The organism is Paraburkholderia sp. BL17N1 (genome assembly GCF_003634175.1).
Lineage (GTDB): Bacteria > Pseudomonadota > Gammaproteobacteria > Burkholderiales > Burkholderiaceae > Paraburkholderia.
Genome location: NZ_RBIW01000001.1, coordinates 3839252 through 4067663, shown reverse-complemented (window position 1 = coordinate 4067663; position 228412 = coordinate 3839252). Strand labels below are relative to the sequence as shown.

Genomic DNA, 228412 nt, shown 5'->3' with positions numbered 1-228412 from the left:
CTCATCGAAATCGAGACCGACAAGGTCGTGCTCGAAGTGCCGGCACCCTCGGCCGGCGTGCTCGCGCAAGTTATCGCGAACGACGGCGACACCGTCACGGCGGATCAGGTCATCGCCAAGATCGACACCGAAGGCAAGGCAGGCGCCGCCGCTGTCGAAGCCGAAGTGAAGCCCGCTCCGGAAGCCGCACCGGCACCCGCCGCTGCACCGGCTCCGGCGGCGCAAGCTGCATCTGCAACGGGTGCGAACACCGCTGCTTCGCCGGCTGCCGGCAAGCTGATGGCCGAAAAGGGCCTGGGCGCGGGCGATGTGTCCGGCACGGGCCGCGACGGCCGCATCACCAAGGGTGACGTGCTGACCGCGGGCGCTCCTGCTGCCAAGGCCGCACCGGCACCGGCTCCGGCCGCCGCACCGAAGGCTGCGAAGCCGTCGCTGCCGGACGTCAAGGCGCCGGCTTCGGCTGACCAATGGCTGAAGGACCGTCCGGAACAACGCGTGCCGATGTCGCGTCTGCGCGCGCGTATCGCCGAGCGTCTGCTCGAGTCGCAGCAAACCAACGCCATCCTGACCACGTTCAACGAAGTGAACATGGCGCCGGTGATGGACCTGCGCAACAAGTACAAAGACCGCTTCGAAAAGGAACACGGCGTGAAGCTCGGCTTCATGTCGTTCTTCGTGAAAGCCGCGGTTCATGCGCTGAAGAAATTCCCGCTGGTGAACGCGTCGATCGACGGTAACGACATCGTCTATCACGGCTACTTCGACATCGGTATCGCAGTCGGTTCGCCGCGCGGTCTGGTGGTGCCGATCCTGCGCAACGCGGACCAGCTGAGCCTCGCCGAAATCGAGAAGAAGATTGCTGAATTCGGCCAGAAGGCCAAAGACGGCAAGCTGTCGATCGAAGAAATGACCGGCGGTACGTTCTCCATCTCGAATGGCGGTGTGTTCGGTTCGATGCTGTCGACCCCGATCATCAACCCGCCGCAATCCGCGATTCTGGGCGTGCACGCCACCAAGGAACGCGCTGTGGTCGAGAACGGCCAGATCGTGATCCGCCCGATGAACTACCTGGCGCTGTCGTACGACCACCGCATCATCGACGGTCGCGAAGCGGTGCTGTCGCTGGTCGCCATGAAGGATGCGCTGGAAGACCCGGCGCGCCTGCTGCTCGACCTGTAAGCGCGGCTCGGCTGGCGTCGGCTTGCCTTAGCGCAAACCGACGCCCTATAAGCATCACGTCTTTCGCATTCCGCAGTACAGGAACGCCGCGCGCCACGAAGCGTGGCCGCGCGCCGTTCCGCCATCAAAAGGATTGTCATGTCCAAAGAATTTGACGTCGTCGTGATTGGCGCAGGCCCTGGCGGTTACATCGCCGCCATCCGCGCAGCGCAGCTCGGCAAGACCGTCGCATGTATCGAAAAATGGAAGAACCCGGCCGGCACGCTGAAGCTCGGCGGCACGTGCCTGAACGTGGGTTGCATTCCGTCGAAGGCGCTGCTCGCGTCGTCGGAAGAATTTGAAAACGCGTCGCATCACCTCTCTGACCACGGCATTTCCGTGGAGAACGTGCAGGTCGATATCTCGAAGATGATGGCCCGTAAAGAAGGCATCGTCGAGAAAATGACGAAGGGTATCGAATTCCTGTTCCGCAAGAACAAGATCACGTGGCTCAAGGGTCACGGCAAGTTCACCGGCAAGACGGACGCCGGCGTGCAGATCGAAGTGAGCGGCGAAGGCGAAACCGAAGTGGTCACGGCTAAGAACGTGATCATCGCCACGGGTTCGAAGGCACGCCATCTGCCGAATATTCCGGTCGACAACAAGATCGTCGCCGACAACGAAGGCGCGCTGAGCTTCGACTCCACGCCGAAGAAACTCGCCGTGATCGGCGCGGGCGTGATTGGTCTGGAACTGGGCTCGGTGTGGCGCCGTCTGGGCGCGGACGTGACCGTGCTCGAAGCGCTGCCGGAATTCCTCGGCGCGGCTGACCAGGCGCTCGCGAAAGAAGCGGCCAAGCAGTTCAAGAAGCAGGGTCTGGACATCCACGTCGGTGTGAAGGTCGGCGAAGTGACCACGACCGATAACAGCGTGACGATCAACTACACGGACAAGGACGGCAACGCGCAAAAGCTCGAAGCCGACCGCCTGATCGTGTCGATCGGCCGCGTGCCGAACACGGACAACCTCGGTCTCGAAGCGATCGGCCTGAAGGCCAACGAGCGCGGCTTCATCGACGTCGACGACCACTGCGCGACCTCGGTGCCCAATGTGTACGCGATCGGCGACGTGGTGCGTGGGCCGATGCTCGCGCACAAGGCGGAAGACGAAGGCGTGCTGGTCGCTGAAATCATCGACGGTCAGAAGCCGCATATCGACTACAACTGCGTTCCGTGGGTGATCTACACCGAACCGGAAATCGCGTGGGTCGGCAAGACGGAACAGCAGCTCAAGGCCGAAGGCCGCGAGATCAAGACGGGCCAGTTCCCGATGATGGCGAACGGCCGCGCGCTCGGCATCAACAAGGCGGAAGGCTTCGTCAAGATGATCGCCGACGCGAAGACCGACGAAATTCTCGGCGTGCACATCATCGCCGCGGACGCATCGGACCTGATCGCGGAAGCCGTGGTGGCGATGGAATTCAAGGCGGCGTCGGAAGACATCGGCCGTATTTGCCATCCGCACCCGTCGCTGTCGGAAGTCATGCGCGAAGCGGCACTCGCCGTGGACAAGCGCGCGCTGAACATGTAATTCCGCGCACGCCTGACTGACAGTACTCCGGCATTACCACGAAGGCGGGCGGGTTCACTCCCTCCCGCCTTTCTATTTGCAGCAACACGATGAACGTCACCGAATACTACGAAAAAGAACTGCAGACGCGCGGCTACCAATCGGATCCGGCGCAGCGCGCGGCGGTCGACCGTCTGCAGCGGTGCTATGAAGAGTGGGTCGAATACAAGTCGCGCCGCTCGAACGCGTTCAAGAAGCTGATCATCCACCCGGACCTGCCGCGCGGCGTGTACATGTGGGGCGGCGTAGGGCGCGGCAAGAGCTTTCTGATGGACAGCTTCTACATGATCGTGCCGGTGCAGCGCAAAACGCGTCTGCATTTCCACGAATTCATGCGCGAAGTGCATCGCGAACTGGAAGATCTGAAAGGCCAGGCCGATCCGCTCGACGAACTCGCGCGCCGCATTGCCAAACGCTACCGGCTGATCTGTTTCGACGAATTCCACGTGTCGGATATTGCCGACGCGATGATCCTGTACCGCCTGCTCGACAAGCTGTTCGAAAACGGCGTGCAGTTCGTGATGACCTCGAACTACGATCCGGACACGCTGTATCCGGACGGACTGCATCGCGACCGCATGTTGCCGGCGATCGAACTCATCAAGCAGAAGCTCGACGTGATCAACGTCGATGCGGGCATCGACTACCGGCAACGCACGTTGGCGCAGGTCGAGGTGTATCACACGCCGCTCGGCGCCGCCGCCGACAAAGCCTTGCGCGACGCGTTCGCGCGTCTCGCCGCGGTGCCCGACGAAAGCCCGATCCTGCACATCGAAAAGCGCGAGTTGAAGGCGCTGCGCCGCGCTGACGGCGTGGTGTGGTTCGACTTCGCGACCTTGTGCGGCGGACCTCGCTCGCAGAACGACTATCTGGAACTGGCGAGCCGCTTTCACGCTGTGGTCCTCTCCGGCGTGCCGCAGATGTCCGCGCGCATGGCCTCGGAAGCACGCCGCTTCACGTGGCTGATCGACGTGTTCTACGATCACAAGGTGAAGCTGCTGATGTCCGCCGCGGTGCCGCCCGATCAACTGTATACGGATGGTCCGATGGCTAACGAGTTCACGCGCACGGTGTCGCGCATCGTCGAAATGCAATCGAAGGAATATCTCGACACGCCACGGCGGATCGTCGATACGTCGCTGACCTGAGGCGCCGCATGCCGTGGCCGGCGGCGCTTTTGCGATAGATCACGCGCCGTTCACCGACAGCGCGGCGTCGTCCGGCGTAATTTCAAGATTCGGATTGGTCTTATATTCCGTGCGCGGACGACTGGATATCTTTTGTCAAGGTTTTGACAAAGGAGAAACCATGAATCCTTACCGTGATATCAACGACGAAGAATGGCAACGTGTCGCACCGTTGCTTCCCGAATTGCGTCCGCGCTCCGAACTGCGTGGCCGGCCGCTCGCCAATACGCGCTCGGTGCTCAACGGCGTGCTGTGGGTCATGTACAGCGGCGCCACCTGGTCCGCCATGCCGCGCAAGTACCCGTCCTACCAGACCTGCCATCGCCGCTTCAAGGCGTGGTACGAATCCGGTGTGCTCAACCGCGTCATGGAGCAACTGTTCGGCGCGGCGAGCGAAGAGCTTTGCGGCCTGATGGAAGCGCGCATGCGTACGCACGTGAACGAGAAACCGAAGAGCGGCGAAGCTGAAAAGGCTCCGGTTGTCGCACCAGCGGTGTACAGCCCGCCCACCAGCCAGCCACTGCCGTCCTCGCCGTTCCCGTTCCATTCGCCCTTCAAACACGCTGCATGACCCACACAACGCAGCGTCTTCCAATAAAAGAAATGGCCGAACGATTGCGATCGTCGGCCGTTTTTTTTCGTTCCATGCGGGCTCTGTAACGAGCCCCGAGCTACCCGCGCATCATTGCTGACGAATCCACGTCTGCGAGCGGCCCAGCAGCGACACGCCGATATACCCTCGCACGACCAGTTTGTTCCCACCGTCTTCCAGGTGCATCTTGCACTTGTAGAGCTTGCCATTTTCCGGGTCGAGAATCTGCCCGTGATCCCAGGCGTCGCCATCCTTCTTCAAATCGCTGAGGATCGTCATGCCGAGAATCGGCTGATCCTTGCGCGCGTCGGTACAGGCCGTGCAGCGGCGATCCGGCTGGTCGTTCGCGCCGAGACCCTTGATGACCTTGCCGCTGAGCGCGCCGCTGCCGTCCTGCGAGATCTGCACGAGCGCTTTGGGCTGGCCCGTATGATCGTCGATGGTTTGCCAGGTGCCGACCGGACTGTCGGCTTGCGCCATGGCCGTCACGGCGCTGGCGAGCAGGACTCCGGCGAGCGCCGCATGTCGGGCTGTGCGAAGCGCGACTGCGCGCGCGCGGTGGGTGAATTGCATCATTGTCTTCCTCCTTGATTAAAGACGGCGCGATCATGGTCGCGCGGCGTTATTGGCATCTCGGGCGGTCTTCAGATCACGGCCGCCGTGATGCCTTGCATGGCCCCTCAGGTTCGACTTCTGCTGCCCTCGTGTGCCGCCCGCGGCCTGTGGATTGCTGTTTGCCCGCCGCCGGTGACACGTCGTCAGCGCAGAATACGTGAAAGTGCGCGCGTCGTTTGATAGTGGATACTCTAATCAGGACGCGGCACTTCCACCGATCAATTCAGCTGATACGAGAACGTCGCGTTGATGCGCGGACTACGCGATGCGCTTTCCACCGGCGCGTCGCCGATTGCTTTGGCCACCGAGAGATCCAGGCTGTAGTACTTCGCATCCGAGATGCGGAAGCCGAACGCGATCGACGAAAGCTTCGAAGGCGAGGGCGTGCCCGCATGCAGATAGACGCGCGCCATATCGAACGAAACGTAAGGTGTGAGCGTGCGCAGATAGGTGAGGCCCGGCGTGAACGCACGGTTGACTTCCAGTATCGCGCCCCAGCCCGAATCGCCTGATGCCTCGCCCGGCTGATAGCCCTGCGCGAAACGCTGCGCGCCAAACGAAATCTGCTCGGAGGTCGGCAGCGATACGCCGCTGTATTGGCCTGTCAGCGAGACGGCCGTGCCGATCTTCAACGGCCACTCGTTGGTTTGCGAGAAGCTCGCGCCGGTGCGCACGAAGTTGATCGACGCCGGATTGGTGACGGGCGAGCCCGGCACATTCGAGTCGCCGGACTTGGACGCGCCCAGAATGTCGAACGCTTTCGCCACGTTGACGCTCGCGCGGCGCACCTGGCTCGTCTGCACGCTGGTGTAATCGGCCTGCAACTGCATGACTCGCACTTGCGAGCGGAAGCCGATCTGGGCGCCGGTGTCGTGGTTGTGGTAGCGATCCTCGTCGTGCGACGCATAGACCGACGCCGTGCCGATCACGCTTTGCGTGTTGCTCAACAGGATCGGATACGCCAGCGAACCGCCGATCTTGTCATTGATGACCGTGCGTTCGATGGAAGAGGGCAGGCCGGGATTGTCGGTCGGATTGCCGCGATAGTGCGAGGCGTCGATCTTCGCGATCAGCCCGTTACTGCCGATCGGCACCGCGCCATGCGCGGCGAGATAGGTGACGTTATCGCGCCCCTTCGGCAGCAAGGCCGACACGCTCAACTGTTCGCCGAACGAGGTCAACCCGTTTTCAGTGGCGCTCAGAAGCCCCTGCACGCCGGGGTGATTGAAGTCGATCCCGGTGCTGACGTCGAACGGTTTGCGCTCCACGTTCAGTTCAAGCGTGGTGGCGCCGTCGGTGTTCTGCGGCGGCGGCACGTTGGCCGCGACCTTTACGCCTGGTAGCAGGCCGAGCACGTTGATGTAGCGCTCGAACGTAGCGCGCCGCAACGGCCGGTCGGCGGTGATGTGATCGGCGACCGTGCGGATCTTGTCTTCCACGGCGCCGGCCTTGCCCGTCACCTTGACCGCGGACACGTAGCCTTCCACCACCGTCACGCGCACCACACCGTCTGCGAATGTCTGCGCCGGAATGAAGGCGAACGAGAGTGCGAAACCGCGGTCCTGATAGAGCTTCGTGACGCCGTTGGCGACCTGGATCAGATCGCCGATCGTCGTGTTCTTGCCGACGAGCGGCGTGAAGCGCTGCGCGACATCGTCGAAGGGAATGGACTTCACGCCCTCCACCTGCACGCGCGAAGGCGTGATATGACGCGCAAGCAATTCTTCGAGTTGAGGGGCTTGCGGCGCGACCTGCACGGTCACGTTCGGGCCTTTGTCGGGCGCCTTGATCTGCGGCAGCGAGTCCAGCGGATTGCCGCCGACCGCCGAGCCGCCAGGGCGGGACTGCGCATGCGCTTGCATTGGCAGAGTGCCCGCCGCAAATGCTGCGAGTACCACGGTCCCTAGGCTGCTATACCCGAGTTTCATCGGATGTTCCTCGTATATCGTTCTTGTGTGTAGCGGACGCACCGCCTGGCCGGGCGGGTCGCGAGCCCTTATGTGCGGCTCGACGTATAGTGCGGCTTACGTGTATTACGTCACGTACCAAGTGGGGCTTGAGCGCTCTGGGCAACCGCGCGAAGCACGTGACGAGTCGGACTGTTAGTGCGCATTGCGTCACTCGCTGCGGCTTGCATCATTCAATGAACAGCCGCACGGGAGTTCTCACCGGATGGCTGATGCACGCCGCAGCGAATGAATAGTTAGGCTAACTACTTATGGTTCGCTGGCGTCAGACCGCCTAGCAGGGTCGTCAGGCCGCTCGTCGCCGTGCCCGAGCCGCTCGTCGAACCTGCGGCCGAGCTGAGCGTGCCGGTCAACTGGCCGACCAGCGCGGTCACTGGCGCGAGCGCCTGGCCGCTGCCGCCCGAACCCGAGCCGCCGTTCGTGACGCCGGAGAGCGCGCCCGTCAACGTCGACAACGGATTCGATGCGTTACCCGAGCCAGCGAATGCCGAACTCAACGAACTCAACGGCGAACCGCTCAAGCCCGAGGAAGTCAGCGAACCCAGCGGCGTGCCGCCGAGCGCCGAGGTCAGTCCGGCCAGCGGCGTGCCGCCGAGCAGCGTCGACAGCGAGCCGAGCGGATCGCTGCCGAGCCCAAGACTCGCCAGCGAACTTTGCAGCGGGCCGAACGGATTGCTGCTGGCGGGCGGCCCATTGGCGACGCTCACGCTCGTGGCGCCGACGAGGCTCGTCAGCAGTCCGGGAATCGGTAGCGCGCCATTCGGGCCATTCGGATTGACCAGGCCGCCTGCGTTGGTGACGGTGTTGCCGAACGAGCCGGCCAGCGTGCCGAGATCGCCGCCGACCGGATTCTTCGTGGCGCCGCCCACTTGCGAGCCCGCGGAACTCAATGCGCCGCCCACTTTCGCGAGCACGCCGCCGAGCGGCGCACCGAGGCCGGTCTGCGTACCGACTGCTTGCGTGACGAGTCCTGCCGTCGTCACGATCGGCGTGATGGCGGTGCTGATCGGCTGAGTGATCTGCTGCACGGGCACCGAGCCGAGCGCGCTGCCGAGCGTCGCGCCACCGGCGTTGAGTGCGCCGGCAGCGGTGGAGAGCGTGCTGGCCAACGGTGTCGTGAGCGGCGCCAGCGGCGCGAGCTTGCCGCTGCCGAGGCCGCCGACGACCGTGCTCAGCCCTTGCACGACGCCGCTCGTCGAACCGACCACCGAGCCGAGTCCGGCGACCGTGGTGCCGACCGGATTGGCCGTCGTGCCGGTCTGGCCGACGCCGTTGCTGACAGCATCCGCCAGCGAGTTCAGCGTGCCGCTCGTGCTCGACACTGCGTTGCCGAGCCCTTGCGTGACTTGCGGGCTGAGGCCAGGAATGGTCTGCGAGGCGATCGCCGTGCCCAGGTCGCTGGTGGTCTGGGCGGCTGCGGTGGCGACGCCGGTCGTGCCGGTCTTCGCGGTGGTGCCGCTGCCGGTATCGGTCGAACCCGAGCCGCTGCCGGTGCTTGAGGTGGCGGGCGGCGCGCTGACGGTGCTGCCACCGCACGCCGCGAGCAAGCCGGCGGCCGCCACGGCAATCAATGGCGCGCGCAACGACGACACCGTCGCGCACGTCGCAGGGAGAGAGAAAAACCGTTGAGTGGACATGTGTGCTCCTCTGTGTCTTCTGGATGTCGTGTGCGTTGGTGTCAGTGCGCCGTTGCAACGGATGTCTGAGCGGCGCGGCCCAGTTCAGCCAGCTTTCGGGAAGCGCCGGGACGCAGCTGGCGGGCCGCGCTCCGGCCGGGTCTCGCTCACGGTTTTTCGCTGTTCCTGAGAGGCCTGCTTACTTCTTGCCCAACCCGCCGAGCAGGCCGCCGACGAGCGACGTCACTGGAGCGAGCGGATTGTTCGACGTGCCTTTGCCCGTGCTGGTCGACAGCGACAGGCCCGCGCCTGAGTTGGTGGACGCGGCGGCGGTCGTGGTGGTCGGCGCGGCGCTCGCCGTGCTGGTGACGCCGCCGAGTGTGCCGGTGACACCCGACAGCAAGCCGGTGACCGGTGCGAGCGGGCCGCTGCTGCCGCCGGCCGCGCCGGAGAGGCTGCCTGTCACGGTAGAGAGCAAGCCGGTGACGGGAGCGAGCGGGCTGCCGCCGCTTGATGCGCCGCCGACGGCGCCGGTCAATCCACCGAGCGCGCTGGTGAGCGGCGCGAGCGGGCCGCTGCCGGTGCCGCCGGTCAATCCACCGAGTGCGCTGGTGAGCGGTGCAAGCGGGCCGCTGCCGGTGCCGCCGGTCAATCCACCGAGCGCGCTGGCGAGCGGCGCGAGCGGATTGCCGCCGCTGCCGCCCGTGAGCAAGCCGCCCACCGAAGCGACCGTCGTGCCGGTGTCGGTGACCGTATGGCCGAGTGCGGCCGTGACCGGGTTGCCGCCGGTCGCCGTCAACAGGGCGCCGGCCTTGCCGAGTCCGCTGCCGACCGTCGAGAGCAGGCCGTTGAGCGGCGCGCCAAGACCCGTGGTATTGCCGACCGTTTGCGTGGTCGCGGCGACCATCGACGTGATCGGCGTGATAGCCGTGCTGAGGGTTTGCGTGACTTGCTGGACCGGACCCGTCGAGAGGGCGGTGGTGAGCGTGCTGCCGCCGTTGGCGACCGCGCCGCCGAGCGTGTTGACGACGCCGCCGAGCGGCGTGGTGATCGCCGACAGCGGAGCGAGCGGACCGCTGCCGAGACTCGTCACGAGGTTGCCCGTGTCGGTCACTGCGCCGCCGACATGATTCAGCACACCGCCCACGCTCGAGACTGTCGTGCCGACCGCGTTGCCGCCGGTGCCGAGTTGACCGAGCCCTTGCGACACGCCGTTGCCGAGCGTCGAAACGGCCGAGCCGACTTGTTGCACGATGCCGCCGGCGGACTGGGTGGTTTGCGAGCTGACGCCGGGCAACGTCTGCGAACCGATCACGGTACCGATGCCGGTGACCGCCGAGCCGGCGTCGCTCACTACACCGCCGGTGTTGCCGACTACCGTGCCGAGCGCGTTGGCGACGGGGGTCGTGCCCGTACCGGTTCCTGTGCCTGTACCCGTTCCCGTGCCCGTTCCCGAACCGTTGCTGCCCGTGGTCGTGTTCGCACCTGCGCCCGCACCCGAGCCCGAGCCGCCCGCACCAGTCGAGCCGCTGCCGGTCGTGGAAAGTGTGCCGCCGGCGGAGCCGCTGCCGCTGCTGCCGGTGCCGGAACTCAGGCTGCCGGAGCCTCCGCAAGCACCAAGAGAAAGCATCGCAGCCACGCCGGCTGCAATCAGGGTTGCCCGTACTGTCGTGTTGGTCGTTTGAATGTTCATGTCGCCCTCGCATCGCATGTGTTATTGGATGTTGCTGCGTGCCTGTCTCTGCACGAGCCGTGCCATTTCGGCTGAACAATGCGAGGACTTTTTCGGCGCGAGCCGCGACGCTATATGCGATAAGGCTTTGCGAGGAACTGACGGAGCGTGCGCTAAACGAGATTGCGCTCACATAAGGCACTGCGCGGCGCGTTCGCACGGCCGGCGTAACGTAACGAGCCCCGCGCGCCGTTACGATGTACGGCGTAACGCGGGCGGCCGAAACTGGTGGGTGCGCTTGAAACGTTCTGTTCAAACGAATAATTAGTGGAGCGAATCTAACTCATGGTTATTCCTATGTGCTGCAACGCACGAACTGCCGTTAACTAGAGTGAGTGGTAAAAATGCCTACGGGATGAGATTCGGCGCAGCGGACAATTGCTTAAAAATGATTGTTCGGCTATAAAACCCGAAAGCATTGAAGATTGATGACGGAGGTGGGTTATCGAACAGACAACTCATGCGTCAGTGTTTTAATGAAGGGCGGCTGCAGGGCATGGCACTGCGATGCAATAAACGAGACTGGGAATGAGAGCTCAACGGTCCGCGCATCCAAGGCACATGGTCGAGAATTGCAGAACGTATACGAACGAAATAAATGAAGTTCGAGGGTTCAAATGAAAAAATTCGCACAACGCTTTCTGGCCGATAACAAAGGCGTAACGGCTATCGAATATGGCCTTATCGCAGGCCTCGTCGTGCTCGTGATCGCTACCGCGGTGACGAATGTCGGCACGAACGTCTCCAATGTTTTGCAGCAAGTCGCGGATAAAATCTCGCCGTCCACCACGAAGACCGGACCGTAAAGGCAAACCGTAAGCGCTGCGCGAAGCAGCCGGCGTTTCGACGTCCGCCCGCTTCGTGGGCGTAATAACGCATCGCTGAATCGTTAATGTGGATTGCATTGCAATCCACATGGCGCAGCTTCGCCTGTCGAGTTCGAGATGAATGTTTCCGTGGGCATTTTGTTATTTATCGCGTGGGCAGTGGCTGTCGCAATTAGCGATTGCCGTTGGCGGCGTATATCCAATTCAGTAGTTGTCGCCGGCCTGGCGGCGGCATTTTGCTGCGCGTTTTTTCAATGCGGGCCTTTCGGCATTTCGTTGACTCAGGCAGGCATTGGCGCAGTAATCGGTCTTGCTGTATTGCTGCCGTTTTTCGCGCTCGGCGTGATGGGTGCCGCGGATGTCAAAGTCTTCGCCGTTCTCGGCGCATGGTGCGGCATGCACGCGCTGCCCGGTCTATGGATGGCCGCGAGTCTCGCGGCCGGTCTGCACGCAGCGTGGCTTCTGATTACCACCCGCACGCGGCTCGCCGGCCTGGCCCGTCGATCCGGCGCCACGTTCGAACTCGCCGGCAAAGCGGCCACGCCTTACGCTGCGTGTCTCACCGTGGCCGCGAGCGGCTGGCTCGTTCTGCACGGCATGGCCGGAAGCGTTCGATGAAAACCGTCATGACACCACGCGCGTGCTCGCCGCATCGGCGCATCGACGTGCGCCGTGCGCGCGCGCAACGCGGCGCCACGGCCGTCGAATTCGCGCTGGTGTTCCCGCTGTTCTTCACGATCCTGTACGCGATCGTCACGTTCAGTCTGATTCTCGTCGCACAGCAGAATCTGACAATGGCCGCGGAAGAGGGCGCACGCGCCGCGCTGAACTGGCAGAGCAACACCTCGATGCAAAGCGCGTTGACCAATCGCGGCAACGCGGCCTGCGCGGCGGCGAAGCTGGTAGCCGCGACACTCGTCCAGTCGATGCAATGCACGCCGTCTTCCAACGCATGCGGGCCGAACAACGCGATGCAATGCGTGAATGTCCTGGTGAGCTACGACTACCAAACCAATCCGCTGGTACCGAGCTTGCCATTGCTGGGATTCGCGCTGCCGAACACGCTCACGAGCAGCGCCACGGTCCAGCTCAATCCGGAGAACATACAGTGACGCACGCGCCGGCACCCAGCCCCTTCGACCTCCTGGTCCGTCCACGTGTGATCGAACGCGCGCACGGCATGGCCTTGTTTAACCGAAGCAGTCAATCTTCATGCCGAATCTGACCAAAATTCTTGCGGGCGTCCTGATCGCGGTCGCGCTCGTGCTCGGCCTGTTCGCGTGGTCGCTGTCGCGCCGCCCGGCGCCGGCGGCGGTCACGCCCGCCGCGCAAGCAAGCTTCCCTGTGGTGGTGGCGACTCACACGTTGCCGGCAGGCAAAGCCATCACCGTCGACGATCTGCGCGTGCAGTCGCTGCCGATCAATCCGAACGGCGCCTTCACGGACCCGACGCAACTGGCCGGCCGCGTGCCGAACGCGGAGATCGGCGCGGAATCGCCGGTGCTGGAAAGCCAGTTGTCCTCGGGACTCGCCGAGCGCGTCGAACCGGGCGAGCGCGCGCTTGCTGTCCGGGTAGACGAAGGCAACGCGGTCGGCAACCGGTTGCGGCCGGGCAATTTCGTCGACGTGTTTTTCACGCTCAAGCGCGATGGCAGCCTGGGTAACGGCGGTGAAATCGATCGGACCCAGGCGCGTTTGCTGATGTCGAAGGTGCGCGTGCTCGCGTTCGGCAATGCGACCGCGAGCGGCGACAGCGCGGGTGATCCGAACGGCATGGTCCGCACTGCGGTGCTGGCGGTGCCGGTCGCCGATATCGACCGTTTGACGCTCGCCGAGAGCGCCGGCCGTCTGATCTTCGCATTGCGCAATCCCAAGGATCCCGAAGTAATCGATCAAACCATGCTGCCGGCCTATCCGGGCGTGCTGAAGACGGCGGCGCATGCGGGCGCGTCCGAGCCGCTGCGGGATTCGACGCGCGCCGCAGCCGGCGTAGCGCTCGACACGTTGTCGGGCACCGCCAATGCGAGCGGCTCGGGCGCCGCCGCGAAACCGGCACTGCCGCATGTACCGCTGCCGCCGACGCGCGTGGCTGGCACTACAAACAGTACAAAAAGCGGTATCGAAGTGATACGGGGTGGGCGCGCCGAAACGGTCGCCTGGTAAGCAGTGGTTTCAGGAGCGGACGGCCAGTCGCGTCCAATAACTACATGACAGAACGGATTTTTGTTTTCAGGAAGGCGGCGTGCCTCGGCCTGGCTTTGCTGGCCGTATCGGCGGCGACCGATGCAGCCGGTCCGGCGCAGCGGGGCCAAGCGGCGCCAGCGGGGCAGCCGGCTCAGGCTGCGTTCGCCGCGCCGGCGCAAAGCATCGACCTGACGGTGGGCGCGCAGCGGCAACTCGCAGTCGGCCACACGTTGCAGCGGATTGCGATCGGCGATCCGTCGGTGGCCGACGTGCTGATCATCAAGGGCGACAAGCGCGGCGGCGTGCTGCTGGTCGGCAAGGCCGCGGGCACCACCAACCTGATGCTGTGGGCGCGCGATCGTGACGCGCCGCTGCAATACACCGTCAACGTGACCACGCCGGCGGCTGCGTCGCTGCTCGGCGCCGATACGCCGGCCGTCAAGGTGCTCGGCGGCACGGCGATCGTGTCCGGCACGTCGGCGACGATGGAGGCGCACCAGCGCGCCGTGGTCGCGGCGGAGGGCTCGCTCGGCAAGGACGGTGCGGTATTCGATACGTCGACGGTCGCAAGCCGCGCGGTCGTGCAGGTGGATGTGCGGGTCGTCGAGTTCAGCCGTTCGGTGCTCAAGGAAGTGGGCTTCAACTTCTTCAAGCAGAACAACGGCTTCACGTTCGGCTCGTTCGCGCCGTCGGCATTGAGCTCGGTCTCGGCGACGGCGGGACAGGCGCCGAGTATGACGGCTGTGACGCCGATCTCGTCGGCGTTCAACCTGATCTTCAACTCCGCCACGCACGGCCTGTTCGCCAATCTGAGCCTGCTGGAAAGCAACAACCTCGCGCGGGTGCTGGCCGAGCCGACGCTCGTGGCCTTGTCCGGCCAGAGCGCGAGCTTCCTCGCCGGCGGCGAGGTGCCGATTCCGGTGCCGCAGGCGCTCGGATCGACGTCGATCGAATTCAAACCTTATGGGGTAGGGCTTACGCTCACGCCGACCGTGCTGAGCCCGCAGCGCATCGCGCTCAAAGTCGCGCCGGAGGCGAGCCAGTTGGACTTCGCCAACGCCGTGACGATCAGCGGCGTGTCGGTGCCCGCGTTCACCACGCGGCGTGCCGATACCACCGTCGAACTCGGCGATGGCGAGAGCTTCGTGATCGGCGGGCTGATCGATCGCGAGACGGCGTCGAATGTCTCGAAGGTGCCGTTGCTCGGCGATTTGCCGGTGATCGGCACGTTCTTCAAGCAGCTGAACTATCAGCAGAACGAGAAGGAACTGGTGATCATCGTGACGCCGCATCTGGTCTCGCCGCTCGCCAGGGGCGCGACCTTGCCGTCGACGCCGGGCGAGCAGTCCGAGCAGCGCAACGGGCCGGTGTGGCGTTCGCTGATCGGCGGCGTGGTGGCGCGCGATTCGTCGCCGGGATTTTCCAGGTGAAGCCGGCAGGCGCCGTCGCGGCGCGTTGGCTGACTACAGGTGTGAGCCGGCGCGCGCGCGAACTGCGTGCACCCACCGGCAAGCAGTACGGCGTGGGGGCTTTGCCGCCTATGCGGCATAAGGACGTGCAACATGAACGCGAGAACGCATTCATTGACTGAAAGGGCGGTCACCGATTATTTCGTGTTTGCGTCGCTGGCCGACGAACACGTGCATTGGCTCGCCGATACGCTGGCAGGCGCCGGCGTGGTCGAAGCGGCCACGCTCGATCCGTCGATGCTGATGCAGCGCATCGCGACGCTCAATCCGTCGCTGGTATTCGTCGATTTTTCCAGCGGCCGCGCCGCGGCGGCGAGTGCTGCCGCGAGCGCGGTGCGCACCGCTTATCCGGGCATGCAGATCGTCGCACTGGGCTCGCTCGCCGAACCCGAAAGCGCGTTGGCGGCGTTGCGCGCCGGCGTGCGCGATTTCATCGATCTGTCGGCGCCGGCCGGAGACGCGTTGCGCATCACGCGCCAGGTGCTCGACAATCTCGTCGAGCCGGTCAGCCGCCATGGCCATGTCACCGCGCTGCTGGGCGCACGCATCGGCATGGGCGTGAGCACGCTGGCCGCGAATCTCGCGGTGCTGCTGCAGCGGCGCGACATCGCGCAGGGCCGGCAAGCCGCCTTGCTCGATCTCGGCCTGCCGGCCGCCGACGGCTCGCTGCTGCTGAACACGCGCAGCGAATTCAACTTTGTCGAAGCCGTGCGCAATCTGCGCCGCTTCGATCAGACCTTCGTCCATACAGCGCTGTCGCATCACACGAGCGGCCTCGCGCTCACCACGTTGCCGCCGAATCTCGCCGATATGCGCGAGGTCTCGTATTCGTCGTCGATCGGTTTGCTGAACCGTCTGCGCGCGTTCTTCGACCAGCAGATCGTCGACCTCGGCGGCTTCACCAATAGCGAGTTCATCGCCCATGTCGTGCAGGCCGCCGATGAAACCTGGCTGCTGTGCGACCAGGGCGTGGCCTCGATCGTGTCGGCCGTCGGCGTGCTCGACGCGTTGCGCGAAGAGGGCGTGGATACCGCGAGCGTGCGTCTGATCGTCAACAAGTTCGACGCCGATCTCGGCCTTGCCGCCGCGCAGATCGCGCAGCGTCTGGATATTGCGCTGCTTACCACCTTGCCGGAGCGGCGCATCGCGCTCGGGCAGGCGGTCAATCAGGGACATCTGCTGGTCGATGCCGCCGCGCGCGATCCGTATGTGCGCGCGCTCGAGCCGTTGATCGAGCGGCTCGGCGGCGGCGAGCGCGCGGCGGCGCAGGCACGTGGCAAATCGGCACTCGGCGCGCTCAGGCGCTTCATTCCAACTACTCAAAAGCGGTCATAGACGATGGCAAAAGAGATCGAATTTGCCGACGACGCGGCTTCGTTCGCGCATAGCCAGCAGTTCCAGGACATCAAGAACGCGGCGCACGAACATCTGCTCACGCGTATCGAAGAACTCGGTTCCGAGTTCGGCCGCTGGTCGCGTAACGCGATCAACCAGTTCGTCGATCTGGAGATGGACAGTTTCGTCAGGCTGCGCCGGATACCGATCAACGAAAGCGAGGTGCGCCTGATTGCCGAGGCGTTGACCAAGGAGCTCGCGGGCTTCGGTCCGATCGAGGATCTGCTCGCCGATCCGGCCGTCGAAGACATTCTGATCAACGGCTACAACGACGTGTACGTGTCGCGCCACGGCATTCTCACGCGCATCCAGGTGCGCTTCGCGGACAACGCGCATCTGCTGCGGATCGTGCGGCGCATTCTCGCGCCGATCGGCCGGCGTCTGGACGAATCGAATCCCATGGTCGATGCGCGTTTGCCGAACGGCGGCCGCGTGAACGTGGTGATCGAACCGCTCTCGATCGACGGGCCGATCGTCTCGATCCGCAAGTTCCGCAAGGACCCGATGCGGCCCGACGATCTGCTCGGCAACGGCACCTATAGCCCGGAAATCGGCGCGCTGCTCGAAGCGGCGGTGGCGGCGCGCTGCAACGTGCTGGTGTCGGGCGGCACGAGTTCGGGCAAGACCTCGCTGCTCAACGCGCTGGCCTTTCACATTCCCGAGCCGGAACGCGTCGTGACGATTGAGGACACCGCCGAACTGTCGCTCAACCATCCGCATGTGGTGCGGCTCGAAAGCCGGCCGGGCGGTTTCGACGGCTCGGGCATCGTGACGATTCGCGACCTGCTGCGCAATACGTTGCGGATGCGGCCGGACCGCATCATCGTCGGTGAAGTGCGCGGCGGCGAAGTGCTCGAAATGCTGCAGGCGATGAACACCGGCCACGACGGCTCGATGGGTACCGTGCACGCCAGCTCGCCGCGCGAATGTCTGTACCGGCTTGAAATGCTGGCCGGTTTCGCGGGCTTCCAGGGTACCGAGTCGAGTCTGCGCCGCCAGATCGCCAACGCGATCGACTTCATCGTGCAGATCGGGCGGCTTTCCAACGGACGTCGGCGGATTCTTTCGATCACGGAAGTGACGGGGCTGTCCGACAACATCATCGCGACTCAGGAGCTGTATCGCTATGAGCCGATCCTGACGGCCGAAGGCGACGAACTCGACAACTGGGTGTCGCTCGGCATTCACCCGCACTCGCCGAAGCTGGCGCGTTTCCGTCAGGCGCTGGGCGGCGGCGAGGCAAGTCACGCGTTCGGCAATGCGGGCTTCGGCGGATCGGGCGGCGGCGGTTTCGGTGGCGGCGGCAGTGGCGGCTTTGGTGGCGGCGGTGGGTTCGGCGGAGGCTTCAATGTCTAGCGCGGTTCTGGTCTTCGCGGCGCTCGCGCTACTGTGCGCGGCGCTTGCCTTGCTGCTCTGGCAGCGCGGCGCGCAACGCAAAGGCCAGGCGAGCGCGGAACGTTATATCGACAGCCGCATGGCGATGCCGGCCGGCGCGGCCGTGGGCGGCATGGGCGGCATGGGCGGCGGCGCGGCAAGCACTACGCGCAGCGCCCCCGCGCGCGTCGTGGCGCAGCACGCCGTGATCGCGCCGCAGGCACCGCCGGCCGATGCGGGCTGGCTCGCGCGCTGGCGCTACTGCCAGGCACGCGTGCGCTTTATGGTGCAGCACGCGATGGCGCGCGCCGGTATTGTCAATGCGAAAGGGCCCGCCGCGATCGCCGGCACGATCGTGGTGCTGCTGTGCGGCTGGGCCGCCATGATGGGCGGCGCGCTCGCGGCCTGCGTCGCGTTGCTCGCCTGCGTGATGTTCTTCTATTTTCTGCTGACGATGCGAGTGAACAAACGCCGCCAGCAGATCGTGCGGCAGTTGCCCCTCTTTCTCGACGGCATCGTGCGGCTGATTACGCTCGGCAACAGTGTGCCGGCCGCCTTCCAGGCCGCGCTGCAAACCACCGAGGCGCCGCTGCGCGAATGCCTCGACTACGTGTCGCGGATGCTGCGCACCGGCGTCGAAATCGATCGCGCGCTCTCGCAGGTGGCCATGATCTACGGCGTGCGCGAGCTCGAACTGGTCGGCGCCGTGCTGCGTCTGTCGGTCAAATACGGCGGCCGCGCCGACGTGATGCTCGAGCGGATGGCCTCGTTCATGCGCGATCTCGAGCACGCCGAGCGCGAGCTGGTTGCGATGTCGTCGGAAACGCGGCTGTCGTCGTGGGTGCTGGCCATGTTGCCGATCGGCATCGGCGGTTTTCTGATTCTCTCCAATCCTAAGTATTTCGCTTCGATGTGGTTCGACCCGATGGGGCGACAGCTCGTCTATCTGGCGTTCGTGCTGCAGGTGGTCGGGGCGTATCTGCTGTACCGCCTCGCGAATCTGAGGAATTGACGATGCAGACCCAACAACTCGCCGCGCTTGCACTGGCTCTGGCCGCGCTCGCTTTGCTGCTGATCGCCGGCCTGGTGCTGGCGCGAGTGGCGGCAGCACGGCGCAGCGAATGCACGTTGCGCAACGCACTCGACGAGCGCGCGTTGCAAAGCGCGGCGCTCGCGGCCGCCGCGGCGCGTGGGGCAGAGGGCGTGCAGGGTGGCGCGAAGGGTGGCGCAAACGCTGCCGTGCGCAGCGCGCCGCCGGCGGGTTCCAAGGGCCTGCTCGAACGCTTCGTGCATACCGGGATTCGCTGGCTCGACACGCCTTTCGGCCGCCAGGTCGTCGCTGAAGAAGACCGCCGGCTGCTGGAGCAATGCGGCTTCGTGGATACGCGCACGCGCGGCCTGTTTCTGCTAGCGCGGCTGCTCGGCGCTCTGGTGCTGCCGGTGCTCGCCGGCACGCTGGCGAGCGCCCATCTGGACGGGTCCCGTTATGTGGCGCTGGTGATCATCGCCGTGATGGCGGGCTTCATGTTGCCGAAGTTCGTGTTGCAGCGGCGTGCCGGCAAGCGCCGTCGCGCGGTGGTCGACGAATTGCCTTTGCTGGTCGACTTGCTGCGTCTTCTGCAAGGCGTGGGTCTGTCGCTAGATCAGAGCTTGCAGGTGGTGGTCAACGATTTTCGCGGCATGCTGCCGGTGCTCGCCGGCGAACTCGAAATCGCGCAGCGTCAGTTCGCTGCCGGCCGCACGCGTGAGCAGTCGCTGAACCGGCTCGCGTCGAGTTACGACAACGAAGATCTGCGCGCCGTGGTGCGTTTGCTGGTGCAGGTCGACCGGCACGGCGGCGCCGTGCAGGAACCGCTCAAGCAGTTCGGCGACCGCCTGCGCGAGGCGCGCCGCGCGATGCTGCGCGAACGCATCGGCCGGCTCGCCGTGAAGATGACGGGCGTGATGATCGTCACGCTGCTGCCCGCGCTGATGATCGTCACGGCTGGTCCCGGCGTGCTGGCTGTCCAGCATTCGCTGGGCAAGGTGAAGCACTAAGGATTTGCCATGACTCACAGTCTCTCATTCGATTCCGTCAAACCGGGCACGCGCTGCGTGGCGGCGCTGGCCGCGTTGTCACTGCTCGGCGCGTGCGCGTCCAAAGACGTCATGGGCTATGGCGTCGGGCCGCAGGCCGAACGCGCCGTGATGGCGCAGCAGGCCAGCAAGGATCCCGCGCCGGACACGCCGGGCATGTACCTCGGCCTGATCGATCAGATGCAATCGCAAGGGCTGTACTTCGCGTCGCTCGCGCATATCGACGCGTACGACAAGCAGTACGGCGCAAGCCCCGACTCGATTCTGCTGCGCGCCGACGCGCTGCGCATGACCGATCAGCCGGCCGCCGCCGCGAATGCATACGGACAACTTCTGAAGACGCCGCTCGCCACGCGCGGCTACCGCGGCCTCGGCCTGATCGCGGGCGCGGCCGGCGACTTCGGGCGCGCCGCGCAGGAATTGCAGCAGGCCGCCCAGCTCGCGCCGACCGATGCCACGACGCTCTCGGACCTCGGCTATGCCCGATTGCGCGACGGCGATGTGGACGGCGCGCGCGTCCCGCTTATGAAGGCGGCGGAACTCGACCAGACCAATCCGAAGATCGTCAGCAACGTCGCGCTTTATCTGCTTGCCAATGGCAACCAGGCGCAGGCGCTGGCGGTCATGAACCAGCAGAAGCTCGCACCAGACGTGCGCGCCGCGATCCGCAGCGATGCGGCGAAGGTGGCCGCGGCGGCGCGCGCACAAACACGCGGCGCGCTGCCGCAACAAGACGCGGGCGCGCTCGGCGCGGGCGCGCTCGGCGCGGGCGCGCGCACGGTCGCGAGCGCGCAGGGCATCGAGCCCGCGCCGCGTCTGTTGCAGCGCTTCGCGCAATGAGCGCGCGGCGACCTCGTGGTGATGCATCAGGGAATCAGGGAATCAGGGAGCAGCAATGAGAAACACAACAACGAAGCGGGGCTGGAGCGCGTCGATGCCGTGCCGGTGGTTGGCAACAGCTGCGGCGGCCGGTGCGCTGCTGGGCGCGTCCGTCTCGGCCATGGCGCAGACGAGCGAAATGACCCCGGCCGATCAGAGCGCGCCGCCGGCAGTGCAAGCAAGCGAAGTGGGTCACGCGACCCGCGCATGGCGCGATCTGCAAAGCAGCAACAAGGAAGCCGCGCCGGCGCTCCCGATGCTCGGCGCCGAAGCCGGGCTGGCCTACCGCCGCTACATGGAATCGTTCAAGAGCAAGATTCCCGATCTGTACGGCTCCGCGCTGAACGCGGGCAGCGGCGGCAATGGTGCGATGGCTGTCAACAGCGGTCTCGGCGGAAGCAGCGGCGGATCGAACTGACATGCGCCAATTGCCTTGCGCCATGACCCGTGCCGCGCGCCACGCGCATCCTCTGTGGATGCGGCGCGCGGGCGCGCGCCGTCAGCATGGCTCGGTCGCGGTGGTCGCGGTGATCTGGCTGAGCGTGGCGATCGCGGCGCTCGGCGCGCTCGACGTCGGCAACGTGTTTTTCGCGCGCCGGCAGTTGCAGCGCACGGCCGATCTGGCGGCGCTGGCGGCGGTCCAGATGATCGGCTCCACGGGCGGCTGCGCGACGGCCACCACGGCCGCGCAGCAGAACGCGGCGGCCAACGGTTTCACGGCCGGCACCACCACGACGATCAACACGACCTGCGGCCGCTGGGATACCAGCAAGAGCACCTATTTCGGCACTAGCGGCGATCCGCTGAATGCCGTGCAGGTGACGACGACCCAGGTCGTGCCGTATTTCTTCCTCGGACCAAGCCGTAATGTCTCGGCGACGGCCACCGCGTTCGCTTCCAACATCGACGCGTTCTCGCTGGGCACCGGCATTGCGTCGATCAATACGCAGCAGTCGGCGCTGTTGGATGCGATTCTCGGCGGCTTGCTGAATGCGAACGTGTCGCTGAGCGTGGGCGATGTGCAGAGCCTCGCGAGCGCGCACATCAAACTCGACGATCTGCGTGTGGCGCTGGGTGCGGCGACGATGAAGCAGTTGCTCGGCACCTCGGTGAGCGTTCATGACCTGATGGTCGCGATGGCCACCGCCTTGACTGCGGGCGGCAACACAGTCAGCGCCGGCATTTTGAATACGCTGGCGCTCGCCGTTCCCGGCGGCCAGAACATCGCGTTGGGCAACGGCGTTTCGTCCGCGCCGGGGCTGCTTGCTCTTGGACTGGCCAATCCGGAGTCCGCGGCGAGCGCTAGCATCAATGCCCTTGATGCATTGCTGGTGGCCGCGCAGATCGCGCAGAGCCCGCATGTCAATCCGGACGGCACCACCACGCAGCCTCCGGCGATCAACGTCGCGGCAGCGTTACCCGGTGTGGCGGCCCTGTCGCTACAGGTCGTCAATCCGCCGGTGCTCGCAGTGGGAGAGGGCGGCACGGACGCCAGTGGCCAGCCGCGCACCGGCGCACGAGCAGCGTCGATCCTGCTCAATGTGACACTGCCGCCATTGCTGCCGCAGCCGCTGAACCTCGGCATTGCGACGATCTCGGCGCTCAGTACGCCCATCGTATTGACTCTCGCGATCGCACCGGCCACTGCGACGTTGAGCGCGGTCGACTGTGAAAGCTCCAAAGCAGCGACCCGCGCCACGATGCAGGTTACGCCGGGTATCGCTTTGCTTTGTCTCGGAGCGGACTCGAACTGCAGCCTGGCCGCGAATCCGGCTCCCATGAAGGTGGCATCTATTTCCCTGGCGCTTCTGGGACAGGTCGCGGAAGTGCAATTAGCCGGCATCAAGGGGCAAGCTATGCCCGGACAGGCGTCACTGGTTTTTGACGGTTCGTCGGGTAGCTTCGACGTCACCCAAAGCACGAACTCGAATGCCGTCGGCAGCGACCTGTCCACGTTGACGACTGGACTGCTGGCGAACCTGGGCGCGCCCGGAGCGCTGTCCATCAAGCTACTGGGTTCCACCGACCTGGGCGCGCTTCTGCAGCCGATTCTTAGCGCAGTCGGCACCGCTCTGTCGGGGTTGCTGCAGCCGGTGTTCGACCTGCTGAATGTCCTGATCATCCCCACACTGTCACTGCTCGGCGTTCAGGTCGGCACCGCCACGGTCCACAACATGTCGCTGACGTGCGGCGTTTCGCAACTGGTCAACTAGCCAATCCAAGATGAGAACCACCACCAAAATCGAGGAACTCGATATCTACGTCTGGGAGGGCAAGGCCGACATCGTCGACCGGGTCGCGCGCTGCATGGCGAGCTTCGATGTCGAAGTGATCCGTGCGGACGACGTCGCGATCTCGCCCGAGCGGACCGCGCTGCGGCCGTCGCTTGCGATCATCAGCGTGTCGGTGATCGACAGCGGCGCGCTGATCCTGCGCGACTGGCAGGCCGCGCACGGCATTCCGGTGGTCTGGGTCGGCGCCGCGCCGCGCGAGCACGATCCGGCCGCCTATCCGTCCGAGTACTCGCATATTCTACCGCTCGACTTCACCTGCGCCGAACTGCGCGGCATGGTCATGAAGCTCGTGCTGCAAATGCGCGCGCACAGCGCCAAGACGCACGAGTCCGATGCGATGATCGCGAACTCGGAGTGCATGCAGGCGTTGTTGCACGAAGTCGACACCTTCGCCGATTGCGACACAAGTGTGCTGGTGCACGGCGAAACCGGCGTCGGCAAGGAGCGCATCGCGCAACTGCTGCACGAAAAACATAGCCGCTACGGACAAGGTCCGTTCGTCGCGGTGAACTGCGGCGCGATTCCCGACGGCCTGTTCGAATCGCTGTTCTTCGGTCACTCGAAAGGCTCGTTCACCGGCGCGGTGGTTGCGCACAAAGGCTACTTCGAGCAGGCGGACGGCGGTACGCTGTTCCTCGACGAAATCGGCGATCTGCCGCTCTATCAGCAGGTCAAGCTGTTGCGCGTGCTGGAAGACAGCGCGGTCACGCGCATCGGTTCGGCGACGCCGGTCAAGCTCGATTTCCGGCTGGTGGCGGCGACCAACAAACTGCTGCCGCAACTGGTGAAGGACGGCACGTTTCGCGCCGACCTTTACTACCGGCTCGCCGTGATCGAATTGAAGATTCCGTCGCTGGAGGAGCGGGGCGCCGTCGACAAGATTGCGATCTTCAAGGCGTTCATCGCGCAGATCGTCGGCGCGGAGCGTCTCGCCGCGTTGCCCGATCTGCCGTACTGGCTCGCCGACGCTGTCGCCGACACGTATTTCCCGGGCAATGTGCGTGAGCTGCGCAATCTGGCCGAACGCATCGGCGTGACCGTGCGGCAAATCGGCGCGTGGGATGCGGCGCGCCTGCAACGGCTTCTCGCGCTCGCGCGCACCACTCAGCCGGTGCCGGCGGAGAGCGTCGCCGAGGTGCTGGTGGACCGCAGCAAATGGGACATGGCCGAGCGGAATCGCGTGCTCGCCGCGCTCGACGCAAACGGTTGGCGCCGCCAGGATACGGCGCTCTATCTCGGCATTAGCCGCAAGGTGTTATGGGAGAAAATGCGCAAGTATCAAATTTTCGACGAGGAGCCCGAAACGCGGGAAAGTGAGTAATAATGGGATGGTTGTACTAAAACAAAAAACTGTTCGAGCATAAATTACATGGACCGAAAGTCGAAACTGCGACAGATTGCGCTTGCCGCATTGATCGCGATGGGCACGGCGCAAGGCGTCAATGCGCAAGCTCTGCAGAACAGCGGCGCGGGCACCGGCGCCATCGGCGGTGTCGTTTCCCAGCCAGGCACGACAGCCGCGTTGCCGGCTACCTCGCCGGCGGGACAGGCGCAGACTTCCGCACTCACGTCGGACGAAGCGAAGCAGTCCGCAGCAGGCAACGTGGCGGAATTGCAGCAGATGATCCACGGGTCGGATCTAAGCGAATTGCGCACCACGTATAACGGCAGTTACGGCGCGAGCTTGCTGTTTTACGGCAAGGAAATGACGTACTACGTGGCGCTGTTCCAGCAGAAAAATTTCTGGCGTGTCATCAAGACGCAGGACGCGACACGTGCGGACATGATCTACAAGGATTTCGTGCGTCAAACGGTGCAACTGTCGGACGTCGAGATTCGCCGCACGCAACTCGAAGCGCAAAAAGCGTTCACGGAACGGATGATCGCGTTGCAGCAGGACAATGCGAACCGCTTGCAGGCGGACCTCGATGTCGCGCGTCAGCAGCAGAGCATCGTGGCGACCCAGCAGCAGCAAACTCGCGCCGAAGCGACGTCGCTGGCTCAGCAGAAGGCTTCCGCGCAGGATCAGCTGCGCGCCGCGCAGCGCCAGGTGCGCGATCTGCAACGCCAGTTGGAAAGCGGGTTGCCCTCACGCTGAGCGTGACGGTCTAAAGGGCATCCGGTGGGCAGGGCGGCGCGGTGTCGACCGTTTCGCTCGGCTTCACCGCAACGATGGCTCGTTGTTCAACGACCTTCGTGCAATGCGCGTAGTTCGCGAGGCCCACGCGAACGCCGTTGCCGGTTCACGCACTCGCCGGATTTTCCAATTCCTGCAGTAGTAATAGCCACCCACGTTTACTTCACGCGCGGCGCGCGAGTGGCTCGCCGGGCTTCTTCCCAATTATTTTGCACGCGCACTAGCGGCAGCGCTTAATGCACCGCCTGCGCGATGGCGATAGCGGCGGCCACGCTTTGGCTGCTGCTTCGTTTTCCCTGTGCTCCGCCAGCCGATAACGGGGCCAGCTCTAATGCCGCTTCTTTCCCTCCGAAGCCCCCTCCTTATCCGACGCGTGATGCGGGTCTCCCACGTCGACGGCGATCGGATCGCTGGCGGGGAAGCTTTCCTCGAGCGCCTCGTCAAGACGGTTGTCGTCGGATTCGGCGGGCGCTTGCGTTGCCACGGGAGGGGATTCGTGTTGCTTCTTGCTGGTCATGACGTGCTCCGTGAGAAGAGAGTCAGCAAGTCAGCATAGCGCAAAGCAGGCCTCGGCGAACATCGGCCGAACGGTCCAGGACCGTGCGCCGTAAGTGCCCGGTGCAAACCCGCGAGCCGAACGATGCGCGAACCGGTGCGGGTTTATCAGCCGAAACTTAAAAACCATTGCGCATCAGCTCGTTTTCCGTGTGTCGACACAGTGCGGCGCGCAAAAGAAAAGCAGGCACCGGCTGCGTGGGCCGGTAGACCGCGACGCATGCCGCGAACCGGCGATATCGCGCTCGGGAGGGGCGCAGCCAGAACCCGTGAACAACAAGGCAGCGAATAACATGAACCGGAAAAAAACCGCGTGCGCGTCGCAGCGCCTCAACGCGTCGCACGTCGTGGAAGCTGAGCTGGAACACCTGGATTGGGCAACGAAGCAACCGGCGCAGCGCTGGCTGGACGCCGTGTATTGGCGCCGCCGCGTGCTGGCGGTCAAATGCGGATTTGAACTGACAGACCTGCAGGTGATGCGTCTGGAGAAGATATTGCAGCGGCTCGGCCATTCGCCGGAGTAGCCGAGCGCCGCCGCGGCGGCTTACTCGCTGCCGCCATTACCGCCATGATTGCCGCCACCGTGGTTACCGCCACCGTGGTTGCCACCGTCGCCGCCCGTGCCGAACAGACGCCGGCGGCGCGTAACGACCACGGGGCCGTCCGACGTGCCGCTGCTTCGATCCGACGCAGGCCGGTCCGAAGACGGCGCACCATACGACTCGCGCGGTTCACGCGGTTCGCGCGGCTCACGATGATCGCGCGGTTCACGCGAGCCGTGCGGGCCACGCGTGGTGTGCTCGCCGTGCGCGGGACGCCCCGCCCGCGGAGCCGGACGCGTGCCGGTGTCGAGCTGGATCGTCGAGATCGCGCGCTTGTAGATGCCTTGCAGGCCGACAGGCGTGCGCAGCATCACCAGATACTGATCGAACGACTCGATGCACCCGGTCAGGCGGATGCCGTTGACAAGGTAAATCTCGACGCGCTTTCGTTCTTTGCGCGCAGCGTTCATGAAGTCGTTTTGCGGATGCGATTCTGCGGAAGCCATGGACAATTCAGGTTAGAAAGACGGTTGTTCGCCGCGATTCTACCCTGTGTGGGGGCGGAACGCGTCGGCGGGCGAACTGCGTCCACTATAACGGCTTGTGGGCGCATAAGCATCTGATAACTATTGACTGTAACGTTGAGTTACGAATCTGCGGACGAATGCCGCGTTCTTCCGCCACACGCGGCCCTGCGCGGCGCGGATGGCGGAAAAAGATGGCGAAAAAAGATGGCGCGCGCGGTGTATCGAATGGAATAAAGCGCCGCCCGACCGCGTTATATCAGGCATGGCGACGCTGCATCGTGCGCGTCGCCGATCGGCTTGTGCCGGCCGCACCGGATGTTCGGGCGCTCATCCGCAAGCTTCTCGCATGAGAGCCGAGTCAGGCGCGAAAGCGCCAGCTCTGGCCGACAGGAGACTCACCATGAAAGTATCGCGCATCCTTTCCGCTGTTTTCGTTCTGCTGGCACTGGCGGGGGGAACCCTCGCGACGAGCGCGTGCACGTCCGCGACCGATAGCGGCGCCTCGAGTTCGAGCGGCGGCGGCAGCGGCGGCTACTGAGCGCCGCTCGCCGGGTGAATTTCGAAGCCGAAGTGATTTCGTGGCTCCCGCAGCTGCGCCGCTACGCGCGCGCACTGACGGGCGACCGCGCATGGGCCGACGACCTCGTACAGGATACGGCGGAGCGCGCGCTCGCCCGTTGGGCGGCGTTCCGGCCGGACAGCAATTTGCGCGCATGGCTCCTGACGATCCTGCGGCATCTCTACATCGATCAATTGCGCGGCCGCCGCGAGATTGCCGTCGACGAAGAGAGCGCGCCCTGGCGCAATCTCGAAGCGCCGCAAGGCGAGGTCGACGGCCTTGTGCTGCGCGATCTGCAGCGCGCGTTGTACTGTCTGCCCGTCGAACAGCGCGAAGTGCTGTTGCTGGTCTGCGTGGAGGAGCTGTCTTACCAGGAAGCGTCGCGCGCGCTCGGCGTGCCGATCGGCACGGTAATGTCGCGGCTCTCCCGCGCGCGCGAACACATGCGCGCGTTGCTGACGGAGGGACCGGCGCAGGGGCCGGCGCGTAAAAGTCCACCGTTGAAAGTAGTGAGAAACCCGTGATGAACAGCGACGACTACGATTCCAGCTTGCCCGAAGGGCTCGATCTGCGAGCGCTGTCGGCGTATGTCGACGGTGAATTGCCAGGCGCGGAGCGTGCCGCGATCGAGGCCCAGCTGGCGCAGCATCCGCAGGCCGCCGCGCGCGTGGCTGCGTGGCGCGCGCAGAAAGCCGCGCTGCGTGTGCTGTGCGGCGCGCCGCAGCGCAGCGAGCGCGATGAGCGCAACGAGCGTCATGAACGCGAGGCGGCCGATGAACCGGCCTTCATCGTGTTGCGGCGCAGGACCGCCTGGTGGCAACGCGCGGGCGTCGCGGCCTGCTGGCTCGCGGCCGGCGCCGGGCTCGCGCTCGCCCTCGGGCCGCTCGCGCCGCGTCTGACCGGCGGCGCGTGGGGCGGTCTCGGCGGCAGCCCGCCGAGCTTCGCCGAGCGCGCGGACATCGCTTATGCGGTGTACACGCCGGAGCGGCGGCATCCGGTGGAAGTCGCCGCGAACGAAGAAGAGCATCTGATCAACTGGCTCTCCAAACGGCTGAACCGGCCGCTCTCGGTGCCGTCCTTGCAGGAATACGGCTACTCGCTGGTGGGCGGCCGGCTGTTGCCGGGCGAAGCGGGTCCGGCGGCGCAGTTCATGTACGAGAACACCAGCGGCGCGCGGCTCACGCTCTACGTCACCGGCATCTCTCGCGACGAAACCGCGTTCCGCCTGTTTCGCGACGGCAACCGCCGCACCTTCTACTGGGTCAGCGACGGCATGGGCTACGCGCTCTCCGGGCCGATCGCGGAAGGCAAGCTGCGCACGATCGCCATCGACGTGTGCAGCGCGCTCGGCGGCAAACCGGAGTCGTGGCAGTAGGGCGTGTGCGAGTCCGCTCCGCGCGACTGTCGTGTCGGTCGGCAGGGGCCGTGCAATACCCGGTAACAGAAACGGCGTGCGCTTGCGCCGCGCGCACGGAATAGCGTCGCGCGGCGCCGCGTTTACTTGTTGCTGGATCGTGCCGTTCCCGCGTGCGTACACAGGTACATGGCAAGGTCTTCAGCGAGGCAACGACGGCGTCTTCACAGTGCCGACACGTTTCTTGCGGTCGCAACGCCGGTGCGCGTCGGACAGCATAAAGGCAGCAAAATCATGCTCACATTTCATCAATTCGGCAGCGGGCTGTATTGCGGCGTAGCCTGTGTATGCCTGTGCGCCGCGTGCGCGGCGCCGGTCGAGGCGCAAGCGGATGCGTCCGTGTGCCGGTTCGTGGCGGGGCAGGCGGAAATCGACGGCGTCATGCAGCAGATCACCGGCCGCGCATGCCTGCAACCGGACGGCACATGGCAGATCGTCGAGGACGATGCCGCCGCGCAGGCCTTGGCGGATGGCCCGGTCTACTACTACGATCCATGGTATTGGGGGCCGTCGGTGGTGTTCGGGGTCGGCGTGTCGTTCGTGTTCGTCGACCGCTTTCATCATTTCCATCATATGGATCATGTGCGCTATGTGCATGGCGTGCACGGATCGTTCGGCGCGGGCGGACGCGGCGGTTGGCACGGTGCGGCGCCCATGCACCCATGGGGCGGCATGTCGCACGGCGGCGGAGGAATGCGCCGCTGACTCGTGCCAATGACTCGTGCCGCTGACTCACCGCCGCGGATTCGCGTGGCGGCCAGGGAGACGCTTTGATTCGCAACTTGCCGCCAAAGGTGTCCGCCGCGCAGTTCGACCGCGCGCTCGCCGGTTGGCGTTCGATTGTCGGCGAGCCGCAGGTGGTGACCTCGACGGACGGCCTCGCCGCGTATCTCGATCCGTTCGCGCCCGGCGAGCGCGAAGCGTTTTCGGCAAGTGCCGCCGTCTTGCCCGGCTCCGTCGATGAAATCCGCGTGGTGCTGCGCATTGCCAATCAGTTTCGGATTCCGCTGTGGACCGTTTCGACCGGACGCAACTTCGCGTATGGCGGCGCCGCGCCGCGTCTCGCCGGTTCGGTCGTGCTCGATCTGCACAGGATGAACCGCATCATCGAAGTGAACGAGGCCATGGCGTACGCGCTCGTCGAGCCGGGCGTCAGCTATTTCGATCTGTACGCGCATCTGCGCGACAAGGGCTACAAGCTGTGGGTCGATCCGCCCGCGGCCGGTTGGGGCAGCGTGGTCGGCAATACGCTCGAACGCGGCTTTGGCTATACCGCGTACGGCGATCACGCGGCGTCGCAGTGCGGCATGGAAGTGGTGCTCGCCAACGGCGATGTATTGCGCACGGGCATGGGCGGCATCGAAATCGGCACCGCGTGGCAGTTGTACCAGCCGGGCTACGGGCCGTCGTTCGACGCGATGTTCATGCAGTCGAATTACGGCATCGTCACCAAGCTGGGCGTCTGGCTGATGCCCGCGCCGCCCGCTTATCTGCTCGGCGAAATCCAGTTTCAGCATGAAGCGGATCTCGAAGCGATCGTGGAGATCTTGCGGCCGCTGCGGCTCGATGAAACGATCCGCAATCACGCGGTGATCGAAGGCGGTTTGCGCCGCGCGGCGGGCGTGTCGGCACGCGCGCAGTGGTACGACGGACCGGGCGCGATGCCCGGGAGCGCGGTGGACGCGATGCTCGATAAGCTGAATGTGGGCCGCTGGAATCTGCATTACGCGCTTTACGGTACGCCTGAATCGATCGACGCGCGCCATGCGATCGTGCAGCGCGCGTTTGCGCGCATACCGCAGGCGCGCTTTCTGGCGGCGCGCTACGCGGGCGATGCGCAGCCCACGGCCGGCGGCGATCGCAACCTCGCCGGCATTCCGGCGATGAGCGCGTTTCGCATGCTCGACTGGCGCGGTGGCGCGGGCGCGCATGTGGACTTCGCGCCGGTGTGTCCCGCGACCGGGCGCGACGCGTTGCGTCAATACACGATGGTCAAGGCGCGCGCCGCGGAATACGGCTTCGATTACTACGGCGGTTTTACGGCGGGCGTGCGCCATCTGCATCACATTTTCGCGGCGATCTTCGACCGCGACGACGCGAACCAGGTCGAGCAGGCCGGCGCGCTCTTGCGCTCGCTGATGAGCGACGCGCGCGCGGCGGGCTACGGCGAATACCGCGCGCATCTCGCGTATATGGATTTTGCCGCGGCCCAGTACAGCTTCAACGACGGCGCGTTGCTGCGGTTCTCGGAAACGATCAAGGACGCGCTCGATCCGAACGGCATTCTCGCGCCCGGCAAGCAGGGCATCTGGCCGGCGGCGTGGCGCGATCGGCGCGGCTATACCTGAGGGCGCGGCCGCAAACGGGGCATGACGACAGGAGCAATGCATGGACCGGCGCACTTTCATGATGACCGGCGCTTGCCTCTCGACCGCGGCAGGCAGCGCGTGGCCGTGGCTCGCGCATGCGGCGGCGCGTAGCAATACGGTGGCGGTGGTCGACTCCACGCTGGCGTACGGCGCCGCGTTCGCCGGCTATGCAACACGCCGGCAGTTGCCGGTTTTCGAAACCGGCGACGATATCGGCGCGCTCTGGTACACGACACTCGCACCGCTGCTTTGCGCAACGCCGACACGTACACCCACACCTACGCCCACGTTCCTGTCGGCTTCGCTAATTGGCCTCACGCGCGCTTCCGATTACTTCGTGCTGAACCAACTCGCTAAAAGCGCGGGACAGGTGATCGAACACGAACACAGTCACGAGCAAAACGCCGGCTCGGACAGGCAGCATGGTCACGTCGCATTTGCCTTCGCCTTCGCGCCGCGCGTATTGCACGAGAGCTAGAAGCTGTACGCCTTGTTCTTCGGATCGAAGGTCGAGTCGTCGAATGTTTTCGGCGTGATGGTTTCGAACAAGATCTTCTCGAACATCTTGCCGTCGTTGTCATAAGACTCGACGGTGCGGAAATATGGATGCCGCAGGTCGAGGCCGAGCGTTTCTTTCTTCGCGTAGAACTGCGGCTGGCCAGTCGGCGTTTCGAAGGTGAAGGCCACCACGCGCACGCCGTCGACCGTTTTGACTTCCACCTGGGTCGAACGCGGCAAACCGGCCTCGATGTATTTCTTGCCTTCGCTGAGGTACTGGTTCGCGATGTATTCCGTGCCGAGATCGCGCACCTGATGGTTCGATTGCGCGCGGGCGAGGGCGCCGGTCAGCGAGGTCCACACCGGCATCACGTTCATGATGCCGCCCAGATGCCCGTACATTTCATCGGTCCGTTTGGATTCGTCGTAGATGATTTCCTGGCCGGCGTGCGCGCCGTCGGGCAGCCACTTCGCGTAGATGCGCAACGGGTCGTGCGCGACGCGCACCAGCATGTGATCGGGCTTGTCGGGCCATTGGCCGTGAATGCGTTCCGAACGCGCCATGGTGAACTCGTACGACGGGTAGCCGTTCGGCCCTTCCTTGATATAGCGCGGCAACGCGAGTGGGTCGAGCGACTGGAACAGCGCGACCAGTTGCGCGTCACTGAGCTTTTCCATCGCGCCGCTTTGTTGCGCGGCGCGCAGCCACTTGACCTGTTGATCCAGCGTGAGCTTGCCGACCTGCGAGGAGGGGGTGGACGGCGCCTTGACGGCACTGGCGCTGTCGAGCGCGGGCGGTGTGTCGTCGTTTTGCGCGAACGCCACCGGCGTGGCAAGTGCGGCCACTCCCGTTACGAGCGCCGCGATCAGGAGCTTGCGCGACCGCACGCTTTGCAACGACGCACGCAACCGTGCGAATAAGTCCGCACGCAAACCAGCTGTCCGCGGCGACGAAAGCGACGAAAGCGACGAAAGCGACGAAAGCGACGAAAGCGACGAAAGCGACGAAAGCGACGACAGCGACGACAGCGACGACAGCGACAAACCGGCGAGGCGCATGAAGACGGGCGTGCGGCGTGATCGTGCGGACAGGCGGTGCTTCATGAATCTCTCCGAAAGGTGACGCGAGGCGCCGTCCCTGTCAGGCAGGCTTTTGCTTCGCGAGTTCCTCGTCGCGCAGGGCGCGGCGCAGAATCTTGCCGACATTGGTTTGCGGCAGCTCGTCGCGGAACTCGACAAGCTTCGGCACCTTGTAGCCGGTCAGGTTCTTGCGGCAGTGGGCGATCACCTGTTCCGCCGTCAGGGAGGGATTGCGCTTGACGATGAATACCTTCACCCGTTCGCCCTGCGCGGCGTCGGGCACGCCGATTGCGGCGACTTCGCGCACGTCCGGAAGCGCCGCGATCACGTCTTCCACCTCATTCGGATAGACGTTGAAGCCCGACACCAGAATCATGTCCTTCTTGCGGTCGATCAGCCGGATAAAGCCGCGCGAATCCATGACGCCGATGTCGCCGGTGGCGAGCCAGCCGTCGTCGTCGATCACCTTGGCGGTTTCTTCCGGACGATTCCAGTAGCCTTTCATCACCTGCGGTCCCTTCACGCACAGTTCGCCCGCCTCGCCGATGTTCGCCCAATGGCCGTCGTCCTTCCTGAAACGGACCTGCGTGGATGGCGCGGGCAAACCGATCGAGCCTTCGAAGTCACGCATATTGGAGAGGTCGACCGGATTCATCGACACGATCGGCGAGCATTCCGTGAGCCCATAGCCTTCGATGATCGGCTTGCCGGTCACCGCCTTGAAGCGCTCGGCCACCGACTTCTGCGTGGCCATGCCGCCCGCCATCGCCAGCTTGAGATCGGAGAAGTCACGCTTGCAGAATTCCTCGTTGTCGAGGAACGCGTTATAGAGCGTGTTCACGGCGGTCATGCCGGTGAATTTCTCGTGACGGATGATCATCATCACGCGCTTCATGTCGCGCGGATTGGCGATCAGAATGTTGCGCCCGCCCAATCCCATGAAGATCAGCGCGTTCACCGTCAACGAATAGATGTGGTACAGCGGCAGCGGCGTGAGCACTGTTTCGACCTCGCCGGTCAGTTGGCCTTCGGACCATGCCTTGGCCTGCAGCAGATTCGCAATGATGTTCCTGTGCGTGAGCATCGCGCCCTTGGCGACGCCGGTCGTGCCGCCTGTGTACTGCAGGAACGCGATGTCTTCGTGGGTGGGGCGCACGGGCGTCAATGGCCGCGAGTAGCCGGTAGAAAGCGCGTCGAGCAGCGGCACCGCTTTGGGCAGGTTGTACGCGGGCACCATCTTCTTCACGTGCCGCAGCATGAAATTGAGCAGACGTCCCTTCAGATTCAAACCGTCGGCGAGCAGATCGCCGAGTCCCGTCACGATCACGTTCTGCACTTTGGTGCCGGGCAGCGCGTCTTCGACCGTCTTCGCGAAGTTCTCGAACACGATGATGGTTTGCGCGCCGCTGTCCTTCAACTGATGCGCGAGTTCGCGCACCGTATAGAGCGGATTCACGTTGACCACCACGCCGCCGGCCTTCAGCACGCCGAACAGCGAGACCGGATACTGGAACGTATTCGGCAACATGATCGCGACGCGTTCGCCCGGCTTCACACCGATACTCTGCAGATACGCGGCGAACGCGGTGGCCTTGCGGCCGAGTTCACCGTAGGTCATGCTCGCGCCCACGCTCACATACGCGACACGCTCGCGGAACTGCGCGATGCATTCGTCGAAGAACTGTACGACCGACTCGTATTTCGACACGTCGATTTCACGCGGCACATCCGCCGGATAGGACGCGTACCAGATGCCGTCGGTATTGGGCGCGTGGTGCGGCGCGTGGGCCTGCGCCTGCGCGAAAGCAGGCGCAGGCTCCGCTGCGTTCGGCGCCGCCGATTCGCCGCCGGGCGCAAGCGTGGTTTGAGTGGGCTGGGTCATGGTCGTCTCCTGAAGCTGTGGCTTCATCTCTTTGTGTGCCGGCCCGGTGGCCGGTCATTAAAGCAATCAACGCGAGTGTGGCAGCGTGTGAAGCAAAAACATGCGGCGAAGCAAACACTGAAACGCATCTCGTGCTCAGCGTTCCAGAATCGCGACCACCCCCTGGCCGCCCGCCGCGCAGATCGAAATCAGCCCACGCGCGGTGCCGGCCGGTTTGTCGAGTTGCGCGAGCATTTTCGCGAGGCCGGCGACGATGCGTCCACCCGTCGCCGCGAACGGATGGCCGGTGGCCAGTGAGCTGCCGTTCACATTCAATTTTGCCCGATCGATCGCGCCGAGCGGGCCCGGCAAGCCGAGCTGCGTGCGGCAATACTCGTCATCCTGCCATGCCGCGAGCGTGCACAACACCTGGGCGGCAAAGGCTTCGTGGATTTCGTACAGATCGAAGTCCTGCAACGTGAGCCCGGCGCGCGCCAGCATGCGCGGCACGGCGTAGGCGGGCGCCATCAGCAGGCCTTCTTTCTTGTCGAAGAAGTCGACGGCGGCGGTTTCGGACCAACTCAGGTACGCGAGCACCGGCAGTCCATGACGCGCGGCCCATTCTTCACTCGCGAGCAGCACGGCGGAAGCGCCGTCGGTGAGCGGCGTCGAATTGCCCGCGGTCAGCGTGCCGGCGTCGCGATCGAATACCGGTTTCAGGCTCGCGAGTTTTTCGAGCGTGAGGTCGGAGCGCAGATTGTTGTCGCGCGCGAGACCGCGGTACGGCGTCATCAGATCGTTGACGAAGCCGCGCGCGTACGCCTCCGTGAGCTTGCGGTGGCTGTCGTAGGCGAGCACGTCCTGGGCCTCGCGCGAGATGTTCCAGCGCTTGGCCATCAGTTCGCAATGCTCGCCCATCGAAAGGCCCGTGCGCGGTTCGCCGTTGCGCGGCAGAAGCGGCTTGAAAAACATGCCGGGCCGCAGCTTGCTCAGCGCGCTGACGCGTTGCCCGGTGCTCCTGCCGCGATTGGCTTCGAGCAGGATCTTGCGCATCCGCTCGTTGACGCCGATCGGCGCATCGGAGGTCGTATCGACACCGCCCGCGATGCCCGCTTCGATCTGCCCCAAGGCGATCTTGTTAGCGACGAGAATGGCCGCCTCGAGTCCGGTGCCGCAGGCCTGTTGCACATCGTAAGCGGGCGTTTCTTTGGCAAGCGTGGTGGACAGCACGGATTCGCGCGTCAGATTGAAGTCGCGCGAATGCTTGATGACCGCGCCCGCGGCGACTTCGCCCAGACGTTCGCCGTGCAGGTTATAGCGGTCGATCAGCCCTTGCAGCGTGAAGGTCAGCATGTCCTGATTCGACGCGGTCGCGTAGGCGGTGTTCGAGCGGGCAAACGGAATCCGGTTGCCCCCGACGATGGCGACTCGGCGTACGGCTGGCAGCGGGTTGGACATGCTCGGCTCCTTCGGGTCGTTCCCTGAGTATTGAATAATGCGAATGGTCTGACGGCCGGTCGCGACGGTCCTGATTCAACAACGATTCAGCCGCCCGCAATTCCACGATTCCACGACTACACGATTCCACGACTCGACGCACGACGCGCGCACCTCATTGCAACCTCCATTGCATGCGGCCGCGCAAATGCGGTTTCTGCCCCGCGATATCGCGCACCTCGATGTCGCGTTCGATCAGCGAAGGCGACGCGCTCCACAGCGACGCCTCGCCGGGCAGCAGCATCGGCAGTTTGAATTCGGCGCTGAGGGTGGCTTCCGCAAGCGGCTTCGGCGGTTGCAACGCGGAGGCGGCGCGCGCCAGCGTCCACATGCCATGGGCGATCGCGCGCGGAAAGCCGAAGGCCTTCGCGGACAGCGCGCTCAGATGGATCGGGTTGTAGTCGCCGGACACGCTCGCGTAGTCGCGGCCCAGCTGCGACGCGAGTTGCCAGCGTGCGATGCGTTGCAACGCAACGGCGCCGGGTTCGAGCGGATCGAGCACGCTGCCGCTCGCCGGCACGCCGCGTTTCAGATAGACGCTATCGCCGTCCCAGACCGCTTCGCCGCGCCGGTACATGCGCGTATGCAGCACGAACGCCTGGCCTTTGTCGTGGCGCAGCAGCGCGCCGAACTCCACCTCGACGCGCAGCATCTCCTTGTAGGCGAGCGGCCGGCGCAGACGCACATGGTTGGCCAGATGCACGAGCCCGAGCGCCGGCCATGGAAACGCCGGGTCGGTCAGCATCAGCAGATGCAAGGGAAAGGCGAGCAGATGCGGATACGTGAGCGGCACGCCGTGCTCGGGAATAAAGCCGCACACGCGCGCATAACGCCAGATCGGCCCGGGGTCGAGGGCGACGGCGGGGCGCACCAGCCGCAGCGGCGGCAGATGCGTCTCGCGCCCGCGTTTGACGAGGCCGGACAACGCGCGCGCATAGAGCTTGGCGGGCGCGGGCAAGGTCTCGATCACGACGGTCTTGGGCCGCACCGCATCCGGCCGCGCCGGGTTCGATAGAGGACTGCCTTCGAACGGATCGCCGGGCTCAGCCATGGTCACGCTCCGATCAGGCTTTGTCCGCACACGCGCACGATCTGGCCGCTCACGGCGGCCGATCCCGGATGCGCGAGCCACGCGATGGTCTGCGCGACGTCGACCGGCTGGCCGCCCTGGCTCATCGAATTCATGCGGCGTCCGGCTTCGCGGATGGTCAGCGGAATCTTCGCGGTCATCTGCGTTTCGATGAAGCCGGGCGCGACCGCGTTGATCGTGATGCCGCGCGCACGCAGATGCGGCGCCATGCTCTGCACGCGGCCGATCACGCCGGCCTTCGAGGCGGCGTAGTTGGTCTGGCCGAGATTGCCGGCAATGCCGCTGATCGACGACACGGCGATGATCCGGCCGCCGTCGCGCAGAATGCCGGCGGCGAGCAGGGCGTCGTCGATCCGTTCCTGCGCGGACAGGTTGATGTCGATCACGCTTTGCCACGCGGCTGCGGTCATCTTCGCGATTGTTTTGTCCTTTGTGATGCCGGCGTTATGCACGACGATATCCACGCCCTGTTCGTCGAGCGCGGCCGCGATCTGCGCGGGCGCTTCGGGTGCGGCGATATCGAAGGCGAGGGCGGTGCCGTTCAACTGGCGCATGGTCGCGTCGAGCGCGTCGCGTGCCGTCGGGATGTCGATGCCGATCACGTGCGCGCCTTCGGCGGCCAGCACGCTCGCAATCGAGGCGCCGATGCCGCGTGCCGCGCCGGTCACGACGGCGCGCCGGCCCGCGAGCGGTTGCTGCCAATCGAAGGCGGGTGCCGTCTCGCCGCCCGCGCCGGCGGCGACGCGTACGACCTGGCCCGACACATAGGCCGAGCGCGGCGACAGAAAGAACCGCAACGTCGCTTCCACCCGATTTTCCGCGCCTCGCTCCACGTACACGAGATTCGCGGTGATGCCGCGCCGCGCTTCCTTGCCGAGCGAACGCGTGAAGCCTTCGAGCGCCCGTTGCGCGGTCCATTGACGCGGCGTCGCGCAGCTCTCCGGCGGCCGTCCCAGCACGATGATGCGGCCGCACTTGCCGAGCGAGCGCAGCGTGTCGTGAAAGAAGCCGTGCAAGGGTTCGAGCTGGGTGCTGTCTTCGATGCCGCTCGCGTCGAACAGCAGGGCCGCGAGTTTGCCTTGCGAACCGGCGTCGGCCGCTTCGAAGCGGCCCGTCATGAGGCCGTGGCGGTTGGCGAGCGGCACCCACAAGCCGGCGCTTTCATGCGCGACGCTCGTTACGCCGATGCTCGCCACGAGGCTCGCGAGCGCGTCGAGCAGATGCGGTTCGCGGCCCGCGCCGAGCGCGACCAGTCCGCCGAACTCGGGCTGATCCGCGCGATAGCGGCGCAGCACCTCGGGCTTCGGCAGGCCGACCGAGCGCGCGAGGCGCGCGCCGAACGGCGAGTTGACGAAGTTCAGATAAGAGTCGTTCATATTATTAGTCGCTCCGCTGGCCACGCCCGAAGGAAGTGCCCTTGAGAGACGCCCCGCAGGAAGTCTCTCTGAGGGACGTCGAACGTGTGTCAGTGTGCACCGAGTTCGACGCTCGCGGCGCGCCTTCCCCGCATGTTTTTTTAAGCCGGCGCCGAACTCAGGCCGCGAGCTCCAGCGCCTTTTCCAGCGCCTCCTTGCGCTTTTGCAGGTTGGCAAGCATGTCGAAGTCGGCGGGGAAATCGTCCACCTTCACGACTTGTGCGCCGTAACGTGCGTAGTCGTCGAGCACGCGCCGGTCGTCGGCGTCGAGCAGGCCTTTTTTCTGTGCGGTGTCGGTCCAGTCGGCTAGTTGCGGCAGGCTTTGCGGCATCGGGTCAAGCAGGCCTTGCTTGACTGCGTCGCGCAGCTTCTGCTCGATCTGCGTGAAGCGCGGATTCAGCTCGAACACCAGCTCGCCGTAGCCGAGCGCGTCGACATCCGGATGCGGCACGTACGAATCGGATACCAGACGTTCGCGCGCGGCGCCTGGCGTTTGCATCAATGCGGCGATCTCGCTGCCGAGCTGATCGGACGGCTCGCGGTGCGGCAGTCCGAACGGAAACGCGAGCACGCGCACGAGGCCGGCGGCGAGCCGGTTCGGATAGTTGGCGAGCACGCCGTCGAGCGCGTGTTGCGCCTTGTACAGCGAGTCCTCGACACCCCAGCGCACCAGCGGCAGGTCTTCTTCCTGACGGCCTTCGTCTTCGAAACGCTTGAGCGTGGCGGAGATCAGGTAGAGCTGCGACAGCACGTCGCCCAGACGCGCGGAGATGCGCTCGCGGCGTTTCAGATCGCCGCCGAGCACGAACATGGAGACATCGGCGAGCAGCGCGAACGCGGTGGACAGCCGCGTGGCCGCGCGATAGTACGCATGCAATGGCGCATGCGCCGTGCGCGGTTTGGCGATGAACGCGCCACCCGTCACGCCATAGACGAGACTGCGCACCACGTTGGATAGGGTGAAGCTGACGTGGCCGAAGAACGCCTCGTCGAAATCGCGCAGCGCCTTGGCGCGATCCGTTTCGCGTGTGGCGGCCATTTCCTTCAGCACATACGGATGACACCGAATCGCCCCTTGCCCGAAGATGATCAGGCAACGCGTGAGAATGTTCGCGCCTTCCACGGTGATCGCGATCGGCACCTGCTGATAGGCGCGCGCGAGAAAGTTCGACGGCCCCATGCAGATGCCCTTGCCGGCGGCGATATCCATGCCGTCGTTGATGACCATGCGAGCGCGCTCGGTGATGTGATATTTGGCGATCGCCGAGATTACCGAAGGCTTTTCGCCGAGGTCCACCGCGTGCGCCGACAGGCGGCGCGCGGCGTCCATCACGTACAGGTTGCCGCCCATGCGGCCGAGCGCTTCCTGCACGCCTTCGAACTTGCCGACGGCGGTGCGGAACTGGCGGCGAACCGCGGCGTAGGCGCCGGTGCCGCGTACGGCGATCTTCGCCATCCCCACGTTCGACGAGGGCAGCGAAATCGCCCGGCCCGCCGCGAGGCATTCCATCAGCATGCGCCAGCCGTTGCCGACCTGGGCGCGGCCGCCGATCACCCAGTCGAGCGGAATGAACACGTCCTTGCCCGAGTTCGGACCGTTCTGAAATACCGCGTTCAACGGCCAGTGACGGCGGCCGATGGTCACGCCCGCATGGTCGGTCGGAATCAGTGCGCAGGTGATGCCGGGTTCGTCGTCATTGCCGAGCAGATGCTCGGGATCCAGTGCGCGAAACGCGAGGCCGAGCACGGTAGCAATCGGGCCGAGCGTGATGTAGCGCTTGTCCCAGGTGACGCGAAAGCCCAGCGTCTCGCGGCCTTCGAACCGACCCTTGCACACGATGCCGACGTCAGGAATCGCCGCTGCATCGGAACCCGCATACGGGCTGGTCAATGCGAAGCACGGTATTTCCTCGCCGCGTGCGAGGCGCGGCAGGTAGTGGTTTTTCTGCTCTTCGGTGCCGTAGTGCATCAGCAGTTCGGCGGGGCCGAGCGAGTTCGGCACCATCACCGAAACGGCGGCGGCCGAGCAGCGCGTGGCGAGCTTCATGATGACCTGCGAATGCGCGTAGGCGGAGAACTGTTTGCCGCCGTACTGCTTCGGAATGATCATGCCGAGAAAGCCGTGCTCCTTGATGTACTGCCAGGTTTGCGGCGAGAGGTCCTGCCAGACCATGGTGGTTTCCCAGTCGTTCGCGAGGTCGCACAGCTTTTCGCATTCGACGTCGAGGAACGACTGTTCTTCCGCCGTCAGCGTGGCCGGGCCGTAGCCGAGCAGCTTGTCCCAGTGCGGACGTCCCGAGAACAGTTCGGCGTCCCACCAGACCGTGCCGGCTTCGATCGCATCGCGCTCGGTCGGCGACATCTCCGGCAGGATGTTGCGGAAAATGTCGAGCACGGGCTTGGCGAACCATGTGCGCCGCAGCGGTTTGAGCGCGAGCACGAGGGCGGGGAGGACGAAGACGATGGCGAGCAGCGTGGTGGCCACCGGACCCGCCACGCCGCTGACATGCGCGGCCGCCACCCAGACGATCATGAAGGCAAGCCACCATGCCGCGCGCGCTTGAACGTAAACGAGCGCGAAGGCGGCAATCACTAACACCAGGATGAACCACGGCATGACGTTTCCTCCTCTTTCGATGGTGCGTGCGGACGCATCCACGCAGCGCGGATGGTTCGCGTTCTATTGATTTTCTGCTTCACGCTCGCGTTGCCTCGTCGCGCGTACTGCATTTGCGCGGCGTGTGTGCAGTTCGACAGCGCGGCGTTGCTTAGGTGCGGAACTTAGACGTGCTGCTCAGGTATGCGGCGTTCATCGTGTTCGGCTGCCTTTCTGCTGAGTGTTGACTGAGTACTTGTTGCCTGTTTCGCGCTGACCGGCGGCGTAGGGATTGCCGGCTGGATACGGGTTCGATACTGCGGCATGCTAACCATCTTGTGGCATGTCCGGATGGCGCGGTACTGATTCGCTCGCCTGCTCGCGCAGGCGCCGCATGCGGGCAACGGCTGACGACGGCGCGTTGCCCGCAGCGTCAGATCGTCAAGCCGCGCCGTGCAATGCGTGCTGGCGCGAACCTGCTTCCATGTCGCCGCCGCGATGCTCGCCGTCCGATACGGCCGGCGATGTCGGCTCCGATCCACCCTCTGTGCGTGCCGTGCTCGCAGCTTCGGCTCCGCCGATGCCGGCGCACTCCGAGCCGCCTTCGCTCGCGTCGCCGAGGACTGCGGCAAACGCGGCCAGTTGCGTGCCGTCAGGCAACGGTGCCTTGAGCGCGGCCACCATCAGCGAAGCGAGGCGGGCGATGAGTTGCAGGTCGTTCATCGACTTGCCTTGCGAGAACTCGGAAAGCAGGCTGTCCGTGTCGGTGCCGGCCAGCACGCCCGACAGCGCGCCGATCGCGAAGTGCAGACGCCAGCCCAGTTCCTCGCGCGGCAGATGCGGCAGCGCGCGCTGAAAGGCATCGAAAAAACGCACCGCCACAGAAGCGTAGTGTCCGTTGAGAAAATCTCGAATGAACGACGACGGATCGGTATAAGCGCGGCCGAGCAAACGCAGAAACGCCTTGCCGCCTACTCGCGGATCGCGCGACAGGCGCAGCGCCGGAATGAACATCGCGCCGAGCACATGCTCGCAGGTCAGGCGCTCGCCGAGCCGGGTGTCAAAGCGGTCGAGCAGCTTGAGCCGCTCCTGGTTGAGATGGTCGAGGCGGCGCGACAGCATCGAGTGAATCAGCGATTCCTTGCTGCCGAAGTGATAGTTCACTGCCGCGAGATTCACTTCGGCACGCGAAGTAATCTGGCGCAACGACATGGCCTCATAACCGCAGTCGATGAAGAGTGTTTCGGCGGCGTCGAGGATGCGGGACTTCGTATCGCCGGCATGCCGGCCTGTTGTGCGAACTGCCATGTTGCGTCTCCCAGTTGCCGGGCGTCCGGCCCGCAAACAAGCGATTCAAATATTGATTTGAAACGGCCGTTTTTTTCAGGATAAGAAGAAACGATGCGTGCGATCAAGGGGTCACAGTCGACTAACTCCTCTAGAAGACCTGACGAAGGTCCTTCTTTCCATTGCGCGCGGCACGTCAAACCGCGCGGAAATAAAAAAGGCCGTTCCGATGGAAATCGGAACGGCCTCGTATTGCTTGCTACCCTGTTTGGCCCTGCGTTGGCTGGCTGACGCGTACTCTGCGTCGCGGCGGTTCGAGCCGCCTTTGCTGTCTATTGTGCCCGATAACGCGCCGGCAAAATAGCTGTTTGGTTCGAACGCTTAAAGCTGCGCCGCGACCTGCTTCGCCGACTGCGTCATATCGATGCCGCGGCGCTCGCGGCTGAACGGAATCAGAACGGCGATCACCACTGCCACGATGCCGATCACGACGGCCATGATGAGCGCGTAGTTGTTGCCGTGCGCTTCGGCGGCGCTCGCCTGCAACGGACCGTTCACCGACGCGATCAGATTGCCGAGCTGGTACACGAGGCCGGGGAAGGTCGCGCGAATTTCATCGGGCGAGATTTCGTTCAGGTGTACTGGAATCACACCCCACGCGCCCTGCACGGAGATCTGCATCAGGAAGGCGCCCACCGCAAGCAGCACCGGCGTGGTCGAGAAAGCCCACAGCGGCAGCACCGGCAACGCGATCAACGCCGCAATGAAGATCGCGCGCTTGCGGCCGATCTTCTCCGACAAGGCGCCGAAGAACAGCCCGCCGCAAATCGCGCCGATGTTCAGCGTGATCGTGATCCACGAGACGGTGTGCGCGTCGAACTGATGCTGTACGCGCAGGAAGGTCGGATACAGATCCTGCGAGCCGTGCGAGAAGAAGTTGAACGCGGTCATCAGAATGATCGCGTATAGCGACAGCTTGACGTTCTGCCTGAGCGTGGCGACGAGACCCGGACGCGTTTTCTTTTCGAGTGTCTTGAAGGCGGGCGACTCCGGCACGTGCGCGCGCACGTACAGCACGAGCAAGGCAGGCAACACGCCGACGAAGAACATGCCGCGCCAGCCGATGTACTGATAGAACACACCGAACACGACCGAAGCGAGCAGATAGCCGCTCGGATAGCCGGCTTGCAGCAGACCCGAGACGATGCCGCGCGATTTCGGCGGCACGGTTTCCATGGTCAGTGCGCCGCCGACGCCCCATTCGCCGCCCATCGCGATACCGAACAGCGCGCGCAGCACGAGCAGCGTGGCGAGATTCGGCGAAAAGCCGGACAGCAATTCCAGCAATGAGAAGCACGCGATGTTGACCATCAGCGTGGGACGGCGGCCGTACTTGTCGGCGAGCCAGCCGAAAATCAGTGCGCCGAGCGGACGCATCACAAGGGTCAACATAATGCCGAAGGCGACTTCGGGGATTTTTGTATTGAACTCCGCCGCAATATCTTTCAATACGAACACCATTAGAAAGAAATCGAATGCGTCGAGTGTCCAACCCAGATAGGCAGCGATCGTGACGTTTCTCTGTTCCCGTGTCCAACTCATTGATTGTTCTCCTGGTTCTCCATTCACCCGTATTCAACGACCGGTGGCTCCGCAGCCCCGCACGCCCCCGGGCGTAGGCTCCGAGCGAGTGTACGCCGACTGTTAAACGCTTGCATGGATGAAGGCGCGTTTATCCGTATTAATCCCTGGGGCGGAGTTCACGCAGAATAGCGGCGTGTGCGTCGTGTCGGGTAAATGTAATTATCGTATTAGCGGGCGTGCAATTTCGTTTGTTATTTGTAATCCATTTAGAGTTTGATTTCGCGCTAATCCGGTCACTTTACGCGGACGGATCTGTGCCTATCGGATCGAACGAGGCCACGCAGGTTGAAATGCAAGCTTTGCCAGTGCCCGGAAAGGCTGTCTGTTCGATATATGCGACACACGCATCAGTCAAGCCGAAAAATCAATTTGATTCATGTTGCGCCGCGGAATAAGATCGTCGCCATCCTACTCATTCCGCTTTTGTCGACGCATCATGTCAGTCAAACCAATCACTTCCGAGCCTGTACGCCGCGAGCGGAGTCCATTTGCCGTGGTCGCCGCTGTCACGCTGCTTACGGGCCTCGGTGCCGGCCTCGGCGGCATGCTGCTCGCGCTGCTGCTGCACGGCATCCAGCATCTTGCCTACGGCTACAGTGTGACGCACGTGATCAGCGCCGAGAGTTTTCTGCAGGGCGTCAGCGCTGCCGCGCCCGAGCGCCGCCTGCTCGTGCTGACCATCTGCGGCCTGGTTGCGGGAATCGGCTGGTGGGCCCTGTATCGGTTCGGCCGGCCGCTCGTGAGCATTCGCCAGGCCGTCAAGTCCGACGATCCGCAAATGCCCGTCATGAGCACGACGATTCACGCGGTGCTGCAGATCGTCACCGTGGCGCTCGGCTCGCCGCTCGGCCGCGAAGTCGCGCCGCGCGAAATCGGCTCGGCATTGGCCGGCTGGCTGTCGCGCCGGGCGGGTCTGTCCGTCGCGCAGAGCCGGATCATGGTGGCATGCGGCGCGGGCGCCGGTTTGGCCGCTGTCTACAACGTGCCGCTCGGCGGCGCGGTGTTCGTGCTCGAAGTGCTGCTGGGCACGTTCGGCTGGCCCGCCTTGGTGCCGGCCGTCGTGACCTCGTCGGTGGCCGCGCTGGTTGCGCAACTGGGATTGGGCAACGAGCATCAATACCTCGTCCCGTCGATGACGTTGAGCCCCACGCTTGTGGTCTGGTCCGTGGTGTGCGGTCCGATTTTCGGCGTGGCGGCGTGGAGCTTCGCGGAACTGATGAAGCGCTCGCGCGCGGCGGCGCCGAAGAACTGGCGCTTGCCGGTGTTGTCGCTGCTGAACTTCGCGATGATCGGGGTCCTCGCGATGCATTTCCCGCAGTTGCTCGGCAACGGCAAGGGACCTGCGGGGCTGGCATTCGACGGAGGCCTGACCATCCGTCTCGCCGCGATGCTGCTGGTGTTGAAAGTGGTGATTTCAGCGAGCAGTTTGCGCGCGGGCGCCGAAGGCGGGCTGCTCACGCCGGGGCTCGCTAATGGCGCGTTGCTGGCGATCGTGCTTGGCGGCTTGTGGAGCCTCGTGTGGCCGGGGGCGTCGCTGGGCGCATTCGCGGTGGTCGGCGCAACGGCGTTTCTCGCTGCCTCGATGCAGATGCCGATCACGGCCGTGGTGCTCATGTTCGAATTCACCCGCGTGAGCCAGGACTTTCTGATTCCCGTGTTGTTTGCCGTGGGCGGCGCGCTGTTGGGTTTTCGTACGTGCGCGAAGTGGGCGCCCGCGTTGCAGTCGAGCTTCGGGTTTGGCTGGAGTGATGCAAGCAGCGCGCGATAAGGCATGGTCGGTTGATCGTGACGCGGACGGCGAAAAACGAAAGGAGAGCGAAAGGAAAGCCGCCGTGCACCTCGATTTGAAATAGGCCAACGAGAACGACGGCAGGAGCGGGACGTTCTCGAAGCTCGCGACTTGGCGTGCTTCGTCCCGAGCGACAAGCCCGCGCGTCGGCTAATCGCGAACGCACAGTTACAGCAGATTAATGCGCACCTTCTGATATGCTTTTTCCCGTGCTCCGGCGCGTGAATTCGGCGTCGGTACCGACGGCAGGCGGTATCCACTCAAGAGGGTTGCGATCATCATGACCAGTCAGTCGAATTCCCGGGGCGTCATCGGCGTCATCACCTTGCTCTTTACCGTGCTCACCGCGCTTTATTTGTTGATAGGTGGCGCGTGGCTTCTTGCGGTCGGCGGCTCCGCTTACTATCTCATCACGGGCATTGTGCTGCTGGGCGTGGCCTGGCTGCTGTGGCGGCGCAGTCCCGCCGCGCTCGTGCTGTATGCGCTGGTGCTGATCGGCACGGCGATCTGGGCATTGATGGAGTCCGGTCCCGACTTCTGGGCACTCGCGCCGCGCTCCGGCGTGCTCGTCATCGTCGGCGTGTGGTTGCTGCTGTTCGTGAGTTGGCGGCTCGTCGGCGAGCGCAAGCTGGGTGTGGTGTCACTCGTCGTCGCGCTCGTGGCATGGGCGGGCGTGCTGGTGTACGCGAACTTCAACGATCCGCAACAGGTCAACGGCACCTTGAGTGCTTCCGCGCCCGCGAGCGGCGCGGGCGCCGGCAGCGCGATCGACGCCGCCGACTGGCCCGCCTATGGGCGCACCCAGGAAGGCACGCGCTACTCGCCTTTGCAGCAGATTACCCCTGAGAATGTGAAGGATCTCCAGGTGGCCTGGACCTTCCGCACGGGTGACATGAAGGGGCCCAACGATCCTGTCGAGATCACCGACGAAGTCACGCCGATCAAGATCGGCGATCTGCTTTACCTATGTTCGCCCCATCAGATTCTGTTCGCGCTCGACGCGAAGACGGGCACGCTCAAATGGAAGTTCGATCCGAGGCTGAAGTCCGATCCGTCGTTCCAGCATGTGACTTGCCGCGGCGTGTCGTATGTCGATTTGTCGGCCAGTGGAGCGGCGGCCGCGCCCGCAGCGACGCCCGCGAGCGATGCCAGCGCAGCAGCAGCGGCACCGGCGAGCGATGCCACCGCAACCACTGCCGCGCCTGCAAGCGATGCCGCCACAACCGCCGCCGCGCCGGCGAGCGATACCACCGCAGCCTGTACACGCCGCATCTACCTGCCGGTCAACGACGGCCACCTCTACGCGCTCGACGCGCTCACAGGCCAACGTTGCGACGGCTTCGCGAACCACGGCGACCTCGACCTCCAACACGCCCAGCCGGTCACGACGGCGGGCATGTACGAGCCCACCTCGCCGTCGATCATCACCAGCAAGGTGATCATCGTGGCAGGCTCGGTCGAGGACAACTTCTCGAACCGCGAGCCGTCGGGTGTCATTCGCGGCTTCGACGTGCGCACGGGCGAACTGCTCTGGGCATTCGATCCGGGCGCGAAGGACCCGAATCATATTCCGGGCGCGGGCGAGCATTACACGTGGAACTCGCCCAACTCGTGGGCGCCCGCCGCTTACGACGCGAAACTCGACATCGTCTATCTGCCGATGGGCGTCACGACGCCGGACATCTGGGGCGGCACCCGCACGCCGGAGCAGGAGCGTTACGCCAGCGGCCTGCTCGCACTGAACGCCTCGACCGGCAAGCTCGCCTGGTTCTACCAGACCGCGCACCACGATCTGTGGGACATGGATCAGCCGTCGCAGCCCACGCTCGCCGACATCAGCGGCAAGGATGGCCAGCCCGTGCCGGTCGTCTACGCGCCGGCCAAGACCGGCAACCTGTTCGTGCTCGACCGCCGCACCGGTGTGCCCGTCGTGCCGGCGCCCGAAACGCCCGTGCCGCAAGGCGCCGCCCCCGGCGACCACGTATCGCCGACGCAGCCGTTCTCGCAGCTCACCTATCGCCCGTCGAAGAAGCTGACCGACGCCGACATGTGGGGCGCGACGATGTACGACCAGCTCGTGTGCCGTGTGATGTTCCACAAGCTGCGGTATGAAGGCACGTTCACGCCGCCGTCGCTGCAGGGCACGCTCGTGTTCCCGGGCAACCTCGGCATGTTCGAGTGGGGCGGCATTGCCGTCGACACCGACCGCCAGATCGCCGTCGCGAACCCGATCGCGTTGCCGTTCGTCTCGCGTCTGATTCCGCGCGGACCCGGCAATCCGTTGGAGCCGGTGCCCGGCGCCAAGGGCAGCGGCACGGAGTCAGGCATTCAGCCGCAATACGGCGTGCCGTACGGCGTGGTGATCAACCCGTTCCTCTCGCCGTTCGGTTTGCCGTGCAAGCAGCCGGCGTGGGGCTACATCTCCGCGATCGATCTGAAGACCAATGAGATCGTGTGGAAGAAGCGTATCGGCACGGTGCGCGACAGTTCGCCGATTCCGCTGCCGTTCAAAATGGGCATGCCGATGCTGGGCGGTCCGATAGTTACCGCGGGCGGCGTCGCGTTTATCGGCGCGACGGCGGACAACTACATCCGCGGGTTCGACGTCAACAACGGCAAGCAGGTCTGGGAGGCCCGCCTGCCCGCGGGCGGCCAGGCCACGCCGATGAGTTATTCGATCAACGGCCGCCAGTACGTCGTGATCGCGGCGGGCGGGCATGGCTCGTTCGGCACGAAGCTCGGCGACTATGTGATTGCCTACGCGCTGCCACAGCAGTAAGGGGTACGCGCCGCCGCAGTTGATGCAGTGCGGCGCGCCCGAAGGCATCTGCCTCATGCAACGGCATGCCGCGCGCGCGGGAAGCGCGCCGCGCATGCCGTTTTTCTTGCGATCCGGGTTTTTGCTTCGCGCCGGCTGCTGTTCAATAACTGGGACGGCGGCGCACGCAATAGCCGGGAAGGCGCGAAGCGCGGACAATAATTTCTAAATGGAATTCGCAGCCTTACAGCAACCTCCTTGCGTGGGATCGGAGTGAACGCCATGCGCCAAGCTCCGGTCGACCGCGTTCTGCGTGGGACCGGCGCCAGTGCCGAAGCACTCGCGCCGCTCGACAGTGGAGTCCGCCGTGGATCTCACCGGATACGAGTTGGAGCCGCTGCACGACGACGGCGACTTCTCTCTCTATCGCGCCAGGAGACCCCGCCATGCCGTCTCGGTGCTTGCGCTGGTCGTCACGCGCCCGGCCTCGCAGAGCATCACCCGGCTCGAGCACGAATACGGATTAGCGCCGCTGCTCGATGCCAGCTGGGCGGCCCGGCCGCTCGCGCTGTACCGCCGCAGAGAGCCGCCCATGCTGGTTCTCGACGACGACGGCGGCGAGCCTCTGTATCGCTTGCTGGGCCGTCCGCTGGAGCTCACGCGCTGGTTGCGCATCGCCGTCAATCTGGCGCGGGTCATCGGCCACGTTCACCGATGCGGGCTCGTTCACAAAGACATCAAGCCGGCGAATGTGCTCGTCGACGGGAACGGCAACGTACGGCTCACCGGCTTCGGCATCGCCTCGCAACTGCCGCACGAACATCAGCCGCCCGCGCCGCCGGAGATTGTGGCCGGGACCTTCGCGTACATGGCGCCGGAACAGACCGGCCGCATGAACCGCTCGATCGACACGCGCAGCGATCTCTACTCGCTCGGCGTCACCTTGTACGAGATGCTCACCGGCGCGCTGCCGTTCACCGCATCGGACGCGATGGAGTGGATTCATTGCCACATCGCGCGCAGGCCGACACCGCCAGGCGAGCGCGTCGACGCTCTGCCGAAGCCGGTCGAAGGGATCGTGCTGAAGCTCCTCGCCAAAGCCGCCGAGGATCGTTACCAGACCGCGGCGGGTGTCGAAGCCGACCTGCGGTCGTGCCTCGTGGCATGGGAGGCGCACCATCGCATCGAAGCGTTCCCGCTCGGTGCGCACGACGCGTCCGACCGCTTGCTGGTGCCCGAAAAACTGTACGGACGCGAGGCACAGATCGAAGCGCTCGTGACCGCGTTCGATCGTGTCGTGGGCAGCGGGGCGGTCGAACTGGTGCTGATCTCGGGCTATCCGGGCATCGGCAAGTCGTCGGTCGTCAATGAGTTGCACAGGGTGCTGGTGCCGCCGCGCGGCCTGTTCGCGTCCGGCAAGTTCGACCAGTACAAACGCGACATCCCTTATGTGCCATTTGCTCAAGCCTTCCAGACGCTCGTACGCAACCTGCTGAGCCAGAGCGACGCGGAGGTCGAGCCGTGGCGGCACGCGCTGATGGAGGCGCTCGGGGCCAACGCTCAGTTGATGGTGAATCTGATTCCGGAGCTTGCGCTGATTATCGGCGAGCAGCCGCCGGCGCCCGTGCTGCCGCCGCAGGATGCGCAAAACCGCTTCCAGATCGTATTTCGGCGTTTTCTCGGCGTCTTCGCGCGGCCTGAGCATCCGCTCGCGCTGTTTATCGACGATCTGCAATGGGTCGATACGGCGACGCTCGATCTGCTCGCGCATCTGGTCACGCATCCGGACGTGAAGCACGTTCTGCTGGTCGGCGCGTACCGCGACAACGAGGTGGACGCATCGCACCCGTTTGCGCGCACGCTCGAGTCGATCAGCCACGCCGAAGGGAAGGTGCGGCAGATAGAACTCGCGCCGCTTACAGCGGAGAACGTCACGCAACTCGTCGCTGATTCGCTTCATTGCGACAGCGCGACCGCCGGCCCGCTTGCGCAACTGGTGCACGAGAAGACGGGCGGCAATCCATTCTTCGCCATCCAGTTTCTGACCGCACTCGCCGATGAAGACCTGCTCACCTTCGATCAGCGCGCCGCGGCGTGGCGCTGGGATCTGCCGCGCATCCGCGCGAAGGGCTTTACCGAGAACGTCGCCGATCTGATGGCGACGAAGCTGAGCCGCTTGCCTGCGCCCACGCGCGACGCATTGGGGCAACTGGCGTGCCTCGGCAACATTGCCGAAGTGATCGCACTGACGTGGGTTCAGGGCGGTTCCGAAGAGACGATGCACGCGAACCTGTGGGAAGCCGTGCGAATGGGGCTCGTTTTTCGCGTGGGCAACGCCTATGCATTCGCACACGACCGCGTGCAGGAGGCCGCTTATGCGCTAATCCCCGCCGACGAGCGTGCCGCCGCCCATCTGCGGATCGGCCGGGCGCTGGTGTCGCGCACCCCGGCAGAAGCGCTGGAAGATGCCATCTTCGACATCGTCAACCATCTCAATCGCGGCGCTGCGCTGATCGTGACGGAGCCGGAGCGCGAACAGGCCGTTGCGTTGAATCTCATCGCGGGGCGGCGCGCGATGAATTCGACCGCCTACGCGGCGGCGCGCAGCTATCTGGCGCAGGGCGTGGCGCTGCTGTCGCCCGATGCATGGACGCAGCGCTACGACAGCACGTTCGATCTCTATCTCGCGTTTTCGGAGTGCGAATATCTGGTCGGCGATTTTGCGAAAGCCGACGCGCTGGCCGACATGATGCTCGCGAGAGCGCGCTCGAATCTCGATCGTGCGAAGGTCTTCAGCCTGCGGATCGAGTTGTATCAGCTCGCCGGGAGATATGACGAGAGCTTCATGGTCGCGCTGGTTGCGCTGCGCGATTTCGGCATTCTGTTTCCTGAGACCGATCAGGACATCCAGGCAGCACTCGACCATGCATTGCGGGACGTTCACGTCAATCAGGCCGGGCGCGCCATCGGCGAACTGGTTGAGGTGCCGGTGGCGACGGATCCTTCAATCCGTGCGATCGTCAACCTTCTCCTTCAGGCGATGAACTGCGCTTTCGCCGCGCGTCCCGCGTTCTATCCGCTCATTACCCTCAAGGCGGTCAACCTTTCCTTGCAGCACGGCAATACCGAGAACTCCAGTTTTGCTTACGGCAATTACGCGTTGATGCTGGTGTCCCTGATCGGCGATATCCCCACCGCGGTGCAATTTTCAGAGATGTCGCTCAAGCTCAACGAGAAGTTTGGCAATCGGCGCCTGAAAGGCAAGCTGCTGCATCTGTACGGCGCCCATGTCAATTTCTGGCGCTGCCACATTGCAGCTAATCTGCCGGTTCTCGAACGGGCCACCGCTGCGTGCCTGGAAGCGGGCGATCTGGTTTTTGCAGGCAACGTCGCCTTCAACGCGGTTTGGCAGACGATCGAAAAAGGAGCTGCTCTCGAAGATGTGCAGACGCTCGCGGAAAAGTACGCGGCGCTCGCGCGCGAGAGTCACAACGACGCGGTGTATGAGTTGATCCGGGTCGAGCGGCAATTCGTCACCAGTCTTCGCGGCAAGACGACCGAACCGTTGAACCTGAACGACGAGACGTTCGACGAAGCAGCCTGCTTCGAGGCTATCATCAAATCGAATTTCGGCTGCGCGATCGGCGTGTATCGCATCATCAAGGTCATGCTCGCTTTTCTCGATGGCCGGTACGCCGAGGCATTGGAGGCGGCCGGCCGGGCGGAGGCGGTCCTCAGTTCCGTCATGGCATTGGCGATCGAGCCGACCTTTCACTTCTTCCATGCGCTCATTCTGACGGCGCTATTTCCGCAGGCATCCCCGGAGCAGCAGCAAGTCTACAAGCACGTTCTTGCAGCAAAACTGAGGAAGCTCGAAAGATGGGCTGAGCACTGCCCGGAGAACTATCAGAACCGCTACGCGCTCGTTTGCGCGGAGCTCGCGCGTGTGGAGGGCCGCGATCTCGACGCCATGCGCCTTTATGAACAAGCTGTCCACTCGGCTCACGAGAACGGCTTTCCGCACCACGAAGGCATCGCCAACGAACTCGCCGGTCGCTTTTATCTAGGCAGCGGTCTCAGGACGAATGCCGCTGCGTATTTGCGCAACGCGCGTCATTGCTTTGCCTTTTGGGGCGCGGAGGGCAAAGCCGCGCAACTCGACGCGGAGTTTCCCCGCCTTGCCAATCAGGACGGGAGCACGGCGACGTCGACGCTCAGCTTCGACTGGCGGCAGTTCGACGCCGCGACGCTGCTCAAGGCGTCGCAAGCCCTTTCCAGCGAGATCGAACTGGATGGCCTGATCGAGCGCCTGATGACGATCGCGCTGCAGACCTCAGGCGCCGACCGGGGCCTGCTAGTCGTGCCGCAGCAGCCGGACGGCTACCTGATCGAGGCGGAGGCGCGCATCGATGGGCATGGGATCGCATTGAAGCGGCCGCCGCTTGCCCATTGCGCCGTTCCCGCCGCCATTCTGCGTTACGTGATGCACACGCAAAAGAGCGTCATCATCGACGATGCCTTGACACCCAATATGTTCTCGCAGGACAGCTACCTGGCAAGTGGCGCGACGCGCTCCCTGTTCTGCCTGCCGCTGGTCAGACAGGGCACACTCAGCGGCCTGCTGTATCTGGAGAACACGGCCACGTCGCACGTTTTTACGGCACGCCGCTCCTCGCTGCTCGATTTGCTGGCGTCACAGGCGGCCATTTCGCTCGAGAACACGCGTCTTTATGCCGATCTTCAGGAGCGCGAGGCAAAGGTTCGGCGGCTGGTGGATTCCAACATCATCGGGATCCACATCTGGGATTTCGAAGGCAATGTTGTCGAAGCCAACGACGCTTTTCTGCGCATCGTGGATTACAGCCGGGACGATCTTGTCTCAGCGCGTATCCGCTGGCCCGATCTGACTCCGCCTGAGTGGCGTGAGCTCGATGAACGGGTGAGGGCGGAATTGACGACCACGGGAAGCGCCAAGCCGTTCGAGAAAGAATACATCCGCAAGGATGGCAGCCGCGTGCCCGTGCTGGTCGGCGCGGCAGCGTTCGGCGACCGCGAGGGGCAGGGCGTCGCTTTCATACTCGACCTGACCGACCAGAAGCGGGCGCAACAGGACGTGCGCGACAGCGAACGACGATATGTCGGACTCCAGATGGAGCTGGCGCATTCCAATCGCGTGGCGACGATGGGCCAGTTATCGGCGTCGATTGCCCACGAGGTGAAGCAACCCATTACCGCCACCGTCGCCTACGCCAGCGCGGCCTTGCGCTGGCTGGCGGCGCGCCCGCCGAATCTGGACGAAGTGCGTGAGGCGCTCAACCGGATCGTCGCGGATGGCGGCCGCGCCAATAACATCGTCGACCGCACGCGCGCTTTTTTTAAAAAGGAGCCGCGGCGAAAAGACGGCCTCAACATCAACGAAACCATTCTCGAGTTGATCGCGTTCATGCGCAGCGAAGCTGCCAAGCATGGTGTCGAGCTGACCGCGCAACTGGCGGATGGGTTGCCGCAAATTCAGGGCGACCGGGTGCAGTTGCAGCAAGTCATGCTGAACCTGATGATCAACGCCCTTGAAGCGATGAGCGCCACGGATATCCGCGAGCGAGTGCTTCTGATCCGATCCGGCAGGTCCGGTGTTGACGAACTCTGCATTAGCGTGGAGGACTCCGGACCGGGTCTCGACGCCGAGCATCTGGAAGGCGTTTTCGAAGCATTCTTTACGACCAAACCCAACGGGCTGGGGATGGGACTGCCGATCTGCCGCTCGATCGTGGAAAGTCACGGTGGACGGCTATGGGTAACATCGAACGCAGCGGGAGGTGCCACGTTTCAGTTCACGTTGCCCGCGCAAGGCAACGTAGCGCATCCGGGCAATGCCTAGCGCGGGACGCGACCGCCGCCGCGACGCGCACGCTGAAGAACCGACTGATTTTCAGCCGACTCACTTCTGCAATATCTCGCCGATCAGCGCGAGTAGCCGCGCATCATCCACTGGCTTCGAGAAGAAGCCGGAGGCTCCGCTAGCTTCAGCTCGTTCGAGAAGCGCTTGCGTCGCGTAGGCGGTAATGAAAATAACAGGAACAGGCCGCTTCCATAGCTTGATCGATTCAAGCAGCGCAAAGCCGTCCATGCCAGGCATGTGAATATCCGCGACAACAAGTTTCAGTGCCGCGCGGCGCGTATCACCTAGAAGATGGCTGGCGGACTCATAAACCATCACCTTCCAGTTTGCCGAACGGAGCAGACTGGACGTCGCCATCCGGACGAATTCGTCGTCGTCCACTACCCCAATAACTGCAGGAGAGCGCTTTGTTCTCATCTCGAGTCCGCAGGGCGTCGAAAGGATTCAGAAAGGCTGAATTCTCTAGGCAAATTACAGGCCCACGGAACCGGCGACAATAAGACCTTGGAATGATTTTAGTGACAGTTCGTATTAGATGCGGCTCGACCTGGCGCGGAAAGCGCGCGGTGAATCTGCATCTTGCCGACGCCTCAGTGCAACGGCAGAACCTGTTGCAACTTCCTGACGACATCTGGCACTGAGCGCGCCTGCAGCTTATGCATCGCTTGCGCGCGATGGATCTTGACCGTCACTTCGCTCAGGCACAGGAGGTCGGCAATCTGCTTGTTCAACAGTCCGTCGGCGACCAACCTGATGACTTCCCGCTCGCGCGCTGTCAGCGAGTCATAGGTTTGACGGATGCCCGCCACGATCCTCTCCTGGCGTTTCAATTCGCCATCCCTTTTGAGCGCCGCGGCAATCGTGTCGATCAGATCCTGATCCCTGAATGGCTTGGTCATGAAATCGAAAGCGCCTGCTTTCATTGCCTTGACGGACATCTCGATGTCGCCATGCCCGGTCAGAAATATGACAGGAAAGCGAATACTTTCCTTGAAGGGATCCTGCTGCAACGTCAGGCCGCTCGTGCCGCGCAGACGCACATCGAGAATGAGACAACTCGGCACGTCCGGCATGTCCGCGGCGAGAAAATCGTCGGCCGATTCGAATGCTCTCACGTGAATGCCAACCGACATGAGCAGGGAGGTTAGGGCGCCGCGAATGGACTCGTCGTCGTCGACCACATAAACAAGCGAGTCCGGCAATGATTCTCTTCCCGCCCCAACGTTGTCATGTTTCATCGCTCGATCTTCGAAAAGTTCGTTACGCTACGCTGACGCCGATACTTTTCGTATAGTAAGCAATGCACACGCTTATCGCTACCTGTTGCGCATGGTCTTCTCTGGATTCATTCCGTCTCTGTTATTTCGTTGCCGGGAAGCGCGAGCGGTTATCCGCAACGACGCTGTTTCTTCTGACGAATCGAGTGATGCTCGTGAAAGAAACACCCCGGATTGGCGGATTGAATCACTGCAGGCAGACGCGGCTCAGATCCACTGTCCGCCGGTACACGTTCTTGTTGAGCCACGGCACGAAGGTGTACTCGTCGTAGGCGTGAGTGCCGACAAAAATCCAGTTGTGCAATACGCGGGACATATTCACCTCCTCAATCAAGTGCGTCGACGCCGCAACCGCATTCCTGTCGTGGACGCTATCGCTCGCGTGAAAGTCTGTCTCGCGACGATGCGACGGCGAATGCCAATACGCACGCGGCCTTGCTGAAGCATTCGATCGAAGAAAAGATTGCTATCGCGAAGGAATGGTGGAATTCCATCGGTAGTGCGGGTGCGATGGCCAACACGCTCGCACCGCAGAGAAACACAAACGTTCCGCGAGCGAAGCGTGCTTTGGCAACGGCAGCGAGACCAGTGCCGACCACGAGGAGCTTCGACAGGAGCAGGGCAAGCAGCCCGGTGTGAGCGTCGGCACCGTTTAACTCCAGCGGCGCTTCAATGAGGGACCATCCACATACAACAAGCACGAGTATTTTGAATACCCGCTCGGAGAGCGCATTCACTGTGGCGCTGTCGCTATGTATTTGCAGCGCTGTCGACTGGAGTGCATCGCCGTGCAAGCCGATCCCTGAATCTGCTGTTTCTCTTGCATTCACGACTCGCCCTCCAGGTGACGGCGCGCGAGACAGCCGTCTTGCCATGAAATTAAGGTACACGGCCTTGCAGGTGAAAACCATTGTGCGAAAGGGTGGAGTTGCCTCTGAAAAAGCGTGGGGAACTCATACGGCCGTATATCCGATGGGAGCGAAATCCGGTCTCGCGGATATCGACACGGGCAGACCGCGCGCCATCCCTGCGCAACAACGAAGGCAGGGAAAGAATCGGGCCAATGCCGGAAACATTGCCGAGGAAAAAGAAAAAGCCCTTTTCCTGAACGCGCGTTCTGTCCAGGCTTCAATAGCCGTATCATGGCTTCAGAGCAAACACGCAGACGCATGGATTGAAAGATGGACAAGCGGTAGCCGTCCTTGGGCGTTTGAGTCACCGACCGTCTGTGCGGGCGCTTACCGTGTTGCTGCCGGCGGTGGCGTCCTATTCAACGAAAGTGAAACATTACGTTTCGATTCATAAGGAGCGCGGCCATGCTGGTTAGTCGAATCGACCCGTGGAGTCAAACGATACGACTGTTGTCGTCCGGATTTCGACGCGCCAATGTGGACGCTGGTACGCAGTCCGTGCCGGAACGCGCGACATCCTGTGGTTTAGAGACGACGCCAGATACGAGTCACTTACCTCATCTGAAGGTAAGTCTGATCGAGCGAACTACCTCGCTCACCGTGACCATTGCGTGGCGCGATTCCACGAGTTGCTTTTACGGCGCACAGGTTTGGCGGGTCGCGAACGCCAAGGTGTCAGGGACATGTGTGTTGAGCGGGCAACGGATCAGGCGCGGGGACCGCATATTCCATCCGCAGCGCTCGAAACCTTCGCCGGTCAACGCCCGCGCGATGATCCTCGAATCGGCCCTCAATGCGCTAGAGCCGTTGCAGATAAGCCCGATCTAGATTCTTTCATTTGCCAGTCGATTTCGCCCCTGTATTTTCGCCCTCCCGAAGCATCACGACATCTCGTCATCACATGAAGCGTTGCGATCGCCGCGTCCTGAGACCGCGCATAAGTTGCCGGACGAGCATTCAGGCCGGATAGGTGCGCGCATCCGAACGTATTAGGCGGGCACGCGAGTGCACGATGCGTTACACCATATCGAACGATGGTGTCCCGCAGCGTTCGCGCTTACGCTTCATTCGTTCTCCGGCTGTTTGAATTGTCTCCCCGGTGACGATTCGCGGCATCTGGATTCTCTGCTCTACATCTCTACATTGACTAGTGAGGTGCGAGATGGACCAGCTTTACATGTTGCGTGCATTCGTCGCGGCCGCGCGGTATCAAAGCTTCAGCAAGGCTGCGGAGTCGCTGAACGTTACCACGGGGTCGGTCTCGAAAGCGATCGCCAAGCTCGAGGGGTGCATTCAGACGAGGGTCTTGCTCAGGACGACAAGGTCCGTTTCCTTGACTGAAGCGGCGCAACCCTACTATCAGAGTTGCTGCCGCTTGCTCGAAGAACTCGACGAAGCGAACCGTCGCATTACACGCTCGCGTGAAGTCGATAGCGGAAAGCTGCGACTGATCGTGCATCCGATGCTGATGAGCGAAACGTTTTCGCGCCTGGTGCGGGGCTATCACGCCATTGCCCCCAATGTGAATCTGATCGTCTCCGTTCAGGAGGGGGCCGCCAACCTGTACGACGGTCGGTTCGATATGGCGATCCTTCCGCCGCATCTTGTCGAGCAGTCTGCCGTGATTCGCCGTACGTTATCGAAGTCGCTGCGCATCTTCGTCGCAGCGCCTGCCTATCTCGAGCAATATGGAACTCCCAAAGTGGCCGCCGAGTTGAGCCGCCATTTTCTCCTGCTGGACATGGATTCACGGAAGAAGGGCGTGGACGTAGTGGAACTGCTCGAGAACGACACACGGGTGAGCGTGTCTCCCATGTCGTCGATGGACGGGAACGAAATCTTGCTCAGGGCAGCGGCCCTCATGGGGACAGGCATTGCCGCATTGCCTGAAACGATGGTGCGTGAGGATATCGAAGCCGAGCGGCTTACGCATATCTTGCCGCTGTGCACGACATTCGACAGCAAGGTTGAAATCTGTCTGTTCTACTCGCACAGGGAACTGCTTCCGGCGCGGCTCAGGACATTCGTCGATTATTGCACCCAGTTCTTCAGGTCATCGGCTCGATACGACGTCAAGGATGCAGCGACTGTTTTGCCGTTGAATGACTACCGGGAAGATTACAGCCGGCGGCCGGCTGAGGCTCGGCATGCGCGGCCATCACCGTTCGAATCGGTAGGCCGGTGAGCCGGGCAGCGTTGGAATGAAGGTTCTTCTGCGCTGACTGGATCGACGTAAGCACGCAGCCGCCGAAATAGAACCAGGCGGCTGATGGCACCACCAGCGACGAGGCGCGTGGAATTATCTGTCCGGTTGATTGACCTGGCCGGTGTACCGGTCGAGATGAATCTCCACGTCAGGATTCTTCTGCAGTCCGAGTTCCATCAGCTTGCTGATATCCCGCTGTGCAGCAGGACGTTGTACGGAGGTAATGAACGCGTCCCACTGTGGCCCAACCTCGCTATCGGGAGGGAGAGTGGCAATGTTCACGAAGTGCTTGATCTCCCCGATGGTTTGCTTGTCGAAGGATGCGATGCGGCGAGCCAGCGTATCGACGAACTCATCCAGTTCGGCATCCGGAAGGGAGCGGTTGACATAGCCGTAGCGTTCCGCAAGTTCGCCGTTGATGTCGTTACCGCTCAGCAGTATTTCCAGTGCGCGGCCTCGCCCCATCAGACGGGGAAGGCGGGACATCGGTCCGCCGCCGGGAACGAATCCGGCGCCCACTTCGAATTGCGAGAGCACGGCTTTCTCACGGCTCGCGAAGCGCATGTCGGACGCAAGGGACAATTCACTGCCAACGCCCGTAGCCCTGCCCCGGATAGACACGATCGACACCACGGAAGAGTGGCTCAGACGTGTGAGCATATCGGGTAGCGGGGGCATGCCTGTGGGACCGGGCGGCATGCGCGTCGTGACTTCGAGAGGCGGTACGAAGTCGTAGTGAGTCAGGAAGAAACCAGGTACTGCGCTATCGAACACCACGACCTTCAGTTCGGGATCGTTCTCTATCTGTGTGATCACGCTATTCAACTGCGGTATGGATTCCGGACCAAAGATATTGAAAGGAGGGTGGTCGATGGTGACGCGCCAGTATGCCGGCGTCACGCGCTTGATCCTGAACTCGTGCTCCGTGCCGGCTTCCGGTTGCGCATTTCGATTCGCAGCGGTGCTTGCCTGGTCGCTCTGCGCTATTGTCGATTGGGTCTGTTTCATGTTGCTTCCTTTTAAGGCTGAGGAAAGTCGCGGAAGAGAGAATGCACGAGGCATCCGGTCCACACGAATTAGTGTAGGCAGCCGTTCTGCAGATACCAATGAGCATGACTGCACAGTCAATCAAGAATCAGGGCGAGATATTGAGCGATGCGAAGGAATACTGGATTTGTTCGCGGCCGACACAACTGTTGTTCTAACCTGATCGTTTACCCGGCGGGCGTGCTTCCACACAATCGGAACAACTACCGCGAACTACGGTTTGCGGTTGGTCGAAGCGATAACGATGCGAGGCTTGCCAACCGGCTGCCTCTACAGGCGGCTCAATTGGACAATCGTGAAGGTGCTTGCCCAAAATATTGCGTTGCTGCCGTACTCATCGCTTCGCCTCATTGGACTCTTTGCCAACAGGAGCTTGTATGGCAGACACTATTCTTCCCCAGACCCCGTCGCGCCGCCGGTTTATCGGCGTGGCCGCGGCGGCCGCTGTTGCGGGCTCGTTAAGTCGACTCGCGTTCGCGCAGACGAGTCAACCAATCACGGAAGTCACGAAGTCGAGTGGGGGTGACAAGGCCGCCATTCGTCCACTTCGTGTGCACGCGCCGGAATCGCAACTCATCGAATTGAAGCGGCGCATCAAGGCAACCAGGTGGCCCGACCGCGAGACGGTGAGTGATGCGTCACAAGGCGTGCAGCTCGCGACCATGCAGAAGCTCGCGCGGTATTGGGCAACCGACTATGACTGGCGCAAAGTCGAAGCGAGGCTGAACGCGCTGCCGCAGTTCGTCACCGAAATCGATGGGGTCGACATTCATTTCATCCACGTTCGTTCGAAGGATGCCAATGCGTTGCCGATTATCGTCACGCACGGGTGGCCCGGTTCGATCATCGAGCAGTTGAAGATCATCGGTCCGCTGACCAATCCGGCCGCCCATGGCGGAGCGGCGTCGGACGCATTCGATGTGGTGATTCCGTCGCTCCCCGGTTACGGGTTCTCGGGCAAACCGACGGCGACCGGCTGGGATCCTGTTCGGATCGCACGCGCCTGGGTCGTACTGATGAAACGGCTCGGCTACACGCGATATGTGGCGCAAGGTGGCGATTGGGGCAATGCTGTCACGGAGCAGATGGCTCTGCTGGCACCGCCGGAACTGCTCGGCATTCACACCAATATGCCGGCAACGGTGCCGGACAACGTCGCACAGGCACTCAAGCTCGGAGAGCCGGCGCCAGCAGGTCTCTCGCCCGATGAAAAGCACGCGTTCGATCAGCTCGACTATTTCTACAAACACGGCTTGGGGTACGCATTGGAGATGGCGAACCGCCCGCAGACGCTGTACGGCATCGAGGATTCGCCGGTCGGTCTCGCCGCGTGGATGCTCGACCACGATTCGGCCAGCCAGGCTTTGATCGCGCGCGTGTTCGACGGCCAGCCCGAAGGGCTCACGCGAGACGACGTGCTCGACAACGTGACGCTCTATTGGCTCACGAACACGGCAATCTCGTCAGGCCGGTTGTATTGGGAAAACAAGCTCAACTTCTTCGCTCCCAAACACGTTGCCATCCCGGTTGCCGTCAGCGTCTTTCCGGATGAAATCTACGCTGCCCCGCAGAGCTGGACAGCGAACGCGTATCCGAAGCTGATTCACTATAATCGCCTTCCCAAAGGCGGACATTTTGCGGCCTGGGAGCAGCCGCAAGTTTTCTCGGAAGAGGTTCGCGTGAGTTTCCGGTCGCTGCGCTGAAAACAGGAATATAGGTGATGCTGCAACGGTTGGCGGGGTCGTAAAGATGCATGTTCGCCGGCCTCCTGTTTGCGGAGGCCGGCGACGGGAACATGGGCTTCATAGACACATCTTGTTGTACGCGGCAGGGCACGGTTTCAACGAGCACTGTCCTGCCCGGCATACGTCGATTCCCATCCGCCACCCAGCACCTTGCACAGCGTGATGAGGTTCGCGTCGGCTTCAGCCCTGCTTTGCTCCAGATTGCTCTGCGCTTCAAGCAGTTGTCTCTGCACGTTCAGCACCTCGAGGAAATCGACCGCACCCGCCTTGTACCGTTGCTGCGCAATCGACAGCGCACGCTGGTTCAGACCGACAACCGTTTTCAACCGGTCGCGCCGCCGCTGTTCGGCGTCATAGACGACCAGCGCGTCGTCCACCTCACGCCATGCCTGAAGCACGATATGCTGGTAGACGATCGCTGCCTCCTGCTGCTGTGCCTCGCGCAGATGAAGCGTGCCCTTGAGACGTCCGCCTTCGAAGATCGGCAGCGTGATCGAGGGTCCCACGACAAACTGGCCCGACGCCCAGTCGGCGAGATTCGACAGTTGCAGGCTCTGGAATCCGGCGCTGCCGTTCAGCGAGATGCGCGGATAGAAGTCGGCCTTCGCCATGCCGATCGTCGCGGTGGCCGCATGCAGCTGGGCCTCGGCTTTGCGGATGTCGGGCCGGCGCTGCACCAGTTCCGACGGAACGCCGATCGGCACCTGATCGGGCAGTGCCGGCACATCGCGCGGCTCGGCGAGCACCGCTTGCAACGCGCCCGGTTCCTTCGCCAGCAGCACGCCTATCGCGTTGATGGTGGTCGTGCTGCGCGCTTCGAGTGTCGGGATCAGGCTTTCGATCGACTCCGCCTGGGCCATCGCGTTGGCCACGTCCAGGTCCGTCGTGACGCCTTCATGCACGCGGTTCTGCGTGAGCTTCGTGGCGTCGTGGGCGATGTCGAGGTTCTGTTTGGCGATCTGCAGCAGCGCCTGCGTGTCGCGCAACTGGATGTAGTCGCGCGCGAGTTCGGCGCGGGCGGACAGCAGGATCGCGTTACGGTCCTCGTACGAGGCATCGGAGAGCGCCGAGGCGGCCTCGACACCGCGTCGCACGCGGCCCCAGAAGTCGAGCTCCCATGACGCGTCGAAGCCGAACTGGTACAGATCGTAAGCGGGCGAGCCCTTGGCGCCCGGCAGCGGCGCGACACCGAGCGGCGCGCTGCCCGAGGCCGACTGCGTCTGACTTGCCGTCGGCGTGACGCCAAGCAGCGACAGGATGCCGTTCGGACTGCCGCGCTCGCGGTTGTAGGAGGCGGCGCCGGTCAGCGTCGGATATTGGTCGGCACCGGCAATGCGCTGCTGCGCCCGGCTTTGCCGCAGACGCGCCGAGGCCGCCGCGACATCCAGGTTTGCGTCGGTCAGCTGCTGTTCGAGCGAGTCCAGTACCGGATCGTTGAACAGCGTCCACCATTGCGGCGTGAATCCGGATTCGACAGCCCTGCTCGCGGCCTGCGCGCTCCGGGTGCGGCTGAACACATCGGGCGTGGCCGTCTGCGGAGCTTCGAAGTTCGGACCGACCAGGCAGCCCGTGAGCAGGGAGCACAGCAGCAACGCGAGCGCCGGCGTGCGCAGGGAGAAGTCGCTCGCGTTCATTTCGCGTCCGCTCCCGCGACCCGCGCGATCCGTGCATCGGCATGCTTGCCGACGGCGACCTCCGTTTCGACCGACAACCCGACGCTCAATGCGGACGCGGCCTGCTGTCCGTGATCGATGGTGATCCTGACCGGCACGCGCTGCACGATCTTGGTGAAGTTGCCCGTTGCGTTGTCGGGTGCGATAGGCGCGAAGCTCACACCCGTAGCAGGCGCAAGACTATCGACGTGTCCGCGGATCGTCACATCGGGCATGCTGTCGACCTTGATACGCACGCTGTCACCGGGTCGCATCCGGGCGAGCTGGTTCTCCTGGTAGTTGGCGACGATATAGGCGTCCGACAGCGGGACGATCGCAAGCAGCGGCGCACCGGTCGTCACGAATGCGCCGACGCGTGCCGAACGCCGTCCGACCTTGCCGTCGATGGGCGCATGAATCTCCGTGTACGACAGGTTGAGTTTCGCCTGTTCGAGCATGGCTTCGGCATGCGCCAACGCGCCCGCCGCCTTGTCGCGCTGTGTCTTCAGAACGTCGAGGTTCTGGCCGGTCGCCACAAGTGCGGCGCGGTTGCGCGCCTGCTGCGCGAGTTCCTCGGCCAGCGCGCTCGCGGCATGCTGCTGCTCCTGTGTCGTTCCCGCACCGGTCTCCGAAAGATTGCGATAACGCGCGGCGTTGGCGCGCGCGAATTCGAGCGTAGCATCGTCTGCGCGCAGCGTGGCACGCGCCTGATCGACGAGCGCCGGCTGCCGCGCGATTTCGGCCTCGTAGTTCGCCACCGCTGCTTTGGCCGCCACCACGTCTGCCTCGGCGCTCATCAATGCGGCGCGAAAGTCGCGATCGTCGATGCGAACCAGCAATTGCCCGGCCTTGACCTGCTGGTTGTCTTCGACGAGCACCTCCGAAACCTGACCCGCGACACGCGGTGCAACCAGCGTGAAATCGGCCGTCACGTAGGCATCGTTCGTGGTCTCGCTGGATGAACTGGAAAACAGCGCTATACAGGCCAGCACGGCAGCGCCGAGTATGACCGCGAACGCGGCAAGACGAATCGTTCCGGGAGAAAGTCGGGTAGCGGATGACATGGATAGCGTCGCTTAACGGGAGGAGGGCTGCGTCGTGCTCCAGGGCGGATAGACCCGCACGGGCAACACCGGGATAACGAAAAGAAAGGCGACGGCGATGCCCGCCATCACGCGATAGAGATCCGCCGATGTGAGCACGACGGCCTGCTCGTGGATCCGGTGTGCGAGTTCGCCGAGACCGTGAGTGGCATCGAGGCTCTGGCTCGTGACCAGCGCGTTATTGCCCAGGTGGTCGACCAGCATGCCCGAATGAAAATGCTCGCGCGCCGTGCCGAGACCTTCAATGAGGCCGGTTGCCGCGGCGCCGGTAAACGTCTTGAGCGTGTTGAACATGGCCGAGGCAAACGGGCCCTCCGTTGGCGGCAAGCCGGTCGTGACGCCCATCAGGATTCCCATGATGACCATCGGTTGCGCGAGGATCTGTAACGACTGAAGCCAGTAGAAATTATTGCGAATCCAGTCGGAGGTGACGAAGCTCCCCAGAAAGCACGAGACGGCCATCAGGCAAAGTCCGGCGGCCATGACCCAGCGGTGGTCGACCTGCTGGAGATTGAGCAGCGCGGCGGTCGCGGGCAGCGCAATCAGAAGGGGAATGGCCACCAGCAAAAACAGCGGCGTGGTTTGCAGCGGCCTGTAACCGTGAATCTGCGCGAGATACTGACTGGGTATGGCGGCAACGCTCACCAGCAGGATCACCGCACCCACCAGGGTCAGCAGCCCATGCGCGAAGTTCCTGCGCGCAAGCAACTGGAGCTTGAAAAACGGCACAGGATGAAACCACTCGTTGACGAGAAACGCCGCGAGCAACAGCGTCCCGCCGCAAAACATGGTGGAGATAAAGGTGGAGTTCAGCCAGTCGAGGCGATCACCCTGCAGCAGGCCGATCACGAGCATGGCGATGGCGGGATACCCGAGCAGGAAGCCGGTCCAGTTGAACGAACGCAGCCGTTCGAGTCTGGCGGGATCCGCCGGCAGTCCCTGATGGATTGCCACGCAGCTGACGAGTCCCAGCGGCACGATCTGCCAGAAGGCCATTTGCCAGCCGACATATTCTGTCCACAACGCGGCGAGCGGCGTGCCGAGCGCCGGTCCGAAGGTCGCGGTCAGCGCATAGCCCGCGAGCCCGTATAACTTGACCTTCGGCGGCAGATAACGCAGCGCGACGATGATCAGCATCGGCGGCAGACAGCCACCGGCGACGCCCTGCAGCGCGCGCAATACATAGAGCGTCAGCAGGTTCGGTGCAAACGGGCAGAGCAATCCAAGGATCATCACGGCGAGCACGGCGCCGATCGTGAAGCGCTTGAGCGTGAACGTCACGCCGAACCATGGCGCGAATACCATGGTGGCGACGTTGGTCGCTTCGAACAGGGTGGTCAGCCAGGTTCCGTCGTCCCGTCCGATCGAGAACGCGCCGCGAATATCCGCGAGCGCAACTGCGGTGACCTGTTCGTTCAGTATCGCCAGCAGAGAGGCCAGCAACATGCCGAGCAGGCCGATCGCGAGGCGTGGGGGCAGTGTCGCCTGGGTCGGCGCTTGCTGTACTGGAGTTGCCGAGGCCGACGTCGACGATGGCGTGAGCTTCGTTTCTCCTGTTCCAGTTATCGGTGGGTTGGCGATGTTCATAAGGGACCGGCTACCAGTGTTCAATGCGGCATGTCGTGAGGAAATCTCCGTGTCGCCCCCGGCGCTCGCAAGCATTGCTGCCGCGCATTGGGTTTATGAATTCTAGGAGGAGGCCCGGTTTTCTAACAGCCGATACAGGTCGCGTATCAGGCCATTTGATGTGCAAATCTGGCCAATGTCAGCGTCGCTGAAATGACAAGGGCAACACACTCACCCCGAGTTGACGAATCTGCTCTTTAGACAGAACAGATTTCATCAACCTGGGGCAGCGCGAGCCGTTGCCTCGTGATGGGATGCCGGTATTGCATTACGTCCGGCTCATGCCTTGGGCTGCACCTCTGCGAAGTATTGAGGCGCCTCGCGGCGATCGAACATTCCGTACTCCCGGACAACGCGAATGTGCCGCAAGCGCACGGACTTCGGCAGCGTCGTATTGCGCTCGAAGGCTTCAGCGGCCGCAAGGTCGTCCCACGTCGCTACCGCAATGACGTCGCCCGGCGTTATCAGCGCGTCGAATGCATCCCAGGCGACAAGGCCGGGCGCCTTCGTATCGAGTCCGAGCGCCTGGGCAACCGCCTCCGCACCCGCCTGCTTGACCCAGTCCGGCGCGTGTTGCGCATCGAGTAGCGTGACCGCCTTGCCAAGTCCCGTTTCGGTTGCATCGAGGCGTTGCTCGACCAATGTCTGCCCGGCCGGCACGCACGTATCCGCGACGGTCTGGCCAATGCGCAGCCGATAGTCGGCAAACACGCGGTCGCGCGCCGCCTGCTGCACCTTGTGATGGTTCGTCGTCACTCGCCAGCGAACCAGCGACTTCTCATCGCGCCAGCTCGATAGCGAGAGCAGCCATCCCTGGCGTGTCAGGCTCGCGTAGCGGGTGTTGTCGACGAAACCATCGATCGCATCGAGTTCCGGGCGCAGCATCCTGGCCATGCCGAGATAGGCGTCGAATTGTTCGGATAACGGATTGACTTCGAGCATTGCAGAAAACATGGATTCCTTGGTCTGATTGAGGACGCCTGGCCGTGTGGCAGGACATGGAATCGCAGCGATGCAGTCGATTCATCACCATGTGACTGTCGCGCGATGGGTGAGCTGATTGTCGGAGAAGCAGAGGGTTTCTTGAAGCGCCAGCAGGCCGCATATTGGGCCATTCCATGTGCGAATTCTGCCAGGCTGTCATGGATAACCACGCGCCGCGCCGATCCGGAAACAGTCACTTTCCGTTTGCTCAACAAAGCTAATGCCAGCGGGAAGGAATATCGCAAAGGCCGTTTTCGTTTGCTGGTTTAAAGAGTTCGAAATTGGGCCATTTGTGGTCTTCTTCGTGCCAACCACACAAAGAGCGCGTCTCCATGCAAGGCGTGGCGCTTAATATCGCGGCATCTCCCTGGCGTCCGATGACGCGACGTCCCCATAACAAGGGCGCAGGTCTAGCGGCAAGCTGCAAATACATTGAAGTTGGAATCAGGATGGACAGATTGCGTGAGATGGAGGTATTCGTAGCCATCGTCGACGGAGGCAGTTTTACCAGCGCGGCGGACAAACTTGGCATGTCCGCCCCCGCGGTGTCGCGGGCGCTTACGTCGCTCGAAGCCCGCTTGGGTGCGCAACTGCTTGCGCGAACAACCCGTTCAGTCAGGCCGACCGAGGCGGGTATGTCGTACCTCGATGCCTGCCGCAAGGTGTTGGATGCGGTCACGGACGCCGAAGCCGATGTCGCGGCCTGTCAGGACAACCCGGTGGGCACACTGACTATTTCGGCGCCGGTGCTGTTCGGTCAGCGCTTTATCGCTCCGTTAATCGATGCGTACGCCCAGCGTTATCCGGACGTGAGCATCAACGCGGTGTATGTCGATCGCACCACGCGGCTTCTCGAGGAGGGCGTGGATGTCGCCATCCGCATCGGCCACCTGGGCGATTCGTCGATCTATGCCATTCCGCTGGGTTTTGTACGACGTCGAACCTATGCCGCTCCGGCTTATCTCGCAGCGCATGGCGAACCGGTTCATCCGAGGGAGCTTGCGGATCACCACTGCGTGTCCCTGACGGGCGTGACGAATCCGCTGGAATGGACGTTTTACGAAAACGGCTCGCGGCTGTCGGTCCGGGTTCAGCCGCGAATGACCGTCAATCTGGCGCCCGCGGCCGTGATGGCCGCCGTCGATCGGGTGGGAATAACGCAACTGTTTTCCTATCAGGCGGCCCCCGAGGTACTCAATGGAACGTTGCTGCCGGTCTTGACGGCATTCGAACCCGAGTCGACACCTGTCAACTTGCTGCATGTGGAGCGGCGCGGCGCGAGCGGTAAGATTCGGGCCTTCGTGGAGTTCGTGACCGAGACCCTGCGCAGAAACGTGCATCTTCAACAACACATGGAGACCGCGACGGCTCTGAATGAGACTGCCGGAATTTTGCGTTCGGTGTAACAGGGTGAGCCGGGGGCGCGAATATTTTTATGCGGGCTCGCCGATACTGCGAGTCGTTCAAGCCGACCTGACCGAGCCCGCCGGCGCGACGGCAAGACGAAGTTCGCGGTAGGCAGTCACCAGCGCATCAAGGCTGAATGTCCGGTTCAGGCCGCTGGGATTGGGCAGCACCCACGCGCGGGCGCCGCCGAATGGAATTTGCTGCCGTCCCCACTCGATGTCGCGGCTGCCCGACATTGCGCTGAGCGCCATCTTGCCGAGGAAGGCCACGCATTGCGGCGCGTAGCCTTCAATCTTCCGCTCGAACTCCGTCGCGGCCGCCTTGAATTCCCATGAGGACAGCTGGTCCGCTCGCGCGGTCGGACGCGAGACTACCGTGGTGAGACCACAACCGTACTGGAGAAGCGTGTAGTCGTCGTCGGGCCCGATCTGCTCGGGAGTGAAACCCGCAAGATGAATGGTCCGCCAGAACCGGTTGCCTCGGCCGGCAAAATGGCGGCCGGTCGACGCCGCTTGCACGCCGGGATTGATACCGCAAAATACAACGGATAAACCCGGCGCAAGGAGATCAGGAAGAGATTGAGGTGAATCGGCGCGAGTCACGGAGGGTGCAAGTCGATTCATTGCATAAAGTACATTCGAGGCATTGGGCGGCAACAAACCTGCGTAGATGCGCGATCTAGTCGACCATTTCCAGTTCCGCTGTTTCGATCTGCTCTTTCACGTCGCTCGCTACCCGCGGCTGCCTGGCCACCGTACCACGGAATCGTTGACGATACTGTCTGGGCGTGACGTTGAGGCGTCGGAAGAAAGTGGCTCGCATATGCGTGGCGCTGTGAAAACCACAATTAAACGCCACGGTCTTCAGAGGAGCATCGGTCTCTTCGAGCAGTTTCCTCGCGGTGTCGACGCGAACCTGTTCGACAAACGCCGACGGCGTCACCTTCGCATACTTCGCGAACAGGCGCGAAAAGGTACGGCGGCTGACCGACACAGCACTGGCAAGCTGTTCGATCGACAATGCGTCGGTTATGTGCTCGGTCACGTAGCGCAGCACCTTGCCGACTATCGGATCCTGGTCCTTGCGCACTCCCACGTAAGGACTGTACTGGGACTGTCCACCTTCCCGCTGGATGTAGACCACCAGACGTTTCGCAACCCGCACCGCCAATTCGTGCCCCCAGTCTTCGGCCACGAGCGCAAGACACAGGTCGATGCCCGCCGTCACGCCGGCTGAGGTGAACAGGCGTCCATCGCGGATGAAGATCCGGTCGGGCTGCACGGACGCCTGCGGAAACTCGTCGGCGAGCCGGCTTGCATCGGCCCAGTGCGTGGTCACTTCCTTGCCGTCGAGCAGCCCGGCGCGCGCGAGCACGAATGCTCCGTTGCAAACGGAACCGAACCGGCTTGCGCCGCCTGCCTGATCTTTCAGCCACTTCAGGAATTCGGGCCGTGGCTCTACATCGGGCAAGCGCGGTCCGCCCGCCACCAGCAGCAAGTCGAATGGCGTGTCGAAGTCCGCATAGGCGTGGGGAACCGTGAGTTGCATCCCGTTCGAGCAGGCCACAGTGCCGGCCTCGTTTGCCATGAGAACGACCTCGTATTGCTGGTGCTCGGGCAAAAACGTGTTTGCTTCCGCGAATACGTCCAGCGGGCCAGCGACATCCAGTGCCTGCACATCATCGAATATAACAATGGCGACTTTCATGGCGTGACCCTCGTTCCTCGTTGCTGGCGTTCATGCGCGCGTCCGGTGAGCGGCTTGCCCGCCGGTTCGCGACACAGGTGTCTCTTCGCTGCGCCTACTATAAGAGCGAAGCGCCACGGGATAAATGCGCTGGCCCGAAATTCACTTGTTACACCAGGTGAGGGTATATAGACCGCGCAATATTGCCAGGCAGCGCGCAGACACGTTCGTTCGCCGTCGCGCATGGCGCCACCGGCTACGTGGCCCAAACCTCATCTTTATTGGCCAGCGACGGCGCTAACCATGCACACAGTCGCTGCGCCGACTACCTATGCTTGTTCTCATCAATGCGGCTGGGAACGTGAAGCCCTGGCGCACCAGAGAATCTGTCGCCGGCGAAATGCACGTCCGTCCCTAGCCCCTGGTTGCGCGCCGGACTGGCCACGATGGGGCGACAGCCGCCTCACACATGTCACGGTCGAAGTTCGGACCTGACGCGAATGGAGGACAGATTCATCATGCTGACGGAAAAAATTCAAAGCTCTTTTCTGTTCGGGGGCAATGCGCCCTACGTCGAGGAGCAATATGAACTCTACCTGGCCGACCCGGCATCGGTCGCGCACGAGTGGCGCGCGTATTTCGATGCGTTGCGCGAAACACCCGCCATCGACGGCAGCGACCGCGACGACGAGCCGCACGCGCCCGTGGTTTCGAACTTCGTCGATCTGGGCAAGCGCTCGCGCGCCACGGAGATCAGGCTCGACGACGGCCTGGCGAACGCCAGAAAACAGGTGGCCGTGCAGTCGCTGATTGCCGCGTTCCGCTTGGTCGGCACCCGCAAGGCGAAACTGGACCCGCTGCTGTGGACGCCGCCACGGGCTTCAGTCGAACTGACGCCGGCGTTCTACGGTTTGTCGGCAGCCGATATGTCCACGCGATTCAGCACCGCCGACACGTTTCTATTCGACGAAGACGCCACGTTGCAAGACATCGTCACGGCACTCGAACAGACCTATACGGGCACACTCGGCGCCGAGTTCATGCATTTGACGGATGCGGGCGAACGCCGTTGGTGGCAGATGCAACTCGAGTCGACCCGCGCAAAACCTTCGTTTTCGGTAGCGGAGAAAAACCGCTTTCTCGAACGTCTGACGGCTGCTGAAGGACTGGAGAAGTACTTGCACACGCGCTATGTCGGGCAAAAGCGCTTCTCGCTGGAAGGCGGTGAATCGTTGATCGTGTTGCTGGATGAACTTGTCCGCTATGGCGCATCGAAGAAGGTCAACACGGTGGTGATGGGCATGGCGCACCGTGGGCGTTTGAACGTGCTGGTGAACATTGTCGGCAAGCCTTTGCGCGCGCTCTTCGACGAGTTCGAGGGCAGGAGCGGCGACCCTTTGCCGGCCGGCGACGTCAAGTATCACAAAGGCTACAGTAGTGTCACGCAGACGGACGACGGACCCGTCGACGTCGTGCTTGCGTTCAATCCCTCGCATCTGGAAATCGTCAACCCGGTCGTGCAAGGCATGGCTCGCGCGAAGGTAGACGCTTCGGATGAAGGCGACAGCAGCGGTGTGCTGCCCGTCGAAATTCACGGCGACGCGGCGATGTCCGGGCAGGGCGTCGTGATGGAGACGTTGAGCCTGACTTACACACGCGGACACGGCACGGGCGGAACCGTCCACGTGGTCGTCAACAACCAGATCGGCTTTACGACCTCGGATCCGCGCGATACGCGCTCGTCGTTCTACACCACCGACATCGCGAAGATGATCGAGGCGCCGGTTCTGCATGTCAACGCGGACGACCCGGAAGCGGTGGCCATGGCGGTGCGCCTCGCGCTCGACTATCGCACGGCCTTCAGGCGCAGCGTGGTGATCGATCTCGTCTGCTTTCGCAAGTACGGACATCAGGAACAGGACACGCCCGCCATCACGCAGCCTCTCATGTACCGTGCAATTGCCAGCCATCCGGGCGTGAGGACCGTGTATGCCCAACGGTTGATCAAGGAAGGCGTGGTGACGCCGGACCAGGTCAAGGACTACTTCGACGCGCAGCGCGAAAGTCTCGAACAGGCGAGAGAGAGCAACGCGGTCGAGGTGGCCGTTCAGGCGGACGACATACCCGCATGGCCGACGTTTCTCGAAGACTATGCCGGCCCGGTGCAGTATGGCCCGCCGTTGGCTGACCAGGTGCGTGCGCTGGCGCAGCAGGTCTCGACCGTTCCGGACGGCTATGAATTGCATCCGCTGGTCGGCAAGATGATCGCCGCACGCCGCGAGATGGCCGCCGGCAAAAAGCCGCTGGATTGGGGCATGGGCGAGCACCTGGCATTCGCCTCATTGCTGGACGCCGGGATCGATGTCCGCCTGAGCGGGCAGGATAGCGCGCGAGGCACCTTCAATCACCGACACGCCGTTCTGCACAATCAGACGCGCACGTGCCGCTCGGAGGGCGTCTACATTCCGCTGGAGCATATCGGCGAGGAGCAAGGCCGGTTTACCGTGACGAACTCCATTTTGTCGGAGGCGGCCGTGCTGGCTTTCGAGTATGGCTATTCGACGGTGAACCGCAATGCGCTCGTCGTATGGGAAGCGCAGTTCGGGGACTTCGCGAATGGTGCGCAGGTCGTGATCGATCAGTTCATCGCGGCGGGCGCCGCAAAGTGGGGGCAACTCAGCGGGTTGACGCTGTTCCTGCCACACGGACAGGACGGGCAGGGACCGGAACACGCGTCGGCGAGGCTCGAGCGATATCTGCAACTTTGCGCGCAGGACAACATGCGGGTCGTCCAGCCGACCACGCCCGCGCAACTGTTCCACTTGCTGAGAATGCAGGCGGCTGTCTTCGATCGCCGGCCGCTCGTCGTGATGACGCCCAAGTCGCTCTTGCGTCATCCGGAAGCCGTCAGCACACTCGACGATCTGGCCACGGGTGCGTTCCGCGAGATCCTGGCGGATACGCAAGCCGAGGCGTCGCGGGCGTCGAGTGTGGAGCGCGTGATCGTGTCTTCAGGCAAGGTCTATTTCGATCTGCTGGAACATCGCCGCTCGTCTGGTGCTGGCGATACGCCGCTCATCCGCGTCGAACAACTCTATCCGTTTCCGTCCCGGCAACTCGCCGCGGAGTTCGCGCGTTATCCGAATCTGAAGACGGTGGTCTGGTGTCAGGAGGAGTCGCGCAACCAGGGCGCGTGGAGCTTCGTCGAACCGCAGTTGCGTGAGATCCTGCCTTCGGCCGCGCAACTGCTGTATGCGGGGCCGGCGGCTTCCGCGTCGACTGCGCCCGGTTATCACGCGGTCCACGCGGCGAGGCAGGCAGCGCTGATTTCGAGTGCATTCGCGGGCTGACGGCGCATACGTATTGCGGTGATGCCGGTGCATCGCCGCAATGGCCCAAATCCGGCCTATCCTGGCCCGGAACCAAGCTCGTTTATGCGTGTGCGCAGCCTCGATCGTTGTCAGAATGGATAATGCCGTTTCTCACGATACTTCCAGACGCACCTCATAAAAGTGCTAGATGGGTTGCGCTTTGTACGGAGAACCCGTCGAAACAATCGCCCATAAGCTGGTAAGGAACATACGCTGTTCTCGAGTTGGAAGGGAAATCGTCCTTAATTTGGCCGCTGATATTTTCAGCGCCCGTTTCCATGCGAGTCAGCCATGACCCAAAACCCGAACGTTGCTTTAGACGCTCTTCTGAAACCGCCGGCTGCCGGCGAATCGATGTCGGGTGCCGACATCATCCTGCGCGTACTCAGCGAGCAGGGCGTCGATACCGTATTCGGCTATAGCGGCGGCGCAATTTTGCCGACGTACGACGCCGTGTTTCGCTTCAACGAAATGCACGCGCAAACGCCCGAGCGTCAGATCAAACTCGTCGTGCCCGCCAATGAACAGGCCGCCGGCTTCATGGCCGCCGGCTACGCGCGCGCGAGTGGAAAGGTCGGCGTATTCATGGTGACGTCAGGCCCCGGCGCGACGAACGCGGTGACGCCGATCGCCGACTGCAACGGCGATTCGATCCCCATCGTCCTCTTATGCGGACAGGTGCCTCGGGCCATGATCGGCACGGATGCATTTCAGGAAGCGCCTGTCTTCAACATCATGTCGGCGTGCGCGAAACAGGTGTTTCTGGTGACCGACCCGGAGAAGCTCGAACAGACGCTGCGGACTGCGTTCGAAGTCGCGCGCACTGGCCGTCCAGGTCCGGTCGTCGTGGATGTGCCGAAGGACATCCAGAACTGGACGGGCGCTTACCGCGGGCAAGGTACGCTGGAATTCAGAGGCTATTCCGACCGTCTTCGAATGGTGGCGAATGGCGCTCGCCTCGACGAGGACAAGCGCACCCGCTTCTTCGATCTGCTGGCGCAAAGCAGGCGGCCGCTGCTGTATGCCGGCGGCGGCATTATCACGGCCGGCGCGACGGCTGAACTGCGTCAGTTTGCCGAGCGTTTCGGCATCCCCGTGGTGACCACGTTGATGGGTCTTGGCGCCATATCCGTAAAACACGAACTGGGGCTCGGCATGCTGGGCATGCACGGCGCCGCGTGTGCGAACTACGCGGTGGAAGACTGTGACTTCCTGATCGCGGTGGGCGCCCGCTTCGACGACCGGGTGGCCGGTGGCCGGCCTGATGCCTTTGCGCCCAGAGCGCGGTATGTCGCGCACATCGACATCGACGAGGCGGAAATCAACAAGGTGAAACGCGCGCAGTGGACGCACGTCGGCGACGCTAAGGATACCTTGCTGTCATTGATGAAGCATGGCCCGGCGGCGCCGCGGACGATGGAATGGCTCGATCGTATCGAGGAATTGAAGCGAGTCTACGGGATGAACTACGACCGCAATAGTCCGGCAATTCAGCCGCAATTCGTCGTCGAAAAGCTGAGTGACCTGACCGGCGGCCGAGCGATCGTTACCACGGGCGTCGGCCAGCATCAAATGTGGGCGGCGCAATTTTTCGACTTTGTGGAACCGCGCAGTTTCCTGACTTCAGGCAGCATGGGGACCATGGGTTTCGGACTGCCTGCGGCTATCGGCGCTCAATTGGCGCGGCCGGATGCGCTTGTCATCGATATCGACGGTGACGGCAGCATCCGCATGAATATTGGCGACCTGGAAACGGCCACCACTTATGGCGTGCCGGTCAAAGTCCTGTTGCTCAACAATCTCGGTGACGGGATGATCCGGCAATGGCAGCGTCTCTTTTACGACGGACGCCTGTGCGTGAGCGACAAGTCGCTGCATCGCAAGGATTTTGTCATGGCGGCACGGGCCGACGGATTTGAGTTTGCGCGTCGCGTTGCAACCATGAGCGAACTCGAGGAGCAGCTCAAGGCCTTTGTGGAATTCGACGGACCAGCCTTCCTCGAAGTGATGGTCGACGAGAACGCCGATGTGTTTCCGATGGTGGGGCCGGGGCAAAGCTACGCGAACATGGTCACCGGGCCGTTCATTCCGTCCCGGGCGGAGCCTGAAGCCAAAGGGAAGGGCACGGAGCGTCAGGCGGCCGCGGATATGTTCTAGCCATGCGAGACGCACACCGTCGTTGTCACGCAAGCCAGGCAGAGGAGGGCCGCGAGGAATTCATGGCTTCTCTCCTGGTTTGCCGCGCACCAGCGACTCCGGATGGCGCTCCAGATAGTCGGCCAGCGCGTTCAGCGATTGCAGCGTGCGGGTCAACTCCTGCAGCGCCTGATGCACATCCGACTGCATGGGCGAGTCCTGCTGCAAAGTCGCCTCGGCGGAGCCGAAGGTTTGCCGCGCGGCGGCGAGTGTGTCGCGCGCCTGCGGCAGGACCTCGTTGTTCAGCCGGTTGAACAGCGCGTCGGCGTTTTTCAGCGACGTGTTCAGATTCGAGCCGATCTGATCGAACGGAATCCGATTGAGCTTCTTCGCAATGTCGGCCACCTGCGTCTGCAACGCGTCGAGCGTGTTCGGAATGGTCGGCAACTGGATCGGCTCGCTATTGGTGTCGAACTTGACGGGCGCGGCGTTGGGGAAAATGTCGAGCGCGATATACAACTGGCCCGTCAGCAGGTTGCCGGTGCGCAATTGCCCACGCAAGCCGCGCTCGACGAGCCGGCGCAATAGTTCGTGGCTGGCCGCGCTACCCGCCTCGGGCATCGTCGCGCCACGGGAGCGCCGGCGCAGCCGGTCGGGGTACAGATCCAGCGTTACCGGCATGACAAAGCTGCGCGCGTCCGGATCGTATTCGACGCCGATGTCCGTCACCTGGCCGAGCACGATGCCCCGGAAGTCGACCGTCGCGCCAACCGACAGCCCACGCAGCGACTGATTGAAGATCATCACGGCACGTACCGGCGCGCCGTCCGGCGCGCGCATGGCATCCACTTCGTCGGCGGCAAGCCGGAAGCCGGTTTTCTCCGCGGCGAGTGTACCCATCGGCTGGCCTGGCGGCGTCTGGAATGCGAGGCCGCCGACCAGAATCGCCGCGAGCGACTGCGCGTTGACGACGAAGCCGTCCGAATCGAGCCGCACATTGACGCCGCTCGCATGCCACCAGCGCGAATTGGTGCCGACGTACTGATCGTACGGCGCGGCGACGAACACCTGCATCGTCACGCCCGTGCCGTCCTTGTCGAGCGAAATACCGTAGACCTGGCCCACCTGCACGCGCCGGTAGAAAATCGGTGAGCCGATGTCGATCGAGCCGAGCGAATCGCCATGCAGCGTGAAGCGATGGCCTTTCTGGTTTGCGGTGATGGGCGGCGGCGCCTCCAGTCCGACGAACTCGGTTTGCGTCTGCGTGGAGCGGCCGACGTCCACGCCGATATACGCGCCCGAGAGCAGCGTGCCGATGCCCGATACGCCGGCGGCGCCCACGCGGGGGCGAACCACCCAGAAGCGGGTGTCCTTGACCGCGAAGCGCTCCGCCTGCTTGGTGAGTTGCACGGCGATCTGCACGTGGGTCCGATCTGGCGACAGCGTGATCGACTTCACCGAACCGATTTCGACGTCCTTGTACTTGACCTGGGTCTTGCCGGGTTCGATGCCTTCGGCGTTGTCGAAGACGATCGTGATCGCCGGACCGCGCTCCGTGACCGCCTTGATGACGAGCGCGAGACCGATCAGCGCCGCGATCAGCGGCACGACCCAGACGAGCGAGGGCAGCCAGCTGCGCCGTGGCGTGATGTCGGGATCGGGCAGCTCGGGCGGCAGGGCGGGTCCTTGTTGGCTACTCATGGCGAGGTTCCGAAGCATGGCTGCGGCTTGCCGCGCGGGTCGGCGAGCGGACGCGGGGCGGCCATGGACCGAACCGCCTCGTCATGCCTGGCCTGGTCCCCGGCGCCGCGCACCTGGTGCCGCCTGCGGGTGGCACCGATGCCGCGCTCAGGGCTGCACGGCCTCCCACGACGAGTCCGGATCAAACGATTTGAGCGCGGCAGCGGCGCGCGCCGACTGCGGGCCGAGGTTCTTCTGGTAGATCTGCCCATCCTGATTGACGATAAAGCTCATCACGCCCGTCTTGCCATAGTCGGCGGGCCACGCGACGAGGCCATAGCCTTTCGTCAGCGTGCCGTTCTCGACGTAGTCCTGACTACCGCCTTTGGCATGCGGTCCTTGCGCGGTCAGGATGCGGAAGTGATAGCCATGATAACCGTCTTTCGAGACAGACTCGGTGTGCGGCATCGTCGCGGCGAGCGGGCCAAGCGGGCTCTCCGCTTCACCCGGCGCGCTCGGCCAGTACAAGCCGTCGCGCTTTCCCGGCGTGCTGAGAATGCGCTGCGCGTAATGCTGCGTCAAGCCTTGATAGGCGCGTTGCGCGTCGAGATAGGCGAGCGACGTCTGCATCGCCGCGCGCTCGTTGCGGCCGATGCGGCGCGTCGCGATCTCGTCGCGGCCGGCTACGGGATCGAAGCGCCAGCCTTTGGAAGTCTGCACGAGCGGAATCGGCAGCGACCAGCCACTGGTGCCGACCGTCAGATGCTTGCTCGCGTGACCGCCGGCCGGCGCGGGATCGTCGACGATCTGGTGTCCTGCCGACCACGCGCCGAGAAAGTCGTAGATGTCCTCTTCGCCGACGTCTTTGGTTGGGATAAAGCGGGTGAAGTCGTTGCCGAGCACGTGCTGCATCGCGCCGTGATCGTTGCTGGCGAGCGCGTCGACAAACGCGTTGGCCGCGGCTTCGGGCGTGGGGTAGACAGCTTGCGCATGCGCCGCGGACGCGCCGAACACAAGCATGGCAAGCGCGAGCGCGGCAGCGACGAGGCGCCGGGTTAGCGCGGGGGCGCCGGCATGAGGTGCGCCGGCGGTATGGAACATGCGGATGCGGATCATGAGCGGCTCCTGTGAGATCGGTTTCAACGTTGCCGGCCGAAGTGACGCTGACCGCCGCCTGCGCCCAGCCCACCGCCGGTGCGTTGGCCGCCGCCGCCCGCGCCGAAACCGCCGCCGCGCTCGCCCGCGCCGCCCGCGCCCAGATTGCCACCACGTTGCTGAGCGCCGCCATTCGCGCCGAGGCCGCCGCCGCGGTTGTTCGCCTGCGCTTGCCGGCTGGCTTGGCCGCGCTGCATGTCCCGCTGCGCGTCGCCGCCATTGCCCGCGCCGCGCAAGGCGTTGTCGCGGTTCACGTGCTGCGCGCTGTCGCGCAGGCTGGCGGTCGAGTTGCCGCCCTGGTGGATGCCCTCCACGCGCTGGCTGGCGGTGCCGCCCAGATTCTGGCCAGTGCGGTTCTGCAAGGTCTGCTGTGCCTGCGCGCGCGACGTTGCCGTTGCCGACGTATCGCGCCCGCGATATGCATCGCGTTGCGCGCTGCCCACGTTGGCCGAGGTATTGCGGTTGAAGGTCGAATTCCGGTTCCAGTTGGTCGTGCTGCTATTCACGTCGAGCCGCCGGTTCACATTGATGTTGTTGTATTGATTCACGTTGATGTTGACGCTGTGATTGTTCCAGTTGACGTTGCTCCACAGCGAACTGGTGATCGCGACGCCGACGCCGAACGCGAGGCCCGCGGCAAGACCGCTGGCCACGGCATAGCCGGGTGGGGGCGGCACGTATACGGGCGGGTAGGCCGGATAGGGCCACGCGCCGTAGACGACCGTGGGGTTGTACGTCGGCACATAGACGACCTGCGGGTTGACCGGCACGATCTGGATCGTGCTCTGCTCGACCACCACTTTCTGCTGCGGGTTGGTCTGCAGGTTGCCGGCCTTCTGCGCCTGCTTGCGCAGCCGTTGCACGGAGTCCATCACGTCGTCCGGCTGCGCGAGGAAGGCGTTGCCGAGTTGCGTGACCCAGTCGGGTTTGGACGCCATGGTGGCGAGCACCTGCGGAAACGCCACCAGCGATTGCACGCTCGGGTCCCACGGCTCCGACGCGACCGCCTTCACGGCGTCGTCGCCCTGGAGTTTCGGATTGGCTTTCGACCACGCCGCCGCCGACGGCACCTCCTGCGGAAAGGTGGAAGCCATCAGCACTTGCGCGAGGAGGGCGTCGGGGTAGAGCGCGATCGGCGCGGTCAGCGAGTCCAGTTGTTGATTCGAGATCTTCGCCGGCGTCTGCGCGGCAGTTTGTGCATGAGCGACCGGCGCCGCCACCTCGGGCAAAAGCGGCGAGCCGGCCAGTGCGGTCAATGCGGCCAGAAGAATTTTTCGCGATCTTCTCTGGTATGCCCTGGAGCGTTTCACGATCAGGTCTCCCTTGTTGGAAGTTGTTTGCGGCGCAATGCTGCGCTGTATGAGACGTCGACGCCGTGACCGTGCCGCGAAGCGGCCGGTCGCTTGAGACGGGGCCGATCACCCGTGCGGCAACCGGTGATGCAAGGACCCGCGAAAATCGGACTTCAAATGGACTCCGAATTGTGTGCCTGGCAGCGTGTGTCTGATCGTCCGCGCCATGCATTCGTGGCACGTTCGCGACGACACTAAACTGCGCCCCGCGCAGAGAGCGTGATGCGTGCGTGCGAGATACCGTGCATCTTACGCAATGGCGACTACTAATAAACCTTTTCCGCGAACATGTGCAAACTTTTGCTCAAATAAATTCTAGTTGAATTTCTTTCGTTCATGGATTAACGGCGCGATGCTTGCTGGGTTTTTTCGACGGTTGGCGCTTCTCAGAAGCTCCTTGCCTTGCGCGCAAGATCCATCGGGATCGCTGCAGTCGCGGTGCATGGATTGAATCTTTCGCATAAGTTGCGTAAGTTAGTTATGCGTTGGGTCATAACGTCCTCAAAAAACGCGCGTGCGTGTGACCGGACATTAAAACGGACTAGCGTCATTCGATCCAGCCGAACATGCGTTTTTGTTGACGCGTGATGCCGGCGTCTCGCTCAGCCCGGTTGATCGGCGACGCGGCCGGTTTCTCCGGACGCGTCGCCGATCACCGTCCGCGACGCGGCCCCGGTGCTACAGGTCGTCGCCGACGAATCGGCGGAGTAGGGGTTGTCCGGCTGCGCCTGCAACGCATCGCGAATCTCGCTAGACCACGCCTCACGCTCGCCGCGATATGCGTCGAGACCTGCAGCATAGAAACTTTGCAGCGCGCCGCGCAGCGCTAGCAGATGCGTGAACGTATCCGCGAAACTGTTTCGCCGCACCCACGCCGCATATTCGATGCGCGGCGCGATCCGCGGCCCATCCAGTTCGATCGACTGCATCGAACCATGCGTCCGACCGGGTGCAGGTCGACAAGGAGAAGGGCTGTTGCACAACCGAGGTGATTGAAGCGGCGCCACAACCGGGCGAGGATGCATGGCTGCGTAACTGGAACACGTCGGCCGCCGTGTTTCTGCAACAACGCTTTCAACAGGAATGCTTAGGGAAGTCGGGTCGCGCGCCGTGAAGCGATTTCTATCCGGCGTTGCAATGCTGGTTGCTTTATTCGCGGCTGCATCCGCGCCGGCCGATCCCGCGCCGCGCATCATGGCGCGCGCATCTCGAACGTTCAGCGTGTCGAGCGTGCGCTAACTCGCGCGTGGCAGCGCTGGTTGGCAAGCGACGCGCTCGCTTGGCGAAACTTCGCGGCGGCCGCGCGCAAAGGAGAGTGGCGGCAGACCATTCCGGCCTTGAATGCGTGGATAGACAGAGCAGGCGACTTCGGTCGTCCCGCGCGGTACCCGCTGGACTGCGGCTCGGACGCGGACCAAGCGCAAGAACGACAGCTTGCCGGGACCGCTGAACCGGTACCAGGCGGCCGTCGATTCCCACGCGCACAGTCGCGCGCTGCATCGTTTCTGGAACGATATGAACCGTCCCTTAAAGGCTCAGGATTACCCACTTCTTGCAAGCGAAAGGTTTCCTCTGCCCATTCGTCGCGTTTGAAGTCGAGCCAGCGTTGGGCCATGCGATGAAGGGCGCATTCGGCCGCGCGAAAATCGTCGATGTCAGCGGAGCTCAAGGAATCTGCAGAAACAAAAAACCCCGTAAGACGTTGATCTTACGGGGTTTCTCGAACTGCTTCGGCTTGCGCCGCAACTGCTAATGGTGCCCAGGAGAGGACTCGAACCTCCACGGTGTTGCCACCGCTAGGACCTGAACCTAGTGCGTCTACCAATTCCGCCACCTGGGCACGTCTTCAAGCTAGACCGCTATTTTAGCGTGGTGATTTAGCGTGTCAATCCCCACCTGCAAACTAACTCCGCTTCAATCAACCGCCCGGATATCGCTTGCAGTAAAGCGATTCTTCACCACTCGACAACCGTCCTGCCAACCACTCAATCCACCCAACAATCCGCGCTGTTAAACAGCGGCGTATCACCAGGCTTCACACAAAAAGTAAAGCCGCTCGTAAGCGGCTTTACTTTTGAATCTGGTGCCCAAGAGAGGACTCGAACCTCCACAGTGTTGCCACCGCTAGGACCTGAACCTAGTGCGTCTACCAATTTCGCCACCTGGGCAGATGATGAACAGCAAAGAACGCCATTATAGCGACAGATTAGAGACTGTCAAGCGTTTCTCAAAACTCGCTTAAACATCGTCGTGGCGAGCGTGCGCACGTCCGCGGACAACCGCCCGGCATCTATTGACAGGGCCGCTTGGCGCGCAAGACGGGTGTTAGAATGCCTCGCAGTAGTTCGTTGGCACGGTGCACACGCCCGTCGGACTCAGCCTTGAACGAGCCGGACCCGAGCAGTTTTTTTCTGTGCATTTGCAGGTGCAATTCAAGCGCAGCTGAAGCGCAACCGGAGCGCACTGTAATCGCTTCCCAAGCCGAGCCACATCGCGATCGACGTCCATGCAACGAGAAAAAATCATCGACAAGCCCTTGAGCAAATTTCCGTACCCGATTCCAAGCCGCGAGGAAATCCTCGGCGTCCTGCGCACGAGTGAAGCGCCGCTTGCCGCGAACGACATCGCCGAAGCCCTGTCGATCAAGCGCCAGGAGCGCGAAGGATTTTTCAAGCGCCTCGGCGCGATGGAGCGCGACGGCCAGATCCGGCTCGATCAGCGCAATCTCTATCAGCTGACTCATCCGTCGAACTTCGTCGCGGGCCGTGTGCAAGGCCATCGCGACGGCTACGGCTTTCTGATTCGCGACGACGGCCAGGACGACCTGTTCCTGCCCACCGCCGAAATGCAGAAGGTCATGCACAACGACCGCGTGCTCGCGCGCATTGTCGGCTATGACCGGCGCGGCCGTCCGGAAGGGCATATCGTCGAGGTCACGGATCGCGCCAACAAGCGCGTGATCGGCCGCCTGCTCAACGAGAACGGCGCGCTGATCGTCGCGCCCGAAGACAAGCGCATCGGCCATGACATTCTGATCCAGCAGAACACCAAGAAGGCCAAGGTCGGCCAGGTGGTGGTGGTCGAACTGACCGATTTCCCGAGCCGGCATTCGCAGCCGCTTGGCCGCGTGGTGGAAGTGCTCGGCGATATCGACGACCCCGGCATGGAAATCGAAATCGCGGTGCGCAAGTACGGCGTGCCGCACGAGTTCAGCCAGGCCGCGCTCGACGAAGCCGCGCGCCTGCCCGACGAAGTGCGTCCGGTCGACGCGCGTCATCGCATCGATCTGCGCGACGTGCCGCTCGTCACGATCGACGGCGAAGACGCCCGCGACTTCGACGACGCCGTGTACTGCGAGCCGGTTCAGGTCGGCCGTGGCGAAGGCTTCCGCCTGATCGTCGCGATCGCGGACGTCTCGCACTACGTGCACCCGAAGAGCGGGCTCGACGCCGACGCGATCGAACGCAGCACCTCGGTGTATTTCCCGCGCCGCGTGATTCCCATGCTGCCGGAGAAACTGTCGAACGGCTTGTGCTCGCTGAACCCGCACGTCGACCGTTGCGTGCTGGTGTGCGACATGATCATCACCGCGCGCGGCGAAGTGAAGGCCTATCAGTTCTATCCCGGCGTGATGCACTCGGCCGCGCGTCTGACCTACACGGAAGTCGCCGCGGTCCTGAAGAACACCAAGGGTCCGGAGGCCACGCGCCGCGCCGCCTTGCTGCCGCAACTGCAGAATCTGTACGGCGTCTATAAATCGCTGTTCGCAGCGCGCCAGAAACGCGGTGCGATCGACTTCGATACGACCGAGACGTATATCGTCTGCAATGCGCAGGGCAAGATCGAACAGATCATTCCGCGCACCCGCAACGACGCGCACAAGCTGATCGAGGAATGCATGCTGGCCGCGAACGTCTGCGCGGCCGACTTCCTCAAGCGCAACAAGCATCCGGGGCTGTTCCGCGTGCACGCCGGACCGACTGCGGAAAAGCTCGAAAATCTGCGCACGTTCCTGCGCGGCATGGGCCTCACGCTCGCCGGCGGCGACAAACCGCACGCGAGCGACTACGCCGCATTGATGGCGCAGATCCGCGAACGGCCCGACGCGCAGATGCTGCAAACCATGCTGCTGCGCTCCATGCAGCAGGCGGTTTATAGCCCGGACAACATCGGCCACTTCGGTCTCGCGTACGAGGCGTACGCGCACTTCACGAGCCCGATTCGCCGTTATCCCGATCTGCTCACGCACCGCGCGATCTACGCGATCCTGCAGGGCCGCAAGTATCAGCCCGAGCCGCCGCAAGGCGTCGAGTTGAACACGGCGCTCTCGCCGCGCGCTCGCGCCATGCAGCAAGCCGACGACGAAAAACGCGGCCGCGTGCGCGGCAACAACGTGGCCATCTGGGAAGAGCTCGGCCTGCATTGCTCGGCCAATGAACGCCGCGCCGACGAAGCCTCGCGCGACGTCGAAGCCTGGCTGAAGTGCTACTTCATGCGCGACAAGCTCGGCGAAGAGTACGGCGGCATGGTGAACGGCGTGACATCGTTCGGCATCTTCGTGCAGCTCGATTCGCTCTTTATCGAAGGCCTCGTGCACGTCACCGAACTCGGCTCGGACTACTTCCAGTACGACGAGATCAAGAACGAGTTGCGCGGCGAGCGCACCGGGATTCGTTATCGCCTGTCGGACCGCGTGCGGGTGCAGGTGAGCCGCGTCGATCTGGATGCACGCAAGATCGACTTCCGGCTCGTGCGCGACACGCCGATCAAGCCGCCTCTGGTGCGTGGGCCGTCGGCCGACAAATCGTCCGGTGAAAACGGTGGCGCGCGTGTGCGCGCGTTGCCGCCGGTGGAAGGTGGCGCGGCATCGCCGGGCGCGCGCCGCAAGAAGGCCGCGCCCGCGCAAACCGCGGCGGTCAAGGAAGCACGCGCGGCGCGCGGCGCGGCGAAGAAGCACGGCGCCGCGACCAAATCGGCACAGAAGCCGCAGGCGCGCAAGAAGCGCTGAAGCGGCCTGCTTGCTCAAACCGCGCGCATCGGGCACATAGCAACGTGCCGGTTGCGCGCGGTCTGCGTTTCATCGCCGTCAGGCATTCGAACACAGCAGCCGCGGCACCTGAATAGAAGCACGCAGGCTCGTATTCATCACAGTAGCGCGCGTCGAACGCGCGCTCAATCAAAGGTTGCATCAGTCATGGCACGTCTCAAGGTTTTATACGGTTTCCACGCAGTGACCGCACGTATGCGGCATGACGCGTCGACGGTCGAAGAGGTCTATTACGATGCGACGCGCAAAGACCGTCGCATGACCGAATTTCTGCACGCGGCGAAAGAAGCCGGCGTACGTCTGATCGCCGCCGACGAAACGCGTCTCTGGGGCCTCGCGCATACCGAGCGTCACCAGGGCGTGGTGGCGCGCGCGGGCGACATGCCGCTCGCGCAGAACCTGGCCGAACTGCTCGACGGCATCAACGGTTCGCCGCTGATTCTGGTGCTCGACGGCGTGACCGATCCGCACAATCTCGGCGCCTGCTTGCGCGTCGCCGACGCCGCCGGTGCGCACGCGGTGATCGCGCCACGCGACCGCGCGGTGGGCTTGAACGCGACGGCCGCGAAGGTGGCGAGCGGCGCGGCCGACACCGTGCCGTACATCACCGTGACGAATCTGGCGCGCGCGCTGCGCGAGTTGAAGGACGCCGGGGTGTGGGTCGTCGGCACGGCCGGCGAGGCCACCAAGAGCCTCTACGACACGGAGCTGGACGGTCCGGTCGCACTGGTGATGGGCGCCGAAGGCGAGGGCATGCGCCGCCTCACGCGCGACACCTGCGATGTGGTCATGCAGATTCCGATGGCGGGCACGGTGGAAAGCCTGAACGTGTCCGTGGCGAGCGGCGTGTGTCTGTTCGAAGCGGTGCGTCAACGGGCGGTGAAGAAGTAATCCCGACACCACCCGCGCTAGTCTGCCGCTCCGGTAAACTAGCGCTTTTTACTGCTCGCCTGCCTTTCCATGACTCAAGACGAACTCAAGCAACTGGTCGGCCAGGCCGCCGCCGACTACGTGACCGCCACCGTGCCCGAAGGCGCGGTGATCGGCGTCGGCACTGGCTCCACCGCGAACTGTTTCATCGACGCGCTGGCCGCCAACAAGGCGCGCTATCGCGGCGCGGTGTCGAGTTCGCTCGCCACCACCGCGCGCCTGCAAGCGCACGGCATCAAGGTGTTCGACCTCAACGAAATCGATTCGCTGCCGGTGTACGTGGACGGCGCCGACGAGATCGACCACAGCGGCGCGATGATTAAGGGCGGCGGCGGCGCGCTGACGCGCGAGAAAATCGTCGCGTCGGTGTCGGACGTGTTCGTGTGCATCGCCGACGCCAGCAAGCTGGTGGAGACGCTCGGCAATTTCCCGCTGCCGATCGAAGTGGTGCCGATGGCCCGTACGGCGATCGGCCGCCGCGTCACGGCGCTCGGCGGCGTGCCCGTGGTGCGCGTCACGAAGGAAGGCGTGCCGTTCATCACCGACAACGGCAACGAAATCATCGACGTCAAGGGTTTGCGTATCAGCGATCCGCGCACGCTGGAAATGCATGTCAACGCATGGCCGGGCGTGGTCACCGTGGGTCTGTTCGCCGGACGTGGCGCCAATCTGTGCCTGCTCGGCACGGACACCGGCGTCGAGACGATCGAGTACAGCAAGGGCTGAACAACGCTGACCGAACATCGCGCGCGGGCCTGGATCGACCGGCTCGCGCCTGAATGCATGACTCGCATCTACATCACTAGCGTATGCGGCTGCTGACTGCCCGCCGCATCCGCTGTCTATATCACCTCACTGAAAATTCCATTCGCGCATCGCCCAGCGCTTGCCCCACAAGACGTTGTGCCGACGTCATGACATCCCCCAGTTTGTAGGGAATGAACGAGTGCCGAAGCATCGATCGCCGGGCGCATTGGAAGGCGAAGTCATGGGATCCGCAGATTCGCAATAGGCGAACGGCGATGCCTATTATTCGCGAGCTGTCGCGCGTCGAATGTGGGCACGCGCACGCACAGCAAACGTCGCGCCACATACACTCGTTGCTAGGCACAAAAGGCGTCAATTAAAAAACGAGGGGATCATGAAAGTGGCGATCGTGCACGACTGGCTGGTCGCGCCGGGCGGCGCGGAGAGGGCGCTCGAGCAGATCATCGAATGCTTTCCCGACGCCGATCTATTCAGTCTCGTCGACTTCCTCGCAGACCGTAAGCCGCTACGCGGCAAGCCGGTGACGACTTCATTCATTCAACGACTGCCGTTCGCGCGACGCCACTATCGAGCTTATTTGCCCTTAATGACGCACGCCGTCGAACGCCTCGATCTGTCCGTCTACGATCTGATTATTACGAGTTCTCCTGCGCTCGCCAGGAGCGTGGCGGTCAGACCGGATCAGAGGCTTGTCAGTTTTGTGCATTCGTCGATGCGCTTCGCGTGGGATCTGCAACATCAGTCCCTACGCGAAGCGCATCTAATGCATGGGCCGAAGTCGTGGGCGGCGCGCATCTTACTTCACTATCTGCGCGGCCGGGAATCGCAACGGGCGAACGGCATCGACCGTTTGATCGCGGACTCGCATTTCGTTGCACGTCGTCTGATGAAAACCTGCCGTCTTGATGCGGCCGTGATTGCGCCGCCCGTCGACGTGCACCAATTCGAGCTGTGCGCGCGCAAGGAAGATTTCTATCTGACTGCTTCGCGGATGGTGCCGTACAAGCGCATCGATCTGATCGTCGAAACTTTCAATGCCACACCCCACCGTCGGCTGGTCGTGATCGGCGACGGTCCTGAGATGGCGTCGATTCGTGCCAAGGCCGGCCCCAATGTGACGATCCTCGGCGATCAGCCCTTCGAGGTGCTGAAGGACCATCTGCAACGCGCGCGAGCTTTCGTGTGCGCCGCCGAGGAAGACTTCGGCATCGTCGCGCTCGAAGCGCAGGCATGCGGCACGCCGGTCATCGCATTCGGCAAGGGCGGCGCGCTCGAAACCGTGGTGCCGATCGGCGAGGCGCATCCAACCGGCGTGTATTTCGAGCGCCAGACGGTGGTGTCGATGCTCGACGCGATCGATCGTTTCGAGCGGCAGCGCGACCAGATCACGCCGGCGGCATGTCGCGCGAACGCTGAACGCTTTTCGCCGGCGGCATTCCGGCGCGCGTTCATGGCCGAGGTCACGCGGACGATCGCAGCGGCGAGCCGGCGCAGAACAGCAGTGGGGGCCGCTGACATGGTCGAAGGTGACCACGTCAGGGGTCTTTGCATGTTGACGGGACGACGCTAGGCAGCAAGCGGGTGTCTCATTATTCACATATTGCGAAGTTAGCAAAATGCGAATAAAATGCTTTCGTCGTACTGCGGTAAGCAGCAAAATAGCCGTTCGGACTATGCCATCCGGCCGGCTATCGGTGTCGATCCGTCCCGTTTAGCCTTGCACGTAGAGCGCGCACATTCAGCGCGCGAACACGTGCGAGGAAATCCGATGCGGGTCATTTCAAAGAAAGCGTTGCTGGACTTCATAAAGAGACATCCGGGGGCGCGCAGTGCGCTATTGACGTGGTACTCACTGGCGCAGGCGTGCCTCGCGTATGGCTATAACGACCTGAAGCAGACGTTCGCCGGAGTGGACTACGTACCGCCTCAATACACGGTTTTCGACGTGGGCGGCAACCGGTTCCGGATCGTTGCGGCGATTCACTACAACAGGCAGTCGTTATTCGTTCGTCATGTACTGACGCACGCGGAATACGACCTTTGGACGAGGAAGAATCTAAACTCATGAATGCCGATCGCCTTCCGGGAGCTTTTCCCGACATCGCTCAAACGTGGGCCGCGCTGCAAACGCAGTTGCCGATCACGCCCATTCGCAACGAGCAGGATTACCAGACCATGGTGCGGCTCGCCAACTCGCTCGCTGATCATCTGAACGGCAACGAAGAGGATCCGCTCTCGGATCTGTTCGCGATCGTGACCGACCTGATCGAAAGCTGGGAAGCGCATAACGTGACGATTCCAAAAGCGGAGCCACGCGAGGTATTGCGGCATCTGCTGGAAACGCACGGACTGAAGCAGAAGGACCTGATAGGTATCGCGTCACCCACGGTGGTGAGCGATATTCTCGCGGGCCGCCGCGCCATCAGCAAGAAGGTGGCCAAGGCGCTGGCCGTGCGTTTTCATACCGACGTCAGCGCGTTTCTGTAAAAGGCGCGCAGCGCCGGCCCGGCGCCGTGCGGTACGCGGTGCTGGCCGGCAAGCTTCCCGTTGCTTACCTCGTCCATCCGACACCGAGCTGGCGGCATGTTTCAGGCCGTCGTCTTCGGTGCTTGCCGTATTGATGTCGCTGCTTTTTGCCGCGAGAAATCAGCTTCAGGCCGCGTGTTGCAGGTCGAGACGGATTGGGGCAATCAGAAAGCGTTACGGCCGACAAAGCCCTTGAAGATCGTGATGAACACGATCTTCATGTCGAACCAGAACGACCAGTTGTGAATGTAGAAGAGATCGAACTTGACGCGCGCTTCCATCTTTTCCACCTTGGTGGTGGCGCCGCGATAGCCGTTGACCTGCGCCCAGCCGGTGATACCTGGCTTGATCCGGTAGCGGTGCATGTAGCCGTACACCTGATCCTTGTAGAGGTCGTCGTGTTCCACTGCATGCGGACGCGGGCCGACCACGGACATCTGCCCGAGCAGCACATTGAGAAACTGCGGCAGTTCGTCCAGACTGGTGCGGCGCATGAAGCCGCCGAGCTTCGTGACGCGCGCGTCGTTGCGCGATGCCTGGGTGAGCTGGCCCTGCGCTTCATGATGCACGGTCATCGAGCGGAACTTGTAGATCGCGAACGGCTGGCCGTCCACGCCCTTGCGCGTCTGACGAAAGAACACCGGTCCCGGCGAGCCGAGCTTGATGCCGATCGCAAGTATCACGAAGAGCGGTGCGAGCGCGAGCAGCGCGGCCGCCGCGAACACGCGGTCAAAGATCAGCTTGGGCCACATCTGCGGCGATGAGAACGGCGTCGCGCTGAGATTAAGCGTCGGTAAACCGACGACGTCGACCAGCGCGTGATTGAAAAGCGAGAGGCTGCGTACATCAGGAATGAAGCGCAGATTCACGAAGTCATGCCGGAACATGCGCGTGAACCGGTAAATCGTATGTTCTTCTGACAGCGGCAACGCAAGCCACACTTCGTTCACGTGATCTTCACGCACCTTGGCGGCGAAGGCGTTCAGATCGGTCAGGACCGGCAGGCGGTTCAGACGCGCGCCGTACGTCTGAACCGTTTCCAAACCGGTGTGGCAGCTCGTATCGAGCATGCAGACCGGTTTGAAGCCGGCTTGCGGCGCATGTTCGAGATGGGCGAGCAGTGTGCGCGCGAAACCCGGTGCGCCGACGATCGCGACGGTGCGGGAATTCATCCCGCGACGCCGCACCATGCGCAGCACCGCATGCACGAGGCACTTTGTAGCGATAATCAGTGCGCCGGAAATCAGCGTCGAGTAACCGAACCACAAGCGCGACACCGCATCCATGCGATGCAGCGTGAACGCCAGCACGAGGGCGGTGAAGACCACCACCATCCACGCGGCCGCCACTCTCGCCAGCATCGAGGGCAGCGGTTTGCCGCGCCAGGTTTCATACACCCCGAAGCCGGGGAACAGCAACAGCAGGAGGACGCAGTTAAAGGCAATCAGAAGCCGTTCGGTGTCCGACAGCGGGATCGGCGTCGAGAACCGCATCCTGTGAGCGAGCAGCCCTCCCGCAATCACGAAGAGTACGTCGAGGAATCGCGCAGTATTCCTGAACATATTTGACTCTATACATTAGTCAGACGAACCAGAACTTTACTCGACGGTCTCAGCCTGACGCAGACGCGGCAGAAGGCGGTCGAATTCGCGCTTGACGAGGCCGTAGCATTCGCACGCGCGTGCTTCGAGTCCTTTACGGTCGAGCACCTTGATGTGGCCGCGGCTGTGATGGATCAGGCCTTCGTCGTGCAACTTGCCGGCCGCTTCGGTAATGCCTTCGCGGCGCACGCCCAGCATGTCGGCGATCAGCTGCTGGGTCACGGTCAGATCATTCGATGCCACGCGGTCCACTTCGATCAGCAGCCACCGGCACAGTTGCTTGTTGAGCGCGTGATGGCGGTTGCAGGCAGCCGTCTGCGCGACTTGCGTGAGCAGGGCGTGCATGTACAGCAGCATCAGGCGGCGCAGGAAGTCAGAGCGGGCGAATTGCTGCTTGAGTGCCTGTGCGCTCATGCGGTAAGCGAAGCCGGCGCATTGCACCTGCACGCGGTTCGGCATGGTCTCGCCGCCCGTGAGCACCGGCACGCCGGTCATGCCTTCGCGGCCGACCGCGGCGATTTCGACCGAGCTGCCGTCTTCCATCGTCGAGAGCATCGAGATGATGGCCGTGGTCGGGAAGTACACGTGATGAATCCGCTGACCGGAGTCGCACAGCAATTGCTCGGTGCGCAGATGAACCAGTTCGAGATGGGGAGCCAGCGCCTGCCATTCATGGGACGGCAATGCGCCGAGCAAATGGTTACCGTGCAAATCGGATTGAAGTGTCAACATGATCGGTCCTCGCGTGAAAGTCGCGCTCCGCGTGACTTTCTGTTTTTGATCCGATGCCCGCATCCCTTATGAACAGCGTGCTGCCTGGCTAGCAGCGCGGGATGAACAGGATCGGCCCCGTATTGGCCTTTGTCGTGCCGCCGCCGTTGTTGTGAATCTCTCTGCGGTGACGCGGTGTTGCGCTCTTCTATTAGCGAGGAGCGTGCCAGCGGGAGGCAAACCGAGGACTGGTGCGGGGTAACGCACTAAGGCTTAGCGCCGCGCGAAGGCAAACGGAGCTTTTTGTTTCATATCTGCACAACGTCCTCGCCGCCAGCGAGCGCTCCGCAGGCGCTGCCTGTTTTCCGCAAGTCCTTGATGGAATTGGGTTGGCGGGTTTTGTGAGGGGCTGGACGGCTCCTGTCTCAGCGCTGAATCGGCCCGTCGGTGTACGTTCTCACGCGGCGTCCGGGATGTGCCGGAATTGATTCAGATGTGTTCAACAGGCTTGGTACGGTGCCGCACGGATGATGATTTTGGCGAGTCAAAAGTCTGAGAAAAACCAACAGTGATTCTGCAGATCAGACAGGTGCGGGCGCGCTACGCGAGGTTTTATGCGCCTCGCGAAGGAGTAATTAGATCAGGGAGACGTTCAGCCGTAGAAGATGGCGGATATCGCATTGACCGCGCGGACTTCTCCTGCGGGCGACGCGTATGTTGCATCAGCTTTAACCGCGCCATTCGATGCCGATGCAACGAATCTCTCCTGCGGAGTGAACGGGATGAGCGGCACGATGCATGGCCGGTTCGGCGGCAGATGAAACCAGTCGCGCGCGGCCCTGTAGTGTGTGTCAACGATATGAACGAAGCGCACAAAACGCTTCGCTTCGATCACGAGTTGCCAGCTGTCGCCGTTGCGCTCGAGGGTCACCGTCATGCCCAGATCGTGGCGCTCGCTCACGCGCCGCTCGGGCAGATGAAACGCTTCCGCAACGATCCGGCCGCTCGTCTGTTCGCGCAGCGTGGCGATCGTCACGTCGTGCGCACGCGGCCCGAAGCGGTACGCATGGGTGAAATCGAAAAACTGGCCGAGGCATGCCGCCGCATTGAGACGTTGCACGCTGTGCGGCGCCAGTTCGACTTCACGGCTGGCGGAGGCGACCTTGACGCTGCCGTCACGCAGGCAAACGAGTTCCAGTTGCGCGCGCAGCGGCTGCGCACGTTCGTTCAGCAAATGGATATCGAGGCCGTTGAGGCCTTCGTCGGTGATGCTGGCCTGAATGGGTTGCAGCGCTTGCGCGAGCCCGTGCAGGGCGCTTTTAGGCCGTCCAGTGGCGTCGATCAAGCCCCAGCCCGCTCCGGGACGCAAGTCCTGAAGCTGCCAGACCAGCGCGCCGCCGCAGGTTGAACCGGCGCGGCGCCATTCGGCGAACACGTCGCCCATCAATTCAGCGACCACCGCGCGCGACAAGTCCAGATAACGCTCAGGGTCTTCGTAGCGCAAGCGTGCCGGTTCGACACCGTATAACGTCTGCAGATAATGGTCGCGCACGTCGTCGAAATCCCAGCCGGCGCCTGGGTCGCGCGGCACCGCGGCTTTCCAGCGCGGATCGTGCAGATGAATCGTGCCGAGCGCGCCATGCAGCGTGGCGTCGTCGGGCACGTTGGCGAAGGCGAGGCATTCGGCGGCGAAGCGCACCTGCGAGCGGCGCACGTCGTCGAGCGGACGCTGATAGGCGCCCACGCCGTAGTAGTGAGTGACGCCCTCATTAGTTGAAAACGGCCACACGCCCCCCGAAGGCGAGTTGGCGACATACGGCACGTCGGACCGTTCGCGCGCGGCGATGGCCGGCAGTTGTTCAGTAAAGAGTGGTTGCGCGCGCATCGAAGGCGGCAGGCCGAACATGGCCGCCTGCTGATCGACCTCGCTGCCGCCGCACAGCACCGCGAGCGAAGCGAAGCGCCGTGTGCGCGTTAAGAATTGCGTGGCTTCGCGCTCGATCGACGCGCTGAATGCGGCATCGTTCGGATAGTCGAAATTCGCCAGTGCGAAGTCTTGCCAGATGAGTATGCCGTATTCGTCGGCGAGCGCGTAAAACGCGTCGGACTCGTAGACCATCGTACCGCCCACGCGCAGCATGTTCATGCCCGCATCGCGGGCCAGCGTGAACGCGTGGCGCAGTTGCGCCTCGCTGCCAGCGAGCGTGACGAGGTCCGCGCTGGTCCAGCATGCGCCTCGGCAGAACACCGGCAAGCCATTAACGCGCAAGGTGAAGCCCATGCCGTCCGCGCCGTGGTCCACTTCAATCGTGCGGAAACCGACCGAACCCAATCCGTGAGATGTCGCGTGCCCGTCATCGAGCTGCAACGTCAATGGATATAAAGTGGGCTCGCCGTGCGTATGCGGCCACCAGCGCTCAGCGCCCGGCACGCGTACGCTGCCGGTCAGTGTATATGCATCACTCCATTGCAAAGACGAAACAGCGTCGCCGCATTTAAGCGAAGCGCGGCAGGCCGTGTCATCGTGCGGATGAACGAAACGTAGCGTGAGCGTAACAACGCCAGAAGCAAGGCCAGAAGCAACGCCAGAAGCAAGGGCGTCCTCGGTATCAAGCCGGCTCGACACGTCGACGGTATCGAAAGCGTGGGGCGCGTCGCTCAGCAGTTCGACAGGACGCCATGGGCCGACCGGCTGCACCGAAGGACACCAGCCGGGCATGTGACCGAGCAGCGTGGTGCGCACGTTGCGCAAGGTGGGCGGCGACACGAGCCGTGGCCGCCAGCGCGCGCGCGAACGTTTGGCCGTCAACGCCGGCGTGAGCGAGCGGAAGCACAGCGCGAGCGTCGCGCTGCCGTTTAGTTCGATGTCCAGATCGTGCGCGACGAACATCGAATCGGAATCGAGACGCTTCGCACCGTCGAGCCAGACTTCGGCGATGCTGGCGAGGCCATGCAGACGCAAACGACGGCGGCCGGTGCCTTCGAGCCTCACGCGATACCAGTGGTCGTCGAAGGCGAGCGGTGGTGGATGCGCGATGTCCAGCAGACCTGCGGCACGACGCGCGCTCGCGACGGTGCCGGGCACTTGCGCGGCGAGCCAGCCGTGCGCGGGCAAATCGGCGGGCGACGCGCACGCGCCTGCGGGCGTGCTGACGCACTGCCAGCCGGTGTCGAGGCGCAACGGCCAGAGCGTGTGCGATACGGCTGGCAATGCGCCATCGGCACCGGTTTGCGCGGCCTCGTCGGGCGCGGGCGCGAGCAGATCGCTTGCGCCGCCTTCATCAGGCACCAGGTCCATCGTCAGTACATCCACGGCAAGTCCCCGAGAAGTCCGCGAGGCCGCGCAAGGCCTGTTAGAGCACGAGCGCGGCGAGCGGCGGCAGCGTCTTTTCGTAAGCGCTTTCGATCACGTCAAAGCAGTCTTCGCACAGATCGCGGCGCCCGCGGGTAATCGCCCGCACGAGCCGGAACTGCATCACCATCGACTCCGACGCGATGCTCTGCGCCGCTGCGGGAATCGACGCCGGCACCTCGAAGCCTTGCGCGGAGAGCCACCTCAGATACTTCGAGAGAAACTCGAAGTTCGCGCCGAGCTGCCGCATCAGGTTGAACGAGTACGGGTGGAAGAACTTTTCGCCACGTTCGAGCAACGTCTCGAGATGCTCGGGAAAGGCGACACGCCACTGCGCAATCGGATTGCTGAGCGGCCGGCGGTGCAAGTGCGCGCGCAGCAATTCTGCCGACGCTTCGGCGAGCGCTGTGCCTTCCAGTGCAGGCCGCGACTGCTTGGCGAACTCCACATACGGAAACAGCAGATCGGCCTGCTGCTGGAATTGCGGCAGCTTGCGGAACACGCCGTCGTAGTCTTCGCCGTCGAGCAGGTGATAGCCCGTGTTATGGAAGTAGCCGAGACGGCGCGCGTCCGGATCGATGAAGTCGATGCCCACCGTGGTCTTCGGATGCTCGCGCCGGTACGACGTGGCGCGAGTATTCGGCAGGTAGTAGCCGTCCACTTCCACCAGCACGGTATGGCCGCGCAAGGTCTGCGCGAGCACGCGTGCTTCGAGCGAATCGTAGATGGCCAGTTCCTGAACCTGGGTACCGTAGAGCCGTTCGAGGTCTTCGAGCGGAAACTTGAAGAACGTGAACTGGTCGCCTTCGAAATCCTGCGTGACGGTAAAGCCGAACGCCGCGCGCGGCTCGAGTCCGAAGCCGTGCAGCAGTTCGATCCACAGATCGACGTAGCAGTTGGTCTCCTGCCATACGCGCTCGCCCTGATGCAGCGCATGCGGCGCATGCTCGCGCAAACGCGTCGCGGGAGCGGAAACCGCGCCCCCCGTGACGGGCTGATCGACGTGGCGGTTCAGCGGAAACGCGCCATTCGCGCCGTTTGGCACCGGTGTCAGAGACGGATTCATACGCGCTCTCCGGAACCTTGCTTCCTTTCGGCGGACACCGTTTGCATGGTCTCCATGCCATGCGCCACGCGCGCTTCGGTATCGCCCCACAGCAGCGCGCGCACGTCGTCCGGCCACGCGTTCACGTCGAGCCCATGATGACGGAATAGCGCGAGCGTGATCCGTTCCATGCCGAAACCGACGCAGCCCGTATGCGCGATCGTGCTGTCTTCGCACTGGATCTTCCAGATCGCGCCGAAGTGTTCCATGTGATAGTTGAAGGACAGGCAGGCGGTCTTGCCGAGCGGATCGGCGACCGGGATCAGCAGTTCGAACTTGAGCGCCTGGGCGCGCTGGCTATCGGCGACGATCTTGCCGCCGCGGCCGAAGAACGGGTCGTTGGCGAGATCGACTTCGACCGGCAATTGCAACAGATTGATGAGCAGCGAGCCGCGATCGATCCACATCTGCCGGAACGCCATAACCTGTTCCGCGTTGCCAAGGCGCACGTATTCGCGCTGGCGGAACATCTGCATGCGGCCCGGATCGAGCGACGGTTCGTGACGGAAGCAATACGACAGCACATCGATGGTTCGGCCGTTGGCGGGCAACGGACCGCGCCGCGCCATCACCGGATAGATCGGGTAGCAGGCGGCCGGCGTGAGCACCACACGGGTCGGTTTCTGCTGCGCCATCCAGTCGTCGGCGCGGTCGTCATCGCGTTCGGTCATGGCGTCGTCGAGCGCGCGCAACAGGCGCTGGTGGCCCATGTCGTTGCCGCAGAACGAGTGGATGGTGCCGGCCAGATTTGGGAAGCTCTTCAGATACTCGCTGTCTTCGAAGTCGGTGCGGCGCATGGCGGGCGGAAAGCGCAGTAGTTCGGGCTGCTGGTCCGCGCCCAGATGCGTGATCGCCACGTTCAGCCGGTCCACCACGTCTTCGAAAATCTGGCTGCGGCCATACAGGCCGTTTTCGCCGGTGTCGATCAACAGGCCCGCGGCCAGCAGTTCATCGCGAAAGCTCGGCGCTTCGGCTGCCTGAGTAGCCGCGGCAAGGGCGGCGGTATCGGTCATCGTGTTCATATCAGGCTCTCCCCGGGGCGGCAGGTCGTTGCGCGAGCAACAGGCTCGCGGTGTTCTGCGCGATGCGGTCGTTATTGATCATCAGCGGCGCCGAATGCAGGTCGCGCAAATGGCGCCCGACGCTGTACGGCGTGCCGTTCTTGTAGCCCGCCATGCCGCAGATCATCAGCACTTCGTGCACGACCTGCAGCGCGGTGGTGGAGATGCTCGTCTTCAGCGTGTTCATGTCGGAGGCGAAACCGAGCATGGCCGCGAGCGGCGCATCGGCTTGCGAGCCGCCGTTACGTGCGTGATGAGCGGTGCGCGCGGCCTCCAGCGCGACCGCGAGGCGCGCCTGCATCATCTGCAGCAGACCGACCGCTTCAGCGAGGCGCAAACCGGCCGGCGGAACCACGCCTGGCTTCGCACGCGCCTGGGCACGGAAGAACGCTTTCGCGCGATTCACCGCGTCGGCGGCCACGCCGGTCCAGACCGAGGCCCACAGCGTGTGCGAGACCGGCAGCATGGTTTGATCGGCGATCTCGGCGAATGGCGTTGGCAGGATCTGTTCGGCCAGACCCGTGGCGACGAGCCGGAAGCCCTCGCTGCAGGTGCCGCGCATTCCCATCGAATCCCAGCCGCCGCGCTTTTCCAGTTGCGTATCGGCGCGCAACGCGACGATCAGCAACTGGTCGGCGGCCGCCGATTCAGCGGTGCGGCGGGCGGTGACGAGAATGCCGTCGGCGTGCGCGCCATACGAAATCGTCGGTGCGAGCTTTTCGATGCGAAAGCGCGCACCGTCGAGTTCGACCGAGCACGCGCTGGTGCGCATATTGCCGCCGATGGTTTCCTCGGAAGTCGCCGATGCCAGCAGCCACTGCTGCTTGACCAGTTGCACGAGCAACTGTCGATGCCATACCGCATCGCTGCCATGCGCCTCGATACACGCCACCTGGATCTGGTGCATTGCATACACCATCGCGGTGGAGGCGCAGCCTTGCGCGAGCGTTTCGCAAATCGCGCCGACGTCGGCGAGCGACAGGCCGGCGCCGCCGAACTCGGCCGGCACCAACACTGAGAGCAGGCACTCGCGCTTGAGCGCCTCGAATGCTTCGCTCGGAAAGCGCGCCTCGCGGTCCACGGAGTCCGCGAACTGCGCGGCCACCGCCGCACAGCGTTGCGCGGCCGCGCGCCAGCCGGGCTCGGTTTCGACAGCGGTCAAGCCGAGCGACGTGTCGGCGCCTTCGGCCGCATTGTGCGCGTGCCTAGAGGCGGGCTCTGCCGCCGCATCCAGCAGCGGGGCGTTCATGCTGCCGCCTTCGCCTGTTGCAGCTCGGTGATTGCCGCGGCCATCGAATCGATGCTGGAGAACAGGCGCCGCGTCAACAGACGGTCCGGAATCTCAATGCCGAATTCGTCCTCGATTGCCAGCATCAGATGCACGGTCGCGAGTGAGGAGAGGCCTGCGGCGTAGAGGTCGGCGTCGTCGGCCAGCGTTTGCGCCGGGACGTCCAGGCGAGCGGATTCTGAAAGGATGCGGCGCAAGGCGTTCTTCATGATGTGGTCCCCTAGTTGTTCAACGTTCTCGGATGGTGCGGACATCGATCGCACGTGATCGTTTTTGTGTCCATTGTCACAACGCATGCCAGCGTGGTCCTTGTGCCGGGCGCGGCGCGTTCAGATTGACCGCGTGCGGTTACTGGCGGCGTGCCGTGATGCCGTGCCCCGACGTCCGTATTTAAGAATTGTCAAAGCCCAGCGTCAGTGCGATGGCGCACGGAAACGCGCGATTCACGGACGTACCGTGTAGCCATCACAACGGGCCAGCCCATGCAGCGAGGCCGTCAAAGCCGGCGCGCGGTGCTCGGCGTCGTTGAACTTATTGACTGCTGGGGAAGGCGATGAACTGGAAAACGCTGGAATTCGATCAGCTTTCGGCGCGCGAGTTGTATCTGGTCTTGCGTGCGCGCAGCGCGGTGTTCGTGGTCGAACAGTCGCACGTTTGTCTCGACGCCGATGGCCGGGACGAAAACGCGGTGCATGTGTTCGCGGTGGAGGACATGTCGCGGCCCATGCCGATTCTGGCCTACGCGCGCCTGCAACCCGGCGACGCGGAAGATCCGGAGATCACCATCGACAAGGTACTGACGAGCCCGCTGCGGCGCGGCGACGGCACCGCCGAACTATTGCTCGAACGCGTGCTGCAGGCGATTGTCGACCGTTGGCCGGGGCATGCCGTGCGTGTCAGCGCGCCGCTCGGTCTGCGAGGTTTCTACGAGCAATTCGGTTTTCGCAAGACAGAAGGGCCATATCTCGAACATGGCGTGCCCTTCATCGGCCTTACACGTCAGGTGCGCGGCAGTCAGCCGCTTTTCGGCGGACGGCGCCGTGAGCGCGACAGCGCGGTGCTTGTCAATACGTTCGAAATGCTGTGACCGGGTGGATGCTCCTCACGCCCGGCAGCGCCGACCTGTACGGCGTGCATTCGCTGTTGCGTCGGAGTCCGAGACAATGTGGCGGGACGTACATATCGATCATGCAGCGTTTGTTGTAATGGCTTGAAAGCGTTCGCGCAGGTTTCGTTTATTCGGGGAAGCGTAATGCATGCGCAAGGATTGTCCCAGCGCACATACGCCTAAGGGGAGCGTTTGTGAACAGTCAATCCAAATTGGATCGTGTCAACCGAGTCGCATGGAATTCGTCTGATGCCGAACGCGTGATGACTTTCGGTAAAACCTACTCCGACCCCGGCGAGCAGGCCGCATTCAATTGGCTCGCACCGCGTTGCGCGGGCCAGCCCTTACTCGATATCGGGATCGGCGCCGGCCGCACGATTCCGCTGATGACGGCCATCTCCGCCGACTATATCGGCGTCGACTACACCCAGAAACTGCTCGATCTCGCGAAGGCGCGCTATCCCGAACGCGACCTTCGGCATATGGACGCGCGCGACATGTCCGAGCTGCCTTCGGATCATTACGCGCTCGCCGAGTTCAGCTGGAATGGTATCGACTGCGTCGACTACGACGATCGCGTGAAGATTCTCGAAGAGATGTATCGCGTGGTGCGGCCCGGCGGGTATGTGCTGTTTTCGTCGCACAACCGCGGCGGCCCCGGCTATCGCGAGAATATCTGGCAACTGCTGCCGCAATTTTCGTTCAATCCGCTGAGACTCGGCTGGCGCACGCTGCGCTCCATGCGGCGCTTCCAGCTCGGCACGCTGAACTATCTGCGCAACGTGAAGCTGAATCATGACTACGGCGGCTACGCGGTGAAGACCGCCGCAGCTCACAACTTCGGCATTGTGATCGTCTATACGACGCTGCGGGAGCAGCGCCGGCAACTGGCGCAGGTCGGCTTGCAGATCGACGCCGTGTTCGGTAGTAGCGCGGGCGATCGCATTCCCGACGAAGTGGAAGAGAGCGATGCGTGGTGGTTTCACTTCATCGCGCACAAGCCGCTCGCCGCTTGCCGCTTCGACTGACGACGAGCACGGGACGAAAGCACGGCGGTAGTCGGAGTACGCAGTACGCACGACAACATAGAACAATGAACCGGGCCAGTTGGACCGGATAGGGGACCCGCACATGAATCGCATCGTAGAACCAGGCAATCCGCTTGCGTCGGTCGGGGGCGTCGACGAAACGGCCACGCGTTTATCCGTGCAGCCGGTGATTCTCGCACAGGGCTCGGGCACACGATCGTCGCCGTTATCGCGCGAACGCGATCCTAAACGCTCGGTCGACCTCACGGGCGACGCGTCGCGGCTCGAAACCACGCTGAGCCGTCTCGACGCGTCGTTCGCCGTCGCGCAACACACTACACCGTCATCCATCGCGCGATCCTTTGCGGCGCCGCTGGTGATCTGCTGCGAGGACCTGCATCAGCAAACGCGCGAATCCGGGGAGCGGCTCGCACGCTCGGGCCGGCCGGTGCGCATGGCGCTCGAACCGATGTCGCGCGATACCGCGCCCGCGCTCACCGTTGCAGCGCTCGCCGCGTGCGCGGCGGCGGTGGAGGGCGACGATCCGCTCATCGTCGCGCTGCCTGCTGATTACCTGATTGCCGATCAGGTTGCGTTCGGGGCGGCGCTCGCCGAGGCGTTCGAGCACGCGACGCGTGGCGCGATCGTCACGCTCGGCGTGCCGCCCAAGCGCGCGGAAACCGGCTACAGCTATATCCGTACGGGAATGGCGCTCGGCAAGCGGGGTGCGCGCGCCATCGAACGGCTGGCCGAAAAGCCCGATCCCGAACTGGCCGAGCGCTATGCCGCCTCCGGCAATTACTGGTGGAACAGCGGCATGGTCGTGGCGCGCGCGTCGGTGTGGCTCGCGGCCATCGCGCTCTGTCAGCCGGCGATCGCCGAGGCCTGCGCGGCCGCGTTCGAGCATGCCACGGTGGACGGCGACGGCACGCTGCATCTGTCTCGCGATGCGTGGGCCCTGTGTCCGTCCGCTTCGATCGACTGTGCGGTAATGGAGCGAATCGGCACCGACGCGCGGCTCGCAGGCGTCGCCGTGCCGTTCGTCGCGGGACACGCCGAAAAGAGCGCGCGGGATTCCGTGATGCGGGTCACGCGCGGCGAGGAATGCTTCATGCTCGCGCAGAAAAACCCGTCGGCATATGTTCCTCCCGGCATCGCGCATCGGCTCGAAAAGCTGGCCATGACGCCGCGAGAAATGATCGAGGTCCAATCAGGCGGCTACCCGGGTGAAGGCGACATCGTGCGTGTCGAAGACCCGTTCGGTCGCAATCTGGAGAGCGCTCATGCACGCAAAGCTGCATCACGCTGAGACGCCGCACCTCGTGCAGGCGTGTTTCGACGAGCGGCGTTTTCGTCACGCGTTGGGACGCTTCGCGACCGGCGTCGTGGTGATTTCGACCGGCAGCGGCGACGATCTGCATGCGATGACCGCCAACGCCTTCATGTCGGGTTCGCTCAAGCCGCCGCTGATCGTCGTCTCGGTCGGGCACCGGGCCCGCATGCACGAGCGTCTGATGGACAGCGCGCTGTTCGGCGTGAGCGTGTTGTCCGAGGCGCAGGAGCCGCATAGCCGCCACTTTGCCGGCGAGCCGCAGAGCCGGCTCGCGCCGCGCTTCGCGGCGGTCGAGGGGCTCCCGGACGTGGTGCTGCTCGAACACGCGGCGGCGCGTTTCGCCGCGCGCGTGGTGGACCGGCACCCTTGCGGCGACCATACGCTGTTCGTCGGCGAGGTGCTGGTGTTCTCGCTGGATGAACACGCGCCGCTGATCTTTTTCGGCGGGCGTTACGGATCGGTGGCGGCGCCGGAGTCGATGCGGCGATCGACGGCGGTGTCCACGCAGGACTCGCCGCCGCTCGCCGCGAGCGCCTCCTGATGCGCGCGTCGGCCGTCATTTCCCGCCAGTTCCTTTCCGCCGACGCGTGGTGGATCAGACAAATCGTCTCGCAACGTGCGTCTTCGCACTATGCAAACAGTGCAATGCAGGCACGCTTGAGACGCAAGCTTATGGCCCATGGAAATATGCGGCGTTACAAGAAAGAAACAATTCTTCAGAGGGATAACCCTGTTAGGACGTTTCCCGACTGGCGCAAGCGTTTCGAAGCTAGCAACGTATCGTAGAAGAACTAAGTGACGTCAAAAAACGAGACATAAGGGCCGCACGATCAACAGGCTACGCGGGGGCAAACACCGCTTCGGGGAGAGTTTCATGGAACAGGCAAACAAAGATCGATCGCTCGTGAGCAAAGTCATGGACGGACTGGTCACGGGCATCGTCGAAGAGAAATACGGCGCCATACTGCCACCGCAGGATGTGCTGTCGAAGGAGTTCGACGTCAGCCGCACCGTCATGCGCGAGGCGCTGTCGATGCTGCTCGCGCGCGACATGCTGGACGTGCGGCCGAAAATCGGCACGCGCATCCGCTCGATGAGCGATTGGCGCATGATCGACGAAGACGTCGTGAACTGGCGTTTTCGTGCGAAACCCGATCCGCTGTTTTTGCGCGACGTGATCGAGTTTCGTATCCTGATCGAACCGCGCGCCTCGGCGCAGGCGGCCGCGCGCGGCAGCGCGGCGGATATTGCCGCGATCCGCGAGGCGTTCGAAGCATTCCGCGCGATCCGGCCGGGCGAGCCGGGCTATCAGGAAGCGGACGAACTGTTCCACACCCGCATCGTGGTGGCGAGCGGCAATCAGTTCTTCAAGCAAATGGCGGCGATCATTCGCGGCGCGCTATCTACTGTCAATCCCATCGTGACCGAAAGGGACGGGGACGGCCTATGGGAAAAAGCGGTGAAAACCCATCAGCGTGTAGTCGAAGCGATCGAACGGCGCGATCCAAAGGAAGCGGAACTCGCCTCGCTTGCAATGATCGACTACACCACCGAAGAAATCAGCGGCCAGTTTCCCCCGGAACCGCCGGCACGCAGTTGAGCGTCGCCGCTGCAGCGGCACGCTGGGTCTTTAATTTTCCTTGTGAGACTGTGCGATACGAGAGGCGCGCGTTCACGCCCACGCGATAGCGTGCGGCATGCGCGACAATAGCGCCTGTTCTGATCTGCATGGACTCGAAGGAACGATGACAATCGCAACGCAGGAAATCCCCTCGGACGGCACGATCCGCTGGGGAATCGTCGGGACGGGCCGGATTGCCCGTCGCTTCGCACAAGGCCTCGCTCATGTGCCGCACGCGCAACTGACCGCGCTGTGGTCACGCCGCGCGGAACCGGCCATGGCCTTCGCCGGGGAATTCGGCGGCGAGGTGTGCGCGAGTTTCGACGCGCTGCTCGCGAGCGGTATCCACGCGCTCTATATCGCCACCGTTCAGGACAGTCACGCCGACTACGCGATCGCCGCGCTGCAGGCCGGCCTGCACGTGCTGTGCGAAAAACCCGCCACCATCAATCAGCCGCAGCTCGAACGCGTGCTCGATGCCGCGCGCGCCGCGCAACGGCTATTCATGGAAGCCATGAAGCCGCCCTTTTACCCGCTCTACCGAAAGTTGCGCGCGCATCTAGATGCCGAACCGATCGGCGCGGTCGGTCTGGTGCGGGCCGGCTGCTCGGTGCCAGGCGTGCCGGACGATCACCCGTCGCTGTCGTTCGAGCACGCGGGCGGCGCGCTGCTCGACATCGGCATCTACGAGATGTTTCTCGCCGTCGACTGGCTGGGCGCGCCGCTCGAGGTGCAGACGCTGGGGCGGCTCGGCGCAACGGGCGTCGATACGTTCGCGAGCCTGAACAGTCAGCACGAGGGCGGCATCGCCCAGTTGTTTTGCGGGCTCGATCTGCACGGCAAGGGCGACGCGCTGCTGATGGCCAAAGGGGGCCACGTTACGATTCACGAACCGTGGTGGAATCCGTCGCGCGCGACGATCCGTTATACCGACGGACGCGTGGTCGAACTCGACGAGCCGTTCGAAGGCGGCGGCCTGAACTACGAGACCGCGCACTTCTGCGAACTGATCCGGGCGGGGCAGATGGAAAGTCCGGTGATGCCGCATGACAAGTCGCTGCAGATGATCGCGATGGCCGACGCGGCACGCGCGGCGCTCGGCCTGAAGTTCGCCGGAGAGTAGCGTCGCCGGCGTTGCCGCATTGCGCGCGGCAGCGGTGGTAGGATTCGCGCGGGCATGCGGAGAAAAAAACGCTCCACGTGTCCGCCGCTTTCGAATTCCTTCCAATGGAGCCGCCTGCCATGCGCATGCTCGGAAAACTGTGGCGCGACAACAAGAGCGTTGTCGCGTTTCTCTTCCTGATGGTCTTGTTTCGCAGCGCCGTTGCCGACTGGAACGTCGTGCCGAGTGGCTCGATGCTGCCGACGATCCGCGAGGGCGACCGGATCTTCGTCGACAAGATGGCCTACGATTTGCGCGTGCCGCTCACGCATATCGCGATCGCGCATCTGCACGATCCGCAGCGTGGCGATATCGTGACGATCGATTCATCGGCGGCGCGTGAGCTGATCGTCAAGCGTCTGATCGGCTTGCCCGGCGACAGCGTGGCGATGCGCGAGAACGTGCTGTACGTGAACGGCGTGCGCGCCGATTACCAGCCGCTCAAGCTCAAGCCGCTGCCTGGCGACGCGGCGTCGCCCGGCGATTATCTAACCGAACGCTTCGACGGCGTCACGCATTCCGTGCGGCTCGCGCCGCAGGCGCCGAGCCCGCGCGATTCGTTCGGGCCCGTGATCGTGCCACCCGGCGAGTATCTGATGCTCGGCGACAATCGCGACGACAGCGCCGATTCGCGTTACTTCGGCTTCTTTCCGCGCAAGGAATTGATGGGCCGTACGCGCCGCGTCGCGTTTTCGCTCGACCCGGACCACTACTACACGCCGCGCTTCGAACGCTTCGGCGCGCCGCTGGATCCGACGTCTTCTGTCGCTAGCCGCTAAATCAAAAGCGCCGGGTGCTCAGTGGCGCGACGGCAGCGCAAGGCGCCGTTCGTACCAGCGTTGCACGCTCTCGAGCACCTGACACAACACCCAATAAACGGCGGCCGCGGCAAGATACAACGGCAGCGGCTGATAGGTCGACGCGATGATCTCCTGCGCGCTGCGCAGCAGTTCCTTGACGGTAATCACCGACACCAGCGAGGTGTCCTTGATCAGGCTGATGAGACTGTTCGACAGACTCGGCACGGCAATGCGCAACGCTTGCGGCGCGATCACGTAGCGCAGTGTCTGGCGTCGCGAGAGTCCGAGACTGTAGGCGGCGAGCCATTGACCGTTCTGAATCCCCAGGATCGCGCCGCGCATGCTCTCCGACAGATACGCCGCCACGTTGGCCGACAACGCGATCACGCCGGCCGGCGTCGGATCGAGCGATATACCGAAACTCGGCAAGCCGTAATAGATCACGAAGATCTGCACCAGCAGCGGCGTGCCGCGCATCACGCTCACGTAAATGCGCGCGATCCAGTTCAGCATGCGGTTGTGGCTGACACCCATCAACGCCAGCACGGCGCCGGCGATCAGGCCGAAGATCATCGACAGAACCGCGAACTTGACCGTCAGGACGGCGCCCTGCGCGAGCATAGGCAGCGATTCAACGAGCAGGGAAGTGGTGGACATGAGCTGAGCGGTGGGCGGATTAGGCGCGCAAAAAGCGCACATCATAAACGTTGCTGTAGAAGCGCGAAGGGCGACATCGTCGACGATGCCGCCCTTCCTTTCAGTCAGCGCGCTTTACTTGATCGGCTTGCTGACGTCGATGCCGAACCACTTGTCCGAGATCTTCGCAAACGTGCCGTCAGCTTCGAGCTGGGTCATTGCGTCGTCGATCGCCTTGGCGAACTTCGGGTTGCCCTTTTTGAAAGGAATGCCGGAAGGATTGCCCGCGCCGACATTCGCGCCCGTGCGCAGCGGCAGTTGCGAGTTCTTCATCAGGTAAGCGAGCATCAGGCGGTCGTTGAGCGCTGCGTCCAGACGCCCGGCGGCCAGATCGCGCAGGTACTCGGGCGCGCCCGGGTACGTCTTCACGTCGATGCCCGGCACCGACTTCGCCATGTCCATGTAGTTCGTGCCCAGACCGACACCGAGCTTCTTGCCCTTCAGGTCGTCGAGCGACTTGAACTGGCGCGTGTCGTCCTTGCGCTGGATCAGTTGCGCGGCCGAATACGTGTAGGCCGGCGAGAAGTCGAGCGCCTGCTTGCGTGCGTCGGTGATGCCGACCTGGTTGACGATCACGTCGAACTTGTTCGCCTGCAGACCGGCGATGATGCCACTCCATTCCGTCGTCACAAATTCCGGCTTCACGCCGAGCTTGGCGGCGACAGCCTTCGCGATGTCGACGTCGTAGCCGACCAGTTCGCCCGACGGCGCTTTCGAATTGAACGGCGGGAAGGTGCCTTCCAGACCGATGCGCAGTGTGCCGCGCTGCTTGACCTGATCGAGCAGGTCGTCGGCATGGGCGGCGACCGCGGTGAACGACGCGCCGATCAGACCGGCGACGAGAATCTTTTTAAACAAGCCAAATTTCATCGAGTTCCTTTTTTGTTCGTCCGGCGTTTTAGCAGACGAAAGCATAGCAAAGCAGACTATCGAAATCTAAATATCGTTTGTTTATGTCTATATTCCGGGCGAGGGGCGAGGGGCGAGGGGCGAGGGGCGAGGGGCGAGGGGCGCGGGCACGCACGTAGGACGGAGCACACGTAGGTGCCGCGCCGCGCGGCGCCGTACGGCGGGCACCGGCGCGGCGTTCAGCGGAACTGGATTCAACGCAGCGCTTGCGCGCATTCCGCCACAAGCGCCGGTCCGCGGTAGATAAACCCGGTATAGAGCTGCACCAGCGACGCGCCGGCCGCGAGCTTGGCGCGCGCGTCGTCGCCGGAAAAAATCCCGCCGACGCCGATGATCGGCACCGCTTCGCCGACTTCCGCGCGCAGCTTGCGGATCACTTCGTTCGACGCGTCGAACACCGGCTTGCCCGACAGGCCGCCGGATTCGTCGCCGTATTGCATGCCGGCGACGGCCGTGCGCGAGAGCGTGGTGTTGGTGGCGATCACGCCTTCGAACTGGTGGCGCAACAGCGTGTCGGCGATCGACTTGATCTGTTCGTCGTCGAGGTCCGGCGCGATTTTCAGCGCGAGCGGCACGAGCTTGCCGTGCATGTCGGCGAGGCGCTGCTGCTTCTCCTTGAGTGCCGCGAGCAGCGCGTCGAGTTCGCCCGCGCCTTGCAGCTGGCGAAGATTCTTCGTGTTCGGCGATGAGATGTTCACCGTCACGTAGCTGGCGAACGGATACACGCGTTCAAGACAGTACAGGTAGTCTTCGGCGGCGCGTTCGATGGGCGTGTCGGCGTTCTTGCCGATGTTCAGGCCGAGAATGCCGCGATAGCGCGCCGCCTGCACGTTCTTCACGAACTGGTCGACGCCCGCGTTGTTGAAGCCCATCCGGTTGATCACGGCATTCGCCTGCGGCAGACGGAACATGCGCGGGCGCGGATTACCCGGTTGCGCGCGCGGCGTCACCGTGCCCACTTCGATGAAGCCGAAGCCGAGCGCGGCGAGGCCGTCGATGCAGGCGCCGTCCTTGTCGAGGCCCGCGGCAAGTCCCACCGGATTGCGGAACGTCAACCCCATCACGGTGCGCGGCGCATCCGGCACGCGCGGCGCGAGGGCGCCGGCGAGACCGGTGCGGCCGGCCGCGCCGAGCATGCGCAAGGTGAGATGGTGAGCGTCTTCCGCGTCCATGCGAAAGAGTTGGGCGCGTACAAGCGGGTAGAGGGAACTGAACACGGGACGAAGCCGGGCGGCCGGAAAATGGGAACCCGCCATTTTACCGGCTTTGCGCTTTTTATGAGACTGACTGGCGGGATTAAGCGGCGGCCTGAGCGGATCGGCCGCTTGCCGTGTCCAGGCTACGGCTTGAGCGGCGGGCGCTTGCCGTGTATCGCGAGATCGACCGGCGGCAGATCCACGCCGGTGGGATCGAGCACGCGCCAGGCGCCGTCGATCAAACCTTCGAGCGGACGGAAATTCGCCTTGTACGCCATCTTCGGACTCTCGCGAATCCAGTAGCCGAGATACACGTAGGGCAGCTTGAGACTGCGCGCCTGCTCGATCTGCCAATAGATGTTGTAGGTGCCGAAACTCGTGTTCGGCAGCCCCGGTTCAAAAAACGTGTAGACCGAAGAGAGTCCGTCCCCGAGGATATCGATCATGCTGATCATGCGCAGAATGCCCGGCGCATCCGGCCGGTCCGGCAGCGGCTCGCGGAATTCGACCAGCCGCGAGTTGATCCGGCTCTGCAGCAGGAACTGTTCGTATTGGTCGCGGCTGTCGCGATCCATGCCGCCGCCCGCATGCCGCGCCGACTGATAGCGCATGTAGAGCGCGTAGTGCTCTTCGTCGTAATGGAGCGGCGCGACGGTGGCGACCAGTCCGCCGTGCTTCTTCCAGACGCGGCGCTGCGTGCGGTTCGGCTCGAACTGGTCCACCGGCACGCGCACCGGCACGCAAGCGCGGCAGCCGTCGCAATACGGCCGGTACGTGAACACGCCGGAGCGCCGGAAGCCCGCCTTGACGAGGTCGGTGTAGACGTCGGAGTTGATCAGGTGACTGGGAGTGGCGACTTGCGAGCGCGCGATGCGGCCGTCCAGGTAACTGCAGGGATAGGGCGCTGTTGCATAAAATTGCAGCGCCGAAAGCGGGGAAAGAGGCAGCTCGTTGGGATGAGTCACGTTGGCAGCTCTCGAAGCGTCTCTGGTAATGCAAACCCGGTGCCCTGCGGTCGACGACCTGCGGCTCACGACCCGCGGTTCGGTGGGCGAGGGATCCGGATTCGGCCTGATTCTTCCTACGACGCCGGCGCGACGACCTCGAGCAGCGCGGTCTTGTCGAAGCGCCAGGGAATCGGCGGCGCCGCGACCGACGCGCGAACATGCGCGATGAACGCCTTGCGCGCTATCTCGCGACCGCCTAGCGACGCCAGATGCGACGTGTTCTGCTGGCAGTCTATCAACGCCAGCGATTAAAAATCGTTATAAATCAACTGCCTAGTTTGGCTGTTTTGGCAAAAAAGCCGCCCAAACGGTAACAAAAGCGGTAACACGAAAATCCGCCCGGGAAACAATTGTGTCGAAGCTAAACAACCGCCTCATTGAACGAGCCAAACCAAGCCCACGTGACAAGTATATTGCGGACGGCGACGGTTTGTTTCTTCGCGTGATGCCAAACGGGACAAAAACGTTCTGCTTTCGCTATACATGGGGCACGAAGCGCCGGCTTCTCGCGCTCGGTCCCTTTCCGATTCTATCGGTTGCGGAAGCACGCGAGCAAGCGAACGAAGTCCGACGGCAGATTTTCCTCGGGGTTGACCCTATCGAGCAGGCTCAGATCACCAAACCAGCCGAGCCCGACAGCCCGACTGTCAGGACGCTTATCGCTAACTGGACCGAGCGGTATGCCAAGCCGAACTACAAGCGCCTCGACACGCAACTCCGGATGGTCGAGAAAGACATCCTGCCAGTAATCGGCTCAATGCTGGTCAAGGACATCACGAAGAAGCATGTCTCCCAAGTCATCAACAGGGTCGTGGACCGCGGTGCAAGGGTAAAGGCGAACAGAGTCCTTTCCCTGATGAAGACCATCTTTGACTATGCTGCCCAGCAAGGCGAGATCGATGAATCCCCCGTCACGATGACGAGGAAAGGCGCCGGCGGGAGAGAAAAGCCGAAGAATCGAGTGCTCGGCACGGATGAGATCAAGGTCTTCTGGACGGCGATCAACATCCATTCTGGGTTTATGAGCTGGCGCACAAAACGCATCCTGCACCTGATCCTCCTGACCGCACAGCGTCCGGGCGAGGTCGCGGGGATGATGTGGGGCCATGTAGACCTCGAAAAGCGGATCTGGCAGCTACCCGCAGAGTTGGTCAAATCCGAGCGTAACCATGTCGTTCACCTATCCGAGCAAGCTGTCGAAATTCTTGAGTTCGCGCAAGGGCGGTCGACCGGAAGCCGCTACGTTTTTCCGAGTGCAAGGAGGAAGGGAAAACCAACAGGGACGCAGACGCTGTCCATGGCGCTGCTCCGGATGTTCGAAGATGGGGAGTTTGGTGCCATGAAGCCCTTCACGCCGCACGACTTGCGACGGACGGCTGCTACCAGAATGGCTGACATATCGGTGCATGCCCACATTGTGGAGAAAATCCTCAACCACAAAATGAAAGGTGTCATGGCGGTCTACAACTATGCCGAGTATCTGGAGGAGCGGAAGCAGGCCCTGATCGCTTGGGGTAACTGCGTTGGTCGCTACTCCGATGTGCGGGCGCCGGAGGCCGCCAGCGCAGTCTGTGCACGCTAGCGGATGTGACAGATGCTTGCAAGACAAACATTGCAGCAGTGGGCCCGGATCTCTTCGTGGGTGACTAACTTCCCGAGCTCTTCTGGGACCATGCTTTACTTGACGCTCGATCCCGCTTGCGGGACCTGCTTTCCCAGCCGGGCCGGTAATGAGCGCGTCGAAGCCGCACTTTGCGTTCTTCGTTACAATTCAAAAAACCAAAATGGGTCCGGATTGAGAACGGCCGGTCGACGCGGGAGCGAGTGTTGCATGTTCATTTCCAATCAAAAAGAGCAGTTCAACGTGGCTTACGTCCACGCCATGGCGAGCCAGGCTGGTTTGAACACCGGGAATATGAAGGTCGACGACCAAAGCATCGACCTCGATGTTGACGGCAAATTCCCGACGGCAACCAAGAACCGGTTTCCTAAGATCAGCTTGCAGTTGAAAGCCACTTCGCAAAAAATGGTGAAGGACGGCGTTATCAAGTTTCCGCTTCCCCGGAAGAACTACGACGACCTGAAAAACGATCGACTCATCGTTCCTCGCTACTTGGTCGTGCTTCTCGTGCCCGACGACACCGGCGATTGGATCCGGCATCACCCTCAACATATGAGTCTCCACAACACCTGCTATTGGGCGTCGATCAAGAATGACCCGGCGATCAAAAACAAATCGAAGGTGACCATCGATATTCCGCTGACGCAGCGTTTGGACACCGACGCGTTGTTGCACCTCATCACGTTGGCCAGCCAGGGGGAACACGCATGACCCGCGATGACGTGATCAAACAGATCGGCAATCTGAGATGGACCGAGTTGCAGTCTTATCTTATTGAGTCCGGCTGGACTGACGACGGCGCGCTTGGGCCGTTCGCGTCGATATGGCACCGCGCGGATCGGAGCGATGCGCAGGTGTTGCTTCCCACATCAGAACAAGCCGAAGATTTTCGGCCCCGGCTAGCGGATGCCGTGATGGCGATAGCCGAGTTCGAAGATCGATCGACAGAGGATGTCGTAATTGCCGCAAGCGACCGCTTCGGCGATGTGATTAGCATTCGCGTGGTCCACGCAGATGTCGAAGGTGGCACTATCCCGGCTATCGATGGCGTAGCGCTAAACGAGAAGGCTCTCGAGTTGCTGACCGCGGCGGCCATGTCCTATCTGACAAAGAGGCAATACCATCAGCGGCCAACGGCCGTGACCAACGCGTTTCTCGAAACTCTTAGGTTGGGCCAAACCACCAGGGGCAGTTACGTCGTAAATCTATTTGCCCTGATGCCCGAGCCGCCGGTCGATCAACCGACGTTGCAGGACGTGCCGATGACGAACAACGTCATCTCAAACCTGTCGTCAGGATTAAAGGCGCTCAGCCATGCGGTCAGTCTGAAAAGCAAAAAGAAGGACGAACACAAAGCGCTTGATGAAGCCGTAGCGGCGGGCGCCAGCGCGAACATGTGCGACGCGTTGGTGGGCATAAGTGGCCGTGACAAGAGCAGGGCGGTCGAGATTTCGATCACCCCGTTGCGCCCCGGAAAGGACAGACCACAGCCAGTCAAATTTTCGTTCGCAAAGGAAAAAGTGGAGCGCTTGGAGAAGGCTTCCGTGTATTACAGGCGCACCTACATCGCGAAAAACAAGACGATTCAAGGCTACATCAAGCGCCTCGACCGGGCGCATGGCGAGAAGCATGGGACGATTCTCGTCGCCGCTGTCGTGGAGAACAGCGAGAAGATGGTGGAAATCGACTTGGGCCCGAGAGATTATAAGCGCGCAATCTCTGCCCACGGATCGGATACGGAAGTTCGGTGCTCGGGTGATGTGCTCATCAAGCCGCGTAGCGCAACCTTGCTGAACCCATCGGGTTTTCGCGTGCTCAACAGGGGTGATGGTTTGTTCACACAAGAGGAAGAACCCAAAGCAAAAAGGTCGAAGCGGCAGCGGAGTTGATGTCCTTTGCCAGGCAATGATGCTCATGTCAGGGGCCCAGAAAGAAGGGTTGAAGCCTTGGAGCTCGTTGATCCTTATCCAGACCCCTTGCATGATTTCGGTTCCTCTAATGGACGCGCGGCTTGGGTTTTCGTATGTCCGTGCGGGCTAGTGCGAGCCCACCAACAACGCGATCGCTTCGTGAAGCAGGGCCACCGACGCCCCGACATCACGCGACTGCGCGTCCGAGCGCCCGCAAAGAGCGAGGTAAGCGAAATGAACGGCCGTGGAGTGCTTCGCCAAGGCAACCAGGTGCGCGCCGCTGGGACCTCGAACAGCAGAAAGCCAGTTTTGGACCGTGCGCTCGCTCGCCCCTGTCCAGCGCGTCAGCGTTTTGATCGCTTGACGAGTGTCGCCCACGTCCTCTTTGAGCGCGAAGGCGATGGCGAGAGGGTATTCGCTCCCGACGGGCAGCGTTTGATTCCCCGGCAATTTGTTGCCTGTTTTCGGTAACATTTTTCGCGGCTCCAAAAGTATATTTCGTGAAGGCGAGCGCCGAGGCGAGGCGTGGAGCGCCGCATTCCTGCGGCGTTGGTCGATCGCCTTACCATGGGAGGCATGGTGAGCCGATCAACGCACAAAGATTCGTCCGCCGGGACAGATGGATCGCGGGGCCGCGCCGCAGCCTACGTGCGAATGTCGACGGAGCATCAACAATATTCGACCGAAAATCAGAAGGACGTGATTCAGGCGTTTGCCGAGTCGCGAAACCTTGAAATCGTTCGGACCTATGCGGACGAAGGAAAGAGCGGGCTCCGGCTCGAAGGGCGTAATTCCTTGCAAGCGCTCATTCGAGACGTTGAGGCCGGTGTCGATTTTTCAGTGATTCTGGTCTACGACGTCAGCCGCTGGGGGCGTTTCCAAGACCCCGACGAAAGCGCGAGCTACGAAATTCGCTGCAAACAGGCCGGCGTTCGCGTCCTCTACTGCGCCGAGCAGTTCGAAAATGACGGCAGCCCGGTTTCAAGCATCATCAAGAGCGTAAAAAGGACCATGGCTGGCGAATACAGCCGGGAGCTCAGCCTCAAAGTCCACGCCGGCCAGCTTCGATTGATCAAGAGCGGATATCGCCAGGGCGGTCCCGCGGGTTACGGGCTGCGCCGAGTGCTGATCGACCAAGCTGGCGGCGTTAAAGCTGAGCTTGATCGCGGCGAGCACAAATCCATTCAAACGGACCGAGTGATTCTGGCTCCGGGGCCGGTCGAGGCAATCGCGGTGGTGAGGGACATTTACCGCGCATTTGTCGAGGAAGGGCGAACCGAGGCTGAGATCGCCGCTTCGCTCAACGCCGCGGGGCAGAGGACGGATTTGGGCTCGCGATGGTCGCGCGGAACCGTCCACCAGATTCTGATCAACGAAAAATACATTGGCCACAACGTCTGGAACCGGACGTCGTTCAAGCTGAAACAGAAGCGCGTGAACAATCCTCCAGCGTCTTGGGCTCGCGCGGATGACGCGTTCGAGCCGCTGGTCGACAAGATGATGTTCGAGGCGGCGCGTCAGATCATCCTCGGCCGCTCGTATCGCTTGAGCGACGGCGACATGCTCGATCTGCTGCGCAAGGTGTTGCTCCGCAATGGGTATCTCTCAGGAATTTTGATCGATGAGGTGGCCTGCTGTCCGTCCAGCAGCGCTTACCGCAGCCGGTTCGGCAGCCTGCTGCGAAGCTATGGCCTGATCGGATACACCCCTGATCGGGACTACCGCTACATAGAAATCAACCGGCGCTTGCGGGCGCTGCACCCGGAAATTGTCGCGCAGGCGAAAGGCGCGATGGTGGCGGCTGGGGCAACGGTCGAAACCGACCCGGGAACGGAGTTGATTTCCGTGAACAGCGAATTCCGGGTGTCTCTCGCGCTGTGCCGGTGCCGAGCGACTGAGGCGGGCAGCAACCGCTGGCTCGTTCGTTTTGACAACGCCATGAAACCCGACATCACCGTGGCCGTCCGGATGGAGCCGGACGCGCAGTCCATTCGCGACTACTACCTGCTTCCGGCGGTTGACGTCTATGCAGATCAGTTGCGTCTAGGCGACTACAACGGACACGGATTCGACGCGTATCGCTTTGACGATTTGTCCATGCTGGTCCACCTTAGCCGCAGGGTTCCTCTTCGAGGGGTGTCTTATGGATGACAAGTTCAAAGGATTCTTGGCGACATTGCCCCGAGCGGAAATGATCACGCTGATTCCCGCTTCGCAGCTCCGAGTCCTGAACCCGCGGACCCGCAACAGCCTGTTTTTCGCGCAACTGGTCGAGAACATCGCCACGATCGGGCTTAAACGGCCCATCACGGTCGCGTATGGCGGGCACGCCGAGTCGGGCGAGGAGTGGCATGAGGTGCTTTGTGGCCAAGGGCGCCTGGAAGCGTTAAAGGCGCTGGGCGAAACGGTCATTCCATGCTGTGTCGTAGAGGCGGATCAAGTAGAGCGCTACCTGATCACTCTGACTGAAAATATCGCTCGGCGACGGCACACCACCGAAGAGTTGCTCAGCGGTATCCAGATACTGAAGGCGCGTGGATACACGACCGAGCAGATCTCGACGAAGACAAACCTAGATCCGGGCTACATCAACGGCATATTGAATCTGCTGGAAAACGGAGAGCAGCGTCTTGTAAGGGCCGTTGAGAAGCGCATGGTGCCGATGCGGCTTGCATTGGACATCGCTCGATCCTCGACGGGGGAGATGCAGGAGGCAATGGTTGCGGCATACGAGGACGGCACGCTCAAGGGCGAGGAGTTGATGAGATTGCGCAAGCTCCTTAGCAAGCGCGAGGCAGCCGGGAAAACGTTTCATTCAAAGAAGCCAGCGCCGAGAGAGAAGCCGACCCCGCAAAAGCTGCTTCGCACCTACCGGACCGAGGTGCGCAGGCAAAAATTTGTCATTCAGAACGCCACGCTTCAAGAGCAACGTCTTCTTCTGATCACGTCCGCGTTTCGGCGGTTCTTGTCTGATGAGCATTTTCGGACGCTGCTTCGTGCAGAGGGAATCAAAGACATTCCCGAGGCGGTGGCCAGCCGCATCCCACCGGAGCTTTTGCCATGAGCGTCAAGCACGCGTTCGATTTGCGGATCATCGAGGTTCCATTGGAACGGATACGCCCTAGCGCGCCGCTGCTGCCGCAAGTCTTGGCGACCCCGAAGTTTCGCACCATCGTCAGCTCGATCCGAGAGCTTGGCGTCATAGAGCCGTTGGCCGTTTACCCAGCGGACGGGCGGCTGGGAGAATATGACCTGTTGGACGGACGCTTGCGGCTCGAGGCGCTCAAAGAGTTGGGGCGAGAAACGGCCCCGTGCATGATTTCGCTAGACGACGAAGGGTTCTCCTTCAACCGTCACATCAACCGAATCACCGTAGTCCAAGAGCATCGAATGATTCGAGCTAGCTTGGCGCAGGGGGCGTCCGAAGAGCGCATCGCGACGGTCTTGAAAATGGATGTGCGAAGGATTCGCGAAAGAATTCATCTCTTGGACGGAGTCGCGCCCGAAGCGGTATCCCTTCTCAAGGACAAGCAGGCAATTCCGAAGGTGTTTGCGGCCCTGAAGAAGATGAAGCCAATGCGGCAAATTGAGGCCGCGGAGATGATGGTTGCGGCCAATAGATTCACCGCGGCCTACGCGGAAATGCTCTTGATCACGACCCGGCCCGAAGCGCTGACTGTTAAGGCGCAGCCCAAGAAGAAAACCGATATTTCGCCAGAAGACATCGCCCGCATGGAGGCCGAAATGGAGCGCCTGCACCAAGATTGTCAGGCGGTCGAGGATGGAATCGGCGACACGATGCTTTCGCTCGTCGTCGCCAAGGGATTCATGAATCGGCTGCTGAGGAACGAGAACATCCGCGGGCATCTCCGGCGCCATCACGAGGACTTGTTGGCGAGCCTTGTGACAACTTTGGATGCCATCGCGGCGGACAACCGAACACCGGAGCGTGAATGAGGCTGAACGCGACCATCGCGCGATGGCCAAAGACCGCAGTTTCAACCCGACCCTCCAGTTTCACTGTGGGCCCCGGCGCAAGGTTCGCTTCAAATTCGTTCATGGGCATAGGCACGAGCGCTTTCGATCAAGAAAGCGCTAGGGTTGAACAACGCATGGGCGGCGCCGAGGCGAGCGGTGGTTCGACCTCGAGGTTGGCCGCACTACGCTTCAGACAGGCAGCGCAAATAGGCGCGAAAAATCGATACGTCTTGGGCGTCGGCCAGGATCGACTCGAAGGGCATCAGGTTGGCTGCGGCCAGCAGACGGCAACCCAAGTCGACCGCAGCGGCGGCTCGTTCGAGTTGCAGATCAACGGCGCCCGTCCACTTGGTCCATCGGCTCAATTCGACATGCGTCAAGGCATCAATGTGCAGGGCAGAAAACTCCTTGATTCGCGTTTCCAGGTCGACAATCAAAATTTCGCGCAGATCGTTCTGCGGGTGCAACGCTTCGAGTCCCAACACGCGGCCGACGATCTCTTCCACATAGTGTGGGCGAGGCAGCCGGCGGCCCGCCAAGGCGTCGGCGCGCTCGGCTTCCTCTTTTGTCGCTTCCCGTTGCGTTGCCAGTGCGTCCGATCCGGTTCTGAGCATCTCCGACACTCGACGCACGATAAGCTCCGGGACGCCCCGATTCAATTGAACTAGTGCGCGCGAGCGCTTGTGAACCCAGTCAGCCCCCCCTCGCGCCGTTCTCTCCCCCACGGATCTGCTGGATTTCCGCCAGCACGTTGTCAATGCGAAACGAGAAGCTCCAAAGCCGCTCGCGGTTTTCCTTCGCGGTAATGTCGCGGTCGAACTGACGAGACATCGTCTCGAAGTCGACGCCGAAATAAATGCGCCCGCAGTCTTTGCCGATGTTCGTGAGCCGGCCGTCCTTGGTCGCGACAAGGTAGCCCCGCCCATGCGGCGTATGGCAGTTGGAGAGACCGCAGCGGATCTTGTCGGCAAAGACATAGTTGCCGATGATTGCCTGAAGCTCGTCAGCTGACGGGTCGAGATTGCGGTCATAATCTGGGCGGCTTTCAATGTCAGCCCAGTCGTCGACGCGGACAAGTTCTTTTTCACCGTTGATCGTGATCATTTTTAGGGTCCTCCTTCGGGCTCGATAAATCGCGCCTAGATTCGTGAGTTGCTCGCGCCGGCTGCGAGACGTTTTCGAACAAGCCCGGCAGACTGCGGTCCCCGTGTCAAGGTTGTTGCAGCGGTCATCCCCGTTCCAAAGTGGCGCCGCGACAGGGCGGGGCGGGGGAGAGCCTCAGTGCTTTTCTGTGGCCTTCCTCTGCTTACCAAGCAACCCTTTCTCTTCTTGATAAGCCTTCGTCTCGAAGAGAAAGTCGGCAAGTGTCATTGCGCAATTGACCGCGAGCTTCGCGTGGTGCCGAGCGGGCTTGTATGTGGTTCCGTGGCTGTCAGACATTTTGTTGCGCATCGCGCTCAATCCCTGCACGATCGACGTAAGCCCCGTGAGAACCTGGCGCAGTGTGTCGGATATGTCTTTGCGGCTGGTGTCCAGATTCAGCAGGACGCGAACGCGGTTGAAGAGTCGCCCCAAATCGCCATCGAACACCGGTGGCGGATCGACGGAAAGCTCCGTCTCAATTGCGAGCAACAAATGTTCGATTAGCGCCCGTGCGTTCGTGATGGCTCCGTCGTAATCGCCGACCTCGATTTTTGTGCGGCACTTTTTAATCTGCGTTTCGATCGACGCGGCCGACGCTTCGGGCAGCGTCTCGGGGATCGCCTCCGGCGCGATCAAAGCTCCCGTCAGATCGCGCAGCTTGTAGCGAGAGCCTTCTTTGACGACCTCGTAGTTGTCAAAGGCAAGCAGTTCGTTGAGCTTCGCGGCGCAGTCCTCGTTGCTGACGACGATAGCTTGCTGCAAGTCATACCAGAGCCTTGGGTCGATTAGATCGCAGATCAATTGCGCCATCGCGGGCTTGGGCGCGAGTTCCGTGAGACGCTCCTTCGCAAACACGGCGCGGCTGGGAAAACCTGACTCGTAGACGTCTCGGAACCCGTAACCATTGAAAAACTCAACCAGATCGGTGCCGCGCCGATATGGCCATCCGTTGCCTCCGCCACAAACGAGATCGGCCAATTTGTTGATCGTGTATTGCGCGAGCTTCATCGGCGTCTCGATTTTTTCATTGCGTTGGTGTTGGATCTTCCTGGCCGTCGTTGCGGCGCTGGCCGCGCCGAAATCTTTTGCCGCCGTTTGGCGCGCCCATGTGGGGGCAAGCCCCTCAGTCGCGCGGCCGGTTCGCCAGAACTGCCGAAGCTCTCGGGAAGTCGATCACGCGAAACTGGTCGAGAGCCGCTTTTGCGGCCGCGCGACTGGCTCGCGAAGCGAGTTCGTCGATGATCGAGCGCCATGCGTTGCGGCCCGCCGCATCATCTGCGCGTTTTGACATCGCCGCGGCCAGTGCAAGCTCAAGCGACTTGTCGATGCCCACTGTCGTCAGTGGCGCCAGCAACTGGACGATCTGCACCTTTACGCGATCGTCGGCAACGCCCAAGGCATAGTCCAATGCGGTGGCGCCGTCTTCGCTCTCGGCATTGACGTTGCTGACGCCAACCAGCGCCACGGCGGCACTGGGCCAATTTCTTAATGCCACGTGCATCAAGGCGGTTCGCCGGCGATCGTCAACCGCTTTCGGGTCGCTGACGGGCAACAGGATGTTCACGGCCTGCGCGGACCCGGCCAACATCAGCGCGGTCATCCCAGAGGAAGACCGCGCCTGCGGATCAGACAGAGGCAACAACAATTTCAGGCACTGAACGGACGAGGATGCCTCGTGGGCGTCATCCTCGCGCGCAAACCGGGTCGCCATGGCCGCTGCCATCAGCGGTGTCCAGCCGTCGCAGTCGGCAAGGCGAGGATCGAAATGGCGAACCAGCTCGGCCAGCAACCGCGGGTCGCCCAGCGACGCGGCCGCGAAAATGGTTGGCTGAGGCGCGTCGTCAAGATTCGCTCGCTGCTGCTCGCGAATCGTCGTGAGTTTCTCCCGCACCGTCTCCCTTGTCCCTTCCGGCAACGACTCGATGAGCGTCGGATCGGCGGCTTCGGCAGTCCGCAATTCGGCGCCGACTTTTGTTTTCAGTTGCGTGTAGCGCATGGCAATGGATATAGAAAAATTTTGACTGACGGGTTGGCGCCGCATCGGACGTCGGCTACGGCTTGCGAAGGTTAGTGTATCAGCGCGATCGGGGACCGAGCCAAGGCTCGAGCGCGTCGATTTTGGGCGTTGTCCCGCCTGGCTTTTTGGCCGCGTTTGTATAATCGTGGGGTCTCGCAACCCCGCCCAAATGGCTCGCGCAGGTCTAGCGATACAGGACCCAGCGCCTGACGTTTTCAATTTGCACCGCTTCATCGATGAGTCTCCCATGGGCTATCGGCTTTTCATTGACGACTTGCGCGATTCCGTCGACCCCACATGGACGATTGCTCGCAGCTCGGCGGAAGCCATTGCTCTCTTGCTTCAAGACGGCTGCCCCGAAGAGATTTCGTTCGACCATGATCTGGGCGGGGAGGACACGGCGATGGCCGTGGCCAAGCGGTTGATCGATTTGGACTTGGACGCGAAGGGGGCCTTTATCCCGCCGACATTCCGTTTCTGGGTGCACAGCGCAAACCCGGTGGGGGCCGCGAACTTGCAAGCGCTGCTCGATCGCTACTTGGGCTTGCGCGGCGCAAGCGCCGACAGGGCGTGACGGGTTCGTCCGGTTTCGCGGCGGCCGCGCTGTCTGTTGCATCGGATCACGGCTGGCTCGCGGGCGAGGACGCTCAGGTCGGTCGCGCCAGTTGCCGATCCGATGGCGCGGGCGCCGAAGTTCGGGCAATCAGCTGAGCCACCGCGCGGACTTGCGCGATCAAATCGTCCAGCACATCCAACCGCTCGGCGTGCAATTTCGGATACAGCGGCACCATTCGATATTCCGCGTCGTCAATGAGTCGCGGCGGCCGCTCTCGTTCCAGCGCTTGTAGCCGATCGATTTGATCTGCGGCCAGCAGTGGCAGTTCGCCGGTCTTGGGAAACGCGAGCCAAAGCGGTGTTTCGCGATGTTCTGCCCAGCCCTCCAGCCAGAACCGCAGATACGCGCGCTCGCCATTCAACAAAAGCGGCAACCATTCGGCCGAGCGGTTCGATCCGACGTATTTCGTCGCGACGCCCGTGTTCAGCAGGCGTTCACGCAAGTCCGCGAAAAGATTTTGAAATTGGAACGCTCGGCGCCCAATGGCGCTCGTCAATTCCGAGGCTTTGAGCGGCAAGAACGCCGTAGTGTCCATGCGTTGGCACAGCGCAGCCAACTGACGGACATCGGAGACAAAATCGCGATCTTCGGATTTGATGCCTTCGTCTTCGAGCGTGTTGAGCACCGCCCCCCAAGACGTCAACGCCAAAACAGGGCGCGCGGCAAGAGCAGAGCGCCCGTCCGCGCCCTCGCTTGCGTGCCCGGCCCCGGTTCGTCGGAGCCGGGCGCTCCGCATCTGCGGCAGCTGGCTCGGCGCGCCTTCCAACGCATACCCGCTCGCTTCGACGCGGCGCAGGAGCTCCGGCCACAGGGTCTCGAACCTCGCAAACGGCGCCACAAAGACCAACAAGCCGCCCTGGCCGCCATGGAGGTCTTCCTCGCTGGGCAAGGCGCGGAACGCGTTCAGGTAGCCGCCCGGTTGATGGTCCGTCAAGGATGCCCAAAACTTGCCTTCGACCAACACGCGCAGACGCCCCGTCGAATCGACACCCGCAATGTCGCATCGCCCCTGGTCGGCCTGAACCTCGGCCTTGAAAGTCAGCGACTCCGTGGCGGCCTCTGGCGAGTGCGTGTCGCGCGCCCAAGCGGACAGCAGGGCCGCGCGAAACGCCCCGTTGCGGCCCAGCAAGTAGGTGAGGGAGCGCGTGGCGTGGACCTCTTCGTTTTCAGAGCCGGCGAGCAGGAAGGAAAGCAGCGACATGCGATGGGTCCCAAGGGCAAGTGTTGTCGAATGTTAAAGCACGAGGCGCACGCCAGCGAGCAAGGGCATGCGGCTCGGGGCGCGAGGTCGGCGGGCGCGTTCATTCCCTCCTCGCGCGCAGTGGGCGGACCGAGTCGCTCGGCATTCCTGGAATCGGATAAGCCAGCAGAAGCGAGGCTTCCCGCTGCGAGACGCGTTGGGTGTGGACCCCTGCAAGAAATTGGCAGTTGTGGCCGGCCAACGCCAGCAGAGGGCGCGTGAAATCGCGTCGTTGCGTCAAGGGCAGCACGCCCGGGCTCGCGATGCCCAGCAACAATCCATCCGGCTCGACCCGGCTGCGGCCGTGAAAGTGGGCCACCGCGTTGATCGCCGCGGCGGCGAACGCCTCGGCGTTGCCGGCGGGCAGCGCGGACACGGTCAAGATGCAATCGGAGCGCAGAAGGCTCTCGATCTTGCTCCAATCGTAGCTGACGACCTGGTCCGCGAGCGCGACCCAAAAGATCGATTGGGCCAGGGCGAGCACGACCTCCTCAATCTCGGCCTCTGGGCAAGCGACGATCGGGCCGCAGTCGCGCAATCCGATCGGAATGCGCGCGCCGACGAGGACGGAGACGTTCGGGCGCGCCGTCCGCGGGCCGCCCAAGCCGGCCACGTCCCGAGTCAGCGTGATCCATAAATCGGGCTCGGCGCAGGGCGCGGCGTCCGCGCCGTCTGCGCCGTTGGCAATTTGCCATGCGACGCGCCCATCGAAACTCGGCAGCTGGCTTTTCACGCGTGGCGACAAGCCCAGTCCGTCCCGAAGCCGGACGACGAAGGAGCGCTCGCTCGCGTCGGCCAACGCCAATCGGCTCGCGTCCGCGGGAGCCGCGCTCGCGGCCACGGCGTTCGCCCGCATGGGTGGGGCGAGCGGCTCATCGCTTCTCCCCTTCGTATCGCTCGGCCGCCCTCTTGAGCCGCTGCGCCATCTCGTCGCGCAGCTCGGGCGGCCCAAGGACTTCAACGTCGGGGCCGAAATTGGAAAGCCACCACCTCAGACGGCGCGTCAGGGGCACCGAGGCTTCGATCGACACCTCTCCGGGGCCAAGGCTTGTTGCGATCTGATCCTCGGACAGAGGGCTTTCGAGCAGATGGTTCCCCGCGTGATCGCGAAACAGCAGGCGAATCTGGATGCGATGCCCGAGCTCGCCGAAGCCAAACAGCCCGTCGGCGATCACGCCGTCCAGGTCGAAGCCTTCAGGCTTCACTGCCGGCTCTGGCAAAAGCTCGGCTTTTCGGATCCGGTGCAGGGCGAGCGTCCGGACGTCTTCAAAGCCGTCGAACACAACAACCAAATAAAGGATGCCGCGGACTCCGACAAGGCCCAGAGGGCTGACAGCCTTCGCCGCGGAGGGCTGCCGGTCGATCGCCTGGTAGACGACTTCCAAGTGGCGGCTGAGCAGCAACGCGTCGCTCACCGCGGCGCGCACGGTTTCGTCGATGGGCGGGGGCAACAGCGGTTGGTTCGGCTCTACGATGCGCACGGCGCGTGTCCACGCGGCGGCGCCTTTTTCGCCCGCCTCGGATTCGAGGCGTTGCCGGGCGGCCTTGAAATACGGCTCGAGCTCTTGCCGATATCCCGACGGCAGCAGATGGCGAGAATGCTCGTCGAGCAGACGGAATGCGAGCGCTTCGGGCGTGGTCAATCCGCGGAAGTCCAGCGGCGGCATGTCGCCTTTCCACCTCCAGCCGTAGGGCGTGTTGCGCTCATCGGACTCAATGGCGAACGCCACGGACAGCGCGGACAGATCGCGCTCCACGGTTCGCTTGGAGACGTCGAATCCTGCGGCGCGCAGCTTGGCGTGGATCTCGGTCGCCGTGATCTTGTTGCCGCGCGGAATCATCCTGAGGATGTTCCATTGCCTCAACAGCGCGTCAGACATGGAGCCCTCCGCCCAAGGAGGCCAAGCGCGCGGGGTGCCCAATGACTCGGGCCTCTCGATTCCGCTTGTTTCTTTGCCACGAGCAGGGATGCGCGCACGCGATAACGACGGGTGGCAGCGCGGCATTGCGGTCGGAGAGGTCGCGAAGCGCGTCGTAGACCAGCCGCTTCAAGGAGGTCTTGGACGCCTCCGCGCCGGTGCAGCAATTCATCACGATGTCCTTCGCGTCCGCGCGCCAGAGCGCGGCGATCCGCCCTTGGAAATCGGCGCGGCCGATGCTCGGGCAGCCCCATGCGCGGCGAAAAACCGAATCGCGAAAGCGGCGGGGCGGATGGCCCAGCGATGTTTGGCGCTGAATGGCGTTGATTAAAACAAGATCGAGCTCCTCGCCGTTCGGCGACAGGCCGAGCTCTTGCAATCCGCGCACATTGACGTCGTAGAGCAGCGCGCGAATGTTCCTTCCGGTTGCTCCAGCAGCGGGGCCGATCGGCTGATGGTCGCCGCCAAACTCATCAATGTGCGGACTCTCGAGAATCATCAAAAGCCGGCGCGGGCCTTCGGGGCTCAGCTCGTCGGTTGCGCGGCGCCAGGCAAACCCATCCGGCGACGCGGCGCCCATCGGCCCGCAATGGAACCGCCCGGCCTCGAACCGGACGGCGCCAACCCACTGGTCGGGGCACCGCGCAACGCAACAAGCGGGAGTCCCGTCGGACTCCCCATCGGCCGGCGTCCTGGACGCCATGACCTCCGCCGCAATTTTTGCGAAGGCGCTTTGCCCCTCGCCAACATCGTCGCCCTCGATGGCGAGCGAGCCCTCGGTCTTGCATTTGGTCATCTGCTTTTTCTTCTCTAATCTGCGCACGGGCGCCTGATGCGTTTTGGATAGAGCGCGCCATCGCTGGCGCGACCCAACCTTGGAGCAGAGTTTGCCACGGGCGCGCGACATGGGGTGTCGCACGCGCTGCACGGCCCAATGGCGCGGGCGGGGCGCCGACGGTATGCGTCCCTGGCGTCGTCACTCTGACGGCGCGCAGACCACGCGCAACGCCGAGCGGGCAGGGGCCCGGTTGGCTCGAGCGGGCCGCGGATTCTCAATCGTGAGTCAGCACGGCGCCGATGCGTCGTTGGACGACCCATAAGCAAGGAAGAAGATCAATGACCATGCAAGCCATGCCGATTCCGAAGAACGGCCAGTGCCCGTCGGGCTACCACTCCGACGGCAACATGTGCGTCCCCAACGCCAACGCGAAGCCGGCCATTCCGAAGAACGGGTCTTGCCCATCCGGGTGGCACAGCGACGGCAACTACTGCCTCGCCAACAGCGCAAACCCGAAAATCGTGATCCCCAAGCATGGTCCTTGGCCTTCCGGCTATCACAGCGACGACGACTACTGCGTCCAAAACTGAGCGCCTCCACCGTCGTCGGACGCTTTGGCGGCCCCGGCGGCGAACGGCCGAATGGAATCTCCGCAACCCCCATCCGGGGCGCGATCTGACGCCCGGCGAGGCGCGGAGAAAAAGATCGGGCGCTGACGGCGCCCGTGCGGCTGAAGACCCCAATCTTCGGCGTGTGTTTGTGGCCGGCGGGCAACTTGCCGGCCGTTTTTTCTGCGCTCATCGCTCAACGGCAAGGACCGCGGGCAGGGCGCTCCACGACCGCGAGGGCCCGAGCGACGCGGTTGAGCCCTCAGAGCCTTTCCCTAGGCGCGGAAGGCGGCAGCCCGCGCCGCGCGAAGGGGCGTGGCGCATTTCGTCCCTGTCGAGGGGTCAAGAAGCGCCGTTGCCGAGCCGGCAGGGGCAAAAAGTGCGCGATAATTGCGACCTTTGAGTCGCGCGCGCAGCGCCGTCGGTGCAGCGCGCGTGGCGAACCCCTGGACCAGCGCAGAAAATGGATGAAAACGCGTGATCAAAACGGGAGCGAGCGGGCAGTTGGAGAGCCGGCGGACGGGCCGGAGCGCCCCGCGGCCTCTGGGGACAATGCCGAGGAGGCCATCGGTGGGCCTGTATAACGCCGAAATCTCCGCCGGGTCGCTGATGATCCCCGAAAGCCGACGGATCGCGGCGCTTTTGCTTTTGCAGCCGAGCGCCGAGCAATGGGAAGCGGCGCTGAACGATGAGAATTTATTGCAGAAAAAGCCCGCCACGGCGAAGCGGCAGGCGCGCTTGATTCGCAATCGCCTCGACACCCTTGACGAAGAGGGCCTGCGCCTGGTGGCGCACGGGGACGCCGAGCTCTGCCGGCAAGTTCTGCTGGCCGCCGCCGCTCGGCACAGCCGTCTACTGAGCGACTTCATGCGCGATGTCTACGCCGCAGACCTGCGCCGGCTGGAAAAGACCCTGAGCGATCGCCAATGGAACGGTTTTCTGGCGGAGTGCGCGCACCGCGACGAAAGCGTCGCGCACTGGGCGGCCTCGACCCGCGAGAAACTCTTTCAGGTGATTGTTCGCATTCTCTATGAGGCCAAATACCTTGATTCGACCCGCCACAAGGCGCTCACGCCGCCCTTGGTGCACCCCCAGGCCGAGGCCTTTCTCAGGCGGCTGGGCGATCCTGAAACGCTGGCGCGATTGGAGGCCCGGGCATGAAGGGCTCTTTTGACGATCGATTGAATCAGGTCCTGCCGCGGCTGCTCTCTTCGGACGTGCTCGACAACAAAGGGGCCGGCGGCGAAATCGGTTTCTGGATTTTCGACTACCCGCCCGAGCAGGAAATGAAGGTGCGCGGTTGGCTCGCGGACGTGATCGAACCGGGCGTGCGCAAACAGAAACCCGAGCTTCGCTTTGCGACGGTGGATCTCTTCGAGTGCGTGATCGGCTTGCTCGAAGACCGCGGCCTCTTGGCCAAGGCGTTGGAGATGCAGCGGACCAAAGGCGACGAGGCGCTGCTGGTCTCCTTGCGCTCGGTCCTCAAAGAGGATCGGTTGGCCGCGCGCATCGTCGAGAAGACGCGCGTCGACGAGCTCGACCTGCTGATCGTGAAGGGCGTGGGCGCCGTTTATCCGCTGCTGCGCACCCACACGCTCCTCTCGGCCTTGCACCCGCACATGCAGGACACGCCCTTGCTGATGCTCTACCCGGGGCGATACGACGGGCAGTCGCTGCGGCTGTTCAACGCGCTGGTCGACGACAACTATTACCGGGCGTTCAGCCTGGTGCCTTAATGCCACGAGAGTCCAATGAGAATCAGAGAGCTTTTTGTTAAGCCCATCGACCGTCCGATCAACGGGGTCGTCAAAGCCGACCAGCGCGATGAAGAGAGCGTGTGGCAAGAGCTGGACGAATACGTCGCGACCAAGGAAGTGACCGAATATTTGCGGCGCTTTTTCGATGCCTACCTCGCCACCGTCGACCACCCGAACGATCCGACCATCGCCGCGCGCATGGGCGTCTGGGTGTCCGGCTTTTTCGGCTCGGGCAAGTCGCACTTCATCAAGATCTTGTCCTACCTCTTGTCGAATCTCGAAGCATCCCATCCAGGCGACGGGGCCAAGCGGCAGGCGGTGGAGTTCTTCAACTCGAAGGTCAAGGACCCGTTGCTCCTCGGCGACATTCGCCGCGCTGTCACGGGCAACACCGACGTAATTTTGTTCAACATCGACGCGAAGGCGGATTCGAAGGGCGAGCGCGACGCGATCCTGCAGGTGTTCTTGCGCGTCTTCAACGAGATGCAGGGGTTGTCGGGGGACGCACCGCATGTGGCGGACATGGAGCGTTATCTCATTTCAAAGGGTGCCTACGACACGTTCAGGCGAGCTTTCCAGGCGGCAAACGGCAACGAGTGGGAGCGCGAGCGCGACGCGGTCGATTTCCTGCGCGACGACGTCATCGCGGGACTGAGTGAGGCCTTGGACATGTCGCTGGACTCGGCGGCCAAATGGTTCGACAACGCGCGCGAGGCCTACAAGATCAACATCGAGGGCTTCGCAGCGCTCGTGCGCAAATACCTCGATGCCAAAGGGCCGCGACATCGACTCGTGTTTTTGGTTGACGAGGTGGGGCAGTTCATTGGGAAAAACATCCAATTGATGCTCAACTTGCAGACGATCACCGAAGCGCTAGGGACCCAGTGCAAGGGCCGTGCGTGGGTGATCGTTACCAGCCAAGAGGACATCGACGCGACGCTCGGCGAGGTCAATCAGGCGCGGACCAACGACTTTTCGAAGATCACGGGGCGCTTTCACACGCGACTGTCGCTCTCGAGTTCGAACACCGATGAAGTGATTTCGCATCGCCTGCTCGAAAAGACGCCCGCCGCATGCGACGAACTCGAAGCTCTTTGGGTGTCCAAAGGCGACATCATCAACAATCAGTTGTCGTTCGTGGACCACGCGGTGGCGTTCCGGCGCTATCGAGACGCAGCGGACTTTGTCGCCCACTATCCCTTCGCGCCATACCAGTTTCAGTTGCTCCAGAAAGTGTTTGAGTCGATTCGCAAGGTCGGGGCAACGGGGCGGCATCTCGCGCGCGGCGAGCGCTCCATGCTCGACGCCTTCCAGACGGCTGCGGTCCACAATGGCGAGAGAGGCCTTGATGCGCTAGTGCCGCTCTACGATTTTTACCCGGCGATCGAAAGTTTCCTCGATTCGACGGTGAAGCGTGCCATCGATCAAGCGGCCGCGAACCCCGCGCTCGAACCATGGGACCTGCAACTGCTTCGAGCTCTGTTCCTCATTCGCTACGCGGATGCCGTCAAGGCCACCGTCGACAACCTTGCGACGTTGTGCCTTTATAAGGTCGATGCGGACAAGGTTGCCTTGAGGCGTGAGATCGAAGCGGCTCTTCTTCGTTTGGAACGGCAGAACCTGGTGAGCCGAAACGGCGACTTGTGGTTCTTCCTGACCAATGAGGAGCGGGACGTCTCGCAGGAGGTCAAGTCCGTCAACATTTCAGAAGCGGAGATTTCGCGCCTTGTGGCTGAATTGATTTTCGACGAGATTCTTTCGGGGCAGACAAAGGTGAGGCACCGTGACACCAAGAGCGACTACGAATTCAACCGTATGCTCGATGGTGTGCCGTTCAGGCAGGCGAATCAAGCGTTGACCTTCGAAGTGATCTCGCCGGTTGGCGCCGAATACGAAATGATGCACGACGCCAGGTGTATCGGTCGAAGCGGCGAGGGGTCCGGCCGGGCGCTGTTGAAAATGGCCAACGATGCACGCGTCTATGTTGAGCTCAAAACGTATCTGCAAATCGAAAAATATATCGCTCCCAAGGTGGACACCGCGACGCCTTCGCTCAAACGGATTCTCTACGATCGGAAGGATGAAAATCGAGATCGACGTGCCCGGATCTTGACCCAGCTGTCGGAAATGATGAGCGCGGGCGACTTCTATGCCATAGGTCAGCGACTCACGTGCAAGCCCCAGTCGCCAGTCGGCTTGCTCGACGACATGCTCAACTATCTTGTCTCCAATACGTATTCCAAGCTCGGCTACCTGAAAGTCCGTCAGGCCGATCCGATCACCGAGATTCGAGCCGTGCTGTCCGCGAACACGATCGGGCAACAATCCATCGCACTCGACGGAGAGGATGGCAACGCGCTAGCATTGGGGGAAATGCGTCAATTCCTCGACGTGGCGGCCCAGAATAACCGAGTGCTGCTTTCGGACGTGACTGAACGCTTCGCTGGGGTGCCGTGGGGGTGGAGGCCGGAGTGGGAATCCGTGCTTTTGGTCGCTCGTCTCTTCATGTCGGGGGAAATCAAGCTCGTCATGGATGGAGCAGATCTGGAGCCTCAGCTCGCGATTGAACCACTGACCAAAGCGGCTCGCTTCAAGAGTGTGTCGATTTTGAAGCGGAAGACGTCCGATGCGCAAACGCGCACGAAGGTGCGCGAACTCTACCGGGATATGTTCTCGAGCATGCCGCCGGACGACGAGGACGGGCTCATGGCAGAATTCCGCGGCAATCTGGGGCGCTTGAAAACCGATCTCGAACGGGCTCGCGGGAAGGCGGAGCACAAGGACTATCCTGGAGCCTCGGAGATCGCCGAGGCGTTGGGAGCCATCGATCGACAACTGGCGCGGCGGGACACCTTCGAGTTCCTGGACGCGTTGGCGACCAATCGGCGTGAGTGGCGCGATCAGGCTGATGATATTCACGATGTGTTGAGTTTCTACCAAAATCAGGCCCCGGTATGGGCTCGATTGCTTGACGCGCTGAACAGTTTTGCCGACAACCGCGAATCGTTGCTCAACGACCCGGGCGCGGAAGCCGCAATGACGGAATTGGAAGGCATCAAGACAAACCCCGCACCCTACGGTCAGGTCAACCGCATCGAACAGTTGGTTGCAATCGTTGAACGGGTCAACGATTCGCTGGCGGCGGAACGGCGACAAGGAGCGCTCCGATCGCTCGACGCGAAGATCGACGAGGCGGCTCGCGCGCTTGATGATGCCCATGCAGACGCCGACCTTCGCAACCGAGCGCTGAAGCCGCTCCAAGACTTGAAGGCGCAATTGGCATCGTTGGTAAGCATTCCGCGTATTCTTTTCCTTCAGGGGCGCGCAGGTGACCTGCTCGATGTTGCAATGGATCAGATAGCCCGAACCGGGCGCGCTCGCTCTGCGGTAGCGCAAGCCGCCTATGCGGCGTCGAGCAAAACAGCGACTGACGCGCCGGCTAGCGGCTCTTCGGAGTCGGCTGCGCGCCCCGTCAAGGTCATTCGAGCCAGCGACCTGAGTGCGAAGACATATCTGGATACTCCGCAAGACGTCGAAAACTATCTCGCGAAACTTCGAAGCGAGCTGCTCTCGGCCATCGAATCGGGCCATCGAGCTCGTTTGCAATAACTTTTGTCGTTGTGGCTCAAGTCATGAACAAATCCAATTTCAAAGCCTACGCGCCGCAAGCGCGACGCGACTTTATCTCTGCCGTAGTGGCCCGCGCGAATTCATTGGGAATTTCGGCCAAGAGCATCGCGTCGGCGGATGTTCGAGGTGACGTCGTATTGATCGAGGGCCGTGAGTGGCCCGTTAGCGTCAACGCACAGCGTGCCAAACTCATCCAACGCATCCAGCGACAAGGATTCGATCAAGCTGTCGAGGAGGTGACTTACACTTGGTTTAACCGTTTCGCAGCGTTGCGATTCATGGAGCTGCACGATTATCTCGGTCACGGGTGGCGTGTGCTGTCGAGCTGCGAGGGTGGGTTACCTGAGATCTTGCTACACGCTGCCGAAGTCGATTTGCCGGGGCTTGACCGAACTCGTATTCGTGAAATGCAACTCGCCGGAAATCAGGATAACGAACTCTATAAGCTTTTGATTGTTGCGCAATGCAATGACCTATCCCGCTCGATGCCGTTTCTATTTGAACACATCGACGACGAGACGGAACTGCTGCTGCCCGACAATCTGCTTCGAACCGATTCAATAATGGCCAAGCTCGTCGCCGAAGTCCCGGAGGCTGATTGGGAGCAAATCGAGGCCATCGGTTGGCTATATCAGTTCTATATCAGCGAAAGGAAAGGCCAAGTAATGGGCAAAGTGGTCAGCAGCGAGGACATTCCTGCCGCCACTCAGCTTTTCACCCCGAGCTGGATTGTGAAGTATCTGGTCCAGAACAGCGTGGGGCGGTTGTGGTTAGACGCAAACCCGACCTCAGTGCTCAAGCGCGACTTGGCATACTACGTAGAATCAGCCGAACAACCCGTTGAAGCCGCAACGCAACTAGATGAACTCGCCCAAGTCCGTATCGCCGTAGACGGGGGCACTCTGAATCCAGAGACGATTACCGTGTTTGATCCCGCATGCGGATCAGGGCACATACTCGTCGAAGCCTACGACCTCCTTAAAGCAATGTATCTGGAGCGAGGCTATCGCTTGCGGGACATCCCACGGCTAATTCTGGAAAAAAACCTATACGGTCTGGACATCGACGATCGGGCCGCTCAACTCGCTGGATTCGCATTGGTGATGAAGGCTCGTGCAGATGATCGTCGTCTGTTTGACGACACAGTGAAGTTGAACGTCCTGGCACTCCAAGATAGCCAAGGCCTTGACGAGGTGGCGTTGGCAAAGACTGTTTACCAGTCTGCCACTGCGATTGAGACTGGTGGTGCCAACACGAATGGCCAGCTCTTCGGCGATGACTTACGTGCGACAGAACACTCGAGCGGTCTGTCTGAAATGGACCTGCAAGAGCTGATTCGGGCTTTTGCGAACGCCAAAACGTTTGGCTCGTTGCTGAATGTGCCGAGCTCGATTCATGCGAAGCTTGGACCGTTGCGCGACTTGCTTCGAGATGTGCAGGAGCAAGGGAACGCTTTGGCCAAATCCTATGCGGCGGAAATATTTGATTCGTTTTTGTTGCCTGCGCAATTCGTCTCGACGACCTACGATGCAGTGGTTACGAATCCGCCGTATATGGGTGCAAAGAAGGGCATGAATCCGGCGTTAAAGCGTTTTGCGGAGAAAAACTATCCCGACAGCAAGGCCGACCTATGCGCTATGTTCATGGAGCGTGGTTTTGGGTGGTGTAAGGCATCCGGGTTTAACGGCATGGTGACGATGCAGAGCTGGATGTTCCTGCCATCGTATCGAGCTATGCGAGAAACGTTGTTCGTTGAGCGGTCGATAGCCAGCTTGATTCATATTGGATACAACAGTTTCCCCGAGATCAACTCAAAGATCGCTAGGGCCTGCGCGTTCATCGCTAGGGCGAAACGTATTCCCGGCTTTGTAGGGCGTTACATCGATCTCAACTCTGCAGCGCAGTCCGCCAATAAGGAGACGGTGTTCAGGGAACGCAACACAGAGCTCGTTCACGATGTCCAACAGGACGAATTTCAGCGACTTCCAGGTGGTCCTGTAGCGTATTGGGTCTCTGAGCAGTTTATGCAATGTTTCAATGGTCAAGCCAGGGTTGAAGACGTTGCGCCGGTCCGTCAGGGGTTTCAAACCGGGGACAACGCGAAGTATCTGCGGTATTGGCACGAAGTGCGGTTTGCAGACGTTGCGCTCGGCGCGACATGCAAGGAAGATGTTTTTTCAGCTGGAAAAAAATACGTTCCCTACAATAAGGGCGGTCCTTATCGTAAATGGTTTGGCAACAACGATTACGTCGTTCGGTTCGACGAGAGCGCTTATGAAGAACTGTCGAAGCAGGGAAATTGCCTGCCTTCGAGACATCTCTATTTTCGAGAGGCGATCACGTGGTCGGCACTGTCCTCTTCACTTTTTGGCGCGCGTTTAAGTCCTGCGGGACACACATTTAGCGCAAAAGGAGCGTGCGCGTTCCCGAGCCAACAAGACCGGCCTTTCGTGTTGGCCTTGCTGAATTCGGCTGTCGCGCGGGCGATATTGGACGTTTTTGCTGCCACTCTCGACTTCAATGTCGGAGCGATTCGCGCGATACCTGTATCCGCCGATGCTAGGTCAAACCGGACGGTTGCTGACAACGCCACACGGATTGTTGAAATCAGTAGGCGGGATTGGGACTCCTTTGAAACGTCTTGGAATTTCGATTCATTGCCTTGGGCGCGACGCTGTGCCGACGGTGATACCTTGGCCGCATCATGGTCTAAGTGGGCAGTCCAGGTTGATGAGAACCGCAAGACCGTTAAGAAGTTAGAAACCGAAAATGACCAAGCGTTAATCGCAGCGTATGGCCTTGGAGCAGAGCTGTTCGCCAACGTGCCTGACGAGCAGATCACGCTCGCGCGTGCCGATCGGACGACGGATTGCCAGCGATTGATTTCATATGCGATGGGCTGCACACTGGGCCGCTATAGTTTGGACGAACCCGGCCTAGTTTATGCGCATGCCGGCAACTTGGAATTTAATCCTAGTCGCTATCAGACTTTTCCGGCAGACAAGGACGGAATCGTTCCTTTGGTCGACGATTCGTGGTTCGAAGACGATGGAGTGAATCGGGTCAGTGAATTTCTTTCTGCTGTGTGGGGCCCAGAGGCACTGGAAGAAAACATGGCATGGCTTGCCGAGGGGCTTGGTCGCATCGGAGATGAAACGCCGGATGAAGCGATTCGGAGGTATCTGGTCGAACAATTTTTCGGCGATCATTTGCAAACATACAAGAATCGCCCAATTTATTGGCTCTTTTCGAGCGGTCCACATCGGGCTTTCCAAGCCTTGGTGTATCTCCATCGCTATAACGAGGGAACATTGGCGCGTCTCCGTTCGAAATATGTGCTTCCATTGACGGGCAAACTCACCTCGCGGCTTGAAATGCTGGAAAAGGACTTCGCGCGTGCGGCGTCGGCCTCTGGTCGCGCAAAGATCCAGAAGCAGATTGACCGACTGCACGCTAAGCAAGCTGAGCTGTTTTCGTATGGCGAGCGACTTCGCCACTATGCGGACAGGCGTATATCCGTAGGCCTTGACGAAGGGGTGGCGGCGAACTACGTAAAGCTTGCAGACTTGGTGGCTGAAGTTAAGTCAGTGGCGGGCAGTAGCGATGACTAGCGGGCGGCACACTTTTTTTCCGGCGCTCTCGCGCCTGCTGGCCGAAGGGCACTCGCTGGTCTTCTGGAACGACGCCGACGGCGAATTCGCCTCGCAGCTCGACGGCGCGGAGCTGGACGGCGTTCGGGTTGTGCGGCTCGACCAAGTCCCGGCCTTGCAGGTGAAAATCTGGATCGAGCGAGAGAAGGACATTCGGTGGTTGCTTTACGCGCCCTTTGCGGAGCCCGAGCCCACCGCCGACTGGCTTCTCGACGCTCGGTTGCGCGGCAAGGCGTTCAGCGCGGACAGCGCCTCGATTCAGCTTGACGAGTTGGGGCTGGCCACGCAGTCGCTGCGCGCGCATCTCAAACATCGCGCCAAATTCTTGCGCGCTCGGGAACGGCTCGAGCGTTTGAAGCGCTGGACAGATCCGCAGGACACGGCCGAAGATCTCGACCGCAAAATGCTGGCCGTCGTCGTGCGCGCCGAGACACCCGACGCCTCTGCGATCTTGCTCAAGGTCTTTGCGGGGCTTGCGGCGGAAGCGGACGATTTGGGCACCTCGCCCAAGGCGTTGGCGGACATCGCCACCAACGACCTCGACGACGCCTTCTGGACGTTGGTCGAAGGCGAAATGGGCTATCGCGAGGCGGAGCCCGAGGCGCGCTGCCTTCGGGGGCTGCTTTATGCGATTTTCGCCACCGACTTTTGCAACGGCGTGCGTGCGGCGCCTGCGCCAATGGCGCACCTTCTGATTCGCGAGCGCGCCCGAGCCGCACATGCGTCCGTGTTCGCGAGCCGGTGGCGATCCGACATGGCCAATTACGGCACCTACGACACGCTGTCCGCGCTCGTCGCGGACGACTTGCGCGTGGCCGATCTCATTCGCCCGATGAGCGCCGAAGACCTCATCGACGCCATGACCTTCGAGGGGATCGAGAAGAGGGTGATCGCCGATCTCAAAGGCCGCATCATCGCCGGCGGCGGCGCCAACATGGATTCGGTGCGCGCGCTCATCGCGCGCCGGCGCGACGGCCACTGGGCCAACCCGCTCTTGGCGGGCGCAAACGATTCGACGCGCGCGCTCGCGGCGAGCTACGACGCGTTGGAGGCGGCCGCCAGCTTCTTCGAGCTGCAAGCGGCGCACGCGAGCGGATTCAGCTTTGCGGATGCGCCGACAGCCTTTGCCGCCTATCGCTCAGACCTTTTCCGATTCGACCAACTGTATCGGTGGTTCATGCATGCCGCGGAGTCGGTGGAGCCGATGGGTTGGGCGCTGCTGCACGAGCTGCGCGATCGGATGGAGGACGCTTATTCGGGATGGTTCATTGGGCAACTGGCGTCCGCGTGGAGCGCCGTGCTCGAAGGCGACACGGGACTCCTGAGCGCGTGGGCGCTGCCGGGCGTGGCCAACCAGCAGGCGTTTTACCCGCGCGTGGTCCAGGCCGAGTTTGAAAACGGCGCCAAACGCGTTTTCGTGATCATTTCCGACGCGTTCCGCTACGAGGCGGCCGAGGAGCTCGCCCGCGAGCTCAACTCGCGCAATCGCGTCAAGGCGCGCTTGGAGGCGATGCTGGGGGTGTTGCCCAGCTACACCACGCTCGGGATGGCGAGTCTCTTGCCCCACGATCGCTTGGCCTACAAAGTCAACGCCACCCTGGATGTGATGGTCGACGGAAAACCCTCGGCCACGCTCGATCAGCGCTCGGCGATCCTTGCTCTGCACGACGGCGTGGCGATCCGGCGCGACGACTTGATGGAGAAGGGCAAGGAGCGCGGGCGCGAATTCGTCAAGCCGCACCGCCTAGTCTACATCTACCACGACCGCATTGACGCCATCGCCGACAAGCGGGTCACGGAAACGAAGGCCTTCGAGGCGACGGCGCAGACCATCAAGGAATTGGCCGAGACGGTCAACTTCGTCGTCAACAGCCTCAACGGCTCGACGGTGCTCGTGACCGCCGACCATGGCTTCTTGTATCAGGAGTCCGCGCTCGAAGAGGCCGACCGCTCGGTCCTCGGCGAGGAGCCCGAGGGCGCCATCAAATCCAAAAAGCGCTACATCCTCGGCCGCGGCATGGGGACAACTTCCAAGGCTTGGTGCGGCTCCACGGAGCGGACGGCCGGCACCGATGCTGGCGAGGGCAGCATCGACTTTTGGGCGCCGAAAGCGGCGGGGCGCTTCCACTTTTCCGGCGGGGCGCGCTTTGTCCATGGCAGCGCGATGCCGCAGGAGATCGCCGTGCCCGTCATTGTGGTCAAGGAAAGCGAGTCGGAGAAGGTCCGCACCAAGCCCGTGGAGGTGAGCCCCTTGGGGTCGAGCAACCGTGTGGTGACGAACAAACAACGCTTCGAATTCATTCAAAATGAAGCGATCTCGGAGCGCGTGCTGCCGGTCACGCTAATATTCTCCATTCGGGACGGCGACACCCCCGTGAGCGACGAGCAGACGATCACGTTTGACAGCGCGTCGGGATTGCTCGACGAGCGCAAGCGCTCGGTGATGCTCACGATTCAAGCCGGCTCCCACGATCGGACGAAAGACTACTTTCTCGTCGCGCGCGACGCGAAAACGAAGGCCGAGGCGTGGCGCTCCCCGCTGCGCATTGATCTCGCCTTTAGCAACGATTTTTAGATTTAGAGGCCGCCATGGCAGAACCGATTTCCGCGCCCTTTTCCGACCCGGCGGCCCCGACGCCGAGCGCGGCTGCGCCCGCGGCGGCGGACGCGAGCGCCGAGCGGACGCTCGACAGCCTGCTCAACGAGCGGTTTGCCGGACGCGTGGTGCGCAAGGACCTAACCAAACTCATCAAAGAAGGGGCCAACGTTCCGGTCTACGTGCTCGAATACCTCTTGGGCATGTATTGTGCCTCGGACGACCCGGAGACCATTCGCGCGGGCTTGGACAGCGTCAAGCGCATCCTCGCGGAAAACTACGTGCGCCCGGACGAAGCCGAGAAGGTCAAGAGCAAGATCCGCGAACTCGGCTCCTTCAAGGTGATCGACAAGGTCACGGTCAAGCTCAACGAGAGCCGCGACGCCTATGAAGCGCTGCTCTCCAATCTCGGCATCAAGAACGCCGAGGTGCCGGACCATTACGTGCGCGAGTTTGAGAAGCTGTTGGTCGGCGGCATTTGGTGCATTGTCACGCTGCGCTACTTCTTCGAAGAGAACCAAAAGAGCTCGCCCTTCGCGGTCGCCGATTTGAAGCCCATCCAGATGCCCAGCCTGGACATGGAAGAACTGTTTTCGGCGCGCAAAGGCTTCACCGAATCGCAGTGGATTGATGCGTTGCTGCGCTCGACCGGTATGGAGCCGACGTGCTTCAAAGAGCGAGCCAAGTGGCATTTGCTCGCTCGCATGATCCCGCTTATCGAAAACAACTACAACCTGTGCGAGTTGGGGCCCCGCGGCACGGGGAAGAGCCACATCTACAAGGAAATCAGCCCAAATTCGATCTTGGTTTCCGGGGGGCAGTCGACCGTCGCCAACCTCTTTTACAACATGAGCGCGCGCAAAGTCGGCTTGGTTGGCTTGTGGGACGTCGTGGCGTTCGACGAAGTGGCCGGCATCAGCTTCAAGGACCAAGACGGCGTGCAGATCATGAAAGATTACATGGCCTCCGGCTCGTTCAGCCGGGGCCGTGAGTCCATCAATGCCAGCGCCTCGATGGTCTTTGTCGGCAACATCAACCAAAGCGTCGAGTCGCTCGTGAAAACGAGCCATCTGCTGGCTCCCTTCCCGGACGCGATGATTGACTCCGCGTTTTTCGATCGCTTCCACGCTTACGTGCCGGGTTGGGAGATTCCCAAGATGCGTCCGGAGTTTTTCACGAACCAGTATGGCCTGATCGTCGACTACCTCGCCGAATGGGTGCGCGAGATGCGCAAGCGGAGCTTCGCGGACGCGATCGACAAGTGGTTCAAGCTGGGCAACAACTTGAACCAACGGGATACTATCGCCGTGCGCCGCACGGTCTCTGGCCTTCTCAAACTTATTTTCCCGGACGGCGAATATACGAAGGACACCGTCCGCCGGTGTCTTGAATACGCGTTGGAGGTCCGCCGGCGGGTCAAGGAGCAGCTCAAGAAGATTGGCGGCATGGAGTTCTATGACGTCCATTTCTCCTACATCGACCTCGAAGACCTGCAAGAGCGCTTCGTGTCGGTCCCGGAGCAGACGGGCGGCGGGCTGATCCCGGAGGGGCGCCTGCAACCGGGCGTGCTGCACACGATCGCAATGGCAACAGCCGAAATGCCCGGGGTCTACCGCATGGAAGTCCAAGCCATGGCGGGTGGCGGCAGGTTGTCCGTTTCCGGGTCGCTGTCTCGCGAGCACGTTCGGGTGGCCTTCGACTACTTTCGGGCTAATGCCTCGCGGGTGAGCGCCTCCATCCACCCCACTGAACGCGATTTCCATCTGCATCTGGTTGAGCTGCAAAACGCCGGGGCGCCGGATGCCGTAACCCTCGCAAGCTTCATCGCTTTCTGTTCGGCGGCGCTGAGCAAGCCGGTGCAAACCCAGCTCGCGGTGATGGGCGACATGACGCTCGGCGGCACAATCGCCCAGGCGCGCAACCTCGCCGAGAGCCTGCAAGTGGCGTTTGACGCGGGCGCCAAACGAATCCTGCTGCCCATGTCGAGCGTGACGGACATTCCGACGGTTCCGGGGGAGCTGTTCGCCAAGTTTCAGACCAGTTTTTACTCAGACCCCGTCGACGCCGTCTTCAAGGCGCTGGGCGTAGAGTGAGCCCTGTTCAATAGGGCGGCCGGTGCTCGATGGCGCGGCCACCCTGCAAATCACAACATCTCAGCCAGCGGCTGGCGTTCGGTTCAAGCGGGGGTAGAGACGATGGGAGAGCGTAAGCGACGGTTGCCGTCGTTTCTTGGAGGAGTGGTCTCGGAAGAGGTCTATTTGCGCTGGCTCTTGCGCAAAGCGCAGGCCCATGTCGTGCGCGATCGCGCACGAGGCATGACCGCGACCGGCGCGCAATATCGCGACGCGATTCACGAGGCTGTCGTGGCGAGCGAAGGTCTCGATCACTACACCGGCGAGCACCTCGACTGGCATCTGATCTCGACTTACGCCAATGCGGAGTCGCAGGAGGGGCGCCACCATTACAAAGCCGGCTTCGCGCTCCTGCCGACCGTCGACCACGTCGAGGCGTCGGCCGCCGCGGCCTCGTTCAAGATCTGCGCGTGGCGCACCAACGACGCCAAGAACGACCTGACGGTGGATGGCTTTCTCGCCTTGTGCGAGCGGGTTCTGCGACACTCCGGCTATCGCGTCGATCCCCCGAGCGATGCGCGGCCCCGACTGCGGCGCGTGCAGACCAAGCGCCTGCGGCGCGTCGCGGTCCCCCGACAGTTCCCTAGACTCTCGGTGGCCTACGAGAGATCGACTTCGAAAACGTAGGCCGGGATCCGCTTGTCCGGATAGCCGAAATTGATCGCCGGGTAGTCGGGGCGAATAAGATCGTTCGAGTGAAGTTGAAGCCGCAGCCCCGAAGCGAACAAGACCTCGTTTTCGTGCCCGAGGCTGGTGCCATTTCTGCGAAACACGAACGCTTTGGCCGACGGGTTCACGACGCGCAGCACCAACAGATGGATTTGGCCGGCGTTTTAGGCCTTGCCTCGATGCTCCGCCTCCCTCAACGCAATTGCGGACACAGCGTCGTCGACAGCGGCCAGGTGGTCGTGAAGCTGCCGCTCGCGCCACCCATCCACAGGCCGCCATGGTAGAGAATCTGGCCCACCGGCAGGTGCACGCCGCAGGCGGCGATTTCGGCGTCGACGGCGGCCGGGTCGTAAGCAGGGAACTCCTTTTGGTATTTCGCGATGGCCGCCGGCGTGCGAGAGGGCATGGTGTCTCGCCAGGCCTTGTGCGCGTGGTTGTCCGACAGGGCGTCATTGATGAATTTGCCCAGTCCATTGTCGGCGCCCACCTTCGCCATGTAGCGCGCCGCTTTAAGCGGTGTGCGCACCTCTTCGAGCAGTTGGTCTCTCCCAAACGTGCTCATTCGGCCGGTCTTTTGGTAATCGGCCATGATCTCTTCCTGGGTTTCTGTCGGATGGACCAAATCTGATAGGGCTCGGTAGCAAAGGGATCGACGAGGGGCAGGCTCATGTTTTTGTGGGTCTCCATCGAAGGCGGTGAGCTCATGTTGCGGCGCGAGCGCGTCTTTCAACGGCGTCCACACTATCGCGTCGAGCCGCCCAAAGAAGAGCGGGCCGCCTCGGCGGCGCCGATCGCGTTGAGGTCGAACCTGAACCGATATTCGAAGAGCGAGACGTTCGGCACGACGGCGATCGCTTCGCGCAGCGTCTCGCTGATCGAGCGCGAAGACCCCGCCGGCTCACTGTATTCCGACGACCGCCCGATTTGTCCGGTGCAGGCGCGACGACTTGATCGATGGGAGTGGCCGCCGGAGGAGTCGTAGCGCACGGCGAACGGTCCGACCGTGGGCGCAGTTGACGAAAGGGCCGGCGGGGGCGGAGGTCGCTTGAATTTGCGCGATAATCACGCATTCGCGAGAGGTGGAATGGTTCAGTCGCTGAAACCAGACACAAGAGCAACATGCAAATTCGGGGTGCGTGATGGCAAGGCCAAAACTGAAAGTGGACGACTCGATGGGGTCGCTCTTCGAAGAAAACTATCTTGTCCGCACACTGGGTCGCATCGCCCATGACCCGGAGACTGCTCTCACCGAGCTGGTGGCTAACGCTTGGGATGCGGGAGCATCGCTAGTCGATCTCATTATTCCGCCCACGCATAACCTCGTCTTGACGGTGCAAGACGATGGCCACGGCATGACGGCTGCGCAGTTCAAGGCCCGGTGGATGAAACTCGGTTATGACCGGACCAAGCACCAAAGCTCAAACGTGGAGTTCCCTCCGGAGCGGAAGGGATGGCGTCGACGGGCCTATGGGCGCAATGGGATTGGTCGCCATGGCTTGCTGTGCTTCGCGGGCCAATATTCGATAGAGACTTGGCGCGAAGACAAGGGCGCGAGCTTTGAGATCGGCACGCAGAGTCAGGAGACGCCCTTTAAGATCGAGAAGGAGGGCGCCTTCCTGCGATCGGGCCACGGCACAAAGCTCTCGGTGATGGTCGAACAGCATCTGCCCGACCCGGACCGGATCCGTGAAATCCTGTCAGCTCGCTTCCTACATGATCCACAGTTCGTTGTGCGGGTCAACGGACAGTCCGTTGAACTGGCAGACCAAACGGGGCTCATCGAGCGAATGGACCTTTCAATCGAAGGGTGTCCGCCGGCGGAAGCCTTCGTCGTTGACTCGACTCGGACTGCTCAATCGACCATCTATCAAGGGATTGCCTTCTGGGTCAATGGTCGGCTGGTCGGCACACCCGGATGGGTCGTCGGGTCCGAGGCCGTTATTGACGGTCGTGCCCGATTCGCAAAGCGCTATTCAATTGTTGTCAAAACCAGTGACGGCTGGATGTTGGAGGTCGAGCCTGACTGGTCTCGGTTCAAGAATGGACCCAAGGTGGACGCGCTCTTCGAGGCGGTTCGGCAATACGCGCAGAAATGTTTTGCCTCGTTGTCCGCCACTCTTGTTGAGGAGAGTTCCGAGGAGGCCCTGATCCGAAATCGCGAGGAGTTTAAAGAGCTATCGCAGCTCGGTCGCGCCGAGGTCGCAAGCTTCGCGCGGGATCTGGTGAAGGCGACGCCCACGGTCTCCCCGGATGTGCTCTCTGCTGCGGTTCAGGCTCTGATTAACTTGGAAAAGGCACGCGGTGGCGCAGCTCTTCTTGAAAAACTCACCAAGCTTGACGAGTCCGACATCGATGGACTCGACCGGCTGCTAAGTCAGTGGACCGTCCGCGACGCCTTGTCGGTGCTCGATGAGATCGATCATCGTCTGGCGGTTCTCGCAGCCGTTGAGAAGCTCTGCGGAGACGAGGCGACCGATGAACTTCACACTCTGCATCCCCTGGTCACCCAGGCTCGCTGGCTTTTCGGGCCGGAGTTTGACAGCAGCGAATATTCATCCAACGTCAGCTTGCGAACAGCCGCCGAGAAGATCTTCAAAAAGCGGTTGTCCACCGAGGCCTTCATCAACCACAAACAGCGACCAGACATCGTGGTTCTGGCTAATGCGACGTGTTCGATCGTCGGCACCGAAGGATTCGACCCGGCTGATCCGACGCTCACGCGTATCCAGAACGTGCTGATCATCGAACTCAAGAAGGGCAAATCCGCGATCGGCCGCGAGGAGATGAATCAGGCCGACGGCTATGTGCAGGATTTCCTTGGCAGCGGCGCGCTCGATGGAACACCAATGTTCAGGGCCTTCGTGGTGGGGCACGAGATCGCGGCGAAGACGACGCGCGAGAAAGAGCTCAAAGAGGAGGGCGTTTTACGCGGTCGTGTGCAGGCCGTCACCTACGGCCAGCTCACCCGCTCGGCACACCAGCGGCTGTTTCGGCTCAAAGAGCGCATCCCCGCCCGTTACGAAGATGTTTCGGGGGCTGACTTGTCGGCGCGGGTGATGCAGACCGCCTCTCAAGCCGTGCTGGTGTTGCCGGCGCCGGTCCCAGGCTAAGGAAAAATAGCTCCTACCCTGCGAACACATACTCTGGCGACTTTCGGGAGCCAAGCGCCCCTCGAATGTCACGGGCTGGACGACACATTGGGGCTGCGCGATGAATGCGTTTGTAACCCTTGCGGTTGTGCTGATTTGCGCCGCTGGCGCGGGGTGGCTCGTCTATAAGGGGCTGTCGAGCGTTCGTTCACACGCGGCTCGCTGGGCCTGGCCGATAGTGCCCGCTTTCTTCGTGCTGGTTGCCGCATGGCTCGCCTTCACCGTGAGGGCGATTTTTATTCCTGCGTCCGATGACTCGATGTTTTCGGGGCGACTGACGTTCGAGCTTGCGTTCACGGGCGGACAACCCGGCGCGCCAACGCCGCAAGCGATCAAGATCGATTATCCGGACGCCATAAAGGTCGACGAGGACGCGTTCGCGAGCGCGTGCCGGTCACCCTGAGTCGAGCCAACGAAACTTACCGCTCGGGCGACGTTGAAGTCGATCTTGGATCCGGCCAAATCACGTTTCCCTTGCGATTTGAAACGACGATAGGCGTCTCGGCCGGCGTCTACGATCTGTTGAGCAAATTCGGCGCGATCGCTTCCGCAGTGTTGGGCGGTGGCTGGCTCTGGCAACTGTTGTCGTGGCGCAAAGAGCGTGAGAAGCCTGCTGCGACGCCCGCGCCTGTCGATCCACCACAGGCGCCCAAACCGAAAGCGCGCGATCGTCGGAGGTAACAGGTCGACAGGATGCCCATGGTTGCGGTCAAATGACGGGTCCATCGGCGTTAGTCCCCACAACCGCAGGCGTTGCGCGCGACGCGGCATTAACTTGATGCTTGAAAACACACAAGGCACCACATGAGAAACGATCGCGAAGCATCGTTCGAGTCAATTGAAGAGACGCCCGCAAACGCAAGATCTCTTTCCGCGCAGAAGATCCGCAGGAAGCCGGCGAGCAAACGGGCTGCGGTCAACGAGTTTCAGGCGAGGATGCTTGTGCTTTTAATCGACACGCTCGAAACAGCGGCGCTGGAACATTTTGGCGTGCAGGGCCACGAACGTTTGCCCGTGGAAAGACACGAGGAGTTCACAGCCTTGCTCGAATACCGACTGTTCGTTGAGGGTTCCTACGCGTGCGGGTTTGTGTGCACAGACTTCGCGCCCGGCGGCCCAACCGTCGAGCGCGGCGTGCGTGTTGAAGATGCGGTGGGTTCGTGGCTATTTTTTGAGCTGCGTCACTACGTGCACACGCTGTTGCGTTCGGAGCGGTGGGCGGACGGTTATTCAAGCCCGATATTTGAAGCCTTGGTTCAAGGTGTGTTGCAAGCGATAAGCCGAAGGCTTGCGAACGACGACACGCTCTACGAACCGCTTTAAAGATTCCGATGAGCATGCCGACGCCGCTCGCGCACTCGTGCGCCGCGGTGCTTACCAAGGAATACGCGCCGCGTGGGTGGTCACCGCTTTGCGCAGTTCATCCCGAAGACTTTTGTCGATGCCCACGCGGGTGGCGACCTCCGAGGCATCGAACAGGTTGATCAGCTGCTCTGGCGCGTTCGTCGTGCTGTCAATCGCGTCTTGGAGGCGAGGCAGGGAGATCCGCGGCGCGATCAGGAGCGCAGGCGTGGATAGATGCTGGCGCCACATGGCGTCGAAGTGTCGAGCGATCGGCGCGAGCATCCCGTCGAACGTCAACCGTCCCGCGGATTTGAGCAGCCATAGCAACGCGACGCTCTGGCAGCGAGCTGTCAAAGCGGGCTCCCGACTCGACCTCACCAGCAAGCGGCATACGGCGCCAAGCCTTGCTAGGAATTCCGCGTAGCCGTCAAAGAAAACCTCTCTTGCGCTTTGCCCGTCGATCGAGAAAGCGCGGAGGGCACGCTCCGCCTCCGCTTGCAAATGCCGGCCGTCCGGGCTTCGGGAGAACTCCTCGGTCCAGCGCTCGGCCAGCGATTGAGGCGAGCCTCGATCAAGGTCACGCAGCCACAGCGCAGCCACAAAAACGGCCTCGGCGCTCAGCGTAGCGGTCCGGTCAAGCTCCTCAATGGACCCGGTGTAGGGCGCGAGAGGACTGGCGCCGTTTTGCCTTTGGGCGAGCGATGCCCAATGCGCGCGATTCAAACCCATCAGCGTTTCGGCGAGCTCTTCGAGCTTGCCACTCTCGATCGCTTCGTTGCACCTGAATGACCAGTATTGAAAACTCGCGGCGGGGATCTTGGTCTGTTTGAGGTGGGTGCGCAAGGCGATCGTTTCGGCGCTGGAAACGCCGAGCAAGGAGGCGATTTCGGCCAACATTGCGCCGGACAGGTCGAACGAGTTGCTGGGCATCTCCGCGATGCCCTTGTCTCGATCCGGATTGCTGCACTGCCCGAGCACGGGCTGCACCGGATCCTCGACAAAGCTCGTTCGCAGCTGCGCAAGCGTCCAGAACAAAATGTGGCCGCCCAATTTCTTGGCGGCAAACAGCGCGAATTCGTCGCTTGGGTCGAAATCGTTCCGAAGGGCGTCGAGCCCGGCATACGCGAGCGCGACGGTCCTGGGCCAGGCGCCATTTTTGAACGCGCAGTAGGCCGCGTCGAACCAGGCGCCGCCGGCTGTGGCTCGCATTTTCATTTCGCCGGCCAGGTCGCCGGCCTCCTCAAACCAAGCGGAAGCGCTCTCATAATCGCCGATGAGGCCGGCCGCTATGCCAGCCTTGCGCAGCGAATAGGGATCGCGAACGCCATTCTCGATGGGGGCGCCTGGTCGCCACAGCGACTTTTTCCAGAGTTTCAGCGCGTCTTTATAGCGCTTGCGCTGAAAGAGCACGTTCCCCTCCTGTGCGATCAGCAGGGGCGACTCGCCGAATCGAGCGGCGGCGTCGCGAAGGCAGGCGATGGCTTCGTCGTGTTTGGCCAGGTGCTCATCGTAAATGAGCGCGAGGACGCGGGCTGCGGGGGCTCCAAGCCCAGCGCAGTTCGATGCGGTGGCGAGCTCGATCATTCTCCGCAACGTCGCCACGGCGAAATCCCAACGCGGTGTTTCGCGTTTCGACTCGGCGAGCCACGGCCGATCCACGAAAAGATGGTTCTGCCGGACGAATGGAATATCGAACGCCTTCAACATGCGACTTCGCGCGGTTGGATCGGCGCCTTCCAACGCGCTCAGAAGCTCATTCTGGCAGTCCACGCTGTCGCAACGCGCCTGCATAAACATGAAGAGGGCGGTGATCATGTCGCCGGCGCCGTCCACGGAAAGATCGGCGGGGAGCCCTTGGTTTCGGGCCGACTTGGGGATTAGGTGTTCGAGGCGAACCAGCTCTTCGAGTGCCTGAATCAGCATCGACGCCGGGAAAAAGCCCTCGGTCGCGGAGGCGACCGAGAACGCCCTTAACAGACGACTGCCATTGCGCATTTGATCGTCGGGCAAGCGGGCGATTTCGTCGTTCCACTCGCGGGCGATCTCGGCCACCTGGCTGAGATCCTGCTGTTGCGCGACGCGGAATTGCAGCAATTTCAAAAGGACAAGGCTTCGCCCGCTGAAACGCGAAAACGCGACAGTGGCGTTGCCCCGCGCAAGGAACATGATGGGCGCGATTCGTTCGTAGACGATGTCGCGCGCTTTGCCGTCTTCGCCGGCCAGCCCGGTCAGGCAGTGGGCGAAGCGGCGGTCGTCGGCGCTCTGGAATGCGTGCATGAGCATCGGGAAAGCCTGGTCCACGCTGATCGTGCGTCTGCGGATAATCGTGTCGAACAGGCAGGCATGAGCTTGTTCGATCTTTGCTTGGGGCCAAGCGGAAGCCGCTTGCCCCGTCAAAAGCGCCGTTACCCGATAGCCGTCTGAGCCTTGCAGTTCGATCCAGCGGCCAACGAGTCGATCCAAGGCGTCGCCGGGCGCCGATAGATTCGCGAGCTCATAGCCGATGGCGAGCACCGCCTCGCGATCAAGAGGGGCGAGGGCGAGGCTCAGAGCGTAGAGCAATTCCCGGTCTGCGTCGGGCAACGTCCTCGAAGCCTCTTGCCGAGCGTATCGTTTCGCCTCTTCGATGCTTCGTGGTGGCATGGTCAACGTCGCCGCAGTGGGTGGCGGCCACCCTTCGTCGCGAAGTTCAAGCCCGCGCAGGTGAACGAGTTTTGGGTGGCCACCCCCGGTTTGAGCCAAAATCGTCGCGGCCCAACCGCTGCGCAACGGTTCAGGGCATCCGAGGGATGCAACAAATTCTTCGATTTCCTCTCGCGACAAATCGGGCACGTCATACAAAGCGATCTCTGCCGTTCGCACCCGTGGATCAACGGCCTCGGGATGGACACCCTGGGCCGTGAGCAGCAGCGCATGGCCGCGGGCCGAACATTCGCCGATGATGGCGCTCAGGCGCGTCCAGAAGCCTTGTTCCATGGCGTTCGCAACCGGGACATCGTCGAGAACGATGATTTGGCGCGTGGCCTGGCCCCGAATCTGAACCAGCAGCCGTTCCAACGTCGCCGACAAAGAGGCGCGATCGAGCGATGACAAATCCAACCAGAAATCGGCGCTGCCCAGCACCCGGGAGGCGAGGTTGGCGAGGGTGGTTTTGCCGCGACCTTCGGACCCTGCGATCAACACAGCACGCGGCGACTGCGCAATGGCTTTGACGAGCGGGGCCCTGGGCAGGATTGACGCCGGCAGCGGCGGCGGCCCGATTCCTAGATTCGCGGGCTCAAACGTCATGGCGCCGCCTGCGATCGTCCCATCGCTTGGCGAATACAGCGCATTGCCCAACTGCGCCAACGCCACGTGGGTCATCGGGACGCTAAGGCTGGTCTTTGCCTCGAAGGCCATGAGCTTGTCTTCGATCGTGAGGCTGCGCAGGTGCGGACTCGACTGCGCAGCCGTTTCGCGGCAGCGAGCCAGTAGGCCATCAACCGCCGCCAACGACGCCATGGCGGTGATGTTTCGGGTGGCCCCTAACTGAACCGCGAGCCGCTCGACGCTCAACCGAACAGCGTCGGTGTCGGGCTCGTAGGTGACCCATTCGATGTGGGCCAACAGTTGGTCGCGAAGGTCGGCGGCGTTCGCCGTCGCGAGAAATTTGTTGAGCGCGTGCGTCTTGAAGGGTGCTTTGAAAAAGCGGCCCACGGCCAGCGCCGCGGCGTCGTCGCCAGCGGCGGCTCGCCTCCAAACCTCTATGCCTTTTTCTTTGCCGAATGGCTTCGACTTTTCGAAGCGGATTCCGCCTCGCGTCAAGAACCTCATCGAGAGCGCCGATCGATCCGGATTGCGTTCGCGCAAAAGCCAGAAATTCTCGATGGCCTCTCGGACATCCGAAGAGCCTAACGAGATGTCCTTCGCCGAGTTTTTGACCTGCGTAGTCTCAGCGCCGCGGTCGTCGACAAGGTCGAAGTCTTCGGCGCATTCCAGATACAAAGTTTGTCCCTCGGCAAGCCGCATCCAGGCTTCAACTGAGCGCCAGATCTGGTAATCGTAGCCACGCAGGGAGGCGATCGCTTGCCGAGCCGGGTCACCCACGAGAGGAGAATGCGGACGCGGTGGCCTCTGAGCGGTCACGACCGCAAATCCTGCGACATCCGGTTCCCTGCCACCTCATCGGCGCGGCGACGACCGGCCCCCGGCGCCACAAGCCCGGCTGCATCCAAACAGGCCAAGGCGTCGGGCCCGACCGTTTTCGTTGGGTCGGTCGCGTAGGATGTTGCGCGGGCGGTTCCGGGTGTTCGCATGAGCCGAGGGGCATTGGTCTGGGGAATCTGCGTCGATTCTACGCGGAGGGTGGCGATGCTGGCTATGGTGACGCCCTAAATTGCACGCCGTCGCTCGGTCAGGCCACCGAGGGGCGCCCGGATGAGGGGCGGTCGTCCGACGAGCTGCGCCGAAGCGGCACAGCGGGGGCGCTGATACGGGTAGTTGAGTCCCGACTAGTGACGCATCTCGAACTCGCACCCTTTCGAATCACCAGTTAAGCCCCAGCGCGCGACGTCTGCGCTTGCTCACTGGTTCGGTGGGCAGTTCTGCGATCGCCTACGCCAGGGACGGCGCGGTGATTTCGCAGTATCTTCTTTCAGCCCCGCTGATTCGCTCCTTGATGGCCGACACCAAAGCAGAATTTGCCGCGTCCATTGGATCAAGCATTTGCGTCATGTCGTGTTCCATCATCGGATAGCCATCAGGTTGGCTCCATTGGGACAAGCACAGCGCGTCGCTTTGATCGAACGGGAACGGCACATCAAACGCCGCGCAACAACGAGCGAACACCGTCGCGAGTTCCGCGAGTCGTTTTCGGCGGTTCAGCTCATCGACTTTCATGTGAAAATCGCGGCCCCGGTTATTCAAAAAGAATTCGAAAAAATCGCGCTGAAACGACGGAAACTGAGCCGTCACGCGGTCGATCTCAGAAAGCTGCTTTTCGGCGTTAAGATCGCGCAGAAAATTATCGGGCTGATGCGCGGAAAGCGGACACGCGCGCGACACTCGGTAAGAGAAAGGACCCTGCGCGGAAAACGCCTCAAAGTTTCGCCGGATGAACGTTTTCACCGGCAGAAAGAAGGCTTGTCCCAGGCGGTTGTCGGCCACGACGAGAAAAACCGGCAGTTGCTGGCGAAACCAATAATTCGACGTCGATATCTTTACACCCGAGACAGCCACGTCGCCGCTGGTCGTCCAAACCGGGTCGGTTTTCCCCTTCAATTGAAGCAGCGCGCTTTCGCTGCTCAGACGATGCTGGGCGTCCGTGAATTCCAGCAAAAATCAATGCCGTAGTCCCACTCCGAGAGGGCGCGAAGCGGCCAATGGCGTGGCAAGCACTGCGTCAAAATGAGGCGGGCCTCAGCGTCGGACGTGTGGCTTACCACGCGAGTCGGTCCAGCGCGTTCTGGGTCGGAAAAAGCGTCGTAGGGGTTCATGCGACAAAAGCCTTTCTGGCTGGCGCGAAAGGTTGAGGAACGTCAATGATAGCTAGCAAGATGGTTGCCGTGGCAACCGACTACGTCGAGCGCGCGAAGGTCTGTTAGCTGCCCATATTCGACGGAGTGACCTGCGACCGTTCCCTGATGGAGAGCGAAGGCGTGAAGGGCGCTCGCACGACTGCGATGCGGAGCAGCGTTGCCTGCTCTAGGACGTCTTGGCGATTGAGCGGGAAGATGCCGTCTGGGTCTACATGCCTGTCTTTCTCGGTCGCACGCTGGTTCAGACTGAGAACTTGTTAGCTTCTTTGAGCCTACACAGCCTGTATTCGAGCACGGCAAGCGTGTAGTGACCCGAGCAGCGAATGGCATAACCACCGTCACCGCGCATGAAGTCGTGGTTGTCTTCGAGGTAGGTTTCGGGGAAACGGGCTTGGAGCTGGGCTGCAGTCGTCTTCATGGTGTGTGGTGTGCTGCATCGTGGTTGGGAGACTTCATTCTCACGACACAGGCTTGGCACCGGTGCGGATCTGTTGAGGTCTACTTTCCATCGCGACGCCGCGGCCCGTCTGATATAAGGTTCGAAAAGGCTACTTTGCACAGAGGGACCGCCGTGGCGTGCCATGGACCTGCCGATACTTATACAAAGCCATGGCTTGTCTACCCGGCGTGAAGCCATGGCAATTTCGCCAAGGATTTGAACGGATTCTGGGCCTTGGCCTTGCTGGCTTGGCGGCACGTCTAAGAAAATTTCCTGGAGCATCGATTGAAAGACAGCGATGCGGCCCGAAAGCATGGTTTTCTTAGACGTGCTTTACTCCGGGTGAGCCTGTCAGATTTTCTGTGTGCCGAGGTCATGAGACGATAACGGAAATAACGTCCTATGACCGAAGCAACCGTGACAAAGAAGAACAGGAACCCGAAGGCACCGAAGCTGTTTCCCGACGAGTTGATCGACCAATTGCTTGCCCAGGTGCAGGGCAAGGATGCTGAGTCGGTCCTGGGCGAATCAGGTCTGGCCGGCCAGCTCAAGAAACGGCTGGCCGAGCGCATGCTCGCGGCCGAGTTGAGCCACCATCTGGAAGCCGAGACCGGGCAAGGCAAGTCCGGCAACCACCGCAACGGCACCAGCCCCAAGACGGTCATCACGCCCAATGGCGAACTGAATCTGGACATTCCGCGTGACCGGCAGGCGACATTCGAGCCGCAGTTGGTGGGCAAGTATCAGCGCCGGCTGCCGGGCTTTGACGATCACGTCATCAGCATGTACGCGCGCGGCATGAGCGTGCGCGAGATTCAGGGCCATTTGCTGGAGCTATATGGCCTACAGGTGTCGCCCGATCTGATTTCGACCGTCACCGACGAGGTGCTGGCCGAAGTCGAACAGTGGCAGCAACGCCCGCTCGAGGCGATGTATCCGATCGTGTATTTCGACGCACTTCGACTGAAGATCCGCGACGAAGGCACGGTCAGGAACAAGGCGGTGTACCTCGCGCTGGGCATTCGGGCCGACGGGCGCAAGGAAGTGCTGGGTTTGTGGATCGAGCAAACCGAAGGCGCCAAGTTCTGGCTGAAGGTTTTCAACGAGTTGAAGAATCGCGGTTTGCACGACATCCTGATTGCGGTGGTCGACGGCCTGCGTGGGTTCCCGGAGGCCATCGAGGCGGTGTTTCCGGCCGCGCAGATCCAGACCTGCATCGTGCATCTGATCCGTAATTCGCTGAATCTGGCGAGCTGGAAGGACCGTAAGCCGTTGGCTGCGGCGCTCAAGCCGATCTATCAGGCCGCCACCGCCGAAGCCGCTGAGGCGGCGCTGCAAGCCTTCTCGCAAAGCGAATGGGGCAAGAAATTCCCAACGGTCGCCGCGATGTGGCAGCGCCAATGGGAACAGGTCATTCCGTTCTTCGCCTATCCGCCGGAAGTACGCAGAATCATATACACGACAAATGCGATCGAAAGCATGCACATGCAGCTTCGCAAGATCGTCAAGAACCGCGGTCACTTCCCAAGCGACGAAGCCGCCAGCAAATTGCTATACCTGGCCTTGCGCAACATCGAAAAGGACTGGAAGATGCCACCTATCACCTGGCGGCAAGCAGTCAATCAGTTCGCCATTCTGTTCGGCGAGCGGTTCACCAGCGCCATCAACTGAGATTTCTAACCGGCCTCAGCACACAAGATTTCTGACACGTCCCTCCGGGTGCCCCTCTCTGCGCATATCACCTGTGAAGCACGATCTGGCGGATTCTCGGCTGCGACACTCCGAACTCTCGTGCGAGTGACATTCCTGCTTCCCCTGCCGCTCTCCTTTTGCGAATCTCCTCCATCTGCTCTTTCGTGAGTCGCCCCGTTCTGGCCATCGTCGGCACAGCTGCAACGAATATCGTCTTCTTTACTGGTTGCGTCAGTGTTCCGTGCACATACTTATCTGCCGTATTGCCCTTCGGCGTGTCATACCTGAGATTCCCCAGCCGGTTGTTTGTCGGATCGGGATCATGCGTATGGCAGACCTGCATTGCTTCTGGACACGGGCCGACGAATGCCTCCATCACGAGTTGGTGAACATAGCGCCGCTTACCCTGTCCGTCCCGGGATAGCTCCACGACTAGATAGCCATCATTCGCAGGCACGAGCTTCAATACCTTTCCGCGAACCTGCCCGCGATCCAGGCGTATGCGATCTAGCGATCTGATCCTGCCCAGATCGCTCGCTTGGTAGAGTCCTTTGTAATCGGGTATGTCTCGCCAGTATTCGGTCATGCGTGCCACGCTCTGTCAGTTGATCGTGATGCATCATCCCGCACGCCGCTTGGCCTGGGAAGGAGGCTATTGCGATCTCGCCCGCTGGTTCTGCACACCGCGTCTCCGACGACCACCTCGCGCTGGTCAGATCGGTCGGCATTCGTCTTGTTCGAGCTTTGGGTTTTGCCTGCCGGGCGAAATGTGGTGGGCTTGGCTAGGCTTCTAGCGTGCTTGACTCACTCGTTCCATCCTATGAAATAACTCCGAATACAACGCGAAACTTGGCATTCTTGAAATGCAACATTCTCTTTTTCTAATCAGTAACTTACAGGTGCCTCATCTGAATGGCCGCTAGACGCTGAAATAACACCATTCTTTTCAGGTAAATTAGTGCCGCTATCGCACTCGATACCACGGCACGGAGAGGGGGCGAAATTGATTCGAAACTGAGTGATTGGTGCCCCATGGCTGGATGCGTCTGTCGCGGTAGCGAAAACAAAGGGATACGCTCTTCTTTACACCCGAAAATTTGGATGGGCGCGACCGCATATCCGAACCGGTCGCGACTTTGTAACGCCAGACACTTGAGCACGAAGCTTTGTGCCGCTGGTCTAAAAAGAGAACCTCAAACTCGATTTTGATGAGAACCGGCCCGAACATCGCCTTCGTCGTGGCCTTCATCGAGTGCAGCAACCAGACGGTGCGCGACCACGAGAACGAGCGCATGCAGATCATTCAGGCGACGCTGGGCTTTGCCGAGCGCATCGTCGCCGACTTCGACTACTCCGTTTTCAGGAAGGCCGCGTAACGGTTGGCGATGGGTTTTCAGGAAGGGCGCCTCATACGCCCGCAGCACCTCGTCAGTGCTCCCATTTAGAAGGGTCGTGAAATTCGCCTATTAGCCTTTCTCGTTCTTTTGAAAACTTGGCTGACGATGCCACAATCACGAATGGCTCAACAACCTTCTCCGATATGGGAGCGCAGACAGCTGATACCGCGAACGAATTATCGTAACCATCGATGAATTGCTCGTCTGCATCCACTATGACCACGCCCATCGAGGTAAGGACTTTCACGGCCACAGTTGCGCATGACTTGAGGTCTTTAAACCAAGTGGGCACCGCGCCCATTGACAACATCGGAGGTTCGTTCAATTTGGATTGCAAGTCTGCAATCTGCTGCTTGGCATCTGCAAGCACGCGCTTTTGCTGACTGTTTGCATTTTTCAAATCAGCGATCTGCTGGTTGGCATCTGCAAGCGCGTTATTTTGCTGGTCGGTTTCGTTGACCAGACAGTCGAATTTTTTGTGCAATTCTGATTCTTTATCGGTGCCCAAGAGCGCGGTCGCGCATTCAGCGATCGCCACGTTGCCCATAGTGGCGATCGTCATCGCAAAAAGCGATCTTCTAGTTACCACGGCAATAGATCGGCGGGTCGGGATCTTTACACGGGTCAGCCACAGCCGGGTTGTTTGCATCTTTTGCCTCCGTGTTGCCTGCAATCTTTTGATATAACGCAAGGCCAGCGGAAACTGCCAGTGCGAGAACGACCAGGACTTTAGTGACGCCTCTTATCTGGTCGACAAGCCACTGCCAAAATTTCGGAATTGGCTTGTCGTCATCTTCTGGCATGACGCCTTCCTTCATCGGTGGCCGTTAAAGGATCGCTTACCGGGAACGTCGACATCGACGACCCTATAATTAACAATATGACATAACTTTTTGGGCGCGTAACAAATAAGCGACCAACATGCTGCGCGCACGTCGCGAGCGACTTCGACTACTCCGTTTTCAGGAAGGCCGCTTGACTCGACGGCGCCCGTTTTCCCGTTTAATCGATTCAATCTCCGCACGCAGTTTCTGGTTTTCCAGCTGGATTTTTTCCAGTTCGTGCGCCTGCCGGGCTGTCTCTCGTCGGTTCTTCTGTTGGGCGAAGTAGGTTGTCGTCACGTATCCGAGGAGCGCGACAAACCCGCCGAACCATGCCGCGAGGGTCTTCCAGTCTGTAGGTTGCCCGGCAGGCGCAGCGGGCGCCGTCGAACCACCCGGCGGTGCGTTAAGCATCTGTAGAAGCGTGTGGATCAACGCAAAGAATGCGATGGCCGCCCCGAAAACGGCAGAAATTCGTTCAGGATTGGCCCCGATCCGTTTCAAGAATGGGATGATCTTCTGCGGCTGCGGTTCCATAGCGCCCTCCGGGAGCAACCAACAGCGATCGACATCGCCACGCGACCCTATGATCAACAATATGACATAACTTTTTGGGCGCATAACAAAATGACTGAACGCACACGAACCGGCATCGCACTCGGCGGGCCGGCCCGCGCACGCATCGCAGAACTCTCAGAGCTGAGTCGCCTTTCGCAGAACGCCATCATCGAGTCGCTGATCCTAGGCGTGACCGATGAAGAAGCCCAGGAGATCATTGCGCGCGGCAATGCGCTCGTGAAAAGTGAGAAGCGCATCCGACTGGAGACGAACCGAGCATTGCGTGAGCAGCTCGCCACCCTCACCCCGGAACAGCAGCAGGCGCTGCTGAAACTCGCCCAGAAGACCGGTGCGCAGTGAGTCCCTTCTATGCAGGGATGGAGTATGCGCGCGAGCACCTGCCCAAATCCACCGGCGCCTTGCTGTATAAGGATCGGATTTCAGGTGGCAAAAAATTAGGCGCGAGGCCCCACACACTATGCGCGCCGTCCTAAGACCACCGACGTCTGGTGTTTAGCGGCATCATCGCTAAGAGCGACTGTATGTGGCTCATATAATCTCGACATCGCCCGCGGAATTGTTCGGATGTATCCATGAAGATATTTGTTGGTCCAAAGAGCCCGCGAAATCGATCGCCATTGAGCTGAAGCACTTTCTGCAAATGACGCTTCGCCAGGTCGACGTGTGGGAATCTGAAAGTGACATCGAGAAGGGAAAGCGGTGGGGAGTGCAGATCGCGAAGCAACTTGAAAGCACAATGTCGGCGTCATATGTGTCACGCCAAACAACATGCAGGAGGCGTGGCCTCTTTTTGAAGCAGGGGCGCTGTCGAAGTCATTGACTGACGACGCTCGAACTTGAAGAACCAACCACTGAATCTTCGCCGGGTCGAGGGGCGGCTCAGGGTCGTCCGCGGCCAATCGCATCAGGCAAAATGCTACAACTTTGGCGCGAAAATAGGCCAGTCGCACGAACTTTGACGCAGCCGCCCGGGCGCCCGTGGCGCGACTGTCACGTAGGTCCTTGATTTTCAGCGTGCAACATCGCGCTTACCCTGGCGAACGAGTCCGTAGAGAGGTCGAGCGGGGGCCTAGGTCTGAGGTGCTCTTGGAGGAGGTATCGAGAGATGGTAGGAAGGTAGTTATTAGCGAACGCTGTCCTCTGTGAGCAGAAACAAGGACCATGCAGGTCTGTGCGCCCGAAATCTTGTTTTTTTGTCATAGGCATCCCGTTGTGGCGGCGCCAGAACCGCTCTAAGGCGCTCGGAGGCGATACTCGAGTCGGCGGGTAGGTGGTGGGTGGCCCCGCGTTCTGCTGGGCCGCGCAGCGCGCCATCTGGTTGGCCTGGGGAGTATTGGCAGAGCGGCGATCCTGCTCGTAGCCAAGATGTTGTTCAGGTTGTATCGTGACATCGCCACTGCGCATACAAAAACTCGATGAATGCGCGCTATTCGCGGTGAACGCCGAGAACCCGGCGCCAATAAGACGCATTTTGACCCCGTCAGCGAATTGCCTCAGATCCGGTTTCATCATTGCAATGAATCGGATAACTAAGGTAATTAACTGGTGACTTGCTTGCCAGTGGAGGTGAATCTGACGAGAATTGAGCACTAAGAACGCTCGCGTGAAGCAATGATCACTTGCTGCGGAAGCTTGCCCGCGACGACCTTCGATTTTCTTCTGTAACACGTCAGGTGACGGTGGGTGAGAAATAAGAACACGACGCCCCATCGGACCGGGAAATCTATGCCGGGGCGAAGGGGAGGCAGTTGTGAACCGGAGGATAAAGTGAACGAGCCCGAGGAGCGCGATCTGATCTTAGCCAAGCTGGCGGAGTTAGAGCGGCGTGTCGACGAGTTGCACGACGGGCTTCATGAAGAAGCCTGCGGCATGCTTGCGACGATTGACCGAATGGAGGTGTTGCTACAACGGACGAACGAACTGATACGAGAGCGCTTGGCTCAGGGAAAAAATCCGTAAGAGAACGGTTACCAGTGAGGTGTTCGGACAGTTGCAGTTATTCACCGGTCAGCAGCCTGCTTTGGAAACCTTCGCTATGTCGAATCCGCTAACGAACCGAGCACATCCGATGTTTCCCGCGTTCAATTTCATGACGGAAGATGAATACGACGAGTGGGCGAGGGAGCACGTCCAGCGGGCACTCGATGATCCCGGCCCGAGTATTCCACACGAGGTTGTAGTGGCCGACGTGCGTGCGCGCATGGCGAAAAGGCGCAAGCACCGCAAACCTCGGCGGTCGGTCATCAGGCGTGACGCCTTCGCAGACGGCTGGTTTCACCGGACGGCCGGCGCACCGATCGAAAAGAACCCACACGATAAAAGCCGTTCGAGCGCGCGGTGGCGTTGGTGGCGTCAAGGATGGTTGTCTGCCACCACGCATCCGAGCAGAGTCGGGTGGACCGACTGCGACTAGAGGGAGGCTGACGACGAGTATTTCATCAGCGGCGGTTTACACCGAGCAAGATTCCATAGACCAGGCCGTGGCTAAGATGCGTGGTTCCGTCACGAAATCGCGCTGGGCATGCCGAAGCTGATGCCGCGAAGCTGAGTCCGCACCATGAAGTCGTCGCAGAAATGCGTGCGCACATCGAAGAAAGGCGAAAGGCCCACAGAGGATCGACTGAGGAAAACGAGCGCCAAGGATGTCACAGATGAACGTCGAGAGCCACCTGCGGTTTAGTTGGCAGCAGCCCCTTCGTCCATGCGCAGAAGCGCAACTCGAAGATCCAGAGCTTCTCTTAGAGTGGCGATCTTTTCTTGGGTTGATCGGTTTGGCGTTGCTCCAGCTGAGCTTTCATGTAGGCGACGAAGCGCACGGAACATAACCATTCGAGGAGCCATATGGGATTCTCCGCCTACCTCCAATCGCTGTGTAGCTCGAGGCAGATGGATTTGTTCTCGGAGGAGGTGGGATGGAACTCTTTGCTAGCCGCACACGATCGGTTCCGAGAAACTGACGCTACGATAAGTATGGCATTCGGGAACGAACGAAGTTTTCAGCAGCTAGGACGTGGTGATTCGATTCTGACGCTGAACGAAGCCTCGTATGTTCTCGGATCGAGCAAGGTTGTTGGTGTTTTTGACAGAGGTGTATCGGAGAGTATCAATGTCAAAACCGCTTACCGTTCTGTATGTTGCTCGTCAGAACGTCAGGTCTTGGCGAATGGTGTGTGGACAGATACGAAAGGAATAAAGCGAGGCGACTTGGTCGCAGTTCCTAAGAGGCTGACCTTCGGGAGACGTCTACTCCCTGAATATGAGGTTGACCTTCTTGCCTTGTGGCTTGCAGAAGGGCACAACTACCGAATTTCGAACCAGACTCCCGAAATCGTTCAGGTTATGGTTGATGCCGCAGCCCACTATGGACTGGTTCCTACTGCGAATGACGGGCTCAACTGGCAATTGACGAATGGCGATCGGACGGGCGGGCCACAGGCGGGCTCAAAGAACGGCATGCGTCGGATGCTGGAGAGACATGGTGTGTGGGGGTTGCGCAGCAAAACCAAGTTCATTCCTGACGAACTGTTCGATCTGCAGGAGCAGCAGCTTGCACGCTTTCTAAACCTGTTCGTTGCATGCGATGGTTGCATCTGTCGTCGCTCCAAGGACACTTGGGCTCTTGAGATTGGTCTCGCGAACGAACGGATGTTGAGCCAAATCGGAATGCTTCTTCACAAGTTCGGCATTCGAGGACAGATTCGGCATAAGGTGCATAACGCGGTGGGTCGTCGGAGTGGCCTACCGTTTGAAAGCTGGCGCTTCATCGCCTCGGACCCAGATGCACTCGAGGCATTCGCAAGCAGGATTGGCGCGATCTCCAAGGAGCGAGTAGTGCAGGCGGCTCGAGAGGCTGCGTTAGCTTCTCGCGGCAATTGCAACAGCTATCTGCCTATCTCGCACGACGACTTTATAAAGCATCTCGTCTACACACCGGTTTTGAAGAACAAGCGCAGTTGCCATAACTTCAAGGTCGCTCGAGACTTACCTGAAGAGCTTCGTCAAGGCTTGACGAGTTGGCGTAAGCAGACCCCGTCTCGGGTTTCGCAGCGTCGCTATGCGCAGCTGAAGGGCTTCAGTGACGGCTTCTTTTCGGCTATCGCGGAGGGCGAAGTGGCCTGGGAAGAGGTGACCGCTGTGGAGCAAAACGCTCCCGCACGAGGGTGGGACCTTACCTTAGCTGGAAACCGGAACTTCATATACGGTGGTATTGTGACCAGAGGCGCTTGAAGTAATGCAGCCCGTGCCCCCGATGCTTGACGATACTTCATTCCATGCCGGTTCCTCCATGGCTCCTACCTTGGCGCAGGATGGGGGCGTGGCATAGCAAGGTTCAGCGCGAAATTGCGATTCAGGGAACGGCTAGCCGTTCAAAACTTTGACGAGGGTGCCAAATGACAGGCCCGCTCACGCTGTTCAAGCGCTTGACCATCGCAGGCATGCTACCGGCGCGAGCCGAGGTTCTCGTCGAAGAACTCTTTGAAGTTCAGAAAGCAACATTTCGATCCGAGTCGGCATCGGCGCTGCTTTCCTCTATTGGATTGAGTCGTAGAAGTCTTTCGAGGCCGTCGCCAGCGATTTGCTCAATAGGCTCGGGAGAGTTCATGCAGAGGGCTCAGAGCATACGCCGCGGCCGTGCATACGACCTCAACGGCCCGACCGTAACGACGTTGAGTTCGATCGACCATTTGTGAGCTAGAGAGCGAGCATCCCCGCTAGCCGTTCATAACCGCAGGGTTCCCCGACCGAGGGAAGTGAAGATGGATGAAACAATCGAGACGGTCCTTGAGGAGTTGAAAGAGATCCAGCAGCTCGTCAGGGAAATGCACGAGACATTTCGTAGCGATTTCGTCGAGATCAATGCACAGATTGATCGCATTGATACCTCTGCCAAAAAGACCAGTGAGCTCATTCGGCAGCCCCGTCAGTTCCGATGATCGACGTTCGAAGTCTGAGAAGTGCCATCGGCATCGAGCGGGCAGGAAGACGGGAGGGGATTGCTGCTCGCGCGCGACGATCACGCTTTAGTAGATAAGCTTCTACTATTCTTTTGTTTGCTTTTGAGACACACCGGAACAAGTCAAAGCTCTCCCAAACCCGGCTGGTGTCAGCAAGGTTCGGGCGAGTTGATCGTCCAGTATCCTTAAGCCTCATAGAGGCCACCGTCTACATGGGTGCCGGAGAAAAAGCCTTTCCCGTCTTTGTTCAACCATCCGCAGACTTAAACACGAAGGCATCGTGTCCACTCTTGGGTTCTGCAAGGATACGCCCCCACCCTAGTCGCCATCGAGTTCCCACTTGCGACATCGCGGCAGGTTGCTCAATCGCTTGGGGCTCGCCCCGCCTGCACTCTCTGTTTCCTAACGGGCCGCGGTGGTTATCCTCCCACCTCCCGCTAGTGCGTGAAACAGCGCTGATGGGATTTTAAGTAGGCGGTGACTTATTTGCAAGGGTTCAGGACTATAAATGTGCGAATCGGGCGGTGGTAGAGATGTGCGCTTCATAAGACGCATAGGCATTACCGGTTAATCGAACGTGTTACGCGGTATAACATTGAAGTTGGAAAAGTGCTGCTTTTAATAACGCTCAGTGCAAAAAATATCAAACAATCACAGCGGAGAATCTAATTCTAGGAAGCTTGGAAAGTCTCCTGCGAGGCCGAGCAACATTTGCTTTGCCTCACTTGCTCAAATGCACAGGACGTCCAGATAAGGTCATTTGTCGTAGTCACCGCGGCGGCGAGCGACGAGAATACTATCGGCCGCCGCAGAACTGCAGAGGGAGGGACCTAGACCGGTTGCTTGAACGTGATCTCTGGACCACCGGGTCGGATAATTTCGGATCAGGAATTGGCAACCATGGTTTGGCTACCGAGGTATTTCTTGGACTTTTCGCTGTGGCGTCGAAACTTCTTTCGTGAACGAAGCGTGTGTCTGCTGTCGCCGGCTATCTGAGGCGTCGCCCCGGCGGCGCTGACCTTCGAAGCAGTAGTTGCTAGTGACCGAGAAAGGGACCGCAGACGGGTCGCTTGAGATCGCAGGGTTTAATTACCGCGATGTCGCGACCACGCTTGATCCGTTCGATGCTTGACGCGCGGCGACTCCCAAAAGCTCCAAGAGGCACTTGAGCGGTCCGCGAGGGCGGGGCGGCACAAGTGTCTTGATGGCCGGGTGAACGGAAGGCTCATAGGGCTGTTAAAACGCTTCGCTGACATGGCGTCGACACCGAGCGTCACGCCTCGGTGATCAGTTGCTTGTGTCGGATCCGTAGCCCTTTTGCACCGACCAATCTAAATCCATCGGTTCGTTCGACACCCATGCCGGTAACGGCGTATTCGGTCCGACTTATAGGACCATTGATGATGCTAGGCTTTCAAAAACTTACTTGTCACTTTATGGCTTTCCATTAGTTCTTGGAATGTAGTTTTTAAAGGGTTTTGAAAAGAAGGTGTAGATAAAGAGGAAACCCCAAAAAGTGACAAGTGGTAAAGATTACAAAATCTGCACATTTTTTAGTCAACAAGCTGTGCTTCGAAGAAGACCTCCGGCTCGGGAAAAGATCCCGGAGAGAAACAGGCTTCGGCTCGGCTAAATGTTAGCTTTTCTGAAGCGTTTCTTCGTCCGGAGGAGGGCCCGCCTCCGGACGAATTTCTTCCGTTTGGGAGGCTATGCTGTGTGAAGCCACTGCGGCGCCCCCCGGTTCTATGCCGATGGGTGTTGCCGAACACCGCGGGAGAAGAGTCGACGAGGGAATGTGATGCGCTAGGAGCCTCACACGTGTCTGAGGCGCTAAGCCGATAAGCGAGTTGATCTACCTATCATGCCAATTGTCTTTTGACTCTCTATCTTGGGGATTGGGAAAGCAATTGATCTCGTTGCCTCGCGCCCCCCGTTGTTCAAATGCTATTGACGACGTGGTCTGAGCGAACAGAAAAAATAACTCTGCGCTTACTAGTTAGAGCTGCTCAGGCAGCGTCGCCATTGCTAATGGCGAGAGCTGTGGTTACTCCAGATTGCATAGAGGATGGGGATTGATGCGCTGATAAACCAGACTGTGTTGATGTATCGACGCGTGAACCGTTCGCGCGGCGTCTCCTTTGCGAGCCTTTCCGCTCTAGCCTTTTGCCATTCCTTGATGCACATCGCGCGTCTTCCTCGTCGTATTTGTTCTGAATAGAAATTGTCGCATGTGATGCGTGGACATTTCAAGGAAGTCACGGGTTACTAATTTTTGTAAAGACCGGATTTTCTTTTTGTTAGGCCCGGATTTGTTTTGCGCGGATGTTGTAACTCTGGCTTTAATCGCGCCGAACTCGCGGACAGCGAACCTCGCCAATGCTTTCTCTGCGACACCGACACCGGTAACCAATATCGTGCCGCGTGGCGCACAAGTTTGAGCAGTCGTTTGGATTGCCGGGAAACAATTCAGCGATCCTTGAGGCGCTTTAATTGATGACTTTTCGCAGGAGTCTGCGCGCGATGCTTTGCGCGATCGCCTAGGGACGAACGACGGGATCCATGCTGGTTCTCTTGTTTGCGATAGCACCGGTGCCTCCTGCGTCTCGATGTAACTGTCAAGATTGAGGACCGGTGCGATTGGGCTGATGCGAACGCCGCTGAGTTCATGGGCAACATCGTCGCGGTGCGGACCAACACGGTGAGGTAGCTGTCCGAGTCCACAATTTTTCACTTGTTGTTCCTGCCGCGCATGGTCGGGCGGGGGATCTCGGGACAGGCTCGAAGCCGATAGCCTTGAAAACGTCTTCGAGCAATTCCGCAATGCAATGTGCGGAGGCGTGCCGGCAGTCGCCGAGGCTGCCTGACATGGAACAGATGACGCTACAGAACATCCGGACAGCGCCGCCGCTCGTGTGGCGCTCGCAAATCACCTTCAACGGCATGGGCGGCTGCCAGATGATCGATGCGAACAACGCCGAACTGCGCGCGAAGCACAAACCAGCGCGTGACCGTCGCGCGGTAGCAAACGAAAGCCCGGCTGCTGAGCGGGGCTTTTGCGTTGCGTAGAATGTCTTCGTCGATGGCTTCCATGGAGAAGCGCCGTGACCCAAGATGCCGAATTTCACGCAGACGCCCGACTTTTTGAGCAGTTTGGTTTTGGCCTTGCAGCGGTTAACTTCGCTGGCATCTTGGCCCTGCTGTCGGTCGGTAGCGAGCAATTCGACTTAAACCTTGCGGCATGTGTCGATCATTTTGCGTGGTCGCTCGCGTTTTTTGCCGGGACTGGCTTTCTTGGCGTCCTGATGCAAAGAGAAGACTCGGGTTTATTCCACCCAATAACATTTTGGGTCGGCTTCGTAGAGTTGATGGGCGGGGGCCTAGCGTTGTTATTTGCGCTGTCCGATCTTTTGGAGCACTTCAAGGTCGAACGATGGCAGCGCAACCTAATGACAATTGCGCTAGTGGTTCCCGCAGTTCTGTCGTTATTGCTATGGGTGATCCGGAAGGTCAGGCGATAGACATGGGTTTACTGGGGCCGTATCATATGCGGATCACGGAGAAGGCACATGGCCTACAAGACATTCACGCTCGGAGACCTGCGCGCGCTGCTCGCGCCGCTCCCGACCACCCGCAAGCAAGCGGTGCTTTACACCCTCGACACGCACGGCACGCTCGACCACACGATGATCCTCGGGTGGAAAGAAGCGCTGCGCATGCCCGCGGGCGACTTCGCAAAGGACATCATCCGTGCCCAGCCGCGCTACCTGCGTCTGGACTACGTGTTCTGGGAGTATCACGAAAATGGGCAAGCTGCTCCATTGTTCGGGCTCGAAGATAGCGTAAGCGAAGTCACTTTGGGTCGCAGCTTCGCCGACCTGCAGGCGCTTTACGATCGCATGATCTGGATCGACACGCAGGTGGAAGTGGTGAGCTTCGTGCGCGACCTCAACTTGGCTCTGGAGCGCTGATGGACATCGAGTGGATCGGGTGGGGAGTAACCAACGTTCTGGTGGCGGTTTTCTTCATTCCGCTCGCCTTGCTGGTGGTGCGATTCTTCGCGTGGCTCTTCGCCGTGCCCGCACCGAAGATCGGACTGTTCAGCGCGTATCGCGACGGCCAGCTGGGCTATGTGATCGTGGGCTGGATGGCCGCCGCATTTTTCGAACTACTCACCGCGGCCCGCAAACCACATGGTTGGCAGGACTGGATGGGTTGGGACTTTGGCGCGATCGTCCTGTTCGGATTGCTCGGCAGCGTCGTGGGCGTAGGCGGGGGCATGTTCCCGGCCAAAGCCTTCACCCCTGTGGCCGGGCAGCCTGTGAAGAACTTCTTCAGGAAGGTGCTAAACTTCAGAGTGTTTTCTGTTTCCGTGATTCTTGCGGCACTTTGTCTGTGGCTCGTGGTCAGTATTCATAAGCGCACCACGACGCATTGTTAAAGGGGGTCCACATGCTGAAAGAAGTTCTCGAGGTCCGTCACGATGGCACGCGCCTCGTCGCGTTGATCGCGGCAGTCGGCGCCCTGATCGGCGTCGTGCTGATGGTGATATCGTCGCTGACGGTCTGAGCCCGGTTGCCATGGTCCGACCACTGCTCAAATAAAGAAGCCCGCCGCGTGCGGGCTTCTTGCTGCGCAGCCAATTCGACAAATCAAATGATCAGCATTTGAACGACCGTGCTTTTCTTCGGTTGCTTCTCCAATAGAACCATCCACTGACTACCGGACGGGTTGAAGAACCGCTGCCCGTTACGTTTTTCACCCGCCAACCCTCGGTCAGCAACTGTGGAAGCTGCTTGAGATGGTCGGGATCGGAGTCAGGGAGCTTTGATATATAGCCACTGGCTCCGTCTACCACGATGATGAGTTTTGAGCTGTAATGGCCGCTGCTGGAATGACACTCATGTTCCCCTCTCCGAGGTCATCCATTGAAAATATCGAGTAAATCACATGAAAGAATGATCGAGGCCAGTCGATCAAACAAATGCACCACGAGCCTTATGCGTGGTAGCGCACATAAGGCTGTCGAGGACAAACTGAGTCGCTTTGCGCTGCTCCGCTCTTATGCTTTCTCCAGCATCGGAGCCAGGCACTCGGCGCACACATAACGGGCATAGCCGCGCGGGTCTGTGCCGGCGTCGCCTAGTCCGTTCACGCGCACGCTTTCATAGTGCGCAGAGTATGGCGAGTCATTCTCGGAGGTCGTTTCAACCCCGGTGTGCCCATTCGCGCAGGCGAAATGCCGTGTGGTGCGCAAGGTCATACGTGCCTCTCTGGTTTATCGGTATCCATCACTGCCGAGCACCTGCTGCATGTTCGAGCCTTCCCATGATACCGGTCGGCTGTTCGTCATGCCAGCATCCTCGGCCAGCATCGCGGGCAGTTGGGGGACGGTCAGGTGGCCGTGGGTCGTGTTGTTCGGGTCAGCCCGGTTGCAGTTGTCTACCACGACGAGCAGGTGGTGAAGAGGGGGCCTGAGACAGATCCAGCTCGATCTTCGCGGTCTCGGTCATTCAAATTCCCTAATCAGCCGTTCGAGCGATGGATTTCGGGCCGGCGCGCCAACTTTTGCGAATGTTCTGCACTTAGCGCGGCCAGACGCGCTCGGGCGAACCGTCACGCTAGGAATTGCCGCGATTCGGGCGCGAGTCTTTTTTCGCTTCGCCCAGCATGCAATAGGCCGTAACAGCCACGAGCACTGAAAGGAGCGGCCGCTGCCAACTTGCCTTTGATCAGCCCTGCAAGATTAAGCTCTGCCGTTTTCTCGCTCATTTCTATCTGCGGTTGTCGGTGTCCGTAATTCTCGTCGATCCAGCGCTTCACACACGCCGTAACCGGACCTCAGTCCGCTTCGATTTGAGCCGAGCAGCACATGGGTGGGCTTCCATCACGAGTCATCGGAGCCTCATCATAATTCTGTAGGAATACCCCACGCAGCGGCATTTCGCTTCCTGCACGCATGTCCGACCAAAGACGAAACAATACTCACACTTCTCGAAAGTTTTCTCGGGTGCGCCGGCAGTGCGGTTCGATACGGCGACTTTCAAAGCGAAGCGCGGATATTCGTTTTCGTAGGTGGCAGATATTTGTGCGTCCAGCCTGGATTATGAGGGAGGGCGTTCTCGCCCCGAATGCAGAAGACCGACGAAGCGCAAAAACTAGCGAGTCGACCCGACGTGAGGAGCAGTCATGACGCGGAGAGATCTGACAGTGGGGCTTGTGGCGGGTGTTTTGACTCTGTTCGTGGCAATCGCAATGCTCGCCTCAATCCATTCGAGTCGCAATGGGGGAGTGCCGCAATCAGCTCCGGCAGCGGCAGCGTCAGATGCAGAGGCTGCTGCTTCAGATGCAGCAGCAGCGTCAGACGCGGCGGCGTCAGCAACAGCGTCAGCATCAGATGCAGGAGCGGCGGCATCAGATGCAGGAGCTTTGGCGGCAGCGCCAGCACCAGCGTCAAATGCGGGAGCACCAGTGGCACCAGCAGCGGTGCCGCCGGCACCTCCGGCGACAGATGTGCAAGGGGGAAGTGGAGCTCCACCGTCTATATTTCCGGCGGTTGACGAAGCGCTTTCGAAGATGCGGCTAGGCAACATCGCATTCAATTCACCCAGTCCAATAAACATCGACGATAGCGCCAAAATCGAGTTGCGCCTCGATCTACACCAATCTCCTGCCGAGCTCGCCAAGTCAATTACCGCCCCGGGCAAAGTGGAAAGCGACCGAATCAAGGTTTCGGATCATATGACCGCGCACCTGTCCAGTCCCGATTTCGATATCACCGCCAATACACCCGAGACACAGGCTGTCAGCGGCGCAGAGCCAACCTCGTGGATTTGGACCGTCAAGCCAAAGACCTCAGGTGAACACAATCTCTATCTGGACTTGGACGCAAACATTATCCTGGACGGTGTGCTCACCCCACGGACCATCAGGACGTTTAGCAAGACCATTAACGTAACAGTTACGCCTAGTCAGCGATTCGTGGACTTTGCCAAAGAGAACTGGCAATGGCTGTGGGCCACTATTTTTGTGCCAATCGCAGGTTGGTGGTGGAGGCGTCGGCATAAGAGCGCAAACGTGGACGTGACCTGACCGGAATCGGCGCACCTATAACGACGGAGCATTTGTTCCGGTCCCCGGCTGCAGGGATAGCTTGGGCTCACGGTGTGAAGCCGGGTAACCACCGCCAAAACCCCGCTGGTAACAGCTTGGAGCGGTGTTCAGGTAACAGAAACGGTGACAGCCGGGAAAAGCGCAGTGATTTTGGCGCTGGCCGCGCTTATCGGACACTTGCGCCGTCACGGAGTAGGAATGATAGACTTCGCAAGGAGGTCCGACAGGACCTCCTTGTCGAAGCGCCAGGGAATCGGCGGCGCCGCGACCGACGCGCGAACATGCGCGATGAACGCCTTGCGCGCTATCTCGCGACCGCCTAGCGACGCCAGATGCGACGTGTTCTGCTGGCAGTCTATCATTTCTATTTCGTGACGGCGCAAGTGTCCGACAAGTGCGGCCAGCGCCATTTTCGACGCATCCGTGACCTCCGCGAACATGGATTCGCCGAAGAACATTTTGCCGAACGACACGCCGTACAAACCTCCCACGCGCTTGCCTTCGAACCAGGTTTCGATGCTGTGCGCATCGCCCACACGATGCAGCGACGAGTACGCTTCGACCACATCCGCGGTGATCCAGGTTCCGCGCTGTCCGCGTCGCGGCGCCTGCGCGCAGGCGCGCATCACGGCGGCGAAATCATGGTCGACGCGGATTTCCCACGCGTCTTCGCGCAGCACGCGCCGGAGCGTTTTGCGCAGCGACGGCGCGACCTTGAATTCGGCGGGGCGCAGGATCATGCGCGGGTCGGGACTCCACCACAACACCGGCTGGCCGTCCGAATACCAGGGGAAGATGCCGCGCCGATAGGCGTCGATCAGCCGTGACGGCAGCAGGTCGCCGCTGGCGGCGAGCAGGCCCGGCGCGCCGCTGGTCGCGCCGAGCGCGCGTTCGACGGGCGGAAACGGGTCGTCAGGGCCGAGCCAGGGAACCATGCGCGCCGCTCAACCTTCGCGCAGCGAGCGGAAGATGTCGCCCGTGTGCAGGCCGAAGCTGCCGGCGGCGCGGTCGGCGAAAAAGAAACGCAGGGTCTGGCCGACGGTGGGAAAGGCAATCTCGTCCCAGGGGATTTCATGTTCTTCGAAGAGTTTCACTTCGAGGCTTTCTTCGCCGGCGGCAATGTCGAGATCGAGCAGGCGCGCCATGTAGAACAGATGAACCTGATGCACATGGGGCACGTTCAGCAGCGAGAAGAGGTTTTGCACTTCGACGCGCGCGCCGGCTTCTTCCAGCGTTTCGCGCGATGCCGCTTCGGCGGTCGTTTCACCCATTTCCATGAAGCCCGCGGGCAGCGTCCAGTAGCCGTAGCGCGGCTCGATCGCGCGGCGGCACAGCAGCACCTTGTCGTCCCACACCGGAACGGTGCCGACCACGTTGCGCGGATTCTGATAATGCACCGTGCCGCAACTGCCGCATACGAAGCGCTCGCGGTTGTCGCCGGGCGGAATGCTCAGGCTGACACCCTGGCCGCAGACAGAACAGAATTTCATAGGAAGGGGACGAGAAAGGGTGACAGGAGTTTATCACCGGGGCGAAGTTTTTCTCAGGTCGCAAAATCACGGCGAGCGGGATTGGGTGGGCGACGAGGCCGGTGCGGAGGAACGAGCGCGCAAATCGCGCACGACCCAACCGTTTGGTTCGGAATCCCGAGCATTTCGCGCGTGAGGGTCGATCCGTGGGCTCGCATGGTGTCGCGAGCGGGTGATCCGTGTCGCAAGCCGATGCTGGGATGGATGCTGAAAGAAAAGCAGTACGACGCGCGGTGGTGCGCTAGGCGATGTAAGACTTGTCAAACCGTTCGGGGAAAACAAAAAAGGCCTGCCGATTTGGCAAGCCTTGAATGTTGTTTCGACGTCTCCAACCAACTTGATGAACTTGGTTGCGGGGGTAGGATTTGAACCTACGACCTTCGGGTTATGAGCCCGACGAGCTGCCAGACTGCTCCACCCCGCGTCCGTCGAAGAAAAGATTATAGAACAAAGCCAGTAGGGTTGCAATACCTATTTAAGAACCGGCTTCAATCCGCGAGACATGCGTCTGCGCATGAGTGCCGAAGTCGCTGCGCGCATGGCTTGCGTCGCATGCCGGAAGGCGCGCGTGAGGCGCTGCGCTAGAATTCAGATTCCTCTCGCGACGCCGCCCTGCCCGCACGGCGGCGCGCGCTCCACCTCTTACCACGCTCTGAACTCCATGGATATCGCTCACGATCTGCAGGTGATTGTCGCTCAGGAACACACGCTGGTGTTCCCACAATTCGACGCCGACCGCGCGTGGCAAGTCGGCGCCTATCTGCACGAGGTCGCCAAGGCGCGGGGTATCCCCGTCGCGATCGACGTGCGCACGTTCGGTCAGCCGCTGTTCTTCAGCTTGCTCGACGGCGCGACGCCGGACAATATCGATTGGGTGCGCCGCAAGAGCAACACGGTCGCGCATTTTCGCCGCAGTTCGTACGCGATCGGCCTGAAGTTGCAGCAGGCCGGCGGCACGCTCGCGGACAAGCACGCTTTGGCTGCCGCGGAATATGCGTCGCATGGCGGCGCGTTTCCGTTGACGGTGGCGCACGCGGGCGTGATCGGTTCGATCACGGTGTCGGGTTTGCCGCAGCGCGCCGATCACGAACTGGTGGTGGAAGCGCTGTGCGCGCATCTCGGCCACGACTACAGCAAGCTCGCGCTAGCAAAGGCCTGAGCCGATGCGGCTGCCTCCTTATGCCTTGCTCGGCATTGCCATCGTGGCCGAAGTGATCGCGACCTCCGCGATGCGGGCGTCGGAGGGCTTCTCGCGGTTCCTGCCTTCAGCAGTGGTCGTACTCGGCTATGGCGTGGCGTTCTATTGTCTGTCGCTCACGCTGAAGAGCATTCCGGTCGGCATCGTCTATGCGGTGTGGTCCGGCGCGGGCATCGTGCTGATCACGCTGGTCGCGGTGCTGCTGTACCGGCAGGTGCCCGACGTGCCAGCCGTCATCGGCCTCGGGCTGATCATTGCCGGTGTTGCGGTGCTGAACATGTTTTCGAAGATGCAGGCGCACTGAGCCGTTGCATCGGCACCGGCGCCGCAGGCGCTTATTTGCAGCGCACGATCATCGAGCGATTTTTCACGTTGGCCGACACGACGTTCGTGACGCTGCCGCCCGCCGTGCCGCCTTCGTCATTGTCTTTGGAGACGATGTCGTAACCCGTCGCGCCGCAGGCCTTGCCGGCCTGCACATAGCACGAAGCCCAGCTGGAAGAGGCGTCGGCGCCGCTGCAATTCACGGCGAAGCCGGTCTGGCCATTCGGCAGGTTGATCAGCGACGTGGTGTTCGACGATGCGCAGCCGGCAAGGCTCGCCGCGCCGAGCAGCACGGCGGCGGGAAGGGCGGCCGCGAGCGTGCTGCGGCGAACGAAAGCCGGCGCTGCGCCGCTTCGAAGGCGGTTGAAGCGGCCGGCGCGGCGCAGTTGCGTCATGAAATGCATCGTGATGTTTCCTTTCAGATTGATATTCGGGTCGCCACGTGGATCGGGAGCACTTGCCGACGCTCGGCAGAAGCTCAGGGTGCTTCGATCGTAATGCCCGCCGCGCTGACCATCTGGCGGCTTTGCTCGCCTTCTTTGGTGGCCGCGTCTTCCCAGATACTGATGGCTTTTGGAATGTCGATGCCGTGGCTTTCGGCGTACGCAAACCAAGTGTTCGCCGCATCCGTTTCGGGCAATTCGTGGCTTTGCAGAAAATATTTTCCCATATTGCGCTCACTGAACTCGAAAAGGCGTCGTCGTGGCAGCACGGACCGTGCCGATGATCCTGTTCGACCGGAGCGGGCCAAACAAGTGCGATCGGCTGCATCGCCGGGTCGCGCTGCAGAACTAATCGGCTCGCGACGCGCCTTACTTACTGGTTGGCCGTGCGCCGGCGCGCGTGCTGCTCTCGCACGCACGGGCGCAGCCGGCGATATGCAGGTCGACGCACGGGCAGGCGTATCGAACGCGGTTCGACGCGGCGCCCACCCATGAATTGCAACGAGGAGAACGAATATGGCTGAACGGGTCAGCGGCCCTTACCGCGGTTACTACATCAGCGCCACCGCGCGCCTCGTGCCGGCGGCCGACGCACCGGCTGCGACCGCAGGCAACGCGAGCGGGACTTACGTCGGCTCGGTGAGTCTGGCTGAACACGGTCCGGACGATCCTCACCGCATGGAAACCTTGCTCGAACTCGGCGACGGCCAGCGCTTCGCCAGCGAAGAGGAGGCGCTCGTCTTCGTCGAGCAGGCGGCGCGCGATTACATCGACCGCCTGTTGGGAAGCGCTTGATGGCGGTGCGCAAGGTGAAGAAAAGCGTCGCCGGCCCTGTCGGCAAAACCGCCGATGAAAGCGCTGCGGCAGGGTGGACCTCGGTCCGGCCGCGCGAGTACCATAACGACGTTCTCCGGGGCCGGCCGGTTTTCGCCTGCGCCGGTTTCCCGTCGGATCTTTCTGATGAGGCAGCCATGGAAATTCGGTTTCCCGCGGACGCGCCTGCCTACCGCGACTCGAATCTGACCGTTGTCTTTCCCGCGCTGGTGGACGGCGAACCGGTGCCGTGCGCGATCTCGGTCGAAGCGCTCGAAGATCATTTCGGCGCCTACTCCGAGGACCTGGAAGGCTGGATGCGCGCTTTCGACGCCGGACGTCCGCGCATCGAAGCGGTCGCGCGCGAGCACTTGCAGATCAGCAACGGCACGCCTGTGTTGCTGAAGAGTGGCCACTTTCCGCCAGGCAACGTGGCGGGGTAGTCGTGCTGCCCGAGTGAGCATGCGGCCATGCGGACTCCGTCGCAACGGCAGCGGATTGGCGGGTCAGACGCGCTACGGCGGTGAGCAATCCGCCACAGAGCGGGCCGTGCGAGCCATGGCGAGTTCGCATGCGCCGACCCGATGCGCCGGAGGCTGCACAACATCGCGCAACTCGCCGCACAACTCGCAAACGCCACGCGCGCAATCCCGACGACCTTCGCGCTTTCGTTCAAGCCGCGCTCGCGGCGCTTCCGTTTGCTCCCGCATTTGCCGATGCCGCCTCGCGCGCGGCATCGAATGCATGGCGAATGCCTTCTTCGTAAGACGTTCTGACGATCGGGCCGATCAGTTCGGTCAACGCCGAGTCGTCGAGCACGAGCGGTTCGGTCATCAGGTAATTCATTTCCACCAGTTCCCGCATCAACGGGCTGAACAGACCGAACACGCGCAGCAGGGTCTTGCCGGCGACCATCAGCTTCGGTTGGCGGCCGGCTAGCGCATAAGCCTGGCGCGCCACTTCGCGCTGCGTGATGGTGCCCGCGCCGGCGAGGTGCCACCAGCGCCCATACGCCTCGGGCGTGCGCGTGAGCTTTTCGACCACCGGCCCGATATCCGGCAGATAGATGAATTCATGCGGCACATCCACCGGGCCGATCACCTGCGCGCGCTTGCCGGTCGCCGCGGCTTCGAACACGCCGTTCAGCAGACTGCGCTCGATCTTCGGGCCGTAGAAGTCGGGCAGGCGCAGCACGAGCGTCGGCAGACCATCGCGTCCATGGGCCGCCAGTACCAGATTTTCCTGCGCGAGCCGCATTTGGCCCTTGAACGTGTGCGGCTCGCGCGGATGATTTTCGCGGATCGGATTGCCGCGCGCGCGGCCGTACGGATACACCGTGCCGATCAGAATGAAGCGCTCGACGCCCGCCGCCGTCACGCCCGCCAGCGTTCTCTCCATGAGCGGCGGATGCGCGGCGAACTGATCGTAGGGCACGCCGACCAGATAGATCACCGTCTGCAGATCCTGCGACGCCGCGCGGATCGAAGCGGGGTCGTCCGGATTCCACGTGACGATCTCCGCGTGCGGATCGTGGCCGAAAGCGGCCTCGAGCGGCGCGCGCGAGCGGCCGACCACCCGGTAATCGCGGCCCGCCGCGCTGAGCGCCGCCGCGATGATCTGACCGGCCGCGCCCGCGGCGCCAAATAAACCCACCTTGCCCGTGACTTGCATGACGACTCCTTGAAGCGGCGCCGCATCGCGTCCGCATGGATTGTGATTGATGATATATAATTTAATGAACACTGTTCAGTGAACAGCGTTCAGTTTAATTTGACTTTTCAGTTTGTCAACCCGAAAATGTTCGTCATGGGAATCGCTGAACGAAAGAACCGCCAGAAACAGGCACTGCGCGAACGCATCCTCGATGCCGCGCGGCGCATCGTGATGCGCGAAGGTTTTGCCGCGCTGTCCATGCGCAAAATCGCCGACGCCATCGAATATTCACCCGCCACGCTGTACCTGCATTTCGCAAGCCGCGACGAGATCGCGCAAGCGTTGTGCGCGGAAGGCTACGCACAACTGCTGCAGACATTCGTGCCGCTCGCGGGCATCGCGGATCCGGCCGAGCGGCTCAAGGCGCTCGGCCGGGCCTACGTCGCGTTCGGTGTCGCGCATCCGGAAACGTACCGGCTGATCTTCATGGAAGATCCGAGCTACACCGGCGCGGCGCTGGGCGGCGTGGCGAAGGGTAAGGCGGCGGCGGATCCGGTCAATGCCGGCGCGGCGTCGGGTGGTGCCGTGCTGAGCTCGGATCCGGAAGCCACGGCGGCTGACGAAGCGATCGGCGAAACGGCCGCTACCGGGGACGATCCCGGCGAGGCCGCGTTGCACATCATGATTTCCGCGCTCGACGAACTCAAAGCGGCGGGGTGTCTGTCGGCGTCGATGGACGTGGCGGTGTGGGCCGAGGCGTTCTGGGCGAATTTGCACGGCATCGTCGCACTGAATCTGACGTGTCCCGTGTTCCCGACCGCGCCGCTCGACACGGTGGTGGGCATCGCGCTCGACGCCTGGTTGGGCGCGTCGCACGCAATGCAGGCGCCGGGCGCCGCGGCCGACGCCGGTACGCGCAAGAAAAAATCCCCTGAAACGCGTACCGGGTCGCCGGCGCAACCGGACAACGATCCCGCCGCGCAGCCTTCAGCTAGAAAACCGGCCAAAGCCGCAGCGAGCGGTGCCACCGCACCGGCCGCGAGGCGCAAAAGCACAAGTGCGTGATAACGTTCAATTCCACCTTAATTTGCGCGGTTGCGCTTAGCTCGCCATGTCCATTTCCGCCTCGCCCGCCGTCAGCGACGAAGTCGCGACTTTCGTAGCCAACCGTATCGGTTTCATCGAACTGGACAGGCCGAAGGCGCTCAATGCGCTGTCGACCGGCATGATTCGCGCGATGCACGCGGCGCTCGATCAGTGGCGCGAAGATCCGGACGTGCTCGCCGTCGTGGTGCGCAGCCGGCACCCGCGCGCGTTCTGCGCGGGCGGCGACATCCGCTTTCTGTATGAGTCGGCGCAGCGCGGCGAACAGGATGTGCGCGACACGTTTTTCATCGAGGAATACCGGCTCAATCACGCCATCTTCATCTTTCCGAAACCGTATATCGCGTTGATGAACGGCGTCGTGATGGGCGGCGGCATGGGCATTTCGCAGGGCGCGCATCGCACCGGCGGTCTGCGAGTCGTCACGAATTCGACGAAGATGGCGATGCCGGAAACTCGCATCGGCCTGTTTCCGGACGTCGGCGCGGGTTGGTTTCTGGCCCGCACGCCTGGCGCGATTGGCCGCTATCTGGCAGTGACCGGCGAAACGATCGGCGCGGCCGACGCGCTTTACGCGGGTCTCGCCGACACCTATATCGACGACGCGGCCTTGCCCGCGCTGGTCGACACCTTGCACAGCGAGCGCTTCGAGCGCGGCGCGGACGTGGTGGCGTGCATCGAACGCGCCGCGCTCGCGCATCAGGTCGTGCCGCGGCCGGAGGCGTCGTCGCTGGCGAATGGGCGGGCGTTGATCGATCGTCACTTCGCCTTGCCCGACGTCGCGCAAATTCTTGCTTCGCTCCAAAGCGAGCGCGAAGCCGCCGATTGGGCCGAACAGATGATTGCGGTCTTGCGCGAACGCTCGCCGCTGTCGATGGCGGTGTCGCTGGAAGTGGTGACGCGCGCCGAGGGTTCAATGGCTGACGTGCTGCGTGGCGACCTCGATCTGACGCGCTCGAGCTTTCTGCACGGCGACACGATCGAAGGCATTCGCGCGCGCATCATCGACAAAGACAACGCCCCGCGCTGGCGCTTCGCGCGCATCGAGGACGTGATTGCCGCCGACGTCGAGAAGATGTTCGAGAGCCCGTGGCCGGCGAACGAACATCCGCTGCGGGATTTGCGCGGTTAAAGCCGAAGAATTGGAGCCACGCGGGAAGCTATGACGCGCGTAACGCGCGTCATAGCGCCGTTTGCCAACGGCCAGTGGCCATACCGCCCAAGCCGTTTATTCCTCGTCTTCGCTCGCCATGAAGGCGCGCATGAACACCAGCGCGCCCCAGCCCCACATCGCATTCGCAGCGAATCCCACCGAGAGGCGCGGCAGCATGTTGCCGCTCGGCCAGATGCCGCGCAGCGGGTCGATCACGAACACGCTCGCCGCCGTCAACGCAATGCCGCCGAACACGAAAGCCGGCACCCACGGCGCACGCCGATGCGGCGCGACGCGCAACAGCCACGCCATCAGCACGGCCCAGAACGCGCTCCAGACCGCGTTGGCGATGAACTCAGGCAAGCCGAGCGGTAAAAACGGCGCAGTCGAAAAGCCGGTCGGCTCGATCATCCCGGCTGCGTGCAGCAGCGCCAGCGTCGATTCGTGGAAGAACAGGGAAGCCAGAAAACCGGCGACGAACGGCAGGATGAGTTTTTGCATGCATTGCACCGCCAGGATACAGGCGGCGTGGTTCGCATGGCCTGTACCGGATTATTCGGAAAACGTGCGCCATTATATCTAGACGTACCCCTTTACCAGCGTACACACCGCGCAACATCCGTATGCTTTAGCGTCGGGCTAATCACGAAAGTGGAAAACCTAAGCTAAAAAAAATCGTTCAAAAGCCGCAGCCCGATCCATAGACTGTTTCTCCATGCAGACGGCGCTTGCCGCTGTCGCCGTTTAATCGAGCGCATGACGCGCACGTTTGGTCGAGGGAAGCCGTCGCGATGTCCTGCCTGATGCCGATCTTCATCCGCCGCCTGGCGCACGCGCGCCGGCCGGTCCGTTGTCGCCGCTAGCGCGCAACGACACCGCATTTTTCTGTCTCTTCGCGCTACACCGTCCGGCTGTGTGCCGGAGGGATGCGCGCGGCCGGCGCGTGCGCGAACTCGACGCATCGTCTTCATTAATCCAGTTTCGTCCATGCAGGAGCAGCAAATGAATGTGTTCTGGTTCATTCCGACTCACGGCGACAGCCGCTATCTCGGTACGTCCCAAGGCGCACGCGCAGCCGATTACGACTATTTCCAGCAGATCGCCGTCGCCGCCGATACGCTCGGCTACGAGGGCGTGCTGCTGCCGACGGGCCGCTCGTGCGAGGACGCATGGGTCGTCGCGTCGAGCCTGATCGCCGCGACCAAACGCCTGAAGTTTCTGGTGGCGATCCGCCCGGGCATCTCGTCGCCGGGTCTGGCCGCGCGCATGGCGGCGACCTTCGACCGGCTGTCGAACGGGCGTCTGCTGATCAATGTCGTGACCGGCGGCGATGCGGCGGAGCTGGAAGGCGACGGCGTGTTCGTCGACCACGACACGCGCTATGAAATCACCGACGAATTCCTGCACATCTGGCGCAAGCTGCTGAGCGCCGCGCATACCAACGACGCGATCGATTTCGAGGGCAAGCATCTGAGCTCGAAGGGCGGCAAGGCGTTGTATCCGCCCGTGCAGAACCCGCATCCGCCGCTGTGGTTCGGCGGTTCGTCGCCGGCCGCGCACGAGATGGCGGGCGCGCATATCGATACCTACCTGACGTGGGGCGAGCCGCCCGAAGCCGTGGCGAAGAAGATCGCCGACATTCGCGCGCGCGCCGCGGCGCATGGCCGCCAGATCAAGTTCGGGATTCGTCTGCACGTGATCGTGCGCGAGACCGAAGAAGAAGCGTGGGCCGCCGCCGACAAGCTGATCAGCAAGCTCGACGATGAAACCATCTCGCGTGCCCAGGCCTCGTTCTCGAAGATGGACTCCGAAGGCCAGCGCCGCATGGCCGCGCTGCACGGCGGCAAGCGTGGCGGCCGCGCCGAGCTCGAGGTCTATCCGAATCTGTGGGCGGGCGTGGGCCTCGTGCGCGGCGGCGCGGGCACGGCGCTTGTCGGCAATCCGGAGCAGGTGGCGGCGCGCATGAAGGAGTACGCCGAACTCGGCATCGACACCTTCATTCTGTCGGGCTATCCGCATCTGGAAGAGTCGTACCGCTTTGCCGAACTCGTGTTTCCGTTGCTGCCGAATCGTCGCAACAAGGTGTCGAATGGACCGCTGTCGGGTCCGTTCGGCGAGATCGTCGGCAACAACTATCTGCCGAAGGCGGCCAGTTCGAGCTGAATCTCGAATCTGGTGCACGTGCCGCACCGGGCACGCTCGGTCATCGATAAGCAATGAGGAACGGGAAACATGGCTGAATCCACTGTGAGCGCCGGGCGGCACAAAGGCGCCGAGGCCGGCGCGGCTTTGCACACGTTGCGCCGGATCGGCGCGCATCTTGCGCCGTGGCTCGCGCCGCTCGCGATTCTGCTTGCGTGGGAATTCGCCGCGAGAAGCGGCGTGCTGTCGACGCGCGTGCTCCCCGAACCGCTCGCGGTCGTCAATGCCGCGTGGTCGCTGATCCAGTCCGGCGAAATGTGGGCGGATGTGAAGGTCAGCACGTGGCGCGCGGTGTCGGGTTTTGCGATCGGCGGCGGCATCGGCCTCGTGCTCGGACTCGCGACCGGCTTGTTCAAGCCCGCCGAGATCGCGCTCGACTCGACCGTGCAGATGATCCGCAACATCCCGGCGCTGGCGATGATTCCGCTCGTGATTCTGTGGTTCGGCATCGAGGAGGAAGCGAAGGTGTTTCTCGTCGCGCTAGGCGTGTTTTTCCCGATCTACGTGAACACCTTTCACGGCATCCGCTCGGTGGACGCCAATCTGATCGAGATGGCGCGCAGTTATGGCGTGAAGGGTTTCGCGCTGTACCGGCACGTGGTGCTGCCGGGCGCGTTGCCGTCGATTCTCGTCGGCGTGCGTTTCGCGTTCGGGCTGATGTGGGTCACGCTGATCGTCGCCGAGACCATTTCCGCGCAATCGGGTATCGGCTACATGACCATGAACGCCCGCGAATTCCTGCAAACCGATGTGGTGGTGGTCGGCATTCTGCTCTACGCGGCGCTCGGCAAACTCGCCGACGTGCTGGCGAAAAGCCTCGAACGCTTCTCGCTGCGCTGGCATCCGGCTTATCAACGAGGAGCGAAATCATGAGCGCCACGATCTTGTCCGCGTCGTTCGGCGGGATTGCCGGCAGCGATCTCGAAGCCGAGTTGGCGCACGCTCGTAACGTCGATCATGACGCGCACGAAGCGGCTGCTCTCGAATATGCCGATGCGGTGCATCATCATCGGCCGCGTGTCGATGCGGGACTATCGGCCGGCGCGCTGTCACGCAACGGCGCACGCCGTGCCGCGGATTATTCGGTGGAGTTGCGCGGCGTGGGCAAAAGCTACGGCGAGCGCCAGGTACTGTCCGACTTCAATCTGTCGATCGAGCGCGGCAGTTTCGTGGCGATCGTCGGCCGCAGCGGCTGCGGGAAATCAACCTTGCTGCGCCTCGTCGCCGGACTGGAAAAGACCAGCTCCGGTGTGCTCGAAAAGCGCACCGAAGACGGCGGGCCAATCGACACTCGCATCATGTTCCAGGGCGCGCGCTTGCTGCCCTGGAAGAGCGTGCTGCAAAACGTGATGCTCGGCCTCGGCCGCGGCGCGCGTGAGGACGCGCGTGCCGTGCTCGCCGAAGTCGGCTTGCTGGAGCGCGCCAACGATTGGCCCGCGCAGCTTTCCGGTGGTCAGCGTCAGCGGGTGGCGCTGGCGCGGGCGCTCGTGCATCGGCCGCAATTGTTGTTGCTCGATGAACCGCTCGGCGCGCTCGATGCGTTGACGCGCATCGAAATGCACGCACTGATCGAGCGCCTGTGGCGCGAGCATCAATTCACCGCGCTGCTGGTCACGCACGACGTGCACGAAGCCGTGGCGCTCGGCGACCGGATTTTGCTGATCGAAGAAGGGCGCGTCGCGCTCGATCAGCCGGTGCCGCTCACGCGTCCGCGGGCGCGCGCGTCGGCCGGTTTCGCCGCGCTCGAAGAACATGTGTTGCAACGCGTACTGAAGACGGCGCCGAATGACGACGCGCTGTCCCATCACGCGTACGACGCACCTGACGAAGGCCGTCTCAGGCGGCCGACAGAGGTCCGTTGGGCCGTCTGACATTGCTTGACTGACTGTTTCTAAATCGCTTTTCTGGAGTCAATCGATATGGGCATTTCCGCAATCAACGTACGCAATCAGTTCAAAGGCAAGGTCAAGGAAATCATCCGTGGACCGGTCGTGTCCGAAGTCGATGTGGATACGCCATTCGGTATCGTCACCTCGGTGATCACCACGCGCTCCATCGACGAACTCGAACTTGCGGTTGGCTCGGAGGTAATCGCGCTGGTGAAGTCGACGGAGGTGTCGATCGCGCGCCTCTGAGGTTTGCGCAATTCAGGCTCGCGCTATTTCGCGTTCGCGCCGCTGGCGGGCGGCTCGTGCGTCATTTTGTCGTTGGTCGGCTTGCTCGGGCGCTTGATCGGCATGTTGTCGGGATTGCTTGAGCCGCCTGAGCCGGAAGCGGCCTCGGGCGGCTTGGCCATCGACGAGTTGTCGTTTTGCGGCGCTGTCTGCGCCGGTCTTTGCTGCGTTTGTGCCGGTTTCGGCGTCTGTGCGAATGCCGCCATGGTGCCGCTTATGCCGAGGTCTGTCGCCAGCGCGACGCCCATTGCCAATACCGCCCATCTGCTTCGCTTCATATCCGTCCTCCCGGGCGATATCGCCTTACGGTTTCGGCGCCGCCGCGCGCCAGTGGAATCATGTTTGCCACGCATTTCGCGTGCCGCGACGCGCCCCTGCATACGTCCCCGAAACTTGCTAGGATGAATTGAGCATGCAGACGGAGACGGCCATGTCAAAGTCATTGAGTCCCGAAGCGGTGGAAGCCTTGCGGCGTCTGAACGACGTCGGTGTCGGACAGGACGCGCCGAAGCTGGCGCAGTCCGTGACAGCCGAATTGCTGGCCGGCGGCCTCGTCGCCGAGGCGAGCGGCGGAGACGTCGAAATCACCTGCAACGGTCGGCAATATCTTTCGGGCGATTGCGATTAATTGCCAGCGCGAGAGGCGGCCTGACGTTCGGGCCGGCTCGATCCGCGAGCCGTCCAGCGTGCTCGCCGGACAAGTCTGGCCGCAGCATTAGCGGCGTCACTATGGAGGCGAAGATGGAGCCGAAGGGTCTCGACATGGGGGACTACCAGGCGCGCTATCAGGACTACGACATCGAAGTCGCTGTCGAACAGGTGCTGACGGGCGTCAAAGCGCATTTTCGGGTGTTGCGGGGTGAGGCGGTGGTGGTCGACTGGCGGCTCGTGCATATCGACACCTTATGGTGCACCGAGCATGCCGCGGCCGAGGCGGGCTTCCGTGCGGCGCGCGAAGTGATCGACACGGGCCGCTTTGGCGCCGCGCCGCACGTGCCTTCCGCACTTGGGTGAAAGTGCGCACGCGTCCGATCGAGCCGGCTGTCCCGATGCGGGTGCAATGATGTAAACGCAACTGGGCGCCGGCATCCATACTGCATGCGCGGCGCCCAGTTTACCGGTTGCCCTCGTGAGGCAGCCGGTTCAACGGCAACTGCTTAGTGGCCGAAGAAAACCGATTGCGGGCCCGAAACCGGCTCTTTGGCACCCGATTGCGACGACACGTTGTTCACGCCGCCGTAGGCATTCGATTCAGCGTTGGCACGTTCAGCTGCCACGGTTTGTGCGTTCTGGCCTTGTTGCGAAGCCGGTGCGCCGACCGACGGACGATACGACGGCGCCGGGCCGTAGCCGCTAGCAAAAGCGGGAGCGGCGATCGAGGCAGAAACAGCAACCAGCAGGGCGGCGATGAGCTTGGTCTTCATGGTGTGACTCCGATAACGTTTCGACTTCAATTCAGGAAGGCGTCGCAGGGGGCAGTGAGGTGTGTCTGCAACGTCGATGGAAGGCAGTGTATACCCCTACTATCGAAAATTTGTATCGATAATCTGAATGTACTGTTCTTGGATTTGAAATAATCGGCTGGAAGCAGGCGGAGCAAGCGTCCGCAGTGGTTCGACCCCACGGGCCAAGCGGTTTGGGACGTCAAAGACCCGGGTAGCGGTGTGGGTTAATCGCCATGGATAGCATGGCGCGAATCAAATTTCGTTTGGATTCGTCGCCTTGGAGAACACCTCGATGGACCTGTGGATTCAGCCGTGTGCGGACTGCTTCGAGCTCTATGGCTTGCCTTCCGCGCATCTCCCGCATGACAACCTGACGTTGAACAGTCGTGGGGCGGTGAAAGGCGGGCGCGCGGAGGAGCATTACACGTGCGTGCGTTGTCGAGCGGCGTTCGCGCGCGTCGTTGCCGGTGAGCCTCGACAGCAGGTATGGCTGCTATTGAACGCCGGGCAGCATTGATGGCCTGACCGTCTTGCGAGAGGCAACCGTTTCAGGTGCTCTCGTGAATCCGCTGTAAAGTTTTCGGCGCGGCTGCCGAAAACGGGAGCATGAAATACTTCTTCGACTCCAGGCTTGCCGATCGATACGGCTATGGGATGGCTGTGTATATCGCTGCCGAGACTTCCGATCTGCAGCGCGCCATCGATTTGACCAACGCGCGACGCCTGCGCGCCGGCCGACGCCTGCTCGAAGACGCGCGTATCGAGGACGTGCTTTCCGCCATGCTCAATACCGGCTTGCTGAAGGCTAAAACGGATGAGGGCGGAACGAACGTCTCGGGGGCGACTCGCTGAAGCTCGGCGGTTTGGTGTTCAACAACTGAAGCGCGGGCGACGAGTATCGTGCCCCGGCCGGCGGATTTGCGCCTTGCGGTAAAATCGGTGTTTTGAATCAAGCCGTCTGGCCGCCCCATGTCTTCACCGCACACTCCCAGTCCGCGCCGCGTATCTGTGGCACCCATGATGGACTGGACCGATCGTCATTGCCGTTCCCTGCATCGCGTGATCTCTCGCCATATGTGGCTTTACACGGAAATGGTGACGACCGGCGCGCTCTTGCACGGCGATGTGCCGCGCCATCTCGCCTTCACGCCCGAAGAAGCGCCGGTCGCTCTGCAACTTGGCGGCAGCGAACCCGGCGACCTCGCGCGTTCGGCGAAGCTGGGCGAGCAATGGGGCTACGACGAAATCAATCTGAACTGCGGTTGCCCGTCCGAACGCGTGCAGCGCGGCGCATTCGGTGCGTGCCTGATGAACGAGCCGCAGCTCGTTGCCGATTGCGTGAAGGCCATGCGCGATGCAGTGTCGGTGCCGGTCACCGTGAAGCACCGCATCGGCGTGGATGCCGTGGAAGAGTATGGATTCGTGCGCGATTTCGTCGGTACGATTGCGGACGCCGGTTGCAACGTGTTCATCGTGCACGCTCGCAACGCGATTCTCAAGGGCTTGAGCCCGAAGGAAAATCGCGAGATTCCGCCGCTCAAATACGAGTACGCGTATCAGTTGAAGCGCGATTTTCCGCATCTGGAGATCATCATCAACGGCGGCATCAAGACGCTCGACGAAGTCGAGACGCATCTTCAACACGTCGACGGTGTGATGCTCGGGCGCGAGGCTTATCACAATCCGTATGTGCTGGCCGATGTCGATGCGCGCTTCTATGGGGCGACGCAAACGCCGCTCACGCGCGAGCAGGTCGAGGCGAAGTTGATCGAGTATTGCGCCGCTGAGATGGCGCGCGGCACGTATCTCGGCGCCATCACCCGCCATGCGCTCGGGCTCTATCGTGGGGAAGCGGGCGCGCGTGGCTGGCGTCGCGTGTTGTCGGATAGCAAGCGTCTCGCCGCGCGCGATCTGACCATCTTCGATGAGGCAAGACAGCATCTGCGCGAGCCGATCGAAATTTTTGAATAAAGGACTAGGCAAACGAGATTCTTGTTCGTATAATCTCGTTTCTTCATCGACGAGCCAGGTTTTACGGCAAGTCAAGCAGATGTCAGTGGTGGCTGTAGCTCAGTTGGTAGAGTCCAGGATTGTGATTCCTGTTGTCGTGGGTTCGAGCCCCATCAGCCACCCCAAAGAATTCCCAAGTAGTTCAAGCGTTTATAAGGCGGCACTGTGTAAAAACACAGTGCCGTTTTTGTTTGTGATTCCCGCGAAAATTCCCGTTTTGGGAATCGAGCGGCACCCGTCGGTCATACGTCAAAGCACATAGTCCTGTGCATCCATCCAGTCATAGCGCTCGGCGCTTCATGATCCTGGATCGGTCGTAAACGCGTGCGGTGGTCGCCGGATTTGCATGCAGATCCGGCAGCGCGCCGCGGGTGGCTTTGTGCTGCGTCACGTAGTAGCCGAGCATGGCGCGACGTTCAAAGAAGGTTCGAATCACACGAAGGTCTACCCGAACGGCAAACAAACCACCCTTCCGAGGCACCCGTCAGCGGAACTGAAAGAAGGAACCAGACGGGCGATTCTGAAACAACTTGGTCTGAAATGAGAGCCGCCCCGAAAGGAGCTTCCCTCGCACCGTTTCTCAAGGCAATGGAGTGCGAAATGTTGCGTTATCCAGCATTGTTTGATCCGGACGAAGGCGGCGGTTTTGTCGTTACGTTTCGGGATGTACCCGAGGCAATCACCCAAGACGATACCCTCGAAGAGGCTCGCTCTATGGCTGCTGACGCGCTGCTCACCGCAATGGATTTTTACTTCGAAGACAAGCGCCCGGTTCCGGCGCCGTCGAAGGCGAAGAAGGGCGAAGAGTTGATCGCGTTGCCGGCGAGCGTGTCGGCGAAAATCCTGTTGCTCAACGAGATGATCGCGCAGGGCGTCACGCCGTCAGAGTTAGCGAGGAGACTTGGCACGCGCCCACAGGATGTAAATCGAATCGTCGATCTGAAACACACGACGAAGATCGACACTATTGCCGATGCGCTGTCGGCATTGGGGAAGAGTCTAGAACTGGGTGTGTCGTAAAAGGGGCTTGTAAACCCTGAAAGGTTTTGCTACTGTTCTGTCCGTGGTGAGTTCGCTCGTCCAAAGAAAAGCCCATACGGTTTGCGCCGCGTGGGCTTTTTGTTTTCGTCGGCGCTCACTAAGCGGTGTAAAATTCCCGAGCTTCGCTATCGTTTCGCACGTTGGGAGGAACAGTTCGGGAAACCGATGATGCATTCCTCATAGCGGAGCACCTAAATTCCGCCACTGATAGTGGCACGCCAAGAAAGCCCGCACGGTTCGCGCCGCGCGGGCTTTTTCATTACAGGTTTTCGAGTTGGCTGGCCAGTTCTTTGATCATCTGACCGATAAAGATTGCAGTGGACTTTCCGGCATCGCCAGGATCGTTGTACCCCTTCGGAATCACTGGTTGCAGCATGCCTGCCTGCAGGCTGATTGAACCGCCCCGGATTTGGTGGAGGCTCCAACTCTTGAGAAGATGGAGCCATGAACAAGTCGAACAAATTTTCTGTTGAAGTCCGGGAACGTGCAGTGCGCATGGTGCAAGAGCATCGGGGCGAGTATCCGTCACAGTGGGCGGCGATTGAATCCATCGCCCCCAAGATCGGCTGCACGAGCCAGACATTGCTGGGGTGGGTCAAACGAGAGGAAGTCGATAGCGGCGAGCGCGAGGGCGTGAGCACGTCGGAACGCGAACGTCTTAAGGCACTGGAGCGCGAAGTCAAGGAACTGCGCCGCGCCAACGAGATTCTGAAACTCGCGAGTGCGTTTTTCGCCCAGGCGGAGCTCGACCGCCGCCTGAAGTCCTGAAGGCCTTCATCGATCGGCATCGCGATACCTTCGGGGTCGAGCCGATCTGCAAGGTCTTGCGGATTGCCCCGTCGGGCTACCGGCGCCATGCTGCACAGCTTCGCGATCCGTCGCGCCGCTGCGCTCGCGCGATACGCGATGAACGCCTGCGGCCGGAGATCGAGCGTGTCTGGAAAGCCAACATGCGGGTCTACGGAGCGGATAAAGTCTGGAAGCAGATGAACCGGGAGCGTATCGCGGTGGCTCGCTGCACGGTCGAACGGCTGATGAAACAACTGGGTTTGCGCGGCGTGATGCGAGGCAAGCGTGTTCGCACGACTGTTCCTGATGCCATAGCCCCGCGCCCGCTGGATCGGGTCAATCGCCAGTTCAAGGCGGCACGGCCGAACCAGCTCTGGGTTTCTGATTTCACCTATGTCTCGACGTGGCAGGGCTGGCTCTACGTGGCCTTCGTGATCGACGTGTTCGCCCGACGGATTGTCGGTTGGCGCGTCAGTTCGTCGATGACTACAGACTTCGTCCTGGATGCACTTGAACAGGCACTCTATGCGCGGCGGCCAGGCGGCGATGGAACGTTGATACATCACTCCGACAGAGGCTCGCAATACGTTAGCATTCGCTATAGCGAGCGACTGGCCGAAGCGGGCATCGAGCCCTCGGTTGGTAGCCGTGGCGACAGTTATGACAACGCACTGGCCGAGACAATCAACGGCTTGTACAAGGCGGAACTGATTCATCGCCGCACCTGGAAAACACGGGAGTCCGTCGAGTTGGCAACGCTGGAATGGGTGGCCTGGTTCAATCATCATCGACTGATGGAACCCCTCGAGCCTGTCCGCATTTTTGTGTGCGAGGCGGTTAGCGGAGTTACCCGCGTGCGTTGGTAAAACGCTCTCCAAACAGAATAGCGAACTGGTTCATGGCGGAGGACCAGTCGAATGCCGCCCGTACAGACTTCGCCAGCACGTTGCGCAATGCCAGCCACAATAGCTTGATGGCGGCCTCGTCGTTGGGGAAGTGGCCGCGGGTCTTGATGATCTTGCGTAGTTGCATGTTCAGGCTCTCAATGGCATTCGTGGTGTAGACGACACGGCGTATGTCGGGCGGAAACACGAAGAACGGTGTGACGTTCTCCCACGCCCGTCGCCACGACTGCACGATGGTCGGATACTTCGCGCCCCATGGCCCTTCGGCAAAGGCCTCCAGGGCCTGCTGCGCGGCCTGTTCGTTCGCGGCGGCATAGACCGGACGCAGCGCTGCGGCGACGCCTTTGCGGTCCTTGTAACTGGCGTATTCCAGGCTGTTGCGGATCAGGTGCACGATGCAGGTCTGCACGGCCGTGCGCGGGTACGCCGTGCCGATCGCCTCGGCCAGCCCCTTCAGGCCGTCGACCACCGCGATCAGGATGTCCTGGCAGCCCCGGGTCTTCAGTTCATTGAACACCTTCAGCCAGAACTTCGCACCTTCGGTCTGCTCGATCCACAGGCCGAGCACGTCGCGCTGGCCGTCGGCCTGAATGCCCAGCGCCAGATACACCGCCTTATTGCTCACCACACCGTCACCACGGATCTTCACGCGCAGCGCGTCGAAGAACACCACCGGGTACATCGGCTCAAGTGGACGGCTTTGCCAGGCAAGCGTTTCGGCCATCACCTCATCGGTGACCGAACTGATGAAGTCGGGCGAGACCTCGGTGCCATAGCTTTCGGCCAGAAACGCCTGGATCTCGCGCACGCTCATGCCGCGTGCGTACATGGCAATGATGCGTTCGTCGAAGCCCGTGAAACGGCGCTCGTGTTTGGGAATCAGGATCGGCTCGAAGCTGCCTTCACGGTCGCGCGGCAGATCGACCCGCACCGGGCCACGCTCGGTGATGACTGTCTTGCCGCTGGCGCCGTTGCGTTCATTGGTCTGCTCCGCAGGCTTGGGCTGGCCGGGCCGGTAGCCCAGATGCATGTTCATTTCGGCGCCCATCGCGCGCTCGATGAGCGCCTTGTTGAACGCCAGCATCAGGTCCTGAACCTCGGCGGGCGTCATCGGACCCTTCACCAGTTCATCCAGCAGCGCTTCAGGCAGTTCAGGCAGCGGCCCGCGGGCCGCTGCCTGAGACGCGACGGTGCGTTTCTTTTTCATCGGCATATCCATGACCTTGATCCCTCATGATATGCCCCGCCCACGAAATTACGGATAGGTCCAACCCCTCGGCTATATCCCGCCTGCCGAAGCTGAGGCAAACTACTATCAGCGACTTGAAACACCGGTCGCCGAACCCGCATTAACTTAAACCAACCAGCCTCCACGATTCCCGGGGCGGTTCAGTTAGCCTGCTTGTCAGATAGTTTTCAACAGGCTCTTCAACAAAAAGTGGGGATAAGTTTGCAGCGATCAGTACGGAATCCCAGGTTTAGCTATTCGACAACATCCGGATTCGCTGCCGGAGCGGCCGAAGCCGACGCCGAAGCCGAAGCCGCGCTCGCTGCATTTGCGGAAGATGCCGCCGATCCCTCCGGCGGATTCCCCATCGCCTGAAACAACGCCGCTGTATCCGTCAAACGCGCGCTCGTATAGCGGATCTCATCGAGTTGCGCGTTGCGGAACTGCTGCTCGCTTGAACGCGCCGACGCAATAGGCAACGCACCCAGCCGATAGCGCCCGGAAGTCTCGTCGAAGATGCCTTGCGCGGAGCGCGCGGCAACATTCGCCGCGTCCAACGCCTGCGAATCGTGCTCCAGCGCGGCGAGCGTATCGGCGACATTCTGGAACGCGGCCAACACCGTCTGTTTGTACTGCGAGACCGTGGCATCGTAGGTATCGACCGCCGCGCGCCGTTGCGCGAACAGGGCGCCGCCGTGGAACAGCGGCTGCGACAGCGACGCACCGATGCTCCAGATCGCCCCCGCGCCGGAAAGCGCGACCGGCCAGCTAAAGCCGCCTTGTCCCATCGACGCGCTCAGCGACAGGCTCGGGAACATCTGCGCGGTGGCCACGCCGACATCGGCCGCCGCGGCTTTCAAGGCGGCGTCGGCGGCCTGGATGTCGGGACGCGAGCGCAGCAGTTCCGACGGCACCACCACGGGCACCTGCTCAGGCACATGCAACCGCGCGAGTTCGAGATCGTCCGGTGCGGCATCCGGTGTGCGGCCGAGCAGCACCGCCAACGCGTGGCGCGTTGTGAGCCACTGCTGCTTCAGGCCCGGCAAACTCGCGGACAGACTCGCGGCGCTTTGTTGCGCGCTCAACTGATCGGCGTGCGAGACGGCCCCCAATGCATAACGCCGCTGCGTGTCGCGCGCCTGATCGTTGGCGATCGTCACAAGCCTTTCCGTCGTCTCGATCTGCGCGCGCAGCGCGGCACTGGTGATGGCCGCGCTCACGATGTTGGCGGCCAGCGCCCGCCGCGCGGCGTCGAACTGATACGCCTGCACGTTGACGCGCGCGGCGAGCGCCGCGTCGGCGAGGCGCGCCGCACCGAACAGGTCGAACGTATAGTGCGCCTGCAATTGACCGACGAAGATGTTGTACAGAAACGTGTTCGGTCCGATCTCGGGGATCGCCAGCGCGCGATTACGCGTGACCTGGCCGCCGGCGTCGATGGTCGGCAGCATCGAACTGCCGATCTGCGCGCGCAATTGCTCGCGCGCGGCGGCGAGGCTCTTGTCGGTCGCGGCGAGCGTCGGACTGTTGCGCAGGCCTTCATCGACCAGCGCGTTCAGCGCGTCGGATCGGTACAGCTTCCACCATTCGGGCACCGGCTTCGCGCCGACGACGAACTCCTGCGTGATGCCTTGCGCGGGCACGGTTTGCGTCGGCTGCGCTTCGGCGCCGTAGTGCGCCGGCTGCGGCATGGCGGGCGGTTCGCCGCTCGGCCCGAACGAACAGGCGGCGAGTGCGCATGCCATGCCGGTGAGCGCCGAGATACGCGCGGATCGGGAAAGTGCGAAAGTAATCATGCTCAATTCCCCGTATGCGTCGTGCCGGACGCGGACGGCGTCTGCGGCTCGCGTTCATCGGCACGCACGCGGAACGACACGGCGTAAAGCGCGGGCAGATAGAACAGCGTGAGGATCGTGGCGCTCGTAATCCCGCCCATCAGCGCGGTGGCCATCGGTCCGAAGAAGTTCGAGCGCAGCAGCGGAATCAGCGCAAGCACGGCGGCCGCGGCAGTCAGCGTGATCGGCCGGAAGCGCCGCACGGTCGCGCCGACAATCGCGTCGAAACGCTTATGTCCCGACGCAATGTCCTGTTCGATCTGATCGACCAGAATCACCGAGTTGCGCATGATGATGCCGAACATCGCGATCACGCCGAGCATTGCGACAAAACCGAACGGCTGGCCGAACAGCAGCAGCGTGAGCACCACGCCGATCAAGCCGAGCGGCGCGGTCAGCACGACCATCAGCACGCGCGCAAAACTTTGCAACTGGATCATCAGGAGCGTCAGGACGGCGATGATCATGATCGGCATCTGCGCATTGATCGAGGTCTGACCTTTGCCGCTTTCCTCAACCGAGCCGCCGATTTCGATCCGGTAGCCGACCGGCAGTGTCGCGCGAATCGGGCCCAGCGCTTTGTCCACCGCATGCGTGACGTCGATGCCTTGCGCGCCGGGCGCGACGTCGGACTGAACGGTGAGGGTCGGCTGACGGTCGCGTTCCCAGATCACGCCGTATTCCAGGTCGTTGCGCAAATGGCCGAGCGTGCCGAGCGGCACGGGGCCATTAGGCGTGGGAATAGCCAGCGTGACGAGTTGAGCGGGGTCCACGCGCTCCGCCTTCGGCGCACGCAGATCGACGCTGATCAGCTTGTCGCGTTCGCGATACTGCGTGACCGTGTAGCCGGAGAGCGTCATCGCGAGGAAGCTCGAAATGTCGTCGGAACTGACGCCGAGTTCGCGCGCTTTTTTCTGATCGACTTCTAAGCGCACCGAGCGTTCAGCGGGTTCGTCCCAATCGAACTGGACGTTGCTGGTGCCGCGATCCGCGCGCATGGTCGCGGCGACGCGCTCGGCGATCGAGCGCACGGTGGCGATGTCGTCGCCGCTCACGCGGAACTGCACCGGATAGCCGACGGGCGGTCCATTTTCGAGGCGCGACAGGCGCGTGCGAATCGCCGGAAAGTTGTTGCGCAATTCCGGTTCGAGCCATTGCGCGAGTTTCTCGCGATCCTTCACCGACTTCGCCGTGATCACGAACTGCGCGAAATTGGGCTGTGGCAATTGCTGATCGAGCGGCAGATAGAAACGCGGCGCGCCGGTGCCGACGAAGTCGACCGTATGATCGATTTCCGGGCGGCCCACCAGCGCTTTTTCGAGCCGCTGGGCCTGGCGTAGCGTGGCTTCGAACGACGCGCCTTCGGGCAGGCGCACGTCCACCAGCAACTCGGGACGGTCCGAACTCGGGAAAAACTGTTGCGGCACGAGCGTGAAACCCGCCATGGCCAGCACGAACAGCGCGACGGTGATGGCCAGCACGACGAAGCGCCGCTCGATGCACCAGCCGATCCAGCCGCGCAGCCGCCGGTAGAAACGCGTGTCGTAAATATCGTGCTCGTGATCGTCGGGCAAATGCGCTTCGTGCGCCTCGCGTTTGCGCTCGGGCAGCAGATGATAGCCGAGCAGCGGAATCAGCACCACCGCGGCGAGCCACGAGGCGATCAGCGCGATCGCCGATACTTCGAAAATCGAGCGCGTGTATTCACCGGTGCTCGACTTGGCCAGCGCGATCGGCAGAAAACCGGAGACCGTGACGAGCGTGCCGGTCAGCATCGGAAACGCGGTGCTGGTGTACGCATACGCTGCCGCGCGCGCGCGGTTCCAGCCTTGCTCCAGTTTCACCGACATCATCTCGACTGCGATGATCGCGTCGTCGACGAGCAGTCCGAGCGCGAGCACCAGCGTGCCGAGCGACACCTTGTGCAGACCGATATCGAACAGATACATGCACAACGCGGTGACGGCGAGCACGACCGGGATCGAGATCACGACCACCATGCCGGTGCGCACACCTAGCGAAACCAGACTCACCACCAGTACGATCGCCACCGCTTCGGCGACGGCTTCGAGAAAGTCGTCGACCGAATGCGCGACCGCGTCCGGCATGCTCGACACTTCGACCAGTTGCAAGCCGGCGGGCAGCGCTTTTCGCAACTGCGCCATCTGCTGATCGAGCGCCTTGCCGAGGCGGATCACGTCGCCACCCGGCTGCATCGTCACGCCGATGCCGAGCACGGCCTTGCCGCCGGCGCGCATTTGCGTGGCGACGGGGTCGTCGTAGCCGCGCTTGATCGTGGCGATATCGCCGAGACGGAACGAGCGGTTGTTGATGCGGATCAGCGTGTCGGCGAGCGCGTTGACGTCTTTGAACTGACCGGTGGGGCGCACGAATACGCGGTCGTCGGCGGTGGTCAGCGTGCCGGCTTGCGAGACGCTGTTCTGCGAGTTGATCGCCTGGCCGAGTTGCTGCGGCGAGATGCCGAGACGCGTGAGTTGCGTGTTGGCGATCTCGATGTAGATGTGCTGGTCCGGATCGCCGAAATAATCCACTTTGCCGACGCCCGGCACGCGCAGCAGCACTGTGCGCAACTGGTCCGCGTAGTCGTGCAGTTGCGCGGCAGAGAAGCCGTCGCCTTCCAGAGTGTAGATGTTGGTGTAGACGTCGCCGAATTCGTCGTTGAAAAACGGGCCTTGAATGCCTTGCGGCAGCGTCGCCGCAATATCGCCGACTTTCTTGCGCACCTGATACCAGGTCTCAGGCACGTCCTTGACCGGTGCCGAGTCCTTCATCGAGAAAAACATCAGCGATTCGCCGGGGCGCGAGTAGCTGCGCACGAAATCGATGGCGGGCGTCTCCTGCAATTTGCGGCCGATGCGGTCCGTGACCTGTTCCTGCATTTGGCGCGCGGTGGCGCCGGGCCAGAAGGTGCGGATCACCATCACGCGGAAGGTGAAAGGCGGATCTTCGGACTGCGCGAGCCGCGTATAAGCGAGGATGCCGAAAGCGGTCGCGAGCGCGATCAGGAAAACCACCAGCGCCTGATGGCGCAGCGCCCAGGCGGACAGGTTGAAGCGTCCTTCTTCATGCGTGGTGCTCATGAAGCGAAGTCCTCGGGATGCAGCGGCGCGATCGCCCGGACTTTTTCGCCGGCGGTCACCGTATGCACGCCTTGCAGCACGACGCGTTCGCCGTCCTTGAGACCTTGGCCGATCACGACGGTGCGTTCGTTGTAACGCGTAACCGTCACGCGGCGCAGTTCCAGCGCGTTATCCACGGCGCGCACGATCCACACGGCGGGCTGCGTGCCGTCATGGAACAAGGCCGTGGCGGGCACGGTGAACGAGCCGTGCTGATTGGCCGAGTCGTTAGCTTGTGTGGCGAGTTCGATATCCGCGGTCATGCCGAGACGCACGTCCGGACCGGGATTGTCGAGCGTGAGTTTGGCGCGATAGGTGCGGCTTTGCGGGTCCGCGGCGGGCGACAGTTCGCGCACGCGCGCGGTGAATTTGCGCCCCGGCAGCGCGGCCAGCGTGACGTTGGCGGTTTGCCCGACCGAGAGCGCGGCGAGCGCGCTTTCCGGCACGTCGCACACCACGTCGATGTCGCCGCTCCACGCGAGGTTGTAGACGGCCTGACCCGCGGAGATGTTCTGGCCCGTGTCGGCCTGTTCGGCGGTAATCACGCCGGCGTGATCGGCGGCGAGCGTGGTGTATTGCAACTGGTCTTTCGACAACGCCGCCTGCTGCGCGGCCTGATCGCGCTGCGCGAGCGCGGATGCGTATGCATTGGTGGTCTGTTCGAGCTGCGCGGGCGCGATCAGGTTTTCCTTGGCCTGCGCCTGATCGCGATCGAGTTGCTGCTTCGCATACACGAGAGCGTGCTGCGCGGCGGCGAGTTGCGCCTGCGCGCTCGCGGCGTTCTTCTGCTGATCGGCCGGATCGAGGCGGGCGACGATCTGCCCGTTCTTCACCACATCGCCGAGACGCACGCGCCGCTCGACGATCTTGCCGCCGACGCGAAACGACAGCGGCGTCGAATAGCGCGCCTGCACCTCGCCGGGCAAGGATGCCGCCTGCGTGGCGCTGCCGTCCGCATGCACGGCGACGGCCACCACCGGACGCGGCTCGGGCGCCGCGGCTTGCTGCTTCGAACACGCGGCCAGCGTGACGGCGCCGGCCAGAACCAGCACGAATGCGGCGCGCCGCAGGCGCGCTCGCTGACGATGCCGATGGGACTGCGGACGCATCGCGGACGATGCGTGAAGACCGGGACGCTTCACAATTACCCCAACTGGAGACAGCGAACGAACAGGGCAAGCCGCAGCGGCCCGCCAACGAAGACGCGCCGGCCGTTCATGCAATTGGCATACGCGACTGATTCGGAATGACGAGATGCATTCTAATACACACGTGTATTTGAATGTTGGGGTGAATTCGAATTCTTTTCGGTGCTAGACTTGCGCCCATGAAACGGCAACGACTGACACGCGAGCAGAGCAAGGACCAGACGCGCGAGCGTCTGCTCGACGCTGCGCAAGCAATTTTTATGAAGAAAGGGTTTGTCGCGGCGAGTGTCGAAGACATCGCGGCGGCGGCGGGCTATACGCGTGGCGCGTTCTATTCGAACTTCGGCAGCAAGAGCGAGTTGTTTCTCGAACTATTGCGGCGCGATCACGAGGTCATGCAGGCAGGGCTGCAGGCCATCTTCGCGAACGCGGCATCGCGTGAGGAAATGGAAGAGCGCGTGCTGCGCTACTACAGCAACCTGCATCGCGAGAACAAGTGTTTCCTGCTGTGGGCGGAGGCGAAGCTGCTCGCGGTGCGCGACGGCCGGTTCCGGATTCGCTTTAACGCGTTCATGCACGACAAGCTCGAGCAACTGGGCGCGTATATTCGCGAGTTTTCGGCGCGGGTCGGCACGCCAATGCTGATGCCGCCGGAGACGCTGGCGATCGGCTTGATGAGCTTGTGCGACGGCTTGCAGTTCTTCTACACGGTCGACCCGCAGAACGTGCCGGCGGAGAGAGTTGAAGCGGTGCTGGCGGGATTTTTCGCGCGCGTGGTGTTCGGGCGCGACGCGTAAGCGCGTTGAAGCGCGCGATCAGTTGGTCGGCAATTGCGCGCAGGTGTCCGCCACCGGCGTGGCGCATACATACGAATACTGACCGCTGTAGCGCAGCACTTCTTCGCCTACGTGCAGCACCACCTTGATGTCCGGGCAACGCTCATAAGCGATGAAAGCCGAGCAGGCCGCGGCGGACCAGCAGACCAGCGAGAACGCGATTTTTTCGAGAAGCTGAAAACGGTGTGTCATGGCGGCTTGATTGCAATTGATTTCCATTCGGACGCTATGGTACCAGAATACTAGGGTTTATACCTAGTCGAAGTCCGCAATAAAGCTCTCAATCAAAGCGCGTTATGAGCCTGCAGGCGTGACGCAAGCGTCTCGGAAACCTGTCCGGATTGTCATGTTCAGGTCAGGGTTGGGACATGATCGGGTCGATACAATCGGAACGTTGGGCAAGCCCGCGCGCGCCTTGCCGCGCGGGTCGACACAGGCGCGAGGCGTGCGCCGGCCCGGCTTTACCGAGGCAGGAGTCGTCCCATGAACCAATTGCAGTCGATGCGCGTATTCGTCAAAGTGGCCGACCTCGGCAGTTTCGTCGGCGCGGCCGGCGCGCTGGATCTTTCCACGGCGGTCGTCACGCGCCACGTCGCCGATCTGGAAGCGCGTCTCGGCACGCGCCTGCTCAATCGCACCACGCGCCGGCTGTCGCTGACCGAGTCCGGCACGACCTATCTGGAGCGCGTGCGTCACATTCTCGACGACCTGGAAGGCGTGGAGCAGATGGTGGTGGCGCGCAATCACGAGCCGGTCGGCACCTTGCGCATCGTCGCGCCGGTGGTGTTCGGGCTGCACAGCCTCGCCCCCGTGGTGCAGTCTTATGCCGCGCGTTATCCGGATGTCGTTCCCGACGTCACGCTCGCGGATCGGCATGTCGATCTGGTGGAAGAGGGCTTCGACGTCGGCATTTTCGTGGCGCGGCACATGCGCAGCGCGAGCATCGTCACGCGACGGCTCACGACCGGCTATCTGACGGTGTGCGCGACGCCCGCTTATCTGGCGCAGCACGGCACGCCGACGCGGCCCGAGCATCTGCTCTCGCATCCTTGTCTGAGCCGGCCGTCCGAGCAGGGCGGCGAGGAGCGTGTGTTCACCGGACCGGATGGCGAAGTCCGCCTGCGCCCGCCGAATGCGATCGTCGCGAACAATACGGAGATGCTCAGGCAGTTCGCGCTGCTGGGCATGGGCGTGGCGATCCTGCCGAGCTATCTGATTGGCCGCGACCTCGCGTCCGGACGGCTGCTGCCGCTGCTACGCGAATACCGTTTGCCGCAGATCGAAGTCTCGATCGCCTATCCGAGCCGGCTGCATTTGCCGGCGAAGGTGCGCACCTTCATCGATCACCTCGTCGAGTATTTCCAGCAGCCGGGGCAGCAGACACGTGATCCGCGTGCTGTGACGCCAGTGCGTTCCGCGAACGGGGTGACGGACGTTGCAGCGGATATCGACGACCTGTCGGTGCCGGAATTGACTGCCGACGCAGCGCGCCCTTTGCACAAGACTGCGCGCTCGCGAATCGCGGCTTCATCGCCGTTTTGACGACGTTTTGACGCCGGGCGCGGCAGGCGTCGGCTTTTGACGCACGGCGTCAGTTGGGATGGCGGGCTAGCCGGCATGCCTGTCGGCGCTGTGTGCTGCGTCTCGCTTCGCAGCGCCGCCCTGAAACCGCGCTAACGCTTCAAATCCACACGTCGTTTGCCGCCGTCCGTTCGCTGACTTCCTCGCCGGTATTCTTCACGCCGCGCGGCTCGATCAGCAGCAGCTTCACTTCGTGCTCGGCGTACGGCTTGTGCTCGATGCCCTTCGGCACCACGAACATTTCCCCCGCCGAAATCAGCACGGAACCATCGCGCATGTCGATGCGCAATTGCCCTTCGAGCACGATGAACGTCTCGTCGGTGTCGGCGTGCTCGTGCCAGATGAAATCCCCTTCGATTTTTACCAGCTTGAACTGATAGTCGTTCATTTCGGCGACCACGCGTGCTTGCCACTGGTCGTTGAAGAGCCGCAATTTTTCCGCGAAATTGATGGCCTGATACGGCCGTTGAGTGACCTGTGCGTCGGACATGCAGTGCTTCTCCTGAGCGGTTATGTCAGGCAGGAGCGTACGGCGCCGCAGGTGGCCGGGTCTTGAACGTTTGTGCGCACGGGCTGTGCGTCGAGAACACCTTCGCTCAGCGCGCTCCGGCTCCCGACGATCCGAGCATCTTCAGCCATTGCGCCGGTGCGACGCCCCAAGTGTGCTTGAAGTGCCGCGTCATGTGACTCTGATCGGCGAAGCCGCTTGCCGCCGAGGCGTCGGCGAGCGACATGCCCGCGAGCACCCGTTGCCGCACGAGATCGAGTCGCCGCATGGTCAGATAGCGGTGCGGACTGGTGCCGAACAGTGCGCGAAAGTCCCGCGACAAACTCCAGCGGTCGCGGCCCGCCGCAGCCGCGAGTTCGTCGAGCGTGACGGCGTGATCGAGCGAGGCCAGCAGGTAGTCGCGCGCAAGCGTTGCCGCGCGGTAATCGACCGGACGCGGTGTATCCGGCGCGCCTGCCACCGTGTCGAGTGCGACCGCAAGATCGTAGAGCGCGCTGTCCTGTTCGAGCGGATCGATGGCGCTGTCCATCGCGCGCAGCAGGCTTTCGGTGGCGGCGAACAGGCGCGGATCGTTCGACAGCCCGCCTTCCAGGAACGGCAGCGGCTTGCCGCCGAGCGCCTGCTGGAACAGCGCCGGATCGACATAGATCATGCGGTAGTGGAAGCCGTCGCCGGTGCCGGCCTGGCCGTCGTGCGGTTCGTCGGGATGCAGCACCATCGTGCCGCCCGGCAAGCTGTTGCGGGTGCTGCCGCGATAGCGAAAGCTCTGCACGCCGGACAGCGTGCGGCCGATCGCATACGTATCGTGGCGATGCATTGCGTAGCCGGCCTGGTGAAAGAACGCCTCGATCCGCTCGATGCCGCTCGCGCCGGCCGTTTGCGGCGAGCGATAAATCCAGTCGGAACCGCGGCCGTTGCGCGTAGACGAAAGCGGCAGGGAACGCGCCGGCGATGAAGCCGGTTCCTCGCTCATCCGCCGAGCCCCGGGCCGTAATTGCCGCTGATGTAGCGCGTCACGGAGGCCACGTCAGCATAATCCTGTTCCGGCAGGCCGTCGAGCATCGACAGCACTTCGTTGCTCGCACCAGCTTCGCGCGCGGCGTCGACCAGCGCGTCCTTGTACGTGGGAAATTGGACTTCGCTCAGAAGATCGGTGATCTGCAGGTCAATCGATTCGCCGGGAATAGCCGATGCGGTCATGCAAACGCTCCTGTTGATACGGTTGGACGTGACGAGGACGTGAGTGTTGCCGCTGAACGAAACGCCAGAGGCCGCGCTAATTGCAGTATGCCGCATGAGAAAAAGTGCCCGGCCACGCACGCCGTCGTCACCGCTGACGGGTCGCGACGTCTCACGCATGCACCCGGCGCGCGCTTCCGTCCATGCTGGCGTCAGGTCTGCAAATGCTCGTTCTGTCCCGTGAAGCTTCGATCGAGATGCCGTGACTTGGGCAGCGCGATATGTTGCCACTGTTGCGGACGATTATTGTCCGTGGCGGCAACATCCGGCGCCGCCGGGGCGACGGGTGCTGCGTTGGCGCGTTCGGCAAGACTATTGGCGTTCGTGCTGTCCGGTGCGGTGTGAACCGGCGCGGCGAAACACGAGGCTGACAGCGTCACCATGGTCAACAGCGTCGAGGTTTTCATCCCGACCTCCTAAGCTCATGCGGCGCTGACAGTGGAGCAAATGCTGTGCCGCAAGCGCTGTGCCGTCCCCGCGTCGAAAGGACGGCGCATGCTCTGCGCGGCGTGGCCGAGGTGTACGGTCGGCGGCTACCGCGCATCTTTCCATCTTACGCGCGCAAATTCTGCACCGCGCGCACGTTTGCGGCAAAACGGTATTGTGATTTCAGATGATGGCAGAAACGCGGCAAGAACGCAGCAGCGCCCTCGCGAACGGCCGTGCGGCGCGAATGTTGCGATGCGGCAGGCGCCATGGACGAGGCTCTAGCGCAGCACGTCGAAGCGCGTCCACGGCCACGAAGGTCGGTCGCGCATGTAGCCGTTGAGCCAGTTCCACTGCGGATGCCGCTTCATGAACGCCTGCGCGTCGAACGGCCGCCCGCACGGGTGGCCCCAGCGCGCGCTGAACGCCATCTCGCGCGCCATTTCACTGTCGACCACTTTGCCGTCGTTGGCGCCCCATGGATTGAACGGCCCGTGATCGGTGCCGCCGAAGCGCGCGTCGTCCAGTTCCAGATGCCCGCAGATGGTGCGCGAGCATGGGTTGTCGTTGCGGTCGAGATAGACGTCGTGATGATCGGCGATCATCTCCTTGGCCAGTTCCACATCGATCTTGCCGCGATGCATTTCCTCGAGCTGCATGAAGCGCAGGCGCCGTGCGCCGTTCTTGCGCACGTCCGTATAGTCTTCGCCTTCGCCGACGCATTCCTGGTTGCGGATCTTCAGGTCGGTCGCGGTGTTGTAGCCGCTGTAGAAACCGTCCTTGGTGCTCTCGAAACCGGAGAAGTGCAGGCCCAGTTCGTAGCGCGCGATCTCGCCGGTCTTGGCGTCGCCCAGCAGCCAGCTGTTCGCATAGCCGCCGTTATTGGCGATCGCGAACATTTCGCACCATTCGCCGATGCTGTTCGCGTACTGCGACGCGCGCCGCGAGCGATAGAACTCGGGCGCGCCCGCCGCGTTGTAGCCGGCGAAGTTGGAGATGGTGGTTTCCGTCACCATCAGCCCCGCAGCGGTGACCCAGAAATCCGTCAGACTCGAAATGCAGCCGGGCAGCCCTTGCATCAGGATGCGGTTGCCCTCGTCGGGCACGATGTCGAAGATCACGTTGAACGCGTCGCCGGCGGCATAGCGGTCCCACGAGTTGTGTGCCATCACGATGCGGCCGTCGCGCGTTGCCCGGCCGGTGGCAATGAATGCGCTGCAGTGGTGCCCGCGCCGTCCGCGCCAGGGCTTCACGCCAAGGTTCGGCTGCTTCTGCGAAGCGTGGGTCGGCCACCAGCTTTGCAGCAGATCCATGTAGCCGTTCCATGCCAGCACTTCGGCGAACGGCAGCTTCGCGCCGTCGGCGATGCCCTGGATTTCGTCGGCGAATTCGGTGTCGAGTTTGTTGGCGAACTGGGAGACCGCGGCGTTGACGAAGGTGTCGAAATCTTCGCCGGTGTCCCATTTCGCGAGATAGCGGGCGGTGTGGATCGCGTTGCGGATTTCGCTGGCGAGCAACTGGCCGTGCTGCTCGCCGCGATCGTACGGCTCGCCTTCGATATGCAGGAAAATCCAGCCCGCCTGGTCGCGGCGCACGGCATCGAGGGACGGTTCGCTCATCTTCGCTCCGATCGAAGGACGGGCGTCTCGGCTCGCCCGTTCTGGCGTAACGCGCGCTGCCGGCGTTCGCCGCAGCGGTCTGTCCATTGTAGAGAATTTGCCGCGCTTTGCACGGGCCCCAAAGAGACCGCGAGCGCGGCCTTCAGGCGGATCGCGCGCGGTGTCTAACGCGTCGGATTCATGCGGAAATACGCGTCGAGCAGCGAGCTTTTGTAGACCACGCCGGCGAGCGTGGGATGCGCGGCGCTTTCGATCACCGGCAGGCGTTCACCCTGAAACGCGAGGAAGTGCTGCAACGCTACGCCGAGCGGCATGTCCGGCGTCAGCACGTCGAAATGCGGCTGCAAATAGTTCGCCGCGGTCTTCGCGGACGTGTCGCTGCCGTCGAGCAGATCGGAGGTGATGTCCTTCAGAGCGACCACGCCTAGAAACGCGCCGGACTCGTTCGCCACGTAGAGATACTTCACTGGATATTCGAGGAATACGCGTGTCATGTCGTGCACGGTGGCGTTGGGCGGCACGACGGTTTCGGCGGGGCGGATCAGCTCGCGCATCTGCGTGGCGCGCAGTCGCGAGCGCTCCTGTTCCTCGTGATTGCGGCGCAGCGTGATTTCGTACATGGAGTTCTTGCCGATCGCGCGCGACACGAAATAGGCGACCACGCACGAGAGCATCAGCGGCAGCACGACCTGATAGCTGAGCGTCATCTCGAAGATCATCAGGATCGCCATCAGCGGCGCCTGGGTCGCGCCCGCCAGAAACGCGCCCATGCCGACCATCGCGTACGCGAACGGCGCCGACGTGCCGTGCGGCCACAGCGCGTGCATGCCCTGGCCGAACAGCGAGCCGACTACCGCGCCGACGAACAGCGTCGGCGTGAACACCCCGCCGACCGCGCCCGAACCCGCCGTAGCCGCCGTGGCGACGACCTTGAACACCAGCACGAGGACGAGCGCGGTCCACGTCCACGGCGAATGCAGGATCGCGTTGACGACGCTGTAGCCGTTGCCCCACACCTCGGGCGTCCAGACCGACAGAATGCCGACCACCAGGCCGCCGAGCGCGAGCCTCACGGGCAGCGGCACCGGCAGTTTGCGAAAGCTTTGCTTCGACAGGTCGAGGAGCCGCAGAAACTGCGGCGCGGCCGCGCCGCACAGCGCGCCGAGCGCGACGAACAGCAGCACCTCAAGGCCGGCCACCGGCGGAAACACCGGCATTTCGTACGGCGGCTTGTAGCCGGCGAATTCACGCATCGTGATGTTGGCGACCACCGCCGACACCACCACGGGCCCGAAGCTTTCCATCGCGATCGAGCCGAGCACGATCTCGGTGACGAAAAATGCGCCCGCGATCGGCGCGCTGTACGCGGAGGTGATCCCGGCCGCCGCGCCGCAGGCCACCAGCAGGCGCAGCCGCGGCGGATCGAAATGCACCCAGCGTCCGATCAGCGAACCGGCGAGCGCCGCCAGTTGCACCATCGGACCTTCGCGGCCGATCGACCCGCCGCTCGAAATCGTGAACAGCGACGACACGCTGCGCCACAAGCTCAGTTTGACCGGCACCACGCCGTCGCCGATCGCGACCGCCTCCATGTAATCGATGTGATTGCATTTGTCCTCGTAACGCCGCGCGATCAACAGAAAGAAGCCGGCGATCAGGCCGCCTGCCGCGGGCAGCCAGATCCGCACGGTCCACGGCAAGCCGCGCGCCATTTCGACGAAACTGCCGGACTTGCCGACTATCGCGAATTGCAGCAGCGCGATGCCCTCGCGAAAGCCGATGGTCGCGAAGGCGCCCGCCACGCCGACCACGACCGACCAGATCAGCATGGTGTGAGCGTCGGAAAGGCGGAACAGATCTTGGGCGCGGGTGCGCAGCTTCAGCAGGAATGAAAGCACGTCGACGGTACAGGGCGTGAAAGTGGGTTGGACAGCGCGCACGGTAACAGCATCGCGCCCGCTTTGGACGGCGGGCGCGCAACGTTGAGCGAATGAGTGAATAAGGCGCGGCTCAAGTCGCCGCCTTGTCGAGTTCCGGGTAGTGCCGGAAGATGCAGGCCTCATTGTGTTCGATGCGCCGCTCGGACTGCAGATAGGCGGCGATGTTCGGCCGCCCGATCACCGCGTCGTGCAAGGCGGCGAGCCGCGGGTAGTGCTCGCCGAATCGCTTGAGCGCGCGGGGAAACGCGTACAGCAGGCCGTCGATCAACTGGAACATCGACAGGTCGACGTAAGTGAGCGCGTCGCCCACCATGAACTGATCGCCGGCCGGATTCTGTTTGAGCACGCGCTCGAAGTACGACATGAACTTCGGAATACGGTTGTCGATGAAGTCATGCGCGCGCGCCTTGGCGGCGTCTTTCTGGTCTTCGTAGTACAGCGCGCTGGCGAGCGGGTGATGCGTGTCGTGCGCCTCGGTGACCATGTCCGCGATGGTCAGTTGCAGGCCGTTGGCCACATAGCGCAAGCTCTCCACCGAGGGCGCGAGGTTCAGCCGCGGGCCGAGATAGAACAGGATGTTGGCCGTCTGCGCGATCACCAGGTCGCCGTCTTTCAGAAACGGCGGCGCGAACGGCGGATAAGGCTCGTCCTTGCTCTTCATCACCGACATCATCGCCTTGGTGCCGAGACCGTCAGACGGTTCGCCGCGCGCCACTTCCACGTAGTCGGCGCCGGCTTCTTCCAGCGCGAGCCGCACGAATTCTCCGCGGCCTTGCAGGCCGTCCCAATAGTAAAGTTCCAGGCTCATCGATCGATCCTCATTCCGGTTGCATTGACACTGACGCGAAGACGGGGCGCGAAGCGAAGCGCGGAAGCGGCCCACCTTGGCATGCTGCATGAGCTGACAACGTTGGCAGCCAGTATGCCGCGTGAGCGGACAGATTGGGTCTCCAGAATGCGCAAAACCCCGCACGCGGCGGGGTGGGTTCGAAGGCGAGGGCGGCTTAGCCGAACAGGTGCTGGACAGTCCATGTAATTCCGAGTCCGCCGGCAATCAGCCACACATACAGGATCAAGCCGGTGGTCAGCGCGCGGGGCCCGGCCTGACGGATCTGCGCAATTCGCGTTTCGATGCCGAGCGCGGTCATGGCCATGGTCAGCGCGAAGGTGTCCAGCGTGTTGAGTGTGCTGGTCGCGGCTTCCGGCAGCACATGCAGCGAGTTGATCACGACGAAGGCGAGAAAGCCGAGCGCGAACCAGGGAATCGCCAGCTTGCGCGGCGCGTTGCCGTGGGTGCCGTCCTGCGCGCCGGCCGCGGCCGAATCGCGCCGCGCCGAGCGGTTCACCCACATGCCGACCACCAGCAGCACCGGCACCAGCAACATCACGCGGGTCATCTTCACGATGGTGGCAATGTGCGCCGCTTCCGGGCTCACGTTGCTGGCCGCGCCGACCACCTGCGCCACTTCATGGATCGTACCGCCGAAAAACAGGCCCGCGCCGACCGTGTCCAGATGCAGCCAGCCTGCCTTGAACAGAATCGGGTAGAGGAACATCGAGAGCGTGCCGAACAGCACCACGCTGCCTACCGCCATCGCGCTTTTATGCGGCTTCGATTGCAGCGTCGATTCGAAGGCGAGCACGGCGGCGGCGCCGCAGATCGCGCTGCCCGCGGCGGTCAGCAAGGCCGTGTCGCGGTCGAGCTTCATGATTTTCATGCCGGCCCACGTGCCGATCACGAGCGTGCTGACCACGATCAGAACAGATTCCGCGAGGCCGGGCACGCCGACCTGAGCGATTTCCTGGAGGCTCACGCGCAGCCCGAAGAAGGCCACCGCGATCCGCAACAACTTGCGCGCCGAGAAATTGACGCCGGCCGCCCAACTGGCGGGCATGCCATCGCGCAAGGCGTTGCCGTAAATGGCGCCGGCCACGATGCCGACAATCAGCGGACTCAAGCCCAAGCCGGCAATAGCGGGAATCGCGGCGATGCGCGTGACGGCCGCGGCGAAAAGCGCGACGAACAGAATGCCGTTGAGCTGACCGCGGGTGGAAAACCCGGCGGGCGTCGCGCTGGAGGCGGTGAGATGAGCGGTGGACATGAAGCAGCCCTTTTCTGTGACTGACGAAGATTCGATGGGGCTAATCCTAAATTAGATATATCGATATGAAAAATCATGATTTAGAATGTAAGGTATCGCCTCAGCCGATACTTCGCCCTCCATGACCCCCGATCAACTTATAACTTTCGCTGCCGTCGCTGAGCATCGCAACATTAGCCGGGCGGCTGTGGCGCTGCATTTGTCGCAGCCCGCCGTGTCCGGCCAGTTGCGGCAGTTGCAGGACGAATTCGGCGAGCCGCTGTATCAGCGCGACGGCCGCGGCGTGCGTCTCACGCCCGCGGGCGAACAGCTCGCCAGCTACGCCACGCGGCTGCGCGACACCTGGCGGCAGGCGCATGCGTACCGTGATGCCTTGCGCGGCCTCGAGCAGGGCACCTTGCGGATCGGTGCGAGCACCACGCCAGCCAGCTACCTGCTGCCGTATCTGATCGCCGACTTCCATCGCCGCTATCCGGACGTCACGCTGCATACGGCGGACGGCAATACCACGGAGATCGTCGCTGCGCTCGATTCGGTGGACATCGCGATGATCGAGGGGCCGGTCGGCGTGGATCTGCCGCCGGACACCGCGGTGCACTCGTGGCGCGAAGACGAGATCGTCGCGATCATGCCGCGCGCCCATCCGTTGGCGCAGTTGGCGCAGTTGGCGGAGTCGGCGCAGTCGGGCAGAGGCGGCCCGGCCGGGCTGGCGGCTTTCGGCAACTATCCGCTGGTGTTGCGCGAGGCGGGCTCGGGCGTGCGGCAGATCGTCGAGCGCGCGTTCGCGCGGGCCGGTGTGCCCATGCGCGTCGCGTTGGAGATCGCCGGTGTCGAAGGCGTGAAGGAAGCGGTGCGCGCAGGCATGGGCATTGGTTTCGTGTCGGCCATGTCGATGCGGCACGAAGACCACGCGCTGTGTCTGCTGTCGCTCAGTCCGGAGCCGCTCACGCGGCGCCTGTCGATTCTGGTGCCGCATGCGAGCGCGCCGTCGCGGGTGGTGGAGCAGTTTCTCGCGCTGTGTCTAGCGGAACAGCGTTGAGTCTTTGGCGCGGCTGCCGGCACGTCGATCTCATACCATGCCAACCCGCGCCTGGGGATTTCCACTATGGTGTATGACGGCGCCTTCGGCGCACTATTCGGGCATCGGAAGCGCCTCGGCGCTTTTTTTCGAAGTGTGTTTGGAACCGGTTCCAAATGCCGATCGCGAGACAGATTTGAGTAAATTCGACATGGCTGATGCAGTGGACGTGGTGATCGTCGCAAGCGCGTTCGGAATGGACGCGGTCCGTACGGACGGTCATCTGAAGTGGGCGCAAGCGAGCAAACAGGCCGGCGCGGCGGGTTTCGAAGTGCGCCGCGAACTGTTCGCTGACGAAACAGACGCCGCGCCGCACAAGCTGCGCGCGCTCGGCGAGCAGATCGCCGAGTTGGGCCTGTGGTGCGTGTACTCCACGCCGGCTTCGCTGTACACGGCGCAGGGCAAGCTCGACGCCGAAGCATTGCGCCTCTCGACGGAAGAAGCGCGCGCGCTCGGCGCGCGCTTCGTGAAGTTGCAACTCGGCGGGTTCGCCACCGACGCCAATGCTGCGGTGATCGCCGATCACATGCGCTGCGCGGAGTTGCGCCTCGTCGTCGAAAACGGGCAGTTGGCCGAGGGCGGTTCGCTCGCGCAATTCACCGGCCTGTTCGCCGCGCTGGCGCGCGAAGGCCACGCCGACGTGCTCGGCATGACTTTCGACATCGGCAACTGGGCCTGGCGCGAGGTGATGCCGCTCGACGCCGCCGCGCCGCTGGCGGCGCATGTGGACTACATCCATGGCAAGACGACGGTGGGTGAGGGCGCACGACGCTTCCCCGCGGCCCCGGCCGCGGACGACGCCCAGTTCGCCGCCGTGCTCGACAAGCTGCCGCGTCATGTGCCGCGCGGCATCGAGTTTCCGTTCGATACGAGCCGTACCGAAGCAGACGCGGCGCATTACGTCGCATGGCTGGCCGCCGCGTGAGCGGCATGTGGAACCTGAGAGAAGCAGCGACACCGGGAAAAGCACGCGGCAAAAGGCACGCGGCAAATGGGTCGTGGCAGAGGAAAGCAGCAAGCGGTGTGCGCAAAGCGGTACGCCCAAACGGCACGCAGCAAATCCGACGCTGCAAACCGTGAGCGATAAACACCCACGCAAACACGCAAACACGCGAAACACGCGAAACACGCAGCAAAAAGGATCACGCAGGAGCGAAGCATGACCAAGCCAACCGCAGCACTCGATGTCATCACCTACGGCGAAGCGATGGCCATGTTCGTGGCCGCCGAAACCGGCCCGCTCGCGGGAGTCGGCCAGTTCACGAAGCGCGTCGCCGGCGCCGATCTGAACGTGGCGATCGGTTTGTCGCGCCTCGGCTTCAAGGTGGGCTGGATGAGCCGCGTCGGCAACGATTCGTTCGGCCAGTACGTGCGCGACACGCTGACGAAAGAGGGCATCGACCAGGGCTGCGTCACGACCGACGAGCGCTATCCGACCGGCTTCCAGCTGAAGTCGAAAAACGACGATGGCACCGACCCGGCGGTCGAGTATTTCCGCAAAGGTTCGGCGGCGAGTCATCTGTCGCTGGCCGACTACGCGGCCGACTACGTCCTGCAAGCGCGCCACCTGCATCTGACCGGCGTGGCGCCCGCGATTTCGGCAAGCTCGCGCGAACTCGCGTTCCATCTGGCGCGCGAGATGCGTGCCGCCGGCAAGACGATTTCGTTCGACCCGAACCTGCGCCCGACGCTGTGGCCGTCGCGCGCCGCGATGGTCGAAGGCCTGAACGCGCTTGCCGCGCTGGCCGACTGGGTGCTGCCCGGCATCGGCGAGGGCGAGATTCTGACCGGCTACACGCAGCCCGAGGACATCGCGAAGTTCTATCTGGATCACGGGGCGCGCGGCGTGATCATCAAGTTGGGCGCACAGGGCGCGTACTTCCGCACCCGCGATGATGCCGCCGTGATCGCCGGTCAGCCGGTTGCGAAAGTCGTGGACACGGTCGGCGCGGGCGATGGTTTCGCCGTCGGCGTGGTCAGCGCTTTGCTCGAAGGCAAGTCTTTGCCACAAGCGGTGGCGCGCGGCAACCGCATCGGCGCGCTGGCGATTCAGGTGATCGGCGATTCCGAAGGGCTGCCGAGCCGGGCCGAACTCGATGCGCTGGAAGCGGCCGACACAGCTTCCGTGCCCGCTGCGGCCTGACAACCGAGGGACCGCGCAGCTCGCAAGACCGCAAGCGGCGTTGAACCAAGCCGCCTCGATAACAGCAAGAGCGCTCGAACAGGGCGCCCCGTGACCGTCCATCATTGTTTCGGGAAGCCGTCCAAGGAGACACCCCATGACTTCATCGCTTGCGATTCGCCGTTGGTGGACGATCATGCCGATCGTATTCATCACCTACAGCCTCGCTTATCTGGATCGCGCGAACTACGGTTTCGCGTCGGCCGCCGGCATCAACCAGGATCTCGGCATTAGCAAGGGACTGTCGTCGCTGATCGGCGCGCTGTTCTTCCTCGGTTATTTCTTCTTCCAGATTCCCGGCGCGATCTATGCGGAACGCCGCAGCGTCAAGAAGCTCGTGTTCTGGAGCCTGATTCTGTGGGGCGGGTGCGCGTCGCTCACCGGCATGGTCAGCAACATTCCGTCGTTGATGGTGATCCGCTTCGTGCTCGGCGTGGTCGAAGCCGCGGTGATGCCGGCCATGCTGATTTTCATCAGCAACTGGTTCACCAAAAGCGAGCGCTCGCGTGCCAACACTTTCCTGATTCTCGGCAATCCGGTGACGGTGCTGTGGATGTCGGTGGTATCCGGCTATCTGGTGCATTCGTTCGGCTGGCGTCACATGTTCGTCGCCGAAGGCGCGCCCGCAATTCTTTGGGCCGTATGCTGGTGGTTCATCGTGAAGGACAAGCCGCAACAGGTGTCATGGCTCACGCAGCAGCAGAAGGACGACCTCGCCGAAACACTGCGCGCCGAGCAGGCCGCGATCAAGCCGGTGCGCAACTATAGCGACGCATTCAAAACGCCCGCGGTGATCAAGCTGTGCGCGCAATATTTCTGCTGGAGCATCGGCGTGTATGGTTTCGTGCTGTGGCTGCCGTCGATCCTGAAGAACGGTTCGACGCTCGGCATGGTCGAAACCGGCTGGCTCTCGGCGCTGCCTTATCTTGCCGCGACCATCGCGATGCTTGCAGCTTCGTGGGCATCGGATAAACTCAACCGCCGCAAGGTATTCGTGTGGCCGTTCCTGCTGATCGGCGCGGTCGCGTTCGCGGCTTCGTATGCGCTCGGTTCCACGCATTTCTGGCTCTCGTATGCGTTGCTGGTGATCGCCGGCGCCGCGATGTACGCGCCGTATGGCCCGTTCTTCGCGATCGTGCCGGAACTGCTGCCGAAGAACGTCGCGGGCGGCGCGATGGCGCTGATCAACAGCATGGGCGCGCTCGGTTCGTTCGTCGGTTCGTATGTGGTCGGCTATCTGAACGGCGCGACCGGTTCGCCCGCCGCGTCGTATGCATTCATGAGCGTGGCGCTCGTTGCCGCCGTGATTCTGACGCTGATCGTCAAACCGCAGCAGCAGGAAACCGGCAACGCGGCCGCCGTTCGTCATACCGTCGCAAGGAAAATAAGCTGATGAAGAAGATCGTCGCCTGGAAGTCGCTGCCCGAAGATGTGCTCGCGTATCTGCAGCAGCATGCGCAAGTCGTGCAGGTCGACGCCGCGCAGCACGACACCTTCGTGGCCGCGCTGAACGACGCGGACGGCGGCATCGGTTCGAGCGTGAAGATCACGCCGGCGATGCTCGAAGGCGCGACGCGGCTCAAGGCGCTCTCGACCATCTCGGTGGGCTTCGACCAGTTCGACGTGGCCGATCTCACGCGCCGCGGCATCGTGCTCGCGCACACGCCCGACGTGCTGACCGAGTCCACCGCGGACACGGTGTTTTCGCTGATTCTCGCCTCGGCGCGGCGCGTGGTCGAACTCGCCGAATGGGTGAAGGCAGGGCATTGGCAGCACAGCATCGGCCCGGCTTTGTTCGGCGTCGACGTGCAGGGCAAGACGCTCGGCATTGTCGGGCTCGGGCGGATCGGCGGCGCGGTGGCGCGGCGCGCGGCACTAGGTTTCAACATGAAGGTGCTGTACACCAACCGCAGCGCGAACCCGCAGGCGGAAGCGGCGTATGGCGCGCGGCGCGTCGAGTTGACGGAACTGCTTGCCGTGTCCGACTTCGTTTGCCTGCAAGTGCCTTTGACGCCGGAAACGAAGCATCTGATCGGCGCGGCCGAGTTGAAGTCGATGAAGAAAAGCGCGATCCTGATCAATGCCTCGCGCGGCGCGACCGTCGACGAAAAGGCGCTGATCGAGGCGTTGCAAAACGGCACGATTCACGGCGCGGGTCTCGACGTGTTCGAGACCGAACCGCTGCCGGCCGACTCGCCGCTGTTGAAGCTGGCGAACGTGGTCGCGCTGCCGCATATCGGTTCGGCGACTCACGAAACCCGTCACGCCATGGCGCGTAATGCGGCGGAAAACCTGGTCGCCGCGCTCGACGGCACGCTGACCAACAATATCGTCAACCGCGACGTTCTTTCGAAATGAGCCGATTCCGCTCGATGAGCAGCCGATGAGCACGACGCCGCAGGCCACGCCGCGCCGCGCGACGATCACCGACGTCGCGCGCGAAGCCGGCACCGGCAAGACCAGCATCTCGCGCTATCTGAACGGCGAGATGAGCGTGCTGTCGCCGGAACTGCGCGCGCGCATCGAGGCCACGATCGCGCGCCTCGACTATCAGCCGAACCAGATGGCGCGTGGCCTCAAGCGTGGCCGCAACCGCCTGATCGGCATGTTGCTCGCCGACCTCACGAACCCCTACACGGTCGAAGTGCTGCAAGGCGTGGAAGCGGCATGCCACGCGCTCGGGTTGATGCCGCTGATCTGTCACGCGGCGAACGAAGTCGAGATGGAGCGGCGCTATCTACAACTGCTCACCACGTACCGGGTGGAAGGCGTGATCGTCAACGCGCTCGGCGTGCGCGAGGAAACGTTGCGGCCGGTGGGCGGCGGCGGAATTCCGGCGGTGCTGGTCGATCGTTCGGTGGATGGGCTCGTCACGGATATGGTCGGTCTCGACAACCGCGCGGCGGCTGAACTCGGTACGCGGCATCTGCTGGACAACGGCTTCGACGATATCTGGTTCGTGGTTCAGCCGTTCGAGCAGGTCAGTTCGCGGCAACTGCGTGAAGCGGCGTTTCGTGAGGCGATGAGTGCTCAAGGCGAGCAACGAGGCAAGCGCGCCGCGCGCGGTCACACGCTGGCGTTGAACCTCGCGGACGCGGACGAAGTGGCGCGCGGCCTCGCCGAACTGGACCGCGCGATCGACGCAGCCGCCCACGCGCTCGGCGCCGCCGGCGCCACGGGCAACGCGGCGCGTATCGTGCCGCGCATCGCCCTGTTCGCGGCGAACGCGCCCGTCGCGCTATGCCTCGCCTTGCATCTGAAAGCGCACTACGGCGCCGACTGGCAAGCCCGCGTCGCGCTGCTCTCCATCGACGACCCCGACTGGGCCGAACTGACCGGCGTCACCACGATCCGCCAGCCGACCTACGAGATCGGCTACCGCGCTGTCGAGTTCCTGCACGAACGCATCGAAGGCGTTCAGACCGCCGCGCGCGACTGTCTTCTGCCGGGCGAACTGATCGTCCGCGCCTCCACTTTGCGCTGAATTCCCGCCGATCTGCGATCATTCGGGCTGCGGCGCGCAGCGGGTGCGCGCCGGACATCGCAAGGAAACTCATGGTTGTTGCACCGCTTACCCTCTCGAGCCTCGCCCTCGCGACGCTGCTCGTCGCCGCTTTACCCTTCCTGATCTACCGCCGTCTGCGCCGGCCGCTCGCGCTCAAGCCGCGTGACGCCATCACCGGCATCGCCGTGTTCGCGCTGTTCGCCATGGTGATCGAGCGCGCACTGAACGACTACGTGCTGCATCGGAACGAAGCGACCGCGAACTTCCTGTCGAATCCGCTCGCCTTCGTGGTGTACGGCGCGCTGGCCGCGGGTATTTGCGAAGAAGCGGGGCGGTTCATCGGCATGCGGCTGCTGCTCAAACGGGCGGCGGCGAAGGCTGGCTCCACGTCGCTCGCGGCAGGCACGAACGACGGCACCGCGCTGACCTACGGCCTCGGACATGGCGGCGCGGAAGCCTGGCTCGTCGGGGTGCTGGTGCAGATTCAATGGATCCTGTTCGCGGTGTTCGAAAACCGCGGCCAGCTCGACAGCTATCTGAGCAATCTGCCGACCGATTCGCTGATGCGCATCCACCTGATTCTCGCCAGCCTGACGCCGCAGACGGCCGGCATTTTCGCGCTCGAACGGGTGGCCGCGCTGGTGTTCCAGATCGGCTTGTCGGTGCTGATGTGGCGCGGCTTGCGGGCCGGCTGGCGCGGCATCCTGCCGCTCGCGATCGTATTGCATGCGCTGGTGGACGTGCCCGCCGCGTTGTTCCAGGCGCAGCTCGTGCCGCTGGCGGCGGTGGACGCCGTGTATGCCGTGGGCGCGGTGATCGTGGCGGCGTTGTTGTTCCGGGCGTACAGCCGTCCTGTCGTGGCCGCTTGATGCGCGTTTCGTACTACACGTTCGACGACCGCGTGACGACCACGCGATAGCTGCGCAATGGGCGCGCGACGGTTGCTCGATGGCGCGCATCAAACGCGCTCCGTCTTGAGCCGTCAACCGTTCTCTACAATCGGCCTCTTTTCGAGGCCACCTATTCGGCACACTTCAATGGAAGAAGCTTACCAATACGACTGCGCCAATCCCGAGTTCGAGGAACTGGCGCGCGTGATCAGCGATCTGTTTCCCGAGCAGACGCAGTTCATGCAGCGCGCCGCCGAAGACGGCACGCCGACCTTGGCGATTCACTGGGTGGCGATGCGTTTCGGCTCTACCGCGCGCCGTATAGTGATGACAGTGGTGATCGCACCGGCCGCGTTGGCGCGTTATCGCGCAATGCCGGCGCGGCTGCGCGGCCGCAGTTTCGCGGTGCTGCGCGCGTATGTCGAAGCAAGCATCGGCTCGCTCGAAGAACAGTATGCGAATGGTGAAGCGGTGCCGCGCGACGTCACCGTGGATCTGGGTGACGAGTTCGCTTGATGTACATGCGGAGCCGGCTCAATCGACGAGCCGGTAGACCTTCGCGAAGCGGGCGGCCTGCACCACGCCGTAGTCGCCTGGCGCGTATTGCATGACCCAGTCGCCGGCGACGCCACGCAGCACGTCGCCGCCGTTTGCCGAGCGTGCGAGCGTGAACGCTTCATGCATCTGTTTGGCCAGCACGACGGCGGGGCGGTTGCGGTACGCGCCGGCTTCGCCGTGCGAGACGGCTGCGTCGGCGGGAACGTATTTGGCGTCGAAGCGTGCGCGCGAAACGACCCAGCGGTCGCCCGTCGAACCGGTGATCAGCGCGTCGCCGCGGACATAGCGGTTGGGGCCTTCGAGGCTCATCAGTTCGCCTTCGGCGGCGGCGAATTCAACGCTGACCGTTTCGTCTTTGACGACGCGGCAGGCGTCGGCGTCTTGACTCAGGTCGAGATTTTTCAGTTCGGTCATGAAGCGGGCAGGTATGGAGAGTTTGGCAGCGGCGCCAGACTTGAAGTCTTCGGGGCGCGTACGACTCGCATCATGCCAGATGCATCTGGCGACCGGTTTCTTTTGCGATGGATGGCGGCGCGGATCGTCTGTTTGTCGCGCGGAATCGCGAAGGCGGGAAGAGCCGGACCGGCGTGTGGACCGCAGGACAGTTCGACGTGCGGCAAGTGTAAGGGCGAACCCTCGCCGCCGCGCACGCCAAAAAATATCCGCCGCGCGCAGCGTGCACAAGCGACACTGCGCGCAAGCGGTTTCTTTACACTTACGGCTTTACCGTGGCGTCGCTTGCCGGCGCGGCAGCGGCCTTGCCGCCTTTACCCTTGCCACGATGACCATGGCCTCCCACGCCACCCGGCTGATGGAAGGTCACGTCAGCCAGCTTTTTCTGTTCCGGCGAAAAGCTGTTGTACAGCGGGTCGAACGCATCGACGAGCTTCTTCATGCCGTCCGCGTGCGCTTGCGCGATCGTCGCGTATTGCTTCATGTCGTCGAGCGCCGACAGGTTGGTGGCGGCCCGGCGTTGCTGGAACAACTGACCCATCGTCTGGCCGTTGCCGCGCATCACGTCGGCGAACGCGTTCCACTGCGATTCCTGCGCCGAGGTGATCTTCAGTTGCGAGTGCAGGTAGGCGATGCGGTCTTCGACGTTGCGCTCATGACCGGCCTTGCCGGCGGGTGCGGAAGCGGCGCTCCCCGGTGCCGACGCCGACGCCGGTGCGGAGGTTTGTGCGAACGCGCCGCTCATGGCGACTGCGGTGGCCAGCATTACCAGTGCTTTTTTCATCGAAACTCCTGATGTCTATTCGAATTGGGACAAGGCTCGCGAGCGAGCGGCCCGTGGTGCGTCGGTCATGCACGAGTCAAGACGACGCAGGGCGGCCGGCTGCCCACTTTGCCGTCGCCGCTATTAGTATCACGATATCCCTACAATGCGGCTCTTATGCGACAAACGCTTACAACCGAAACGAACAGGAAATAGCGGGTGGACAAATTCGTCAGCATGGAAATCTTCGTCGCCGTGGTCGAGGCGGGCAGCCTGACGGCGGCCGCCGAGCGCTTCGACATTTCGTCGGCGATGGTGGGCAAGCATATCCGTTCGCTCGAAACGCGGCTCGCCACGCGGCTGCTGACGCGCACCACACGGCGGCAAAGTCTGACGGAGATCGGCCGGCAGTATTACGAGCAATGCCGACGCATTCTCGCCGACGTGAAAGAAGCCGAGTCGCTCGCCGAGGCAATGGCCGCCGCACCGCGCGGCGTGCTCAAGGTGACGGTGCCGCTCACTTACGGCGTGGAAGTCTTCGCCCCGGCGATGACCGAGTACCTCACCGCATGGCCGGACATCACGCTCGAACTCGATCTGTCGAACCGCTTGATCGATCTGGTGGAAGAGGGCTTCGACGCGTCGGTGCGCATCGGCCGGTTGCCGGATTCGAGTCTCGTGGCGCGGCCGTTGAAGCCCTACCGGATGCGCGCGTGCGCGTCGCCCGCGTACCTGGCGCGCGCCGGCACGCCGAGCACGCCAGAAGATCTGTTGCATCACGAATGCCTGGGGTTTCTGCATTGGGGCCGCGAAGGTTTGTGGCGTCTCGGCGGCGACCACGCGGAGGAATGCCAGCTACGTGCCGGTCGGTTTCGCGCGAACAACGGCCAGGCGCTCAAGGTCGCCGCGCTGCACGGCTTCGGCCTGGTGTTGCAGCCGGAGGCGCTGCTGGCGAGAGAAATTGCCAGTGGCGAACTGGTGTCGGTGCTGGAAGATTATTTGCCCGATGGCGCGCCGGTCCATCTGCTGTACCCGCGCGATCGCCGCGCCACGCCCAAGCTCAGCAGCTTTATCGATTTCGTGATCGAACGGTTCGGCGTATGAGCCAGGCGGCGCACGTTTCGTGACACCTCGTGTGATTCACACGAGGTGTTCATGGCGATAGCCCCGGCGACTTCTCCATTTGCCGATGAAGACGCGCGATAATCCGCCTCACCTGAGCCACTTCCTTTTCCCTCCATGAGACCTCCGCGCCTCGACCAACTCGATGATCTCGATCGCAACCTCGTTGCGCTGCTGCAGGCGAACGCGCGCGAGAGCGTCGCCAACCTCGCTCGCCAACTGGGCGTGGCGCGCACCACGGTGATCGCGCGCATCGCGCGGCTCGAGCGCAGCAACGTGATCGCCGGGTACAGCGTGCGGCTCGGCCAGGATGTGCTCGATTCGAGCATCGTGGCTTATGTCGGCATCATCCTTGCGCCGAAGCATGGGCCTGCCGTGCAGAAACGTCTCGGCAAGATGCCCGAGGTGCAGTTGCTATGCGCCGTGAGCGGCGAGTTCGATTACGTTGCGTGGCTGCGTGCCGATTCGCCTGATCGCCTGAACGATCTGCTCGATCAGATCGGCGCACTGGAAGGCGTGGAGCGGACCACGACTTCGATCATTCTGGCGCGCAAGATCGATCGCGGCATGGTGTGAGCGCCGCCTCACTTTTACACCGTATTAACACCTTTCCGACATATCGACTGATTGGTTCGTCATAACGTCGAACTTCATGGTCATACCGCAGCATTTTGCGCGTATGAACTGTTTTTGCTTCTCCCTAAACTGTTGCTGAAGGGTACAGCCCGCCGGGCGCCGCGCCACAAGCGCAGCGCACTTCCCAAAGCTGGAGACAGCACACAATAATCAGGAGAAGCGCATGAAAGTAGCCATCGTTGGCGCAGGTTTGATCGGTCACACCATCGCCCACATGTTGCGCGAAACCGGCGACTACGACGTCGTCGCATTCGACCGCGACCAGCACGCGCTCGACAAACTCGCCGCCCAGGGCATTCCGACTCACCGAGTGGATTCCGCCGATGCCGCCGCGCTGCGCGCTGCCGTGCAAGGCTTCGACGCGCTCGTCAACGCGCTGCCGTACTACCTCGCGGTGAACGTGGCCTCGGCGGCCAAGGGCGCGGGCGTGCATTACTTCGATCTCACGGAAGACGTGCGCGCCACCCATGCGATCCGCGCGATCGCCGACGACGCCGATCACGCTTTCATGCCGCAGTGCGGGCTCGCGCCGGGCTTCATCGGCATTGCCGCGCACGAACTCGCGAACCGCTTCACGGAAATCCGCGACGTCAAGATGCGGGTGGGCGCGCTGCCGGAATTCCCGACCAACGCGCTGAAGTACAACCTGACGTGGAGCGTCGACGGTCTGATCAACGAGTACTGCCAGCCGTGCGAAGCGATTCGCGATAGCCGTACGCAGTGGGTGCAGCCGCTCGAAGGCCTCGAACATTTCTCGCTCGACGGCACCGAATACGAAGCCTTCAACACCTCCGGCGGTCTCGGCACGCTGTGCGAGACGCTGTCGGGCCGGGTCGAGTCGCTCGACTACAAGTCGGTACGCTATCCGGGCCACCGCAACCTGATGCAGTTCCTGCTCGAAGACCTGCGCCTTGCCAGCGACCGCGACACGCTCAAGACCATCATGCGCCGTTCGGTGCCTTCCACCGCGCAAGACGTGGTGCTGGTGTTTATCACGGTGAGCGGCATGCGCGACGGTCAACTGGTGCAGGAAGTCTTCACCCGCAAGATCTTCGCGAAGACCGTGTGCGGCGTGCCGATGAGCGCGATCCAGATCAGCACGGCCGGCGCGATGTGCGCGGTGCTCGATCTGTTCCGCGAACAGAAGCTGCCGCAAAAGGGCTTCGTGCGCCAGGAGCAGGTGTCGCTGCGCGACTTCCTCGCGAACCGCTTCGGCCAGTTGTACGAGGGGCAGGCGCTGGAGACCATGGCTACGGTCTGAAGGATCGGCGCCGAGGGCCGTGCGACAACGCGGCGACACGCATGAAATGTCTGCCGCGAGCAGCAAAGACGGCTTCGCAGAGAGCCGAGGAAGCGCCCCGTTTTTCGGGGCGTTTTTATTGATGCCGACGTTACGCTACACAGGCATCGGCGGCATGAGCGTCGCCGCCCGCGGCTCGCCGACGATGCGCGCGAGCAGGGCTTCATAATCCGCCGACGTTGGCGCGGTATTGTCGAACATCAACAGGCCGTCGCGGATATCGACGCCGGGTTCAAAGCGGCGTTGCCGATATTCGTCCCAGTGCGCGAGCTTGTAGGCATCGTCCGGATTGGCGCGCTCCACGATGCGCCGATGCGCCGTCTCTTCCGACGTATGGACCCACACGACCCGTAGCGCCACGTCCGCGTCCACCCCCAGCCACGCGCGATCGAACAGGCGCCGCTCGCGTACTTCGCGCGAGAGCGGCCCGACCACGATCGCGCTAATGCCGAGTTCGAGATTGTCGCGGGCGGTATCGAGCAGGCCGCGATACTCGGGATCGCGCAGATGCTCAAGGAACAGCGGGCTGTCGCGGTCGTTCGAATCGCCGGTCAGCATGGCCATGGCGGCCGCGCTGTAGCCGCCGTAGAGCGTGTCTTTATCGAGCAGGCAGAAGGGCGTGGCGCACGCTTTCATCAGCGGGCCGACGAGTTTTTTCGCGAGCGTGGTCTTGCCGGTGCCCGCGTGACCGCAGAAGAAAACCAGATGAGTCACGAAGGGCGGTCCTCGGGCGAGGCAGGTACGGCGCCGGCGCGCTGCGGGTCACGCGTGAACTTGTCGCCGGCCTCCAGCCACATCACGTTGATGATGCCGAAGCCCAACGCCACGCCGATGCCGAGAATCCAGGTGAAATACCACATTGCAGTCTCCTTGATCTTATGTCGGACGAGGCCGGACCTGAAGCGTTGCGCGTTGTCACTAGAGCGATGGCGAGCTGACGGCGGGCGAAGGTATGCGCTGGAACCGAGGGTAAATCCGCAACGCGGACCTCGCATGCGGTAGTACACGGAACCGCCCTTTGCAGCGATCATGAAGAAGAACGCGGCGCCGTGCAAGAGGTCGCGGGGTTGGCCGTTCGGCCAGGCTGGCGGAACGGGTGGCCGTTGCTATGATGCATGGCAAAGGTTGGGCAGCAGCGGTCAGCAATCAGGACGGCCAGGCATTGTCCCGCATACCGATCAGAAAGAATACGCACACGAGCGGGACCATAATTAACAACACGGGAGACCAGCATGCCGACGCGTCCCGGCCACCACCGGCAGGCCGCACTGGTCGCATTGGCGCGGCTGGGCGCGCTTAGTCTCGCGTGCGCGCCGGCCGCGCCTCGACACCCGCAGAGCCGGTTCCGTTCAAGCCGGTGCCGGCCGCGCGCATCGTCGGCCGCGAGGCTTAACAATTCGATACATGGCCTTCACGCGTAGCCCTTAACATGGCGGCTAAAGCAAATTCGTTCATGCAGAGCGCCGCCAGGCTTACGTATCGTAAGCGTGCGGCCGGTCTGTTCCGTTTTTCAAGGTAACTCAACATGCTGATCAATTGCGCCGCGTATCAGGACGGCCGGAAGCTGGCAGACATCGACATCGATAGCATCAGCGACTACGTGGCCCGGCCCGAGTGTTTCGTCTGGGTGGCGCTGAAAGACCCGGGGCCGGGCGAGCTGGCCGTGATGAAACACGAGTTCGGCCTGCACGAGCTCGCGATCGAAGATGCGCAGAACGGCCACCAGCGTCCCAAGATCGAGGAGTACGGCGAGTCGCTGTTCGCCGTGATGCACACGGTGGAAATGGATGAAGAGGGCGAACTGCTGATCGGCGAAGTCGACGTGTTCGTGGGCGCCAATTACGTGCTCTCCGTGCGGCGCGGCACCCGCGCCGGCTTCCAGAACGTGCGTGCCCGCTGCGAGCGCGAGCCGCAACTGCTCAAGGAAGGCTCGGCGTTCGTGCTGTATGCGCTCGCCGACGATATCGTCGATCGCTATTTCCCGATTGTCGAGACCATGAACACCGAGATCGAAGCGCTCGAAGACCGCATTTTCGACCGCAACAATTCGGCGGCTTCGCGCGCGATCATCCAGGATCTGTACTCGCTCAAGCGCCGCCTCGTGATCCTGCAGCACCATATCGCGCCGTTGCAGGAAGCCCTCAGCAAACTGACGGGCGGCCGCATTCCGAGCATTTGCGAAGGCATGCAGGCTTACTTCCGCGATGTCTATGACCATCTCGACCGGATCGTCAGAATCATCGACGGCCGCCGCGAAATGGTCGTCACCGCCGTGCAGGTCAATCTCGGCATGATCTCGCTGGCGGAGAGCGAGGTGACCAAACGGCTCGGCTCGTTCGCGGCGCTGTTCGCGGTGCCGACCATGATCGCCGGCATCTACGGGATGAACTTCCAGAGCATTCCCGAGTTGCATTACCAGTACGGCTATCCGGTCTGTCTTCTGGTCATGCTGAGCGTCGACCTCGTGCTGTATTGGCGCTTCCGCAAGGCCGGCTGGCTCTGATTGTGAGGCGGTGCGGCGTTCGTCCGCGCCGCTCCGTGCTTGCACCGCGCGCAATAAAAGTCCAGCATAGGCGGCCCGCCGGCTTGCGATCTTGCAACCGGCGGTCAATCCGACACGCCCGGACCAAGTGAGGAACCCTTTGCCACACGCCGTCTGCCGGCGCGCTGACGCGGCGCGCCGCTTCGATTCGACCGTATGTAGTGCACCGCCGTGCGTCCCGCGTGCCGATGCACTGCAACACCGCGCATCGTTGACAATCAGAATAGACTGCGCTGAGAATGGGCTTCGCAAACGTTTGCGCACTAATTAAAAATAAGGCTCCGCCGCGAGCCTGCCAGACCCTGGAGATATGCATGAGCCAACGCATTCGCCGCCGCATCCTGACGGCCGCCGTCCTCGCCACCGCCACCGCCGCATTGCCGTTTTCCTCCGCGTACGCGCAAAGCGCGCCCGCTCATAAACCGAAGGTCGCGCTCGTGATGAAGTCGCTCGCCAACGAGTTCTTCCTCACGATGGAGACCGGCGCGAAGGACTATCAGAAGCACAATCCGTCGCAGTTCGACCTGATCACCAACGGCATCAAGGACGAGACCGATACGGCGAACCAGATTCGCATCGTCGAGCAGATGATCGTGTCTAAGGTCGACGCCATCGTGCTGGCGCCGGCCGATTCGAAGGCGCTGGTGCCGGTCGTCAAGAAAGCGGTGGACGCGGGCATCATCGTCGTGAACATCGACAACCGGCTCGACCCGGACGTGCTCAAGTCGAAAAACCTGAACGTGCCGTTCGTCGGCCCGGACAACCGCAAGGGGGCGCAGAAGGTCGGCGACTATTTGGCGAAGAAGCTGAAGTCGGGCGACGAGGTCGGCATTATCGAAGGCGTGTCGACCACCACCAACGCACAGCAGCGCACCGCAGGTTTCAAGGACGCGATGCAGACGGTCGGCGCCAAGGTCGTCTCGGTGCAGTCGGGTGAATGGGAAATCGACAAGGGCAACGCGGTCGCGTCGGCCATGCTCAACGAATACCCGAACCTGAAGGCGCTGCTTGCCGGCAACGACAACATGGCGATCGGCGCGGTCTCGGCGGTGCGCGCGGCGGGCAAGCAAGGCAAGGTGCTGGTGGTCGGCTACGACAACATCAATGCGATCAAACCGATGCTCAAGGATGGCCGCGTGCTCGCCACCGCGGATCAGTACGCGGCCAAGCAGGCCGTGTTCGGTATCGACACCGCGTTGAAGGCGCTCAGCGAGCACAAGAAGCAGGCGGATCTGTCCGGCGTGGTGGAAACGCCGTGCGATCTGGTCACGAAGTAAGCATTGCCCGGTCAGTCCCGGGGTAAGTCGGGTACGCGGGTTCGCGCCGGCGCCGTTTCATGCTTCATGCTCTACCTGCGCCCGCCAAACCCGCGTCTATTCAATAAACGCTCAAGAAACCTGCCGCGCCGCCGTTAATTCCAGAGGTAAGCGTCATGACGGTGCCGCGCGACGGGAGGGTGCGTGGCTGTTAGCGCCGGCGCATTCCGCGCATTGGGCCGGCATGACATGGGGCGCAAGGGCTACTACTTCACCCGGTCGAATCGGATGAGGCCGCGGCTGTCGCCCGGGAACCAGGATTGCGATGGATTCAACCGATCACGACGCCGTGCCTGCCGTCCTGTCTGTCAGCGGCATCGGCAAGACCTACGCCGAACCGGTGCTCGCCGACGTTTCGCTGTCGCTGCGCGCCGGCGAGGTATTGGCGCTGACGGGCGAGAACGGCGCGGGCAAGAGTACGCTGTCCAAGATCATCGGCGGGCTGGTCGATCCGACCGCCGGCACGATGCAGCTCGGCGGCGTGCCGTATGCACCGGCGAGCCGTACCCAGGCCGAGGCGCTCGGCGTGCGCATGGTGATGCAGGAACTGAATCTGCTGCCCACCTTGTCGGTGGCCGAAAACCTGTTCCTGAACCGCTTGCCGCGCGCCGGCGCGTTCAGTTTCGGCTGGATCGACCGGCGCAAGCTGCGCGAGGACGCGCGTCACGCCATGGCGCAGGTCGGGCTCGACGCGATCGATCCGGACACGCTGGTCGGCGAGCTCGGCATCGGCCACCAGCAGATGGTGGAGATCGCACGCAATCTGATCGACGATTGCCGCGTGCTGATCCTCGACGAGCCGACCGCGATGCTGACCGCGCGCGAAGTCGATCTGCTGTTCGAGCAGATCGACCGGCTCAAGGCGCGCGGCGTGGCGCTGATCTACATCTCGCACCGGCTGGAGGAACTCGCGCGGGTGGCCGAGCAGATCGCCATTTTGCGCGACGGGCGGCTGGTGCACGTCGACGCGATGGCCAACCTGACTAGCGACGAAATCGTCACATGGATGGTCGGCCGCGAACTCGGCGAGCGGATCGAACTGGGCGTGCGCAACATCAGCACGCCGCTGTTGAAAGTGGACCGGCTGACGCGCGGCAAGGTAGTCCGCGAGGTGTCGTTCGAAGTGCGCGCGGGCGAGATTTTCGGCATCAGCGGCCTGATCGGCGCGGGCCGCACGGAGTTGATGCGGCTGATCTACGGCGCGGATCCGAAGGATAGCGGTACCGTCTCGCTGGCCGCAACGCCGGGCGCGCCGCCCACGCCGGTGCAGATTGCTTCGCCGTCGGACGCGGTGCGCGCGGGCATCGCGCTGATCACCGAGGACCGCAAAGGAGAAGGCCTGCTGCTGCCGCAGCCGATCGCGGCCAACGTGTCGCTCGGCAATATCGGCAGCGTGGCGCGGCACGGCATCGTCGATGCGAAGCGGGAGAACGCGCTGGCGCAGACGCAGATCGCGGCGATGCGGATCCGCACTTCCGGGCCGGGGCAGATTGTCGGCGAGCTGTCGGGCGGCAACCAGCAGAAGGTCGTGATCGGCCGCTGGCTGGCGCGCGACTGCCGCGTGCTGTTATTCGACGAACCGACGCGCGGCATCGACGTCGGCGCAAAGTTCGATATTTATGGCCTGATGGGTGCGCTGGCCCGTGAAGGGCGCGCGCTCGTCGTGGTGTCGAGCGACCTGCGCGAGCTCATGCTGATCTGCGACCGGATCGGCGTGATGTCCGCGGGTAGCATGACGGGTGTGTTCGAGCGCGATAACTGGTCGCAGGACGCGTTGCTGGCCGCGGCTTTCGCCGGCTACCGCAGCCGCGAAGCGTTGCTGCACGCCGCCCCCGACACCAGCGAAGCAGGGAGTGTGTGATGAACGATCAACCGTTGCGGGAAGCATCGGGCGACAAGCCGGGTACGGCGAGCGGCACGGGCACCGTGACACCGCCGCCCGATCCGTCGGCGCCGCTTGCGAGCGGCAAGCCGGCCGGCACGCGGCTGGGCTTTTCGAATTACCTGGGGCTCGCCGGCGCGTTGCTCGGGATGATCGTGCTGTTCTCGCTGCTGAGTTCCCACTTTCTGACCTACGACACGTTCAGCACGATCGCCAACCAGATTCCGGATCTGGTGGTGATGTCGGTCGGCATGACCTTCGTGCTGATCATCGCCGGCATCGATCTGTCGGTGGGATCGGTGCTGGCGCTCGGTGCGTCGGTGGTGAGCGTGGCCGCGCTGAAGTGGGGCTGGGGGGCGTTGCCGTCGGCGCTGCTCGGCGTCGCTGCGGCGGCGCTGACCGGCACCATTACCGGCGCGGTGACGGTGGGCTGGCGGATTCCGTCGTTCATCGTCTCGCTCGGCGTGCTGGAAGCGGCGCGCGGCATGGCGTATCAGATGACGAATTCGCGCACCGCCTATATCGGCGACGCGTTCGACTTCCTGTCGAACCCGATCGCGCTCGGCATCTCGCCGGCGTTCCTGATCGCGGTGGCGGTGATGGTCATCGCGCAGCTGGTGCTCACGCGCACGGTATTCGGCCGCTATCTGGTCGGCATCGGCACCAACGAGGAAGCGGTGCGGCTCGCGGGCGTCAATCCGCGGCCCTACAAGGTCATCGTGTTCGCGCTGATGGGCGCGCTCTCGGGGCTGGCCGCGCTGTTCCAGATTTCGCGTCTGGAAGCGGCCGATCCGAACGCGGGCCAGGGCGTGGAACTGCAGGTGATCGCGGCCGTGGTGATCGGCGGCACGAGCCTGATGGGCGGACGCGGCTCGGTGATCAGCACTTTTTTCGGCGTGTTGATCATTTCCGTGCTGGCGGCCGGCCTCGCGCAGATCGGCGCGAACGAGCCGACCAAGCGGATGATCACCGGCGCGGTGATCGTGGTGGCGGTTGTGCTGGATACGTATCGCAGCCGCCGCAAGCGGGCCTGAGCGGTGAAGGTCGACGCAAGCCGGCAGAGTAACGCAACCTGGGCAGTCACAGCGTCATAAGCGGTAAAGCGTAAGAATTCACGGATTGAGTCGATCTTCGATGAAGAGTCCGGCGGGTCGCCAGGTGGCGCGGCCGGCGGTAAAACAGGCGGGAGAGCAACAGGTTATGGCGACGATCAAGGATGTAGCGGCGGCGGCAGGCGTGTCGTTCACGACGGTATCGCACGTGGTGAACAATTCGCGGCCGGTGTCGGCGGAAGTGCGCGCGAAGGTCGAGCACGCGATCCGTCAACTCCACTATGTTCCGTCGGCGGTGGCCCGCTCGCTGAAGGCGCGGGCGACGGCGACCATCGGGCTGGTCGTGCCGAATGCGACGAACCCGTATTTCGCGGAACTGGCGCGCGGCATCGAGGACGGTTGTTCGCGCAACGGCTACTGCGTGTTCTTCTGCAATTCCGACGACGATCCGGCCAAGCAGCGTAACTATCTGCGCGTGCTGCAGGAAAAGCGCATCGACGGCCTGATCGTCGCGTCCGCCGGCGACGACGCCGTGCTCGCGCAGACGCTCGCCGACTCGCACGAGCCGCTGGTCATTCTGGACCGCAACATCGAAGGGCTGAACGCGGATCTGGTGCAGATCGATCACGAGAAGGGCGGCTATCTGGCGACCCGGCATCTGCTCGAACTGGGGCATGTACGGATCGGCTGCATCACCGGGCCGGTTCAGACGGCGGTCAGCGCGATGCGCGTGCACGGCTTTATCCGCGCGATGACGGAGCGCGGCATCGAGATTCCGCCCGACGCGATCGTGGAAAGCGATTTCTCGGGCACCGGCGGCCACCGTGCGGCCGCGCAACTGTTCGACACGCTCAGGCCAACGGCGATTTTCGCCGGCAACGACATGATGGGCATCGGCGCGCTGCGCGCCGCCGCGGAACGCAATATCAGCGTGCCGCGCGATTGCTCGATCATCGGTTTCGACGATATCGAACTGGGGCGTTTCACCTATCCGGCGCTCTCGACGGTCGGGCAATCGGTCCGCGCGCTCGGCGATATGGCCGCGCAGACGCTGATCGAACGGATCGCCGGGACCTCGTCGGGCACGCCACGCGCGCCGGGCCGCCGGCGCGTAGTGTCGCCGCGGCTGATCGTGCGCGAATCCACCGCGACATGGGCGGGCGCGGCCAGGCGCGATCTGGCGGCGTGAGCATACGGTTGCGCGGATTTCAAATGCGCATTGGTGGTTAGCGGAGCGGTTGCTCGCGCGAGGCGATTCGTTCCGCAACACGTAGCCTTCGAGTTTCACCCGCCGTCACCCGCAGCGGGCTGCTGAACAGTTCGCCGATCGCGCAGACGCTGTGGGTGCGGCGCTGGAAACGCCCGTATGTCCCGGCGCTAAACAGTATTTCTACGCTTGCCTTGCCGCACCAGGAACAGGCAGGCGGTCATTCCAACCTTGCTGCGCTCGCTGACGTCGTCGCAATCCAGGACCTTCGTGGCGACGCCGTCGTCACACCGCCAGCCGCCGCAACGGCGCGCCGCCTCGCTCTGCCGGCCCTCAGCCACCGCCGCACCGGTTCCACATCGGCTGCCTGCCAACCCGCAGGCTGTCAGCCCCTTGTAATTTATTCCGTTGCTTACGGCGTCTTTCCTCCTACCATATAAATCCTTCAAGTACGCGGTCACCTTGCCGTAAACAGGCTTATTAGAGCGCAGCATCGAAAGAGCGCCACTACGCAGACGCCACACCCCAAACGGCGCTGCGGACGCAGCCTCTCATTTTGTCAAGCACAGGAAACAAGCATGTTGAACAAGGGCATTACGATCAAGGCGCGGATAGGCCTCACGATGGCTTTTCTCGCCGCGCTGCTCGTCGCCATCGGCGTATTCGGTCTGGTCGGCATGAGCCGTTCGAATGACGCCTATAAGGACACGTTCACCAACGCCATGCCGAGCGCGGTCAATATCGGCAACGCCGAGCTCTTTGCGGCGCGCGAACGGCTCGCGCTCGACCGCGCGGCGTTCATGATCGGCACACCGGAAGCGCCGCCGACGCTCGAGCGCGCGCGCACCATGCGCGCCACGTCCGATACGTGGTGGAAGAAGTACATGGACCTGCCGCGCGATGCGGATGAAGACCGCCTCGCGCAAGACGTCGTCTCCAAACGTGAAGCGCTGCATCAGCAGATGGACGCCTTCGCGACGATCGTCGCCGCGAACGACTCGCCGAAGCTGGTCGACGGCGCCAAGCGTCTGCAAGCCGCCTACAACGATCTCGCCAATTCCGACGACGCGCTGCGCAAATACCAGTTCACGTCGGCGAAAGAGGGCTACGACACGGCGCAAGGCAGCTTCGAGGTGTTCCGCATGGTCAGCGCGAGTGCGTTGCTGATCGGCGTGCTGGCGGCGGTGATTTCGTACCTGACGCTCAGCCGCGCGATCGCCCGGCCGCTCGATGCCGCCCTCGGTCATTTCGACGCGATTGCTGCCGGCGATCTGCGCCGCCCGGTCGTCGTGACCTCGCGCGACGAAATGGGGCAGTTGCTCGAAGGCATCGCCAAAATGCAGCGCAGCCTCACCGAAACGGTGCGTACCGTGCGCAGCGGCAGTGAATCGATTGCGACGGCCACGCGCCAGATCGCGGCCGGCAACATCGACCTGTCCTCGCGTACCGAAGAGCAGGCGTCGGCGCTGCAGGAAACCGCGTCGAGCATGGAAGAGCTGACCGGCACGGTCAAGCAGAACGCCGACAACGCCCGCCAGGCGAGTTCGCTGGCGGCCAATGCGTCGGAGATCGCCAACAAGGGCAGCGCGGTGGTCGGCCAGGTGGTCGGCACGATGGGCGACATCAATCAAAGCTCGGCCAAAATCGCCGACATTATTTCGATCATCGAAGGCATTGCGTTCCAGACCAACATCCTCGCCTTGAACGCGGCCGTGGAAGCGGCGCGGGCCGGCGAGGAAGGGCGCGGCTTCGCGGTCGTGGCCGGTGAAGTGCGCAGCCTCGCGCAGCGCTCGTCGGCGGCGGCGAAGGAAATCAAGGAACTGATCGACACCTCGGTGGAGCGCGTGCAGTCGGGCTCGGCGCTGGTCGACGAAGCCGGCCGCACCATGACCGAGATCATCGGCGCGGTGCAGCGCGTGACCGACATCATGGGCGAAATCGCCGCGGCATCGGAAGAGCAGAGCAGCGGCATCGATCAGGTGGCGCGCGCCGTCACGCAGATGGACGAAGTCACGCAGCAGAACGCCGCCTTGGTGGAAGAAGCCGCGGCCGCAGCGTCGTCGCTCGAAGATCAGGCCGGCAAGCTGCGTAGCGCGGTGGCCGTGTTCCACCTCGAAGAAAGCGGCTACAAGGCGCCCGTCGGTACGCCACCGAAGCGCGTCGCCACGCCGCTGCGCTCAGTCGTCGCGCGCAAGGTCTCGCATACTCGCGCCGAGCAACCCGCGCCGCACGCCGCTGTTGCGACGAAGGCGTCGGCCGCGACGGCACAGGCCGCTGCCGCACCGGCACGCGCGCCTGCTAAAGCCCCGGCATCCGCCGGTGCAGGGAGCGATCAGGACTGGGAAACGTTCTAAGCGGAAGTCAGTCGCAACATTCATTCCCGGTGCTGCGGCCAATCCCATTAGATGGGTCGGCGCTGTGGAAAGAAAACGCCGACTGGCTTCGAAAGACCGCGATTGCGCAGGCATTCGCGGTCTTTTTTTATGGCGTGCGCATTAAGTAACGTTTGCGGCGTCGGCCGACCCCCTGGCGGGCGTCATGATCCGGTACATTGACGGACGCACCGAAGTAACCGTGCCTGGGCAATGCGGCCCGGCATTGTGCGGCAAGAGCCGACCGCCCGTTAGCCCACGCGCGTGGTTCCGCCGCCCGCGACTACCGCAATGCACCACCCAAACGCATGGCCCGACGCACGGCCACCACCCACCAGCACGCCACTCCCAATCGCTCAATGCGCCAGCCCCAAAGGACCGACATGACGCCATACGACTTCGCGAACCGCCTCGTCGAAGCACGCCGGCAGCATCGCCCGATCGATGCGCCCGCACCCGACAGCCTGCCGCCCGACGCGGCAACCGCATACGCGATCCAGCAGGCGGTTATCGCAGGTCTCGGCGACTCGACCGGCGCCTGGAAGATCGGCGCCAAAGCGCCGGGCGCGGCCGCCGCAGGCGCGCCGATTCCGGCTTCGCTGGTGCTGCGATCGCCGGCGCGCGTCGCGCATGACGGCTTCTTCAGAGTGCTGGTCGAGCTGGAGATCGCCTTCCGTTTCGTGGAGGCGATCGAACCGCGCGGCCGCGCCTATGCGCGCGACGAGGTGCTCTCGAAGGTCGGCGTCGTTTTGCCGGCCATCGAGATCGTGGACAGCCGCTTCACTGAGTGGCCGAATGTCGCGCCGCTCGCTCAACTGGCCGACGCCCAGAACAACGGTGCGTTGATCACGGGCCATCCGGTCGCGTATGCGGGTCTCGCGCGCGGCTTCGACTTCGTCTCGCCGGAACTGGAGCTGAGCTTCGAGGGCGCTTCGCTGCTACCCGAAGCCACCGGCAATCCGGCCGGCGACCCGCGCGAACTGCTGGTGTGGTTCGTCAACCATTGCGCCGCCATGGGCATTACGATCGAGCCCGAGTGGACCATCACTACCGGTTCGTATGTCGGTGCCCACAGGCTGGACAAAGCGGGCGTCGTGCGCGGCCGCATCGACGGCCTCGGGGAAGTGGAGATTGAACTGACCTGAGGTATCGCACGCTTGTAACAGTGCATTACGAAGCTTCGTTCAAACGGCTGCCTGAGGGTGGCCGTTTTACATTCTTCGCATCTGTGAGGGCGGTCTCGCCGTATACACCTATTGAAGCGATGCGGGCTGATGTCGTCATCCAGTTATACATGCGGCTAACCATGCTCTCGACGCGGTTAATGCGCGCATGTCGCACGGGGCGATTCATGAAGAGCTGTGTAAATGACGCGGAACAAAACCGTTCATCAGTTGACGAAGCGCATGAAACCGCACGGACTTTGCTTAAGCTTGAGACGGCCTACGAGGCGCGCACGAAGCGCGCATGAACATGTAACAGTCTGGTGTCGGTGTCGACCGAACGCTCGTGTCGCGCGTTGAAGAAAAAGTACCCGGACATAGAAAGCGGGCAGACGTCCGCGCTTTTAGCAACAAAGTGTGCGTGTGCAGACATGCCGTCTCATATTGCGGTGGGATCGTTCGATGAACGTAACGGCTGGTGCAAGAGAATATTGCGGGACACTTCGAACAGCATTGCAGCAGGCTGCTGATAAGGCGGCAAGGCAGCGGTAGAAGGGCAGCGACGAGTGACCGCAATCGCTGCGATATGAGCGCAAGATTGTAGGTGGTCGAAACTTTGTTTCCAAGTGACGAGTGTTGGGAGACGAATACGGCGCGATTTTCGCAACGTAGTTCGTGAAAAAAAATTTAAAAGGGTTTAGGATGAATTCGAGCGATGTCGTTTCCGAATAGCGCGCCGCGCACGACATCGGTCTAGACTTCGGCGAGGAGGTAGCATGGATATCTACAGCAGTTTCGCGACCCGCTTCGAGAAAACGCGAGAAGATGAGCTCTCGCTCGAGGAGTATCTCGCGCTCTGCAAAGACAATCCCGCCGCGTACGCCACGGCTGGCGAACGCATGTTAACGGCGATCGGGGAGCCGGAACAGATCGACACTCGTAACGATCCGCGCATGTCGCGCATCTTCGCGAACAAGGTCATCAAGGTATACCCCGCATTCCGTGAGTTCTACGGAATGGAAGAGGTGATCGAGCAGGTGGTCGCCTACTTCCGCCATTCGGCCCAGGGGCTCGAAGAAAAGAAGCAGATCCTGTATCTGTTGGGCCCGGTCGGCGGCGGCAAATCGTCGATCGCGGAACGTCTCAAGCAGCTCATGGAACGCGTGCCGTTCTACTCGATCAAGGGCTCGCCCGTGAACGAGTCGCCTCTCGGTCTGTTCGACTATGAGGAAGATGGCCCGATTCTCGAAGAACAATACGGTATTCCACGCCGCTACCTGAAAAGCATTCTGAGCCCGTGGGCGGTCAAGCGCCTGCACGAATTCAACGGCGACATCCGCAAGTTCCGCGTGGTGCGCCGCTACCCGTCGATCCTTCGCCAGATCGGTATAGCCAAAACCGAGCCGGGTGACGAAAACAATCAGGACATTTCGTCGCTGGTCGGTAAGGTCGACATCCGCAAGCTCGAACAGTACGCACAAGATGACGCGGACGCATACAGCTACTCCGGCGGCTTGTGTCTCGCCAATCAGGGGCTGCTCGAGTTCGTCGAAATGTTCAAGGCGCCGATCAAGGTGTTGCACCCGTTGCTCACGGCAACCCAGGAAGGCAACTTCAAGGGCACGGAAGGCTTCGGTGCGAT

204 protein-coding genes, 4 tRNA genes, 2 pseudogenes and 1 other annotated feature (2 of these 211 cut by a window edge) are annotated in these 228412 nt (G+C 62.5%); of the genes and pseudogenes, 119 read left to right on the top strand and 91 right to left on the bottom strand.

Annotation, left to right across the window (positions count from 1 at the left end):
• From odhB to B0G82_RS18330, 4 genes are all read left to right on the top strand, one after another.
• Window positions 1-1179, top strand: the 3' portion of a protein-coding gene (gene odhB, locus B0G82_RS18345; protein ID WP_106284574.1) for a 2-oxoglutarate dehydrogenase complex dihydrolipoyllysine-residue succinyltransferase. It extends 108 nt beyond the left edge of the window; only the last 1179 of its 1287 coding nucleotides appear in the window; the start codon falls outside the window, past its left edge; the stop codon is at window positions 1177-1179.
• Window positions 1180-1317: 138 nt separating this feature from the next.
• Window positions 1318-2748 (top strand): dihydrolipoyl dehydrogenase, encoded by a 1431-nt coding sequence (gene lpdA, locus B0G82_RS18340; RefSeq protein WP_116116667.1) that lies wholly within the window; start codon window positions 1318-1320, stop codon window positions 2746-2748.
• An 89-nt stretch (window positions 2749-2837) separates the two neighbouring features.
• Entirely contained in the window at window positions 2838-3935 is a 1098-nt protein-coding gene (gene zapE / locus B0G82_RS18335) for a cell division protein ZapE (protein WP_121308353.1), read from the top strand.
• Window positions 3936-4095: 160 nt separating this feature from the next.
• A complete protein-coding gene (locus B0G82_RS18330) occupies window positions 4096-4545 on the top strand; it encodes a transposase (RefSeq protein ID WP_106284577.1) in 450 nt (149 codons plus the stop codon).
• Window positions 4546-4656: 111 nt separating this feature from the next.
• On the opposite strand, the gene B0G82_RS18325 is transcribed toward B0G82_RS18330, so the two are convergent.
• The 4 genes from B0G82_RS18325 to B0G82_RS18310 all read right to left on the bottom strand — a co-directional run bounded on the left by B0G82_RS18325 (window position 4657) and on the right by B0G82_RS18310 (window position 10457).
• Window positions 4657-5142, bottom strand: coding sequence for a DUF2147 domain-containing protein (locus tag B0G82_RS18325; protein WP_116142184.1), 486 nt, complete (start codon window positions 5140-5142; stop codon window positions 4657-4659).
• Window positions 5143-5399: 257 nt separating this feature from the next.
• Entirely contained in the window at window positions 5400-7109 is a 1710-nt protein-coding gene (locus tag B0G82_RS18320; RefSeq protein ID WP_121308351.1) for a POTRA domain-containing protein, read from the bottom strand.
• Window positions 7110-7393: 284 nt separating this feature from the next.
• Window positions 7394-8785 carry a collagen-like triple helix repeat-containing protein gene (locus tag B0G82_RS18315; RefSeq protein ID WP_121308349.1) on the bottom strand — a complete coding sequence of 464 codons (1392 nt, stop codon included), beginning with the start codon at window positions 8783-8785 and terminating at the stop codon, window positions 7394-7396.
• A gap of 178 nt (window positions 8786-8963) precedes the next feature.
• Window positions 8964-10457, bottom strand: a complete 1494-nt coding sequence (locus tag B0G82_RS18310; RefSeq protein WP_121308347.1) for a collagen-like triple helix repeat-containing protein — start codon at window positions 10455-10457, stop codon at window positions 8964-8966.
• A gap of 656 nt (window positions 10458-11113) precedes the next feature.
• On the opposite strand from B0G82_RS18310, the gene B0G82_RS18305 reads away from it, so the two are divergent.
• From B0G82_RS18305 to B0G82_RS18240, 14 genes are all read left to right on the top strand, one after another.
• A complete protein-coding gene (locus B0G82_RS18305) occupies window positions 11114-11302 on the top strand; it encodes a Flp family type IVb pilin (protein WP_106284581.1) in 189 nt (62 codons plus the stop codon).
• Between the two features lie 138 nt (window positions 11303-11440).
• Complete coding sequence (locus B0G82_RS18300) at window positions 11441-11941, top strand: A24 family peptidase (protein WP_121308345.1); 501 nt, start codon at window positions 11441-11443, stop codon at window positions 11939-11941.
• Entirely contained in the window at window positions 11938-12435 is a 498-nt protein-coding gene (locus B0G82_RS18295) for a TadE/TadG family type IV pilus assembly protein (RefSeq protein WP_121308343.1), read from the top strand. Before B0G82_RS18300 ends, B0G82_RS18295 begins: the two co-directional genes overlap by 4 nt.
• Window positions 12436-12535: 100 nt before the next feature.
• On the top strand, window positions 12536-13486 hold the full coding sequence (gene cpaB, locus B0G82_RS18290; RefSeq protein ID WP_121308341.1) for a Flp pilus assembly protein CpaB: 951 nt from the start codon (window positions 12536-12538) through the stop codon (window positions 13484-13486).
• Window positions 13487-13530: 44 nt separating this feature from the next.
• A complete protein-coding gene (locus B0G82_RS18285) occupies window positions 13531-14937 on the top strand; it encodes a type II and III secretion system protein family protein (protein ID WP_121308339.1) in 1407 nt (468 codons plus the stop codon).
• 132 nt (window positions 14938-15069) lie between these two features.
• Window positions 15070-16311, top strand: coding sequence for a fimbrial protein (locus B0G82_RS18280; RefSeq protein WP_121308337.1), 1242 nt, complete (start codon window positions 15070-15072; stop codon window positions 16309-16311).
• A 3-nt stretch (window positions 16312-16314) separates the two neighbouring features.
• Window positions 16315-17727 (top strand): CpaF family protein, encoded by a 1413-nt coding sequence (locus B0G82_RS18275; protein WP_116142165.1) that lies wholly within the window; start codon window positions 16315-16317, stop codon window positions 17725-17727.
• A complete protein-coding gene (locus B0G82_RS18270) occupies window positions 17720-18757 on the top strand; it encodes a type II secretion system F family protein (protein WP_121308336.1) in 1038 nt (345 codons plus the stop codon). The genes B0G82_RS18275 and B0G82_RS18270 overlap by 8 nt, the downstream gene beginning before the upstream one ends.
• Window positions 18758-18759: 2 nt before the next feature.
• A complete protein-coding gene (locus B0G82_RS18265) occupies window positions 18760-19782 on the top strand; it encodes a type II secretion system F family protein (protein WP_121308334.1) in 1023 nt (340 codons plus the stop codon).
• Window positions 19783-19791: 9 nt separating this feature from the next.
• Complete coding sequence (locus B0G82_RS18260; RefSeq protein WP_121308332.1) at window positions 19792-20661, top strand: pilus assembly protein; 870 nt, start codon at window positions 19792-19794, stop codon at window positions 20659-20661.
• A gap of 55 nt (window positions 20662-20716) precedes the next feature.
• A complete protein-coding gene (locus B0G82_RS18255; RefSeq protein WP_116116700.1) occupies window positions 20717-21118 on the top strand; it encodes a DUF3613 domain-containing protein in 402 nt (133 codons plus the stop codon).
• A 1-nt stretch (window position 21119) separates the two neighbouring features.
• A complete protein-coding gene (locus B0G82_RS18250; RefSeq protein WP_121308330.1) occupies window positions 21120-22913 on the top strand; it encodes a TadG family pilus assembly protein in 1794 nt (597 codons plus the stop codon).
• A gap of 10 nt (window positions 22914-22923) precedes the next feature.
• Window positions 22924-24315, top strand: a complete 1392-nt coding sequence (locus tag B0G82_RS18245) for a sigma-54 dependent transcriptional regulator (protein WP_116142156.1) — start codon at window positions 22924-22926, stop codon at window positions 24313-24315.
• 48 nt (window positions 24316-24363) lie between these two features.
• Window positions 24364-25092 carry a DUF2968 domain-containing protein gene (locus B0G82_RS18240; RefSeq protein WP_121308329.1) on the top strand — a complete coding sequence of 243 codons (729 nt, stop codon included), beginning with the start codon at window positions 24364-24366 and terminating at the stop codon, window positions 25090-25092.
• Window positions 25093-25459: 367 nt separating this feature from the next.
• Here the strand turns inward: B0G82_RS18240 and B0G82_RS18235 are convergent, their stop codons facing one another.
• Complete coding sequence (locus B0G82_RS18235) at window positions 25460-25648, bottom strand: hypothetical protein (protein WP_121308327.1); 189 nt, start codon at window positions 25646-25648, stop codon at window positions 25460-25462.
• 331 nt (window positions 25649-25979) lie between these two features.
• On the opposite strand from B0G82_RS18235, the gene B0G82_RS18230 reads away from it, so the two are divergent.
• The gene (locus tag B0G82_RS18230; protein WP_106284596.1) at window positions 25980-26210 is read left to right on the top strand and encodes a hypothetical protein; all 231 of its coding nucleotides are present in this window, start codon (window positions 25980-25982) and stop codon (window positions 26208-26210) included.
• A gap of 20 nt (window positions 26211-26230) precedes the next feature.
• Here the strand turns inward: B0G82_RS18230 and hfq are convergent, their stop codons facing one another.
• Complete coding sequence (hfq, locus tag B0G82_RS18225; RefSeq protein ID WP_106284597.1) at window positions 26231-26734, bottom strand: RNA chaperone Hfq; 504 nt, start codon at window positions 26732-26734, stop codon at window positions 26231-26233.
• Window positions 26735-27155: 421 nt separating this feature from the next.
• On the opposite strand from hfq, the gene B0G82_RS40100 reads away from it, so the two are divergent.
• The 6 genes from B0G82_RS40100 to B0G82_RS18200 all read left to right on the top strand — a co-directional run bounded on the left by B0G82_RS40100 (window position 27156) and on the right by B0G82_RS18200 (window position 31575).
• Entirely contained in the window at window positions 27156-27293 is a 138-nt protein-coding gene (locus B0G82_RS40100; protein WP_166679092.1) for a hypothetical protein, read from the top strand.
• 14 nt (window positions 27294-27307) lie between these two features.
• Entirely contained in the window at window positions 27308-27838 is a 531-nt protein-coding gene (locus tag B0G82_RS18220) for a sigma-70 family RNA polymerase sigma factor (RefSeq protein ID WP_106284599.1), read from the top strand.
• Window positions 27838-28689: an anti-sigma factor gene (locus B0G82_RS18215; protein ID WP_121308325.1), complete on the top strand. Its 852-nt coding sequence runs from the start codon at window positions 27838-27840 to the stop codon at window positions 28687-28689. Before B0G82_RS18220 ends, B0G82_RS18215 begins: the two co-directional genes overlap by 1 nt.
• A gap of 273 nt (window positions 28690-28962) precedes the next feature.
• Entirely contained in the window at window positions 28963-29433 is a 471-nt protein-coding gene (locus B0G82_RS18210) for a hypothetical protein (protein ID WP_121308756.1), read from the top strand.
• A gap of 65 nt (window positions 29434-29498) precedes the next feature.
• Complete coding sequence (locus B0G82_RS18205) at window positions 29499-31076, top strand: FAD-binding oxidoreductase (protein ID WP_121308323.1); 1578 nt, start codon at window positions 29499-29501, stop codon at window positions 31074-31076.
• Window positions 31077-31116: 40 nt separating this feature from the next.
• Complete coding sequence (locus B0G82_RS18200) at window positions 31117-31575, top strand: hypothetical protein (RefSeq protein ID WP_121308321.1); 459 nt, start codon at window positions 31117-31119, stop codon at window positions 31573-31575.
• Here the strand turns inward: B0G82_RS18200 and B0G82_RS18195 are convergent.
• The 8 genes from B0G82_RS18195 to B0G82_RS18160 form a co-directional block, all read right to left on the bottom strand.
• Window positions 31572-32699, bottom strand: a complete 1128-nt coding sequence (locus B0G82_RS18195; RefSeq protein ID WP_241974616.1) for a DUF1571 domain-containing protein — start codon at window positions 32697-32699, stop codon at window positions 31572-31574. The two genes, B0G82_RS18200 and B0G82_RS18195, sit on opposite strands and share 4 nt — an antisense overlap.
• 37 nt (window positions 32700-32736) lie before the next feature.
• A complete protein-coding gene (locus B0G82_RS18190; RefSeq protein WP_121308319.1) occupies window positions 32737-34557 on the bottom strand; it encodes an AMP-binding protein in 1821 nt (606 codons plus the stop codon).
• Window positions 34558-34692: 135 nt separating this feature from the next.
• Window positions 34693-35994, bottom strand: coding sequence for an acetyl-CoA C-acetyltransferase (locus tag B0G82_RS18185; RefSeq protein WP_106284605.1), 1302 nt, complete (start codon window positions 35992-35994; stop codon window positions 34693-34695).
• A gap of 154 nt (window positions 35995-36148) precedes the next feature.
• On the bottom strand, window positions 36149-37084 hold the full coding sequence (locus B0G82_RS18180; RefSeq protein WP_121308317.1) for a MaoC/PaaZ C-terminal domain-containing protein: 936 nt from the start codon (window positions 37082-37084) through the stop codon (window positions 36149-36151).
• Window positions 37085-37086: 2 nt separating this feature from the next.
• Window positions 37087-38499 (bottom strand): 3-oxoacyl-ACP reductase, encoded by a 1413-nt coding sequence (locus B0G82_RS18175; protein WP_121308315.1) that lies wholly within the window; start codon window positions 38497-38499, stop codon window positions 37087-37089.
• Between the two features lie 157 nt (window positions 38500-38656).
• Window positions 38657-41155, bottom strand: a complete 2499-nt coding sequence (locus B0G82_RS18170; protein WP_121308313.1) for an acyl-CoA dehydrogenase — start codon at window positions 41153-41155, stop codon at window positions 38657-38659.
• 420 nt (window positions 41156-41575) lie between these two features.
• On the bottom strand, window positions 41576-42442 hold the full coding sequence (locus tag B0G82_RS18165; protein WP_121308311.1) for a TetR/AcrR family transcriptional regulator: 867 nt from the start codon (window positions 42440-42442) through the stop codon (window positions 41576-41578).
• A gap of 360 nt (window positions 42443-42802) precedes the next feature.
• Complete coding sequence (locus tag B0G82_RS18160; protein WP_121308309.1) at window positions 42803-44023, bottom strand: MFS transporter; 1221 nt, start codon at window positions 44021-44023, stop codon at window positions 42803-42805.
• Window positions 44024-44501: 478 nt separating this feature from the next.
• Here B0G82_RS18160 and B0G82_RS18155 point away from each other — a divergent pair, with 478 nt between their 5' ends.
• The 3 genes from B0G82_RS18155 (at window position 44502) to B0G82_RS18145 (ending at window position 54490) form a co-directional block, all read left to right on the top strand.
• On the top strand, window positions 44502-45833 hold the full coding sequence (locus tag B0G82_RS18155) for a chloride channel protein (protein WP_116142129.1): 1332 nt from the start codon (window positions 44502-44504) through the stop codon (window positions 45831-45833).
• A 301-nt stretch (window positions 45834-46134) separates the two neighbouring features.
• Window positions 46135-48633: a glucose/quinate/shikimate family membrane-bound PQQ-dependent dehydrogenase gene (locus B0G82_RS18150; RefSeq protein ID WP_121308307.1), complete on the top strand. Its 2499-nt coding sequence runs from the start codon at window positions 46135-46137 to the stop codon at window positions 48631-48633.
• A 346-nt stretch (window positions 48634-48979) separates the two neighbouring features.
• Window positions 48980-54490 carry an ATP-binding sensor histidine kinase gene (locus tag B0G82_RS18145; protein WP_121308305.1) on the top strand — a complete coding sequence of 1837 codons (5511 nt, stop codon included), beginning with the start codon at window positions 48980-48982 and terminating at the stop codon, window positions 54488-54490.
• Between the two features lie 60 nt (window positions 54491-54550).
• Here the strand turns inward: B0G82_RS18145 and B0G82_RS18140 are convergent, their stop codons facing one another.
• The 4 genes from B0G82_RS18140 to B0G82_RS18130 all read right to left on the bottom strand — a co-directional run bounded on the left by B0G82_RS18140 (window position 54551) and on the right by B0G82_RS18130 (window position 56618).
• Window positions 54551-54892 carry a response regulator gene (locus B0G82_RS18140; protein WP_158608162.1) on the bottom strand — a complete coding sequence of 114 codons (342 nt, stop codon included), beginning with the start codon at window positions 54890-54892 and terminating at the stop codon, window positions 54551-54553.
• A 209-nt stretch (window positions 54893-55101) separates the two neighbouring features.
• On the bottom strand, window positions 55102-55749 hold the full coding sequence (locus tag B0G82_RS18135; protein ID WP_116116718.1) for a response regulator: 648 nt from the start codon (window positions 55747-55749) through the stop codon (window positions 55102-55104).
• A 226-nt stretch (window positions 55750-55975) separates the two neighbouring features.
• Window positions 55976-56104: a hypothetical protein gene (locus tag B0G82_RS41090; RefSeq protein ID WP_258875571.1), complete on the bottom strand. Its 129-nt coding sequence runs from the start codon at window positions 56102-56104 to the stop codon at window positions 55976-55978.
• Between the two features lie 55 nt (window positions 56105-56159).
• The gene (locus B0G82_RS18130) at window positions 56160-56618 is read right to left on the bottom strand and encodes a hypothetical protein (RefSeq protein WP_121308754.1); all 459 of its coding nucleotides are present in this window, start codon (window positions 56616-56618) and stop codon (window positions 56160-56162) included.
• Between the two features lie 70 nt (window positions 56619-56688).
• Between B0G82_RS18130 and B0G82_RS39430 the strand changes: the two genes are divergently transcribed.
• From B0G82_RS39430 to B0G82_RS18120, 3 genes and pseudogenes are all read left to right on the top strand, one after another.
• Complete coding sequence (locus B0G82_RS39430; protein WP_147439505.1) at window positions 56689-57093, top strand: hypothetical protein; 405 nt, start codon at window positions 56689-56691, stop codon at window positions 57091-57093.
• A gap of 768 nt (window positions 57094-57861) precedes the next feature.
• Window positions 57862-58038, top strand: a pseudogene (locus B0G82_RS40470) (LysR family transcriptional regulator); the annotation flags it as partial.
• Window positions 58039-58074: 36 nt separating this feature from the next.
• The gene (locus tag B0G82_RS18120; RefSeq protein WP_241974712.1) at window positions 58075-58884 is read left to right on the top strand and encodes a LysR substrate-binding domain-containing protein; all 810 of its coding nucleotides are present in this window, start codon (window positions 58075-58077) and stop codon (window positions 58882-58884) included.
• Window positions 58885-58998: 114 nt separating this feature from the next.
• Here B0G82_RS18120 and B0G82_RS18115 read toward each other — a convergent pair whose 3' ends face one another.
• A complete protein-coding gene (locus B0G82_RS18115) occupies window positions 58999-59913 on the bottom strand; it encodes an enoyl-CoA hydratase/isomerase family protein (RefSeq protein WP_199730106.1) in 915 nt (304 codons plus the stop codon).
• Between the two features lie 416 nt (window positions 59914-60329).
• Between B0G82_RS18115 and B0G82_RS18110 the strand changes: the two genes are divergently transcribed.
• On the top strand, window positions 60330-61655 hold the full coding sequence (locus tag B0G82_RS18110) for an epoxide hydrolase family protein (RefSeq protein WP_121308303.1): 1326 nt from the start codon (window positions 60330-60332) through the stop codon (window positions 61653-61655).
• Between the two features lie 137 nt (window positions 61656-61792).
• Here B0G82_RS18110 and B0G82_RS18105 read toward each other — a convergent pair whose 3' ends face one another.
• The 4 genes from B0G82_RS18105 to B0G82_RS18090 all read right to left on the bottom strand — a co-directional run bounded on the left by B0G82_RS18105 (window position 61793) and on the right by B0G82_RS18090 (window position 67032).
• Window positions 61793-63331 carry an efflux transporter outer membrane subunit gene (locus tag B0G82_RS18105; RefSeq protein WP_121308301.1) on the bottom strand — a complete coding sequence of 513 codons (1539 nt, stop codon included), beginning with the start codon at window positions 63329-63331 and terminating at the stop codon, window positions 61793-61795.
• A complete protein-coding gene (locus tag B0G82_RS18100) occupies window positions 63328-64413 on the bottom strand; it encodes an HlyD family secretion protein (RefSeq protein ID WP_121308300.1) in 1086 nt (361 codons plus the stop codon). The genes B0G82_RS18105 and B0G82_RS18100 overlap by 4 nt, the downstream gene beginning before the upstream one ends.
• A 12-nt stretch (window positions 64414-64425) precedes the next feature.
• The gene (locus B0G82_RS18095) at window positions 64426-66039 is read right to left on the bottom strand and encodes an MFS transporter (protein WP_121308298.1); all 1614 of its coding nucleotides are present in this window, start codon (window positions 66037-66039) and stop codon (window positions 64426-64428) included.
• 318 nt (window positions 66040-66357) lie between these two features.
• On the bottom strand, window positions 66358-67032 hold the full coding sequence (locus B0G82_RS18090; protein ID WP_106286481.1) for an antibiotic biosynthesis monooxygenase: 675 nt from the start codon (window positions 67030-67032) through the stop codon (window positions 66358-66360).
• A gap of 93 nt (window positions 67033-67125) precedes the next feature.
• Here B0G82_RS18090 and B0G82_RS39425 point away from each other — a divergent pair, with 93 nt between their 5' ends.
• A complete protein-coding gene (locus B0G82_RS39425; RefSeq protein WP_147439504.1) occupies window positions 67126-67332 on the top strand; it encodes a hypothetical protein in 207 nt (68 codons plus the stop codon).
• Between the two features lie 179 nt (window positions 67333-67511).
• Window positions 67512-68468: a LysR family transcriptional regulator gene (locus B0G82_RS18085; protein ID WP_116142108.1), complete on the top strand. Its 957-nt coding sequence runs from the start codon at window positions 67512-67514 to the stop codon at window positions 68466-68468.
• A gap of 57 nt (window positions 68469-68525) precedes the next feature.
• Here B0G82_RS18085 and mug read toward each other — a convergent pair whose 3' ends face one another.
• Together mug and B0G82_RS18075 are read right to left on the bottom strand one after the other, a co-directional pair.
• The gene (gene mug, locus B0G82_RS18080) at window positions 68526-69092 is read right to left on the bottom strand and encodes a G/U mismatch-specific DNA glycosylase (RefSeq protein ID WP_121308296.1); all 567 of its coding nucleotides are present in this window, start codon (window positions 69090-69092) and stop codon (window positions 68526-68528) included.
• Between the two features lie 55 nt (window positions 69093-69147).
• Window positions 69148-70176, bottom strand: a complete 1029-nt coding sequence (locus tag B0G82_RS18075) for a GlxA family transcriptional regulator (protein ID WP_121308295.1) — start codon at window positions 70174-70176, stop codon at window positions 69148-69150.
• 497 nt (window positions 70177-70673) lie between these two features.
• Between B0G82_RS18075 and B0G82_RS18070 the strand changes: the two genes are divergently transcribed.
• Entirely contained in the window at window positions 70674-73505 is a 2832-nt protein-coding gene (locus tag B0G82_RS18070; RefSeq protein ID WP_199730105.1) for a 2-oxoglutarate dehydrogenase E1 component, read from the top strand.
• Between the two features lie 312 nt (window positions 73506-73817).
• Window positions 73818-75683, top strand: a complete 1866-nt coding sequence (gene ilvB / locus B0G82_RS18065; RefSeq protein ID WP_199730104.1) for a biosynthetic-type acetolactate synthase large subunit — start codon at window positions 73818-73820, stop codon at window positions 75681-75683.
• 60 nt (window positions 75684-75743) lie between these two features.
• Here ilvB and B0G82_RS18060 read toward each other — a convergent pair whose 3' ends face one another.
• From B0G82_RS18060 to B0G82_RS18035, 6 genes are all read right to left on the bottom strand, one after another.
• Window positions 75744-77363: an MlaD family protein gene (locus B0G82_RS18060; protein ID WP_121308291.1), complete on the bottom strand. Its 1620-nt coding sequence runs from the start codon at window positions 77361-77363 to the stop codon at window positions 75744-75746.
• A gap of 147 nt (window positions 77364-77510) precedes the next feature.
• A complete protein-coding gene (locus B0G82_RS18055; protein ID WP_116142100.1) occupies window positions 77511-78458 on the bottom strand; it encodes a DUF2950 domain-containing protein in 948 nt (315 codons plus the stop codon).
• Window positions 78459-78481: 23 nt separating this feature from the next.
• Complete coding sequence (locus tag B0G82_RS18050) at window positions 78482-79807, bottom strand: DUF3300 domain-containing protein (RefSeq protein ID WP_121308289.1); 1326 nt, start codon at window positions 79805-79807, stop codon at window positions 78482-78484.
• Window positions 79808-80451: 644 nt separating this feature from the next.
• The gene (locus B0G82_RS18045; RefSeq protein WP_347237380.1) at window positions 80452-80778 is read right to left on the bottom strand and encodes a hypothetical protein; all 327 of its coding nucleotides are present in this window, start codon (window positions 80776-80778) and stop codon (window positions 80452-80454) included.
• An 824-nt stretch (window positions 80779-81602) separates the two neighbouring features.
• A tRNA-Leu gene (locus B0G82_RS18040) sits at window positions 81603-81689 on the bottom strand.
• A 241-nt stretch (window positions 81690-81930) separates the two neighbouring features.
• A tRNA-Leu gene (locus tag B0G82_RS18035) sits at window positions 81931-82017 on the bottom strand.
• Window positions 82018-82355: 338 nt separating this feature from the next.
• Here B0G82_RS18035 and rnr point away from each other — a divergent pair.
• From rnr to B0G82_RS18005, 6 genes are all read left to right on the top strand, one after another.
• Window positions 82356-84857: a ribonuclease R gene (gene rnr, locus B0G82_RS18030; protein WP_121308287.1), complete on the top strand. Its 2502-nt coding sequence runs from the start codon at window positions 82356-82358 to the stop codon at window positions 84855-84857.
• A 186-nt stretch (window positions 84858-85043) separates the two neighbouring features.
• Entirely contained in the window at window positions 85044-85787 is a 744-nt protein-coding gene (rlmB, locus tag B0G82_RS18025) for a 23S rRNA (guanosine(2251)-2'-O)-methyltransferase RlmB (RefSeq protein ID WP_106283641.1), read from the top strand.
• Between the two features lie 69 nt (window positions 85788-85856).
• Window positions 85857-86552, top strand: coding sequence for a ribose-5-phosphate isomerase RpiA (gene rpiA / locus B0G82_RS18020; protein ID WP_121308285.1), 696 nt, complete (start codon window positions 85857-85859; stop codon window positions 86550-86552).
• A gap of 415 nt (window positions 86553-86967) precedes the next feature.
• Window positions 86968-88164: a glycosyltransferase gene (locus tag B0G82_RS18015; protein ID WP_121308283.1), complete on the top strand. Its 1197-nt coding sequence runs from the start codon at window positions 86968-86970 to the stop codon at window positions 88162-88164.
• A 57-nt stretch (window positions 88165-88221) separates the two neighbouring features.
• Window positions 88222-88662, top strand: a complete 441-nt coding sequence (locus tag B0G82_RS18010) for a type II toxin-antitoxin system HigB family toxin (RefSeq protein WP_241974614.1) — start codon at window positions 88222-88224, stop codon at window positions 88660-88662.
• Window positions 88659-89081 (top strand): transcriptional regulator, encoded by a 423-nt coding sequence (locus B0G82_RS18005; RefSeq protein WP_106283637.1) that lies wholly within the window; start codon window positions 88659-88661, stop codon window positions 89079-89081. The genes B0G82_RS18010 and B0G82_RS18005 overlap by 4 nt, the downstream gene beginning before the upstream one ends.
• Before the next feature lie 203 nt (window positions 89082-89284).
• On the opposite strand, the gene B0G82_RS18000 is transcribed toward B0G82_RS18005, so the two are convergent.
• The 7 genes from B0G82_RS18000 to B0G82_RS17970 form a co-directional block, all read right to left on the bottom strand.
• Complete coding sequence (locus tag B0G82_RS18000; RefSeq protein ID WP_121308281.1) at window positions 89285-90682, bottom strand: undecaprenyl-phosphate glucose phosphotransferase; 1398 nt, start codon at window positions 90680-90682, stop codon at window positions 89285-89287.
• 36 nt (window positions 90683-90718) lie between these two features.
• Window positions 90719-91453: a Crp/Fnr family transcriptional regulator gene (locus B0G82_RS17995; RefSeq protein ID WP_006048767.1), complete on the bottom strand. Its 735-nt coding sequence runs from the start codon at window positions 91451-91453 to the stop codon at window positions 90719-90721.
• 631 nt (window positions 91454-92084) lie between these two features.
• A complete protein-coding gene (locus tag B0G82_RS17990; RefSeq protein ID WP_199730103.1) occupies window positions 92085-94745 on the bottom strand; it encodes a glycoside hydrolase family 2 protein in 2661 nt (886 codons plus the stop codon).
• A gap of 40 nt (window positions 94746-94785) precedes the next feature.
• Window positions 94786-95850, bottom strand: a complete 1065-nt coding sequence (locus B0G82_RS17985) for a DUF1839 family protein (protein WP_121308278.1) — start codon at window positions 95848-95850, stop codon at window positions 94786-94788.
• Window positions 95847-96911 (bottom strand): amino acid--[acyl-carrier-protein] ligase, encoded by a 1065-nt coding sequence (locus B0G82_RS17980; RefSeq protein ID WP_121308276.1) that lies wholly within the window; start codon window positions 96909-96911, stop codon window positions 95847-95849. Before B0G82_RS17980 ends, B0G82_RS17985 begins: the two co-directional genes overlap by 4 nt.
• A gap of 1 nt (window position 96912) precedes the next feature.
• A complete protein-coding gene (locus tag B0G82_RS17975; RefSeq protein ID WP_121308274.1) occupies window positions 96913-98199 on the bottom strand; it encodes an acyl-CoA dehydrogenase family protein in 1287 nt (428 codons plus the stop codon).
• A complete protein-coding gene (locus B0G82_RS17970; protein WP_106283631.1) occupies window positions 98196-98447 on the bottom strand; it encodes an acyl carrier protein in 252 nt (83 codons plus the stop codon). Before B0G82_RS17970 ends, B0G82_RS17975 begins: the two co-directional genes overlap by 4 nt.
• Window positions 98448-98791: 344 nt before the next feature.
• Here B0G82_RS17970 and B0G82_RS17965 point away from each other — a divergent pair, with 344 nt between their 5' ends.
• From B0G82_RS17965 to lepB, 7 genes are all read left to right on the top strand, one after another.
• On the top strand, window positions 98792-99325 hold the full coding sequence (locus tag B0G82_RS17965) for a GNAT family N-acetyltransferase (protein WP_116141024.1): 534 nt from the start codon (window positions 98792-98794) through the stop codon (window positions 99323-99325).
• A gap of 215 nt (window positions 99326-99540) precedes the next feature.
• Entirely contained in the window at window positions 99541-100374 is an 834-nt protein-coding gene (locus B0G82_RS17960; RefSeq protein ID WP_106283629.1) for a class I SAM-dependent methyltransferase, read from the top strand.
• Between the two features lie 103 nt (window positions 100375-100477).
• Window positions 100478-101683 (top strand): sugar phosphate nucleotidyltransferase, encoded by a 1206-nt coding sequence (locus tag B0G82_RS17955; protein WP_121308272.1) that lies wholly within the window; start codon window positions 100478-100480, stop codon window positions 101681-101683.
• Window positions 101658-102248 carry a flavin reductase family protein gene (locus B0G82_RS17950; RefSeq protein ID WP_121308270.1) on the top strand — a complete coding sequence of 197 codons (591 nt, stop codon included), beginning with the start codon at window positions 101658-101660 and terminating at the stop codon, window positions 102246-102248. Before B0G82_RS17955 ends, B0G82_RS17950 begins: the two co-directional genes overlap by 26 nt.
• Before the next feature lie 333 nt (window positions 102249-102581).
• A complete protein-coding gene (locus B0G82_RS17945; protein WP_116141030.1) occupies window positions 102582-103307 on the top strand; it encodes an FCD domain-containing protein in 726 nt (241 codons plus the stop codon).
• Window positions 103308-103452: 145 nt separating this feature from the next.
• On the top strand, window positions 103453-104451 hold the full coding sequence (locus tag B0G82_RS17940) for a Gfo/Idh/MocA family oxidoreductase (RefSeq protein WP_121308751.1): 999 nt from the start codon (window positions 103453-103455) through the stop codon (window positions 104449-104451).
• 119 nt (window positions 104452-104570) lie between these two features.
• Window positions 104571-105269, top strand: a complete 699-nt coding sequence (gene lepB / locus B0G82_RS17935) for a signal peptidase I (RefSeq protein ID WP_121308268.1) — start codon at window positions 104571-104573, stop codon at window positions 105267-105269.
• A gap of 18 nt (window positions 105270-105287) precedes the next feature.
• On the opposite strand, the gene B0G82_RS17930 is transcribed toward lepB, so the two are convergent.
• The 5 genes and pseudogenes from B0G82_RS17930 to B0G82_RS17910 all read right to left on the bottom strand — a co-directional run.
• Window positions 105288-105947: an amino acid ABC transporter permease gene (locus tag B0G82_RS17930; protein WP_121308266.1), complete on the bottom strand. Its 660-nt coding sequence runs from the start codon at window positions 105945-105947 to the stop codon at window positions 105288-105290.
• Window positions 105948-106061: 114 nt separating this feature from the next.
• Window positions 106062-106856 (bottom strand): cystine ABC transporter substrate-binding protein, encoded by a 795-nt coding sequence (locus tag B0G82_RS17925; RefSeq protein ID WP_121308264.1) that lies wholly within the window; start codon window positions 106854-106856, stop codon window positions 106062-106064.
• Between the two features lie 233 nt (window positions 106857-107089).
• Window positions 107090-108151, bottom strand: a complete 1062-nt coding sequence (locus tag B0G82_RS17920; RefSeq protein ID WP_199730102.1) for a quinone-dependent dihydroorotate dehydrogenase — start codon at window positions 108149-108151, stop codon at window positions 107090-107092.
• 83 nt (window positions 108152-108234) lie between these two features.
• A complete protein-coding gene (locus B0G82_RS17915; RefSeq protein ID WP_121308262.1) occupies window positions 108235-109056 on the bottom strand; it encodes an arginyltransferase in 822 nt (273 codons plus the stop codon).
• A gap of 116 nt (window positions 109057-109172) precedes the next feature.
• A pseudogene (locus B0G82_RS17910) lies at window positions 109173-109337 on the bottom strand (leucyl/phenylalanyl-tRNA--protein transferase); the annotation flags it as partial.
• A 113-nt stretch (window positions 109338-109450) separates the two neighbouring features.
• On the opposite strand from B0G82_RS17910, the gene B0G82_RS17905 reads away from it, so the two are divergent.
• The 3 genes from B0G82_RS17905 (at window position 109451) to B0G82_RS17895 (ending at window position 112608) form a co-directional block, all read left to right on the top strand.
• The gene (locus tag B0G82_RS17905; protein WP_121308260.1) at window positions 109451-110680 is read left to right on the top strand and encodes a site-specific integrase; all 1230 of its coding nucleotides are present in this window, start codon (window positions 109451-109453) and stop codon (window positions 110678-110680) included.
• A gap of 249 nt (window positions 110681-110929) precedes the next feature.
• Window positions 110930-111430 (top strand): DUF4365 domain-containing protein, encoded by a 501-nt coding sequence (locus B0G82_RS17900; protein ID WP_121308258.1) that lies wholly within the window; start codon window positions 110930-110932, stop codon window positions 111428-111430.
• On the top strand, window positions 111427-112608 hold the full coding sequence (locus B0G82_RS17895; protein ID WP_121308256.1) for a hypothetical protein: 1182 nt from the start codon (window positions 111427-111429) through the stop codon (window positions 112606-112608). The genes B0G82_RS17900 and B0G82_RS17895 overlap by 4 nt, the downstream gene beginning before the upstream one ends.
• Before the next feature lie 147 nt (window positions 112609-112755).
• Here the strand turns inward: B0G82_RS17895 and B0G82_RS17890 are convergent, their stop codons facing one another.
• Window positions 112756-113103, bottom strand: a complete 348-nt coding sequence (locus B0G82_RS17890; RefSeq protein WP_121308254.1) for a hypothetical protein — start codon at window positions 113101-113103, stop codon at window positions 112756-112758.
• 102 nt (window positions 113104-113205) lie between these two features.
• Here B0G82_RS17890 and B0G82_RS17885 point away from each other — a divergent pair, with 102 nt between their 5' ends.
• From B0G82_RS17885 to B0G82_RS17875, 3 genes are read left to right on the top strand one after another with little or no spacing between them, the layout of a single operon-like run.
• Window positions 113206-114780 (top strand): recombinase family protein, encoded by a 1575-nt coding sequence (locus tag B0G82_RS17885; RefSeq protein WP_121308749.1) that lies wholly within the window; start codon window positions 113206-113208, stop codon window positions 114778-114780.
• Complete coding sequence (locus B0G82_RS17880) at window positions 114773-115693, top strand: plasmid partitioning protein RepB C-terminal domain-containing protein (RefSeq protein ID WP_121308253.1); 921 nt, start codon at window positions 114773-114775, stop codon at window positions 115691-115693. The genes B0G82_RS17885 and B0G82_RS17880 overlap by 8 nt, the downstream gene beginning before the upstream one ends.
• Window positions 115690-116586, top strand: coding sequence for a plasmid partitioning protein RepB C-terminal domain-containing protein (locus tag B0G82_RS17875; protein WP_121308251.1), 897 nt, complete (start codon window positions 115690-115692; stop codon window positions 116584-116586). Before B0G82_RS17880 ends, B0G82_RS17875 begins: the two co-directional genes overlap by 4 nt.
• Window positions 116587-116789: 203 nt before the next feature.
• Here B0G82_RS17875 and B0G82_RS17870 read toward each other — a convergent pair whose 3' ends face one another.
• The 4 genes from B0G82_RS17870 to B0G82_RS17855 form a co-directional block, all read right to left on the bottom strand.
• A complete protein-coding gene (locus tag B0G82_RS17870) occupies window positions 116790-117221 on the bottom strand; it encodes a hypothetical protein (protein ID WP_121308249.1) in 432 nt (143 codons plus the stop codon).
• Between the two features lie 79 nt (window positions 117222-117300).
• Window positions 117301-117711, bottom strand: a complete 411-nt coding sequence (locus tag B0G82_RS17865) for a hypothetical protein (protein WP_121308248.1) — start codon at window positions 117709-117711, stop codon at window positions 117301-117303.
• A 174-nt stretch (window positions 117712-117885) separates the two neighbouring features.
• Window positions 117886-118758, bottom strand: a complete 873-nt coding sequence (locus B0G82_RS17860) for an abortive infection family protein (RefSeq protein WP_121308246.1) — start codon at window positions 118756-118758, stop codon at window positions 117886-117888.
• A 115-nt stretch (window positions 118759-118873) separates the two neighbouring features.
• Window positions 118874-119791 carry an ankyrin repeat domain-containing protein gene (locus tag B0G82_RS17855; protein WP_158608161.1) on the bottom strand — a complete coding sequence of 306 codons (918 nt, stop codon included), beginning with the start codon at window positions 119789-119791 and terminating at the stop codon, window positions 118874-118876.
• Window positions 119792-120014: 223 nt separating this feature from the next.
• Between B0G82_RS17855 and B0G82_RS17850 the strand changes: the two genes are divergently transcribed.
• On the top strand, window positions 120015-120341 hold the full coding sequence (locus B0G82_RS17850; protein WP_121308242.1) for a cyclic-phosphate processing receiver domain-containing protein: 327 nt from the start codon (window positions 120015-120017) through the stop codon (window positions 120339-120341).
• Window positions 120342-120414: 73 nt separating this feature from the next.
• Here B0G82_RS17850 and B0G82_RS17845 read toward each other — a convergent pair whose 3' ends face one another.
• From B0G82_RS17845 to B0G82_RS39750, 4 genes are all read right to left on the bottom strand, one after another.
• Window positions 120415-121584, bottom strand: a complete 1170-nt coding sequence (locus B0G82_RS17845) for a hypothetical protein (protein ID WP_121308241.1) — start codon at window positions 121582-121584, stop codon at window positions 120415-120417.
• A 100-nt stretch (window positions 121585-121684) separates the two neighbouring features.
• Window positions 121685-122479 carry a hypothetical protein gene (locus tag B0G82_RS17840; RefSeq protein ID WP_121308239.1) on the bottom strand — a complete coding sequence of 265 codons (795 nt, stop codon included), beginning with the start codon at window positions 122477-122479 and terminating at the stop codon, window positions 121685-121687.
• Between the two features lie 16 nt (window positions 122480-122495).
• Complete coding sequence (locus B0G82_RS17835; protein WP_158608160.1) at window positions 122496-123503, bottom strand: WYL domain-containing protein; 1008 nt, start codon at window positions 123501-123503, stop codon at window positions 122496-122498.
• The gene (locus tag B0G82_RS39750; RefSeq protein WP_206751615.1) at window positions 123496-124449 is read right to left on the bottom strand and encodes a hypothetical protein; all 954 of its coding nucleotides are present in this window, start codon (window positions 124447-124449) and stop codon (window positions 123496-123498) included. The genes B0G82_RS17835 and B0G82_RS39750 overlap by 8 nt, the downstream gene beginning before the upstream one ends.
• A 209-nt stretch (window positions 124450-124658) precedes the next feature.
• Between B0G82_RS39750 and B0G82_RS17830 the strand changes: the two genes are divergently transcribed.
• The 8 genes from B0G82_RS17830 (at window position 124659) to B0G82_RS17795 (ending at window position 139320) form a co-directional block, all read left to right on the top strand.
• Complete coding sequence (locus B0G82_RS17830; protein WP_121308235.1) at window positions 124659-124910, top strand: hypothetical protein; 252 nt, start codon at window positions 124659-124661, stop codon at window positions 124908-124910.
• Between the two features lie 588 nt (window positions 124911-125498).
• Window positions 125499-126089 (top strand): DUF1819 family protein, encoded by a 591-nt coding sequence (locus B0G82_RS17825; RefSeq protein WP_241974610.1) that lies wholly within the window; start codon window positions 125499-125501, stop codon window positions 126087-126089.
• Window positions 126086-126664, top strand: a complete 579-nt coding sequence (locus tag B0G82_RS17820; RefSeq protein ID WP_121308233.1) for a DUF1788 domain-containing protein — start codon at window positions 126086-126088, stop codon at window positions 126662-126664. Before B0G82_RS17825 ends, B0G82_RS17820 begins: the two co-directional genes overlap by 4 nt.
• Before the next feature lie 15 nt (window positions 126665-126679).
• Window positions 126680-130294 carry a BREX system P-loop protein BrxC gene (gene brxC, locus B0G82_RS17815; RefSeq protein WP_121308231.1) on the top strand — a complete coding sequence of 1205 codons (3615 nt, stop codon included), beginning with the start codon at window positions 126680-126682 and terminating at the stop codon, window positions 130292-130294.
• 23 nt (window positions 130295-130317) lie between these two features.
• Window positions 130318-133926, top strand: coding sequence for a BREX-1 system adenine-specific DNA-methyltransferase PglX (gene pglX / locus B0G82_RS17810; protein WP_121308230.1), 3609 nt, complete (start codon window positions 130318-130320; stop codon window positions 133924-133926).
• A complete protein-coding gene (pglZ, locus tag B0G82_RS17805) occupies window positions 133919-136540 on the top strand; it encodes a BREX-1 system phosphatase PglZ type A (RefSeq protein ID WP_121308228.1) in 2622 nt (873 codons plus the stop codon). Before pglX ends, pglZ begins: the two co-directional genes overlap by 8 nt.
• A 14-nt stretch (window positions 136541-136554) precedes the next feature.
• Window positions 136555-138654 (top strand): protease Lon-related BREX system protein BrxL, encoded by a 2100-nt coding sequence (gene brxL, locus B0G82_RS17800; RefSeq protein ID WP_241974609.1) that lies wholly within the window; start codon window positions 136555-136557, stop codon window positions 138652-138654.
• A 102-nt stretch (window positions 138655-138756) separates the two neighbouring features.
• Window positions 138757-139320, top strand: a complete 564-nt coding sequence (locus tag B0G82_RS17795) for a hypothetical protein (RefSeq protein ID WP_241974608.1) — start codon at window positions 138757-138759, stop codon at window positions 139318-139320.
• On the opposite strand, the gene B0G82_RS17790 is transcribed toward B0G82_RS17795, so the two are convergent.
• Together B0G82_RS17790 and B0G82_RS17785 are read right to left on the bottom strand one after the other, a co-directional pair.
• Window positions 139293-139490: a hypothetical protein gene (locus B0G82_RS17790; protein ID WP_147439502.1), complete on the bottom strand. Its 198-nt coding sequence runs from the start codon at window positions 139488-139490 to the stop codon at window positions 139293-139295. The two genes, B0G82_RS17795 and B0G82_RS17790, sit on opposite strands and share 28 nt — an antisense overlap.
• A gap of 65 nt (window positions 139491-139555) precedes the next feature.
• Window positions 139556-139951 (bottom strand): hypothetical protein, encoded by a 396-nt coding sequence (locus B0G82_RS17785; protein WP_121308224.1) that lies wholly within the window; start codon window positions 139949-139951, stop codon window positions 139556-139558.
• Between the two features lie 78 nt (window positions 139952-140029).
• Here B0G82_RS17785 and B0G82_RS39745 point away from each other — a divergent pair, with 78 nt between their 5' ends.
• The 5 genes from B0G82_RS39745 to B0G82_RS17760 all read left to right on the top strand — a co-directional run bounded on the left by B0G82_RS39745 (window position 140030) and on the right by B0G82_RS17760 (window position 143834).
• Window positions 140030-140344 (top strand): hypothetical protein, encoded by a 315-nt coding sequence (locus B0G82_RS39745; protein ID WP_158608158.1) that lies wholly within the window; start codon window positions 140030-140032, stop codon window positions 140342-140344.
• Window positions 140345-140501: 157 nt separating this feature from the next.
• On the top strand, window positions 140502-142472 hold the full coding sequence (locus B0G82_RS17775) for an ATP-binding protein (protein WP_199730101.1): 1971 nt from the start codon (window positions 140502-140504) through the stop codon (window positions 142470-142472).
• 100 nt (window positions 142473-142572) lie between these two features.
• A complete protein-coding gene (locus tag B0G82_RS17770; protein WP_121308220.1) occupies window positions 142573-142914 on the top strand; it encodes a hypothetical protein in 342 nt (113 codons plus the stop codon).
• Window positions 142899-143192: a hypothetical protein gene (locus tag B0G82_RS17765; RefSeq protein WP_121308218.1), complete on the top strand. Its 294-nt coding sequence runs from the start codon at window positions 142899-142901 to the stop codon at window positions 143190-143192. Before B0G82_RS17770 ends, B0G82_RS17765 begins: the two co-directional genes overlap by 16 nt.
• 123 nt (window positions 143193-143315) lie before the next feature.
• A complete protein-coding gene (locus B0G82_RS17760) occupies window positions 143316-143834 on the top strand; it encodes a hypothetical protein (protein ID WP_121308216.1) in 519 nt (172 codons plus the stop codon).
• A gap of 51 nt (window positions 143835-143885) precedes the next feature.
• Here the strand turns inward: B0G82_RS17760 and B0G82_RS17755 are convergent, their stop codons facing one another.
• The 3 genes from B0G82_RS17755 to B0G82_RS39740 form a co-directional block, all read right to left on the bottom strand.
• Window positions 143886-147863 carry a hypothetical protein gene (locus tag B0G82_RS17755; protein WP_121308214.1) on the bottom strand — a complete coding sequence of 1326 codons (3978 nt, stop codon included), beginning with the start codon at window positions 147861-147863 and terminating at the stop codon, window positions 143886-143888.
• A 585-nt stretch (window positions 147864-148448) separates the two neighbouring features.
• Window positions 148449-149171, bottom strand: coding sequence for a hypothetical protein (locus tag B0G82_RS17750; protein ID WP_121308213.1), 723 nt, complete (start codon window positions 149169-149171; stop codon window positions 148449-148451).
• Window positions 149172-149612: 441 nt separating this feature from the next.
• Window positions 149613-149789 carry a hypothetical protein gene (locus B0G82_RS39740; protein ID WP_158608157.1) on the bottom strand — a complete coding sequence of 59 codons (177 nt, stop codon included), beginning with the start codon at window positions 149787-149789 and terminating at the stop codon, window positions 149613-149615.
• Between the two features lie 423 nt (window positions 149790-150212).
• Between B0G82_RS39740 and B0G82_RS17745 the strand changes: the two genes are divergently transcribed.
• Entirely contained in the window at window positions 150213-151481 is a 1269-nt protein-coding gene (locus tag B0G82_RS17745) for an IS256 family transposase (protein ID WP_206751610.1), read from the top strand.
• A gap of 67 nt (window positions 151482-151548) precedes the next feature.
• Here the strand turns inward: B0G82_RS17745 and B0G82_RS17740 are convergent, their stop codons facing one another.
• Window positions 151549-152088, bottom strand: a complete 540-nt coding sequence (locus B0G82_RS17740) for an NUMOD4 domain-containing protein (RefSeq protein WP_121308211.1) — start codon at window positions 152086-152088, stop codon at window positions 151549-151551.
• A gap of 622 nt (window positions 152089-152710) precedes the next feature.
• Between B0G82_RS17740 and B0G82_RS39735 the strand changes: the two genes are divergently transcribed.
• Window positions 152711-152878 carry a hypothetical protein gene (locus tag B0G82_RS39735; protein ID WP_158608156.1) on the top strand — a complete coding sequence of 56 codons (168 nt, stop codon included), beginning with the start codon at window positions 152711-152713 and terminating at the stop codon, window positions 152876-152878.
• A gap of 52 nt (window positions 152879-152930) precedes the next feature.
• Here B0G82_RS39735 and B0G82_RS17735 read toward each other — a convergent pair whose 3' ends face one another.
• The 3 genes from B0G82_RS17735 to B0G82_RS17730 form a co-directional block, all read right to left on the bottom strand.
• Window positions 152931-153461, bottom strand: coding sequence for a DUF3450 domain-containing protein (locus B0G82_RS17735; RefSeq protein ID WP_147439500.1), 531 nt, complete (start codon window positions 153459-153461; stop codon window positions 152931-152933).
• A gap of 16 nt (window positions 153462-153477) precedes the next feature.
• On the bottom strand, window positions 153478-153702 hold the full coding sequence (locus B0G82_RS39420; RefSeq protein WP_147439499.1) for a hypothetical protein: 225 nt from the start codon (window positions 153700-153702) through the stop codon (window positions 153478-153480).
• A gap of 159 nt (window positions 153703-153861) precedes the next feature.
• A complete protein-coding gene (locus B0G82_RS17730; protein ID WP_121308208.1) occupies window positions 153862-154257 on the bottom strand; it encodes a hypothetical protein in 396 nt (131 codons plus the stop codon).
• A 90-nt stretch (window positions 154258-154347) separates the two neighbouring features.
• Between B0G82_RS17730 and B0G82_RS17725 the strand changes: the two genes are divergently transcribed.
• From B0G82_RS17725 to B0G82_RS39730, 5 genes are all read left to right on the top strand, one after another.
• Window positions 154348-154638 (top strand): hypothetical protein, encoded by a 291-nt coding sequence (locus tag B0G82_RS17725; protein ID WP_121308206.1) that lies wholly within the window; start codon window positions 154348-154350, stop codon window positions 154636-154638.
• 1428 nt (window positions 154639-156066) lie between these two features.
• Window positions 156067-156258, top strand: a complete 192-nt coding sequence (locus tag B0G82_RS17720) for a hypothetical protein (RefSeq protein ID WP_121308204.1) — start codon at window positions 156067-156069, stop codon at window positions 156256-156258.
• 76 nt (window positions 156259-156334) lie between these two features.
• Entirely contained in the window at window positions 156335-156712 is a 378-nt protein-coding gene (locus B0G82_RS41215; RefSeq protein ID WP_347237516.1) for a hypothetical protein, read from the top strand.
• A gap of 557 nt (window positions 156713-157269) precedes the next feature.
• The gene (locus B0G82_RS17705) at window positions 157270-158526 is read left to right on the top strand and encodes an LAGLIDADG family homing endonuclease (RefSeq protein WP_158608155.1); all 1257 of its coding nucleotides are present in this window, start codon (window positions 157270-157272) and stop codon (window positions 158524-158526) included.
• A 530-nt stretch (window positions 158527-159056) separates the two neighbouring features.
• Window positions 159057-159233 carry a hypothetical protein gene (locus B0G82_RS39730; protein ID WP_158608154.1) on the top strand — a complete coding sequence of 59 codons (177 nt, stop codon included), beginning with the start codon at window positions 159057-159059 and terminating at the stop codon, window positions 159231-159233.
• 2176 nt (window positions 159234-161409) lie between these two features.
• Here B0G82_RS39730 and B0G82_RS39415 read toward each other — a convergent pair.
• The gene (locus tag B0G82_RS39415; protein WP_147439495.1) at window positions 161410-161985 is read right to left on the bottom strand and encodes a hypothetical protein; all 576 of its coding nucleotides are present in this window, start codon (window positions 161983-161985) and stop codon (window positions 161410-161412) included.
• 149 nt (window positions 161986-162134) lie between these two features.
• Window positions 162135-162344 (bottom strand): hypothetical protein, encoded by a 210-nt coding sequence (locus B0G82_RS39410; RefSeq protein WP_147439493.1) that lies wholly within the window; start codon window positions 162342-162344, stop codon window positions 162135-162137.
• Between the two features lie 11 nt (window positions 162345-162355).
• Here B0G82_RS39410 and B0G82_RS17695 point away from each other — a divergent pair, with 11 nt between their 5' ends.
• Genes B0G82_RS17695 through B0G82_RS17685 form a run of 3 tightly spaced genes read left to right on the top strand, consistent with a single transcriptional unit; the run spans window position 162356 to window position 163692 of the window.
• Window positions 162356-162772, top strand: coding sequence for a hypothetical protein (locus B0G82_RS17695; protein WP_121308194.1), 417 nt, complete (start codon window positions 162356-162358; stop codon window positions 162770-162772).
• A gap of 48 nt (window positions 162773-162820) precedes the next feature.
• On the top strand, window positions 162821-163222 hold the full coding sequence (locus tag B0G82_RS17690; RefSeq protein ID WP_121308192.1) for a hypothetical protein: 402 nt from the start codon (window positions 162821-162823) through the stop codon (window positions 163220-163222).
• Window positions 163222-163692 carry a hypothetical protein gene (locus B0G82_RS17685; protein ID WP_121308190.1) on the top strand — a complete coding sequence of 157 codons (471 nt, stop codon included), beginning with the start codon at window positions 163222-163224 and terminating at the stop codon, window positions 163690-163692. The genes B0G82_RS17690 and B0G82_RS17685 overlap by 1 nt, the downstream gene beginning before the upstream one ends.
• Window positions 163693-165438: 1746 nt before the next feature.
• On the opposite strand, the gene B0G82_RS39725 is transcribed toward B0G82_RS17685, so the two are convergent.
• Window positions 165439-165789 carry a hypothetical protein gene (locus B0G82_RS39725; protein ID WP_158608153.1) on the bottom strand — a complete coding sequence of 117 codons (351 nt, stop codon included), beginning with the start codon at window positions 165787-165789 and terminating at the stop codon, window positions 165439-165441.
• A 38-nt stretch (window positions 165790-165827) separates the two neighbouring features.
• Here B0G82_RS39725 and B0G82_RS39720 point away from each other — a divergent pair, with 38 nt between their 5' ends.
• On the top strand, window positions 165828-166343 hold the full coding sequence (locus B0G82_RS39720) for a hypothetical protein (protein ID WP_158608152.1): 516 nt from the start codon (window positions 165828-165830) through the stop codon (window positions 166341-166343).
• 206 nt (window positions 166344-166549) lie between these two features.
• Here B0G82_RS39720 and aat read toward each other — a convergent pair whose 3' ends face one another.
• From aat to B0G82_RS17665, 3 genes are all read right to left on the bottom strand, one after another.
• Window positions 166550-167299: a leucyl/phenylalanyl-tRNA--protein transferase gene (aat, locus tag B0G82_RS17675; RefSeq protein ID WP_121308188.1), complete on the bottom strand. Its 750-nt coding sequence runs from the start codon at window positions 167297-167299 to the stop codon at window positions 166550-166552.
• Between the two features lie 9 nt (window positions 167300-167308).
• Window positions 167309-167854, bottom strand: coding sequence for an NUDIX hydrolase (locus tag B0G82_RS17670; protein ID WP_106283619.1), 546 nt, complete (start codon window positions 167852-167854; stop codon window positions 167309-167311).
• A gap of 386 nt (window positions 167855-168240) precedes the next feature.
• A tRNA-Met gene (locus B0G82_RS17665) sits at window positions 168241-168317 on the bottom strand.
• Between the two features lie 237 nt (window positions 168318-168554).
• On the opposite strand from B0G82_RS17665, the gene B0G82_RS17660 reads away from it, so the two are divergent.
• Entirely contained in the window at window positions 168555-169052 is a 498-nt protein-coding gene (locus tag B0G82_RS17660) for a heme-degrading domain-containing protein (RefSeq protein ID WP_121308186.1), read from the top strand.
• Between the two features lie 4 nt (window positions 169053-169056).
• Window positions 169057-169395, top strand: a complete 339-nt coding sequence (locus B0G82_RS17655; RefSeq protein ID WP_121308185.1) for an SMR family transporter — start codon at window positions 169057-169059, stop codon at window positions 169393-169395.
• A gap of 31 nt (window positions 169396-169426) precedes the next feature.
• Here B0G82_RS17655 and B0G82_RS17650 read toward each other — a convergent pair whose 3' ends face one another.
• A complete protein-coding gene (locus tag B0G82_RS17650; RefSeq protein WP_116141040.1) occupies window positions 169427-169819 on the bottom strand; it encodes a hypothetical protein in 393 nt (130 codons plus the stop codon).
• A 74-nt stretch (window positions 169820-169893) separates the two neighbouring features.
• On the bottom strand, window positions 169894-170085 hold the full coding sequence (locus B0G82_RS17645) for a hypothetical protein (protein ID WP_116141042.1): 192 nt from the start codon (window positions 170083-170085) through the stop codon (window positions 169894-169896).
• A gap of 289 nt (window positions 170086-170374) precedes the next feature.
• Between B0G82_RS17645 and B0G82_RS17640 the strand changes: the two genes are divergently transcribed.
• The gene (locus B0G82_RS17640) at window positions 170375-170653 is read left to right on the top strand and encodes a hypothetical protein (RefSeq protein WP_116116756.1); all 279 of its coding nucleotides are present in this window, start codon (window positions 170375-170377) and stop codon (window positions 170651-170653) included.
• A 176-nt stretch (window positions 170654-170829) separates the two neighbouring features.
• Entirely contained in the window at window positions 170830-171114 is a 285-nt protein-coding gene (locus tag B0G82_RS17635) for a DUF1488 domain-containing protein (RefSeq protein WP_041758889.1), read from the top strand.
• Between the two features lie 229 nt (window positions 171115-171343).
• On the opposite strand, the gene B0G82_RS17630 is transcribed toward B0G82_RS17635, so the two are convergent.
• Window positions 171344-172342, bottom strand: a complete 999-nt coding sequence (locus tag B0G82_RS17630; RefSeq protein ID WP_121308183.1) for an NAD-dependent epimerase/dehydratase family protein — start codon at window positions 172340-172342, stop codon at window positions 171344-171346.
• Between the two features lie 135 nt (window positions 172343-172477).
• Between B0G82_RS17630 and B0G82_RS17625 the strand changes: the two genes are divergently transcribed.
• Both B0G82_RS17625 and B0G82_RS17620 read left to right on the top strand, forming a co-directional pair.
• Window positions 172478-173389, top strand: coding sequence for a TetR/AcrR family transcriptional regulator (locus B0G82_RS17625; protein WP_121308745.1), 912 nt, complete (start codon window positions 172478-172480; stop codon window positions 173387-173389).
• A 46-nt stretch (window positions 173390-173435) separates the two neighbouring features.
• Window positions 173436-174560, top strand: a complete 1125-nt coding sequence (locus tag B0G82_RS17620) for an enoyl-CoA hydratase/isomerase family protein (protein WP_121308181.1) — start codon at window positions 173436-173438, stop codon at window positions 174558-174560.
• 96 nt (window positions 174561-174656) lie between these two features.
• Here B0G82_RS17620 and B0G82_RS17615 read toward each other — a convergent pair whose 3' ends face one another.
• Window positions 174657-175082: a hypothetical protein gene (locus tag B0G82_RS17615; protein WP_121308179.1), complete on the bottom strand. Its 426-nt coding sequence runs from the start codon at window positions 175080-175082 to the stop codon at window positions 174657-174659.
• A gap of 501 nt (window positions 175083-175583) precedes the next feature.
• Between B0G82_RS17615 and ssuD the strand changes: the two genes are divergently transcribed.
• The 4 genes from ssuD to B0G82_RS17595 all read left to right on the top strand — a co-directional run bounded on the left by ssuD (window position 175584) and on the right by B0G82_RS17595 (window position 178918).
• Window positions 175584-176744, top strand: coding sequence for an FMNH2-dependent alkanesulfonate monooxygenase (gene ssuD, locus B0G82_RS17610; RefSeq protein WP_121308177.1), 1161 nt, complete (start codon window positions 175584-175586; stop codon window positions 176742-176744).
• A 69-nt stretch (window positions 176745-176813) separates the two neighbouring features.
• The gene (gene ssuC, locus B0G82_RS17605; protein WP_121308175.1) at window positions 176814-177656 is read left to right on the top strand and encodes an aliphatic sulfonate ABC transporter permease SsuC; all 843 of its coding nucleotides are present in this window, start codon (window positions 176814-176816) and stop codon (window positions 177654-177656) included.
• On the top strand, window positions 177653-178654 hold the full coding sequence (locus B0G82_RS17600; RefSeq protein WP_121308173.1) for an ATP-binding cassette domain-containing protein: 1002 nt from the start codon (window positions 177653-177655) through the stop codon (window positions 178652-178654). The genes ssuC and B0G82_RS17600 overlap by 4 nt, the downstream gene beginning before the upstream one ends.
• 48 nt (window positions 178655-178702) lie before the next feature.
• Window positions 178703-178918, top strand: a complete 216-nt coding sequence (locus tag B0G82_RS17595) for a molybdopterin-binding protein (protein WP_116116762.1) — start codon at window positions 178703-178705, stop codon at window positions 178916-178918.
• Window positions 178919-178941: 23 nt separating this feature from the next.
• Here the strand turns inward: B0G82_RS17595 and B0G82_RS17590 are convergent, their stop codons facing one another.
• A complete protein-coding gene (locus B0G82_RS17590) occupies window positions 178942-179235 on the bottom strand; it encodes a hypothetical protein (protein ID WP_121308171.1) in 294 nt (97 codons plus the stop codon).
• Between the two features lie 152 nt (window positions 179236-179387).
• Here B0G82_RS17590 and B0G82_RS17585 point away from each other — a divergent pair, with 152 nt between their 5' ends.
• Together B0G82_RS17585 and B0G82_RS17580 are read left to right on the top strand one after the other, a co-directional pair.
• The gene (locus B0G82_RS17585) at window positions 179388-179585 is read left to right on the top strand and encodes a hypothetical protein (protein ID WP_041758893.1); all 198 of its coding nucleotides are present in this window, start codon (window positions 179388-179390) and stop codon (window positions 179583-179585) included.
• A gap of 113 nt (window positions 179586-179698) precedes the next feature.
• Window positions 179699-179971, top strand: coding sequence for a DUF6566 family protein (locus B0G82_RS17580; RefSeq protein WP_121308744.1), 273 nt, complete (start codon window positions 179699-179701; stop codon window positions 179969-179971).
• Window positions 179972-180114: 143 nt separating this feature from the next.
• Here the strand turns inward: B0G82_RS17580 and B0G82_RS17575 are convergent, their stop codons facing one another.
• Window positions 180115-180381 (bottom strand): hypothetical protein, encoded by a 267-nt coding sequence (locus B0G82_RS17575; RefSeq protein WP_106283605.1) that lies wholly within the window; start codon window positions 180379-180381, stop codon window positions 180115-180117.
• A gap of 627 nt (window positions 180382-181008) precedes the next feature.
• Here B0G82_RS17575 and B0G82_RS17565 point away from each other — a divergent pair.
• The 6 genes from B0G82_RS17565 (at window position 181009) to B0G82_RS17535 (ending at window position 185108) form a co-directional block, all read left to right on the top strand.
• Complete coding sequence (locus tag B0G82_RS17565) at window positions 181009-181254, top strand: hypothetical protein (protein ID WP_106283603.1); 246 nt, start codon at window positions 181009-181011, stop codon at window positions 181252-181254.
• 117 nt (window positions 181255-181371) lie between these two features.
• The gene (gene dusA / locus B0G82_RS17560; RefSeq protein ID WP_121308169.1) at window positions 181372-182373 is read left to right on the top strand and encodes a tRNA dihydrouridine(20/20a) synthase DusA; all 1002 of its coding nucleotides are present in this window, start codon (window positions 181372-181374) and stop codon (window positions 182371-182373) included.
• A gap of 88 nt (window positions 182374-182461) precedes the next feature.
• Window positions 182462-182537, top strand: a tRNA-His gene (locus B0G82_RS17555).
• A 221-nt stretch (window positions 182538-182758) separates the two neighbouring features.
• Entirely contained in the window at window positions 182759-182956 is a 198-nt protein-coding gene (locus B0G82_RS17545; protein ID WP_121308168.1) for a type II toxin-antitoxin system HicA family toxin, read from the top strand.
• Window positions 182957-183012: 56 nt separating this feature from the next.
• A complete protein-coding gene (locus B0G82_RS17540) occupies window positions 183013-183432 on the top strand; it encodes a type II toxin-antitoxin system HicB family antitoxin (RefSeq protein ID WP_121308743.1) in 420 nt (139 codons plus the stop codon).
• 465 nt (window positions 183433-183897) lie between these two features.
• Window positions 183898-185108, top strand: a protein-coding gene (locus B0G82_RS17535; RefSeq protein WP_121308166.1) for an IS3 family transposase whose coding sequence is annotated in 2 segments (ribosomal slippage) — window positions 183898-184186 and window positions 184186-185108 — 1212 coding nt in all. Because the reading frame shifts where the segments join, the coding sequence is not laid out codon by codon here.
• Window positions 184176-184292, top strand: a sequence feature (AL1L pseudoknot). Its footprint overlaps the gene before it by 117 nt.
• On the opposite strand, the gene B0G82_RS17530 is transcribed toward B0G82_RS17535, so the two are convergent.
• The 4 genes from B0G82_RS17530 to B0G82_RS17515 form a co-directional block, all read right to left on the bottom strand.
• Window positions 185089-186354 carry an IS256 family transposase gene (locus B0G82_RS17530; protein ID WP_116148735.1) on the bottom strand — a complete coding sequence of 422 codons (1266 nt, stop codon included), beginning with the start codon at window positions 186352-186354 and terminating at the stop codon, window positions 185089-185091. The genes B0G82_RS17535 and B0G82_RS17530 overlap by 20 nt on opposite strands.
• A gap of 275 nt (window positions 186355-186629) precedes the next feature.
• A complete protein-coding gene (locus tag B0G82_RS17525) occupies window positions 186630-188171 on the bottom strand; it encodes an efflux transporter outer membrane subunit (RefSeq protein WP_121308164.1) in 1542 nt (513 codons plus the stop codon).
• A gap of 2 nt (window positions 188172-188173) precedes the next feature.
• Window positions 188174-191311, bottom strand: a complete 3138-nt coding sequence (locus B0G82_RS17520) for an efflux RND transporter permease subunit (protein WP_121308162.1) — start codon at window positions 191309-191311, stop codon at window positions 188174-188176.
• Window positions 191308-192459, bottom strand: coding sequence for an efflux RND transporter periplasmic adaptor subunit (locus B0G82_RS17515; protein WP_121308160.1), 1152 nt, complete (start codon window positions 192457-192459; stop codon window positions 191308-191310). The genes B0G82_RS17520 and B0G82_RS17515 overlap by 4 nt, the downstream gene beginning before the upstream one ends.
• A gap of 218 nt (window positions 192460-192677) precedes the next feature.
• Between B0G82_RS17515 and B0G82_RS17510 the strand changes: the two genes are divergently transcribed.
• The gene (locus B0G82_RS17510; protein WP_116117168.1) at window positions 192678-193295 is read left to right on the top strand and encodes a TetR/AcrR family transcriptional regulator; all 618 of its coding nucleotides are present in this window, start codon (window positions 192678-192680) and stop codon (window positions 193293-193295) included.
• A gap of 18 nt (window positions 193296-193313) precedes the next feature.
• Here the strand turns inward: B0G82_RS17510 and B0G82_RS17505 are convergent, their stop codons facing one another.
• A complete protein-coding gene (locus tag B0G82_RS17505) occupies window positions 193314-193526 on the bottom strand; it encodes a hypothetical protein (protein WP_116148503.1) in 213 nt (70 codons plus the stop codon).
• Window positions 193527-193817: 291 nt separating this feature from the next.
• Between B0G82_RS17505 and B0G82_RS17500 the strand changes: the two genes are divergently transcribed.
• The gene (locus B0G82_RS17500; RefSeq protein WP_121308158.1) at window positions 193818-194876 is read left to right on the top strand and encodes a LysR family transcriptional regulator; all 1059 of its coding nucleotides are present in this window, start codon (window positions 193818-193820) and stop codon (window positions 194874-194876) included.
• Between the two features lie 139 nt (window positions 194877-195015).
• On the opposite strand, the gene B0G82_RS17495 is transcribed toward B0G82_RS17500, so the two are convergent.
• The 8 genes from B0G82_RS17495 to B0G82_RS17460 all read right to left on the bottom strand — a co-directional run bounded on the left by B0G82_RS17495 (window position 195016) and on the right by B0G82_RS17460 (window position 202749).
• A complete protein-coding gene (locus B0G82_RS17495; RefSeq protein WP_121308156.1) occupies window positions 195016-195405 on the bottom strand; it encodes a cupin domain-containing protein in 390 nt (129 codons plus the stop codon).
• A gap of 106 nt (window positions 195406-195511) precedes the next feature.
• On the bottom strand, window positions 195512-196396 hold the full coding sequence (locus B0G82_RS17490) for an AraC family transcriptional regulator (RefSeq protein WP_121308154.1): 885 nt from the start codon (window positions 196394-196396) through the stop codon (window positions 195512-195514).
• Window positions 196393-196623 (bottom strand): DUF2795 domain-containing protein, encoded by a 231-nt coding sequence (locus tag B0G82_RS17485; RefSeq protein ID WP_106284269.1) that lies wholly within the window; start codon window positions 196621-196623, stop codon window positions 196393-196395. Before B0G82_RS17485 ends, B0G82_RS17490 begins: the two co-directional genes overlap by 4 nt.
• A gap of 191 nt (window positions 196624-196814) precedes the next feature.
• Window positions 196815-197069, bottom strand: coding sequence for a hypothetical protein (locus tag B0G82_RS17480; RefSeq protein WP_106284270.1), 255 nt, complete (start codon window positions 197067-197069; stop codon window positions 196815-196817).
• Between the two features lie 300 nt (window positions 197070-197369).
• A complete protein-coding gene (locus B0G82_RS17475) occupies window positions 197370-198707 on the bottom strand; it encodes a C45 family peptidase (RefSeq protein WP_121308152.1) in 1338 nt (445 codons plus the stop codon).
• A gap of 164 nt (window positions 198708-198871) precedes the next feature.
• Window positions 198872-200605, bottom strand: coding sequence for a ClcB-like voltage-gated chloride channel protein (locus B0G82_RS17470; protein WP_121308742.1), 1734 nt, complete (start codon window positions 200603-200605; stop codon window positions 198872-198874).
• 112 nt (window positions 200606-200717) lie between these two features.
• Window positions 200718-201455: a glutathione S-transferase gene (locus B0G82_RS17465; protein WP_121308151.1), complete on the bottom strand. Its 738-nt coding sequence runs from the start codon at window positions 201453-201455 to the stop codon at window positions 200718-200720.
• Between the two features lie 196 nt (window positions 201456-201651).
• Complete coding sequence (locus B0G82_RS17460; RefSeq protein ID WP_121308149.1) at window positions 201652-202749, bottom strand: YeiH family protein; 1098 nt, start codon at window positions 202747-202749, stop codon at window positions 201652-201654.
• A gap of 121 nt (window positions 202750-202870) precedes the next feature.
• On the opposite strand from B0G82_RS17460, the gene B0G82_RS17455 reads away from it, so the two are divergent.
• The 8 genes from B0G82_RS17455 to B0G82_RS17420 all read left to right on the top strand — a co-directional run bounded on the left by B0G82_RS17455 (window position 202871) and on the right by B0G82_RS17420 (window position 210920).
• The gene (locus tag B0G82_RS17455) at window positions 202871-203788 is read left to right on the top strand and encodes a LysR family transcriptional regulator (RefSeq protein ID WP_121308147.1); all 918 of its coding nucleotides are present in this window, start codon (window positions 202871-202873) and stop codon (window positions 203786-203788) included.
• Between the two features lie 190 nt (window positions 203789-203978).
• Window positions 203979-204752, top strand: a complete 774-nt coding sequence (locus tag B0G82_RS17450) for a TIM barrel protein (protein WP_121308741.1) — start codon at window positions 203979-203981, stop codon at window positions 204750-204752.
• A 234-nt stretch (window positions 204753-204986) separates the two neighbouring features.
• Complete coding sequence (locus B0G82_RS17445) at window positions 204987-205970, top strand: sugar kinase (protein ID WP_121308145.1); 984 nt, start codon at window positions 204987-204989, stop codon at window positions 205968-205970.
• Between the two features lie 136 nt (window positions 205971-206106).
• Complete coding sequence (locus B0G82_RS17440) at window positions 206107-207402, top strand: MFS transporter (RefSeq protein WP_121308143.1); 1296 nt, start codon at window positions 206107-206109, stop codon at window positions 207400-207402.
• Window positions 207402-208367 carry a D-glycerate dehydrogenase gene (locus B0G82_RS17435; protein ID WP_121308141.1) on the top strand — a complete coding sequence of 322 codons (966 nt, stop codon included), beginning with the start codon at window positions 207402-207404 and terminating at the stop codon, window positions 208365-208367. The genes B0G82_RS17440 and B0G82_RS17435 overlap by 1 nt, the downstream gene beginning before the upstream one ends.
• Window positions 208368-208392: 25 nt before the next feature.
• Window positions 208393-209493 (top strand): LacI family DNA-binding transcriptional regulator, encoded by a 1101-nt coding sequence (locus B0G82_RS17430; RefSeq protein ID WP_121308140.1) that lies wholly within the window; start codon window positions 208393-208395, stop codon window positions 209491-209493.
• Window positions 209494-209564: 71 nt separating this feature from the next.
• The gene (locus tag B0G82_RS17425; RefSeq protein ID WP_121308138.1) at window positions 209565-210383 is read left to right on the top strand and encodes a YhfC family intramembrane metalloprotease; all 819 of its coding nucleotides are present in this window, start codon (window positions 209565-209567) and stop codon (window positions 210381-210383) included.
• Window positions 210384-210551: 168 nt separating this feature from the next.
• Window positions 210552-210920 (top strand): DUF3022 domain-containing protein, encoded by a 369-nt coding sequence (locus B0G82_RS17420; protein WP_121308137.1) that lies wholly within the window; start codon window positions 210552-210554, stop codon window positions 210918-210920.
• A gap of 18 nt (window positions 210921-210938) precedes the next feature.
• Here the strand turns inward: B0G82_RS17420 and B0G82_RS17415 are convergent, their stop codons facing one another.
• Together B0G82_RS17415 and B0G82_RS17410 are read right to left on the bottom strand one after the other, a co-directional pair.
• A complete protein-coding gene (locus tag B0G82_RS17415) occupies window positions 210939-211376 on the bottom strand; it encodes a PGDYG domain-containing protein (protein WP_121308135.1) in 438 nt (145 codons plus the stop codon).
• Between the two features lie 301 nt (window positions 211377-211677).
• Window positions 211678-212199, bottom strand: a complete 522-nt coding sequence (locus B0G82_RS17410) for a Spy/CpxP family protein refolding chaperone (protein WP_121308133.1) — start codon at window positions 212197-212199, stop codon at window positions 211678-211680.
• Between the two features lie 198 nt (window positions 212200-212397).
• Here B0G82_RS17410 and B0G82_RS17405 point away from each other — a divergent pair, with 198 nt between their 5' ends.
• From B0G82_RS17405 to B0G82_RS17395, 3 genes are all read left to right on the top strand, one after another.
• Window positions 212398-213282 (top strand): LysR family transcriptional regulator, encoded by an 885-nt coding sequence (locus B0G82_RS17405; RefSeq protein WP_121308131.1) that lies wholly within the window; start codon window positions 212398-212400, stop codon window positions 213280-213282.
• Between the two features lie 135 nt (window positions 213283-213417).
• The gene (locus tag B0G82_RS17400) at window positions 213418-213876 is read left to right on the top strand and encodes an Lrp/AsnC family transcriptional regulator (protein WP_121308129.1); all 459 of its coding nucleotides are present in this window, start codon (window positions 213418-213420) and stop codon (window positions 213874-213876) included.
• Between the two features lie 223 nt (window positions 213877-214099).
• Entirely contained in the window at window positions 214100-215197 is a 1098-nt protein-coding gene (locus B0G82_RS17395; RefSeq protein ID WP_121308127.1) for a saccharopine dehydrogenase NADP-binding domain-containing protein, read from the top strand.
• A gap of 135 nt (window positions 215198-215332) precedes the next feature.
• On the opposite strand, the gene B0G82_RS17390 is transcribed toward B0G82_RS17395, so the two are convergent.
• Both B0G82_RS17390 and cydX read right to left on the bottom strand, forming a co-directional pair.
• Window positions 215333-215950: an ATP-binding protein gene (locus tag B0G82_RS17390; protein WP_121308126.1), complete on the bottom strand. Its 618-nt coding sequence runs from the start codon at window positions 215948-215950 to the stop codon at window positions 215333-215335.
• Window positions 215947-216096 (bottom strand): cytochrome bd-I oxidase subunit CydX, encoded by a 150-nt coding sequence (gene cydX / locus B0G82_RS17385; RefSeq protein WP_121308125.1) that lies wholly within the window; start codon window positions 216094-216096, stop codon window positions 215947-215949. The genes B0G82_RS17390 and cydX overlap by 4 nt, the downstream gene beginning before the upstream one ends.
• A 665-nt stretch (window positions 216097-216761) precedes the next feature.
• On the opposite strand from cydX, the gene corA reads away from it, so the two are divergent.
• The 5 genes from corA to B0G82_RS17360 all read left to right on the top strand — a co-directional run bounded on the left by corA (window position 216762) and on the right by B0G82_RS17360 (window position 223217).
• Entirely contained in the window at window positions 216762-217739 is a 978-nt protein-coding gene (gene corA / locus B0G82_RS17380) for a magnesium/cobalt transporter CorA (protein WP_121308123.1), read from the top strand.
• Between the two features lie 353 nt (window positions 217740-218092).
• Window positions 218093-219055 (top strand): sugar ABC transporter substrate-binding protein, encoded by a 963-nt coding sequence (locus tag B0G82_RS17375; protein ID WP_121308121.1) that lies wholly within the window; start codon window positions 218093-218095, stop codon window positions 219053-219055.
• A 304-nt stretch (window positions 219056-219359) separates the two neighbouring features.
• Complete coding sequence (locus B0G82_RS17370; RefSeq protein ID WP_121308120.1) at window positions 219360-220955, top strand: sugar ABC transporter ATP-binding protein; 1596 nt, start codon at window positions 219360-219362, stop codon at window positions 220953-220955.
• Entirely contained in the window at window positions 220955-222010 is a 1056-nt protein-coding gene (locus tag B0G82_RS17365; RefSeq protein WP_106284291.1) for an ABC transporter permease, read from the top strand. The genes B0G82_RS17370 and B0G82_RS17365 overlap by 1 nt, the downstream gene beginning before the upstream one ends.
• 166 nt (window positions 222011-222176) lie before the next feature.
• A complete protein-coding gene (locus B0G82_RS17360; RefSeq protein ID WP_121308118.1) occupies window positions 222177-223217 on the top strand; it encodes a LacI family DNA-binding transcriptional regulator in 1041 nt (346 codons plus the stop codon).
• A 188-nt stretch (window positions 223218-223405) separates the two neighbouring features.
• Here B0G82_RS17360 and B0G82_RS17355 read toward each other — a convergent pair whose 3' ends face one another.
• A complete protein-coding gene (locus B0G82_RS17355; RefSeq protein ID WP_121308116.1) occupies window positions 223406-223729 on the bottom strand; it encodes a hypothetical protein in 324 nt (107 codons plus the stop codon).
• Between the two features lie 84 nt (window positions 223730-223813).
• Here B0G82_RS17355 and B0G82_RS17350 point away from each other — a divergent pair, with 84 nt between their 5' ends.
• The 3 genes from B0G82_RS17350 to B0G82_RS17335 form a co-directional block, all read left to right on the top strand.
• Window positions 223814-225589 (top strand): methyl-accepting chemotaxis protein, encoded by a 1776-nt coding sequence (locus B0G82_RS17350; protein ID WP_121308114.1) that lies wholly within the window; start codon window positions 223814-223816, stop codon window positions 225587-225589.
• Window positions 225590-225990: 401 nt separating this feature from the next.
• The gene (locus B0G82_RS17345; RefSeq protein ID WP_116117148.1) at window positions 225991-226752 is read left to right on the top strand and encodes a hydratase; all 762 of its coding nucleotides are present in this window, start codon (window positions 225991-225993) and stop codon (window positions 226750-226752) included.
• Window positions 226753-227546: 794 nt separating this feature from the next.
• Window positions 227547-228412 carry the start of a PrkA family serine protein kinase gene (locus B0G82_RS17335; protein WP_012433254.1) on the top strand. It continues 1057 nt past the right edge of the window, so 866 of the gene's 1923 nt are visible here — the first part of the coding sequence; the start codon lies at window positions 227547-227549; its stop codon lies off the right edge, out of view.

Excerpts from the sequence above, each read along its gene's own strand:
- lpdA (WP_116116667.1), top strand. The coding sequence starts at position 1,318 with ATGTCCAAAGAATTTGACGTCGTCGTGATTGGCGCAGGCCCTGGCGGT.
- zapE (WP_121308353.1), top strand. The coding sequence starts at position 2,838 with ATGAACGTCACCGAATACTACGAAAAAGAACTGCAGACGCGCGGCTAC.
- B0G82_RS18330 (WP_106284577.1), top strand. The coding sequence starts at position 4,096 with ATGAATCCTTACCGTGATATCAACGACGAAGAATGGCAACGTGTCGCA.
- B0G82_RS18325 (WP_116142184.1), bottom strand. The coding sequence starts at position 5,142 with ATGATGCAATTCACCCACCGCGCGCGCGCAGTCGCGCTTCGCACAGCC.
- B0G82_RS18320 (WP_121308351.1), bottom strand. The coding sequence starts at position 7,109 with ATGAAACTCGGGTATAGCAGCCTAGGGACCGTGGTACTCGCAGCATTT.
- B0G82_RS18315 (WP_121308349.1), bottom strand. The coding sequence starts at position 8,785 with ATGTCCACTCAACGGTTTTTCTCTCTCCCTGCGACGTGCGCGACGGTG.
- B0G82_RS18310 (WP_121308347.1), bottom strand. The coding sequence starts at position 10,457 with ATGAACATTCAAACGACCAACACGACAGTACGGGCAACCCTGATTGCA.
- B0G82_RS18305 (WP_106284581.1), top strand. The coding sequence starts at position 11,114 with ATGAAAAAATTCGCACAACGCTTTCTGGCCGATAACAAAGGCGTAACG.
- B0G82_RS18300 (WP_121308345.1), top strand. The coding sequence starts at position 11,441 with ATGAATGTTTCCGTGGGCATTTTGTTATTTATCGCGTGGGCAGTGGCT.
- B0G82_RS18295 (WP_121308343.1), top strand. The coding sequence starts at position 11,938 with ATGAAAACCGTCATGACACCACGCGCGTGCTCGCCGCATCGGCGCATC.
- cpaB (WP_121308341.1), top strand. The coding sequence starts at position 12,536 with ATGCCGAATCTGACCAAAATTCTTGCGGGCGTCCTGATCGCGGTCGCG.
- B0G82_RS18285 (WP_121308339.1), top strand. The coding sequence starts at position 13,531 with ATGACAGAACGGATTTTTGTTTTCAGGAAGGCGGCGTGCCTCGGCCTG.
- B0G82_RS18280 (WP_121308337.1), top strand. The coding sequence starts at position 15,070 with ATGAACGCGAGAACGCATTCATTGACTGAAAGGGCGGTCACCGATTAT.
- B0G82_RS18275 (WP_116142165.1), top strand. The coding sequence starts at position 16,315 with ATGGCAAAAGAGATCGAATTTGCCGACGACGCGGCTTCGTTCGCGCAT.
- B0G82_RS18270 (WP_121308336.1), top strand. The coding sequence starts at position 17,720 with ATGTCTAGCGCGGTTCTGGTCTTCGCGGCGCTCGCGCTACTGTGCGCG.
- B0G82_RS18265 (WP_121308334.1), top strand. The coding sequence starts at position 18,760 with ATGCAGACCCAACAACTCGCCGCGCTTGCACTGGCTCTGGCCGCGCTC.
- B0G82_RS18260 (WP_121308332.1), top strand. The coding sequence starts at position 19,792 with ATGACTCACAGTCTCTCATTCGATTCCGTCAAACCGGGCACGCGCTGC.
- B0G82_RS18255 (WP_116116700.1), top strand. The coding sequence starts at position 20,717 with ATGAGAAACACAACAACGAAGCGGGGCTGGAGCGCGTCGATGCCGTGC.
- B0G82_RS18250 (WP_121308330.1), top strand. The coding sequence starts at position 21,120 with ATGCGCCAATTGCCTTGCGCCATGACCCGTGCCGCGCGCCACGCGCAT.
- B0G82_RS18245 (WP_116142156.1), top strand. The coding sequence starts at position 22,924 with ATGAGAACCACCACCAAAATCGAGGAACTCGATATCTACGTCTGGGAG.
- B0G82_RS18240 (WP_121308329.1), top strand. The coding sequence starts at position 24,364 with ATGGACCGAAAGTCGAAACTGCGACAGATTGCGCTTGCCGCATTGATC.
- B0G82_RS18235 (WP_121308327.1), bottom strand. The coding sequence starts at position 25,648 with ATGACCAGCAAGAAGCAACACGAATCCCCTCCCGTGGCAACGCAAGCG.
- B0G82_RS18230 (WP_106284596.1), top strand. The coding sequence starts at position 25,980 with ATGAACCGGAAAAAAACCGCGTGCGCGTCGCAGCGCCTCAACGCGTCG.
- hfq (WP_106284597.1), bottom strand. The coding sequence starts at position 26,734 with ATGGCTTCCGCAGAATCGCATCCGCAAAACGACTTCATGAACGCTGCG.
- B0G82_RS40100 (WP_166679092.1), top strand. The coding sequence starts at position 27,156 with ATGAAAGTATCGCGCATCCTTTCCGCTGTTTTCGTTCTGCTGGCACTG.
- B0G82_RS18215 (WP_121308325.1), top strand. The coding sequence starts at position 27,838 with ATGAACAGCGACGACTACGATTCCAGCTTGCCCGAAGGGCTCGATCTG.
- B0G82_RS18210 (WP_121308756.1), top strand. The coding sequence starts at position 28,963 with ATGCTCACATTTCATCAATTCGGCAGCGGGCTGTATTGCGGCGTAGCC.
- B0G82_RS18200 (WP_121308321.1), top strand. The coding sequence starts at position 31,117 with ATGGACCGGCGCACTTTCATGATGACCGGCGCTTGCCTCTCGACCGCG.
- B0G82_RS18195 (WP_241974616.1), bottom strand. The coding sequence starts at position 32,699 with ATGAAGCACCGCCTGTCCGCACGATCACGCCGCACGCCCGTCTTCATG.
- B0G82_RS18190 (WP_121308319.1), bottom strand. The coding sequence starts at position 34,557 with ATGACCCAGCCCACTCAAACCACGCTTGCGCCCGGCGGCGAATCGGCG.
- B0G82_RS18185 (WP_106284605.1), bottom strand. The coding sequence starts at position 35,994 with ATGTCCAACCCGCTGCCAGCCGTACGCCGAGTCGCCATCGTCGGGGGC.
- B0G82_RS18180 (WP_121308317.1), bottom strand. The coding sequence starts at position 37,084 with ATGGCTGAGCCCGGCGATCCGTTCGAAGGCAGTCCTCTATCGAACCCG.
- B0G82_RS18175 (WP_121308315.1), bottom strand. The coding sequence starts at position 38,499 with ATGAACGACTCTTATCTGAACTTCGTCAACTCGCCGTTCGGCGCGCGC.
- B0G82_RS18170 (WP_121308313.1), bottom strand. The coding sequence starts at position 41,155 with ATGCCGTGGTTCATCCTGGTGTTAGTGATTGCCGCCTTCGCGCTCGTT.
- B0G82_RS18165 (WP_121308311.1), bottom strand. The coding sequence starts at position 42,442 with ATGGCAGTTCGCACAACAGGCCGGCATGCCGGCGATACGAAGTCCCGC.
- B0G82_RS18160 (WP_121308309.1), bottom strand. The coding sequence starts at position 44,023 with ATGAGTTGGACACGGGAACAGAGAAACGTCACGATCGCTGCCTATCTG.
- B0G82_RS18155 (WP_116142129.1), top strand. The coding sequence starts at position 44,502 with ATGTCAGTCAAACCAATCACTTCCGAGCCTGTACGCCGCGAGCGGAGT.
- B0G82_RS18150 (WP_121308307.1), top strand. The coding sequence starts at position 46,135 with ATGACCAGTCAGTCGAATTCCCGGGGCGTCATCGGCGTCATCACCTTG.
- B0G82_RS18135 (WP_116116718.1), bottom strand. The coding sequence starts at position 55,749 with ATGAAACATGACAACGTTGGGGCGGGAAGAGAATCATTGCCGGACTCG.
- B0G82_RS41090 (WP_258875571.1), bottom strand. The coding sequence starts at position 56,104 with ATGTCCCGCGTATTGCACAACTGGATTTTTGTCGGCACTCACGCCTAC.
- B0G82_RS18115 (WP_199730106.1), bottom strand. The coding sequence starts at position 59,913 with ATGAAACAGACCCAATCGACAATAGCGCAGAGCGACCAGGCAAGCACC.
- B0G82_RS18110 (WP_121308303.1), top strand. The coding sequence starts at position 60,330 with ATGGCAGACACTATTCTTCCCCAGACCCCGTCGCGCCGCCGGTTTATC.
- B0G82_RS18105 (WP_121308301.1), bottom strand. The coding sequence starts at position 63,331 with ATGAACGCGAGCGACTTCTCCCTGCGCACGCCGGCGCTCGCGTTGCTG.
- B0G82_RS18100 (WP_121308300.1), bottom strand. The coding sequence starts at position 64,413 with ATGTCATCCGCTACCCGACTTTCTCCCGGAACGATTCGTCTTGCCGCG.
- B0G82_RS18095 (WP_121308298.1), bottom strand. The coding sequence starts at position 66,039 with ATGAACATCGCCAACCCACCGATAACTGGAACAGGAGAAACGAAGCTC.
- B0G82_RS18090 (WP_106286481.1), bottom strand. The coding sequence starts at position 67,032 with ATGTTTTCTGCAATGCTCGAAGTCAATCCGTTATCCGAACAATTCGAC.
- B0G82_RS39425 (WP_147439504.1), top strand. The coding sequence starts at position 67,126 with ATGGGTGAGCTGATTGTCGGAGAAGCAGAGGGTTTCTTGAAGCGCCAG.
- B0G82_RS18085 (WP_116142108.1), top strand. The coding sequence starts at position 67,512 with ATGGACAGATTGCGTGAGATGGAGGTATTCGTAGCCATCGTCGACGGA.
- mug (WP_121308296.1), bottom strand. The coding sequence starts at position 69,092 with ATGAATCGACTTGCACCCTCCGTGACTCGCGCCGATTCACCTCAATCT.
- B0G82_RS18075 (WP_121308295.1), bottom strand. The coding sequence starts at position 70,176 with ATGAAAGTCGCCATTGTTATATTCGATGATGTGCAGGCACTGGATGTC.
- B0G82_RS18070 (WP_199730105.1), top strand. The coding sequence starts at position 70,674 with ATGCTGACGGAAAAAATTCAAAGCTCTTTTCTGTTCGGGGGCAATGCG.
- ilvB (WP_199730104.1), top strand. The coding sequence starts at position 73,818 with ATGACCCAAAACCCGAACGTTGCTTTAGACGCTCTTCTGAAACCGCCG.
- B0G82_RS18060 (WP_121308291.1), bottom strand. The coding sequence starts at position 77,363 with ATGAGTAGCCAACAAGGACCCGCCCTGCCGCCCGAGCTGCCCGATCCC.
- B0G82_RS18055 (WP_116142100.1), bottom strand. The coding sequence starts at position 78,458 with ATGATCCGCATCCGCATGTTCCATACCGCCGGCGCACCTCATGCCGGC.
- B0G82_RS18045 (WP_347237380.1), bottom strand. The coding sequence starts at position 80,778 with ATGCAGTCGATCGAACTGGATGGGCCGCGGATCGCGCCGCGCATCGAA.
- rnr (WP_121308287.1), top strand. The coding sequence starts at position 82,356 with ATGCAACGAGAAAAAATCATCGACAAGCCCTTGAGCAAATTTCCGTAC.
- rlmB (WP_106283641.1), top strand. The coding sequence starts at position 85,044 with ATGGCACGTCTCAAGGTTTTATACGGTTTCCACGCAGTGACCGCACGT.
- rpiA (WP_121308285.1), top strand. The coding sequence starts at position 85,857 with ATGACTCAAGACGAACTCAAGCAACTGGTCGGCCAGGCCGCCGCCGAC.
- B0G82_RS18015 (WP_121308283.1), top strand. The coding sequence starts at position 86,968 with ATGAAAGTGGCGATCGTGCACGACTGGCTGGTCGCGCCGGGCGGCGCG.
- B0G82_RS18010 (WP_241974614.1), top strand. The coding sequence starts at position 88,222 with ATGCTTTCGTCGTACTGCGGTAAGCAGCAAAATAGCCGTTCGGACTAT.
- B0G82_RS18005 (WP_106283637.1), top strand. The coding sequence starts at position 88,659 with ATGAATGCCGATCGCCTTCCGGGAGCTTTTCCCGACATCGCTCAAACG.
- B0G82_RS18000 (WP_121308281.1), bottom strand. The coding sequence starts at position 90,682 with ATGTTCAGGAATACTGCGCGATTCCTCGACGTACTCTTCGTGATTGCG.
- B0G82_RS17995 (WP_006048767.1), bottom strand. The coding sequence starts at position 91,453 with ATGTTGACACTTCAATCCGATTTGCACGGTAACCATTTGCTCGGCGCA.
- B0G82_RS17985 (WP_121308278.1), bottom strand. The coding sequence starts at position 95,850 with ATGAATCCGTCTCTGACACCGGTGCCAAACGGCGCGAATGGCGCGTTT.
- B0G82_RS17980 (WP_121308276.1), bottom strand. The coding sequence starts at position 96,911 with ATGAACACGATGACCGATACCGCCGCCCTTGCCGCGGCTACTCAGGCA.
- B0G82_RS17975 (WP_121308274.1), bottom strand. The coding sequence starts at position 98,199 with ATGAACGCCCCGCTGCTGGATGCGGCGGCAGAGCCCGCCTCTAGGCAC.
- B0G82_RS17970 (WP_106283631.1), bottom strand. The coding sequence starts at position 98,447 with ATGAAGAACGCCTTGCGCCGCATCCTTTCAGAATCCGCTCGCCTGGAC.
- B0G82_RS17965 (WP_116141024.1), top strand. The coding sequence starts at position 98,792 with ATGAACTGGAAAACGCTGGAATTCGATCAGCTTTCGGCGCGCGAGTTG.
- B0G82_RS17955 (WP_121308272.1), top strand. The coding sequence starts at position 100,478 with ATGAATCGCATCGTAGAACCAGGCAATCCGCTTGCGTCGGTCGGGGGC.
- B0G82_RS17950 (WP_121308270.1), top strand. The coding sequence starts at position 101,658 with ATGCACGCAAAGCTGCATCACGCTGAGACGCCGCACCTCGTGCAGGCG.
- B0G82_RS17945 (WP_116141030.1), top strand. The coding sequence starts at position 102,582 with ATGGAACAGGCAAACAAAGATCGATCGCTCGTGAGCAAAGTCATGGAC.
- B0G82_RS17940 (WP_121308751.1), top strand. The coding sequence starts at position 103,453 with ATGACAATCGCAACGCAGGAAATCCCCTCGGACGGCACGATCCGCTGG.
- lepB (WP_121308268.1), top strand. The coding sequence starts at position 104,571 with ATGCGCATGCTCGGAAAACTGTGGCGCGACAACAAGAGCGTTGTCGCG.
- B0G82_RS17930 (WP_121308266.1), bottom strand. The coding sequence starts at position 105,947 with ATGTCCACCACTTCCCTGCTCGTTGAATCGCTGCCTATGCTCGCGCAG.
- B0G82_RS17925 (WP_121308264.1), bottom strand. The coding sequence starts at position 106,856 with ATGAAATTTGGCTTGTTTAAAAAGATTCTCGTCGCCGGTCTGATCGGC.
- B0G82_RS17920 (WP_199730102.1), bottom strand. The coding sequence starts at position 108,151 with ATGGCGGGTTCCCATTTTCCGGCCGCCCGGCTTCGTCCCGTGTTCAGT.
- B0G82_RS17900 (WP_121308258.1), top strand. The coding sequence starts at position 110,930 with ATGTTCATTTCCAATCAAAAAGAGCAGTTCAACGTGGCTTACGTCCAC.
- B0G82_RS17895 (WP_121308256.1), top strand. The coding sequence starts at position 111,427 with ATGACCCGCGATGACGTGATCAAACAGATCGGCAATCTGAGATGGACC.
- B0G82_RS17890 (WP_121308254.1), bottom strand. The coding sequence starts at position 113,103 with ATGTTACCGAAAACAGGCAACAAATTGCCGGGGAATCAAACGCTGCCC.
- B0G82_RS17885 (WP_121308749.1), top strand. The coding sequence starts at position 113,206 with ATGGTGAGCCGATCAACGCACAAAGATTCGTCCGCCGGGACAGATGGA.
- B0G82_RS17880 (WP_121308253.1), top strand. The coding sequence starts at position 114,773 with ATGGATGACAAGTTCAAAGGATTCTTGGCGACATTGCCCCGAGCGGAA.
- B0G82_RS17875 (WP_121308251.1), top strand. The coding sequence starts at position 115,690 with ATGAGCGTCAAGCACGCGTTCGATTTGCGGATCATCGAGGTTCCATTG.
- B0G82_RS17870 (WP_121308249.1), bottom strand. The coding sequence starts at position 117,221 with ATGCTCAGAACCGGATCGGACGCACTGGCAACGCAACGGGAAGCGACA.
- B0G82_RS17865 (WP_121308248.1), bottom strand. The coding sequence starts at position 117,711 with ATGATCACGATCAACGGTGAAAAAGAACTTGTCCGCGTCGACGACTGG.
- B0G82_RS17860 (WP_121308246.1), bottom strand. The coding sequence starts at position 118,758 with ATGAAGCTCGCGCAATACACGATCAACAAATTGGCCGATCTCGTTTGT.
- B0G82_RS17855 (WP_158608161.1), bottom strand. The coding sequence starts at position 119,791 with ATGCGGCGCCAACCCGTCAGTCAAAATTTTTCTATATCCATTGCCATG.
- B0G82_RS17850 (WP_121308242.1), top strand. The coding sequence starts at position 120,015 with ATGGGCTATCGGCTTTTCATTGACGACTTGCGCGATTCCGTCGACCCC.
- B0G82_RS17845 (WP_121308241.1), bottom strand. The coding sequence starts at position 121,584 with ATGTCGCTGCTTTCCTTCCTGCTCGCCGGCTCTGAAAACGAAGAGGTC.
- B0G82_RS17840 (WP_121308239.1), bottom strand. The coding sequence starts at position 122,479 with ATGCGGGCGAACGCCGTGGCCGCGAGCGCGGCTCCCGCGGACGCGAGC.
- B0G82_RS17835 (WP_158608160.1), bottom strand. The coding sequence starts at position 123,503 with ATGTCTGACGCGCTGTTGAGGCAATGGAACATCCTCAGGATGATTCCG.
- B0G82_RS39750 (WP_206751615.1), bottom strand. The coding sequence starts at position 124,449 with ATGTCGCGCGCCCGTGGCAAACTCTGCTCCAAGGTTGGGTCGCGCCAG.
- B0G82_RS17830 (WP_121308235.1), top strand. The coding sequence starts at position 124,659 with ATGACCATGCAAGCCATGCCGATTCCGAAGAACGGCCAGTGCCCGTCG.
- B0G82_RS17820 (WP_121308233.1), top strand. The coding sequence starts at position 126,086 with ATGAAGGGCTCTTTTGACGATCGATTGAATCAGGTCCTGCCGCGGCTG.
- brxC (WP_121308231.1), top strand. The coding sequence starts at position 126,680 with ATGAGAATCAGAGAGCTTTTTGTTAAGCCCATCGACCGTCCGATCAAC.
- pglX (WP_121308230.1), top strand. The coding sequence starts at position 130,318 with ATGAACAAATCCAATTTCAAAGCCTACGCGCCGCAAGCGCGACGCGAC.
- pglZ (WP_121308228.1), top strand. The coding sequence starts at position 133,919 with ATGACTAGCGGGCGGCACACTTTTTTTCCGGCGCTCTCGCGCCTGCTG.
- brxL (WP_241974609.1), top strand. The coding sequence starts at position 136,555 with ATGGCAGAACCGATTTCCGCGCCCTTTTCCGACCCGGCGGCCCCGACG.
- B0G82_RS17795 (WP_241974608.1), top strand. The coding sequence starts at position 138,757 with ATGGGAGAGCGTAAGCGACGGTTGCCGTCGTTTCTTGGAGGAGTGGTC.
- B0G82_RS17785 (WP_121308224.1), bottom strand. The coding sequence starts at position 139,951 with ATGGCCGATTACCAAAAGACCGGCCGAATGAGCACGTTTGGGAGAGAC.
- B0G82_RS39745 (WP_158608158.1), top strand. The coding sequence starts at position 140,030 with ATGTTTTTGTGGGTCTCCATCGAAGGCGGTGAGCTCATGTTGCGGCGC.
- B0G82_RS17775 (WP_199730101.1), top strand. The coding sequence starts at position 140,502 with ATGGCAAGGCCAAAACTGAAAGTGGACGACTCGATGGGGTCGCTCTTC.
- B0G82_RS17770 (WP_121308220.1), top strand. The coding sequence starts at position 142,573 with ATGAATGCGTTTGTAACCCTTGCGGTTGTGCTGATTTGCGCCGCTGGC.
- B0G82_RS17760 (WP_121308216.1), top strand. The coding sequence starts at position 143,316 with ATGAGAAACGATCGCGAAGCATCGTTCGAGTCAATTGAAGAGACGCCC.
- B0G82_RS17755 (WP_121308214.1), bottom strand. The coding sequence starts at position 147,863 with ATGCGGCTTGCCGAGGGACAAACTTTGTATCTGGAATGCGCCGAAGAC.
- B0G82_RS39740 (WP_158608157.1), bottom strand. The coding sequence starts at position 149,789 with ATGAAGACGACTGCAGCCCAGCTCCAAGCCCGTTTCCCCGAAACCTAC.
- B0G82_RS17745 (WP_206751610.1), top strand. The coding sequence starts at position 150,213 with ATGACCGAAGCAACCGTGACAAAGAAGAACAGGAACCCGAAGGCACCG.
- B0G82_RS17740 (WP_121308211.1), bottom strand. The coding sequence starts at position 152,088 with ATGACCGAATACTGGCGAGACATACCCGATTACAAAGGACTCTACCAA.
- B0G82_RS39735 (WP_158608156.1), top strand. The coding sequence starts at position 152,711 with ATGAGAACCGGCCCGAACATCGCCTTCGTCGTGGCCTTCATCGAGTGC.
- B0G82_RS17735 (WP_147439500.1), bottom strand. The coding sequence starts at position 153,461 with ATGACGATCGCCACTATGGGCAACGTGGCGATCGCTGAATGCGCGACC.
- B0G82_RS39420 (WP_147439499.1), bottom strand. The coding sequence starts at position 153,702 with ATGCCAGAAGATGACGACAAGCCAATTCCGAAATTTTGGCAGTGGCTT.
- B0G82_RS17730 (WP_121308208.1), bottom strand. The coding sequence starts at position 154,257 with ATGGAACCGCAGCCGCAGAAGATCATCCCATTCTTGAAACGGATCGGG.
- B0G82_RS17725 (WP_121308206.1), top strand. The coding sequence starts at position 154,348 with ATGACTGAACGCACACGAACCGGCATCGCACTCGGCGGGCCGGCCCGC.
- B0G82_RS41215 (WP_347237516.1), top strand. The coding sequence starts at position 156,335 with ATGTCGAATCCGCTAACGAACCGAGCACATCCGATGTTTCCCGCGTTC.
- B0G82_RS17705 (WP_158608155.1), top strand. The coding sequence starts at position 157,270 with ATGGCATTCGGGAACGAACGAAGTTTTCAGCAGCTAGGACGTGGTGAT.
- B0G82_RS39730 (WP_158608154.1), top strand. The coding sequence starts at position 159,057 with ATGGATGAAACAATCGAGACGGTCCTTGAGGAGTTGAAAGAGATCCAG.
- B0G82_RS39410 (WP_147439493.1), bottom strand. The coding sequence starts at position 162,344 with ATGGAAGCCATCGACGAAGACATTCTACGCAACGCAAAAGCCCCGCTC.
- B0G82_RS17690 (WP_121308192.1), top strand. The coding sequence starts at position 162,821 with ATGGCCTACAAGACATTCACGCTCGGAGACCTGCGCGCGCTGCTCGCG.
- B0G82_RS17685 (WP_121308190.1), top strand. The coding sequence starts at position 163,222 with ATGGACATCGAGTGGATCGGGTGGGGAGTAACCAACGTTCTGGTGGCG.
- B0G82_RS39720 (WP_158608152.1), top strand. The coding sequence starts at position 165,828 with ATGCGGCTAGGCAACATCGCATTCAATTCACCCAGTCCAATAAACATC.
- aat (WP_121308188.1), bottom strand. The coding sequence starts at position 167,299 with ATGGTTCCCTGGCTCGGCCCTGACGACCCGTTTCCGCCCGTCGAACGC.
- B0G82_RS17670 (WP_106283619.1), bottom strand. The coding sequence starts at position 167,854 with ATGAAATTCTGTTCTGTCTGCGGCCAGGGTGTCAGCCTGAGCATTCCG.
- B0G82_RS17660 (WP_121308186.1), top strand. The coding sequence starts at position 168,555 with ATGGATATCGCTCACGATCTGCAGGTGATTGTCGCTCAGGAACACACG.
- B0G82_RS17655 (WP_121308185.1), top strand. The coding sequence starts at position 169,057 with ATGCGGCTGCCTCCTTATGCCTTGCTCGGCATTGCCATCGTGGCCGAA.
- B0G82_RS17650 (WP_116141040.1), bottom strand. The coding sequence starts at position 169,819 with ATGCATTTCATGACGCAACTGCGCCGCGCCGGCCGCTTCAACCGCCTT.
- B0G82_RS17645 (WP_116141042.1), bottom strand. The coding sequence starts at position 170,085 with ATGGGAAAATATTTTCTGCAAAGCCACGAATTGCCCGAAACGGATGCG.
- B0G82_RS17640 (WP_116116756.1), top strand. The coding sequence starts at position 170,375 with ATGGCTGAACGGGTCAGCGGCCCTTACCGCGGTTACTACATCAGCGCC.
- B0G82_RS17635 (WP_041758889.1), top strand. The coding sequence starts at position 170,830 with ATGGAAATTCGGTTTCCCGCGGACGCGCCTGCCTACCGCGACTCGAAT.
- B0G82_RS17630 (WP_121308183.1), bottom strand. The coding sequence starts at position 172,342 with ATGCAAGTCACGGGCAAGGTGGGTTTATTTGGCGCCGCGGGCGCGGCC.
- B0G82_RS17625 (WP_121308745.1), top strand. The coding sequence starts at position 172,478 with ATGGGAATCGCTGAACGAAAGAACCGCCAGAAACAGGCACTGCGCGAA.
- B0G82_RS17620 (WP_121308181.1), top strand. The coding sequence starts at position 173,436 with ATGTCCATTTCCGCCTCGCCCGCCGTCAGCGACGAAGTCGCGACTTTC.
- B0G82_RS17615 (WP_121308179.1), bottom strand. The coding sequence starts at position 175,082 with ATGCAAAAACTCATCCTGCCGTTCGTCGCCGGTTTTCTGGCTTCCCTG.
- ssuD (WP_121308177.1), top strand. The coding sequence starts at position 175,584 with ATGAATGTGTTCTGGTTCATTCCGACTCACGGCGACAGCCGCTATCTC.
- ssuC (WP_121308175.1), top strand. The coding sequence starts at position 176,814 with ATGGCTGAATCCACTGTGAGCGCCGGGCGGCACAAAGGCGCCGAGGCC.
- B0G82_RS17600 (WP_121308173.1), top strand. The coding sequence starts at position 177,653 with ATGAGCGCCACGATCTTGTCCGCGTCGTTCGGCGGGATTGCCGGCAGC.
- B0G82_RS17595 (WP_116116762.1), top strand. The coding sequence starts at position 178,703 with ATGGGCATTTCCGCAATCAACGTACGCAATCAGTTCAAAGGCAAGGTC.
- B0G82_RS17590 (WP_121308171.1), bottom strand. The coding sequence starts at position 179,235 with ATGAAGCGAAGCAGATGGGCGGTATTGGCAATGGGCGTCGCGCTGGCG.
- B0G82_RS17585 (WP_041758893.1), top strand. The coding sequence starts at position 179,388 with ATGTCAAAGTCATTGAGTCCCGAAGCGGTGGAAGCCTTGCGGCGTCTG.
- B0G82_RS17580 (WP_121308744.1), top strand. The coding sequence starts at position 179,699 with ATGGAGCCGAAGGGTCTCGACATGGGGGACTACCAGGCGCGCTATCAG.
- B0G82_RS17575 (WP_106283605.1), bottom strand. The coding sequence starts at position 180,381 with ATGAAGACCAAGCTCATCGCCGCCCTGCTGGTTGCTGTTTCTGCCTCG.
- B0G82_RS17565 (WP_106283603.1), top strand. The coding sequence starts at position 181,009 with ATGAAATACTTCTTCGACTCCAGGCTTGCCGATCGATACGGCTATGGG.
- dusA (WP_121308169.1), top strand. The coding sequence starts at position 181,372 with ATGTCTTCACCGCACACTCCCAGTCCGCGCCGCGTATCTGTGGCACCC.
- B0G82_RS17545 (WP_121308168.1), top strand. The coding sequence starts at position 182,759 with ATGCAGATCCGGCAGCGCGCCGCGGGTGGCTTTGTGCTGCGTCACGTA.
- B0G82_RS17540 (WP_121308743.1), top strand. The coding sequence starts at position 183,013 with ATGTTGCGTTATCCAGCATTGTTTGATCCGGACGAAGGCGGCGGTTTT.
- B0G82_RS17530 (WP_116148735.1), bottom strand. The coding sequence starts at position 186,354 with ATGAAAAAGAAACGCACCGTCGCGTCTCAGGCAGCGGCCCGCGGGCCG.
- B0G82_RS17525 (WP_121308164.1), bottom strand. The coding sequence starts at position 188,171 with ATGATTACTTTCGCACTTTCCCGATCCGCGCGTATCTCGGCGCTCACC.
- B0G82_RS17520 (WP_121308162.1), bottom strand. The coding sequence starts at position 191,311 with ATGAGCACCACGCATGAAGAAGGACGCTTCAACCTGTCCGCCTGGGCG.
- B0G82_RS17515 (WP_121308160.1), bottom strand. The coding sequence starts at position 192,459 with ATGCGTCCGCAGTCCCATCGGCATCGTCAGCGAGCGCGCCTGCGGCGC.
- B0G82_RS17510 (WP_116117168.1), top strand. The coding sequence starts at position 192,678 with ATGAAACGGCAACGACTGACACGCGAGCAGAGCAAGGACCAGACGCGC.
- B0G82_RS17505 (WP_116148503.1), bottom strand. The coding sequence starts at position 193,526 with ATGACACACCGTTTTCAGCTTCTCGAAAAAATCGCGTTCTCGCTGGTC.
- B0G82_RS17500 (WP_121308158.1), top strand. The coding sequence starts at position 193,818 with ATGAACCAATTGCAGTCGATGCGCGTATTCGTCAAAGTGGCCGACCTC.
- B0G82_RS17495 (WP_121308156.1), bottom strand. The coding sequence starts at position 195,405 with ATGTCCGACGCACAGGTCACTCAACGGCCGTATCAGGCCATCAATTTC.
- B0G82_RS17490 (WP_121308154.1), bottom strand. The coding sequence starts at position 196,396 with ATGAGCGAGGAACCGGCTTCATCGCCGGCGCGTTCCCTGCCGCTTTCG.
- B0G82_RS17485 (WP_106284269.1), bottom strand. The coding sequence starts at position 196,623 with ATGACCGCATCGGCTATTCCCGGCGAATCGATTGACCTGCAGATCACC.
- B0G82_RS17480 (WP_106284270.1), bottom strand. The coding sequence starts at position 197,069 with ATGAAAACCTCGACGCTGTTGACCATGGTGACGCTGTCAGCCTCGTGT.
- B0G82_RS17475 (WP_121308152.1), bottom strand. The coding sequence starts at position 198,707 with ATGAGCGAACCGTCCCTCGATGCCGTGCGCCGCGACCAGGCGGGCTGG.
- B0G82_RS17465 (WP_121308151.1), bottom strand. The coding sequence starts at position 201,455 with ATGAGCCTGGAACTTTACTATTGGGACGGCCTGCAAGGCCGCGGAGAA.
- B0G82_RS17460 (WP_121308149.1), bottom strand. The coding sequence starts at position 202,749 with ATGTCCACCGCTCATCTCACCGCCTCCAGCGCGACGCCCGCCGGGTTT.
- B0G82_RS17455 (WP_121308147.1), top strand. The coding sequence starts at position 202,871 with ATGACCCCCGATCAACTTATAACTTTCGCTGCCGTCGCTGAGCATCGC.
- B0G82_RS17450 (WP_121308741.1), top strand. The coding sequence starts at position 203,979 with ATGGCTGATGCAGTGGACGTGGTGATCGTCGCAAGCGCGTTCGGAATG.
- B0G82_RS17445 (WP_121308145.1), top strand. The coding sequence starts at position 204,987 with ATGACCAAGCCAACCGCAGCACTCGATGTCATCACCTACGGCGAAGCG.
- B0G82_RS17440 (WP_121308143.1), top strand. The coding sequence starts at position 206,107 with ATGACTTCATCGCTTGCGATTCGCCGTTGGTGGACGATCATGCCGATC.
- B0G82_RS17435 (WP_121308141.1), top strand. The coding sequence starts at position 207,402 with ATGAAGAAGATCGTCGCCTGGAAGTCGCTGCCCGAAGATGTGCTCGCG.
- B0G82_RS17430 (WP_121308140.1), top strand. The coding sequence starts at position 208,393 with ATGAGCACGACGCCGCAGGCCACGCCGCGCCGCGCGACGATCACCGAC.
- B0G82_RS17425 (WP_121308138.1), top strand. The coding sequence starts at position 209,565 with ATGGTTGTTGCACCGCTTACCCTCTCGAGCCTCGCCCTCGCGACGCTG.
- B0G82_RS17420 (WP_121308137.1), top strand. The coding sequence starts at position 210,552 with ATGGAAGAAGCTTACCAATACGACTGCGCCAATCCCGAGTTCGAGGAA.
- B0G82_RS17415 (WP_121308135.1), bottom strand. The coding sequence starts at position 211,376 with ATGACCGAACTGAAAAATCTCGACCTGAGTCAAGACGCCGACGCCTGC.
- B0G82_RS17410 (WP_121308133.1), bottom strand. The coding sequence starts at position 212,199 with ATGAAAAAAGCACTGGTAATGCTGGCCACCGCAGTCGCCATGAGCGGC.
- B0G82_RS17400 (WP_121308129.1), top strand. The coding sequence starts at position 213,418 with ATGAGACCTCCGCGCCTCGACCAACTCGATGATCTCGATCGCAACCTC.
- B0G82_RS17395 (WP_121308127.1), top strand. The coding sequence starts at position 214,100 with ATGAAAGTAGCCATCGTTGGCGCAGGTTTGATCGGTCACACCATCGCC.
- cydX (WP_121308125.1), bottom strand. The coding sequence starts at position 216,096 with ATGTGGTATTTCACCTGGATTCTCGGCATCGGCGTGGCGTTGGGCTTC.
- corA (WP_121308123.1), top strand. The coding sequence starts at position 216,762 with ATGCTGATCAATTGCGCCGCGTATCAGGACGGCCGGAAGCTGGCAGAC.
- B0G82_RS17375 (WP_121308121.1), top strand. The coding sequence starts at position 218,093 with ATGAGCCAACGCATTCGCCGCCGCATCCTGACGGCCGCCGTCCTCGCC.
- B0G82_RS17370 (WP_121308120.1), top strand. The coding sequence starts at position 219,360 with ATGGATTCAACCGATCACGACGCCGTGCCTGCCGTCCTGTCTGTCAGC.
- B0G82_RS17365 (WP_106284291.1), top strand. The coding sequence starts at position 220,955 with ATGAACGATCAACCGTTGCGGGAAGCATCGGGCGACAAGCCGGGTACG.
- B0G82_RS17360 (WP_121308118.1), top strand. The coding sequence starts at position 222,177 with ATGGCGACGATCAAGGATGTAGCGGCGGCGGCAGGCGTGTCGTTCACG.
- B0G82_RS17355 (WP_121308116.1), bottom strand. The coding sequence starts at position 223,729 with ATGCTGCGCTCTAATAAGCCTGTTTACGGCAAGGTGACCGCGTACTTG.
- B0G82_RS17350 (WP_121308114.1), top strand. The coding sequence starts at position 223,814 with ATGTTGAACAAGGGCATTACGATCAAGGCGCGGATAGGCCTCACGATG.
- B0G82_RS17345 (WP_116117148.1), top strand. The coding sequence starts at position 225,991 with ATGACGCCATACGACTTCGCGAACCGCCTCGTCGAAGCACGCCGGCAG.